The sequence below is a fragment of the Streptomyces sp. TLI_185 genome, from assembly GCF_003814765.1.
Taxonomy (GTDB): Bacteria; Actinomycetota; Actinomycetes; order Streptomycetales; family Streptomycetaceae; genus Streptomyces.
This window is the reverse complement of sequence record NZ_RKRB01000001.1, coordinates 9,983,922-10,211,566: the sequence shown is the minus strand read 5'-3', so window position 1 is coordinate 10,211,566 and position 227,645 is coordinate 9,983,922. Positions and strand designations below refer to the sequence as shown.

200 protein-coding genes, 1 tRNA gene and 21 pseudogenes (2 of these 222 cut by a window edge) are annotated in these 227,645 nt (G+C 69.4%); 120 read left to right on the top strand and 102 right to left on the bottom strand.

Features of this window, described 5'->3' with window-relative positions:
• Positions 1-7,311 carry the 3' portion of a type I polyketide synthase gene (locus EDD92_RS46965; protein WP_123969975.1) on the top strand. It extends 252 nt beyond the left edge of the window, so the window shows 7,311 of its 7,563 coding nt (coding positions 253-7,563); the start codon falls outside the window, past its left edge; the stop codon is at positions 7,309-7,311.
• Between the two features lie 338 nt (positions 7,312-7,649).
• Here the strand turns inward: EDD92_RS46965 and EDD92_RS51850 are convergent.
• Both EDD92_RS51850 and EDD92_RS46950 read right to left on the bottom strand, forming a co-directional pair.
• Positions 7,650-7,988, bottom strand: a pseudogene (locus EDD92_RS51850) (transposase); the annotation flags it as partial.
• 786 nt (positions 7,989-8,774) lie between these two features.
• Complete coding sequence (locus tag EDD92_RS46950) at positions 8,775-10,199, bottom strand: family 43 glycosylhydrolase (RefSeq protein ID WP_123970872.1); 1,425 nt, start codon at positions 10,197-10,199, stop codon at positions 8,775-8,777.
• 646 nt (positions 10,200-10,845) lie between these two features.
• Between EDD92_RS46950 and EDD92_RS46945 the strand changes: the two genes are divergently transcribed.
• The 3 genes from EDD92_RS46945 (at position 10,846) to EDD92_RS46935 (ending at position 15,545) form a co-directional block, all read left to right on the top strand.
• Positions 10,846-12,273: a glycoside hydrolase family 43 protein gene (locus EDD92_RS46945; protein ID WP_123969974.1), complete on the top strand. Its 1,428-nt coding sequence runs from the start codon at positions 10,846-10,848 to the stop codon at positions 12,271-12,273.
• Between the two features lie 238 nt (positions 12,274-12,511).
• Complete coding sequence (locus EDD92_RS46940) at positions 12,512-14,080, top strand: alpha-L-arabinofuranosidase B (RefSeq protein WP_123969973.1); 1,569 nt, start codon at positions 12,512-12,514, stop codon at positions 14,078-14,080.
• Between the two features lie 88 nt (positions 14,081-14,168).
• Positions 14,169-15,545, top strand: a complete 1,377-nt coding sequence (locus EDD92_RS46935; RefSeq protein ID WP_123969972.1) for a glycoside hydrolase family 43 protein — start codon at positions 14,169-14,171, stop codon at positions 15,543-15,545.
• Between the two features lie 169 nt (positions 15,546-15,714).
• Here EDD92_RS46935 and EDD92_RS46930 read toward each other — a convergent pair whose 3' ends face one another.
• Both EDD92_RS46930 and EDD92_RS46925 read right to left on the bottom strand, forming a co-directional pair.
• Complete coding sequence (locus tag EDD92_RS46930; protein WP_123969971.1) at positions 15,715-15,912, bottom strand: hypothetical protein; 198 nt, start codon at positions 15,910-15,912, stop codon at positions 15,715-15,717.
• Between the two features lie 147 nt (positions 15,913-16,059).
• Positions 16,060-17,049, bottom strand: a complete 990-nt coding sequence (locus tag EDD92_RS46925; RefSeq protein WP_123969970.1) for an aldo/keto reductase — start codon at positions 17,047-17,049, stop codon at positions 16,060-16,062.
• A gap of 467 nt (positions 17,050-17,516) precedes the next feature.
• On the opposite strand from EDD92_RS46925, the gene EDD92_RS46920 reads away from it, so the two are divergent.
• Both EDD92_RS46920 and EDD92_RS46915 read left to right on the top strand, forming a co-directional pair.
• Positions 17,517-18,761 (top strand): cytochrome P450, encoded by a 1,245-nt coding sequence (locus EDD92_RS46920; RefSeq protein ID WP_123969969.1) that lies wholly within the window; start codon positions 17,517-17,519, stop codon positions 18,759-18,761.
• 322 nt (positions 18,762-19,083) lie between these two features.
• Positions 19,084-19,677, top strand: coding sequence for a hypothetical protein (locus tag EDD92_RS46915; protein ID WP_260327227.1), 594 nt, complete (start codon positions 19,084-19,086; stop codon positions 19,675-19,677).
• A gap of 37 nt (positions 19,678-19,714) precedes the next feature.
• On the opposite strand, the gene EDD92_RS46910 is transcribed toward EDD92_RS46915, so the two are convergent.
• The gene (locus EDD92_RS46910; RefSeq protein ID WP_123969968.1) at positions 19,715-20,650 is read right to left on the bottom strand and encodes a LysR family transcriptional regulator; all 936 of its coding nucleotides are present in this window, start codon (positions 20,648-20,650) and stop codon (positions 19,715-19,717) included.
• Between the two features lie 140 nt (positions 20,651-20,790).
• Between EDD92_RS46910 and EDD92_RS46905 the strand changes: the two genes are divergently transcribed.
• From EDD92_RS46905 to EDD92_RS51840, 3 genes and pseudogenes are all read left to right on the top strand, one after another.
• Positions 20,791-22,035, top strand: a complete 1,245-nt coding sequence (locus EDD92_RS46905; protein WP_123969967.1) for an MFS transporter — start codon at positions 20,791-20,793, stop codon at positions 22,033-22,035.
• 138 nt (positions 22,036-22,173) lie between these two features.
• Positions 22,174-22,494, top strand: a pseudogene (locus EDD92_RS51845) (isochorismatase family protein); the annotation flags it as partial.
• A 61-nt stretch (positions 22,495-22,555) separates the two neighbouring features.
• Positions 22,556-22,726 carry an isochorismatase family protein gene (locus EDD92_RS51840; protein ID WP_311736823.1) on the top strand — a complete coding sequence of 57 codons (171 nt, stop codon included), beginning with the start codon at positions 22,556-22,558 and terminating at the stop codon, positions 22,724-22,726.
• Between the two features lie 14 nt (positions 22,727-22,740).
• Here EDD92_RS51840 and EDD92_RS50610 read toward each other — a convergent pair.
• Positions 22,741-22,910 (bottom strand): annotated as a pseudogene (locus EDD92_RS50610) (winged helix-turn-helix transcriptional regulator); the annotation flags it as partial.
• Positions 22,911-23,121: 211 nt separating this feature from the next.
• Here EDD92_RS50610 and EDD92_RS46890 point away from each other — a divergent pair.
• Complete coding sequence (locus EDD92_RS46890; RefSeq protein WP_123969966.1) at positions 23,122-23,973, top strand: class I SAM-dependent methyltransferase; 852 nt, start codon at positions 23,122-23,124, stop codon at positions 23,971-23,973.
• A gap of 132 nt (positions 23,974-24,105) precedes the next feature.
• Here the strand turns inward: EDD92_RS46890 and EDD92_RS46885 are convergent, their stop codons facing one another.
• Positions 24,106-24,816 carry an N-acyl homoserine lactonase family protein gene (locus EDD92_RS46885; protein ID WP_123969965.1) on the bottom strand — a complete coding sequence of 237 codons (711 nt, stop codon included), beginning with the start codon at positions 24,814-24,816 and terminating at the stop codon, positions 24,106-24,108.
• Positions 24,817-24,946: 130 nt separating this feature from the next.
• Here EDD92_RS46885 and EDD92_RS50295 point away from each other — a divergent pair, with 130 nt between their 5' ends.
• Complete coding sequence (locus tag EDD92_RS50295) at positions 24,947-25,087, top strand: hypothetical protein (protein WP_185124519.1); 141 nt, start codon at positions 24,947-24,949, stop codon at positions 25,085-25,087.
• Positions 25,088-25,104: 17 nt separating this feature from the next.
• Here the strand turns inward: EDD92_RS50295 and EDD92_RS46875 are convergent, their stop codons facing one another.
• From EDD92_RS46875 to EDD92_RS46865, 3 genes and pseudogenes are all read right to left on the bottom strand, one after another.
• Positions 25,105-25,491, bottom strand: coding sequence for a barstar family protein (locus EDD92_RS46875; RefSeq protein ID WP_123970871.1), 387 nt, complete (start codon positions 25,489-25,491; stop codon positions 25,105-25,107).
• A gap of 379 nt (positions 25,492-25,870) precedes the next feature.
• Positions 25,871-26,269, bottom strand: a complete 399-nt coding sequence (locus tag EDD92_RS52630; protein WP_399185561.1) for a WD40 repeat domain-containing protein — start codon at positions 26,267-26,269, stop codon at positions 25,871-25,873.
• A gap of 74 nt (positions 26,270-26,343) precedes the next feature.
• Positions 26,344-28,251, bottom strand: a pseudogene (locus EDD92_RS46865) (WD40 repeat domain-containing protein); the annotation flags it as partial.
• Positions 28,252-28,562: 311 nt separating this feature from the next.
• On the opposite strand from EDD92_RS46865, the pseudogene EDD92_RS46860 reads away from it, so the two are divergent.
• A pseudogene (locus EDD92_RS46860) lies at positions 28,563-28,823 on the top strand (GNAT family N-acetyltransferase); the annotation flags it as partial.
• 143 nt (positions 28,824-28,966) lie between these two features.
• On the opposite strand, the gene EDD92_RS46855 reads toward EDD92_RS46860, so the two are convergent.
• On the bottom strand, positions 28,967-29,425 hold the full coding sequence (locus tag EDD92_RS46855; RefSeq protein ID WP_123969961.1) for a MarR family winged helix-turn-helix transcriptional regulator: 459 nt from the start codon (positions 29,423-29,425) through the stop codon (positions 28,967-28,969).
• A gap of 109 nt (positions 29,426-29,534) precedes the next feature.
• On the opposite strand from EDD92_RS46855, the gene EDD92_RS46850 reads away from it, so the two are divergent.
• From EDD92_RS46850 to EDD92_RS46840, 3 genes are all read left to right on the top strand, one after another.
• Positions 29,535-30,617 (top strand): substrate-binding domain-containing protein, encoded by a 1,083-nt coding sequence (locus EDD92_RS46850; protein WP_123969960.1) that lies wholly within the window; start codon positions 29,535-29,537, stop codon positions 30,615-30,617.
• 301 nt (positions 30,618-30,918) lie between these two features.
• On the top strand, positions 30,919-32,616 hold the full coding sequence (locus tag EDD92_RS46845; protein WP_123969959.1) for a cytosine permease: 1,698 nt from the start codon (positions 30,919-30,921) through the stop codon (positions 32,614-32,616).
• Between the two features lie 131 nt (positions 32,617-32,747).
• On the top strand, positions 32,748-32,990 hold the full coding sequence (locus tag EDD92_RS46840; RefSeq protein WP_260327225.1) for a DUF6207 family protein: 243 nt from the start codon (positions 32,748-32,750) through the stop codon (positions 32,988-32,990).
• Between the two features lie 85 nt (positions 32,991-33,075).
• On the opposite strand, the gene EDD92_RS46835 is transcribed toward EDD92_RS46840, so the two are convergent.
• A tRNA-Trp gene (locus EDD92_RS46835) sits at positions 33,076-33,152 on the bottom strand.
• A gap of 415 nt (positions 33,153-33,567) precedes the next feature.
• Between EDD92_RS46835 and EDD92_RS46830 the strand changes: the two are divergent.
• Both EDD92_RS46830 and EDD92_RS50290 read left to right on the top strand, forming a co-directional pair.
• A pseudogene (locus tag EDD92_RS46830) lies at positions 33,568-33,918 on the top strand (barstar family protein); the annotation flags it as partial.
• A 449-nt stretch (positions 33,919-34,367) separates the two neighbouring features.
• Entirely contained in the window at positions 34,368-34,541 is a 174-nt protein-coding gene (locus EDD92_RS50290; protein WP_185124349.1) for a hypothetical protein, read from the top strand.
• Positions 34,542-34,976: 435 nt separating this feature from the next.
• Here the strand turns inward: EDD92_RS50290 and EDD92_RS51830 are convergent, their stop codons facing one another.
• Both EDD92_RS51830 and EDD92_RS51825 read right to left on the bottom strand, forming a co-directional pair.
• Positions 34,977-35,471 carry a site-specific integrase gene (locus EDD92_RS51830; protein WP_260327389.1) on the bottom strand — a complete coding sequence of 165 codons (495 nt, stop codon included), beginning with the start codon at positions 35,469-35,471 and terminating at the stop codon, positions 34,977-34,979.
• A 410-nt stretch (positions 35,472-35,881) separates the two neighbouring features.
• Positions 35,882-36,286: a hypothetical protein gene (locus EDD92_RS51825; RefSeq protein ID WP_260327401.1), complete on the bottom strand. Its 405-nt coding sequence runs from the start codon at positions 36,284-36,286 to the stop codon at positions 35,882-35,884.
• A 480-nt stretch (positions 36,287-36,766) separates the two neighbouring features.
• Here EDD92_RS51825 and EDD92_RS46815 point away from each other — a divergent pair, with 480 nt between their 5' ends.
• The 3 genes and pseudogenes from EDD92_RS46815 (at position 36,767) to EDD92_RS46795 (ending at position 39,691) form a co-directional block, all read left to right on the top strand.
• Positions 36,767-38,476 carry a serine/threonine-protein kinase gene (locus tag EDD92_RS46815; protein WP_260327224.1) on the top strand — a complete coding sequence of 570 codons (1,710 nt, stop codon included), beginning with the start codon at positions 36,767-36,769 and terminating at the stop codon, positions 38,474-38,476.
• Between the two features lie 43 nt (positions 38,477-38,519).
• Positions 38,520-38,792 (top strand): annotated as a pseudogene (locus EDD92_RS46810) (hypothetical protein); the annotation flags it as partial.
• 527 nt (positions 38,793-39,319) lie between these two features.
• Positions 39,320-39,691, top strand: a complete 372-nt coding sequence (locus EDD92_RS46795; RefSeq protein WP_123969956.1) for a TIGR02391 family protein — start codon at positions 39,320-39,322, stop codon at positions 39,689-39,691.
• 8 nt (positions 39,692-39,699) lie between these two features.
• Here EDD92_RS46795 and EDD92_RS50280 read toward each other — a convergent pair whose 3' ends face one another.
• Positions 39,700-40,068: a hypothetical protein gene (locus EDD92_RS50280; RefSeq protein WP_185124348.1), complete on the bottom strand. Its 369-nt coding sequence runs from the start codon at positions 40,066-40,068 to the stop codon at positions 39,700-39,702.
• 337 nt (positions 40,069-40,405) lie between these two features.
• On the opposite strand from EDD92_RS50280, the gene EDD92_RS46790 reads away from it, so the two are divergent.
• The 4 genes from EDD92_RS46790 to EDD92_RS46775 are packed head-to-tail and all read left to right on the top strand — an operon-like array spanning position 40,406 to position 44,821.
• Positions 40,406-41,470 carry a substrate-binding domain-containing protein gene (locus EDD92_RS46790; RefSeq protein WP_123969955.1) on the top strand — a complete coding sequence of 355 codons (1,065 nt, stop codon included), beginning with the start codon at positions 40,406-40,408 and terminating at the stop codon, positions 41,468-41,470.
• A 15-nt stretch (positions 41,471-41,485) separates the two neighbouring features.
• Positions 41,486-42,661, top strand: a complete 1,176-nt coding sequence (locus tag EDD92_RS46785) for a toxic anion resistance protein (protein WP_123969954.1) — start codon at positions 41,486-41,488, stop codon at positions 42,659-42,661.
• Complete coding sequence (locus EDD92_RS46780) at positions 42,658-44,232, top strand: VWA domain-containing protein (RefSeq protein ID WP_123969953.1); 1,575 nt, start codon at positions 42,658-42,660, stop codon at positions 44,230-44,232. The genes EDD92_RS46785 and EDD92_RS46780 overlap by 4 nt, the downstream gene beginning before the upstream one ends.
• On the top strand, positions 44,219-44,821 hold the full coding sequence (locus EDD92_RS46775) for a hypothetical protein (RefSeq protein ID WP_123969952.1): 603 nt from the start codon (positions 44,219-44,221) through the stop codon (positions 44,819-44,821). The genes EDD92_RS46780 and EDD92_RS46775 overlap by 14 nt, the downstream gene beginning before the upstream one ends.
• Here the strand turns inward: EDD92_RS46775 and EDD92_RS46770 are convergent.
• Entirely contained in the window at positions 44,797-45,297 is a 501-nt protein-coding gene (locus EDD92_RS46770; protein WP_123969951.1) for an MFS transporter, read from the bottom strand. The genes EDD92_RS46775 and EDD92_RS46770 overlap by 25 nt on opposite strands.
• Here EDD92_RS46770 and EDD92_RS46765 point away from each other — a divergent pair.
• The 5 genes from EDD92_RS46765 (at position 45,218) to EDD92_RS46750 (ending at position 46,890) form a co-directional block, all read left to right on the top strand.
• On the top strand, positions 45,218-45,562 hold the full coding sequence (locus tag EDD92_RS46765) for a hypothetical protein (protein ID WP_123969950.1): 345 nt from the start codon (positions 45,218-45,220) through the stop codon (positions 45,560-45,562). The two genes, EDD92_RS46770 and EDD92_RS46765, sit on opposite strands and share 80 nt — an antisense overlap.
• 1 nt (position 45,563) lies before the next feature.
• The gene (locus EDD92_RS46760) at positions 45,564-46,070 is read left to right on the top strand and encodes a hypothetical protein (protein WP_123969949.1); all 507 of its coding nucleotides are present in this window, start codon (positions 45,564-45,566) and stop codon (positions 46,068-46,070) included.
• Between the two features lie 124 nt (positions 46,071-46,194).
• Positions 46,195-46,449: a hypothetical protein gene (locus EDD92_RS46755; protein ID WP_123969948.1), complete on the top strand. Its 255-nt coding sequence runs from the start codon at positions 46,195-46,197 to the stop codon at positions 46,447-46,449.
• A complete protein-coding gene (locus EDD92_RS51815; protein ID WP_260327223.1) occupies positions 46,449-46,577 on the top strand; it encodes a hypothetical protein in 129 nt (42 codons plus the stop codon). The genes EDD92_RS46755 and EDD92_RS51815 overlap by 1 nt, the downstream gene beginning before the upstream one ends.
• A gap of 103 nt (positions 46,578-46,680) precedes the next feature.
• Positions 46,681-46,890, top strand: coding sequence for a hypothetical protein (locus tag EDD92_RS46750; RefSeq protein ID WP_123969947.1), 210 nt, complete (start codon positions 46,681-46,683; stop codon positions 46,888-46,890).
• 132 nt (positions 46,891-47,022) lie between these two features.
• Here EDD92_RS46750 and EDD92_RS46745 read toward each other — a convergent pair whose 3' ends face one another.
• A complete protein-coding gene (locus EDD92_RS46745; RefSeq protein WP_123969946.1) occupies positions 47,023-47,271 on the bottom strand; it encodes a hypothetical protein in 249 nt (82 codons plus the stop codon).
• A gap of 401 nt (positions 47,272-47,672) precedes the next feature.
• On the opposite strand from EDD92_RS46745, the gene EDD92_RS46740 reads away from it, so the two are divergent.
• Both EDD92_RS46740 and EDD92_RS52625 read left to right on the top strand, forming a co-directional pair.
• Entirely contained in the window at positions 47,673-48,458 is a 786-nt protein-coding gene (locus tag EDD92_RS46740) for a hypothetical protein (protein WP_123969945.1), read from the top strand.
• Between the two features lie 147 nt (positions 48,459-48,605).
• Positions 48,606-48,725, top strand: a pseudogene (locus EDD92_RS52625) (IS5/IS1182 family transposase); the annotation flags it as partial.
• Positions 48,726-48,874: 149 nt separating this feature from the next.
• Here EDD92_RS52625 and EDD92_RS51805 read toward each other — a convergent pair.
• The 9 genes from EDD92_RS51805 to EDD92_RS46685 all read right to left on the bottom strand — a co-directional run bounded on the left by EDD92_RS51805 (position 48,875) and on the right by EDD92_RS46685 (position 58,283).
• Positions 48,875-49,258: a hypothetical protein gene (locus tag EDD92_RS51805; protein ID WP_260327222.1), complete on the bottom strand. Its 384-nt coding sequence runs from the start codon at positions 49,256-49,258 to the stop codon at positions 48,875-48,877.
• 49 nt (positions 49,259-49,307) lie between these two features.
• Positions 49,308-50,387, bottom strand: coding sequence for a phosphotransferase (locus EDD92_RS46725; RefSeq protein WP_260327221.1), 1,080 nt, complete (start codon positions 50,385-50,387; stop codon positions 49,308-49,310).
• A gap of 23 nt (positions 50,388-50,410) precedes the next feature.
• Positions 50,411-51,760 (bottom strand): aspartate aminotransferase family protein, encoded by a 1,350-nt coding sequence (locus EDD92_RS46720; protein ID WP_123969944.1) that lies wholly within the window; start codon positions 51,758-51,760, stop codon positions 50,411-50,413.
• A 64-nt stretch (positions 51,761-51,824) separates the two neighbouring features.
• Positions 51,825-51,992, bottom strand: coding sequence for a hypothetical protein (locus tag EDD92_RS50275; RefSeq protein ID WP_185124347.1), 168 nt, complete (start codon positions 51,990-51,992; stop codon positions 51,825-51,827).
• 190 nt (positions 51,993-52,182) lie between these two features.
• Positions 52,183-53,349, bottom strand: a complete 1,167-nt coding sequence (locus tag EDD92_RS46710) for an ROK family transcriptional regulator (RefSeq protein ID WP_123969943.1) — start codon at positions 53,347-53,349, stop codon at positions 52,183-52,185.
• 925 nt (positions 53,350-54,274) lie between these two features.
• Positions 54,275-55,420: an N-methyl-L-tryptophan oxidase gene (gene solA / locus EDD92_RS46700; protein WP_123969942.1), complete on the bottom strand. Its 1,146-nt coding sequence runs from the start codon at positions 55,418-55,420 to the stop codon at positions 54,275-54,277.
• Positions 55,421-55,439: 19 nt separating this feature from the next.
• Entirely contained in the window at positions 55,440-56,843 is a 1,404-nt protein-coding gene (locus tag EDD92_RS46695; protein WP_260327220.1) for an FAD-binding oxidoreductase, read from the bottom strand.
• A gap of 224 nt (positions 56,844-57,067) precedes the next feature.
• On the bottom strand, positions 57,068-57,553 hold the full coding sequence (locus EDD92_RS46690) for a RidA family protein (protein ID WP_123969941.1): 486 nt from the start codon (positions 57,551-57,553) through the stop codon (positions 57,068-57,070).
• Between the two features lie 49 nt (positions 57,554-57,602).
• A complete protein-coding gene (locus tag EDD92_RS46685) occupies positions 57,603-58,283 on the bottom strand; it encodes a haloacid dehalogenase type II (RefSeq protein ID WP_123969940.1) in 681 nt (226 codons plus the stop codon).
• Positions 58,284-58,542: 259 nt separating this feature from the next.
• Between EDD92_RS46685 and EDD92_RS46680 the strand changes: the two genes are divergently transcribed.
• The 4 genes from EDD92_RS46680 (at position 58,543) to EDD92_RS46665 (ending at position 62,679) form a co-directional block, all read left to right on the top strand.
• Positions 58,543-59,229: a GntR family transcriptional regulator gene (locus tag EDD92_RS46680; protein ID WP_123969939.1), complete on the top strand. Its 687-nt coding sequence runs from the start codon at positions 58,543-58,545 to the stop codon at positions 59,227-59,229.
• Between the two features lie 927 nt (positions 59,230-60,156).
• Positions 60,157-60,642, top strand: a complete 486-nt coding sequence (locus EDD92_RS46675; RefSeq protein ID WP_260327219.1) for a RidA family protein — start codon at positions 60,157-60,159, stop codon at positions 60,640-60,642.
• Positions 60,643-60,765: 123 nt separating this feature from the next.
• Positions 60,766-61,872: an alanine racemase gene (locus EDD92_RS46670; RefSeq protein WP_123969938.1), complete on the top strand. Its 1,107-nt coding sequence runs from the start codon at positions 60,766-60,768 to the stop codon at positions 61,870-61,872.
• A gap of 72 nt (positions 61,873-61,944) precedes the next feature.
• On the top strand, positions 61,945-62,679 hold the full coding sequence (locus EDD92_RS46665) for an SDR family NAD(P)-dependent oxidoreductase (protein WP_123969937.1): 735 nt from the start codon (positions 61,945-61,947) through the stop codon (positions 62,677-62,679).
• A 700-nt stretch (positions 62,680-63,379) separates the two neighbouring features.
• On the opposite strand, the gene EDD92_RS46660 is transcribed toward EDD92_RS46665, so the two are convergent.
• Complete coding sequence (locus EDD92_RS46660; protein WP_123969936.1) at positions 63,380-64,294, bottom strand: LysR family transcriptional regulator; 915 nt, start codon at positions 64,292-64,294, stop codon at positions 63,380-63,382.
• A 122-nt stretch (positions 64,295-64,416) separates the two neighbouring features.
• On the opposite strand from EDD92_RS46660, the gene EDD92_RS46655 reads away from it, so the two are divergent.
• Positions 64,417-65,418 carry an NADP-dependent oxidoreductase gene (locus tag EDD92_RS46655; RefSeq protein WP_123970865.1) on the top strand — a complete coding sequence of 334 codons (1,002 nt, stop codon included), beginning with the start codon at positions 64,417-64,419 and terminating at the stop codon, positions 65,416-65,418.
• 954 nt (positions 65,419-66,372) lie between these two features.
• On the opposite strand, the gene EDD92_RS46645 is transcribed toward EDD92_RS46655, so the two are convergent.
• The gene (locus EDD92_RS46645) at positions 66,373-66,654 is read right to left on the bottom strand and encodes a hypothetical protein (RefSeq protein WP_260327218.1); all 282 of its coding nucleotides are present in this window, start codon (positions 66,652-66,654) and stop codon (positions 66,373-66,375) included.
• 216 nt (positions 66,655-66,870) lie between these two features.
• Here EDD92_RS46645 and EDD92_RS46640 point away from each other — a divergent pair, with 216 nt between their 5' ends.
• A complete protein-coding gene (locus EDD92_RS46640; RefSeq protein WP_123969935.1) occupies positions 66,871-67,215 on the top strand; it encodes a VOC family protein in 345 nt (114 codons plus the stop codon).
• A 471-nt stretch (positions 67,216-67,686) separates the two neighbouring features.
• On the opposite strand, the gene EDD92_RS46635 is transcribed toward EDD92_RS46640, so the two are convergent.
• Positions 67,687-68,784 carry a LacI family DNA-binding transcriptional regulator gene (locus EDD92_RS46635; RefSeq protein ID WP_123970864.1) on the bottom strand — a complete coding sequence of 366 codons (1,098 nt, stop codon included), beginning with the start codon at positions 68,782-68,784 and terminating at the stop codon, positions 67,687-67,689.
• Positions 68,785-69,029: 245 nt separating this feature from the next.
• Between EDD92_RS46635 and EDD92_RS46630 the strand changes: the two genes are divergently transcribed.
• The 7 genes and pseudogenes from EDD92_RS46630 to EDD92_RS46600 all read left to right on the top strand — a co-directional run bounded on the left by EDD92_RS46630 (position 69,030) and on the right by EDD92_RS46600 (position 77,865).
• Positions 69,030-69,947, top strand: a complete 918-nt coding sequence (locus EDD92_RS46630) for a carbohydrate ABC transporter permease (protein ID WP_123969934.1) — start codon at positions 69,030-69,032, stop codon at positions 69,945-69,947.
• A 2-nt stretch (positions 69,948-69,949) separates the two neighbouring features.
• Positions 69,950-70,897, top strand: a complete 948-nt coding sequence (locus tag EDD92_RS46625; protein ID WP_123969933.1) for a carbohydrate ABC transporter permease — start codon at positions 69,950-69,952, stop codon at positions 70,895-70,897.
• A gap of 56 nt (positions 70,898-70,953) precedes the next feature.
• Complete coding sequence (locus tag EDD92_RS46620; RefSeq protein ID WP_123969932.1) at positions 70,954-72,297, top strand: sugar ABC transporter substrate-binding protein; 1,344 nt, start codon at positions 70,954-70,956, stop codon at positions 72,295-72,297.
• Between the two features lie 676 nt (positions 72,298-72,973).
• Entirely contained in the window at positions 72,974-74,461 is a 1,488-nt protein-coding gene (locus EDD92_RS46615) for a ricin-type beta-trefoil lectin domain protein (RefSeq protein WP_123969931.1), read from the top strand.
• A 162-nt stretch (positions 74,462-74,623) separates the two neighbouring features.
• Entirely contained in the window at positions 74,624-76,045 is a 1,422-nt protein-coding gene (locus EDD92_RS46610) for a GH1 family beta-glucosidase (RefSeq protein WP_123969930.1), read from the top strand.
• A 94-nt stretch (positions 76,046-76,139) separates the two neighbouring features.
• Positions 76,140-76,733 (top strand): annotated as a pseudogene (locus EDD92_RS46605) (LysR family transcriptional regulator substrate-binding protein); the annotation flags it as partial.
• A 73-nt stretch (positions 76,734-76,806) separates the two neighbouring features.
• Positions 76,807-77,865: a tartrate dehydrogenase gene (locus EDD92_RS46600; protein ID WP_123969929.1), complete on the top strand. Its 1,059-nt coding sequence runs from the start codon at positions 76,807-76,809 to the stop codon at positions 77,863-77,865.
• Between the two features lie 434 nt (positions 77,866-78,299).
• On the opposite strand, the gene EDD92_RS46595 is transcribed toward EDD92_RS46600, so the two are convergent.
• Entirely contained in the window at positions 78,300-78,455 is a 156-nt protein-coding gene (locus EDD92_RS46595) for a hypothetical protein (protein WP_185124518.1), read from the bottom strand.
• A gap of 32 nt (positions 78,456-78,487) precedes the next feature.
• Positions 78,488-80,110, bottom strand: coding sequence for a PucR family transcriptional regulator ligand-binding domain-containing protein (locus EDD92_RS46590; protein WP_123969927.1), 1,623 nt, complete (start codon positions 80,108-80,110; stop codon positions 78,488-78,490).
• Between the two features lie 279 nt (positions 80,111-80,389).
• Here EDD92_RS46590 and solA (EDD92_RS46585) point away from each other — a divergent pair, with 279 nt between their 5' ends.
• The 8 genes from solA (EDD92_RS46585) (at position 80,390) to EDD92_RS46550 (ending at position 89,247) form a co-directional block, all read left to right on the top strand.
• Complete coding sequence (gene solA / locus EDD92_RS46585; protein WP_123969926.1) at positions 80,390-81,526, top strand: N-methyl-L-tryptophan oxidase; 1,137 nt, start codon at positions 80,390-80,392, stop codon at positions 81,524-81,526.
• 118 nt (positions 81,527-81,644) lie between these two features.
• The gene (locus tag EDD92_RS46580; RefSeq protein ID WP_123969925.1) at positions 81,645-82,325 is read left to right on the top strand and encodes a haloacid dehalogenase type II; all 681 of its coding nucleotides are present in this window, start codon (positions 81,645-81,647) and stop codon (positions 82,323-82,325) included.
• A 200-nt stretch (positions 82,326-82,525) separates the two neighbouring features.
• Positions 82,526-83,545: an ABC transporter substrate-binding protein gene (locus EDD92_RS46575; protein ID WP_260327217.1), complete on the top strand. Its 1,020-nt coding sequence runs from the start codon at positions 82,526-82,528 to the stop codon at positions 83,543-83,545.
• Between the two features lie 7 nt (positions 83,546-83,552).
• On the top strand, positions 83,553-84,509 hold the full coding sequence (locus EDD92_RS46570; RefSeq protein WP_123969924.1) for an amino acid ABC transporter permease: 957 nt from the start codon (positions 83,553-83,555) through the stop codon (positions 84,507-84,509).
• A complete protein-coding gene (locus tag EDD92_RS46565; protein ID WP_123969923.1) occupies positions 84,506-85,273 on the top strand; it encodes an amino acid ABC transporter ATP-binding protein in 768 nt (255 codons plus the stop codon). The genes EDD92_RS46570 and EDD92_RS46565 overlap by 4 nt, the downstream gene beginning before the upstream one ends.
• Before the next feature lie 215 nt (positions 85,274-85,488).
• Positions 85,489-86,769, top strand: a complete 1,281-nt coding sequence (locus EDD92_RS46560; RefSeq protein ID WP_123969922.1) for an FAD-binding oxidoreductase — start codon at positions 85,489-85,491, stop codon at positions 86,767-86,769.
• 41 nt (positions 86,770-86,810) lie between these two features.
• On the top strand, positions 86,811-88,262 hold the full coding sequence (locus EDD92_RS46555) for an NAD-dependent succinate-semialdehyde dehydrogenase (RefSeq protein ID WP_123969921.1): 1,452 nt from the start codon (positions 86,811-86,813) through the stop codon (positions 88,260-88,262).
• Position 88,263: 1 nt separating this feature from the next.
• Complete coding sequence (locus EDD92_RS46550) at positions 88,264-89,247, top strand: D-2-hydroxyacid dehydrogenase (protein ID WP_123969920.1); 984 nt, start codon at positions 88,264-88,266, stop codon at positions 89,245-89,247.
• Between the two features lie 219 nt (positions 89,248-89,466).
• Here the strand turns inward: EDD92_RS46550 and EDD92_RS46545 are convergent, their stop codons facing one another.
• Complete coding sequence (locus tag EDD92_RS46545) at positions 89,467-90,444, bottom strand: sigma-70 family RNA polymerase sigma factor (protein WP_123969919.1); 978 nt, start codon at positions 90,442-90,444, stop codon at positions 89,467-89,469.
• Positions 90,445-90,548: 104 nt separating this feature from the next.
• Between EDD92_RS46545 and EDD92_RS46540 the strand changes: the two genes are divergently transcribed.
• On the top strand, positions 90,549-91,271 hold the full coding sequence (locus EDD92_RS46540; RefSeq protein WP_123969918.1) for an SDR family NAD(P)-dependent oxidoreductase: 723 nt from the start codon (positions 90,549-90,551) through the stop codon (positions 91,269-91,271).
• Entirely contained in the window at positions 91,261-92,031 is a 771-nt protein-coding gene (locus EDD92_RS46535; protein ID WP_123969917.1) for an isocitrate lyase/phosphoenolpyruvate mutase family protein, read from the top strand. Before EDD92_RS46540 ends, EDD92_RS46535 begins: the two co-directional genes overlap by 11 nt.
• On the opposite strand, the gene EDD92_RS51800 is transcribed toward EDD92_RS46535, so the two are convergent.
• A complete protein-coding gene (locus tag EDD92_RS51800) occupies positions 92,013-92,249 on the bottom strand; it encodes a hypothetical protein (protein WP_260327216.1) in 237 nt (78 codons plus the stop codon). The two genes, EDD92_RS46535 and EDD92_RS51800, sit on opposite strands and share 19 nt — an antisense overlap.
• 161 nt (positions 92,250-92,410) lie before the next feature.
• Here EDD92_RS51800 and EDD92_RS46525 point away from each other — a divergent pair, with 161 nt between their 5' ends.
• Positions 92,411-92,818 (top strand): terpene synthase family protein, encoded by a 408-nt coding sequence (locus tag EDD92_RS46525; RefSeq protein WP_123969916.1) that lies wholly within the window; start codon positions 92,411-92,413, stop codon positions 92,816-92,818.
• 403 nt (positions 92,819-93,221) lie between these two features.
• Here EDD92_RS46525 and EDD92_RS46520 read toward each other — a convergent pair whose 3' ends face one another.
• A complete protein-coding gene (locus EDD92_RS46520) occupies positions 93,222-94,121 on the bottom strand; it encodes a LysR family transcriptional regulator (RefSeq protein WP_123969915.1) in 900 nt (299 codons plus the stop codon).
• 137 nt (positions 94,122-94,258) lie between these two features.
• Between EDD92_RS46520 and EDD92_RS46515 the strand changes: the two genes are divergently transcribed.
• Both EDD92_RS46515 and EDD92_RS46510 read left to right on the top strand, forming a co-directional pair.
• Entirely contained in the window at positions 94,259-95,092 is an 834-nt protein-coding gene (locus EDD92_RS46515; protein ID WP_123969914.1) for an inositol monophosphatase family protein, read from the top strand.
• Between the two features lie 38 nt (positions 95,093-95,130).
• Positions 95,131-95,727, top strand: coding sequence for an NADPH-dependent F420 reductase (locus tag EDD92_RS46510; protein ID WP_123969913.1), 597 nt, complete (start codon positions 95,131-95,133; stop codon positions 95,725-95,727).
• Between the two features lie 83 nt (positions 95,728-95,810).
• Here EDD92_RS46510 and EDD92_RS46505 read toward each other — a convergent pair whose 3' ends face one another.
• Positions 95,811-96,260, bottom strand: coding sequence for a hypothetical protein (locus tag EDD92_RS46505; protein ID WP_123969912.1), 450 nt, complete (start codon positions 96,258-96,260; stop codon positions 95,811-95,813).
• Positions 96,261-96,304: 44 nt separating this feature from the next.
• Here EDD92_RS46505 and EDD92_RS46500 point away from each other — a divergent pair, with 44 nt between their 5' ends.
• A complete protein-coding gene (locus EDD92_RS46500; protein WP_123969911.1) occupies positions 96,305-96,487 on the top strand; it encodes a hypothetical protein in 183 nt (60 codons plus the stop codon).
• Between the two features lie 714 nt (positions 96,488-97,201).
• A complete protein-coding gene (locus EDD92_RS46495; protein WP_260327215.1) occupies positions 97,202-97,879 on the top strand; it encodes an alpha/beta fold hydrolase in 678 nt (225 codons plus the stop codon).
• Between the two features lie 31 nt (positions 97,880-97,910).
• Here the strand turns inward: EDD92_RS46495 and EDD92_RS51795 are convergent.
• Positions 97,911-98,767: pseudogene (locus EDD92_RS51795) on the bottom strand (Tn3 family transposase); the annotation flags it as partial.
• Positions 98,768-99,213: 446 nt separating this feature from the next.
• Here EDD92_RS51795 and EDD92_RS46485 point away from each other — a divergent pair.
• Together EDD92_RS46485 and EDD92_RS51785 are read left to right on the top strand one after the other, a co-directional pair.
• Positions 99,214-99,891, top strand: a complete 678-nt coding sequence (locus tag EDD92_RS46485; protein WP_311736806.1) for a metallophosphoesterase — start codon at positions 99,214-99,216, stop codon at positions 99,889-99,891.
• A gap of 389 nt (positions 99,892-100,280) precedes the next feature.
• Positions 100,281-100,475, top strand: a pseudogene (locus tag EDD92_RS51785) (IS5/IS1182 family transposase); the annotation flags it as partial.
• Between the two features lie 79 nt (positions 100,476-100,554).
• Here the strand turns inward: EDD92_RS51785 and EDD92_RS46475 are convergent.
• Together EDD92_RS46475 and EDD92_RS46470 are read right to left on the bottom strand one after the other, a co-directional pair.
• A complete protein-coding gene (locus EDD92_RS46475; protein WP_123969910.1) occupies positions 100,555-101,301 on the bottom strand; it encodes a phosphotransferase family protein in 747 nt (248 codons plus the stop codon).
• A 255-nt stretch (positions 101,302-101,556) separates the two neighbouring features.
• Positions 101,557-102,402: an SDR family NAD(P)-dependent oxidoreductase gene (locus EDD92_RS46470; protein ID WP_123969909.1), complete on the bottom strand. Its 846-nt coding sequence runs from the start codon at positions 102,400-102,402 to the stop codon at positions 101,557-101,559.
• 132 nt (positions 102,403-102,534) lie between these two features.
• Here EDD92_RS46470 and EDD92_RS46465 point away from each other — a divergent pair, with 132 nt between their 5' ends.
• Both EDD92_RS46465 and EDD92_RS46460 read left to right on the top strand, forming a co-directional pair.
• Positions 102,535-103,125, top strand: a complete 591-nt coding sequence (locus EDD92_RS46465; protein WP_123969908.1) for a TetR/AcrR family transcriptional regulator — start codon at positions 102,535-102,537, stop codon at positions 103,123-103,125.
• Between the two features lie 943 nt (positions 103,126-104,068).
• Entirely contained in the window at positions 104,069-104,515 is a 447-nt protein-coding gene (locus tag EDD92_RS46460) for a hypothetical protein (protein ID WP_123969907.1), read from the top strand.
• Positions 104,516-104,684: 169 nt separating this feature from the next.
• Here the strand turns inward: EDD92_RS46460 and EDD92_RS46455 are convergent, their stop codons facing one another.
• From EDD92_RS46455 to EDD92_RS46445, 3 genes and pseudogenes are all read right to left on the bottom strand, one after another.
• Positions 104,685-105,125: a VOC family protein gene (locus tag EDD92_RS46455; protein ID WP_123969906.1), complete on the bottom strand. Its 441-nt coding sequence runs from the start codon at positions 105,123-105,125 to the stop codon at positions 104,685-104,687.
• Positions 105,126-105,367: 242 nt separating this feature from the next.
• Positions 105,368-105,478: pseudogene (locus tag EDD92_RS46450) on the bottom strand (IS5/IS1182 family transposase); the annotation flags it as partial.
• Between the two features lie 238 nt (positions 105,479-105,716).
• The gene (locus EDD92_RS46445) at positions 105,717-106,871 is read right to left on the bottom strand and encodes an AI-2E family transporter (protein ID WP_399185249.1); all 1,155 of its coding nucleotides are present in this window, start codon (positions 106,869-106,871) and stop codon (positions 105,717-105,719) included.
• Positions 106,872-107,820: 949 nt separating this feature from the next.
• On the opposite strand from EDD92_RS46445, the gene EDD92_RS46440 reads away from it, so the two are divergent.
• A complete protein-coding gene (locus tag EDD92_RS46440; RefSeq protein ID WP_260327214.1) occupies positions 107,821-108,309 on the top strand; it encodes a hypothetical protein in 489 nt (162 codons plus the stop codon).
• Between the two features lie 461 nt (positions 108,310-108,770).
• On the opposite strand, the gene EDD92_RS46430 is transcribed toward EDD92_RS46440, so the two are convergent.
• Together EDD92_RS46430 and EDD92_RS46425 are read right to left on the bottom strand one after the other, a co-directional pair.
• Complete coding sequence (locus EDD92_RS46430) at positions 108,771-109,598, bottom strand: bifunctional 2-polyprenyl-6-hydroxyphenol methylase/3-demethylubiquinol 3-O-methyltransferase UbiG (RefSeq protein WP_260327213.1); 828 nt, start codon at positions 109,596-109,598, stop codon at positions 108,771-108,773.
• A 43-nt stretch (positions 109,599-109,641) separates the two neighbouring features.
• Entirely contained in the window at positions 109,642-109,875 is a 234-nt protein-coding gene (locus EDD92_RS46425) for a hypothetical protein (RefSeq protein ID WP_123969904.1), read from the bottom strand.
• 332 nt (positions 109,876-110,207) lie between these two features.
• Between EDD92_RS46425 and EDD92_RS46420 the strand changes: the two genes are divergently transcribed.
• A complete protein-coding gene (locus EDD92_RS46420; protein ID WP_123969903.1) occupies positions 110,208-111,185 on the top strand; it encodes an L-threonylcarbamoyladenylate synthase in 978 nt (325 codons plus the stop codon).
• Between the two features lie 98 nt (positions 111,186-111,283).
• On the opposite strand, the gene EDD92_RS46415 is transcribed toward EDD92_RS46420, so the two are convergent.
• The gene (locus tag EDD92_RS46415; RefSeq protein ID WP_123969902.1) at positions 111,284-111,925 is read right to left on the bottom strand and encodes a carbonic anhydrase; all 642 of its coding nucleotides are present in this window, start codon (positions 111,923-111,925) and stop codon (positions 111,284-111,286) included.
• Positions 111,926-112,204: 279 nt separating this feature from the next.
• On the opposite strand from EDD92_RS46415, the gene EDD92_RS46410 reads away from it, so the two are divergent.
• From EDD92_RS46410 to EDD92_RS46400, 3 genes are all read left to right on the top strand, one after another.
• Positions 112,205-112,420, top strand: a complete 216-nt coding sequence (locus EDD92_RS46410; RefSeq protein ID WP_123969901.1) for a hypothetical protein — start codon at positions 112,205-112,207, stop codon at positions 112,418-112,420.
• 360 nt (positions 112,421-112,780) lie between these two features.
• Complete coding sequence (locus tag EDD92_RS46405) at positions 112,781-114,298, top strand: lysyl oxidase family protein (protein WP_123969900.1); 1,518 nt, start codon at positions 112,781-112,783, stop codon at positions 114,296-114,298.
• Between the two features lie 372 nt (positions 114,299-114,670).
• Entirely contained in the window at positions 114,671-115,648 is a 978-nt protein-coding gene (locus tag EDD92_RS46400) for a hypothetical protein (RefSeq protein ID WP_123969899.1), read from the top strand.
• Positions 115,649-115,789: 141 nt separating this feature from the next.
• Here the strand turns inward: EDD92_RS46400 and EDD92_RS46395 are convergent, their stop codons facing one another.
• The 3 genes from EDD92_RS46395 to EDD92_RS46385 form a co-directional block, all read right to left on the bottom strand.
• Complete coding sequence (locus tag EDD92_RS46395; protein WP_221268216.1) at positions 115,790-116,881, bottom strand: alpha/beta fold hydrolase; 1,092 nt, start codon at positions 116,879-116,881, stop codon at positions 115,790-115,792.
• Between the two features lie 494 nt (positions 116,882-117,375).
• A complete protein-coding gene (dctA, locus tag EDD92_RS46390) occupies positions 117,376-118,773 on the bottom strand; it encodes a C4-dicarboxylate transporter DctA (RefSeq protein WP_123969897.1) in 1,398 nt (465 codons plus the stop codon).
• Positions 118,770-119,888 carry a PrpF domain-containing protein gene (locus tag EDD92_RS46385; protein WP_123969896.1) on the bottom strand — a complete coding sequence of 373 codons (1,119 nt, stop codon included), beginning with the start codon at positions 119,886-119,888 and terminating at the stop codon, positions 118,770-118,772. The genes dctA and EDD92_RS46385 overlap by 4 nt, the downstream gene beginning before the upstream one ends.
• Positions 119,889-120,034: 146 nt before the next feature.
• Between EDD92_RS46385 and EDD92_RS46380 the strand changes: the two genes are divergently transcribed.
• Together EDD92_RS46380 and EDD92_RS46375 are read left to right on the top strand one after the other, a co-directional pair.
• A complete protein-coding gene (locus EDD92_RS46380; RefSeq protein ID WP_123969895.1) occupies positions 120,035-120,940 on the top strand; it encodes a LysR family transcriptional regulator in 906 nt (301 codons plus the stop codon).
• Between the two features lie 142 nt (positions 120,941-121,082).
• Positions 121,083-121,493 (top strand): FG-GAP repeat protein, encoded by a 411-nt coding sequence (locus EDD92_RS46375; RefSeq protein ID WP_123969894.1) that lies wholly within the window; start codon positions 121,083-121,085, stop codon positions 121,491-121,493.
• 280 nt (positions 121,494-121,773) lie between these two features.
• Here the strand turns inward: EDD92_RS46375 and EDD92_RS46370 are convergent, their stop codons facing one another.
• Together EDD92_RS46370 and EDD92_RS46365 are read right to left on the bottom strand one after the other, a co-directional pair.
• Positions 121,774-122,097 carry a hypothetical protein gene (locus EDD92_RS46370; RefSeq protein WP_123969893.1) on the bottom strand — a complete coding sequence of 108 codons (324 nt, stop codon included), beginning with the start codon at positions 122,095-122,097 and terminating at the stop codon, positions 121,774-121,776.
• 176 nt (positions 122,098-122,273) lie between these two features.
• On the bottom strand, positions 122,274-123,332 hold the full coding sequence (locus EDD92_RS46365) for a vWA domain-containing protein (RefSeq protein ID WP_123969892.1): 1,059 nt from the start codon (positions 123,330-123,332) through the stop codon (positions 122,274-122,276).
• Positions 123,333-123,551: 219 nt separating this feature from the next.
• Here EDD92_RS46365 and EDD92_RS46360 point away from each other — a divergent pair, with 219 nt between their 5' ends.
• A complete protein-coding gene (locus tag EDD92_RS46360; protein WP_185124346.1) occupies positions 123,552-123,923 on the top strand; it encodes a VOC family protein in 372 nt (123 codons plus the stop codon).
• Between the two features lie 318 nt (positions 123,924-124,241).
• Positions 124,242-128,414 carry a beta-galactosidase gene (locus EDD92_RS46355; RefSeq protein WP_123969890.1) on the top strand — a complete coding sequence of 1,391 codons (4,173 nt, stop codon included), beginning with the start codon at positions 124,242-124,244 and terminating at the stop codon, positions 128,412-128,414.
• A gap of 66 nt (positions 128,415-128,480) precedes the next feature.
• Here EDD92_RS46355 and EDD92_RS46350 read toward each other — a convergent pair whose 3' ends face one another.
• A complete protein-coding gene (locus tag EDD92_RS46350; protein WP_260327212.1) occupies positions 128,481-131,807 on the bottom strand; it encodes a lectin in 3,327 nt (1,108 codons plus the stop codon).
• A 358-nt stretch (positions 131,808-132,165) separates the two neighbouring features.
• Between EDD92_RS46350 and tnpA (EDD92_RS46345) the strand changes: the two genes are divergently transcribed.
• Both tnpA (EDD92_RS46345) and EDD92_RS51775 read left to right on the top strand, forming a co-directional pair.
• On the top strand, positions 132,166-132,441 hold the full coding sequence (tnpA, locus tag EDD92_RS46345; protein WP_260327211.1) for an IS200/IS605 family transposase: 276 nt from the start codon (positions 132,166-132,168) through the stop codon (positions 132,439-132,441).
• A pseudogene (locus tag EDD92_RS51775) lies at positions 132,438-133,490 on the top strand (RNA-guided endonuclease InsQ/TnpB family protein); the annotation flags it as partial. The gene tnpA (EDD92_RS46345) and the pseudogene EDD92_RS51775, both read left to right, overlap by 4 nt.
• Positions 133,491-133,549: 59 nt before the next feature.
• Here EDD92_RS51775 and EDD92_RS46335 read toward each other — a convergent pair.
• Positions 133,550-134,914, bottom strand: coding sequence for an FAD-dependent oxidoreductase (locus EDD92_RS46335; RefSeq protein ID WP_123969888.1), 1,365 nt, complete (start codon positions 134,912-134,914; stop codon positions 133,550-133,552).
• 158 nt (positions 134,915-135,072) lie between these two features.
• Between EDD92_RS46335 and EDD92_RS46330 the strand changes: the two genes are divergently transcribed.
• The gene (locus tag EDD92_RS46330; RefSeq protein ID WP_123969887.1) at positions 135,073-135,450 is read left to right on the top strand and encodes a helix-turn-helix transcriptional regulator; all 378 of its coding nucleotides are present in this window, start codon (positions 135,073-135,075) and stop codon (positions 135,448-135,450) included.
• Between the two features lie 88 nt (positions 135,451-135,538).
• On the opposite strand, the gene EDD92_RS46325 is transcribed toward EDD92_RS46330, so the two are convergent.
• From EDD92_RS46325 to EDD92_RS46310, 4 genes are all read right to left on the bottom strand, one after another.
• A complete protein-coding gene (locus EDD92_RS46325) occupies positions 135,539-136,081 on the bottom strand; it encodes a DinB family protein (protein ID WP_123969886.1) in 543 nt (180 codons plus the stop codon).
• A gap of 96 nt (positions 136,082-136,177) precedes the next feature.
• Positions 136,178-137,233, bottom strand: a complete 1,056-nt coding sequence (locus EDD92_RS46320; protein WP_123969885.1) for an ArsO family NAD(P)H-dependent flavin-containing monooxygenase — start codon at positions 137,231-137,233, stop codon at positions 136,178-136,180.
• Positions 137,230-138,000, bottom strand: a complete 771-nt coding sequence (locus tag EDD92_RS46315) for an aquaporin (protein WP_123969884.1) — start codon at positions 137,998-138,000, stop codon at positions 137,230-137,232. Before EDD92_RS46315 ends, EDD92_RS46320 begins: the two co-directional genes overlap by 4 nt.
• A gap of 38 nt (positions 138,001-138,038) precedes the next feature.
• On the bottom strand, positions 138,039-138,347 hold the full coding sequence (locus tag EDD92_RS46310; RefSeq protein WP_123969883.1) for a helix-turn-helix transcriptional regulator: 309 nt from the start codon (positions 138,345-138,347) through the stop codon (positions 138,039-138,041).
• Positions 138,348-138,437: 90 nt separating this feature from the next.
• Here EDD92_RS46310 and EDD92_RS46305 point away from each other — a divergent pair, with 90 nt between their 5' ends.
• The 3 genes and pseudogenes from EDD92_RS46305 to EDD92_RS46295 form a co-directional block, all read left to right on the top strand.
• Entirely contained in the window at positions 138,438-138,851 is a 414-nt protein-coding gene (locus tag EDD92_RS46305; RefSeq protein WP_123969882.1) for an arsenate reductase ArsC, read from the top strand.
• Positions 138,848-139,075, top strand: a pseudogene (locus EDD92_RS46300) (NAD(P)/FAD-dependent oxidoreductase); the annotation flags it as partial. The gene EDD92_RS46305 and the pseudogene EDD92_RS46300, both read left to right, overlap by 4 nt.
• Positions 139,076-139,218: 143 nt before the next feature.
• Positions 139,219-139,626, top strand: a pseudogene (locus tag EDD92_RS46295) (Fur family transcriptional regulator); the annotation flags it as partial.
• Positions 139,627-139,726: 100 nt separating this feature from the next.
• On the opposite strand, the gene EDD92_RS46290 reads toward EDD92_RS46295, so the two are convergent.
• Together EDD92_RS46290 and EDD92_RS46285 are read right to left on the bottom strand one after the other, a co-directional pair.
• Positions 139,727-140,434, bottom strand: coding sequence for a cation transporter (locus EDD92_RS46290; RefSeq protein ID WP_123969881.1), 708 nt, complete (start codon positions 140,432-140,434; stop codon positions 139,727-139,729).
• Positions 140,435-140,436: 2 nt separating this feature from the next.
• Complete coding sequence (locus EDD92_RS46285; RefSeq protein ID WP_123969880.1) at positions 140,437-140,772, bottom strand: helix-turn-helix transcriptional regulator; 336 nt, start codon at positions 140,770-140,772, stop codon at positions 140,437-140,439.
• A 438-nt stretch (positions 140,773-141,210) separates the two neighbouring features.
• Between EDD92_RS46285 and EDD92_RS46280 the strand changes: the two genes are divergently transcribed.
• Positions 141,211-142,587, top strand: a complete 1,377-nt coding sequence (locus tag EDD92_RS46280) for a YibE/F family protein (protein ID WP_123970859.1) — start codon at positions 141,211-141,213, stop codon at positions 142,585-142,587.
• A 243-nt stretch (positions 142,588-142,830) separates the two neighbouring features.
• Here the strand turns inward: EDD92_RS46280 and EDD92_RS46275 are convergent.
• The 4 genes and pseudogenes from EDD92_RS46275 to EDD92_RS46255 all read right to left on the bottom strand — a co-directional run.
• Positions 142,831-143,130 (bottom strand): annotated as a pseudogene (locus EDD92_RS46275) (lantibiotic dehydratase); the annotation flags it as partial.
• A 94-nt stretch (positions 143,131-143,224) separates the two neighbouring features.
• Entirely contained in the window at positions 143,225-144,439 is a 1,215-nt protein-coding gene (locus EDD92_RS46270; RefSeq protein ID WP_123969879.1) for a S53 family peptidase, read from the bottom strand.
• A 397-nt stretch (positions 144,440-144,836) separates the two neighbouring features.
• A complete protein-coding gene (locus tag EDD92_RS46265) occupies positions 144,837-145,373 on the bottom strand; it encodes a GNAT family N-acetyltransferase (RefSeq protein WP_123969878.1) in 537 nt (178 codons plus the stop codon).
• 324 nt (positions 145,374-145,697) lie between these two features.
• Positions 145,698-146,558 carry a helix-turn-helix transcriptional regulator gene (locus EDD92_RS46255; RefSeq protein WP_123969877.1) on the bottom strand — a complete coding sequence of 287 codons (861 nt, stop codon included), beginning with the start codon at positions 146,556-146,558 and terminating at the stop codon, positions 145,698-145,700.
• An 87-nt stretch (positions 146,559-146,645) separates the two neighbouring features.
• On the opposite strand from EDD92_RS46255, the gene EDD92_RS46250 reads away from it, so the two are divergent.
• The 5 genes from EDD92_RS46250 (at position 146,646) to EDD92_RS51770 (ending at position 148,976) form a co-directional block, all read left to right on the top strand.
• A complete protein-coding gene (locus EDD92_RS46250) occupies positions 146,646-147,407 on the top strand; it encodes an SDR family oxidoreductase (RefSeq protein ID WP_123969876.1) in 762 nt (253 codons plus the stop codon).
• Positions 147,404-147,586 (top strand): hypothetical protein, encoded by a 183-nt coding sequence (locus EDD92_RS46245; RefSeq protein WP_185124345.1) that lies wholly within the window; start codon positions 147,404-147,406, stop codon positions 147,584-147,586. Before EDD92_RS46250 ends, EDD92_RS46245 begins: the two co-directional genes overlap by 4 nt.
• A gap of 193 nt (positions 147,587-147,779) precedes the next feature.
• A complete protein-coding gene (locus tag EDD92_RS46240) occupies positions 147,780-147,989 on the top strand; it encodes a 4-oxalocrotonate tautomerase family protein (RefSeq protein ID WP_123969875.1) in 210 nt (69 codons plus the stop codon).
• A gap of 330 nt (positions 147,990-148,319) precedes the next feature.
• Entirely contained in the window at positions 148,320-148,751 is a 432-nt protein-coding gene (locus EDD92_RS46235; protein ID WP_123969874.1) for a hypothetical protein, read from the top strand.
• Between the two features lie 99 nt (positions 148,752-148,850).
• Positions 148,851-148,976, top strand: coding sequence for a hypothetical protein (locus EDD92_RS51770; protein WP_260327210.1), 126 nt, complete (start codon positions 148,851-148,853; stop codon positions 148,974-148,976).
• On the opposite strand, the gene EDD92_RS52620 is transcribed toward EDD92_RS51770, so the two are convergent.
• From EDD92_RS52620 to EDD92_RS46220, 3 genes are all read right to left on the bottom strand, one after another.
• Entirely contained in the window at positions 148,934-149,278 is a 345-nt protein-coding gene (locus tag EDD92_RS52620; protein ID WP_399185558.1) for a hypothetical protein, read from the bottom strand. The genes EDD92_RS51770 and EDD92_RS52620 overlap by 43 nt on opposite strands.
• A 912-nt stretch (positions 149,279-150,190) precedes the next feature.
• Positions 150,191-150,412 (bottom strand): helix-turn-helix transcriptional regulator, encoded by a 222-nt coding sequence (locus tag EDD92_RS46225; protein WP_123969872.1) that lies wholly within the window; start codon positions 150,410-150,412, stop codon positions 150,191-150,193.
• Positions 150,412-150,903 (bottom strand): DUF2975 domain-containing protein, encoded by a 492-nt coding sequence (locus tag EDD92_RS46220; protein WP_123969871.1) that lies wholly within the window; start codon positions 150,901-150,903, stop codon positions 150,412-150,414. The genes EDD92_RS46225 and EDD92_RS46220 overlap by 1 nt, the downstream gene beginning before the upstream one ends.
• Positions 150,904-151,212: 309 nt before the next feature.
• Between EDD92_RS46220 and EDD92_RS46215 the strand changes: the two genes are divergently transcribed.
• Together EDD92_RS46215 and EDD92_RS46210 are read left to right on the top strand one after the other, a co-directional pair.
• Positions 151,213-152,334: a PP2C family protein-serine/threonine phosphatase gene (locus tag EDD92_RS46215; protein WP_123969870.1), complete on the top strand. Its 1,122-nt coding sequence runs from the start codon at positions 151,213-151,215 to the stop codon at positions 152,332-152,334.
• Positions 152,335-153,419: 1,085 nt separating this feature from the next.
• Positions 153,420-154,652 carry a PP2C family protein-serine/threonine phosphatase gene (locus EDD92_RS46210; RefSeq protein WP_123969869.1) on the top strand — a complete coding sequence of 411 codons (1,233 nt, stop codon included), beginning with the start codon at positions 153,420-153,422 and terminating at the stop codon, positions 154,650-154,652.
• Here EDD92_RS46210 and EDD92_RS46205 read toward each other — a convergent pair.
• The 3 genes from EDD92_RS46205 to EDD92_RS46195 all read right to left on the bottom strand — a co-directional run bounded on the left by EDD92_RS46205 (position 154,639) and on the right by EDD92_RS46195 (position 157,413).
• On the bottom strand, positions 154,639-155,223 hold the full coding sequence (locus EDD92_RS46205) for a hypothetical protein (protein ID WP_123969868.1): 585 nt from the start codon (positions 155,221-155,223) through the stop codon (positions 154,639-154,641). The two genes, EDD92_RS46210 and EDD92_RS46205, sit on opposite strands and share 14 nt — an antisense overlap.
• 378 nt (positions 155,224-155,601) lie before the next feature.
• Positions 155,602-156,117: an FxLYD domain-containing protein gene (locus tag EDD92_RS46200; RefSeq protein ID WP_123969867.1), complete on the bottom strand. Its 516-nt coding sequence runs from the start codon at positions 156,115-156,117 to the stop codon at positions 155,602-155,604.
• A gap of 330 nt (positions 156,118-156,447) precedes the next feature.
• Positions 156,448-157,413: a YafY family protein gene (locus EDD92_RS46195; protein ID WP_123969866.1), complete on the bottom strand. Its 966-nt coding sequence runs from the start codon at positions 157,411-157,413 to the stop codon at positions 156,448-156,450.
• A gap of 92 nt (positions 157,414-157,505) precedes the next feature.
• Here EDD92_RS46195 and EDD92_RS46190 point away from each other — a divergent pair, with 92 nt between their 5' ends.
• Positions 157,506-157,871, top strand: a complete 366-nt coding sequence (locus EDD92_RS46190; protein WP_123969865.1) for a VOC family protein — start codon at positions 157,506-157,508, stop codon at positions 157,869-157,871.
• A 72-nt stretch (positions 157,872-157,943) separates the two neighbouring features.
• A pseudogene (locus EDD92_RS46185) lies at positions 157,944-158,557 on the top strand (helix-turn-helix domain-containing protein); the annotation flags it as partial.
• 332 nt (positions 158,558-158,889) lie between these two features.
• On the opposite strand, the gene EDD92_RS46180 reads toward EDD92_RS46185, so the two are convergent.
• Positions 158,890-159,240 carry a hypothetical protein gene (locus EDD92_RS46180; protein WP_123969864.1) on the bottom strand — a complete coding sequence of 117 codons (351 nt, stop codon included), beginning with the start codon at positions 159,238-159,240 and terminating at the stop codon, positions 158,890-158,892.
• Between the two features lie 217 nt (positions 159,241-159,457).
• On the opposite strand from EDD92_RS46180, the gene EDD92_RS46175 reads away from it, so the two are divergent.
• Positions 159,458-160,909 carry an amidase gene (locus EDD92_RS46175; RefSeq protein WP_123969863.1) on the top strand — a complete coding sequence of 484 codons (1,452 nt, stop codon included), beginning with the start codon at positions 159,458-159,460 and terminating at the stop codon, positions 160,907-160,909.
• 102 nt (positions 160,910-161,011) lie between these two features.
• Here EDD92_RS46175 and EDD92_RS50265 read toward each other — a convergent pair whose 3' ends face one another.
• The 5 genes from EDD92_RS50265 to EDD92_RS46155 all read right to left on the bottom strand — a co-directional run bounded on the left by EDD92_RS50265 (position 161,012) and on the right by EDD92_RS46155 (position 164,071).
• Positions 161,012-161,158, bottom strand: coding sequence for a hypothetical protein (locus EDD92_RS50265; protein ID WP_185124344.1), 147 nt, complete (start codon positions 161,156-161,158; stop codon positions 161,012-161,014).
• 6 nt (positions 161,159-161,164) lie between these two features.
• The gene (locus EDD92_RS50260) at positions 161,165-161,353 is read right to left on the bottom strand and encodes a hypothetical protein (RefSeq protein ID WP_185124343.1); all 189 of its coding nucleotides are present in this window, start codon (positions 161,351-161,353) and stop codon (positions 161,165-161,167) included.
• A gap of 104 nt (positions 161,354-161,457) precedes the next feature.
• A complete protein-coding gene (locus EDD92_RS46165) occupies positions 161,458-161,787 on the bottom strand; it encodes an ATP-binding protein (RefSeq protein WP_260327209.1) in 330 nt (109 codons plus the stop codon).
• Between the two features lie 168 nt (positions 161,788-161,955).
• Positions 161,956-163,392, bottom strand: coding sequence for a cell wall metabolism sensor histidine kinase WalK (locus EDD92_RS46160; protein WP_123969861.1), 1,437 nt, complete (start codon positions 163,390-163,392; stop codon positions 161,956-161,958).
• On the bottom strand, positions 163,385-164,071 hold the full coding sequence (locus tag EDD92_RS46155; RefSeq protein ID WP_123969860.1) for a response regulator transcription factor: 687 nt from the start codon (positions 164,069-164,071) through the stop codon (positions 163,385-163,387). Before EDD92_RS46155 ends, EDD92_RS46160 begins: the two co-directional genes overlap by 8 nt.
• A 135-nt stretch (positions 164,072-164,206) precedes the next feature.
• On the opposite strand from EDD92_RS46155, the gene EDD92_RS46150 reads away from it, so the two are divergent.
• Complete coding sequence (locus EDD92_RS46150; protein WP_123969859.1) at positions 164,207-164,836, top strand: PepSY domain-containing protein; 630 nt, start codon at positions 164,207-164,209, stop codon at positions 164,834-164,836.
• 41 nt (positions 164,837-164,877) lie between these two features.
• Here EDD92_RS46150 and EDD92_RS46145 read toward each other — a convergent pair whose 3' ends face one another.
• Positions 164,878-166,314 (bottom strand): PQQ-binding-like beta-propeller repeat protein, encoded by a 1,437-nt coding sequence (locus EDD92_RS46145; protein WP_123969858.1) that lies wholly within the window; start codon positions 166,312-166,314, stop codon positions 164,878-164,880.
• Positions 166,315-166,923: 609 nt separating this feature from the next.
• Between EDD92_RS46145 and EDD92_RS46140 the strand changes: the two genes are divergently transcribed.
• The 3 genes from EDD92_RS46140 (at position 166,924) to pepN (ending at position 172,399) form a co-directional block, all read left to right on the top strand.
• Positions 166,924-168,771 carry a phosphatidylglycerol lysyltransferase domain-containing protein gene (locus EDD92_RS46140; RefSeq protein ID WP_123969857.1) on the top strand — a complete coding sequence of 616 codons (1,848 nt, stop codon included), beginning with the start codon at positions 166,924-166,926 and terminating at the stop codon, positions 168,769-168,771.
• Between the two features lie 448 nt (positions 168,772-169,219).
• Complete coding sequence (locus EDD92_RS46135) at positions 169,220-169,798, top strand: dihydrofolate reductase family protein (protein WP_123969856.1); 579 nt, start codon at positions 169,220-169,222, stop codon at positions 169,796-169,798.
• Positions 169,799-169,963: 165 nt separating this feature from the next.
• On the top strand, positions 169,964-172,399 hold the full coding sequence (gene pepN / locus EDD92_RS46130; RefSeq protein ID WP_123969855.1) for an aminopeptidase N: 2,436 nt from the start codon (positions 169,964-169,966) through the stop codon (positions 172,397-172,399).
• Between the two features lie 93 nt (positions 172,400-172,492).
• Here pepN and EDD92_RS46125 read toward each other — a convergent pair whose 3' ends face one another.
• On the bottom strand, positions 172,493-173,368 hold the full coding sequence (locus EDD92_RS46125; protein WP_123969854.1) for a lysozyme: 876 nt from the start codon (positions 173,366-173,368) through the stop codon (positions 172,493-172,495).
• A 182-nt stretch (positions 173,369-173,550) separates the two neighbouring features.
• On the opposite strand from EDD92_RS46125, the gene EDD92_RS46120 reads away from it, so the two are divergent.
• Both EDD92_RS46120 and EDD92_RS46115 read left to right on the top strand, forming a co-directional pair.
• Positions 173,551-174,447 (top strand): PfkB family carbohydrate kinase, encoded by an 897-nt coding sequence (locus tag EDD92_RS46120; protein ID WP_260327208.1) that lies wholly within the window; start codon positions 173,551-173,553, stop codon positions 174,445-174,447.
• Positions 174,448-174,748: 301 nt separating this feature from the next.
• On the top strand, positions 174,749-176,017 hold the full coding sequence (locus EDD92_RS46115; protein ID WP_123969853.1) for an MFS transporter: 1,269 nt from the start codon (positions 174,749-174,751) through the stop codon (positions 176,015-176,017).
• A gap of 184 nt (positions 176,018-176,201) precedes the next feature.
• On the opposite strand, the gene EDD92_RS46110 is transcribed toward EDD92_RS46115, so the two are convergent.
• Positions 176,202-177,167 carry a LysR family transcriptional regulator gene (locus EDD92_RS46110; protein ID WP_123969852.1) on the bottom strand — a complete coding sequence of 322 codons (966 nt, stop codon included), beginning with the start codon at positions 177,165-177,167 and terminating at the stop codon, positions 176,202-176,204.
• A 154-nt stretch (positions 177,168-177,321) separates the two neighbouring features.
• Between EDD92_RS46110 and EDD92_RS46105 the strand changes: the two genes are divergently transcribed.
• The 7 genes from EDD92_RS46105 to EDD92_RS46075 all read left to right on the top strand — a co-directional run bounded on the left by EDD92_RS46105 (position 177,322) and on the right by EDD92_RS46075 (position 184,387).
• Entirely contained in the window at positions 177,322-178,305 is a 984-nt protein-coding gene (locus EDD92_RS46105; RefSeq protein ID WP_123969851.1) for a fumarylacetoacetate hydrolase family protein, read from the top strand.
• On the top strand, positions 178,302-179,264 hold the full coding sequence (locus EDD92_RS46100; protein ID WP_123969850.1) for a cyclase family protein: 963 nt from the start codon (positions 178,302-178,304) through the stop codon (positions 179,262-179,264). The genes EDD92_RS46105 and EDD92_RS46100 overlap by 4 nt, the downstream gene beginning before the upstream one ends.
• A 182-nt stretch (positions 179,265-179,446) precedes the next feature.
• On the top strand, positions 179,447-180,583 hold the full coding sequence (locus EDD92_RS46095) for an FAD-dependent oxidoreductase (RefSeq protein WP_123969849.1): 1,137 nt from the start codon (positions 179,447-179,449) through the stop codon (positions 180,581-180,583).
• The gene (locus EDD92_RS46090; protein ID WP_399185228.1) at positions 180,580-181,617 is read left to right on the top strand and encodes an amidohydrolase family protein; all 1,038 of its coding nucleotides are present in this window, start codon (positions 180,580-180,582) and stop codon (positions 181,615-181,617) included. The genes EDD92_RS46095 and EDD92_RS46090 overlap by 4 nt, the downstream gene beginning before the upstream one ends.
• Positions 181,618-181,628: 11 nt before the next feature.
• Positions 181,629-182,567: a VOC family protein gene (locus EDD92_RS46085; RefSeq protein ID WP_123969848.1), complete on the top strand. Its 939-nt coding sequence runs from the start codon at positions 181,629-181,631 to the stop codon at positions 182,565-182,567.
• A gap of 105 nt (positions 182,568-182,672) precedes the next feature.
• Complete coding sequence (locus EDD92_RS46080) at positions 182,673-183,644, top strand: fumarylacetoacetate hydrolase family protein (protein ID WP_123969847.1); 972 nt, start codon at positions 182,673-182,675, stop codon at positions 183,642-183,644.
• A gap of 14 nt (positions 183,645-183,658) precedes the next feature.
• Entirely contained in the window at positions 183,659-184,387 is a 729-nt protein-coding gene (locus EDD92_RS46075; RefSeq protein WP_123970856.1) for an SDR family NAD(P)-dependent oxidoreductase, read from the top strand.
• Positions 184,388-184,448: 61 nt separating this feature from the next.
• Here EDD92_RS46075 and EDD92_RS46070 read toward each other — a convergent pair whose 3' ends face one another.
• Together EDD92_RS46070 and EDD92_RS46065 are read right to left on the bottom strand one after the other, a co-directional pair.
• Positions 184,449-184,862: a DUF6069 family protein gene (locus EDD92_RS46070; protein ID WP_123969846.1), complete on the bottom strand. Its 414-nt coding sequence runs from the start codon at positions 184,860-184,862 to the stop codon at positions 184,449-184,451.
• A 286-nt stretch (positions 184,863-185,148) separates the two neighbouring features.
• A complete protein-coding gene (locus tag EDD92_RS46065) occupies positions 185,149-186,150 on the bottom strand; it encodes a LacI family DNA-binding transcriptional regulator (RefSeq protein ID WP_123969845.1) in 1,002 nt (333 codons plus the stop codon).
• A 215-nt stretch (positions 186,151-186,365) separates the two neighbouring features.
• Between EDD92_RS46065 and EDD92_RS46060 the strand changes: the two are divergent.
• The 4 genes and pseudogenes from EDD92_RS46060 to EDD92_RS46045 form a co-directional block, all read left to right on the top strand.
• Positions 186,366-186,756 (top strand): annotated as a pseudogene (locus EDD92_RS46060) (PfkB family carbohydrate kinase); the annotation flags it as partial.
• 170 nt (positions 186,757-186,926) lie between these two features.
• Entirely contained in the window at positions 186,927-187,943 is a 1,017-nt protein-coding gene (locus EDD92_RS46055) for a Gfo/Idh/MocA family protein (RefSeq protein ID WP_123969844.1), read from the top strand.
• A complete protein-coding gene (locus EDD92_RS46050) occupies positions 187,940-188,806 on the top strand; it encodes a sugar phosphate isomerase/epimerase (RefSeq protein ID WP_123969843.1) in 867 nt (288 codons plus the stop codon). The genes EDD92_RS46055 and EDD92_RS46050 overlap by 4 nt, the downstream gene beginning before the upstream one ends.
• A gap of 499 nt (positions 188,807-189,305) precedes the next feature.
• Positions 189,306-189,800 carry a trypsin-like serine protease gene (locus tag EDD92_RS46045; RefSeq protein ID WP_260327207.1) on the top strand — a complete coding sequence of 165 codons (495 nt, stop codon included), beginning with the start codon at positions 189,306-189,308 and terminating at the stop codon, positions 189,798-189,800.
• A 39-nt stretch (positions 189,801-189,839) separates the two neighbouring features.
• Here EDD92_RS46045 and EDD92_RS46040 read toward each other — a convergent pair whose 3' ends face one another.
• From EDD92_RS46040 to EDD92_RS46025, 4 genes are all read right to left on the bottom strand, one after another.
• Positions 189,840-190,280 (bottom strand): OsmC family protein, encoded by a 441-nt coding sequence (locus tag EDD92_RS46040; RefSeq protein ID WP_123969842.1) that lies wholly within the window; start codon positions 190,278-190,280, stop codon positions 189,840-189,842.
• A gap of 211 nt (positions 190,281-190,491) precedes the next feature.
• Positions 190,492-190,797, bottom strand: coding sequence for a hypothetical protein (locus tag EDD92_RS46035; RefSeq protein ID WP_123969841.1), 306 nt, complete (start codon positions 190,795-190,797; stop codon positions 190,492-190,494).
• Positions 190,798-190,955: 158 nt separating this feature from the next.
• Positions 190,956-191,456 (bottom strand): cysteine dioxygenase family protein, encoded by a 501-nt coding sequence (locus tag EDD92_RS46030; protein ID WP_123969840.1) that lies wholly within the window; start codon positions 191,454-191,456, stop codon positions 190,956-190,958.
• A 45-nt stretch (positions 191,457-191,501) separates the two neighbouring features.
• Positions 191,502-192,392, bottom strand: coding sequence for an amidohydrolase family protein (locus EDD92_RS46025; RefSeq protein ID WP_123969839.1), 891 nt, complete (start codon positions 192,390-192,392; stop codon positions 191,502-191,504).
• Positions 192,393-192,540: 148 nt separating this feature from the next.
• Between EDD92_RS46025 and EDD92_RS46020 the strand changes: the two genes are divergently transcribed.
• A complete protein-coding gene (locus EDD92_RS46020) occupies positions 192,541-193,551 on the top strand; it encodes a LacI family DNA-binding transcriptional regulator (protein WP_123969838.1) in 1,011 nt (336 codons plus the stop codon).
• 73 nt (positions 193,552-193,624) lie between these two features.
• Here the strand turns inward: EDD92_RS46020 and EDD92_RS46015 are convergent.
• Positions 193,625-194,697 (bottom strand): annotated as a pseudogene (locus EDD92_RS46015) (RNA-guided endonuclease InsQ/TnpB family protein).
• Between the two features lie 26 nt (positions 194,698-194,723).
• Here EDD92_RS46015 and tnpA (EDD92_RS46010) point away from each other — a divergent pair.
• Both tnpA (EDD92_RS46010) and EDD92_RS46005 read left to right on the top strand, forming a co-directional pair.
• A pseudogene (gene tnpA, locus EDD92_RS46010) lies at positions 194,724-195,153 on the top strand (IS200/IS605 family transposase).
• Positions 195,154-195,288: 135 nt separating this feature from the next.
• Entirely contained in the window at positions 195,289-196,077 is a 789-nt protein-coding gene (locus EDD92_RS46005) for an SGNH/GDSL hydrolase family protein (protein WP_123969837.1), read from the top strand.
• Positions 196,078-196,315: 238 nt separating this feature from the next.
• Here the strand turns inward: EDD92_RS46005 and EDD92_RS46000 are convergent, their stop codons facing one another.
• The 4 genes from EDD92_RS46000 to EDD92_RS45985 all read right to left on the bottom strand — a co-directional run bounded on the left by EDD92_RS46000 (position 196,316) and on the right by EDD92_RS45985 (position 202,381).
• Entirely contained in the window at positions 196,316-197,044 is a 729-nt protein-coding gene (locus EDD92_RS46000; RefSeq protein WP_123969836.1) for an alpha/beta fold hydrolase, read from the bottom strand.
• 64 nt (positions 197,045-197,108) lie between these two features.
• A complete protein-coding gene (locus EDD92_RS45995) occupies positions 197,109-198,782 on the bottom strand; it encodes a (2,3-dihydroxybenzoyl)adenylate synthase (protein ID WP_123969835.1) in 1,674 nt (557 codons plus the stop codon).
• A gap of 21 nt (positions 198,783-198,803) precedes the next feature.
• The gene (locus tag EDD92_RS45990) at positions 198,804-200,855 is read right to left on the bottom strand and encodes an acetate--CoA ligase family protein (protein WP_123969834.1); all 2,052 of its coding nucleotides are present in this window, start codon (positions 200,853-200,855) and stop codon (positions 198,804-198,806) included.
• The gene (locus EDD92_RS45985) at positions 200,852-202,381 is read right to left on the bottom strand and encodes an FAD-dependent monooxygenase (protein WP_123969833.1); all 1,530 of its coding nucleotides are present in this window, start codon (positions 202,379-202,381) and stop codon (positions 200,852-200,854) included. Before EDD92_RS45985 ends, EDD92_RS45990 begins: the two co-directional genes overlap by 4 nt.
• Positions 202,382-202,574: 193 nt before the next feature.
• Here EDD92_RS45985 and EDD92_RS45980 point away from each other — a divergent pair, with 193 nt between their 5' ends.
• Positions 202,575-203,390 (top strand): PaaX family transcriptional regulator C-terminal domain-containing protein, encoded by an 816-nt coding sequence (locus EDD92_RS45980; protein ID WP_123969832.1) that lies wholly within the window; start codon positions 202,575-202,577, stop codon positions 203,388-203,390.
• Positions 203,391-203,394: 4 nt separating this feature from the next.
• On the opposite strand, the gene EDD92_RS45975 is transcribed toward EDD92_RS45980, so the two are convergent.
• The gene (locus tag EDD92_RS45975; protein ID WP_123969831.1) at positions 203,395-205,053 is read right to left on the bottom strand and encodes a hypothetical protein; all 1,659 of its coding nucleotides are present in this window, start codon (positions 205,051-205,053) and stop codon (positions 203,395-203,397) included.
• Positions 205,054-205,234: 181 nt separating this feature from the next.
• Here EDD92_RS45975 and EDD92_RS45970 point away from each other — a divergent pair, with 181 nt between their 5' ends.
• Positions 205,235-206,449: a chitinase gene (locus tag EDD92_RS45970; protein ID WP_185124342.1), complete on the top strand. Its 1,215-nt coding sequence runs from the start codon at positions 205,235-205,237 to the stop codon at positions 206,447-206,449.
• Between the two features lie 232 nt (positions 206,450-206,681).
• Positions 206,682-207,245 (top strand): hypothetical protein, encoded by a 564-nt coding sequence (locus EDD92_RS45965; RefSeq protein ID WP_260327206.1) that lies wholly within the window; start codon positions 206,682-206,684, stop codon positions 207,243-207,245.
• Here the strand turns inward: EDD92_RS45965 and EDD92_RS45960 are convergent.
• A complete protein-coding gene (locus EDD92_RS45960) occupies positions 207,229-207,894 on the bottom strand; it encodes a DUF4389 domain-containing protein (protein ID WP_123969829.1) in 666 nt (221 codons plus the stop codon). The genes EDD92_RS45965 and EDD92_RS45960 overlap by 17 nt on opposite strands.
• A 161-nt stretch (positions 207,895-208,055) precedes the next feature.
• Positions 208,056-208,754, bottom strand: coding sequence for an alpha/beta fold hydrolase (locus EDD92_RS45955; RefSeq protein ID WP_123969828.1), 699 nt, complete (start codon positions 208,752-208,754; stop codon positions 208,056-208,058).
• A 201-nt stretch (positions 208,755-208,955) separates the two neighbouring features.
• Between EDD92_RS45955 and EDD92_RS45950 the strand changes: the two genes are divergently transcribed.
• Positions 208,956-209,669, top strand: a complete 714-nt coding sequence (locus tag EDD92_RS45950) for an FAD binding domain-containing protein (RefSeq protein WP_123969827.1) — start codon at positions 208,956-208,958, stop codon at positions 209,667-209,669.
• On the opposite strand, the gene EDD92_RS45945 is transcribed toward EDD92_RS45950, so the two are convergent.
• A complete protein-coding gene (locus EDD92_RS45945) occupies positions 209,659-210,360 on the bottom strand; it encodes a hypothetical protein (RefSeq protein WP_123969825.1) in 702 nt (233 codons plus the stop codon). The genes EDD92_RS45950 and EDD92_RS45945 overlap by 11 nt on opposite strands.
• A gap of 23 nt (positions 210,361-210,383) precedes the next feature.
• Positions 210,384-211,304, bottom strand: coding sequence for an SDR family NAD(P)-dependent oxidoreductase (locus EDD92_RS45940; RefSeq protein WP_123969823.1), 921 nt, complete (start codon positions 211,302-211,304; stop codon positions 210,384-210,386).
• Between the two features lie 147 nt (positions 211,305-211,451).
• Here EDD92_RS45940 and EDD92_RS45935 point away from each other — a divergent pair, with 147 nt between their 5' ends.
• A complete protein-coding gene (locus tag EDD92_RS45935; protein ID WP_123969821.1) occupies positions 211,452-212,315 on the top strand; it encodes a helix-turn-helix transcriptional regulator in 864 nt (287 codons plus the stop codon).
• A 4-nt stretch (positions 212,316-212,319) separates the two neighbouring features.
• Here the strand turns inward: EDD92_RS45935 and EDD92_RS45930 are convergent, their stop codons facing one another.
• Positions 212,320-213,060, bottom strand: a complete 741-nt coding sequence (locus EDD92_RS45930; RefSeq protein ID WP_123969819.1) for a GntR family transcriptional regulator — start codon at positions 213,058-213,060, stop codon at positions 212,320-212,322.
• A gap of 223 nt (positions 213,061-213,283) precedes the next feature.
• Here EDD92_RS45930 and EDD92_RS45925 point away from each other — a divergent pair, with 223 nt between their 5' ends.
• The 6 genes from EDD92_RS45925 (at position 213,284) to EDD92_RS45900 (ending at position 219,343) form a co-directional block, all read left to right on the top strand.
• Complete coding sequence (locus EDD92_RS45925; protein WP_123969817.1) at positions 213,284-214,435, top strand: ABC transporter substrate-binding protein; 1,152 nt, start codon at positions 213,284-213,286, stop codon at positions 214,433-214,435.
• Complete coding sequence (locus EDD92_RS45920; RefSeq protein ID WP_123969815.1) at positions 214,432-215,334, top strand: ABC transporter permease subunit; 903 nt, start codon at positions 214,432-214,434, stop codon at positions 215,332-215,334. Before EDD92_RS45925 ends, EDD92_RS45920 begins: the two co-directional genes overlap by 4 nt.
• Entirely contained in the window at positions 215,319-216,137 is an 819-nt protein-coding gene (locus tag EDD92_RS45915) for an ABC transporter permease (protein WP_123969813.1), read from the top strand. The genes EDD92_RS45920 and EDD92_RS45915 overlap by 16 nt, the downstream gene beginning before the upstream one ends.
• Positions 216,138-216,140: 3 nt before the next feature.
• The gene (locus EDD92_RS45910) at positions 216,141-217,217 is read left to right on the top strand and encodes an ABC transporter ATP-binding protein (RefSeq protein ID WP_123969811.1); all 1,077 of its coding nucleotides are present in this window, start codon (positions 216,141-216,143) and stop codon (positions 217,215-217,217) included.
• A gap of 58 nt (positions 217,218-217,275) precedes the next feature.
• Positions 217,276-218,742, top strand: coding sequence for an HAD-IA family hydrolase (locus EDD92_RS45905; protein ID WP_123969809.1), 1,467 nt, complete (start codon positions 217,276-217,278; stop codon positions 218,740-218,742).
• Between the two features lie 133 nt (positions 218,743-218,875).
• On the top strand, positions 218,876-219,343 hold the full coding sequence (locus EDD92_RS45900; RefSeq protein ID WP_123969807.1) for a hypothetical protein: 468 nt from the start codon (positions 218,876-218,878) through the stop codon (positions 219,341-219,343).
• Positions 219,344-219,345: 2 nt separating this feature from the next.
• On the opposite strand, the gene EDD92_RS45895 is transcribed toward EDD92_RS45900, so the two are convergent.
• The 9 genes and pseudogenes from EDD92_RS45895 to EDD92_RS45855 form a co-directional block, all read right to left on the bottom strand.
• Positions 219,346-220,341 (bottom strand): MASE1 domain-containing protein, encoded by a 996-nt coding sequence (locus EDD92_RS45895; RefSeq protein ID WP_185124341.1) that lies wholly within the window; start codon positions 220,339-220,341, stop codon positions 219,346-219,348.
• Positions 220,342-220,391: 50 nt separating this feature from the next.
• Positions 220,392-221,222: a PP2C family protein-serine/threonine phosphatase gene (locus EDD92_RS45890; protein ID WP_123969805.1), complete on the bottom strand. Its 831-nt coding sequence runs from the start codon at positions 221,220-221,222 to the stop codon at positions 220,392-220,394.
• 167 nt (positions 221,223-221,389) lie between these two features.
• Positions 221,390-223,030, bottom strand: coding sequence for a phosphoglucomutase (alpha-D-glucose-1,6-bisphosphate-dependent) (gene pgm / locus EDD92_RS45885; protein WP_123969803.1), 1,641 nt, complete (start codon positions 223,028-223,030; stop codon positions 221,390-221,392).
• Positions 223,031-223,111: 81 nt separating this feature from the next.
• Positions 223,112-224,305, bottom strand: a complete 1,194-nt coding sequence (locus EDD92_RS45880; protein ID WP_123969801.1) for a serine hydrolase — start codon at positions 224,303-224,305, stop codon at positions 223,112-223,114.
• Positions 224,306-224,418: 113 nt separating this feature from the next.
• Positions 224,419-224,742, bottom strand: coding sequence for a hypothetical protein (locus tag EDD92_RS45875; RefSeq protein ID WP_185124340.1), 324 nt, complete (start codon positions 224,740-224,742; stop codon positions 224,419-224,421).
• A 50-nt stretch (positions 224,743-224,792) separates the two neighbouring features.
• Positions 224,793-225,035 (bottom strand): annotated as a pseudogene (locus EDD92_RS51765) (serine/threonine protein kinase); the annotation flags it as partial.
• A gap of 53 nt (positions 225,036-225,088) precedes the next feature.
• The gene (locus EDD92_RS45865; protein ID WP_123969797.1) at positions 225,089-226,681 is read right to left on the bottom strand and encodes a cation acetate symporter; all 1,593 of its coding nucleotides are present in this window, start codon (positions 226,679-226,681) and stop codon (positions 225,089-225,091) included.
• Positions 226,675-227,058 carry a DUF485 domain-containing protein gene (locus EDD92_RS45860; RefSeq protein WP_260327203.1) on the bottom strand — a complete coding sequence of 128 codons (384 nt, stop codon included), beginning with the start codon at positions 227,056-227,058 and terminating at the stop codon, positions 226,675-226,677. Before EDD92_RS45860 ends, EDD92_RS45865 begins: the two co-directional genes overlap by 7 nt.
• A gap of 398 nt (positions 227,059-227,456) precedes the next feature.
• Positions 227,457-227,645: the end of a carboxymuconolactone decarboxylase family protein gene (locus tag EDD92_RS45855; RefSeq protein ID WP_123969795.1), read on the bottom strand. Its footprint extends 285 nt past the window's final position; only the last 189 of its 474 coding nucleotides appear in the window; the start codon falls outside the window, past its right edge; the stop codon is at positions 227,457-227,459.

The following is a 227,645-nucleotide window of genomic DNA, read 5'->3' as shown; positions in this document are numbered from 1 at the left end:
GGCTACTTCGGCATCTCGCCGAAGGAAGCCGGGCAGATGGATCCGCAGCACCGGCTGCTGCTTGAGCTGGCCGCCGAGGCCCTGGACGACGCGGCTCTTGCTCCCGCCCGGCTCGCCGGCAGCGACACAGCCGTGTACGTCGGCATCTCTGACGCCTCCTACGGGATGATGCAGATGCTGTCGCTGCACACGGTCAACCCGTACACGATGTCGGGCGCGGCATCGTCCATCGCGGCCAACCGCCTGTCGCACGCCTTCGACCTGCGCGGTCCCAGCATGGCGGTGGACACCGCCTGTTCGTCCTCACTCGTGGCCCTGGACCGTGCGTGCCGCACGCTGTGGGACGGCACCAGCCGGGCGGCGCTGTGCGGCGGCGCCAACCTCCTGCTCAGCCCCTACCACTATGTGGGGTTCTCCCAGGCGTCGATGCTGTCGAAGCGCGGACACTGCGCGGCGTTCTCCGCGGACGCCGACGGGTTCGTCCGCGCCGAGGGCGGTGGCATGGTCGTCCTCAAGCGGCTGCCGGATGCCCTCGCCGACGGGGACCGGGTGCTCGGCGTGATCCTGGGCAGCGGCAGCAACAGCGACGGGCACACGATGGGGCTCGCCCTGCCCAGCGCCGAGGCACAGGAGGAGTTGCTGCGCGGCGTCTACGCCGACGCCGGCATCGATCCGGACGAAGTGGTCTACTTCGAGGCCCACGGCACCGGCACACCGGTCGGCGATCCGCTGGAGGCCCAGGCCATCGGCCGCGCTCTCGGGGTCCGCCGGATCACCGGCGCGCTGCCCATCGGCTCTGTCAAGACCAACGTCGGTCACCTGGAGCCGGCTTCGGGCATGGCGGGTCTGTGCAAGGCGCTGTTGGTGCTGCGGCATGGCATCGCTCCTGCCTCGTTGCACGCTGAAACCCCGCACCCGGACATCGACTTCACCGGGCTCGGCCTGAGCCTTACCGCCCAGCCACAGCAGCTGCCCGCGGTCGCCCGGCCTGTCGTGGGCGTCAACTCCTTCGGATTCGGCGGCTCCAACGCCCATGTCGCTCTCACCGCCGCACCGCCGAGCACCGCGTGTGCCGTGCCCGCGCCGCCACCTGAGGGACTGCCCCTGATGGCCAGCGGCCGTACTCCGCAGGCCGTGTCAGCTGCCGCGGCCGCCATGGCCCAACGGCTGGCCCACGCAAGTGAGGAGGAGTTCTACGACCTGGCCTACACCTCCTGCCGGCGCCGCGGCCTGCACGAGCACCGGGCCACCGTCCTGGCCCGCTCGCCGAAGGAGGCCGCACAGGGCTTTGCCGCGCTCGCCGAAAAAGCGGGCGAGGACACCCCCGAGGCCGACGCGGACGGCACTGCGGCTTCGCAGGTGTCCGCGGCCGTGGCCGAGGCGGCGCGCTGCGGCCACGTCACCTTCGTCTTCTGCGGCAACGGCTCACAGTGGGCCGGGATGGGCACCGACCTGCTCCAGGAACCGGTCTTCCGCACGGCCGTGGAGGAGGCGGACACCGAGCTCGCCCCCCGGCTGGGGTGGTCAGTCATCGAAGAGCTCGGCCGGCCCGCCGACGACTGGCGGCTCGAGGCCACTGAGGTTGCGCAGCCGCTGCTGTTCGCCGTGCAGCTGGGCATCGTGGCCATGCTGCGTGAGCGGGGCATCACGCCGGCGATGGTTCTGGGCCACAGCGTGGGCGAGGTGGCCGCCGCCCACACGGCCGGAGCCCTGACCCTCGCCCAGGCCGCGCAGGTGATCACGGAACGCAGCCGGGTGCAGGCCGCGACGGCAGGCCTGGGCCGCATGGCCGCCGTCGGCCTCGCTCCAGAGCAGGCGGCGAACGAGATCGCGGCCTGCGGTGAGGTGCTGGAGATCGCCGCCGTCAACAGTCCCAAGGATGTCACCGTCGCCGGCGACGCCGACGCCCTGGCGGCGCTCGGTGCCCGTCTCGCCGAGCGTGGTGTCTTCTTCCGGGACCTGGAACTCGACTACGCCTTCCACAGCCGTGCCATGGACGGCCAGCGTGAACCGCTCGCCGCGGCTCTGAACGGTCTCAAGCCCCGCGACGGCGACGTCGCACTGTATTCCACCGTGACCGGCGGACGGCTGCCGGGCAGCGCTTTGAACGCCGAGTACTGGTGGCACAACGTGCGCCGGCCGGTCCAGTTCGCTGCCGCGGTCGAACGGGCCGCCGACGACGGCGGCGACATCTTCGTCGAAATCGGTCCCCACCCCGTGCTGCGGACGTATCTCCGCCGCACCGCCACCGCACAGCCGGGCGGGAAAGCGACCACCATTGCCACCCTGCGCAGGGACACGGACGGCCGCCGGACACTGACCGCCGTGCCGGCCGCGCTGATCGCAGCAGGGGCCGACACCGACTGGGACCGGTATTTCCCCAAGCCTGGACGCGTCACCACGCTGCCCGCCTACCCGTGGCAGCGCGAACGGCACTGGAACGGCGACCCGGACGCCTGGTACGGGCAGGGTGCCCTCGTGCACCCGCTGCTGGGCTCGCGTATCAGCGCACCACACCCGGTGTGGGAAGGCACCGTCGAGCCGGGACTGGTTCCCTGGCTCACCGACCACCGCGTCGTCGGCTCCGTCGTCATGCCGGCCACCGGCTACGCGGAGATGGCACTCGCCGCCGGCCGCCAGGCGCTCGGCAAACCCGCCGAGGTCGAGCACCTGGACATCCAGACGGCCCTCGTCGTGCCCTGGTCCGAAGCCCCCACCGTCAGCGTTCAGACAGCCCTGCAGCCCGACAGCGGCGCGCTGACCATCACCAGCACCACCACCAGCACCCCGGAACCGCGCACCCACGTCCAGGCCCGGGTCCGCGCGCTGCTGCACCCCCGGCCGGCAGCACTGGATCTGAAACTGCTGGCAGCCCACTGCCCACGTCACCTCACCGGCGAAGAGCACTACACCGCCTGCGCCACCGCCGGCCTCACCTACGGGCCGACGTTCCAGGTACTGACCGGCCTGAACGTCGGCGAAGGCGAAGTCCTCGCCCACTACCACCACGCCACGCCAGGACAGCCGTACACCGTTCACCCCGCCCTCCTCGACGGCGCACTCCAGGCCGGCGCCCCGCTGCTGCAGGACCTGGCAGCCGACCAAGCCGCGTTCCTGCCCGCAGCGATCGGCGCCATCCGGGTCTGGGACGAGCCCACCCCCACCGGCGCCATCCGTGTACGCGAACGCAGCCGAAGCGATCACGAAGTGTGCTGGGACATCACCCTCACCGACGACGACGGACACGTCACCGCACAGATGGACGGCTGCCGGCTACACCGCGTCACGGCAACCGGCCGCACACCGCTCACCGTCCACCAGACAGAGCTGAAGGCCGCACCGCGCCTCGACAGCCCGGCCGCCCCTTCCCCGCTGCCCTCCCCGCAACGCATCGGCCAAGCAGCCGCACACCGGATCGCTCAACTGCGGGAACAACTGCCGGACCACTGCGGCCCTGCGATGGCTGTGCTGCGTGAGGTGACCGCCCGCCGGGCAGCCTCAGTCTTCGCCGCCATGCTGGCCGATCCGGACGTCCCCTTCACCGCGGATGATCTGGTGGCGGGCGGGATGCTGGAAAAGCACACGCGGATGCTGGCACTCATCCTGCCCGACATGGAAGAAATGGGCCTGATCGGAGCAGAAGGCCCCGGACGGTGGCGGCTGACAGCAGCCGACCGCTCCACGGACCACCTGATTCGTCACGCTGCCGCCAGCTCCCCCGACCAAAACGCCGCTCTCAGCATCGCCGTCCGTCACATCGCCAGGTTCGATGCACTCCTGCGCGGTGAGGCAGACCCTCTCGAATTGCTGGTGGACGACCACACCGCACAGGCGTTGGAGCACTTCTACGATCTCCTGCCTGTCTCGCGGTTCCACAACCGTGTCGTACAGGCCCTCACCCGCGAGATCGTCGCCCAGTGGCCCCAAGGACGTTCGCTGCGGGTCCTTGAGGTGGGAGCCGGAACAGGGGCCACGGCGGCGGCCCTGCTGCCCCTGCTGCCACCCGAGCGCACCCGCTACTGCTTCAGCGACATCTCCGCCTTCTTCTTCTCTCGTGCGCAAAGCCGACTGGCCTCCTACGACTTCGTCGACTACCGCACTTTCGACCTCTCCCAGGACCCGGTCGGCCAAGGCTTCACCCCGCACAGCTTCGACGTCGTCGTCGCCGGAACATCCCTGCACACCGCCCCCGACCTGGCGGACGCCCTGGGTAACGTGGCAACCCTGCTGGCGCCCGGCGGACAGCTGCTGGCCACCGAAGTGCACGACCCGCAGACCCTGCTGCCCTACTTCGGCTTCCTGGACAGCTTCTACGGCAACACCGACACCGAACTGCGTCCCCGCTCGCTCCTGTTGCCCCGTGACGAGTGGCCCGACCTGCTGCGCCGCTGCGGCTACGGTGACGTTCTCCAGACCGGGTACGGCACCGGCCCCGTGCGCGACGGATTCTCCGCCCTGCTCGCCGCGGCCCCGTCCCGGCCACCAGCCGAGCAGCCGGTCCCCGCGCGACGCCAGGCCAACGGCAGTGCCGTTGTGCTGGCGATCGAGTCTGCCGCCGAGCGGGAACTGGCCGAGGCTGTCAGCACTGCGCTCACCCAAGCCGGTGGCACCGCCTGCGTCGTAGAGATGAGCGACCACGATGACGCCTGGAGGGACGTTCTCTCCCAGGCTCACACCGCCCCTGGCACCGAACGCCGCGCCGTCGTCCTGATTCTCGGCGAGGTAACGGATCAAGCACCGGAACAACTGACCGCTTTGGCCAGTCAGCGCGCCGAAGCCGTGCGGTCCTTGATGACCGCGGCCGGCACAGCACCACAGGGCACACCGCCGGAACTGTGGCTGGTGAGCCGCCCCTGCGGCACCATGCCCGCCCCCGGCACCCCCCAGGAACTGGACGCCGCCCTCTGGGGCATGACCCGCAGCCTGGTCAACGAAGTCCCCGAGCTGATCAGTCGCCGCATCGGCCTGGAGCGCACCACGGACACCGCGAGTGACGCCGGCCGGCTCGCCGAGGAACTGCTTGACCCCACTATTGAGGACGAGGTCCTGCTGACCGCCGCGGACCGTTTCGTCCCCCGCGAACGCCATCGGCCCGCGGCCCGGTCCGCCGACGGCACCGTCCCGTACACCCTCCAGGTGCACAACCCCGGCCTCTCCTACCGGCTTGCCTGGCAGCAGCAGGAGATGCCGCAGCCAGGCCCCGGCGAGGTCCTGCTCGAAGTGCGCTCCGCCGCGCTGAACTACCGCGACCTGATGCAAAGCGTCGGCCTGCTGCCCGAAGAGGCCGTCGAGGGCACACTGTCGGCAAAGGGCTGCGGACTGGAGTGCGCCGGCGTCGTGGTCGCCTGCGGCGAGGGCGTGACCCATGTATCGCCCGGTGACCGCGTGGCGGGGATGGCGCCTGCCTCGCTCGCTTCCCATACGGTGACCAACTCCCGCGCGATCTGGCCGCTGCCCGACGACATGAGCTTCGCCGCAGCGGCCACCATGCCGGTCGCCTTCATCACCGTGCACTACAGCCTCGGACAGCTTGCCCGCCTGCAGCCCGGTGAGACCATCCTCGTGCACGGCGCCGCGGGCGGCGTCGGCCTCGCGGCGATCCAATACGCGCACGCACACGGGGCCCACGTCATCGCCACGGCCGGGAGCGGCCTCAAGCGCGATCTGCTGCGTGGACTGGGAGTGCGGCACGTGCTGGACTCCCGCACCCTGGACTTCGCCGTCCAGGTGCAGGAAATCACCGAAGGGCGCGGCGTCGACATCGTCCTCAACTCGCTCGCCGGCGAGGCCATCAGCCGCAGCCTGGAACTGCTGCGGCCGGGCGGCAGGTTCATCGAGCTCGGCAAACGGGACATCTACGAGAACAAGCCGCTGCTGCTGCGCCCGTTCGCCAACAACATCGCCTTCTTCGGCGTCGACCTCACCAAGGTGCTGCAGGACGAACAACAAGCCCAGGCGAGCCTGGCTGGTGTCAGCGAAGAGATCAAGCGCAACCGGTTCCGTCCCCTGCTGCACACCGTGTACCCCGCCGCACGTGTCGATGAGGCGTTCCGGCTCATGCAGCACTCACGCCACATCGGCAAGGTCGTCGTCGCCTTCGACCCCCTGGACGAGCCGCCCTTGGTGGAACCGATCCGGCCGCCCTTCCAACTGGACCGGACGGCCACCTACTTGGTCACCGGTGGTACCGGCGGATTCGGTGGGGCCACCGCTCAGTGGCTCGCCGACCTCGGCGCCCGCCACGTGGCCCTGGTCAGCCGCCGCGGCACCGAGGCGCCCGAGGCCGACGATGTCCTGGCCGCACTCACCACCCGCGGAGTGACGGCCACGGCCTATGCGGCGGACGTCACCCATCTCGAGGCGATGCGGGACATCACCGCCCGCATCGACGCCACCGGGTACCCGCTGCGTGGAGCTGTGCACTGCGCCATGCACCTGGACGACGCCCTGCTCAACGAACTGGACGGAGACCGGATCACCGCGGTCCTGGCCCCCAAGATCACCGGCGCGGCCGTCCTGGACCTGCTCCTACGGGACCGTGACTGCGACCTGTTCCTGATGTACTCGTCAGAAGCCGCGACCATGGGCAATCTCAAGCAAACGGCTTACGCGGCCGGCAACACCTACCTTGAGGCCCTCGTTCGCCGCCGCCGCCAGGAGGGACTGGCGGGCATGGCCATCGCTTGGGGAGCCATCGGGGACACCGGATACGTGGCCCGCAGCGCCATGCAGCAGACCCTGGCCGCCATCGGCCTCGAACCGCTCACCTCACAGGAGGCGTTCGCTTCGGCCGCATCGCTACTGGGCACCGACACCGAGGTCGCCGGCGTCGCGCGCTTCAACTGGGGCCGGGCCGGGAAAGTGCTGGGTTCCTCCATGAGCACACCACGGCTGAGCGCGCTGGTGCCGAAGAACACCGACGGCGGCTTCGACAGAGAGGAACTGATGCGCACGCTGGCTCAGACGCCGGCAGAGGAAGCCATCGCATACCTGACCGACAGTCTCGCCACTGTCCTGGCGGACATTCTGCAGATGGACAGCGACCAGTTCGACCCCCACCGCCGTCTGGACAGCTACGGGCTGGACTCCCTGATGGCCACCGAACTCCTGGTCACTCTCAACGAGCGCTTCAGCGTCGACATCCCTCCCATGGAACTGCTGCGCAGCAGCACCGGCACCCTCGCAGACGTCGCCCAGACGGTGTATCTGCGTCTCGGACTCCACACAGCCGAGCACCCCGCTCCCCAACCCGCCATTCCGCACCAGGCGGACAGTCCCGACAGTGAAAGGGCCACCGCGTCCACCAACTGATCCAAGCAGCGACCACTGTCTCCTCCGCGCCGCTCTCTCCGGAGCACTGCGCCGGGGGAGATATTGGCACGCTGCGCCAGACGTGGGCCACTCCGCGCCTGCCCGGCGCTCCCCCGCGTGCTCCCCAAGACCGTCCGTACTCCCCAGATCCTCCCTAGTGCTGGATTCCTCAAAGGAGGTACACATAGCGGCGGCGTACGTGCCTGGTGGGTGGTGCGGGTCTGCCCCAGATCCAGGGCCGGGCGCGGGAGTTGAGCCGGCCGGGGGCGACGCTGGTGGCGTCCGAAGGAGCGTCCGGCCAGGGCGGTCTTGCGGAAGATGCGCCACCAGCCTTCCTGGAGGTTGAGCCAGCAGGCGCCGACCGGGACGAAGACGTGCTTGATGCGTGGGTGGTCCTCGAGCCAGGTGCGGGTGGACACGCTGTTGTGCGAGGACAGGTTGTCCGTGATCACGTAGATGTCCCCGGCGGGGTTGGCGTACTCGATCAGTTGGAGGAACTGCTGGTAGAAGGCGCTGTTGCGGGAGGTGGCGGTCATCGTGACCGCTTGACCGTCACGGACACGTAAGGCGCCATAGACCCACGTCTTTTCCGGCCCGCGCGAGTAGTCGATCTCGTTCTTGATGCGGTGTCCGTCCGGCGAGCAGCCCGGTGCCGGCGGGAAAGCGCGGGGGATCACCGGGCCGAGCTCGTCGGCGCAGATGACCGTCGCGTCGGCGGGCGGGCTGGTGTAGAGCTCGACGATCCGTGTCCTTTTCCCTCGAAGTCCGGATCCTTCGAGCGCGTCCAGGAACGCGTGCGCCGCCAGCGGACCCCTTCCGCGAGCAGAATCCGGCGTACCTGGGAGCGGCTGACCTCGATGCCCAGGTCCCGGGCCGCGGCGGCCTGCGTGTCCAGGGTCCAGGTCGGCGCCCTTCTGCGACTCGACCGGGTTGGTGAACGGCGGCCCTCCGCTGCGGCAGTGGGCTGCGTGACAGCGACGAGCAGGGAGGCGATCAGGGACAGCAGAGCTGCCCCGAGCATCGCCCGGCGACGATGTGACCGTTGACGGTTCATGGCGTGGAGCCCGAGGGGCCCTTCCAGCACCTCGTCCGAGCGGCTGCCTCCGCTCGTTCGAGGATCAGTGTTCGCATTTTGGACGGAAACAGAGGTTCGCCGGGTTTGGCGTCAATGGGTCGACTCCGGCGCGTTCGTCGGCCCGCTGCCCGGTGGCCTGTTACCGCTCGTGGACCTCGGCACCGCCTGCCTCGCCGGTGGCGGCGTCTTCTCACCTTCGTCCTGACCGGTTCTGAAGGCTTTTTCGTCCGGGGCGTGGAGACTCTTCGCGTGCGGCGGGCCGGAAAGAAGGAGCCGAGATCGCCGCATCCATTGCGACGCCAGCGCGTGGCAGATGTGCCGGTTCGTTCGCGCAGCTCCGGTCCGTGGGGTCGGAGCTGCCCGAGGGGTTACGGAACGCCGGTCCGGGTCACTGGGTGTAGAACGTGGCGTCGGCCCGGTCGGTCGTCGTGCTCACAGCCTGGACGTACAGCAGGTAGTTGTAGTGGCGGATGTAGCGGCCCGGGAAGTTGTACGACTCGTAGGAGACTCCGGCGGAGTCCGCGAGGCCGGCCCGGGCCGTGAAGGAGGCGTCACCGGCGAACAGCGACGTCCCGTCGTTCTTCTCCACCCACACCTCGTTGTTCTTGTGGCGCAGGAAGTAGCCGGGGAAGTTCGCCGACTCCAGGGAGACGGTGCCGGTGCCGGCCAGACCGGTGACGACCCGGAACTGCGAGTCGGCCAGCGGCGAGACGTTCGCCTCGATCTTGGCGCGGTAGTCCCAGTGCCGGATGAACCGGTCGGGGAAGTTGTACGAGGAGAGCCGGATCGGGGTGAGCCCGTCGGCGACCGGGATGCCGAAGTCGGGCGTGCCGTCGGCCTTCCAGTAGATCTTCTGGACGCGGGTGCGGCGGTTGGGGTCGTTGAGGGGGGAGCCACTGATGTCCTTGTAGCTGCGGTCGTGGTAGACGAGGATGTCCGACTTGCCGTCCTCGGAGACCGTGAACTGGTTGTGCCCGGGGCCGTACTGGCTGGTGGCGGCGAAGCTGGCGAAGACCGGGTTCGCGGTCTTGGCCCACGACGAGGCGCTGAGCAGGTCGGCCGAGGCGGACGCGGTCAGCATGCCCATGCAGTAGACGTCACTGGTGGCGCTGGCGGAGAAGGTCATGAAGACCTTGCCGCCCCGCTGGATCACTGCCGGGCCCTCGTTGACCGTCGCTCCTCCGGCGGTCTCCCACGCGGCGGTCGGCCGGCTGATCATGACCGGGGTGCCGGTGATGGTCCATGGGCTGGACATCTGCGCGATGTAGAGGTTGGTGCCGGAGCCGACGGCCGGGTCGTTCTGCGCCCAGGCGAGGTAGCGGGTGCCGTTGACGGCGAAGGTCGTCGCGTCCAGGGAGAAGGTGTCCAGCGGCAGGGCGATACGGCCCTTCTCCGCCCAGGCCCCGGTGATCGGGTTCGCGTCGGTGCACTCCAGGACATAGGGCCGGATGTGCCAGACGTTGTTGGCGTCACCGGCGGCGAAGTAGATGTACCACTTGCCGTCGATGAAGTGGATCTCCGGAGCCCAGATGTAGCCGCCCATCACACCGGTGGCGTGCTTGGTCCAGACGGTCGTCTCGGCGGCCGAGGTCAGCCCCTGGATGGTGGTGGCGCGGCGGAGCACGATGCGGTCGTACGCCGGCACGGTGGCGGTGAAGTAGTAGAAGCCGTCGGTGTGCTTGAAGATGTGCGGGTCGGCCCGCTGCTCGGCGATGGTGTTCGTGTACGTCACACCCGGTGACGCGGGCACGGCGGCGTGGGCGGTACCGGCCGAGACACCGGTGACGGTGGCGGCGGCCGAGCCGGCGATCATGCCGAGGACCGTTCGACGGGTGAGCGCAGGTGTCACGGAGGACTCCTTCTGATGCCGGTGGTGCGGAGCTACCGCCTGTTCCCCATGGCCGGTATTTCGAACACCGTTCGTAATTTCAGCCAGAAGATAGGTACTGCGCCCACCTCAGTCAACGCTTCCGACCAAAGAAAGCATCGTCGGTGCCACCCGAACCACTTGAGGAACCACGCATTGCCGGATGTATTGACGCTCCCTGTTTCCCCTCCTATTGTCTGCTCGATCTTGCGAACACCGTTCGAGATATCGCACAACTCAGCTGGTCGGACAGCGAGTTGATGCCACAACGCCGTCTGACCACACCCCGCTCACGTGCTCCGCCCGCCAACCATCCGTCCGGCCCGCACCCCGGCCCCCGCCCCCGCCCCGAACAACAACCGTCACTTCGCCGCACAAGCCGTCACACCACCGGCGCAGCGGCTCGCGTGCCCGACCCGGGACACCACGGCGACCCGCACCGCACACGGGAGACCCACCGTGGTCCGGAGCCGCCCCCTTCCGGATCGTGCGGTGGCCGGGCCTTGTCCTGCCCGCACCGAGACCGGGCTCCCCGCCACCTCGCTCTCCCCCTTCGCCCGACGGTGGCGCCTGCACGACGACAGGAGATCCCATGACCGCTCTTCGCTCCCGGCTGTCGGTGATGTTGCTCGCCGTATGCCTTCTCTTCACAGGCCAGGCTCTGACCACACCCCAGCGGGCGGCCGCCGCCGACCCCGGCTACCTGATGGTGCACTTCACCGGCGATTCCGCGACCGGCCAGATGCTGTACCTCGCGCACAGCACGGACGGCCTGCACTGGAACGACCTCAACGGCGGAGCGCCGGTCCTGAACTCCATGATCGGCACAAAGGGGGTGCGCGACCCCGCACTGGTGCGCTCTCCCGACGGGAGCAAGTACTGGATCATCGCGACCGACCTGTGCATCCGCTGCGGCTCGACGTACACCAACGGCAGCCCCAACTTCGTGGTGTGGGAGTCGACCGACCTGGTCACCTGGTCGAAGCCGTGGCTGCTCGGCGCCGCCGGACTGATCCCCGGTGGGAAGAACGCATGGGCGCCGGAGGCGATCTTCAACCCCGAGACCAACGACTACGTCCTGTACTGGGCGACGAACGCCACGGTGAACGGCACCTTCAAGTACCGCATCTACGCCGCCCGCACCAAGGACTTCCGCACCATCACCACCCCGCAGATCTGGATCGACCCGCCCGGCAGCACTCCGGTCGTCGACACCCAGATGACGGAGGTGCCCGCCGGCACCGGCCCCTACCGCTACCTGCGGGTCTCCGGCGACGGCCAGAACAACGTCGAGGGCAGCAACTCGATCCTGGGGACGTGGACCAACCTCGGCAACCTCTCCAGCATCGGTCTCACCGGCAATGTGGTCGAAGGCCCGGTCTGGATGAAGTTCAGGGACCGCAACGAGTGGGCCCTCTACATCGACTACAACAACCCGCAGGGCGTCCGCGAATACAGGCCGATCCTGACGACCAACCCGTTCGACGTCAGCACCTACCGGCTTCAGGATGCGACCAGCTACGACATGGGCGGCACCCCGAAGCGCCACGGCGCGATCATGACCCTCACGGCCGCCGAGGAGAGCCGCGTGCTCGCCCGCTGGCCCAACACCCAGGCCCAGCGGCTGCAGTCGTACAACTTCCAGGACCGGTATGTGCGCCAGATCAACTTCGACGTGCGCATCGACCCCGACGTCATCCCCGTCGAGGACTCCCAGTTCCGGCTGCGACCCGGCCTGGCGGGCACCGACACCGTCTCCTTCGAGTCGGTGAACCACCCCGGCTACTTCCTGCGCCACGCCAACTACGACTTCCAGCTCGCCCTCTACGACGGCAGCAGCCAGTTCGCCGCGGACGCCACCTTCCGCAAGGTCGCCGGGCTCGCCGACTCCACCTGGTCGTCATTCCAGTCGTACAACTTCCCCGACCGCTACATCCGCCACTACGCGTACTACCTGAAGCTCGACCCGATCACCAGCGCCACGGGGCACGGCGACGCCACCTTCCGTGTGACGAGCTGACCCGACGCCGGCATCTCCTGGCATCCGTCCCCGACGCCAACTGCCCGGCCACGTGAATCCGCCCCTGCCCGTCGACCGCCTTCCGGCGCTGACGAGCAGCCCGGCCCCGAGTCCGGTGCCGAAAACGGCCGAAGCCGCACCGGCACGGAGGCGTCGACGCGACCCGCACCGTCCGCACGGCCGGCACCGGGGACGCGCCGACGCTCACCCTCACACCCATCCTGAGAAGGAGCCCTTCATGTTCAAGCCACCGTGGATACACAGCGTCAGACGCGCGCTGCTGGCGGCCGGTGCCACCGCCGCGCTCGCCGCCGGTCTGCTCTCCGCCACGGCCGCCCCCTCGCAGGCCGCCACGCAGGGGCCGTGCGACATCTACGCCGCGGGCGGCACCCCCTGCGTCGCCGCGCACAGCACCACCCGCGCCCTGTACGGGGCGTACAACGGCCCCCTGTACCAGGTCAAGCGCGCCTCCGACAACGCGACCAAGGACATCGGCCTGCTGAGCGCCGGCGGCTACGCCGACGCCGCGCAGCAGGACTCCTTCTGCGCGAACACCAGCTGCGTCATCACCGTCATCTACGACCAGTCCGGCAAGGGCAACAAGCTCACCCAGGCGCTCAGGGGCCACTGGCCCGGGCCGGCTGAGAACGGGAACGACAACCTGGCCAACGCCTTCGAGGCGCCGGTCACGGTCGGCGGCCACAAGGCGTACGGCGTCTACGTCGCCCCCGGCACCGGCTACCGGAACAACAACACCAACGGCATCGCCACCGGCGACCAGCCCGAGGGCATGTACGCCATCTTCGACGGCACGCACTTCAACGGCGGCTGCTGCTTCGACTACGGCAACGCCGAGACGACCGGCAACGACGACGGCAACGGCACCATGGAGGCCCTCTACTTCGGCAACAGCAAGGGCTGGGGCTGGGGCAGCGGCAACGGCCCCTGGGTCATGGCCGACCTGGAGAACGGCCTGTTCTCCGGGGTCAACCGCGGCTTCAACGCGGGCGACCCCAGCGTCAACAACCGGTTCCTGACCGCCATGCTCAAGGGCGGCCCGAACCAGTGGGCCATCCGCGGCGGCAACGCCCAGTCGGGCGGCCTGTCCACCTTCTACAACGGCGTACGCCCCAACGACACCGGCTACAACCCGATGAAGAAGCAGGGCGCGATCATCCTCGGCATCGGCGGCGACAACAGCAACACCGGCCAAGGCACCTTCTACGAAGGCGTGATGACCCAGGGCTATCCCTCGGACGCCACCGAGAACGCCGTCCAGGCCAACATCACCGCCGCCGGCTACAACAGCGGCTCGACCAGCACCGGAACCCTCACCCCCGGCTCCCGGATCTCGCTGAAGGCCACCACCTCGCCCTGCTGCACCTCGCACTACCTGCGCCACAACGACGCCGACACCAAGGTCGTCATCTCCAGCATCAACTCCGCCAGCTCGGCCACCGACAAGGCCGACGCCACCTGGATCGTCCGGGCCGGACTGGCCAACACCTCCTGCCTGTCCTTCGAGTCGGCCGACAAGCCCGGCCAGTTCCTGCGCCACTCCAACTACCAGCTCTACCTGAACACGGACAACGGCGGCAGCTCGTTCGCGCAGGACGCCACCTTCTGCCCCACCGCGGGCAACAGCGGGATCGGCCACTCCTTCCAGTCCGTCAACTTCCCGACGAAGTACCTCCGCCACTACAACTACACGGTCTACATCGCCAGTAACGGCGGCACCAACGCCTGGGACTCCACGACGTCGTGGGCCCAGGACACCAGCTGGCTCACCGCGTCTCCCTGGAGCTGACGAGGGACCGAACCCGTGGGCGCCTCCGGGCCGGGGCGCTCACGGGTTCGGGAACCCCCACTCTTTCCCTACGCCCTGGAGGCACCAGATGAGCGCAATCCCCCTCCCGTCGCGCCGGCTGTTCCTCGGCATGGCCGCGGCCGTGCCACTGTCCATGACCGGCGCGCTGACGCTCGGCAGCCGGTCCGCGAGCGCCGCGACGGGCTCCCCGTTCGTCATGGGCTACTTCACCCAGTCACCGAGAAACCTCGGTACGGACTACGGCCTGCACCTCGCGGTCAGCACCGACGCGCTGCAGTGGATGCCGCTGAACCAGAACAACCCCGTGGTGACCCCGACCGGGGGCGAAGGTGGTCTGCGCGACCCGTTCATCCTGCCCAAGCAGGACGGCACCTACGTCGTCATGGCGACCAACCTGAAGGGAACCGACTGGACGAAGCAGAGCCAGGTCATCCACGTCTGGGACTCCACCGACCTGCGCTCCTTCGACAACTACCGCCTGCTGAAACTGCACTCGATGGCCACCCACAGCTGGGCGCCCGAAGCCTTCTGGGACGCCTCCCGCGGCCAGTACGCCATCATCTACTCGGCCGTCAACAGCAGCGGACACAACGTGATCATGGTGAACTACACCACGGACTTCACGACCGTGACATCACCGCAGGTCTTCTTCGACCCGGGCTACGACGTCATCGACGGCTCCCTGGCCATGAACGTGAACGGCGTCAACTACCTGTACTTCAAGGGCCACAACAGCCTCGTGGGGGCGAGGTCCACCTCCCTCGACCCCGGCAGCTTCACCGTCTTCACCTCCGGCCTGGCGCCGCAAGGAGGCATCGAGGCCCCGATCCTCGCCCAGGCTTCCGGCACCTGGTACCTGTGGGGCGACGCCAACGCGGTGTTCTACGCCTGGCAGACCAGCGACCTCTCCACCGGCACCTGGACCGCCGCCGACCGGCGCGTCTACACCCAGCCGCTGAACTCCAAACACGCCACCATCCAGCCGATCCCCCAGACCGTGTACGACAACATGGTCGCCAAGTGGGGCAAGCCCGCCTGGAACCGGCTGAAGTCCTACAACTTCCCGGACAGATACTGGCGGCACGCCGACTACACCGGCCGCATCGACCCGTACCCCTTCGACCCCTACACCGACTCGCAATGGAAGCTGGTGCCGGGACTCGCCGACCCCACCGGCGTCTCCTTCCAGTCCGTCAACAATCCGACCCGCTACCTGCGGCACGCCTACTACCAGCTGCGGCTTGACGTCAACGACGGCACAACGAAGTTCGTCCAGGACGCCACCTTCCACAAGACCGCCGGGCTCGCCGATCCGTCCTGGTCGTCATTCCGCTCGTACAACTACCCGGACCGCTACATCCGGCACTACGACTACGTGCTGCGTATCGACCCGATCTCCACCGCCGTCGGCAGAGCCGACGCCACGTTCTCCGTCTGGTACTGAGACGACATGCCACGGGGCCCGTGCAGAGGAGGGCGCCGTCGGTAGAGCCCGACTACCGATGTCGTTTCGACGTGCGACTGGGAGTCGCACGCTCACGCGAATACCCGATGTACGCGACTTCGGGAGTCACCCGCACGTCGGTGGCGGCATGGGCTCGGGACGCAGCCACCTACTCGTAGCAGGGAGCGCCGCACAGCACGGTGACCGTGCTACTGTCGCTGGCCGCCGTGGAGGTGGTGTGGGTGACGGCCGTGGGGGTCCTGCTGGTCTCCCAGGGCATGGGTGCGGCCATGGCCTGCGGTCCGAGGGTAGCGAAGGCCGCGGTGGCCACGAACACGACGGCGAGCACACGCTTGCGCAAATGCATCTGAACTCCCTTACCCCCCGGCCGGCCGACACCGGCTCCGGCCCGCCCCTTCCACCCGATGGCCGACAGCGACACCGCACCCCAGACACCCACGGCGAACCGGCCGACCACCCGCCCGGCCGGCCGCTCCACGGGAGCCGCCCCCGGTTAGCGGTTGACCGACCGCATCCCCGCCTCGTCGTACCGCTCCCCCGCCGCCTCGGGCAGCTCCGCGTCAATGCGGGCCAGGTCGTTCTTGGTCAGCACGACGTCGGCCGCCGCGGCGTTCTGCTCCAGGTAGGTACGGCGCTTGGTGCCCGGGATCGGCACCAGGTGCTCGTCCTGGGCCAGCACCCAGGCGATCGCCAGCTGTGCCGGGGTCACGTCCTTCTCCGCGGCGATCTCCCTCACCATCGCCGCCAGCCGCTGGTTCGCCTCCAGGTTGGCGTCCTGGAAACGCGGGTTCTGGCGGCGCCAGTCGTTCGCGTCCAGGTCGTCCGGCGACGTGAAGCGCCCGGCGAGGAAGCCGCGGCCCAGCGGCGAGTACGGCACGAAGCCGATGCCCAGCTCCCGGCAGGCCGGCAGCACCTCGGCCTCCACGTCCCGCGACCACAGCGAGTACTCGCTCTGCACCGCGGTCACAGGGTGCACGGCGTGCGCGCGCCGGATGGTCTGCGCGCTCGCCTCGCTCAGCCCGATGTGGCGCACCTTGCCCTCGGCGACCAGTTCGCCCAGCGCGCCCACCGTCTCCTCGATGGGGACGTTCGGGTCGACGCGGTGCTGGTAGTACAGGTCGATGTGGTCGGTCCCCAGACGCTGTAGGGAGCCGTGGACCGAGCTGCGGACGTGCTCGGCCGAACCGTCCTGCGAGCCGACCGTGCTGATGTCGCCGGGTACGGCGTTGTCCATCCGGTAGTTGAACTTCGTCGCGATCACATACTCGTCGCGACGTCCCCGGATGGCCTCGCCGACCAGCGACTCGTTGGTGAGCGGGCCGTACATCTGTGCGGTGTCGAGGAAGTTCATGCCGAGGTCGAGGGCGCGCCGGATGGTCGCGATGCCCTCCTCCTGGTCGGTGGATCCGTAGAAGGCGGACATGCCCATGCATCCGAGGCCGATGGCCGATACCTGGAGATCCCGCAGGCTGCGCTTCTGCATGCCGTGTCCCAGCCTTTCTGCACGCTCGTTCGTTGTTTTCCGGACGTACCAAGCCCTTCATCCATCCGGCGACGGATGTGGCCGTCCGGCATCCTGCAGGGCGCCGAATGGCGGGCTTGGTACGCCCCGATGTCTGCGACGCTACGGCCTGGAGCGCACTCCAGGGCAAGTCGGCGGGGCGGCGGGGGCAGCCACTGTCTGAAGCCCTGCCCCGCCTGCAGCGTGTCTCACCAGCGCATGCATGGCAAAGTGCGAATCCCCTGCAGGGGCCCACTGCCCGTCATCGCCCTCACCGGCCCTCCCGTGCCACACCCCTGCCCCAAGGCCCGGACGGCGCAGCCGACCTGCGGCCATGCGCAGAGACATTGTGGCGGTACGCAGTGGGTGCCTCGGGGTCTCGTCCGGCGACGCCACGGCGACGTAGCTTTACGGTACGCATTCATGGTTCGAGACCCTGGGAGGCTGCGATGGCACACCTCGACCCCTTAGTGATCGATCCGGCCGGCCGCGACATCCACGGCGAGGCCGCCCGGATCCGCGACCGCGGACCGCTCACCCCGGTGGAACTTCCCGACGGCGTCGAGGCATGGGCCGTCAGTGACCCCGATCTGCTCAGGCGCCTGCTCACCGACTCGCGTGTCTCCAAGGATCCGCGCCGCCACTGGACGAGCTGGATCAACGGCGAAATCACCCCGCAGTGGCCGCTGTTCACCTGGGTGGCGGTGCAGAACATGTTCACCGCATACGGCGGCGAGCACAAACGGCTGCGCGCCCTGGTCGCCAAGGCGTTCACCGCACGCCGTACCGCCGCGCTCCGGCCTCGTATCGAGGAGGTCACCACGGACTTGCTGGACCGGGTGGAACAGGCCGGACGGGACGGGCGGGTCGTCGATCTGCGTGAGGGGTTCTGCTACCCGCTGCCGATCCAGGTGATCAGCGATCTGTTGGGGCTGCCCGAGGAGCAGGGAGCCGAACTGCGCGCCGTCGTGGACAGCGTCTTCCACACCTCCGCCTCACCGGAGGAAGTCACCGACACCTACACGCGCTTCTACGCCGCGCTCGCCAAACTCGTCGCCCTCAAAAGGGAGTCGCCCGGCGACGACCTGACCTCTGCCCTCATCGCGGCCCGTGACGACGAGGACGGCACCCGCCTGAGCGAGCAGGAACTCCTCGACACCCTCATGCTCATGATCAGCGCGGGCCACGAGACCACGGTCAACCTCATCGACAACGCCATCCACGCCCTGCTGACCCACCCGGACCAGCTCGCACTCATCCGCGGCGGCCACGCCTCCTGGGACGACGTGATCGAGGAGACGCTGCGCGTCGAGGCACCCGTCGCCAGCCTGCCTCTGCGGTATGCCGTGGAGGACCTGGTAATGGGGGAATTCGGCGGTCCCGAAGGCGTCGTGATCGGCAAGGGCGAAGCCATCCTGGCCGCGTACGCCGCAGCCGGACGCCACCCCGGCAAATACGGCGGCGACGCCGACCGCTTCGACGTCACCCGCGTCGACAAGGAGCACCTGGCCTTCGGGTACGGCGTTCACTTCTGCCTGGGCGCGCCGCTGGGGCGGCTGGAGGCGCGGATCGCACTGCCGGCGCTCTTCGACCGCTTTCCGGGACTGCAACTCGCCGTGCCCCAGCAGGAGTTGGAGCCGGTGGACTCCTTCATCTCCAACGGCCACCGCTCCCTTCCGGTGCACCTTCGCTGATCACTGCCCGGGCCGGCTGGTCCGCACCCGGTCCCGCCGGCCAGTCGGTGCAAGGCCTCGACATCCGTTGTCTCAACTGAGACAGCACAAGCTCTGAGACAGTCCAACTGTCCCTAACGTCCGCAGCGTGGGGAAAAGCCGGCGCGCTCCCCGCTCGCCGCCCCGGTGAAGGCCAGGCAGCAGGAGAAGGAGGCCGCCGCGGTGTGAGCGGGCGCCCGACGACCAGGACCTGCGTACCCGGGACCTGACACGAGCGCACCTGGACGATTGGGCGAGCACTCATCCGACCCAGCGCACTCGTCTCATCCCGTTCGTCCGCTGGGTGCACGCCCGTCACATCGTCCGTGACCTGGAGATCCACCCCCGGCCGAGGCAGCTCCCCGGCACCTTCCAGGATGAGGCAACCCACCAGGCCGAACTGCGACGCTGCCTGACCGACACCGGCCTCCCCCCGCCCGTACGCATCTTCGGCGCCCTGGTCCGCCTCTACGCCCTGTCCCTGACCCGGATCGTCGAACTCACCACCGACCAGTTCCACCGGGAAGCCGAGGCCGCCTACCTCACCCTCGACCGCCACCCGGTGCTGCTCCCCCCGGCACTGGCCACCCTGCTCGATGAACAGATCGCCCAACTCCCCGCCCCACAACCCCCGCAGGACCACCGACATCTCCTCCTGCCGGGCGCCGTGCCCGGTCGCCCCCGCAACCCCGTCGGCCTGGCCGACCAGATGAAGCACCACGGCCTTCCCGTACGGGCCGCACGCAACACCGCCCTGATGGAGGCCATCACAGACCTGCCGCCCATCGTCGTCGCCGGCCTCTTCGGCATCAGCCCCGCGACCGCCCACCGCTGGTCCCAGCTCGCCGGGAACAGCTTGGCGCCGTACCTCGCCACCCGGCAGCGATCACGGCCGTAGCGACCCACCAGGGCTGGCCGCGCGGGCGGCGGGCCGTTCAGCGCGGAATCACCCAGCCCGGCCTCCAGGTGCCGGCAGCGTCGTGGTCGGCCGTCGTGGCGGCCAGGTGGGTGCGGAGGGTGGCCAGCGCCGGGTGCGGGTTGTCGCGGTGCCACAGGAGCGAGTGCGGGTAGACCGGGGTCGGGTCGATGACCGGGATGCGGCGCAGGTCGTGGCCGGCGGGCCAGATGAGGCGGGTGGGCTCGCCCATGAAGGTGGCCAGGGCCGGGGTGTCGGCGATGGTGTCGAGGAGTACGTCGGAGCCGAAGTTGGGGCCCGTCGCCTCGATGGTGAGGCCGAACTCGGCGACAAGGTCGTCGTAATAGGCGGCCCATTCGGTGCCGGGGGCGAGGCCGGGCATCCAGATCCGGTGCCCGGTGAGCTGGGCGAGGGTGACCGAGCGGGCGCCTGCCAGTGCGTGGCGGGGGCCGGTCATGAGCTGGAGCGGCTCGTCGAGGACCCGGACGGACTCGATGTCCTCGGAGAGGGTTCGGCCTGGCATCCCGACCGCGCGGAACGACGCGTCGATGGTGCCGGATCGGATGGCGGCGACGGCCGCCTCGATGTCGAACAGCATCATCACGTCGAGGTCGATCTCGGGGTGTGCGCGGTGGAAGCCACGCATCAGGCCCGACTGCGCGCTGCGCGAGGCGATCACGTCGACGCGAAGCGGACGGTGGCCGGGGCGCACGGAGCCTATCGCGCGCTCCTCGACGCGCAGCAGCTCGCGTGCGTGGGGCAGGAACGCCTGACCGTCGATGGTGAGCTCGGCGCCGCGTGGGGCACGGATGAACAACCGCACACCGAGGGTGCGCTCCAGCGCGGCGATGCGTTTGGAGACGGCCTGCTGGGTGATCGAAAGGTCGGCGGCGGCCTTCTGGAACTGGCCCGCATCCGCGACGGCGACGAAGGTACGTACTGCTTCGAGATCCACGCCGACCCACCTTAGGGAACAACTGATTGTTGTGGATGGCTGGCAGGTCAGTTGTTTGACCTGCTGTTGTCCTGCCCGCTTATCTCCCAATGGTCAACGTCAGTTTGTTCGGGTGGGACCTCAAGGGGAGTGCGCTGAGCATGGTGGGCAGGAGACGGTTGGGCCGGCAGTTCGGCTGGCTGTGGGCGTCATATGCGGTGAGCGCATATGGGTCCGGGCTGGGGTTCGGGGCGTTGCCGCTGATCGCGGTGCTGGTGCTGCATGCTGGACCCGCTGAGGTGTCCGCGCTGTCCGCGGTGGGGCCTGCGGTGGGTGCGCTGATCGCGGTGCCTCTCGCGCCGTGGGTGGAGTTCCGGCGCAAGCGCCCAGTCATGATCATGATGGACCTGGCCCGGTTTACGGCCATGGCGACGATCCCCGTCGCCTACGCCTTCGGATGGCTCAGTTTCGTCCAACTGCTCGTGGTCTCGGCCGTGGTTGCCGCAGCCAAGATCGCGTTCAACGCGGCCAGCGGTGCCTACCTCAAGGCCCTCGTCCGGCCGGACGACCTTCTCATCGCCAACGCGCGGTTCGAGTCCACGAACTGGAGCTCCATCGCGGTGGGGCCACCGCTGGGCGGGGCGGCGATCGGCCTGTTCGGGCCGGTCACCACCGTGGTGGCCGACGCGCTCAGCTACCTGCTCTCCGCGCTCGGCATCACCGCGATCCGCGGCCAGGAAGAAGCGCCGCGAACAACCGACAAGAGCCCGGTCCAGGCGCGTGCATTGCTCGACGGCTGGCGACACATCATGGGCCACCCCGGCCTGCGCGCCCTCTACCTCAACCAAATGCTCGTCGCCGGTGTGATCATGGCCACCGAGCCGCTACTGGCGGTGCTCCTGCTTCGCCAACTCGGGTTCCCGCCCTGGCAGTACGGCCTCGCCTTCGCCGCCCCCTGCCTCGGCGGCCTCATCGGCTCGCGGCTGGCCCGCCGTGTCGTAGCCCGCTTCGGCCGGCACCGGGTCTTCCGGACCGTCGGCACCCTGCGCGCCATCTGGCTGATCGGCCTGGCCTTCGTCCGCCCCGGCGTCGTCGGCCTCGCCACCGTGATGGCCGTCGAGCTGGCGATCATCATCAACATGAGCCTGTACAGCCCGGTACTCGCCACCTACCGGCTCGAACACACCCCCAAGCATCTCGTCGCCCGCACCCTGTCGGCCTGGTCGATCGGCCAGCAGGCGTCCATCGCCATCCTCACCGCGCTCGCCGGGCTGCTCGCCGACATCACCAGCCCACGCACCGCTCTCACGGTCGCAGGACTGCTCATCCTGACCACCCCGCTCCTGCTTCCCCGACACGACCAGACGTCGCAGCACGAGCCGGAACTGTCCCGCAGCCCCTCATGAGGCACCACAACTTGCCACCCGCAAACCGCAGCCGGTCCGCCGGTGCGTGTCTGCGTCGACCTGGCACACCACCGCTTAAGGAGAACGCGCGTGAATACTGCCCTGGCGCTTGACCCCACCCACACCGCTCTTCTCGTCATGGACTACCAGCCCGCGATCCTGGCCTTTGTGCCCGAAGGCGAGGCCCGAAACGTCCTGCTCGGTCGTATGGAAGGGGCCATCGCCGACGTTCGCGCAATTGGCGGCACCATCGCCTACATACGCGTCGGCTTCACCGATGCCGACTGGGCCGCGATCCCGGCCTCCAACAAGTCATTCGCCCCGCTGGCCCACCACCGCGTCATGCACCACGAGGACCCTGCCGCCGCCATCCACGAGCGCCTGGCTCCCCAGGACGGCGACATCATCGTGCGCAAGATCCGCTACGGCGGCATGTCCACCACCGACCTCGACCAGCAGCTACGCGAGCGTGGCATCACCACTCTGATCGTCTCCGGCATCAGCACCAGCGGAGTCGTCCCTGTCCACCGTCATCGACGCGGCCGACCGCGACTACCAGCTCTACATCCTGTCCGACGGCGTCGCCGACCCAGACACCGAAGTCCACAACGTCCTGCTCCACAAAGTCTTCCCCTCACGGGCCCACATCATCGACACCACCGAGCTGCACGCCCTGCTCCGGGCTGACTGATCCGAACCACGAGCCGAGATGACGGCACGGTGGGCAACGGACCAGCCGGCGAGTGCCTTGACCAGGTGCGTCAGGCCGGCCCGGTCTTGGTCAGGCGGTAGTCGACCTGGGCGGCCACGGTCGGGTACACGGTGCGTAACACGAGGCCGTCGCGTTCGAGCCTGCGCACGGTGAGGGTGAGCATCTCCGATCGCGCATGTCGCCGCAGAGGCTGTGTAGGTGGAAACGGGCTCTGGTCCACTTCTTGTGGTCGCGTACGCAGAGTGACCGTTGATCTTCGCCTGATGGTGGGTTAAGTGATCGTAGGCGGTCAGTGCGCACACGACCGTCTGGCCGCGCATGAAGCTAGCTCCACTCATCCGGCCTCCTTGGAATCGATCACCTAGGCTGGCGCGGTGACTGATGAGCAGGAGTGGGTGCAGCCGTCGGGAGTGTGGGCCACGGCGGTGGGGGTGGCCAGAGTGAGGGCGCTGGAGACCGAGCGGGAGAACGCGCTGTTCCGCGACCCCCTGGCACAGGCCTTCGCCGCCGCCGGCGGTCTGTGGCCCTCCTCGCCACCGCTGCCCGATGACGAGGCCACGCGCCGCCGCTGGCTGGCCGTGTCATTCTCCATCGTCATCAGGACGAGGTTCCTCGACGACCTGTTGCAGCAGGCCTCCGCGTCCGGGGTCCGGCAGGTCGTGCTGCTCGGCGCCGGCATGGACAGCCGGGCCTTCCGGATGGACTGGCCCGCGGGCACCCGGCTGTTCGAGGTCGACACCGCCGCCCCACTGGACTTCAAGGCTTCGGTGCTGCGCCAGGAGCGGGCCGTCGCACGCTGCGAGCGGATCACCGTCGCGGTAGATCTGCGTGAGGACTGGCCAGGCGCGCTGGCCGCCGCGGGGCACGACCCGGCCGTTTCGACCGCGTGGATCGCCGAAGGACTGCTGATCTATCTGCCCGAGGATGCGGTGGAGCTGCTGCTGGCCCGGATCAGCGCGCTGTCGGCGGCGGGCAGTCGGATGGGGCTGACGTTGGGCTCGCGCGGCGTGATCGAGCGCTTCGGCGCGGACGCCGTGCCGGGATCGGCGGCGTCCATGTGGGTCTCGGAGATGCCCGACGACCCGGTTGGCTGGCTGGCCGGGCACGGCTGGGCGGCCGACAGCCACACCCTGCGCGAGCGCGCTGCCGCCTACGGTCGCCCGCTCAGCACCCCGCCGCAGCGAGAGGAGCGGCCCGGCGGACTGATCTCGGCGGTCCGCCGGTAGAGCGCCTCCCGGTTCCCTGCGAAATGTCGATGAGAAGTGACACCACTTCGGAGAGCTGCCGATGTTCGCAGGCGTTGGCGGCGGATGCTGCCGCCTGTTTGGGCGATGCGGCTTGGATTCGTCTGATCTGCCTTAGAAAGTGCTCTGCGACGGTTCCCAGACCGAGCAGTCGTGGGCGAAGAGAACCCGTCGTGGGTCGAAGTCAGCGAGTCGTTCCAGCCAGTGCTGGTAGGCGGGAAGCGGCTGCTCCACGCCGTGGAGTGCGGCTTGGCGGGCCAGTTGGTCGGATGCGAAGTGGGAGGCGAAGTCGTGTGCCTGACCGGCGAGGACTACTGTGCCGTCGGCTTGCCGGAGGACCAGTGACTGATGCCCTTGGGTGTGCCCGGGTGTCGGAATGATCCAGACGCCCGGCCAGATTTCGGCCTCACCGGCGAGTTCCTCGTAGGACGCGGTGGGGAAGTCGATCAGTTCGTCGAAGGTGTAGTCGCCGTTGCGGGCGGTGGCCAGCTCGACGTCCTGGACCAGGATGGGCTTGCCACCAAGCAGAGGGTTCCCGCCGCAGTGGTCGAAGTGAAGGTGGCAGTTCGCGACAAGGGAGATGTCGTCGAGAGCGACTCCGGCCGTGGACAGGGCATCCTGCAGGGCCCGGCGTTGGGGACGGTAATGGGCTTCCGTCTCGGGGTCCGCCTTGCCGATGCCGGTGTCGAAGAGGATCAGGCCGTGATCGTGTTGCACCAGGTAGGCGAGCACAGGTTCGACCCGCGGCTGCGGGCCGCCGGTCTCCGACGCGGGCCGGATGAAATACCCCAGATCGAGCCGGCGCACCGGCATGTTCTTCCCCATGCCGCCAGCCTGGCAGGTTCTGGTGTTCCGGTCGGGCGGTCTGCCGAGAGCAGAACCATCGCCGACGTCATCGGCCGCAAGGCGTGCATTCAAGTGCGGAGTTCAGCCTGCGGCTTCCCGCCCGCCCCGCATGATCCGCTGCACTCGACTACTCGACCTGGTCAACACGATGGACCCCAAACTCGTCGCCGCCGCCTTCGGCATGGATCCCGAAGCCACCATGATCTATCTCGCCGACCACGTCGATGAGGGCCGTTTGCCGGAGCGGTGAAGACCGAGTATTGGTCGTTACTGAAGCCGCAGGACGCCAGGGGCTCGATCCTCGAAGACCGTGACCAGCCAGTCGAAGACGGTAGGTCCGTGCTCTGTACGCGCCGCAGCCAGATCCGCGCTGACAGCAAAACGGTTCGTGGGATGGCAGCGTGAGAGGCGAATCTCCAGCTGGCGAGCCGTCTCCGGATAGCCCAGATACTCACGAGACGCCTGGTGGTCACGCCATTCAACAACGTAGTCATCGTCGTCGGGCTGCCCGAAGCCACCACTGAGGCAGTCAGCGAAGGCGTCGAGGTTCTTGCCGAAATAGCCTCCAGGACCGTTGACCGCCTCGCCGATGAGTCGCCAGAAGTCTTCCAGCGTCCTCACCTGGGTGCCGTCCAGCACGTATATCGCCGTCACAGCACGCAGGATACGTCCAGATCGATGGCCCCTCGGGGTAGCCGAAGTGCTGGATGAGGCCGGCTGAGATGGCGGAGGCGTTGTCTGATGGGTGCAGGCATGCACGATGGTCACCGCGACCGGCTTGACGGCATCGGCACGCGCGGCCGACGCGGTCGTCTTCGGTGCCGAACCGCTCACGGCACCGGGCTGCGCGGTCTGCATCAAGGCACCGGCGGCGAGCAACGTCACCCCGAGCGCCGCCCCGACCATCTTGCCGTACCAGCCCCGCCCGCCGTGCGTGCCATGTCCGCCCCGCTTTGGCGCAGTTCCTCGCCGATCCCCGGTCACCTCGTGACCACCTGGCAGGACGAGTGGCGGCGCCGAGTGGATCTGTCCGCTACCGATCACGGACAATCCCGGGGGAGTTCGGGGACAACTCGGCGAGCAACGGCCGTAGAACGCGGTGGATCGTCACGGAGCTCGGGTCCTGGGGGCTGGACCCGGCGTGGTCTCGGGGAGCAGGTGAGTACGGCGCTCCTCGGGTGTCAGTGAGCGGAAGATCCGGCCGCGTGCCGACCGACAGCAGGGCCTGGGTGTCGCCCTCGGCAGCCCAGACGCGGATGGTGCGGTCCTCGGCGGCGGAGACCACTCGACGGCTGTCGGGGAGCCATGCGACGCAGTTGCACCGGCTGCGGTGGATGCCGATGATCCGGCCCTCGCCGCCACGCCGCGGATTCCACAGGCGGACCGTGTGATCGGTGCAGGCGGTGGCGAGCGCGTGGCCGTCCGGGACCAGGCGACCGCGTGCACGCGGGCCTCGTGGCCCTGGAGCACGTGCCAGAGCGTGCCGGTGGCGGTGTCCCAGACCCGTACCGTCCAGTCGCCGGAGCTGGTGGCGAGCCGGGTTCCGTCACGGGACCAGGCCACGGCGTCCACCCAGCTCTGATGGCCGGTCAGGCGGTGGAGCAGGCGCTGGGCGGCGAGGTCCCAGATCTGCGCCGTGTGGTCGTCCGATCCGGTTGCCAGCATCGTCCCGTCGGGTGACCAGGCGAGGGCGCAGATCCACTGGGAGTGATCCGCGTACTGCCCAAGGACCGTGCCGTTCGCCGGATCGAGGACGGTGGCGCGGTGGTCACGTCCCGCCACGGCCAGCCGGGTCCCGTCGGGGGACCAGGCGAGGGCCTCGACCGTCTCCTGCCCGGTGAAGACGGTTCGGTGCTCGTCACTGGTGAGGGGCTGCCAGATCCTGACGGTGTTGTCGTCGGCGCTGCTGGCGAGCCGGCGGCCGTCAGGAGCCCAGCGCACCGCTCTCATGCCGGCGGTGTGCCCGGTCAGGGTCCTGACCTTCTCGCCGTCGTCGGTCCGCCAGATCCGTACGCTGTGGTCGATGGCGCCGCCGGCCAGGTGACCGCCGTCGGCGGTGATGTCGAAGCCGAGGACGGGGCCGGGGTGTTCGGCTATCTGGAGCAGTTCGGTGCTGCGCGTGCCGACGGTCCATATGCGGGCCGTGCCGTCCTCGGCGCCGGTGGCGATGCGGTCGCCGCGGGGTGACCAGGCGAGCGCCTCCACCCGGTCCGTGTGGCCGCACAGGTGGGCGAGTTCGTCCCCGTGGGCGAGTGTGCGGACGTGCACCTCGGACCCGCGTGAGGCGATGGCGAAGCTGTCTCCCTGTGGGGAGCACTGCAGATTGATGATCAGCGCGTCCGGCCCCTGAAGTGTGCGCCGCAGTTCTCCGGTCCCGGCGTCCAGGACTCTCACCCGCTCCTCGCCGGAGACCAGACAACTGCCGTCCGGTGTCCAGGAGACGGGGGTGGCGTGGTTGTACGAGCGCTCGATGACCCGATGGGGGCGTCCGGTCGCGACGTCCCAGGTGATGTACGACCGGTCGTAGGCGGCGGAGAGCAGCCGTGTGCCGTCCGGGGACCAGGAGAGCCGGTAGATCTCGTTGCCGTGCCCGGCCAGTACGGCGGTCGGCTGCCGGGTCGCGGTGTCGAAGAGCCGGATGTGCCGGTCCCGGGAGCAGGCGGCCAGCAGGGAGCCGTCCGGGGACCAGGCGATGTCGCGGACCGTGTCGCTGAAGGCGTCGAGCAGGGTCACGGTCTCGCCGGTGACGGGATCCCACACCCGCGCGGTGCGGTCGCGCGAGGCGGTGGCACCCTCCGTGAGTCCGGCGACCAGTGCACCGCCATGCCCCCCCCCCGCGTGGCCGTCCAGGAGTGCGGCGGGCGCACCCGAAGCCGCGTCCCAGATTCGGGCGGTCCCGTCCAGCGACCCGGTGGCGATCCCTGCCTCGTCGGGGGACCAGGCCACGGCGCGGACGCCGGCGGTGTGGCCGGTGAGTACGGCCTGGGTGTGGTTGTGGGCGAGCGAGGCCATCAGCGCCCGGACGGCGGTGGCGGTGGGCGGGGACTCGACGAGGGCGGCGGTCGCCAGGAGGGTGCCCAGCTCCGGTTCCCGCTCGGCATTCGCCAGGACGTACTGGCCGATCGACTCGGAGACCAGGTGCAGGAAGTCCCGGTCCTGGCTTCGGGAAGCCGTGACCAGTTCCTTCATGTCCGCGGTCGCCTCCCTGGCAGACTCCAGGCCCGCCAGCCATCTTCGGGCCGGGGCGAGCCGCTCCCCGGTGAGGAGGTAGTCGGGGCTGCGTCCCGAGGACCGCCAGTCGGACGCCCAGCGTTCCAGTTCGCTGCGGCTCTTCAACTGCTCGGCACGGACTGCCACTTGCTGTTGCAGCGGCGGCCACTGACGGAACAGGGCCTCGTGCGCCGCCTGCAGCACGGGCTCTGGCGCGCGGCCCGCGCCGCACCGTCGTCGGCGAGGCCCCCATACCCGCCCAGCCGGCCGCCGGGCAGCGCACACTCGCCGACGGAACCGCCGGGGCCCGCCTGCACCCGTACGCCGACCGAATCCACCAGGTTCGCAGATGCCAGATGCTGCAAGACGATGAACCCGATTGCCAGTCAAGGTTGAAACCGCGCGTACCCGGCCGGTTGGAGAGGCCGCAGCCCGCACGGCCTACTTGTGGGCGAAGTATGGCCGCATTGCCATGGGTGAGCGATCCGGACGGCGATGCCGCCCCTGATGGCGACGCCCGCGAGATCGACGAACTCGCCGTCCGTCCGGCCGCCCACGGCATGGGCCTGGCCGCCGAACTGCTCGAAGCGGTCACCGAGGACGCCCCCGAAGGCCGCTCCTGGCCGCTCACGTCCGTCCGCTCGCCGCGCGCCGTCGCCTTCTACCGCCGGCAGGGCTGGGGACCGGCCACGCACCCCTCACCCGAAGGCACGGGCGTCGTCGTCTTCCTCGGCCGCTGTCATCCCGCCCGCGCTCTGGCCTCGCTCCCTCTTTGAGCGCGTGTGCGCAGGGCTTCACCACCTCCGCTGACCGTCACGCCAACCTGGTCGCCCCACTCGCTCGCGCGACCGCCAAGACGCTGAAGCGCAGGCCCACCTTCGCCGCACACGGACGAGGCCGCGGCCATTGATTGAAAAGATCAACTCTGCGGTCTGCTGGGCGCCACCGCAGGCAACCCGTCGACCGTCGCCGCGAGCAGAGGCAGGAGCCGGGTGAGTTCTCCCTGGTCACCGATGGCGTCGAGAAGCCGGGTCTGGTCGGAGCGGACGCGGTGGGCGGCGCGCTGGTGGAGGATGCGGCCGCGGGCGGTGAGGTAGAGCAGGACGCGGCGGCGGTCGTCGGGGTCGGGCCGACGGTAGACCAGGTTGCCGGCGACCATGCGGTCGACGAGCTTGGTCAACGTGGGCGCCGGCATGAGGGCGTGGTCGGCGATTTCGGACATCGGGTGGCCCTGCCCGTCGGCGACGGCCGACAGGACGCGCCACTCCTCCACCGAGCAGCCCTCCTCGGCCAGCATCGCGGCCAAGCGCCTGCCGAGGCATCGCTCGGCGTGACTGAGGAGGTGGGCAAGGTCCGGCGAGGAGGGTTCCGACGGCATTGCCGGTGTCCTTCCGTAGGTCTAGTGTTCGGGCAGATTACGAGCCTCCGCGAGGGTGCCGGGGCCCGGACCGGGATCCGCGCGCCCAGTGCCCTCACGGAGGTGGTCTGTGCATCCGGTGCCGCCGAGAGGGAATGGCGATTCGAGCACGACGCTGGTCGTGGCCTTGGTCGTGCCGCTGCAGGGACCGGCGGGGGTCTTCGGCCCGTCGTGCGAGCTGGCCGCGCAACTGGCCGCGGAGGAACTGAACGCCGCGGGCGGCGTGTTGGACCAGGAGGTCCACCTGGTCACGGTGGACGGCGGGGCGCCGCCGGAGCAGGTGGCGGCCGAAGTCGAGGCCCTGGTGTCGCTGGGCGCCGTCGACGGGGTGGTGGGCTGGCACACCTCGGCGGTGCGCCACGCGCTGCTGCCGCGGATCGCGGGCCGCGTGCCGTACGTCTACACAGCCCAGTACGAAGGCGGCGAGCGCACACCCGGGGTCTTCCTGACGGGCGAGACCGACGCCGCGCAACTGCTGCCCGCGATGCGGCTGCTGGCCGAGGCGACCGGAGCGCGACGCTGGTGCACGGTGGGCAACGACTATGTGTGGCCGCACGTGACCGCCCGTGCCGCACGGCGATACGCCCGGACCTGTGGCGGCCTGGTGCGCGACGAAGTCTTCGTGCCCCTGGGAACACGCGGCTTCGGGCCCGCGCTGCGCCGGATCGAGCGGTGCGAGGCGGACGCCGTACTGATGCTGCTGGTCGGGGACGACGCAGCTCACTTCAACCGGGCGTTCGCCGGGTACGGTCTGCATCAGCGGTGCCTGCGGCTGAGCACCCACATGGACGAGAACATCCTGCTGGCCACCGGAGCGGAGGCCACCGACGGCCTGTGGGCGACGGCCGGTTTCTTCGAGACGCTCGCGACCGCCGAGAGCCTGGACTTCAGCGCGCGTTACGCGGCGCGGTTCGGTGTGGAGGCACCGGTCGTGGGTAGTCTGGGCGAGTCGTGTTTCGAAGGAGTGCGCCTGCTGGCGGCGTTGGCCGAGCGGGCGCGGTCGCTGGACGTGAAGACGATGTGCGCGGTGGGCGAAACGGTCTCCTACGAGGGCCCGCGCGGCGCACTGCGGCTGCGCGGCAACCATCTCACCCAGCGGCTGTACCTGGCACGGGCGGATGCCTTCGACTTCCACGTCGTCACCCAACTCTGACCCGGCTCCCTGGCCGTTGACATTACCCTGCCACAGAAATACTTTCTACGGGAAGCATCTGGCGGGGGCGAGGCATCTGTATTCAATCGAGCCCTTCGCTCGCCACAGTCTCCCATCGACGGGCGCCCCGCCCACGCGGCGCACTCCTGTTCGCGCAATGTCTACGCGCGTCAAATAAAGGACCGTTAAATACCTTTCCCTTAAAGGAAGCGAAACGTTCAAGAAACAGTGCGGCGTGACTCTTCCCTGCAATCACCCGGGGTCGCCCGGGTCGCCCCCAGTGCTGGGAAGAGGGAATGTCGTGACGGAGATCGTCGACAAGGAAGCACCGCCGGCGAGTACAGGCGGACGGACGTACAACAACTGGGCGCAGAACGACACATTGGAGGACTACTCGCTGCGCTACGCGCCGAAGTCCTTCCGCCGCTGGACTCCCTACGTGGTGGCCACGACGGCGCTCGGTGGCATCGCCTACCTCGCCGACTTCGCCATCGGCGGCTCGATCGCCATCTCCAACGGCTTCTCCAGCGCCATGGTGGCCATTCTCGCCGCGGCGGTGGTCATCTTCCTGACCGGCATCCCTATCTCGTACTACTCGGCGAAGTACTCCATCGACATGGACCTGCTGACCCGGGGCGCGGGTTTCGGCTATCTCGGCTCGACCCTCACGTCGGTCATCTACGCCAGCTTCACGTTCATCTTCTTCGCCCTCGAAGGCTCGATCATGGCGCAGGCCCTCGAGCTGGGCCTGCATATCCCCCTGGCCGTCGGCTATCTGATCTGCTCGCTGATCATCCTGCCGCTGGTGATCTACGGCATGACCGCCCTGTCGAAGATGCAGGTGTGGACGCAGCCGGTCTGGCTGGTGCTGATGGTCGCGCCGTTCGTCTCCATCGCCATCCAGGAGCCGGACAAGTTCTCGCAGTTCACCCACTTCGCGGGCAACTCCCCCACCGGCTCCAGCATCAGCATGCTCGGCGTCGGCGCGGGGGCCGGCGTGGCCCTGTCACTGATCGCGCAGATCGGTGAGCAGGTCGACTACCTGCGCTTCATGCCCGACAAGACCCCCGAGAACGCGGGGAAGTGGTGGGGCGCCGTGCTCTCCGCCGGTCCCGGCTGGGTGGTTCTCGGCGCGGCGAAGCAGATCGGCGGGGCGTTCCTGGCCTTCTACATCGCCGGCAGTGTGGGCCTGTCCAAGGCCAACGAGCCCATCCAGCAGTACGTGCACGGCTTCAAGACCTTCGCGGCGCCCGTCGCCCTGGGACTGGCGACGTTCTTCGTGATCCTCTCCCAGATAAAGATCAACTCGACGAACGCGTACTCCGGTTCGCTGTCCTGGTCGAACTTCTTCTCCCGCCTCACGCACCGGCACCCGGGCCGGGTCGTCTACATCTTCCTCAACGTCGGCATCGCGCTGGCCCTGATGGAGGGCGGAGTCTTCGGCTTCCTCAACACCGTCCTCGGCTTCTACTCCAACGTGGCCATCGCCTGGATCGGCGCGGTCGTCGCCGATCTGGTCATCAACAAGCCGCTGAAACTGAGCCCGTCGTACATCGAGTTCAAGCGCGCCCACCTGTACAACTTCAACCCCGTCGGCTTCGGCTCGATGCTCATCGCCTCCGCCGTCTCCATCGCCGCGTACTTCGAGGCCTTCGGCGACTACGGCAAGGCGTACTCCCCCTTCATCGCCCTGTTCCTCGCGATGATCCTCTCACCGCTGTTCGCCGTGCTCACGAAGGGCAGGTACTACATCGCCCGCGTCGACGACCTCGAGGAGCCGCTGCTCGGGACGGACGGCCTGCCCTCCGCGGCCACACTGACCTGCACCGTGTGCGCGACCGACTTCGAACGGCCCGACGTGGCCAACTGCACCTTCCACTCCGGGGCGATCTGCTCACTGTGCTGCAGTCTGGAGAAGAACTGCCACGACTCTTGCAAGACCGGTGTCGCCACCGGCCCGGTCGCCCTCGCCACACCCACCGTGCGGTCCGCGGACTGACCACCATCACCTTCCCGTGTCCGGTTTGGCTCCGGCTCGCGTTCTTCGACGTGGGCCGGAGCCGACTTCGTCAGTCGGTCAGGGCTGCTCCAGCGTCGCCCCCGGCCGTCCATGAACACGTACTGACAGACGTGGACCCGATCCGAGAAGCGCACGTGTGCGAACCCGGCCTGCTCGTCGTCGACATGGCGGGCTTCGACGATGCCACCGTCTTCGCCTTCCAGGCGGCGATCGCCCGAATCTGGGGGACCTCGACCGCCGAGCGCACCACCCGGGATCCCGGCCGGCCCGGTGTGCGGCTGCGGCTGTACACCGATCTGCGGCAGGTCCTCGAGGATGGCTCGTCGCCGGAGCCGGCGCCGTCGGCCGCGTAGACAGGCATGGTCCCGACACCACGGGAAGAGTGACGGACCACGCCTGCGTCCAAGGCGTGCAGCAGATCCTTGGGGACGTGATCGGTGGCAGGGGCGGCAGGAATCGAACCTGCGGCATCCGGTTTTGGAGACCGGCGCTCTGGCCATCTGAGCTACGCCCCTTTGGTAGCGACAGCTTGGCATGGCCACCGGGTCTATTTCCAAGTAATTTCCGCCTGTTTGGAGAAGGCGCAGGACGCCGACCGCCTTGCCGAGGATCCGCACGTCGTTACCGGGGACCGGGTCACACGACGGATTGCGCGGCATGAGCCACATCTGCTCGTCCTGTCGGCGCAGCACTGTCACTGCGGCCTCGTCATCCGGGAGAGGGCCAAGCTCAGCCACGAATCAACCCGAACCAGACGACCTTTCCCGTGCTCAACCGCCTTGCCCTCCACCGCCGGGCCAGCTTGTTCACCAAGTACAGCCCACGACCGCCCTCGTCCGTCGCCCGCGCCTGGGTTAGGGGAGACTGACCTAGTGCCCCGGCGGGACGGGCTACGTCCGGCCGATGCTGCCCACCGCCGGGGCCTCCCGGCTCGACCTCGTCCGAGAGCGGGCCTGCCGGCGCACCCACCATGACCGGCCGGCCGGTCACGCCTACGGACTCGACGGCCGGCACGTCACCGACGAACCGGGCCTCTACCTGGCGCTCGGCGAGGCGGTGAACGGTCCGGGCGGCTACTTCGGGGGCTGTCTGGCCGCCCTCGACGACTGCCTGCGCGGCACCTTCGGCTACACCGCCCCTGCAACCCTGCTCTGGCGCGAAGCTGCGACAGCACGCGAGCACCTGTCCCAGGCCCTGACCCCGGACGGACAGCCCTACGACCTGTTCGGCGTGGTCCTCGATGTCCTGGCCCAGGGCGGCATGCACGTCACCCTGGCCTGAGCTGCTGTCCACCCGCCGGCAACGACTCTGTCCGACGGCTCTTCTCTGCCAGAAGGCACGGCGCGGCCGTTGGCGAAGGGCTCCCCGGGCACGGCGGCTGCCTGCGGAGGCGGTGGCCGCGACGGTGATCGAGGGGCCGATGCCGACACGGACGTCGACTCCCAGGCGCGAGAGGGTACGCACGCGCAGGACCTCTCCCAGGCGGCGGGTGTCGGTGCCGTGGTAGCGCAAGGCTCCCTTGAGAAGCTGTGTCACACCCTCTCTTCGCAGGTCACGACCCATGATGTGAAGTAGTGATCCCGTTTGCCGTTCGGTTGGATGTCGATGGACGGGTGGCCGAACGGCATAGAGATCGTCCGTCAACGCCCGGACAGCCCAGCAAAGGGGGCCGCTGTGCTGGTGGCGTGTCTACGGTTGACATCACTCCCGACCACGGCAGGAGGGCGGACGTGTTCAAGCGCATCGTCATCATCCTCACAGGACTGATCACCAGCGGGTTCCTCACCCCAGGTGTCGCCGACGCGGCCCCCACATCCGCCACGACCATGGCAGCGGCTCCAACGGACGCAGGCGACATCCTCGGCGATGTCATCGGCCTCATCGGACATCCTGTGTCCATTTGATGGGACTACATTCGTTTCCAGGAATCGCTATCCCCTTCTGCCGTGACTTGGGCAGAGAGGTCGTGACACAACTTCTCAGCGGTTTCGGAGACGCTCCACTCCCCGGTCACCGCCGGGCCGTCATGCGTGAACTGGACCCTGACGCGGTATGTCACCTGCCGCCTCCTGTCTGCTGCGGCCCGTGGATGCCCCGATCTTCGCCCACGATCGGGGGTGTGCATGCTGTGGTGACTCACCCGAAGGCCCTCGATTTCACCTAGCCACCCCTCGCGTTCCGCTTCGGAGATGCGCGCCATGAGGGTGTCGCGGATCTCGACGAGACGGGGCCGTTGTCTCGGGTCGGGCCGGAGCATGGAGCAACGAACGCAGGCGTGCTCGTGGATGCAAGGGCTGCCGAACGCCCGAGCGCATACCCCGACCGACAGCTTGCGCCGCTCAAGGACCGAGGAAGGAGTCCCACTCCTCGCTGGTTGGAATTCGGTATTCCTCACCGGGGCGCAGGGCACGGCGGCGTGCAAAGAAGGCACGGTGAGCTTCAATGGCCTCGGTGGGATATATGGCCTTGTACCCCATGGTGGTGGCAATGCTTTTGTGGGCACAGATTACTTGGGCGATGTGGGGTGGCAAGCAGGAGAGGATGGCGTCCGTGACGAAAATCCTTCGGAAGTCGTGCGGCTGATAGTTCAGCGGATTGACTGCAGCGTCAGTGAGTCCAGAGGCGGCCGGGGTCTCGCCGAGGCCCTTACGGATGGTCTGGGCGGAGACGGGACGGTTCTGTCCGGCGCTGGACCATTGGAAGAGCAGTGGCAAGGGTGGGTTCCACACTCGCTCGCCTTGGTCATCAGCAGAGACCAGCGGGACCACGCCGTTTGCACCGCGCACCCGGGTGACCATCCTGGACAGGACATCGGCGAGTTCCGGACTTACCAGCAGCAGACGCTCCTCGTCTGTCTTCGACGGGGCGATCTGCAGCAGGGAACCACTTCACCGGTTGTGGGCAGGGTGTACTGGACGATGCTGTGGTGGTTGATTTCCAGCATCTCTTCGATGCGGGATCCCGTGTGCCGAAAGAACTCGATCGCGGCCCAGACCCAGAACGCGCGGTTCTCGTCCGCCACCAGGTAGCGGCGACGCCCACTGTCGTCCAAAGCTAGATTCGGCTCTAGGCCGGAGTGGCTGCGCTTGGGTTTGGTGAAAGTTTCTCCCTGAGCCGTAAATTGCCCTCCCAAAGGAGCATCGCGGAAGGCAGCCGGCCTTTCCTGGGCCTGACTCGAGCGGACCTCGGCGGTGCGTAGCACCATGGGCAGAGTGGGCATGCGCTCACGGGTGCGCTGGTCAGCTCAAGCCTTCACGTGCTTGTGATGCTTGCGGAAAACAACGTCGGAGTCCTTGATCGGACAAGGCGCTACCCACCGGGCCCAGCGCTCGGGTTCGTCCGCAGCCCACGTTGCGAGGTCCAGGTAGAAGGCCCGCACAGTTGCCATCAGACTGCTGGGGTTGAGGCGAGGCATGGTGCGCTCCACCAGCCGACCATCAGGAGTGCGGCGGCGGACGGTTTTGGTGCGGATGCGTTCCTTCCACGCCGAGATGACTTCCGGGCTCAGGTGCAGCGAGTCGATGCCTGGGTGGTGGTGCTCTAGGTCTGCCCAGAAGCGGGCTACCAGCGACCGAGAGAGGTCTTCAAAGGTGTTGTAGTCCAAGGCGGGACGACGCTCGTTGAGATAATCGACGAATAGGTCGCGCACCGGTTGGCGGTCGATAGAAGTGGCGAAGAGGGAGAGCCGATGGTGCTTCAGCGGTGACCAGCTGCACAGAAGGGCGGCGATCCGGCGGCGACGCAGGCAGAATCGCGCAACTTGTCGCCGAGGGCGACGGCGTCCTCACACGTGGGCTTGACCGGCATCCCGGAGGCCCCAGCAACATCACGCCGTCGCCGCGGCCAGCAGCACCCGAGGATGAGTACCAGCGCGGCAGCGCGAGCGTCAGGGCCGTCATGGACGGCAGTTGCCAACAGTTCGGCCCGGTGACAGGCGGCGGGCACGGGCACCCCGTAATCGTCAAGGGGATGTGCCGCGTCCGCGATCTCCACGCCCCATGACCCGCGCGACAGAAGTAGCCGATTCCCTGAACACACGCACGGGCTGGGGTTAACCTCGTCTTCCACTCGCGTGAACTGACGTGCGTCGAATGTGCCTTCGGGGGATTTCTTGTTAGGAGAGCGGCCGGTGCCGACGGACGATGCGGCTGCCGCGCTGCGGCAGACCGGTGCCTCTCCACTGCGGGTCGGCGACCCAAGGCGCGTCGGCCCCTATGCGCCGATAGCGCTGCTCGGCAGTGGTGGCATGGGGCGGGTCTTTCTGGCCCGTCCCATGGACGACAGCCTCGGTCTGGTCGCGGTGAAGGTGATCAGGCCGGAATACTCGGAGGATCCCAGGTTCCGGCGCCGGTTCGAGCGGGAGGCGTCGGTGCACGCCCGTCTGCGTACACCGCACGCAGCACGACTGTCCGGCACGGGCTTCGACGACGAACTGCTGTGGATGGCCACCGAGTACCTCCCCGGCTTCGATCTGGCGGAAGCCATACGGGAGGACGGCGCCCTGGAGCCGGCCGCGGTCTGGCGGCTGGTGGCGGAGCTGGGGCAGGCACTCGCGGACCTCTCCGTCGAGGGGATCGTGCACCGGGACCTGAAGCCGTCCAACGTACTGCTGTCCGTCCGGGGCGCGCACGTGATCGACTTCGGAATTGCGAAGGCCGCTGACGCGAGTGCGATCACCGGTACCGGAAACCGGGTGGGGACTCCGGCCTACATGTCGCCCGAGCATCTGAGGGAGGGGCGGTCCGACACGGCGTCGGACGTGTTCTCGCTGGCCGGGACGCTGGTCTACGCGGCAACGGGGCGGGCGCCGTTCGGCGACGGGACCGGCGTCGACGTGATGCACCGGGTGGCGTTCGAGGAACCCCGTCCCGAGGTGATCGGTCAGATCTCGGCGGCGGACGCGGAGCTCGGTTCACTGCTGACCGCCTGCCTGTCGAAGGAGCCCGAGCGGCGGCCTACCCCGCAGGAGCTCATCGACGCGGCCGGAGCGCGCGCCGTCCTGTCCACCTGGCCGGACCCGCTGGGCGGCGAGGTGCTGGCCCGACAGCGGGCGTACGAGGCGCTGCACCGCGTGCCTGTCGCAGGCATGACCCGTTTAGGGTCTCCCGGTGGCCTGCCGCCGGTCCCGTCCGCGCAGACGCCTGAACATGCTCCACCTGTCATGGAGCCCCCGATCGAGGCCGAAGGCGGCCCGGCGAGAGCCCCTGCCAAGGCCCGGAGAAAGCCGTGGCTGGTCGCCGTCGCAAGCATCTCGGCCTGCGCCGTTGTTGCGGTGGCCTTACTGCTCACACGCCAGGCCCCTCCCGCCACCGACTCCGCGAAAGGCGGTGTCACAAAGGCCGCCGGCACCGCGTCCCGTGGCGATTCCACCGCTCAGGTGTCCCCAAGCACGAACGGACAGCCCCACCCGAACGTCGACGGCCTCGCAGTCGAAGAGCGCGAGAGCAAGGCCGGCTCCGCCCTGCGGCCCGGCGCTTCAGGCTCAGCCGACGACCAGCACGACGACGCCTCTGCCCCGGGTTCCACGCCGGACACCTCCCTCTCCCCCGCACCGTCCGCCGACAGCCCGTCCGCCGGAGCCGACACCACTCCCTGGCTCTCCGAGTGCACGTACTACTCCGGCAACGGACGCACACGCCTTGGCGACAGCGGCAAACGCGTACAGCAGGTTCAGTGCATGCTCACCAAGCGCGGATACAGTGTGGGAAGCACCGGCGTGGACGGCGAGTTCGGACCCGACACGGAGACCGCAGTCCGGACCTTCCAGACCGACCGGGGGCTGAACGCCGACGGCATCGTGGCACACGACACATGGGGCGCGCTGCGCAGCGCAGCTTGACGTTCCGGCCGCGCGCTCGGGTGACGGAGCACCCGCCGTCCAGGACCGCGCAGTCGTGGCACTGCCGGACGCCAAGTGGGGCGAACGCGTAACCGCGGTCGTCCAACTCCATCCCACGGCGACCCCGATGAGCGCCACCGACTCCGATCTGAGCGGCTTCGTCAAAGCCCGGATCGGAAGCATCAAGACTCCCAAGCAGATCGAGATATCGCACGACCTCCCCCGCTCCAAGGTCGGCAAAATCCTCAACTGCCTGTTCTCCGTCCGCTCGTGTAGCCGGTGTGGTTCGAACAGGGCGCTAGATCACATGCGTTGAGGGGAGCCCAGGCATGATGGAAAGGCCTCTTGCGCCAGCTCACGGTTGTCGAATCCAGCAAGGTGCAAGAGGTCCTGGTGTTGAAGTGCTGCGTGGCGGTGAGTCCGAACACCCCTGGGTGTGACTGTCTCGCTCACCGGTTCGGGAACGCGGCCGGCCGGCCGGGCCTCCGGCCGTGGTACGGCTCCGACACGAGCGATACGGGGATGGGCCCTGGTGCGGGATCTGCTGCCGGTGTCGGGGTGATGGGAAGGCCGGGGCGGCCGCCCGGAGGGCTACTACCACCGCCAGATGATCGACGCCGTGCACTACCTCGCCGACAACGGCGTCAAGTGGCGGCCGATGCCCGCGGACCTCCCGCCCCGGCCTCGCTCGCCGGGGCAGTCGGCGCTGGTGTCGGTGCTGCAGTTCGCGGAGAACCCCTCGGACCGTGCGGCGGATGCGGTGCGCACGAGGATTGATGCGCACCTAGGCGCTCGTGATCGAACAGTTGGCGACGGAGCGGGCCGAAGCGACCGCCGAACGCGATGAGGTCCTGGCCGCGCGGGCACTTCCGGGAGGCCGTCACGGCCGCCGCGCGGAAGATCAACGCCGAGACGCAGAACAAGCTCAACGACCGGACGCGCTCGGATTCGACGCTCTTCCAGGACGCCCTGAGCGCGAACCCGCCCACTGCCGGCCACCTCCGGTTGCGCGTCATTCCCGACGAAGGCAGCGCGACGTTCAAGAGCATGCAGCGTGGAGTCACGGCCTTCGCGGAAGGCTGCTTCGCAGCGATCCGCAACCCCAACAGCCACGCTGCCAACCTTCCGGAGCTGACGGAGCGCGAAAGGCTTGAGCAGCTCGCCGCCTTCAGTCAGCTCGCCCGCTGGATCGACGGGGCCACCGTCGAGACGTAACGCCAGGGTCATGGAAGGTGCTGGCGTCGGGGAAGGACGCGGACCTTGGCGTCGTGCTGGTCTTGGCCGGACAGGGCTGCGTTGTCCAGCGCGAGCAGGCCGCCCGCGGTCGCGACGGTCTGGAGTCGTTCTTCGAGGAAGCGGCAGTGGGCCTGGAGGTCCGCGTACTTCTTCTTGAGGTCCTCGAAGGTGTCGGTGGTCTGAACGTGGGCGGCCCGCTTCGCGTCTTCCTTCGCGACGCCGTCACCGACGAGCTGCGCGGCACCGCGCCGTCCACCAACCTGGGCACCGCGGCCGCCCGGCTCGCAGCAGGTCACGCGGATACGGGGAGGACGGACGCCGGTCCGCCCGACCGCCGCCGCCAAGCCGCGCCTCACGGACTGCACTAGCGGGCGAACGCCCTGGCGGGCCGCGCCCTCCTGGTCGCCGCGTCCCGCGCGGACACCACGGCGGCGATCCTGGCGGCCCAGCGCATGGAAGCGCAACACGGCCGCCCTGACGGAACCGAAAGAACTGAGCACAGCCGGCTGAACCCCCCGAACGCCCCGGTCCGCGTGCACCCGCAGCGACGCGCGGACCGGGCGCCATGCACCGCTTCGGCTTCGCGCCTTTCAGGGGCGTTCCGCAGGGGCGTTGCAGGGCCGGGGCTGGTGTGTCACCGTCCGTTCACCAGGGGCACCCGGGAATGTGGGGTTCCGGGAGCAGGCTCCACCTGTGAGACGAATCATGGGAATCGTCCTCGCGGTACTGCTGATGGCGGGTGTGGTGGTCGCCGTCGTCGCGGGTCGCAGCGATGAGGACAAGGGCACGGCAACGAAGACCGTGCGGATGGTGATCGGGTCGGAGAAGGCGGAGTTTTTCGCGGATCCGGACGTGGTGAAGGCCCTCGCCGCCAAGGGCTACACCGTCAGGGCCGAGACCTCCGGGTCCTGGGCCATGGAAGGGCTGAACCTCAAGGGCTACGACCTCGCGTTCCCCAGCAGCCAGGCGCCCGCCGTCGAGCTCGCGGCCAAGTACAAGGTGCAGGGGACCCTCCCCCGCCCCTTCTACTCGCCCCTCGTCGTGGTGGCGCACAAGAGCGCCGCCGGGGTGCTCGCGGCCAACGGCCTGGCCACCCTGGACGCCGCGCACCGCGGCACCCTGAAGATGGCCGCCTATCTGGACGCGGCCCGCGCCGACCGGACCTGGCAGCAGCTCAAGGGCGCCGGGAAGTACGGGGAGCTGACCGGCACCCTCTACCTCTCCAGCACCGACCCGGAGACGTCCAACTCCGGCGCGCTCTATCTCGCCTCCGCTTCCTACGTCGCCAACGGCGGCAAGGTCGTCGCGAGCACCGCCGAGGTCGACAGGACCGCGCCGCTGCTGCACAAGCTGGTCAGCGTCCAAGGCGCCCAGCAGTCCAGCACGGACGCGGCTTTCCGGGACTTCGTCAGCGGCGCCGGCAACCCGCTCGTCCTGGTCTACGAGTCGCAGGTCGCCTCCCTCCTCGCGGACGGGCAGCAGCCCGACGACCTGGTGGTCCTCTACCCGGACATCACCGTCAACAGCGACCACACCGCCGTGCCGCTCACCGAGAGCGGCTCCGGACTCGCCCAACTCCTGTCCACCGACCCGGGGTTGCGCAAGCTGGAGATCCGGCACGGGTTCCGCCCGCAGGGCGTCGCCGCCGAGTTCGCCTTGGCCGGCACCTACCTCAAGCAGCAACTGACCGGCGTCCGCCAGGCGCCCGTGCCCACCTCCGCGGTGCTGCACGAGCTGGCGCGACGGGCGCGCGGATAAGGGGGACAGCAGCAGATGAGCAGCACCGACAACGACTTCACCCTCACCCCGCCCGAGGCCGTCGCCGCCGTTCCGCGCGAGCGGGCCGGCGGACTCGTCCCCGTGGACGACGGCGTCCGCACCGACATGGCGACCAAGGCAGCCGCCTACGTCAACGGACTCGCCGCCCTCGACGCCCGCTCGCCCGAGTTCGTCGGCAAGGTCGGCGAGATCACCGCGCTCGGCGCGGGCGAGATGCGCACGGCCGCCGCACAGTCCAACCGCATGCTGGAGCGGGCCGTCCGCAGTCTGCCCGACAAGGGCGGCGACGCCCAGTCGAAGGTGGCCGGCTCGCTGGTCGAACTCCGGCGCGTGGTCGAGGACCTGGACCCGCGGGACCTGCCGGCGAGCAAGGGCCGTAAGTTCCTCTCCAAGCTCCCCGGCGGCAACAAGCTCCGCGACCACGTCGCCAAGTACGCCTCCGCGCAGGGCACGTTGAACAAGATCGTGGGCTCGCTGCGCGGCGGCCAGGACGAACTGCGGCGCGACAACGCCGCGTTGCAGACCGAGCGGGTGCGGCTCTGGGAGACCATGGGCAAGCTCCAGGAGTACATCGTCCTGACCGACGCCCTGGACTCCGCCGTCGAGCAGCAGATCTCCGGCACCGAGCTCACCGACCCCGAGCGGGCCGACAGCCTGCGCGCCGACGTCCTCTTCCCGGTCCGGCAGAAGCACCAGGACCTGCTCACCCAGCTCGCGGTGTGCGCACAGGGCTACCTCGCCATGGACGTCGTCCGCCGCAACAACGACGAGCTGATCAAGGGCGTCGACCGGGCCGCCACGACCACCGTCTCGGCGCTGCGCATCTCGGTCATGCTGGCCTCCGCGCTCGACACCCAGAAGAAGGTCATCGAGCAGGTCAACGCCCTGCGCGGCACCACCGAGGACCTCATCCGAGGCAACGCGGAGATGCTGGCGACGCAGAGCGGGGAGATCCAGCGCATCGCCTCCGACCCGGCCGTCGGCGCCGAGACCCTGCGCTCCGCCTTCCAGCAGATCTACCGCACCCTCGACGCCATCGACACCTACAAGGTGCAGGCGACCGAGGCCATGGCGGTGACCGTCGAGAACCTGACGGCCGAACTCCAGCAGGCCAGCACCTACCTGGACCGCAGCCGCTCCCGCAGCGCGCTGGAAGGCGGTCTCTCATGAGACGACCCCCCAGGCCTCTTCGGCCCCTCGGTCCCCTGCGGCCCCTCCTCGCGCTGACCGCCCTCGCCCTCCTGCTCACCGCCTGCTCGGCGGTGGCCGACGGGGACGAGAAGGACCCCGACGCGCCCCGGCCCGGCACCCTCCGCGTCCTCGCCTCCAGCGAGCTGAGCGACATGGCCCCCGTGCTGGAGCAGGTCCGCAAGGACACCGGCGTCACGATCCGGCCCACGTACATGGGCACGCTCGACGCCGTGAACGTGCTGGCGAAGCCCGGCACGGACGGCAGGTACGACGCCGTGTGGCTGTCCTCCGACGACTATCTGCGGCTGCGCCCCGACGCGGCGAAGAAGATCGTCTCCCAGACGCCGATCATGTCCAGCCCGGTGGCCATCGGCGTGCGGACGGCGACCGTCGGCTCCCTCGGCTGGAAGCCCGAGCACGTCACCTGGTCGCAGATCGAACACGCGGTCCAGGACGGCGAACTCACCTACGGCATGACCGACCCGGCGCGCTCCAACTCCGGTTTCTCCACGCTCGTCTCGGTCGCCTCCGCGCTCTCCGGAGCCCAGTCCGCGCTCACCGACGCGGATGTCGCGAAGGCGACCCCGAGGCTGAAGGAGTTCTTCAAGGGGCAGCAGCTGACCTCGGGGTCGTCCGGCTGGCTGGCGAGCGCGTACGCCCGGCGCGGCGACGTCGACGCGCTCCTCAACTACGAGTCCGTACTCAAGGGCATCCCCGGGCTGACCGTGATCCGCCCCATCGACGGCGTCGTCACCGCCGACTACCCGCTCTCCTCCCTCGCCGCGACCGACGCGACGACCCGCGACAACGTCAAGCGGGTGACCGACGCGCTGCGCACGGAGGCCGTCCAGCGGCTGATCACCGCCAAGACGCACCGCCGCCCGGTCGTCGCCTCGGTGCCGCCCGCGGCCGGACTCGACACCGCCCGCCGGCGCGAACTGCCCTTCCCCGGCACCCGGTCCGTCGCCGACGGGCTCCTCGACGCCTATGAGAACGACCTGCGCCGCCCCTCCCGGACGGTGTACGTCCTCGACACCTCCGGCTCGATGCAGGGCGACCGGCTGCGCCGCCTCAAGACCGCCCTCACCGACCTGACCGGCGACTTCCGGGACCGCGAGGAGGTGACGCTGATGCCGTTCGGATCGGACGTGAAGAGCGTGCGGACGCATGTCGTCAGCCCCGCCGACCCCGACGCCGGGCTCGCCGCGATCCGCAAGGACACCAAGGAGCTGTCGGCTGACGGGGACACGGCCGTCTACACGTCGCTGGAGAAGGCGTACGACCACCTCGGCGCCGACCGGGACGCGTTCACGTCGATCGTGCTGATGACGGACGGCGAGAACACGGCGGGCGTGAAGGCCGGCGACTTCGACGGCTTCTACAAGAGCCTCACCGCCGAACGGCAGGACATCCCCGTCTTCCCCATCCTCTTCGGCGACTCCGACCGGGGGGAGCTGCAGCACATCGCCGAACTGACCGGCGGCCGCCTCTTCGACGCCCAGAAGGGCTCGCTGGACGGCGCCTTCGAGGAGATCCGTGGCTACCAGTAGGTTCGTCGGATACCTGGAGTCCCGCAAGAACATCGCCGGCAGCGCGGCGGGACTGGCCGGCCTGGTCCTGACCTTCACGGGCGTCGCGGGCCCGTACTGGCCGGTCGTGGTCGTCGGTCTCTACGGCGCGGGCGCGCTGATCGCCCCGCCGGAGCGGCCCCCGCTGCCCGACTTCCCGGACCCGTCCGCCCAGCTCGACGAAGTGCGCGGCGACTTCGAACGCCTCAGCGCCTACCTCGCGGAGGTCGACCTGCCCCCGGCCGCCGCGGGCCGCCTCACCGAACTCACCGGCCTGCTGACCGCCCTCCTCGAACCCGGCTGGGTCGCGGAGATCCTGGCCCAGGACCCAGAGGGCGTCCACACCCTGTCGAGGGCGGTGCGGCAGGACGTTCCCGAGGCGGTCGACACCTTCGTACGAACGAGGTGGTGGACACGGCTGACACCGGGCCAGGATCCCCCGGAGCGCCATCTGGAACGCCAGTTGACCCTGCTCCAGCAGGAGGCGGAGCAACTGGCGGGCGCACTGCGGGAAACAGAGGCCAGACGCCAGGAAACCCACACGCGTTACCTGGAGGACCGCTCGCAGTAGCCGCCTCGGGGGCGCGGGGCCGTATCGATCATGGGCGAGGGTCGGTCGTCGTGTTCCCCGTCGGGGCGGACGGGGAACACGACGACAGACCCAGAGCCGCATACGCCGTTGTACGCGGCCTCGCCGATCACGGTGCGGCCCGTCAGCCCAGCCACTGCACCAGCGCAGGCGTCCGCCAGGGCCAGGGTGTCGTAGCCGCGGCGCCGGGCCACGGTGGTGAAGACCGAGCCCAGAAGGCGCAGGTAGGGGACGGGCTCACGCGGTTCGAGGGGCAGGATGACCGTGCGCAGTACGACGGCGAGGACGAGGCTCGCCGCGGCCGTGATCACGTGGATCGCCCGCCAGCCGAGGTGATCGGCGACGAAACCACTGGCCGTGCGCGACAGCGGTACGCCGATGAGGACACCGGAGGCGACGGTGCCGACGACGCGTCCGCGCCGGTCGGGCTCCGCGAGCTTCCCCGACCAGCGGGGCAGGCAGCTGCGCGCCGACGGCCGTCAGGCCGACACCGCCGAGCACGGCAAGGAGCACGGGGAACTTCGGCGCCAGGGCGGCGCCGAGAAGCATCACGGCGGACATGAGGTCGCCGGCGTAGCCGCGGTCGGCCCACACATGGGTGATCTGCTGCTGGGTCAGGCGCAGGCGCCAGAAGACGTCGCGGGCTGCGTCGCGGTGGTGCAGGAGCCCGGCGAGGAACGGCAGAGGCGGATCGCGACACTGTTCGCGGGGAAGGAGCATTGACATGGCCCGGCGTGGCGACGAGTTGTCCATACTGATGAAACGCCTCTCGCATCAGGGACGTGTGTACGTCCGCTCCGGGCTGCTGCCGCCGACGAGTGGCGGCGAGAGCGGGGTCGTGGCCGCCGTGGCCGCTGAAGTGCACACCCTGTTCAGGCAGCTGTACCGGAAGGACTGGCAACACAACGCCGCCGATTCGACGGGACCAGCACCCGTTCAGCAGGTCGAGGAGGCACTGGACGCCATCGACGCCGAGAGGGCCACCTCTCTCCTGGGGCGCCTTGCCTCCCGGTGCCTTGTGTGGTCCGACGTCGCGTTCATGGACCCTGCCGAGGCCGATGCCGTCGCTGGACAGGTCGTGGAACTCCTCGGAGCAGAGGCGCAATGGTGGTCCAACTGCGACAGCGACAGCGACAGTTTGACGGACATCTCCGGCTGCACCTTCGAGAGCCTCGTCGCCGGCACCGACGGCCGCCGTTTCGCCGTACTGATCCAGGTCGGCGAGGACTGATGGGCGCAGCTGGACGCGATCGACGCCAGCGACCTCGTCTTGCGGCCTCCAGAGCCCGGATTGGCGATCGGATGCTGCCGGCGCACGGCGATGGCCCCGCACGCTGACCGTTCACGCAAACGACGTGCAGAAGGAGCCGGACCTGGTGGGCGACGACACACCGTTCGTCGTTGGCCGCCTTCTCGGCATCGCGGGACACCTCGTTGCCCGCCGGTCCGTACGCGGCGGGCAGGCGCAATGCGAGCGGCTCGTGGACAAGCTGATGCGCGGCGGCGCCCCAGTCGCCCCGGTATCCCTGTCCCAACTGCGTGGCCTGCTGGAGAAGGACCTCGCTGACCGCTCCAACCCGGCGTCTACCGCAACGCGTATAAAGAGGTGATGACCCGGCTGGGCCAGACCGAACCACCCCGGGTCATCTCCCCGGTCCCCAACATCTGGTGGCGCGTCATCGCTGGCGAGGCCCGCCAACGAGTCGCACTCGACGCGACGCTCACCGCGCACGGTTGACGGGCCGGCGCTGGCGCTGGCGTGGGACGAGAACGCGGACCAGGCCCTCGCCGAGCACGGCGACAAGCTGGTCATCGTCGCGCCCAGTCAGGAGCAGGCCCGCTTGCTCTGGAGCGACCTTGCGGCCGAGACGCCCCGCGCCGGCACCCGCGACCTCATGGTGAGCGACGCCGACCAATGGCGCGGCTCCCGCTCCGACCACCACGGTGCGTTCCTGGCCTGCATCCGGTACCCGGACGACAGCATGGCCACCGAGGACATCGTCCGCTACCGGTCCTTCATCCGCTCCATGGGGCTGGAACCGGTCATCTGAACCGCCGGAGCCGAGACGCGCCACGTCGCCCTCGCGACAGCGATGGCCCGGTGTGCACTCACCAGTCGTCGGGGGCGTTGCCCACCCACGTGATCGGCTGGCCCTCGATCGGGTGAGCTCGGCACGGATTCGTCAGATCGGCGCCTTCTCACAGGCCGCGTAGTTGCTGGTCGGCGCGCCGGCGCCGATGCAGTGGAGGTCGACGAGGGGTGTGCCGTTCGAGATGATCAGGCCCTGCTGAGGGGCGTTGACGGTGACCGTGGATGACGAGAAGCCGTCTCCGCCGGTGATGACCGTGTTCGTGTCGGCGGAGGCAACTCCTGCACTACCGCAGAAGGCGCTGAGGGCGATTGCCGTGATAACCGCGAACTTCCTGGACAAGTCGGTTCCTTCCTGAATTCACGCATGTGCACGCTTGCACGCCAGGCGTGACCGTGATCGTTCACCTACCACCGGGGGTGGGTCTTCCGGGAGCACATACAGGCACATATCCCGGGTCCGGTCTCCTCCACGATGGCTGGTCCGCGCGGTGCGCGCACGAGGAACACCGCCAACGAGTGAACACGGCGACTCGCGGTCAAGCCCGGTGTTCGAGCGCGGCAGCAAGGCGCCCTTGGACGCCGCCGGCGTCGGACCTATGGCGCCGCCCGCTCATAAGCTCCGCGTCGCCCGATCGGGGTCATTCTCCCGCACCCGGCAGAACGGGAAGGCGCTGGAGGACAGACTGATGCGGTGAGTGCCTGTGGGTAAAGGCCCGTCGTTGAAGAGATGTTGGACTCTCGGTGGTTCGTCTGATCGACTACCCAGCCGCCTTTGATCCCGCCGACCGCCACGGGACGGACGGACGGCAGGGCGCCGGTCTCCGCACCGCCCGGGTGCCGTACTGGTGGATGCCGGTGGAGGCGGCGCTGCCGGTACTGGCCCGCAGCATTGTCGATGGTGAGGGCGATGAGGCATGCCACTACTGGGGATCCACGGTCCTGTTCGCCCTCCAGCTGCTCGCACAGGGCCGTTTGAAGCCGACGGTGACCGTCCATGGGTTCGATGCCTGGCACACTGCTCCGCAGCCTGGTGAGGAACGCGAGCGCTTCGACCAGCTCGACGCTGTCGCCGACACCCTGCCGCGGACCCCGGCCGCCCCGGCTCTCGCCGGCATGAAGGCCTTCACCGCCCGGCCGCCCCAGCACATCCCGCACCTGGTGCCGGGTGCGGACCGCAGCGCCGCGAGCGGGCCGCCGGCCAGTGTGCAGATCTCACTGCGCCTGGACATCAGCGAGGCCGGGACGAGCGGGGTGCGGGCCGTCGTGATGGTCCACGACACCGCTCCCCCGCACGATGTGGTCGAGGCGGCCCGCCTGTGGCGTGAACCCCCGTTGCCGGGATCCGCGGACGCCGCGCGGCAGATGGGGATGATGGTCGCGCTGCGCGGCGCCGCCCGCGCCTGGCCGCCCCTGGCGCGAATGGTCCCGGTCACGGGCTTGGGCCTGGTCGAATGCGGCGGCGATCACGTGCTCGGGCGGTTGGATGAGGGAGGCGGTGAGCCACTTGTGCAGCAGCGCCACCGCTAGGGCCGGCACCGAACCCCGCCGGCCGCCGTGACCGCGAGCGCCCCGAGCAAGGCCAGGACGGCGGCCGGGGCAAGGACGGCCCAGGGGACGCGTTCGGCATACGGCTGGTTCTCGGCGAGTAGCAGGCCTCATTCGGAGGATGGGGGCTGGGCACCGAGGCCGAGGAAGCTGAGCACGGCCAAGTTCAGGGCGATCCACTACCTTGCCTTTCTCGGCCTCGCCGCAAACCTGCGCTGCTACAAGCGACTCGTCCGCCTCACCACGTAGGACGCCGTCTGACGCTGAGTCTCTTCTCGAGTGGACAGTTCAGCAGATGACAGACGGTCGTTGTGGGACATCAACAGATGAGTCCCGCAACGACTGTCAGCCGAATGGCGATACCGGCGCTCCTGCGTCGAGGCGGCGGAAGTGGGAGGCTACCCGGTCTTGAACCGGTCCGGACGCACGAAGTCCAAGCCTTCGATGGTCTGCTTGCCCAGCGCCTCGTGTGCGGCGATGTGGCCATAGCCGGTCGCCATCTTGAAGCCCTTTCCGGAGAATCCGGTGGCACAGTAGACCCTGCTGTTCTCATCCAGCCAGCCGAGGAGGGGATGCCTGTCCTCGGTGAAAAGGTCGGGAAAGGCCTCGGAGCGCACGATGGTGGGGGTCGGGCCGGGAAAGGCCGGCCAGTCGCGCGGACGGTGTCGAGGGCGGCGGTGCCTGCAGCGTGTCGGGCCCATCGCGGCCAGCCGGTCAGCAAGCCGTAACGCGGGCTCGTTCGCGAACCGCCCGAAGAAGTGGTAGGTCTCCAGCGTCTTCATCTGCCCTGTCTTTTTCTGAGGGCAACTGCACATGTTCGGGACTGGCTTTTCAGGAATGCCCGTGACGGGCTTCCCTGAGGTGCGCGACGACGTCGTCCAGGCTCACGGTCAAGGAACGCTCGATATTGATCCAGTCGTCCTTGGCGTGACCGAGGAGGTACTCGCGCCGTTCGGGTGCGTGCTCCGCGCGCCAGTTCGTGATCAGCGCACGCAGCGTGAGTCGTGCCAACGCGGCAACCGGGAGCAGCGGGAGTTCCGAGGCCTGGATCGGCCGCTTGCGTTGGTAGCCGGCGGCGAAGGCGCAGGCGTCCCGCCAGGGCTGATCCGGCGTCCTGCCGAGCAGGTTCGCCATGGGAACGGCGGGGTCGAAGATCACCGCACTGCGCACCGTGTCGCCGAAGTCGATGACACCGGTGACGAAGTGATCGCTCTGTGGATCCACCACGATGTTGTAAGGGCTGAAGTCGCCGTGGATCACTTGGGTTTCGAGATCACTCAGCCTCGGGACGACGTTTTCGCAGAAGAGCCGGAAGACCGACTGGGCCAACTGACGGTGCTCGGGGCTCGGCGTGTGCTCGACCAGTTGGGTCAGCTGGTGGAAATGGCGGATGTCCCACGCCAGACCTCGTCGGTCCGCCGGGTGCGTGAACGGCCTGAGCGCCACGTCGATCAGCCCCAGCATCTCGCCCGCCTCGGCGAGCCGCTCCGCGTCCGGGTTCGCATCGGCCAGGACCTGGCCTTCGACGAAGTCGAACACCCGCAGGGTGCGAGTCCTGCCGTCGTTCAGCCTGATGGTGACATGGTCGTCTCCGTCGGCGGTCAGCTTCACCCGCTGGACAGGCAAGTGCGGAGCGGTGGTTTCGAGGTGGCGCATCGCGGCGGTCTGGAGGGCGACGACCGCCTCCGCCTCGTCAGGTGGTGAGACCTTCACGAGGTAGTTGCTCGAGTCGGTGGTGAGTTGGAACGTGTCGTCCTTCTCGGTCGCCAGTCGCCCCAAGCGCCCGGTGAGGCGGTAGTGCTCCTCAAGGAAAATGCTCACCAGCATCACGTCGATGGGCTCGTGGGACGACGTCAGGCCGCTCTCCTGGAGGAGCCGCTGAGCATAGTTCGCAGCTGGTGAGGTGTTCACGGTCAGTCCCTTCGGTCAGCCTGTCACAGACGGTGCTTCGCGACCTCGGCGAAGGTCTCGAGGAATCGCGTTACATCGGCGGAGTCGAAGGCCAGCGGGGGGCGGATCTTCAGGGTGTTCGCCGACGTGCCCGTGCCGCTGATCAGGATGCGGCGATCGCGCATGTCGTTGATGACATCTTCGGTTCGTGCGCGGTCGGGCTCGAGGGTCTGGCGGTCCTTGACGATCTCCACGCCGACGTAGAGACCGGCGCCGCGGACTTCGGCGACGTAGGGGGAATCCTTGGTGATCTCCCACAGCCCCGCGCGCAAAGCGTTGCCGCTCTCCAGGACGCGCTGCTGCACGTTCTCCTTCTCGAAGACGTCCAGCACCGCGGCGCCTGCGGCCACGGGGACGGAACTGCCGCCGAAGGTGTTGAAGTAGCGGACGTTGCGTCCGAACTCCTCGCAGACCTCGGGGCGGAAGACCACACCCGAGATCGGCAGCCCGTTGCCCATCGGCTTGCCCATGGTGACGATGTCCGGCAGCACACCGTGACGGCTGAAGCCCCACATCGACTCCCCTAGCCGGGCGAATCCCGACTGGACCTCGTCCGCGATGTAGACACCGCCGGCCGCGTGCACCTCCTCCACCACGGCCTGCATGTAGCCGGGGGGGTCGGTGAAGATGCCATCGCTGCTGTAGGCGCAGTCGGTGATCAGGGCCGCGAGCCGGTACCCGTGGCGCTCGAGGTCGCCGATCGCGCCGCGCACCTGCTGCCGCATGTGCTCGTCGAGCGTGGATCCGGGCGCGACGAGGCGCGGGTCAGGAGCGTCGATGAGCCGGACGTTCGGGCCCAGCGGCGAGCCCGCACCGAGGGTCGGTGAGAAGCTCGCCACCTCACGAGTGAGGCCGTGGTAAGCCCAGCGGGTGACGATGATGCCCTCACCGCCCGTATGGAACCGCGCCACCCGAACCGCCAGGTCGTTCGCCTCCGACCCGCTGCACGCGATGCTCAGCTTGGACAGCTCCTCGGGGAACGTCGCAAGAAGCCGCTCCGCGTAGTCGACCAGTGCTTCCTGGACGTAACGCGTGTTGGTGTTGACCACCGCCATCTGGCGGGCGACGGCCTCGACAACGTGGGGGTGGGCGTGCCCGACGCAGGGGACGTTGTTGTAGGCGTCGAGGTAGTCGTTGCCGTCACGGTCGATCAGGTGGGCGCCGCGGCCGGAGACGAACTCGACCGGTTCCCTGTAGATCAGCGTGTAGCCAGGGCCCAGCACCTTGTTCCGGCGCTGGATGGTCTCTCGGAGGTGCTCGGGGAGCTCGCCCAGTACCCCGGGGTCGAACCGGTTGGGGTAGTGGGCTATCGCCCGACTCAGCGTCGAAGTCATCGGCAGGCACACCTTCAGTCTCGTTCCGGAGTTGCTCGCTGCGTTGGCCGGAACCATACCATCATTAATTCCAGTTCCAATCTGAAACTAGAAACTTTTGTGCCCGCCCGATGATCGCCACGTCGACATGTCCAGGCGCTTCCAGACCCGCGCCGCCTGCTGTCTCGACGTCCCGGCCGACGATGCCCAGCCCCAGCAGCACACCGTCCTTGTACGGCAGCTGCCCCGACACGTAGCGGATCGTGCAGATGCTGGTCTTCGTGACCAGTACGCCGGAGTTCGGTGAGCGGCGATGTGGGGAGAGATCGGCACTGTCATGAGGCGAGAGGCGCTGGCCGGCTGTTGCTGTCGTGGGCTCTGTCTGATGACGGGCCCCGTGTCCTGACCTGCGGCCCGGAGCGTCTCGCCTGCCGGCGGTCGGCTCAGAAGGCCGGTGCGGACTTCCCCGAGAGCCGGTTCTGTTGCCGTGCTCCGAGCACGGCGTCGCGCAGCCGTTCCTGAACGATCGTCAGGCATGCGTAGACCGCGCCTTGTGCCGTCGACAGACCGATCTGATGCGGACCCGTCCTGATCTCTGGCACCGCCGGAAGGCTCTGGTCGAGCCGCCCGCGCACCTGGGGAAGGACGACATCGACGAGCGGGCGCAGCCGGCCCACGAAGTAGACCGACTCCGGGTCGAGCGTCACGGCGACGACGCTGACAGCGGTCACGATCGCGGTGGTGAACGCCTGCAGCACTTCGGCGTGCGGCGCCTCGGTGTGCGGTTGCAGCCAGAGATCCTCGATGCGCTCCAGGTCGAGCCCCTGCTTGCGGGCGAACCGGAGGAGACCTCGGGTGCTCAACAGCTCGTCGAGGTTCTCGTCGCCGACTCCGGAGGAGAGCACACCGATGTCGCCGAAGGTGGGTGTACCTCCCCGTGCGAGCTCGTGATCCGTGCAGCTGGCGAAGTTCAGTGTGGTGCTGACGCTGAAGAGCGCGGCGTTCTTGATGGTTGCGTCGTTCGTAAGGATCCCGAGCAGGGACGCGTTGGCATCGCTGTCGAGGAGCACTGGGGCCTTGATCAGGTTTTCGACGGCTTGCTGGAGGCCTGAGCCCGCGAAGATTTTCGTCGACTCCGCGGGGCCGAAGATCTCGGTGCCGCCCCGGACCCGGCCGGGCACTGCGGCGACGATCTGACGCAGAGGACCCTGCGCAGATCGGGCGGCCTCCGCGATGAGGTCGACCAGCCATCGCGCGGCGTCCTCGACCTCCTGGTGATCGACGGTGGGAACCGTCACGTGCTGGATCTCACGACCCCTCAGGTCGGTCACCAGCACGCCGGTGGTCTGGGCACCGAAGCTGACACCGGCGACATGCCCAGTCGTGCCGGGCAGGTCCAGATAGGTGGAGCGGCGGCCGCGGCCGGTGATCTCGTCGACCCCGCTGTCGACGACGAAGCCGTCGGCCCGCAGCTCCTCAACCGCTCTGGACACCGTGGCCTTGCTCAGGCCCGTCAGCTCGATGAGCTGGTTCCGCGTCAGGGGCGCGTGGGAGAGGACCACGTCGAGGACTGATGCCTTGTTGTAGTCGCGTGAGGTCGGGTTGGTCACGTGATGACCATAGCGAGCCCGGTACGCCGATCGGGCAGGGGCCGATTTGGGCGGTCCGACCAGGGGTTTCGACGCGGTGAGAAGCGGGTGTTCCGGTGGATCCGTCGCTCCCGCCCGGGCACGCTCGAAGGGGTCCGTATCGGCGTCTTCCGCCTCACCGGACGGTTCTCGACTCATCTGTCATGAACTCCGCAGGTCCGCCAAGCACTCCAGGAGCGCATCGCCGCGTTGCGGCGAAGAGCAGGAAGCCCGGGGATCGACGACCAACTGACTGCCGGCAGCGAGCATTCGCGGACCAGTGCAATCCTGTGCGGCCAGCCGCTGGTCAACGGCCGAAACGACCTCGACGTTGCTGGGCCAGCGCCCTGCCTTGGAGCGGCTTGACCGCATAGTGCGAGCTTAGCGGTTTTTATTTCAGGATGGAACTGTAACAAATAGCGTTGGCTGCCCAGCAGCGAGCACGGTAGATGCTCGCGACGGACGGGCTCTCCCCCTTGCGGGTGATCAGGTCGGGCTGGATCCGTTCGACACGCTCGCCGAGCACCCGGCGGCGCTGGGCACCGGTGTCGCCCTCTTCAAGCCGGGTGACGAGGTCTTCGGCAATCAGCGCATTCGGCCCAGTTGGAGAGGGGACTCGCACGGGATGGGTGAACGAGCCACGATCCTGATCGGTCGGCCTGCCGGGCGAGCGCCTCGGACGCGCCCGCGTCGAAGAGGACGAACCTGCCGTCCTTCTCCGGTCTCCTGATCGCCCCTGCCGTCGGCGCCGCGATCCCGGCAGCGTCGTCCATCGGCCACCCGTAGATGGCCACCGAGACGGCTGGAAAGGCGATCGTGTGGGCCCCTGGTCCGCCCCTCACCCGCAACGACTGTCGGTCGAATGGCGATACCGGCGCTCCTGCGTCGAGGCGGCGGAAGTGGGAGGCTACCTGGTCTTGAACCGGTCCGGACGCACGAAGTCCAAGCCTTCGATGGTCTGCTTGCCCAGCGCCTCGTGTGCGGCGATGTGGCCATGGCCGGTCGCCATCTTGAAGCCCTTTCCGGAGAATCCGGTGGCACAGTAGACCCTGCTGTTCTCATCCAGCCAGCCGAGGAGGGGATGCCTGTCCTCGGTGAAAAGGTCGGGAAAGGCGTCGGAGCGCACGATGGTGGGGGTCAGGCCGGGAAAGAATTCAATGACGATCTCGGTGACCTTCTCGACTTCTTCCCGGGTGAGTTCCCTGGGCACGGAATCCGGGTCGGGGGTTGCCCTTCCGCGCCCGTCCAGCGGTCCGTCCACCGATGCCTTGACCGTCACGCCATCGACGGCGGGTGCGCCGTACATGGAGCGATCGCCGTACAGCCGGCTGAAGACGGGGAATTTCTCCGGTGAGAACTGCGTGCCGTCCTGGGCGATGAACCAGGTCAGGACGATCCGATGGGTTTCCGTGACAGCCTTGAGGTGGTCGGGCATGAGCCTTCGGGACCAGCCGCCCGAGGCGACGATGACCTTCTCGAACGTCCAGGTTCTGTCGCCCGAGGTGACGACCACACCGTGGTCGGTTTCGGTGATGCTGTCCACGGGTGTGTTCTGCAGGACGGTGGCACCGTTCGCCTGGGCCGCCGCGACGGCGGCGCTGACGGCGCGGTCGGTGCGCAGAACACCGGCGCGGGGGTCATATATGGCGCAGTCGTCGGGGCGGAGGTTGTGCTGGGGGTAACGTTCCGCTATCTCCTCCCGGCTCAGGGCGCTGTGCTCGGCTCCGGTGATGCGCGTCGTCTCGAGGAGGCTGTTGATGAAACTGCCGTTCGCCGTCCCGATGGACAGCCCCCCAGTAGGTATGAGGATGTCCTCCCCGGTTTCGGCTTCGAGCTCGGCCCAGAGGCCGCGGGAGCGTTCCAGGATGGGGTAGTAATCGGGCTTCCCGAAATAGACCATGCGGAACAGTCGGGTGTCCCCGCCCACGGCACTGCGGCCGTGCGCGGGAGTGGCAGCCTCGAAGCCCACTACCGCGTCGGACAGCCGGGAGGCCTGCCACAGAGCCATGCTTCCGATGCTGCCCAAGCCGATGACTGCGAGTTCTGCGTCCATGAGAGCAGTTGCCTTTTCTTTACTCGTGAAGTCCGGCCAGTCTGCTGCCGAATCTGGCCAGGAGTGAGGTCTTACTGGAATTCCTCCGCTCCTCCCACTGGTCGGCAATACCGAAGAGCCGGTACATGGCGTGCACGCCCAGCCAACGGATCGGCTCCGGTTCCCACTTCCGTGCCCGGTAGCCGACCCAGGGAAGGCTGGTCCGTTCGGTTTCCTCCTCGAAGGCGAGCTCCACGAGAGTTCTGCCGCCGACGTAGGCCGACGTGACGCCGTGTCCCGCGTAGCCGGTGGACGACCCGATCCCCGAGGCCGGGTCCCAGTGCACACCGCCGTTCCAGTCACGCGTGACGCCCAGGACTCCCGACCAGGCGTGGTCCACCTCGAAGGGAATGTTCGGGAAGAAGGTACTGAGCTTGTGCGAGATCAGGTCGATGGTGGACTGGGCGGTTGCACCGGCTCCCCCGGTGCCGGACCCGAAGCGGTAGGGGACGCCGCGGCCCCCCATGGCGATACGGCCGTCCGATGTCCGTTGGGCGTAGATGAAGGTGTGCGCGGAGTCGCTGAGGCACTGGAGCCCGTCCCAGCCGATCTCCTGCCATGCCTCCTCCGGCAGGGGCTTGGTCACGATCAACGAGGAGTTGACCGGGATCAGGGTCCGGCTGCCGAGCAGCTGTCCCGAATAGCCTTCGGTGCAGATGAACGTCCTGGCCGCGCTGACGCGTCCGTCGGCCAAGGTGAGGGTCCTGTTCGCGACACTGTCCACTCGGCTGCCCTCGTAGATCCTGACCCCCATGGAGGTCAGGGTGTCGGCGAGGCCGTAGACGAGTTTCGCGGGGTGGAATCGGGCGCAGTGCTTGTAGAAGAGCCCGCCGTGGACGGTGGAGATGTCGATCCGGCTCCGGAACTCGTCCCGGTCGAGCATGTGGACTTCGTCGTCGGTCAGCCCGTACTTCAGGTCGGCATCACGCCTGGTGACAAGCCGGCCCAGCCCCGCCCTAGTGTGGGCGGCGACGAGCGCGCCACCCTTGTGCTGATCGGCATCGATGCCCTCGGCCTGGAGGATGTCCAGGACCGCGTCGACGCCATCGACGAATTCCTGCTGCAGTGCCCGGCTCGCTTCCAGCCCGCCCCCGGCGCGGGCGAAGGTGGCACGGTTTCCTGGGGGCATGGCCGAGAGCCAGCCACCGTTGCGTCCTGACGCGCCGTAGCCCACCTGTTCGGCCTCGAAGACGGCGACCGAGAGCGACGGTTCGAGCTTCTTGGCGAAGTACGCCGCCCACAGGCCGGTGTAGCCGCCACCGACAATGGCCACGTCCACGGAGTCCTGGCCGGTGAAGCGGGGGAACGACGGCCTCTTGTCGGCCAGCCCGGCCACCCAGAAGCCGAGCTCTCCGTTTCGCGGTGGTGCCGCATGGGCGTTCATGGTGCGTCCTTCTTCTGTGTCTGGGACCGGCGGGCGGGGCTGGAACGCGGTGCAGCTGCCGTCGACGGGGAGGGCTGCCCCGTTGAGGTGGGAGGACTCCGACGACGTGAGGCGGTGGCCGGCGTCGGCGATCTCCTCGGCAGTGGCGGCCCGTCGGACGGGGATCCGCGCCCTCACGCCGTGCCTGTGGAAGCCGGTCCACCGCCGCCGCTACGGGCTCGTCGCTAGACCGCAGTGCAGATCATCTGGATCTCGACAGGGGTGTTGAGGGGGAGCCCGGCGACGCCGAGCGCGGTGCGGGCGTGCCGGCCGTTCTCGCCCAGTACCTCGATGAGCAGTTCACTGGCCGCGTTGGCGACCTGCGACTGCAGACCGAAGTCCGGCGTGCTGGCCACGAAGACCAGCATCTGCACGATCCGGACCCGGTCCAGATCCCCCACCGCCTGCACTGCGGCGGCAAGGCAGTTGAGCGCGGCATGGCGCGCGAGCTCCTGCGCGATCTCCAGCTCCACGTCCCGGCCGACGACGCCCTGGCCCAGCAGTTCGCCGTCCTTGAAGGGAAGTTGGCCGGAGAGGTGGATACTCGACCCCACCGTCCGGTGGGGCACGAGGTACGTGCTGTCGGCGAGGACGGGGAGCGTCAGTCCTAGGGCTCGGAGCCTTTCTGCAGCCGAGTCGCCCTTGACGGTTTGCGGCAGGGGCCGACTCATGCCGCCACCGCCTTGCTGCGCACCATTTCTTCGGTTCTCCTCCCGGGCGTCAGGGGCGCGGCAGGCCGAAGAGGACCGGGAGGTCGGCGATGTCGGTGATGCGCTCGTAGCCGAGCCAGTGCTCGTCGTGCTCGAAGCCGCGATCGACATACACCTTGTGCTTGATGCCCATGATCGCCGCGGAGCGCAGGTCGTACATCGGGCTCGCGGAGACGTGCACGAGCTCGTCGGGTGTCACGCCGAGCTTGTCGAGCATGTAGTCGAACGCGCCGAGTCGCGGCTTGTAGACGCCCATCTCCTCGGCGCTGATGACGACCTCGAACGGGGCCTTGAGGTTCTCCGCGAGACGCACGGCATGCGCGGAGTCGCTGTTCGTGATGATGACCAGCGGGACCGCCTCGGCCAGGCGGTTCAGCGCCTCGGTGACACCCGGGTACGGGCCCCAGGTGGGGACGGTCTCGTACACCGCCCGCGCGTCTTCCTCGCGGTACTCGAGACCGACCTTGCGCGAGGCGCGTTCCATGGAGCGGGCGACGACCTGGTGGAACGGCTGGTACGCGCCCGTGCACTCGTCGATCCGGTACGCCTTGCAGATCCGCAGGAACTCATCGGCGACCTCGGGCGGCAGCCGATCGCCCAGAACCTCACGCATCGTGTCGTTGATGCTGAACTTGATCAGCGTTCCGTTCATGTCGAACGTCACGAACTTGGGCTTGACGTCGAATCCCACTGGTCCTCCTGGTGTTTCAGTGGAGCATTGCGAGAAAACTGGTCGATTGTCGACCGTAGTCCCGGTCGATTGTCGACCAAGCTGTTGTCGACTGTCAACCGTGTCTGCGGAGTGCCTTGCGTGGCCCCGGCGTCGACCATGTGACGGCCCAGGGAGTTTCCGTGCCGGGGAAGCGAGTTGATGTGTGGGGGAAAAGCTCGACAGAGGTATAGTCGACAAACGACCAAGTGGTCGACAAGTACTCAGGGAGGATGACGGGGTGGCCCACAAGTTCGAGTGGCAGGAGCAGCGGTCGACGACGCCGGACGGCGTCTACCGCACACTGCGGGCGGCCATCCTCGACGGGACCGTACCTCCTGGTGGCCAGCTACGAGAGGCGCACATCGCCTCGGATCTCGGGATCAGCCGGTCCCCGCTGCGCGAGGCGCTGACCAAGCTGGAGGAGGAGGGGCTCGTCATAAAGATCCCCTACCGTGGGGCGTTCGTCGTAGAGGTGAGCCCTCGAGAGGTCGCCGAGATCGACTCGGTCCGGCTGCATGTCGAACCCTACGCCGCCGAGCTCTCGGCCGAAGCGCTGCGTGGTCCTGAGCGGCCGCAGTTGCTGCAGACTGTCGAGGATCTCCGTCGGGCGATGGAGAAGGACGACATCCCGGCCAGCATCGACGCCCACCTTCGTTTCCACAGGCTCTTCTACGAGCTCTCGGGGCACGGCATCCTGCAGGGCCTTTGGAGCGGCTGGGAGACCAAGCTGCGCCTCTACCTCAGCGTCGATCACCGTACTTACAGTGACAACCCGCATCAACTGGTCGTCGAGCACGAGAGGTTGGCCGCGGTTGCCCTGGAAGGCGACACCGACGCGTTCCGCCAGGAACTGGCTGCCCATTTCCCCATGGGGCTGCGAGCCCAGCCGGGAGATGCGGGAGAACCGACGCACCGGCACGTATGAGGCCGTGCCGCGTGTGTGCAGTGTTCGGGCCCGCTCCTCACCGTGACGTTGTAGACCCATGCCGAAAGGTCAGGATCAAGCTCCCAGCGTCAGCGCGATCGCGTAGCGGATCTTGCATGAAGGGCGCCGGACGCTGGCGCGGTGGGACGGGTCGGGGCGACGGGGCGTTCACGGCCGCGAGGTAGCTGCGCGGAGTCCTGGGTGGGGCGTTCGCGAGGGACGCCGTCGCCGGTCAGGCTCCCATGTTTGTCAGGATCGGTCAGACTCCGTCCGGGTCGGTGCCCCCGCGCGCTCTGACGGACTCGATCGCGGCACCGTGACCCGGCCGGTGCGCCGATGCCGCCGAGTTCGTCGAGCATGCCCCAGTGCGGCCGGGCCGGGCCCTGGCTTCGGCCCCCGGGCGAAAGCGCGGACATGCGGTCGGCGAGGTCGGTTGAGCCCGGAGGCAACTGCCCGGCCTGTACAGCGGGGCGAGCCGTGGCATTAAGGACCTCGTGGGCGTGAGGTCGACCGTCGGCGCGTTGTTCGGCGATCCGGTCGGCGCTCCGTGTCAATCGCCCTGGAATCCGCCGCCGTCAGCGACCGTCATGTGGACAAGTGCGCGGCACCCTCTCGCCCACGCCGAACCGGATGGACCGGCGAGCGCGGTTGCGGTGTCGGCCGTCGTTTCCGGCAGCAGCGGATGGGTCCGCACGCGGTGCCCCCAGCCTGTGCTCGGCGCTGAAGTTTGTGTTGACAGTGTTCAACAGGCAGCCCTATGGTCGACAAACGACAATGAGGGTGGCTGATTTAAGCCATCATGCGGCGCTTTGTCGCCACAGGTGCTCGAGAGGACAGCCGAGTGCAGATGATCACAATTCACAAGATGCGGGTCTTCGCAGCGAACTGCGCGGGTCTGTGTCCTGTGCCGTCCAAGGCGATGGCACGGTGAGCGGGCGCGTGGCCTCGGTAGCACACACCGGCTCGGCTTCCGATCGGCTCCAGGCCTTGGGTCTGGCCCTTCCCGAGCTCCGTGAGAACCCGTACTACGTGCACCACCGCAGTGTGGATTCGAGCATCTACATTTCGGGCCAACTTCCTTACAAGGAAGGTTGGTTGCTGGGCCAGGGCGTCGTTGGCCGGGACGTGGAGCCGGAGACGGCGCGGGAGTTCGCGCGCCATGCCGCGCTCAACTGCCTTGCCGCCGCAGTGCAGGCGGTGGGGGATCTGGACCGGGTCCGGATCGAGCAGATGCTGGTCTTCGTGGCCAGCACGCCGGACTTCGGTCTGCAGTCACAGGTCGCCAACGCGGCCAGTGAACTGCTCATCGAGGTACTGGGCGAGAACGGCCGGCACGCCCGCACCGCGCTCGGCGTCGCCGGGCTACCGCTCAACAGTCCGGTCGAGATCCAGATGGTCTGCACCGCGGTGTAGGGGTGGGCACGACGGCGGTGCAGCCCGAGTGCGGTGATGGTGTGCGCCACGCACATTCGGCATTCGAGGGAGTCGGCATCCGCTCCCCCGTTCATTCCCAGACACAAGCAAGAGGAGTGCAGCGTGAACCGGCTCCAGCGAGCACTCGACGCTCTGGTCGAGCGGGTCGACACCCCCGCGCCGATCGTGCTGGTCGATGTCATGCAGGACAACATCGACCGCATGCAGGGCTTCGCCGCCCGGCACAACCTCGATGTCAGGCCGCACGTCAAGACGCACAAGTGCGTGGAAATCGGCCGGCGGCAGATCGGGGCCGGGGCGGTCGGAATCACCGCGGGCAACGTCGGTGAGGCCGAGGTCTTCGCCGGGGCCGGATTCGACGACATCTTCCTCGCCTACCCGGTCTGGCCCTCGGGAACGAAGGGAGCCCGGATCCGCCGGCTCGCCGAGTCCGTCCGGCTGCGGGTCGGCGTGGACAACGTCGCGGCGATCGAGGCCCTCGCCGACGCGATGGGCGACGAACCGGACCGGCTACAGGTCGTGGTCGAGGTCGACTGCGGTGCCCGCCGTTCCGGAGCGCCGCCCGAGGCCGCGGGCGACCTCGCGCTCGCAGCCCGCAAGCGCGGCCTGGTGCCGGTGGGCGTCTTCACCTATCCAGGTCACGGCAGCTCCGGCCCGGACGCTCGCGAGCGCGCCGCGCAGGACCAGGAGGCCGCGCTCACCACCGCAGTACGCAGCCTCGACAGCGTCGGGATCACCGCCGAAGTGGTCAGCGCCGGCTCCACACCCACCGTCGAGTTCTCCACCAGCAGCGTAATCACCGAGATCCGTCCCGGCGAGTACGTCTTTGGGGACCTGAACAACGCCCGGCTCGGCGCCTGCACGGACGATCAGATCGCGCTGTTCGTCGCCACCACCGTGGTCAGCGACTGGGTGCCCGAGCAGGTCATCCTCGACGCGGGCACCAAGGCCCTCAGCCGCGAAGGCAGCATCGAGCGCGGCTACGGCCGGGTCGCCGGCACGACGGCCGTTCTGTCCAAGCTCAACGAGTACCACGGATTCCTCGCGCTGCCCGCGGGCGAGCTCCGCCCCAGGGTCGGCACCGTGGTGCCGGTGGTGCCGAACCACGTCTGTCCGGTTGTCGTCAATTTCGAGGAGTTGATCGTCACCGACAGCACCGGCACGTCACTGCAGCGGTGGCCGGTCGACGCCCGCGGATTCCTCACCTGACGGGCCCCGGGACGAGCCCCCCTGGCCGAGCGCCACCTGACCGACCTCTCCCCCCGTGAAGGAATGTCTGACATGAGACTCAAGAACGTCACGGCCCTGGTGACCGGTGCCAGCAGTGGCATCGGACAGGCGGTGAGTTCTCACTTCCGCCGCGAGGGCGCGCGACTGATGCTCACCGGCCGCAAGGAGCAATTCGACACCGCCCGGCCCGACGACCTGTACATCCCGGGAGACCTCAATGACGAGGCGTTCGTCGAGGACCTGGCCAACCAGGCCGCCCAGTCCCTCGGCACCGTCGACGTCGTCGTCCTCAACCACGGCCTGCAGGCCAGCAGCCCGCTCACCGAGATGCCACACGACGACGCGAAGAACGTCCTCGACAGCAACCTGCTCAGCGCGTTCCTGGTGATGAAGCACTTCGCGCCGCTGATGCCCCCCGACGGAGGCTCAGTCGTCTGCGTCAGTTCACGGCTCGGCATGGTCGGCAAGCCCGGGGAAGTCCTGTACTCCGCCGCCAAGGGAGGCCTCATCATGCTCGCCAAGGGCGCGGCGATCGAATGGGCCCCGCGCAACATCCGCGTCAACGTCGTCGCTCCAGGTCTGACCGCCACCCCGATCATCGAAGCAGCGATCCAGCGCAGTCCCGACCCCGAGGCCTACCGCCGCGAGCGCGAGACCCAGATCCCGCTGCAACGCCTCGCCACCCCCGAAGAAGTCGCCGACGCGGTCCTCTTCTTCGCATCATCAGAGTCGTCGTACATCACCGGAGCAGTCCTCCCTGTCGATGGCGGATACACCGCCTTCTGAACACCCCTGCCTTTGTCGTACGTGAAGGTCGCGAACCGCAGGTCCGGTCGACGCGATGACGAGCCAGTGGTCGGCCGACATCGGACTGTGATCGCAATCGCTGCCAGCTTCCGCCAGGCGGCAGGCACGACGTGGGAGGCCGCCGTTGTGGGCGGCGTCCCGCTTCTCCCGAGCAGTCGACCGCCCGCGCCAAGACCCCGCTCTAAACTTCAACACGCTGAACTTGACAGGGAACCGCAGGGCATGGCGGCGCAGTAGGTTTCCGGCATGCCGGTCACCGCGACCCGCTCGGCTCCGAACCGCTCGAAGAAGTGTTCAGTTCGAACGCGCGGCCCACGACCGCAGCTTGCAACCTTGGACGACCGTTCGCATCCGTAAACTTACTGATCGTTTCAGAATGGGGTGCGTAGCCGCCTCAAGCAGATGATGCCGCAGGCGAGTTGGAGGAGTCCTTGGTGGACCGCGAGCGTGGTCAGTTCCGGCCGGGTCAGAAACCGTCGGCCCCACGTCTTTCCAACTCCCCGACCGCGCAGCAGCCTCTCGTGCCGGGCATAGTCCTTCCCGCCGGGGCCCGCGAACCCGGGAAGGTCGCCCGTGGCAGCGAAGAGCTCAAGAGTCTTGCCGATCTTCCAGTCCCGGCAGTCCGCATCCAGCGCAGTTCCTGCGTCGAGCGGTGTTCAGCCTGCGGCGAGCTGGCGGATTACTCGGACGCCCTGGTAGACCTGCCGCCCACGGTCATCGCCGGCCTGGTCCCGGGCAGGACGGCTTTGGCAGCAAGCCGGAGATTCCTGATCATCGGATTCGGGTCGCCCTTGCGGCTGACGAGGACGACCTGGCTGGGGGGAGCGCCCTCGATCGGGACGGTGACGAGGTCGGGACGCAGTGAACTGCGCCGGTCGCCGACCGGTAGCACGGCGATCGCCTCGCCACTCGCGACGAGTTCGAGCTTGTCCTCGTAGCTCTCGATCGGCGGCAGGCCGGCCCCGAGGATGCGGTAGGAAGTCCAGTCTGCGGTCTCGAACGCGCACGGCGCCGCCTCTTCGCCGGCCAGTTCTTCCGCGGTCACCGACGCGCGGTCGGCCAAGGGATGGCCGCGCGGGACCACGAGCATCCGTGGCTCCTCGTACAGCGGGGTGGTGAACAGGTCGTCGGCGGCGAGCGGCAACGGGGCTCGCGCGATCAGGGCGTCGACGCGCTTGTCGGACAGTGCCCCGACGTCGCGGCAGCTCAGATGCCGTGAGGCGATCTCGGCGTCCGGGTAACGGCGGCGCAGTTCCCGTACGGCGGCAGTGACCACCAGGTCTTCGACGTAACCGATGGCGATTCGTTCGGTCTGGGCTTGCTCACGCACGGCCAGCTCGGCCTGGCGCGCGGCCTGCAGCAGGGCTTGGGCCCGGGGGAGGAACGTCTGGCCGGCCGGAGTGAGCCGGGTGCCCTGGGGGGTGCGGTCCAGCAGTCGTGTGCCGAGATATTTCTCGAGCCGTTGGATCTGGCGGCTCAGCGCCGGCTGGGCCACGTGCAATTCGCCGGCGGCCCGGCCGAAGTGCTGGTGCGCCGCCACCACGGTGAAGTAGCGCACCAGCCGCAGTTCCAGGTCCTGCCCGAGATCGTTCACCCTTGCAGCGTACGCGTCATGCCGTTTCGGAATGGCCGGGTTGCCGAACCGGTCTTGGACGGCCATGCCGTCCTGGGCCTTGACTGAAGGAGCAACGTTTCCCCGAGAAAGCGACAGGCGTGATGAAGGCGATCCAGTTCCGCGAAGCGGGCGGGCCGGAAGTTCTGCAGTACGACGAGGTGCCGGTTCCCGAGATCGGTCCGGGCGAGGTGCTCGTCCGGGTGCACGCAGTGGGCATCAACCCGCCGGACTGGTACCTGCGTGAGGGGATGAAGGTCATGCCGGCCGAGATGAGGCCGGCGCTGGAGTTCCCCCTGATCCCTGGAACGGACATGTCGGGCGTGGTCGAGGCGGTCGCTCCGGACGTGCCGGGGTTCGCTGTCGGTGACGAGGTCTTCGGCATGCTGCGGTTCCCCGGATTCGACGGCCGGACGTACGCCGAGTATGTGGCCGCGCCGGCTTCGGACTTGGCGCACAAGCCGGCCGGCATCGACCACGTGCAGGCGGCTGGGGCGCCGATGGCTGTGCTTACGGCCTGGCAGTACCTGGTTGATCTCGGCCACGACGTGCCGTCCCCTTTCACCGGCCAGGTGCACCAGCCGGTGCCGATCACGCCAGGGATGACCGTGCTGGTCAATGGGGCCGCCGGTGGAGTGGGCCACTTCGCGGTGCAACTGGCGAAATGGAAGGGGGCACACGTCATCGCGGTGGCCTCGGGCCGGCACGAGCAGTTCCTGCGCAAGCTCGGCGCCGATGAGTTCGTCGACTACACCACGACGCAGGCCGCGGACGTGGTCAGCGGCGTCGACCTGGTGATCGACACCGTCGGTGGCCCGGACAGTTCACGCTTCCTGACCGTGCTCAAGCGCGGCGGCACCATGCTTCCAGTGTTCTTCGCCCAGTACGACCCGGAAGAGACGGAGCGTCTTGGCATCACAGTCTCGAACATTCAGGTACGGTCCAACGGCCCCCAGCTCGCCGAGATCGGGCGCCTGTTCGACGAGGGCAAGCTCCAGGTCGGGGTGGACAGCACCTATTCCCTGCCCGAGGCGGGCAGCGCACACACGCGGGCCGCGCAGGGCCACATCCAAGGCAAGATCGTGCTGACGGTGGTCTCGTCGTGATCGCCGAACTCCAGCAGGCGGGGTCGAAGTACGCCCACGCCTTGAACGAGCTGAATGTGCCCGAGCTGGAAGCGTCCTGACCGAAGACACCACCTGGACCTTAACGATGCCCGGGCAGGGAGTGCTCGGCCCGGTCGCGGAGGCACGGCGGTGCTCGACTTCATCCGTGACGGGCACACGGCCCAGACCGGAAGGGTGCGGCACCACCTGGGCAATGCCGTGGTCACGACAATGAACCCCGCCACCGCTGAGGTGCGGGCCTATCTGGTGCAGACGAGGAACACCGGCGAGAGCATCAAGATGATCTCGACCTGGGTCTACACGTTCGGCCTGCGCCGGCCGGCGGTGGGTGGCGGATCGTGTGCCGCCTCGCTCGTCCCCGGCCTGGCCGCGCACCGGCACGGCGCCGCGATGCGCGATCAGTCGCAACTGGCCGCCGCCGAACGGGCGCCCTGGCTCGCGGACGAGGTCGGCAGCCGGGCCGGTCGGGCAGGATCTTCCGCTTACGCGAGGGGTGCGACGGCACACTCACGCTGGTACTCGCCACCGTGTCCGCGGCCGATCCGTCCGGCCGCTGGGCCGCCACCACCAGCGGGGCGGTCACCGTCGGGACCGCCCTGGGACCGCCGGCGGTCGGAGCCCTGTTGGACATGACCAGTTACGCGGCGCTCGGTGTGCGCTCGCGGCGGCCACCTTCCTCGCCGCGATCCCTCTGCTGGCCCTGACCCGAACCGGCCGCCCGCGCGCGGGTAGGTGATCCGGCCGCCGACGACCGTGAGGAACCGGAAGGGAGGTCGAGCAGCTCGGTGAGCGGGCAGCCGTCGGGGGCTGCGCGAGAGGCGATCGGGTCGGCGGCTGCTCCTGGCGCGAGGGCGGCAGTCGTCGGCCGACTGACCGGACAAGCAGTGCGGCAGGACCGTGAGCGACACCCCCCTGAGCCCGGCAGTCCTCCGGCTACTCCGACGCGGTCCACCGAGCCTTGTCCACCATCGCGTAGAACAGCCCGATGTCCTCGGCCAGGTGGAACACCGACTCCTTGACCGTGAACAGCGCATCGCTCTTCTCCTGGCCGCCGGCCTCGCGCATCGACTCGACCTCGAGCGCGTAGTCGCCGACCGTGAACTGGATCCAGCTGGCGGTCTCGACCAGCTTCCGCAGCTCGGCGACGATCTCCGCGTACCGGTTCGCGCTGACACTGCCGAACCTGTCGGCTGTGTCGATCTCTTCGGGCGGCATTCACCACCCACCGCGGGCCGGAACACGGCCCGCGGCCGTGGCGAGACCCGTCCCGCTTCCCGACTGAGAGTCCGACCGGAAATACGACGGTGAGTGTGCGGCGACTCCCACGGCGCTTCCCCCCGACTTCCATGTCGAGAACCGGGCTACTCCCTCCGATGAGTTTTGGTCACGGGAGTGGTCCGACTTCCGAAACGACTGTGAGGAGTGATCCGAGTGGACCTGTACAGCATCGTGTGCGTGAGTGACCGGATCAAGGCACGTGAGTGGTTCGAGGCGTTCTTCGGGCGCCCGGCGGACGAGATCATCGGCGAGGAATACCTGTGGCAGCTTGGTGAGAACGCATGGGTTGTCGTTGACGATCGGGACATGCGCGCTGAGCGAGTGGGCGGAGCCATGATCACGCTCGGTGTGAACGACCTCGACGACATCCTGGCCCGACTCGCCGCACACGGGATCGACCACGAACCGGTCGAGACCTACAGCAACGGCGTGCGCCACGTCGTCGTGCTGGACCCTGACGGGAACAGCCTGTCACTTGCCGAGGCACCCACCCGGTGAGTTTCTCCCACCTGTGCGGTGTGCTGCGCTGCGCCTGACCTGCTCGGATTGAGTAGCTGTTGTCTTTTCGATCTTGAGAGATGCGCGTCGAACGGGAGTCCCGATTAGGCGGTCCTGGGTGCTTGGGGGCGCGTTCGCATCCCGCGGATCCGGGGTGCCTCCCGTGCCGACGGTGTTGCCGCCGTCCGGAGCCAGCACCGTGTTGACCCGCCTGCGGGCGATCGCCCACTCCTGCCATTCCAGCTCGGCCGCGGCCAGCTCGGCCTGGATACGGCAGCCTCCTCACGCAGCCCGTCGACTCGACGGCGAGCGGCGGACTCGTACTGTTTCCAGTAGCCCGACCCCGACGGCATTCGAGGCCTCCCGGCGAGCGACAACACAACAGGCCACAACTCCGACGGAATCACCGACCCCAAGCTTGACCAGCTGAAACGCCGTCCTCAAGTTCGGCAAGCCAACAGCCACCCACCCTTACCGCTTCAGGGGCGGCGGCGCCGTGCTGCTTCTGACCACCAGGCGGGTGGGAACGATGTCCGTGCCGGATCGGGGGACGTCGTGTTCGTGGATCTGTCGCAAGACCTCCTGGGCACTTTTCCGGCCCACCTCGGCGAAGTCCTGGTGGACGGTGGTCAGGGGCGGGGCGAAGTGGGCGGCATCGGGGAGGTCGTCGAAGCCGACCACGCTGATGTCGCCGGGGACGGCCTTGCCTCGTTCCTGGAAGGCGTGCAGGAGACCGAGTGCCATCTGGTCGTTGGAGGCGAACACCGCGGTGCAGTCCGGCTCTTGTGCGAGTTCGAGGCCGGCCGCGTAGCCCGATTCGGCGGTCCAGTCGCCGTGCAGGGGCGGTGGCACAGGCCGTCCGGCTTCCTCGAGCACGGTCTGCCATGTCTGGGCTCGGCGCTGGCTTGCGTACGACGTCTCCGGACCGGTCACGTGCCAGACGGTCTCATGTCCGAGTTCCAGCAGGTGGCTGATGGCCTCTCGGGTGCCGCCGGCCTGGTCGGTATCGACCACGCGATAGCGGTCTCCGGCGTCGGAGTCCACGACAACCACGCGCACGCCGGGCGGCAGCTTCACGGTTCCCGCGTCAAGCAGGTGGACCTCGATGAAGACGATGACTGCGTCGACGGCCAGTTCGCCCATCCGGGTGAAGGCGCCCAGCACACTGTCCTGGGTCGGAATATCGACGGGGATCACCGTGATCGCGTATCCCTCGGCCGCGGCCTGGGCCGCGATCGCTTGCACGGTGTCGCTGTGGCCGGTGGCGGAGAGGCTGTGGAGGATCACGCCGATGGTCTTGAACTGCCCGTACCTGAGGGCGCGCGCGGCGCTGTTGGGCCGGTAGCCCAGTTCCCGCATCGCAGCCTGCACCCGCTCCCGGGTCGAACCGATCACGCTGGGATGGCCGTTGGCCACCCTGGACACGGTCTGACGTGAAACGCCGGCAAGCGCGGCGACGTCGGCCCTCGTGACGTGCTGCCTGTGGCGCCCGCCCGGTACGGCCGAACCGACTTGCTGTGCGCCCACCGCAGGACCAGGATCCTGCTGTCCCGGCTCACTCAGGTTCATCGGGCCTTCGCTCCTGTCTGTCCACTCGTCGCCGTCCGCTGAAGGCTCGGGCGGAAGTTTTAACGTGCGAGAAACCTTGACCTCTCGCTGTGACGGGTGCCACGCTACCGCATCATGTTCACGTGACCATCCCTCTGCGGGCTGAATGGTCACGTGAACAAGGTTCGGATCAGTGCACTGAGCCGGACTCGATGTTCACGTGACCACGCGGTGTGGTCAGCGTTCGCGCAGCAAGGAGTGAAGCGGTGGTCGCAGCACCACAGGCAAGGGTTCCAGGTGCCAGGGGGCCATCGGCCTCGAGACGGCGGTCATGGGTCGGCTGGCGGTTCGTCGGGCCGTTCGTGGCGGTGTTTGCGCTGGTCTTCCTCGCACCGATCGGCTACTCGATCTACCTGAGCCTGTTCCGTACCCGGCTGATCGGCGGAACGGCCTTCGTCGGCGCCGACAACTACACCGAGGTGCTGGGGGACGCGCAGTTCTGGTCCGCCTTCGGGCGGGTGGCGGTCTTCCTGGCCGTGCAGGTCCCGATCATGTTGCTCCTCGCGCTTCTGCTGGCCCTGGCGATCGACAGCGGCCGCCTGTACGGGGCGGGCTTCTTCCGGATCTCGGTGTTCCTGCCTTACGCGGTGCCGGCCGTCGTCGCAACGCTGATGTGGGGCTTCATGTACGGAACCCGGTTCGGCCTGGTCGGCAACATCAATGAGGCGTTCGGGATCTCGCTTCCCGACCCGCTGTCGCCCGATCTGGTCCTCGCGTCGATCGGCAACATCGTGACCTGGCAGTTCGTGGGCTACAACATGCTGATCCTCTACTCGGCGCTGAGGGTGGTCGATCCGGCGCTGTACGAGGCCGCGGAGATGGACGGGGCCGGGCAGCTGCGGATCATCTGGGCGATCAAGCTCCCGGCGCTGCGCGGGGCTCTGTCGATCGCGACGATCTTCTCGATCATCGGCAGTTTCCAGCTGTTCAACGAGCCGAGCGTCCTCAAGAGCCTGGCGCCGAATGCGATCACGTCCTACTTCACGCCAAACCTCTACGCCTACTCGCTGTCGTTTGCCGGACAGAAGTTCAACTACTCGGCCACGGTCGCCATCGTCATGGGTGTGATCACGATGATCATCGCCTACGCCGTCCAGCTGCGCGGCCTGCGGAAGGAATCCTGATCATGGCGACCACGACTCCCCGCGTCGGGCACAAGCCGCGCACGGCACGGCACGCGGGTGCCCCTTCGGGCCCGCTGGTGGTCCGCCCCGCCCGGCGCGCCTCCCGCCGGAAGAGGCGCAGCGCCACGCTGACCGCCCTGACGGTGATCATGCTGGTGTACACGTTGCTGCCGCTGGCGTGGCTGGCGATCAACGCGACCAAGACGCAGAAGGGGCTGTTCGACTCCTTCGGCCTGTGGCTGGATGGCGACTTCGCCCTGTTCGGCAATATCGCCGACACCTTCAGCTACAACGACGGGATCTTCACCCGCTGGCTGCTCAACACCGTGCTGTATGTGGTGGTCGGGGCGGGCGGCGCTACGTTCCTCGCGACGCTCGCCGGATACGGGCTGGCCAAGTTCGACTTCCCCGGTAAGAAGGCCGTGTTCGCGACTGTCATCGGAGCGGTCGCGGTGCCCGGTACCGCACTGGCGGTTCCCACCTTCCTGATGTTCTCCGAGATGGGGCTGACCAACACCCCGTGGGCGATCATCATCCCGTCGCTGGTCTCGCCGTTCGGCCTCTACCTGATGTGGACCTTCGCCACCGACGCCGTCCCAAAAGAGATCCTGGAGTCGGCGCGCGTCGATGGCGCCGGCGAGTTCCGCACGTTCTTCCGGATCAGCCTGCCGATGCTGGCGCCGGGAATCGTCACCGTTCTTCTCTTCAACGTGGTCGCGACCTGGAACAACTACTTCCTGCCGCTGATCATGCTGAAGGATCCCGACTGGTACCCGCTGACCCTCGGCCTGAACAGCTGGAACGCCCAGGCTTCCACCGTGGGTGGCGAAGCGGTCTTCAATCTCGTGATCACTGGATCACTGCTCACCATCGTCCCGCTGATCGTGGCGTTCCTGCTGCTCCAGCGGTACTGGCAGTCCGGCCTGTCCGCCGGAAGCGTCAAGGGCTGATCTGCGCCCGCCGACTGCAACCCCTCCCAGGTACACCGCACGAAAGGGAACACCCCATGACGAGAACCCGTCGTCACGCCCTGCTGCTGGGCGCCGCGGCCCTGTCGGTGGCACTCACCGCCACTGCCTGCAGCTCCTCCGGCACCGAGGACTCGGGCAGCGCCAAGCCTGCGTCCAACGCCGACATCCAGGCCGCCCTGAACGCCGGGGGCGAGATCACGGTCTGGGCCTGGGACCCGACGCTGAAGAAGGTCGTCAGCGATTTCGAGGCCAAGTACCCCAAGGTCAAGGTCAAGCTGGTCAACGCCGGTACCAACAACGACCAGTACACCGCGCTACAGAACGCGGTCAAGGCCGGTTCGGGTGTCCCCGACGTCGCCATGATCGAGTACTACGCCCTGTCGCAGTTCTCGCTCGCCAAGTCCCTCACCGACCTCAGCGCCCTGGGTGCGGACAAGCTCAAGGGCACCTTCTCCGCCGGCCCCTGGAGCGCCGTCCACGCCGGCACCGAGGGTATCTACGCCCTGCCGATGGACTCCGGCCCGATGGCCTTGTTCTACAACAAGGAGGTCTTCGACAAGTACAAGATCAAGGTGCCGGCCACCTGGGAGGAGTACATCGCCGCGGCCAAGAAGCTGCACAAGGCGGACCCCAAGGCGTATCTCACCGCCGACACCGGCGACGCCGGCTTCACCACCAGCATGATCTGGCAGGCCGGTGGAAGGCCGTACACCGTGAACGGCACCCAGGTCGGTGTGAACTTCGACGACGCCGGGACCAAGAAGTTCACCACCGCCTGGCAGCAGCTCATCAGCGACAAGCTGCTCGCGCCGGTCTCCCCCTGGAGCGATGCGTGGTACAAGGGCCTCGGCGACGGCACGATCGCCTCCCTGGTCACGGGCGCGTGGATGCCCGCGCCCCTCGCATCGGGCGTCAAGGCCGGCGCCGGCAAGTGGCGTGTGGCGCCGATGCCGCAGTGGAAGAGCGGGCAGGAGGCCACTGCCGAGAACGGCGGCAGCTCGCTGGCCGTCATGCAGGCCAGCACCAAGAAGAAGCTCGCCTACGCCTTCCTCAAGTACGCCACCGTCGACGAGGGCGCGCAGACCCGCGTCGACGCCGGGACGTTCCCCTCCACCACCAAGCAGCTGAAGTCCCCGGACTTCCTCAATAAGAAGGACCCATACTTCGGCGGCCAGAAGATCAACGAGGTGCTCGCCGAGTCGGCCGACGACGTCCTCATCGGATGGTCGTACCTGCCCTTCCAGGTCTACGTCAACAGCATCTTCAACGACAACGTCGGCAAGGCCTACGTCAGCGACACCACCCTGCAGGACGGCCTCAAAGCCTGGCAGGACGCCTCCCGCAAGTACGGCCAGGAACAAGGCTTCACCGTCAAGTAACACGCCCCCGGCCGTGTGCCGCCCGCCTGTTGGCGGGAGAGCAGGACCGTCCAACGGCCTTTCGTCGCACCTCCACCCTGAGAGCACGAGGTCGCACGACCGGCCGCCACCGGCCGCCGCTGACGACGACGACCTCAGCGACCCGCCCCCACCATCGCCCCGCCGGCCACCTGACAGGCCGGCGGGGTCCCACCCCGGGCTCACCGAGCCACACGCGGCCTCCCTCCCCCATGCCCTGAGCCGCCCGTACCCGAAGGAGCAACCCGGATGCGCGGACGCTCGCCCAGCATCCTGCCCAGGCCACCGCCCGCGCGGATTCGGGCACCGGTGGTCGCGATCACCGCGGTCGGCCGCGCAGCCGCCAACAGCATCCCGTGCCCGCCGCCCCTAGCAAGGACACTCAGCGGGCGGTGACAACGCCGTAGCGGGCCCCACCCGCAGTGGCCCCTTCTCCACAACAAAGGCCGTGCCCGCCAGCCCAAAGCGAGCACGTCAACTCAGCCGACCCCACGTGCCCCGGCTGCCCGGCGCCCATCACCACCTCGCGCCGTGCCCTCTCCGGAACACACCCGGGCGCCACCACCGCATCACAACCGCCCACCGCGGCAATCGCTTCGTGGCGCCCAAGGCGGCAACGACCGCCTGCACAGAGCCGCATGCAGAAAAGGAACACGACATGCCCAACTCCCAACGCACCCGGCCAGGTCCTCATTCCGCCGTACTGCCTCCCGCCCGTACCCGCTTCCTCCGCCGCGCGCTGGCCTGCCTCGCGGCCGCACTGATCGCCGCGCCGATCACCATGCTGTCCACCGCGTCGCCGGCGGCTGCGGAAACCAACCCGACGGACGCCGGCAAGTTCAAGGGCGTGAATTGGGCCATGCCGGGGGACAACTTCTCCAGCGGTGCCGTCGTCCCCGAAGGACTGGACTCATCCGACAGCTACGCGACCGTCAACGCCAAGGCGAACGCCATCCTCAGCGGGTTCCAGAACACCGGCGCCAACACCGTCCGGCTGCCGATCAACAAATACTCCGTCCCCGGCACGACGTGGGGCGACAAGTACACCGGCGCCATCGACGCCGCAACCGCCAAGGGCTTCAAGGTCATCCTGGCCTACTGGGACGGCGACGGGGTCGGCAGTAACGGCCGGATCGTCGACGCGGCCGCGTTCACGTGGATGTGGAAGGCCGTGACCGACAAGTACGGGTCCAATGGCCTGGTCTACTTCGAGCCCTACAACGAGCCCCACGGGTACAGCGCCACCGACTGGGCCAACGTCGCCGCCAACTGGATCGCCAGCAACCCAACGATCCCCAAGAACCGGATCATCGTGGGCGGCCCCGGCGACAACGACTACGTCACGACCGTGTGCGCCGACTCCCGCCTCGACGGGACCTACCTCTCGCTCCACCACTACGCCTTCGGTAAGCCGGCGAGGACCTACGACGAGTGGGTCAGCGACTTCAAGAGCAAGGTCGGCACCTGCGGCACGCGCACCATCCTGGACGAGTTCGGCGCGCCGATGGACACAGGTCTCAACTACAACGACGCGACGAGCACCGACAACTTCGTGCGGTACCTGCGTGCCGACACCGACACCGCCCGTTCCCTCGGCATGGGTGCGGTCTACTGGCCGGCCCTCGGTGGTAAGCACACAGAGCGGCCCGACTACGACTGGTACTCCCTGTTCGACCTCAAGGGCAGCGGCACCAACCTGACGCTGGGCACCCGCAACATCACCGGCATCGACCGCCTGAAGTACGCCTGGGGCAGCGACCCCGGCTCGCACACGAGCATGCTGCGCAACGTCGGCAGCAACGGCTGTCTCGACGCCGATCTCAACCACAAGGACGCCCAGGTCCAGGTCTACCCCGTGTGCTGGGGCGGAGACAACCAGCAGTGGACCGTGACGCCCTCCGGGCAGATCACCGTCTACGGCACAAACTCGAAGTGCCTGGACGCCTACGTATCAGGCACCAAAAACGGCACCGTGGTCGGCACCTATGGCTGCAACGGCGGAGACAACCAGAAGTGGATGTTCTACTCCGACGGCACGATCCGCGGAGTGCAGTCCGGTCTCTGCCTGGACAGGGACCTGGACACCTCCAAGGTCCAGCTCTGGTCCTGCTGGGGCGGCAACAACCAGAAGTGGCAGACCAGCTGAGAGGCCCCCCCGCCTGACACACCCACAGGCCGGTCGCGGACGTCAAGAGCCGCGACCGGCCTCATCCCCGGGGCGCTCCCCTCCGGGCCCGAGCAGCGGACCGGTCCACGCACGGTCCCATCGGCACTCCGAACGTCTCCCCACCACGAAGCGAGGAAATCTGTGCCCCTTGACGACCTGACCGCATTCCACTCCGGCTTTGCCTGGGGAGCGGCCACCTCCGCCTACCAGATCGAAGGCGCGGTCGCCGAGGACGGCCGAGCACCATCCATCTGGGACACCTTCTGCAAGCAGCCCGGCACCATCGCCGGCGGGGACACCGGCGACATCGCCTGCGACCACTACCGCCGGTGGCCCGACGACGTGGCGTTGATGAAGGCCCTCGGCCTCAACGCCTACCGATTCTCCATCGCCTGGCCCCGCGTCATGCCGGACGGGGACAGCCGCGTGAACCCGGCAGGGCTGGCCTTCTACGACCAACTGGTCGACGCACTGCTGGAAGCGGGCCTTGCTCCTCATGCCACCCTCTACCACTGGGACCTGCCGCAGGCCCTCGAGGACCGCGGCGGCTGGCCCGCCCGCGACACCGCCCTGCGATTCGCCGACTACGCCACCGCTGTCGCCGGCAGGCTCGGTGACCGGGTCACCAACTGGGCGACGCTGAACGAGCCTTACTGCTCCGCATGGCTCGGCCACCTCCAGGGGGTCATGGCGCCGGGCCGCACCGACCTGACCGCCGCCGTGCGCGCCTCACACCACCTGCTGCTCGCCCACGGGCTCGGCGTCGAGGCCCTCCGGTCCACCGCAAAACGAGCGCGGGTCGGCATCGTCAACATCCTCACGCAGTCCGAGCCCGCGAGCGACCGGCCCGAGGACATCGCTGCCGCCCGCCGCGACGACGGGCACAACAACCGCTGGTGGCTCGATCCCATCCACGGCCGCGGTTACCCGGCCGACATGGTCGAGGTGTACGGGACCGAACCACCCGCCAAACCCGGTGACCTGGAGACGATCGCCGCGCCGCTGGACTGGCTCGGCGTCAACTACTACAAGCGGTCAGTCACCGTCGACGATCCGCAGGGGCCCGCACCGTTCGCCCGTCCCGTCACAACGCCGGGCACACCCCGTACCGGAATGGACTGGGAGGTCCACCCGGACCGGCTGGAACACCTGCTCGTCCGGATCAGCGAGGACTACGCACCGCGATCGATCTTCGTCACCGAGAACGGCTCCGCCTACCCCGACCGTGCAGCGCCCGACGGCAGCGTCCACGACGTCGAGCGCATCGCCTTCCTGGAGTCCCACCTGGCAGCCTGCGCGCGGGCTGCCCGCCGCGGCGTCCCGCTCGACGGCTACTTCGCCTGGTCCCTGCTGGACAACTTCGAATGGGCCTACGGCTACTCCCAGCGGTTCGGCATCGTCCACGTCGACTACGAGACCCAGACACGCACCATCAAGGACAGCGGCCACCGCTACGCCGAGATCATCCGCGCACACGGGCGCACCACACAACACGCAGCTTCCGTCGCGATTCCCACCCCCGAGAAGAGAACCCTCTATTCGGAGGAGCGGCGCAGTAACTGAAGACCCTCGTCACCAGGGGACTGTCTGACGCTTACATGTCCCGGGCCGACAGGACGCGGCGAAGCGGTGCATGGATGCCGCCGAGGCCGACGCTCTTGTGGAGCCGCTGACGACCTTGGTGAGTGCCTTCAGCCACCGGCATCCCGGCGTCTCTGTGGCCATCAAAGCGGCGTTCACGTCGCGTGATGTGATCGACATGGTGCGCACGGGTGCCGTGGAGCTGGGGCTTTTGGCGTCCGCCGGTCCCGTCCCCCACAAGGAGGTTGTCTCCCATGCGCTGGGGCGGCAGCGTTTTGTGCTGATGGTGCCGGCCGACAGACCCTTCGCTGATCGGACCGGGGTGGAGTGCCAGGAGCTTGCGGGACAGCGGCTGATCGTCGGGCAGCCGGGTACCGGAATGCGTGCCTACGTCGACGCGCTGCGGGAACAGGGCATCGAGTTCACCGTCGCCGCCGAGACCGAGCACCGCGTGTCGCTCATGCCCCTGGTACTGGCCGGGGTGGGGCTCGCGGTGGTCACGGACTCCTGGCGGGACGTCGCCCGGCGGCTGGGCGCCCGCGTCCTGGACATCGATCCGGAGACCACCTTGGACATCGCCCTCGTCAGCCGCCGCGGCATCCTGTCGCCCGCGGCCGCCGCGTTCGTCACGGCCGCCACCTCGGCCGCCATCTCGGCCGCCAACGGCTGATAGGCACCGCTTATAAGAGAGATCCGCTTTGCGTCTTGGACGCCCCGTGCACCGCCTTGCTGCAATCGACGGCATGACGACGAACCACCGCATCGCCCTGATCCCCGGCGACGGCATCGGCGCCGAGGTACTGCCCCCAGCACGGCAGGTGCTCGATGTTCTCGGCCGCCGCCACGGCTTCAGCCTGTCTTACACGTCGTACGACTGGTCGTGCGAGCGGTACCTGCGGGAGGGCGCCATGATGCCCGCCGACGGGATCGACCAGCTGCGCGACAAGGACGCGATCCTGCTGGGTGCGGTGGGGTACCCGGGAGTGCCCGACCACGTCTCGCTGTGGGGGTTGCTGATCCCGATCCGGCGCAGCTTCCGCCAGTACGTCAACCTCCGGCCCATCCGTGTCTTCGAAGGCATCGACAGTCCGGTGCGCGGCGCACGGCCGGGCGAGGTCGATTTCGTCGTCGTGCGCGAGAACATGGAAGGCGAGTACAGCGAGGTCGGCGGCCGGCTCAACAGCGGCTTCCCGGACGAGATCGCCGTGCAGGAGGCCGTGTTCACCCGGGCCGGTGTCACACGCGTGCTGGACTACGCGTTCACGCTCGCCTCCCAGCGCGGCGGCCGCCTGACCTCCGCAACCAAGTCGAACGGCATCGTGCACACCATGCCGTTCTGGGACCAGCTCGTCACCGAGCGGGCCACCTCATTCCCGCAGGTCGCCTGGGACCAGGAGCACATCGACGCCCTCGCGGCCAAGTTCGTCCTCGATCCGGCCCGCTTCGACGTCGTCGTCGCCTCCAACCTCTTCGGCGACATCCTCAGCGACCTCGCGGCCGCGGTCGCCGGATCCATCGGCGTCGCCCCGGCGGCCAACCTCAACCCCGAGCGGGACTTCCCCTCGATGTTCGAGCCCGTGCACGGCTCCGCGCCCGACATCGCGGGCCAGGGCATCGCCAATCCGCTGGGCGCGATTTGGTCCGCGGCCATGATGCTCGACCACCTCGGCCACCCCGCCGCGGCCAAGGACATCACGGACGCGATCGCCGGGGTCCTGGCCAAGACCGATATCCGCACCCGTGACCTGGGCGGAACCGCGACCACCGCCGAGTTCACCGACAAGCTGATCGAGCTCCTCTGAGCCATCTCCCCCTCGGTGGGCGGCAGGGACGACGCCGCCCACCGCTGATCGGGCACTCCCTTGCCCTCTCCCCTCTCTCAAGCCGCGCCCCCACCGCGCCCCTCGTGGCGAGGACCGTTCAGCGTCCCGGTTGCGCTCCGTTCCTCAACGAGGAGAAAGGCCATCCAGGCATCCATGTCCCCAACCCCCGACCAGGCCCAACGCGCCAACCGCCCTGGTGCGAGCAGCTCTGCTTCCGGGTCCTGACCGCCGCCGTCGCCGGCATCCTCACCGGCCGACTGTGACCCTCGGCCGGCACCGCGATGGAACCGGTCGGCATGACCTTCGTCGCAGCCATCGAGATACTCATCGCCCCGATCGTCTTCCTCGCCGTCTTGGGAGACATCGGCAACGTCGACAGCCTCGGCCGCGTGGGCCACGTGGGCCACGTGGGGCTAAAATCCGTGCGCTTCTTCCAGCTCGCGACCCCTCGTCGGCGGCGTGAACTCCTCGTGGACGGAGAAGTCCTCGTGCAGCCGCAGCACACCGATCTGCACGGTCTCATGAAGCTGCCCCGGTGCCGCCCAGTCCTGCTCGAGCGCCCCTGCCATGCGCCTACTCGGTGTGACGGCCGACGTGCCCGTCATGCGCCGGGCACATCTGCTTCTCGCCCGTCCAGCACCAGCACCGCGACGTGCAGGGACGTGCGCTGCAGACCTGATTCCAGGTCGCAGCCGAGGAGCCGTTCAATGGTGTGGAGGCGCTGGTAGTACGCCTGCCGGGACATGCCGGCGCGTTTCGCCGCGACCGACTTGTTCCCGGCCGCCGCCAGATAGGCGCGCAGTGCCGGGAGCAGATCGCCGCCGTTGCGGTCGTCGTGCTCGATGAGGCGGGTCAGTTGCCGTTCCGCGTACCGCTGAAGACGGGTGTCCTTCCGCAGGACGCCCAGCAGCTCCGGCAGCCGGACGTCGGTGGGGACGTAGAACCACCGCTCCGAGGAGGCCGGTGTGATGGCCTCGGCCGTCTGCTCCGCCTCCTGCCACGACCGGGCGATCCCGGCAAGGTCGGTCACCCCCGGGCCGACGGCGACGACGGCCTGCGGTCCGAGCTCCTCCCGGGCCAGACGGCCGATCCGCTCGGCGACCGGCTGCCAGGCGCTCGCCTGTGCCAGCGCCATCAGTACGCCGATGCGGCCCGGAGCCGTCTCGCCGACCAGGGCCCGGACGCCGGTCTGGGTCAGCGCCTCCGCGATCCGTTCGTCGACGTGCTCGCCCTCGGTGCCGGTGTGCGGGTGGCGGATGACCACGGCGAAGAGCCGGTGCCCGAAGGCCGGGAGCCCCAGTGCCTCGGCGCGGGCGCGCGCGTCCGCCGGGGAGCGGAAACGCCGTTCGTACAGGTCCCGCAGTACGGAGCGGTGGGCCCGGCGCTCCCACCAGGCCTGCCCGGCCAGGCGCGCCATGGTCAGCGCGACCGCCGCACGCTCCAGCACCAGGACGTGTTCCGGGTCGGGTTCGGCCTTGAGCCGACCCTCCAGCAGGACCAGCCGCCCCCACGGCCCATGGTGGTCCTGCACCGGCGCGATCAGCCACCCCTCCGGGCCGCTCGGCGTGATCCTCTCCGGTGTCGGGGCGGTCCGCGAACGCCGCGACCAGGCCGACACCACCGGCTCGTACGGCCGGCCGAGCAGCTCGCACATCAGGACCCGGTGGGTGAGATCCTCCAGCACCACGGGGGCTCCGGTGAGCTCCGCGGTGGTGCGCACCAATTCCTCGGGGTCCGCTCCCCGCAGCGTCAGGGCGGTGAAGATGTCCTGGATGTCCCTCCCACGGCGCAGCAGGGCCCCCTGGGCGTCGAGGATGAGCGCGTGCACCGTCTGCGTGACGTCGATGAACCGGACGCCACGGGCCAGCTCGACCAGCGGCACGTCACGGGCACGGCACGCCGCCACCAGCTCGTGGGGCACCTTCTGGTACCGGTAACCGAGCTCCACGATCAGGCCGGCCGCGCCGACGTCCGCGAGCTGGTCGACGTAGCCGCGCAGCTCGGAGGCGTGCTCGGGATGCGGCATGCCGGTCGTCAGTACCAGCTCGCCGCCCTCCAGGAAGTCCGCGGGGTTGAGCAGCTCGGTGACATGCACCCAGCGCACCGGGCTGTCCAGTCGTGACTCGCCGGCCAGCACTCGCGGCATCCCTTCGGCGAGCACGGGCAAGCGCAGTACCTCGCTGAGCGTGGGGAAGTGCCCGGGTGTGTGACGTCTGGGCGGCATCGGGGTTGCTTTCGTCCGAGGGAATGGGGCTCACCTTCGCATCGGCCACTCATCGTGACAAGAGTGGGACCGGCATTTGAGCAGCCCGGCCGTCCGCAGTGACAAACCGTCTCGAGAAGGCCACAAGGCGGAACAGAGTGTGGGTTGACCTGCGGGTTCCTACGGGCGGACAGTAAACGCCATCCCCAGCGGGATTCGAACCGGAAGGGTCCGCACGGTGTCCTCTCCGTGCTGGAGCCCGACTGCCACCCAGACCACCCCATCGAGAGGAGCGACCTCATGCGCATCCCGAAGCGCGTCGCCGTGATCGGTGCCGGCAGCATGGGCAGCCAGGCCATGTGGCGACTGGCCGCCCGCGGAGCCGAGGTCATCGGCTACGACCGGTACGCACCGGGTCACGACCGGGGCGCGGCCGGGGGCGAGAGCCGCATCTACCGAGCCGCCCACCTCGGCGAGCCCGCGTACATTCCTCTGCTGCGGCTCGCGGACCGGATGTGGGAGCAGCTCCAGGCGGAGACGGGCCGGTCGCTGCGACGCCGCAGCGGCAGCCTGGTGATGGGAGACGCCTCCTCACCATCCATGAGCCTCCTCCTCTCCACCAGCACCGCCCAGGGGCTGGATCACGAGGTACTGGACCGGGAAGAACTCGCCCGCCGCTACCCGCAACACCGGCTGCCGGACGGACACACCGCCGTCCTCGACCGGTTGGGCGCCGTCATCAGGCCGGAGGCGTCCATCCAGGCCGCTGCCGCCCGTGCCGAGCACCTGGGCGCCCGGCTGCACCGCTACACCACGGTGCGCGAGGTCGTCCCCGCAGCGGGCGGCGGGGTGCAGGTCGTCACCGACCAGGGCACGGACCACGTGGACGCCGCCGTGGTGACCGTGGGCCCCTGGATCAACACCCTGCTCCCGGACCTCCCCGGGACCATCGACGTCCGCCGCGTGGTCTGCTCCTGGCACCTGCCCACCCGCCACGACTGGTTCACGGGCGGTGCCCCTCCCTTTGTGCGCGCCACACCCCACGAATGCTTCGGAATCCCGTCGCCCGACGGCATCTCCGTCAAACTCGGTCTCTCCTTCAAATACCATGCGCCGGTGCCCGAGCCCGAACGGCTCGACCGTACGGTCCGCCCCGAAGAACTCGGCATCTTCCGCGAGCTCATCGGTGAACTCATGCCCGACCTGAACCCCGACCCCATCAGGATGTCGGCCTACATGGAGGGCTACACGAAGTCCGGAAACCCGCTCGTCGGTCATCTCCCCGGCGAGGACGACATCATCGTCATGGCCGGGTTCTCCGGCAGCGGCTTCAAGTTCTCGCCCGCGATGGGAGAAATCGCCGCCGACCTGGCGCTCGACGGCACCACTGATCACCCCATCGACTTCCTCGCTCCGGCAGGAGTCGGCGCCGCCTGATCCCCGGCGACGGTCGACGTCATCACCTCCCACTCCCGACGTCTCTGTCATGCGCATGTTCAAAAAGGGTCCGATTGGCCCTGACCAGTTCCCCGACGCAAGAAAGTGGAGCACTACCATGCCCATTCCCTCGTTCCAGTTCCGCCCCAAGTACGTCTCGTTCGACTGCTACGGCACGCTGATCGAGTGGCCGATGACCCCCATCACGCGTGAGCTCGTCGGCGACCAGATCCCGGCCGAGCACTGGGACCAGTTCGTCAAGGAGTTCCGCGGCTACCGCTACGACTCGGTCCTCGACAAGTACTACCCCTACGAGCAGGTGCTGCAGGCCGCCTTCGAGCGGGTCTGCCGCAAGTGGGGCATCAACGCGGCCCCGGACGCGGGCAAGCGGTTCGCCGACGGCGTGCGCAGCTGGGGCCCCCACGCCGATGTGCCGGAGCCGCTGAAGAAGATGGGCGAGCACTACAAGCTGGTGATCCTCTCCAACGCCGACGACTCCTTCCTTCAGGAGAGCGTGCCCAGGCTCGGGGCGGACTTCCACGCCGTCTTCACCGCGGAGCAGGCCGGCTTCTACAAGCCCCGGTACGGCGCGTTCGAGTACATGCTCGACCAGCTCGACGCGTCTCCCGAGGACTTCGTGCACGTCGCCTCGCACACCCGCTACGACCACATGCCGATGCACGACATGGGCTTCCGCAACCTGGTCCTGCTGGACCGCGGCTACGACCCGGTCACCCACGGCTACGACTACGTGACCGTCAAGTCCCTGAACGAACTCAACCAGATGCTGGGCATCTGACGCGCGACGCACACCCGCTCACGCAGCACCTTCTTCCCGAACAGGCGCCCGGTCTCGCGTGGCCGCCCATGAGCCCTGCGCGTTTCCGGGCGTCGACCGACGACGTCCCTCCCGTCCGATCCGCACGTCGTCCCCGCATCACGGATTCCCCATATCCCCTGTATCCCCCGTATCCCCCGCGTTCCCCAGGAGGCACCGCCATGGAAAGCAACCGGACAGGCCGCAGAACCGTACTCCGCACCGCAGGCGCTGTGGCCGCCGCCATGCAGGTCAACAGGCACTTGAGCATCCCGATCGTCACGACCGCCCTGGCCCTCGCGCTCGCCGCGTGCGGGGCGAGCGGCACCGCGCAGAACACAGGGTCGAAGAGCACGACCCAGGGCGGGGGTTCCGGTGCGTCGGCCGAGCACACCGACGACATCTCGGTCGGTGTGCAGCCGGATCCGAAGGCGGTGAAGCTGCTGCCCGCGGCGGTGAAGGCCAAGGGCACGCTCTCGGTGGCCATGGACCTGACCAGCCCGCCCACCACGTTCATGGCGTCGGACAACAAGACCCCGATCGGGTTCAACCCGGACATGGCCCGGCTGATCGCGGCCAAGCTCGGCCTGAAGCTGCAGGTCAACAACATCAAGTTCGACACCATCATCACGGGCCTGCAGGCCGGCCGGTACGACTTCACGGCATCCACCATGGGTGCCACCAAGGACCGGCTGAACGTGCTCGACATGGTCGACTACTTCAAGGCCGGGACCGGAGTGTCCGTCCCCTACGGAAATCCGCAGAAGCTGGGCACGCACACGCTGTGCGGGCACCGTGTCGGTGTCCAGTCCGGCAGCACCGCGGAGCTGCAGTGGCTGCCCCAGCTGTCCAAGCAGGACTGTACGGGCAAGGGCAAGCCGGCCATCAAGGCGGTGACCCTGCCCAGCGTGAACGACGCTTTGACCCAGCTGGTCTCCAAGCGGATCGACGCGGTGATGTACGACTTCACCGGGCTGCAGTGGGCGGCCACGCAGCAGCCCAAGACGTTCGACGTCCTGAAGCCCCTGGTGGCCACCAAGACCGTGACCGTCGCGCTGAAGAAGGACTCTGCACTGACCCCCGCGGTGAAGGCCGCCATCCAGTCGATCATCGACAGCCCCAAGTACGCCCAGGCACTGGGCCGCTGGGGTTTCAACGACCTCGGGATCAAGACCGCGGCCATGGCCGTCCCGCAGGACTGACACGCCGATGGACGTGATCGAGACGACGACGACCAGGAGCCGACCGGTGCCACCACTACTGGCCGAAGAAAAGAAGCGGATCACGCCGAAACGTCCGCGCGACTACGTCGCCTGGGCCGTCGCGATCGCGATCGTCGCCGGTCTGGTGTGGACCGCGGTGACGAACGAGAACTATCGCTGGCCGGTGGTGTTCAGCTACTTCACCACCCAGACCATCCTCAACGGCCTGCTGATCACGCTCCTTCTCACCGTGGTCAGCATGGCCCTGGGCACCCTGCTGGGGCTGCTGCTGGCGGTGATGCGCATGTCGCGCCAGCGGCCCGTCTCCGGGCTCGCCCAGCTCTACATCACCTTCTTCCGCGGCACCCCGGTGCTCGTGCAACTGATCTTCTGGTTCAACATCGCCGCCCTGTACCCGAACATCTCCATCGGCATCCCGCTCACCCACATCTCCATGCCGGTGAACGTGAACGCGATCATGACACCGATGACCGCGGCCGTCGTGGGCCTGACCCTGAACCAGGCCGCCTACATGTCGGAGATCATCCGCGGCGGGTTCGCCTCGGTCAGCCGCGGACAGCACGAAGCGGCGGAGTCGCTGGGCATGTCCGGGTTCACCAAGCTCCGCCACGTGATCATCCCGCAGACCATGCCGGCGATCATCCCGGCCACCGGCAACCAGGTCATCGGCATGCTCAAGGAGACCTCGCTGGTGAGCGTCCTCGGCGTCGCCGACCTGCTGCAAAGCGCACAGGCCATCTACGCCCGCACCTACCAGACGATCCCGCTGCTGATCGTGGCCAGCCTCTGGTACCTGATCATGACGCTGGTGCTCAGCGTGCCGCAGTCCATGATCGAGCGCCGTTTCTCCCGCTCCACCCGGGCACGGCTGACCCCGGCCGCCACCCCCCTCGAGCCCGGAGCCGGCCAGCCCGTTCCCACCACGAGGGAGTCCCTGCTGTGAACGCCGACGGAACGATCGTCGCACGCAAGCTGTGCAAGAGCTTCGGACGCCACCAGGTCCTCCACGACATCGACCTGACCGTCGCGGCCGGGGAGATCTCCTGCATCATCGGGCCCAGCGGATCCGGCAAATCGACACTGCTGCGCTGCATCAACGGCCTGGAGACCGTCGACCGCGGAGTCCTGCGGGTCAACGGGGAGGACTTCGGCTACGTCGAGAAGGACGACGCCTACCACGCCCTCCGCCCCAAACGGCTGGCCGAGCAACGCGCCCGCATCGGCATGGTCTTCCAGCAGTTCAACCTGTTCCCCAACATGACCGCCGAAAGCAACGTCATGTCCGGCCCGGTCCTCGTGCAGAAGAAGGACCGCGCCACCTGCCGCAAGCGGGCACAGGAGCTGCTGGCCAAGGTCGGCCTGGAGGGGTGCGGCCACAAATACCCCGCCCAACTCTCCGGAGGCCAGCAGCAACGCGTGGCCATCGCCCGCGCGCTCGCCATGGAACCCACCATCATGCTCTTCGACGAACCCACCAGCGCACTGGACCCCGAACGCGTGGGCGAAGTACTCGCCGTCATGCGCGACCTCGCCGGCAACGGCATGACCATGCTGCTCGTCACCCACGAGATGGGCTTCGCCCGCGAGGTCGCCGACGAAGTCCTCTTCATGGACGAAGGCATCGCAGTCGAACGCGGCGACGCACGCGAAGTCCTGGCCAACCCACGCGAGAAACGAACCCAGGCCTTCCTCGAAAAAGTGCTGTAGAAGCGGCTGGGACACGCGGTAGCGGCTCCGGCAGCGAGTCCGTAGAAGACGCCGGCCGACTGCGGCTGACGTGACTTCCGCACCCTGCCGTCCCGGTCTTCAACGCCCTCCAGTTCGACGTCGATCCGACCCTCACAGCGCTGACAGCGCCGTCGGCCGGGCCCCCGGTGGCGCCCGGCCGCCCCCACTTCGAAACTCCCCGCTAAGGACCCGACATGAAGACGATTCCCTACTGGATAGAAACCGCTGGGGCGTTTCCCGACCGGTCCGGCAAGCCGCTGACCGAGGACACCGACGTGGTGGTCGTCGGCGCCGGCCTGACGGGTCTGTCCACCGCCCTGCACTCCGCCCGCAAGGGCGCCCGCGTCACCCTCGTCGAGAAGGGCCAGATCGGCTCCGGTGCCTCCGCCCGCAACGGCGGCATGGCGAACCTGGGCTTCACCATCGGCGTGGGCCAGGCCATCCGCCGGTACGGACTCGACCGGGCCCGCGAGATCTACAACTCCTACGGCGACGCGGTGGACACGGTCGAGCGGCTCGTGAACGAGGAGTCCATCGACTGCCAGTTCCGTCGCGTCGGACGCCTGGGCGTCGCGTCCCGCCCCGCCCACTTCGAGAGCAAGAAAGCCCAACAGCGCGACCTGGCCAAGTACTTCGGGCACGAGACCACTCTGATCGGCAAGTCCGAGCTGCGTTCCGAGATCGGCTCCGACGCCTACCACGGCGGCCTGCTCGACCCGTTCAGCGCCGCACTGCACGTCGGCCGCTTCGTGCGCGGTATGGCCCAGGCGTGCGAGCGCACCGGTGTGGAGATCCACGAGCGCAACGCGGCCATCGGCGTGCGGCGTACCGCCGCCGGCCGGTTCGAGGTCAGCACCGAGCGCGGTGTCATCCGTGCCGGGCAGGTCATGATGGCCACCGACGCCTACACCGACAAGAACTTCCCGTGGCTGCGCCGCCAGCAGGTCTGCGTGGGCAGCTTCATCATCGTCACCGAGCCGCTCGGCGAGGAGCTCGCCCGGGACATCATCCCCAAGGCCCGCCTCATCGTCGACTCCAACAAGGTCTGCCACTACTTCCGGCTCACCCCGGACAACCGGCTGCTGTTCGGCGGTCGCGCCCGCTTCGCTCCGTCCGACCCCACCTCGGACAAGAAGAGCGGGGCCGTCCTGTTCCGTGAGATGTGCGGGATCTTCCCCCAGCTCTCCCGCACCAAGATCGAGTACGTGTGGGGCGGCTCCGTCGGCTTCGCCATGGACCGCATCGTGCACGCCGGGCAGACCGAGGACGGCGTCTTCTACTCCATGGGATACGCCGGCCACGGCGTGCAGATGGCCACCCACATGGGGCAGGTCATGGCCGAGGTGATGGACGGCCACCCCGAGGTCAGCCCCGTCCGCGACATCGCACCGCCCCGCATCCCCCTCTACAACGGCACTGCCTGGTTCCTGCCCTTCGCGGGCGCCTACTACAAGACGCTGGACCGCATCCGCTGACCGGTCGGCAGCCCTTCTACACGTCAAAGGAGATACCCACGATGACTGTCGTCCGTGATGTTCCCAAGCAGCTGTTCATCGGTGGTGGCTGGCAGGACGCGGAGTCCGGCCGGACCCTGTCCGTCGACAACCCGGCCACCGGCGAGGAACTGTGCCAGGTGGCCGACGCCTCACCCGCCGACGGCCGGCGTGCCGTCGAGGCAGCGGTCGCCGCGCAGGCCGCCTGGGCCGCCACCGCGCCCCGGGTGCGCAGCGAGATCCTGCGCCGCGCCTACGACATCATCATCGCGCGCACCGAGGACCTCGCGCTGCTGATGACCCTGGAGATGGGCAAGCCCCTGGCCGAGGCGCGTGCCGAAGTCGCCTACGCGGCCGAGTTCTTCCGCTGGTTCTCCGAGGAAGCCGTCCGTATCGACGGCGGGTTGATGACCGCCCCCGACGGCAGGAACCGCCTGCTGGTCACTCGTCAGCCCGTCGGCCCCTGCCTGCTCATCACCCCCTGGAACTTCCCCCTGGCGATGGGCACCCGCAAGATCGGCCCCGCCATCGCCGCCAGCTGCACCATCGTCCTCAAACCCGCCCCTCAGACCCCGCTGGCCAGCCTCGCCCTTGCGGAGATCCTCACTGAAGCGGGTCTGCCGGCCGGTGTGCTGAACATCGTCACCACCTCCGACGCCGCCGGCGTCGTCGAACCCCTCCTGCGTGGCGGGCAGATCCGCAAGCTCTCCTTCACCGGCTCCACCCAGGTCGGCCGGATCCTGCTGGCCCAGTGCGCCGACACTGTCATCCGCACCTCCATGGAACTGGGCGGCAACGCCCCCCTCATCGTCTTCGACGACGCCGACCTCGACGAGGCCGTCGAGGGCACCATGGTCGCCAAGATGCGCAACATGGGCGAATCCTGCTGCGCCGCCAACCGCATCTTCGTCCACACCTCCGTCGCCGAGGAGTTCGCCTCCCGCCTCGCCGCCCGCATGGCCGCCCTCACCGTCGGCCCCGGCACCGAACCCGGCACCGACGTCGGCCCCCTCATCGACAACGCCGGCCGCAGCAAGGCCCACGACCTGGTGCGGGACGCCGTCAAGCGCGGTGCCACCGTACTGACCGGCGGTGAACTCCCCGAAGGACCTGGCTGCTTCTACCCACCCACCGTCCTCACCGGCATCGCCCCCGACTCCGCGATCATCGACACCGAGATCTTCGGCCCCGTCGCCGCGATCCGTACCTTCGAGACCGAGGACGAGGCCGTCGCCTCCGCCAACGACACCGAATTCGGTCTGGCCGCCTACCTGTTCACCCAGAACCTCGACCGTGCTCTGCGTGTCGCCGAACGCCTCGAAAGCGGCATGATCGGCATCAACACCGGACTGGTCTCCAACCCCGCCGCGCCCTTCGGCGGCGTCAAGCAGTCCGGCCTGGGCCGCGAAGGCGGACGCGTCGGCATCGACGAGTTCCTGGAGTACAAGTACCTGGCCGTCCCCGTCGGAGCCTGACATGCGCGACCGACTCGTCGTCCTCTACCGCGGCAACCGGCCCCCCGCCACCGCACTCATCGAACGCCTCGCGGACACCGTCTACGCCACCGAGGAGGAACTGCCCTACCTCCTCCCCGGCGCCGACGTCCTCCTGGCCTGGGTGAACATCACCCCGGCCATCCGCGAGGCGTGGCCCGATGATCCGCATAAAGCGCCCCGCTGGGTCCACGCGTCCTCCGCGGGCGTCGACTCCTTCCTGTTCCCCGCCCTGGTGGACGATCCGCACGTCGTCCTGACCAACGCCCGCGGGGTCTATGAGCAGCCGACCGCCGAGTACGTCCTGGGCCTGATCCTTGCCCTCGCCAAGGACTTCCCCGGCACGTGGGAGCACCAGCGGCGCCGCGAGTGGCGTCCGCGCCCCAGTGACGGCATCACCGGACGCACCGTGCTGGTCTGGGGGACGGGGCCGATCGGCCGGGCCATCGCCCGGCTGTTGCGCGCCGTCGGGATGCGGGTAAGCGGTGCGGGCCGCGCATCCCGCACGGACGACCCGGACTTCGGCACGGTTCACGGCGCAGCGACCCTGCGCCCCGCCCTGGCAGAAGCGGACTACGTCGTCCTGGCCGCCCCGCTCACCCAGGACACCCGAGGAATGGTCGACGCTCCCGTGCTCGCCGCTATGAAGCCGGGAGCGCGGCTGATCAACGTAGGCCGGGGCGGACTCGTCGACGAGGAGGCGCTGGTCGACCACCTCTTCGCCGGACGGCTCGCCGGCGCAGCCCTGGACGTGTTCGCCCAGGAACCGCTGCCTGCCGAATCACCCCTGTGGGACATGCCCGGCGTGGTGATCTCCCCGCACACGGCGGGCGAGACCACCGGCGAGCGGGAGGCGCTCGTCGAGCTGTTCCTCGACAACTTCACCCGGCACATCGAGGGCCGGCCGCTGCGCAACGTGGTGGACAAGCGGCGCGGATACGTGGTCGACGAGACGCACTCCGCCTGAAGGGCAGTAGCACGCGCCCCGGCGGTAACTCCTACCGGCCTGGGCGCGCACTGCTCGCCTCTCCCCCGTCCCAGTACGCTGCCCGTTGTCGCGGCCAATGTTGAGTGAGGGCTTCGTCGGCTGCTTGAGAGTCCCTGACCTGCGGCACCTTGGCTGGAGCCCAGCGACACTCCGCAACGGCAACGGTGTGGCGCCAAGGGAATGGCGCCGCGACGCCGGCTAGTCGAGTGTGCGGGGGATGCCGAAGTACGGCGCGACCGCCGTCTCGAACCGGGTGAATTCGCAGACCCGGTCGCCGGAGAGGCCGATCACCACGACGCCGGCGAGACGGAGGACGCCGGTGACCCGGTCACGCATGTACTCGCCCCAGGCGGGCTGGCCGTTCGCGCGTACGGGCACCAGCCGGTCGATCCGTCCCAGCAAGGTGCGGATCACGCTGAAGAAGCGGTGCACGGCCTCGCTCCCGCGGTACTCGAACGGCAGCGGTGGCATCCGCACCCAGATGTCGTCGGTCATCAGCGCGATGAGCGCGTCGACGTCCAGTTCGGTGAAAGCGGCGACGAACCGGTCCAGCAGCTCACGCTCATCCGGCCCGCCGGGTGCGGGCGGTGCCGTTTGCGGTGAGTTCATCCTGACGCGAGCGCGTTTGAGGGCGCTGGTGACGGCGTCCTCGGTGAGCCCTAGTAGCTCGGCGGTCTCGCCGGCGCGGTACCCGAGCACATCGCGTAGCAGCAGCACCGCGCGCTGGTTCGGCGGCAGCAGTTGCACGGCAGTGACGAATGCGAGCGAGATCGCCTCGCGGGATTCGTACCGGGCCTCGGGCCCGGGCGCCTGATCGGGGTGCTCCGCCAGCAGCACGTCGGGATACGGCTGTAGCCAGGTCACCTCGCCCAGGCGACTCGGCTCCGGCAGCGGTAGCGACTCGGGAACCGTGACCGGCTGACGGCTCGCCGAGCGCAGTTGGTTGAGGCACCGGTTGGTGGCGATGCGGTAGAGCCAGGTGCGCACCGACGACCGCCCCTCGAAGCCGTCGAGACCGAGCCAGGCCGACAGCAGGGTCTCTTGCAACGCGTCCTCGGCGTCCTGCAACGAACCGAGCATGCGATAGCAGTGCGCGCGTAGTTCGCCGCGGTGCGGCTCGACCAGGGCACTGAACGCGTCCCGGTCGCCGCTGCGGGCCCGATCGAGCAGTTCCATCCGACACCTCCGTCTGCATCCTCCCCTGTACTGACACCGGCGGCCGCCGGAACTGGTCGCTGTCGGAGCGCCCAGTTTTCGGCGGGGGCCGTGTCAGTAGTGGCATGACCATCACCGACAAGACGGTTCTCGTGACAGGCGCCAGCCGCGGCATCGGCCAGGCACTGGTGGAGGAAGCCCTGCGGCGCGGCGCAGGGCGCGTCTACGCCGCCGCACGCCGACCCGTGGCGTATCCGGACCCCAGGGTCACGCCCGTCACCCTCGACGTGACCGACGCGACGCAGGTGCAGGCAGCCGCCGAGAGCGTGACCGAGCTCGACGTACTGATCAACAACGCCGGGGTGGCGCTGATCGACGACCTGAGCGAGGTTTCCGCGCTCGAACAGCATCTCGCCGTCAACCTCTTCGGCACCTACGCCGTGACCCGGGCCTTCCAGCCGCTGCTGGTCCGCTCGCGGGGAGCGATCGTCAACGTGCTGTCGCTCGCGTCGCTCGCTACGGTGCCGATCACCCCGGCGTACGCGATTTCCAAGGCGGCTGCGTTCTCCCTGTCCCAGTCGCTGCGTGCCCTATTGGCACGGCAGGGCGTAGCCGTGCACGCCGTGCTGCCCGGGCCTGTGGACACGGACATGATCCGCGACTGGGACATCCCGAAGACCTCGCCGGCCGCCGTTGCGCGGGCCATCGTCGACGGCGTCGAGAACGGCGAGGACGAGATCTTCCCCGACCCGATGTCGGCGGCGCTGGCCGAGGGCTGGCGCAACGGCCCGGTCAAGGCGCTCGAACACCAGAACATGGCACTGCTGGGGAGTGACAATGCCGCTTGAGAACAAGGACTTGAAGGCGTATGCCGCGCAGCTGCGCGAACTGCATCATGCCGACGAGATGCTCGTGCTGCCGAACGCGTGGGACGCGGCCAGCGCCAAGATCATCACTGAGGCCGGGTTCCCCGCGATCGCCACCAGCAGCGCCGCGTTCGCGGCGATGCTCGGCTACCCGGACAGCGAAGCCGCACCGTGGCCGGAGATGTTCGCGCTGGCCGGCCGGATCGCCCGTGCGGTGGCGGTTCCCGTCACCGTGGACGCCGAGGCCGGATACGGCCTGCCGCCGCGGGAACTCGTTGACCGGCTGCTGGAAATCGGCGTGGCCGGCTGCAACCTGGAGGACACCGACCACCGCGCGGGCGGACTCGTCGACGCCGGTGCGCAGGCCGAGCGGCTGGCGGCCGTCCGATCCGCCGCGGAGGACGCCGGGATTCCGATCGTGATCAACGCCCGTGTCGACGTCTTCCTGCCGGCGTCCGGTGTGGCCGAGGACGACCGGGTCGCGGAGGCGATCCGCCGGGGCCGCCGCTACCTGGCGGCCGGGGCCGACTGCGTCTACCCGATCGGCGTCGGCGACGAGCGGGCCATCGCCATGCTGGTCGCCGAGCTGCCCGGGCCGGTCAACGGCAACACCAGGCCCGGAGTGCTGGGCCTGGCCAAGCTCCGCGAGCTGGGTGTGGCGAGGGTTTCCTACGGGCCGCGGTTCTACCGCCAGGCTCTGGCCGGTCTGGAGGCCGCGGTCCGTCAGGAACTGCCGGCGTGACCGCACATGGTCACGCCGCGCACCATGTCGTCGTGGTTGCGCGGCGTGACCCGCTGGGGGACTTCCACTGGGCGCTTGGAGACGCCCTCGCGTGTGCGGGGACCGCGGCTGAGCCAGCGCACCAGCCGCTCATCCTCCCCCGCGAGGTGCGCCTCCGCATCGTCCAGGCGTAGCGGGGACAGAGTGATGGTCCCGTCGGACGGCTTCACTTCATGCATCCGGCGATTCTTGACGCCTGAGCTGCGTTGCGCCATCGGATTCTGCGAGCCCGTCCAGGGCCACCAGAGCCCAGCAGCCCCCGGAAATCATCCAACTTCCGTGCCACGTTCGTACCACTGCCCCGGTCCACGGGACGCCCCGCCGAGTGGTGCAACTAGGAATGCGCGGGCGGCCGGCGACGGGCCTCGTCCTCCTGCGCCAGCCACCGGCCACCGCTTCCACCCCGGGCGCTGCACCGATCGTGATGGCGTTCGCCGATTGCCGGCACCGAGCGACCCACTGCACACCCCAGAAGTGGCGGCAGCGGGCGGTCGCCGACTGGGTGGAATACCTGGAAGGCAACCTGACCGAGGAGGCCGATCGCCGGGCCGGCACCCGCCCGGACACCGAGCAGCGCACGCACAACGCCAGGCGCTCGGTTGGCGCACGTCCGTGCTTCGATCTCGCCGAATGTGTCGGCCACTTCGAGATCCCGCCCCTGATCTGGCGCAGCACGTACATCGAATCCCTGCGCCGGCGCACCATTGACTCGGCCATTCTGATCAACGACTTTTGCGCTCGACTGTAGGCGGCCACCAAAGATCCCCCACGTACAGCCAGTTGGAATGTGATTCTCGGTGAGAGAGGCGGCGACTCGGCGAATCCCCGGGCGTGCATTTGTGACTGCGCTCAGAAGACGTGGTGTCCCCTCCTTCGACGGCGACCAGCGGTACGTGAGCGCCGAGAAGGGGGGCTTGGGACGGCGTTCGGGGGACGGTCACTGTCACCGTCCCCCGAACGGTTCCTCTTCGCGCTCCCCTGCATCACACGGCGTTCGCCTGCAACAGGGTCTGCAACGGCACTTGTCGCTGCCCGGCAGTACCCTCACCGCTCCGTTGGCTTCGACGGCTGTCCTGCTCCTGGCCACTTGGCGTCACCGTGGGTCAGGCCGCGTACTTCTGCTGGTGTACTAGAGATCTTTAAAGGTTGGGTTACGTCGGGGGCGCCAACGCGGTCCGCGCCAGATCGCGTAGCCAAACGTGTGCGGGGTCGGTGTCATAGCGCTGATGCCATGACAGGTACACCGCGGCCGGCGGCAGTTCGAACGGCAGTGGGAGCAGGGTCAGACCGAGAACCGCGGCCGCTGAACGCGTCGTCGATTCGGGGGCTGTGACGAGGAGGTCGGAGCCGCGCACGAACTCGAACGCGGCCCCTTCGGTGGGCGCGGTCGCCACTACCCGTCGGGTGAGGCCGAGCCGCGCGAGAGCGTCGTCGAGGGTGTTGCCGAGCCTTCCGCGCCGCGAGACGGTGATGTGCTCGGCCGCGGCGTACTGCGCGGCGGTGACAGCCTTGACTCGGGTGAGCGGGTGCCCTCGCCTCACGACGATGACGTGCTGGGTCTCAGCCACCTGTTCGGCGCGAATGTCGGGTGCGGTCGGGCGGTTCGCGTTCGCCTCCAGGTCGACCTCGCCGCGACGCAGCTCGGGGGTGTCGGTGCTCGATTCTGCGATGAAGCGCAACCGCACGCCCGGTGCCTGCTTGCGTACGGCCGCGAGAAGCGCGGGGCCGCTGAGGGCGACGAGTGAATCGTGCCAGCGGAGTGTGAAGGTGCGCTCGAGCGTCGTGAGGTCGAGTTCGCGGCTCGGTGCCAGCACGCCCTGGACCTGCTGCAGCAGCTCGTGCACCTGTTCCCGGACGGCGATCGCGTACGGCGTCGGGGTCATCGTGCGCCCGGTACGCACCAGGATCTGATCCCCCGTCGTGCGCCGGATCCGGCCGAGGCTTCGACTCATCGCGGGGGCGGTGACGTGCAGGCGCTCGGCAGCTCCGGCCACGCTGCCTTCCTCCAGGAGCGCATCGAGCGCGGCGAGCAGGTTCAAATCCAGTTGCATGAGACTCATCCTAGCCGTGCTTTACATGCACTTGCAGTTAATGAAGGGCCCTCCTACCTTCGAGATGCGGGCGCGAAGGAAACACGGTTTTCGCCTGGTCCGCCTCGTCATCCCCCTGCTCAGATGGGAGCACCGCCATGCCCGAGTCGATTCAGACCACCGGAATTGCTGCCACCGTCGGCTCCGCGTCCGATGCCGACCTGCTCGCGCAGACCGCGGTCGCCGTGCGCGCGGCGGGTTCGGCGCTGCGGGAGCGGTTCGGCGACGTGGTCCGCTACCAGAGCCGCGAAGAGCTGATGCGCGCGCTCGCCGCCAACGACGACGCGGCCCTCGACGTCCTGCGCCCCCGCCTCACCCTTCTGCGCCCGGACGCCCGCGTGGTGGAGGACGAACTCGCGGGCGGGGCCCTGCCCCCCGGCGAATGGTGGGTCCTGGACCCGGCCGAGGGCAACGTCAACCACCTGCACGCCCTGCCGGAGTGGGCGGTGACCGCCACGCTCGTGCGCGACAACCAGCCGGTACTCACCGTGGTTCACCTGCCGTTGACCGGTGAGACCTACACCGCGCTCGCCGGCGCCGGCGCCCACCTCGACGGCCGCCCGCTGCACGTGTCCCGGACAGCGGACCTCGGCCTGGGCCTCGTGGCCACGAGCCAGGCCAGGCCGGACGAGGACGAGAAGGTCGTGCGACGCATCGGCTCCTCGATCACCGCGATGCTCTTCGATGCGCTCGTGGTGCGGACATCCGTGCCCGCCACCCTGCACCTGCTGAACGTGGCCGCCGGCCGGATCGACGCCTTCTGGCAGTTCGCCGGGGCCCGCGCGGACCTGCTTCCCGGGGCGCTGCTCGTCGCCGAGGCCGGCGGGCGGATATCCGACGCCGAGGGCCGCCCCTGGACCCCACAGAGCGAGAGCTTCCTGGCTGCCGCGCCCGGCGTGCACACCGAAGCCGTCACCACGCTCTCCCGCTGACTGCCGAGAACCACAAGCACCGGAAGGACCACATCAACATGACCATGATCGCCGTTCTAGGAAACGGCCGCGTCGGCGGCAGTCTCGCCCTGGCCCTCACCCGGGCCGGGCACGAGGTGACCGTGGCGGACCGCTCACCAGGCTCTGCCGCCGACGCCGTCCGGACAGCGCGGATCGTCATCAACGCCACCCCGGGCGCCGGCTCGCTGGAGCGGCTCATCGCGCTGCGCGAGGAACTGCGGGGCAAGATTCTCGTAGACGTCTCCAACGCCACCGTCGACGGACCAGACGGACTACCGGCCGAGCTGCTCTACCCCGGCTCAAGCCTCGCGGAGCAACTTCAAGAAGCTCTCCCCGACACGCGCGTCGTCAAGACGCTCAACACGATGCTCTACACCGTGATGACCGCCCCCGCCGCTCTCACCCAGGCACCGACCGCCTTCCTCTCCGGCAAGGACCCGGAGGCCAAGAAGGTCGTACGCGGGCTTCTCGCCGACCTCAGCTGGCAGCAGGAGTGGATCACGGACCTCGGCGGGATCGAGACCGCCCGGGCCGCCGAGGCCGCGATCCTGTTCGTACCCCACGTGATCCGATCCAGCGGATTCGCGCCCTTCGCAATCTCGATCACCCGCTGAAAGCCCGACGCAACTCTTCCTGGGGATGACCGTACGACGTGGCGAGCCGGAGTACCCGAACGGCTGTCGGGGCGGTGGGTGTGTCAATTCAACGGCTCTGTCTCACATTCGGTGACGGAGCGTGCTGCTAGATCTTTAACTGAGGTTACGGCGGTTGGAGGTCGAGCCCGGTCTTGGCAATGAGGCCCTCGATGAGGCAGGGCGAGCTTCCACACGGCACCGGCCCTGACCTGCAGCTCCTGCGGCCGGCCAGTCGCCCGGTCCACCTGCGGCCGCGCACCCGCCAGCCCGATGATCGGCGTTCCCGTCGTCGCGGACGCCGCCGAGCTGTCCGAGTCCGTCGCCGCAGGCTCGTCCAGCGCCTGCAACACCCGCGCCAGCACCGAACGGCCCCAGTGCTCACCGCCGTCCGGGATTGTTTTCGCGAGGTGCACAACCGGCACGAAGTCGATCATCAGATCCAGTCGGTTCAGCTCCGTACCGTCCGGCCGTATCCGGTACACGGCCCTGCCCATCGGCAGGCGATCCAGCATTTCGCCGTTCTTCAGGTCGTCCAGCAGCCACTCCGCCCGACGAGTTGTACTTCGCGACCTCCTCCGGCGGGATCACCGACAACAGCCCGGACTTCGGGGACTCGAAGCAGATGTCCCCCACCAGCGTCGCGTTCTTCGCCACCACCGCGATCTGCAGCCCCGGTGGCTTCGCCCACTCCCGCACACCTCCGCCGCCGTCCGCGGCTTTCCCCAGCCGCGACCGGTGAGTCCACAGCCACAGCGGCCTACGCTGCGCCGCGCGGGCATGATGGTGCCGCCCCCCCTCAGAGGCAGTCCGTCGCAGCCTTCAACCGCGCACGCCCACCGCCGCGCCGACAACTCATCGGACCAGATCAACTCCCGTATCTCGGCATTGGGTTGCTCATCGCTCATCACCGACGGGTCCGTGAAGTCCTCGACCATCCGCCGCTTGGCCCGCCCCCGGGTCACTGCGCGCCCTCCGAGAGCCGCCGCGCTCCCGACGCAACTGGTCCATCCGCGCACGGCGTTCCTCGTCCGACAACGCCGCCACGCCCGCGCCTTGGCCCCCGCCCTCTACCGCCCCAGCCGCCGGACCCTCGCCCACCGCCCGGCGTTCGATCTCGGCCGCGACCTGGATGTAGCGCCGCGAACCGTGCCACCGGCCCGGCACTCGGCTCCAGTTGACTTTCCGGACGCCCGTCATCGGAAGTTCACCCGCACCGGCTACCTCCCCCGTGGATGCAGCACGAGGCGCCGCACGTTGCGTACTCCCCAACAGGACGGCAAACCTCAGCCGTTGTCTTCGGTCACGTGGCACTGAGGGCCTGTTGAGCTTCGTTGCCAGAGCCGGCCGGTGCGTACGGATTCGCCTTTCGGTTCGCCCTCGCCAGCCCGAGCGTTGCCGAGGCGTGCGATCACCAGCTGTGCTCGTCCGGTTCTGCTTGACCTACGATGACGCGGTGAAGTTCGTGATGGTGCCGGGTGGCTGGCAAGGTGGATGGGTGTTCGACTCGGTGGCTGCCGAGCTGCACCGAGACGGTCACCACGTCGAGGCGGTGACCCTGTCGGGGTTGGAGTCGGACGGCCCAGTCGATGTGGACCGTCCGCCGAACCTCGACACCCATATTGACCAGGTAACCGAGATCATTGACCGTGGCGACGGAACGCCCGTCGCGCTCTGCGGGCACAGCTACGGCGGCATGGTGATCGCCGGTGTCGCGGATCGGCTCAGCGACCGGCTCGATCAGCTCGTCTTCATCGACGCCTACGTCCCCGACGACGGGGATTCGTGTTGGTCTTTGACCAGCGACAGCTTCCGGGAGCTGTTCATAGCTGGCGCCCGCGCCGACGGTCGATGGGTCGTAGTCCCCGAAGGACTCGACCCTCGCGCGCGACCGCACCCACTGCCGAGCTTCGTCCAGTCGATCAGGATCGGAGGCACCCTCAGCCGCGCGCTCGGCCGAACGTTCATCAGTGGTGGCGCGTGGCCGGGTAGCCCGTTCGTGACCCTGACCGAACGTTTGCGCAACGACTCAGCCTGGCGGGTTCACGAGATCCCCGTCGGCCACAACATCGCCCGCCGCGACCCACATAGCCTCGCGGCCGTTCTCGGCGCATTGCTGCCCGACTCCGCCTGACGCACGGTCGCTCACTGCTCTGTGTCGTCGTCCTCGTCGACTGGACGGTCGCCGGGTCGCGCAGGGGCCGCAGGCCCTCGCGCGGCGGGCGGGCAGCGAAGCAGTAGCAGCCCAGGCAGTCGAGGTTGGCGTGCTTGAGTGGGGAGACACGGGCGACGTCCTCGTCCAGGACGTCGTACTCCCGCTCCTCTGCGGGGAGAGCGCGCAGGTGCGCGACGGAGGCGTCGAGGCAGCGGGTCGTCCAAAGCACGGCGGCATTGAGGACCAGACGGAGCGCGCCGAGTTGGTCCTCCTGACCCGTCCGGTACTACTCCTGCATGATCTCTCCGCGCTTGCCGTGGCAGATGTCCCGAGCGAGCTTGTGACGCGACTCCTGGACGGTCAACTGCCGGTTCATCTGCCGCCGGTAGGTGTCGTCGACCGCGTCGACCACACGCAGCAGGTGCAGGGTCTTGGCGATCCGCCCGCACTCGGCGGACGCGTGGCCCAGCGGGGTCGGCCGCCCCTCCCGGCCGAACATCCGCAGCAGGTCGTAGGCGCGGGGCTGCCCGGTCACCAGCGAGCCAATGAACCGCAGCATGTCCGGCCAGTGCGTGGTGACCTTGTTCAGGTTCACCTTGTTGCGGGCCAGGTTCTCCAGCGGTCCGTAGTCGCAGTCTCCACACCGGGCATCTCCGCCCGCCAGAACCGCTGGTCGCCCAGGTCCTTGAAGTGCGGCGAGAAGTTGTAGCCCAGCATGGTGAACAGCCCGAACACCATGTCGGAGTAGGAGGCGTTGTCGGTGGCGACCATCTCCGGCTTCACCCCGGTGTCCAGGTTCAGCGGCGCGTCCAGGATGTGCAGGCAGTCGCGCGGGGTGCCCGGCACGACCATCTGTCCGATGCCGGCCTCGGTACTGGTGAGCTCGCCTATTCAGCTGTCGTGAGTTCCTGACGAACTTTTCCTCTGATGACAACCCTCTGTGACCGTCCCAGCGTCCTCACGGTTCAGCGCAGGAAGCCGCGCTCGTCGACGCTGCGAGTCGGTGGTGTGCCGAGGAAGACCTCGGGCGAGGCCAGCCCGTCGGAGATGTTGAACGTATCGAGTCGGTATGACCACGGCCCGACCCTGGTGCCGACGAACCGGTAGTTAATCTGCCATTGCAGCCACTGCCCGGGGGCGAGTCGGACCGCCGGAGGGCGGCGGTTGCGGTGCCATCGAAGATGGGTGCGGATCCTCTGAAGTGACGGTCCTGATCAGGCTGTGAGGCCGTCGTTGCACGGGTTCGCCTTGGGCAGCCACAGCAGTCCGTAAAGGCCCTGGCCTGGTGCGGTGGCAGAGGTTACTTTCAGGCGATGCGGATCTTGCATCTTTCTGACACTCATCTCGATCGGGCGGGCGGCCCGGACGAGGACGGGGCCGACGGCACTGAGGCACTGCGTCTTCTGCTGGACGAACTCCAATACCTGGACGACCTCGACGCGTTGGTGGTCACCGGTGATGTTGCGGACGACGGTTCCCGTGAGGCGTACACGCGGGCGGGGGAGCTCCTGTCCGACTACGCCGGTCGGCGAGGGGTGGAGGTCTTCTACACGACGGGCAACCACGACGATCGCACCACGTTCCGCGAGGTGCTCGGCAGTGGCCACAGACAGCCCGACGCCACGTACGAGGGGGCGGCAGGTGAACGGGCGGCGGTGAGCACCGTGGGTGGATGGCGGTTGATCACGCTGGACACGCTCGTTCCGGGCAAGGGCTACGGCCGCCTGGATGCCGGTCAGCTCGACTGGCTGCGCGAACTGCTGGCCGTCCCTGCGCCGTCGGGAACCGTCCTGGCGTTTCACCATCCGCCGGTTGCTCTGGACGTTGACGTTCAGCGGGCGTTGGGGCTGCAGAATCCTGCGGAGCTGGCCGAGACGATTCGCGGGAGTGACGTCCAGCTCATTTTGTGCGGACACTTCCACCTGCAGATTTCTGGCGCGTCTGGAGCAAGCGACGGTCTGGGTCACCCCGGGAGTCGTCAGCCGTATTGACCTGACGGCCCGACCGGGTACCGAGCGTGCAGTCCACGGTCCTTCAGCCTCTCTGGTTCGCCTGGGGGCACCCTACGGGCCGCTGATCCACACCCTGCACGCCCTGGATCCGCGCTCGGGCGAGACGATCTACGAGGCCGATGAGGCGGAGATGCGCGAGGTCATCCAAAGGCTCGGTCCCCCGAAGCGGGCCTGAACCTGCGGGCTGATCATGACAAGACGCCAGCTGTGGTGTGGCGCCGCCGTTGTCGGGGACGTCCAGCGCCATGGAGCGTGCCCCGGCTGCGTAGTGCCGCCGTCCTGGTCTGGCAGGGTGGCCCGCTCGTACTGCTCCCGCTGGGTGTCGGTTACCTGCGGCAGCAGACGCTGCGACTGCATCGTGATCGCACCTCGCCCGGCACGGCACCAGGCACGGCTCCGGCCTTGGCGTCAACCGCTGGGTCGTGGAAGGAGCGATCGCGCTGCTGCACTGGTTCCGCCGCCTGCGCATCCGTTGAGAGATCCGCGACGACATTCATCACGCGTTCGTCGGCCTCGGCTGCGCCGTCATCTGCCGGCGACGACTGCGCACCGCACTCTGTTGAAATAAGGGCAGGCGATGCGCCCCAGGGGACGGCCTGCTCGATACGTCAGAACGCATACGTAGCGGTCCGGCCCGCGGCCTCACATCCGGGATCTCAGCACGTCGACCTCACAGCCCGGCGCGAAGGGGTCGAAGCCGTGCTCGATCAGCCAGCGAACTATCAGCAGGCTTCGCAACGACCACCATGCGTGGATCACGTCGAGGTCGACGTCGGTGCCATAGCCGGCGATGACGTCGTCGAGGTGCTCCTCATGTCCGAGCGTGAAGGTGGCGAGGTCGTACAGGGCATCACCCTGGCCCGCCTCGGACCAGTCGATGATGCCCGTGACTTCGTCGCCGTCGACGAAGACGTGCGCGATCTGCAGGTCGCCGTGCGTGAACGCCGGAGTCCACGGCCGGAGCGCGGCCTCGGCGACCTGGCGGTTGCGGGTGACCAGGTCGGCGGGCAGGACGCCGTTCGTCACGAGCAACTCACACTCGTCGTCGAGTTCCGCCGACAGCGCGGCGATGCTCCGCCCGGCCTGGCCCGGCCGGGACGGCAGCGGCGCGTCGTGCAGCTTCCGGATGGCGGCGCCCGCCGCGGCCCACGCCGCCGGCGACCCGGTGGACGGTCCGCCGAGGCGCCCAAGCGTCGCCCCCGGGAGTGCGGCGATCGCGAGCACGGGCGGCTTGCGCCACAGGACCTCCGGTGTCGGGACCGGCGCGAGGGACATCGCCTCGACCTCGACGTCGATGCGCGCCTGATCGGCGTCCACCTTCAGGAACACGTCGCCGACGCGCAGAGTCGCGCGCTCGGAATGGGCGACGACGACTTTGACCTCATCCATGGGCGACCAGTATCCCGGGGATAATCGCCGAGGTAGTGGCTTATCGCGTGCGACTGCGCGGCTGACCGCGTCCCCCTACCCGGCGACCTCGTGCACGACATCTACCTCTGACCAGGTCCCAACACTTTTGTTGCTGACCTTTCCGTTGAGTTGTCGTGTCGAGTGAGCGTGAGGCCGGTTTCGGAGAGGCATCCGTCGATGAGTCGGGCGTGCCATTCGGCAGTGCACGCACCACCGGGACGCGGGGACGGGCGGTCAGCGCACCCAGTCACCCGTGAGGGTCTGGACGGCGGAGCCGTCGAGGTCGGCGAGGGTGGTGGCGACGAAGTCGCGGGCCCACTGCGAGGTCTGGATACGGAAGGGCGGACGGGCGGCGGTCAGGGCGTCGACGATCGGGGCGGCTGCCTCGGCCGGAGTCTGGGCGTTGGCGAACGACTGCCGGGTACGGGTGAGGTAGGCCTCGAGCGCCGGGCCGTAGGGCCCAGCGGCAGCGAGCAGCGTCGAAACGTCCAGGCCGAGATTTGCGACGAACTCGCTCGCCACCGCGCCCGGCTCGACCACGGTGACATCGACGCCGACAGTGGCGGCGACCGGCGCGAGGGACTGCATGAAGCCCTCGACGGCGAACTTGGCCGCGCAGTACGCCTCGTTGAAGGGCTGGCCGACGACGCCCCCGACGCTGGTGACCGTGATCACCCGGCCCTTCGACGCACGCAGGTGCGGCAGGGCGGCTCGGGTCACCGCCACCACGCCGAAGAAGTTGACCTCCATGGCCGCGCGGACGTCGTCGACGCTGCTCTGCTCGATGGTGCCGACCTGGGCGGCACCGGCGTTGTTGACCAGCGCGTCCAGGCGCCCGTGCTCGGCGACGACCTCGTCCAGGCAGGCGGTGATGCCGGCGGAGTCGGTCACATCCAGGCGCTTGATCTGGATCCGGTCCGCGACACCCGCCTCGGCGGCGGCTTTGAGCAGGGCCTCGGCCTTGCCGGTGTCACGCATGGTGGCGACGGTAGCCCAGCCCGCCCGGGCGGCGCCGACGGCTGCGGCCAGGCCGATGCCGGAGGACGTACCGGTGATCAGAACCGTCTTCGGGGAGGTCATGAGGGTCTTCCTTGCCTAGGGATCACAGCGGGCCGATACCCGTAACCGGGGAGTTCCCCAGTTACCTGCAACCGTAAGCGGGGAACTCCCCGGTTGTCCAGCTAGACTGATCCCAAGACGAAGGGAACAGCCTTGACCACCAAGCCGAGCGTGTTGCGCGCCGATGCCCGCCGCAACCGGGAGCGCATCCTCGAAGCGGCCGTGCGCGCCTTCTCCGAGAAGGGCCCGGACGTCCCGATCGACACCATCGCCAAGGCCGCGGGCGTCGGCTCGGCCACGCTCTACCGCCACTTCCCCACACGCGAGGCACTCATCGAGGCGGCCTACCGCAACGAGCTGGCCCGTGTCTGCGACAGCGCAGCGAAGCTGCTCGCCGACAACCCGCCCGACCGGGCGATCCGCCTGTGGATGGACGACTTCATCGACTACCTGGCCGCCAAGCAGGGCATGGCGGACGCCCTGCGGGCCGCCGTCGCATCCGGTGCGGACCCCTTCGCCGAGACCCTCGACAAGCTCGGCACCGCGCTCGGCACCCTGCTGCACGCCGGCGCCGACGCCGGTCTCCTGCGCCCGGACACCGACCCCTTCGATGTCGGCTTCAGCCTGGCCGGCATCGCGCTGATCACCAGCGCTCCCGAACAACGCGAACGGGCCGGCCGCCTCCTCGACCTGCTCCTCGACGGCCTCCGCTACGGAGCAGACGGGCCAGCAGCCAGCTCATGACCCGGCTCCGGCCGCGGTCACCACCCGCACCATTGCGCACCATCTCCGCACCGCTGCCCTGCCCCTGGCCAGGCCTGACTGAACGCTGAACGTCTCGACCTCACCGCAGCCGCCCCCTCGACGGTCGCCGAGCTGTGTGCGGTGGTGAGGGCGCGTTGTGCGTTGGTGAGAGCGTCGTGGAGGCAACGGTGCTGGCACAGGCAGACGTTCGGGCATGAGGCTAGGGAGATTGCCGCAAACGGGTGGCCGGTGGCAGGGGCCCGGTAGCTCCGAAGACCGTCATGCCCCGCAGCTGATCCGCCCGAGTTCCGCCGCCGTGTTCGATCTCCGGCCGCAAGGGCGCCAAGCTGGCAAAGCTCCTCGGCATCAGCGACGAGACCATCGACGCCTGGCACCGCCAGCACCTGATCCCACCGGCCCGATACCCGGCACGCCCACTCACGAGCAGGCCGAACTGGCCGCCGCCCGCAGCGGATCGCGGAACTGGAGGCCGAGTTGGCCATCTACCCCCGGGCAGCCGAGCTGTCGAGCTGTCTCGAGCGAGGAGACAGCCTCAAAGTGCTGGGACCTCCACAACGGCGCCTCTCGCACGTACGGCAATGACTGCACCAGCACCAGCTTCATCTCGCAGGCGATGCTGGAGGGCGGATGGGGTCCCAAGGGCGGGGTCGTCATTCAGCGGACCAGTAACAAGTACTGGTTCTACGGGCCGGTTCTACGGGCCGGCGAAGGCCACCACCAGCTACACCTGGGCCGCCTCCGAGAACTGGTAGTACCGGGGCACGCCCTACCTGACGTACCACATCGGCGACACCCGCAACAAAAGCCTGAACAAGCTTCTCTCTGACCTCCGCGCACCTGGTGCTACACACACCGCACCTGACAGGCTGCCGACCCCCTCACTGGAACAACCAAGGAGTGCGCTGTGGAACGTCGACGACTCGTGGCTGTGCTGGCCGCTCTGGCCGTCGCATCCGGCTGCTCGTCCCCTGACGACAAGGCCGCGCCCTCCAGCCCGTCGAGCTCGGCATCCGCCGATGGGGCGCGCGAGGCCGTCGAAGCCTATGTGACCGCACTGAACTCCCTCAGTGTCACCGACCTGATTGCCGTCGGTGGTGTCAAGGACGCGAAGTGGTCGAGGCAGGAGGCAACGCAGATCCTCGCGGACCGGGGCGGGCGGGGGTTGAAGATCAAGGGCGTGCAGATAGAGCACGACATGGGTCCGGACACTGGCTCGGCCCGCCTCGTGGCCGAGGACAAGGCGGGTAAGCCGTTGGAGGACACCTTCACCGTGACGCGGCAGAAGGGCAGCTGGCACCTCGTGTTCTTCACACACCAGCCGACCGAGCCGGGCAAGGAACCCGCCTCAACCGACAAACCTGGTTCCTGACGAGCTCGTTGGGGCGGCGTGTGCCGGGCACTCGGGGCACGCCGCCTGCTGCCGTTTGGTTCCGCCGGTGACGAGAGGCGGGCCACGTCACGGGCCAGCAGCTCCGGGCTGATCGGGCGGTTCAGAACCGCGACGACCTCGTTCGACTGCATGGATCGGGACCCTCTTTTCAGCGCAATTGCTCGGCCAGTCCGACGAAGATGCCCTCCGGGCCGCGGAGGTAGCAGAGCAGATAGCTGTCCTCGAACCGGGCGATCTCGCCGACGAGTTCCGCGCCGTGAGGCCGCAGGCGGGCAACGGTGTCCTCGATGTCGTCGACGGCGAACATGACGCGGTGCGTGCCCAGAATGTTGTGCGGCCGGTTGCGCGGCCCGGCGCTGATCACTGCTGGGCTACGGTACTTCGCCAGCTCGAGGCGGCTATGACCGTCCGGGGTCCGGAGCATTGCGATGTCACAGCGGACGCCGTCGAGTCCGGTGCACTGATCGGCGAAGAGGCCCTCGACCTGCGTCCTGCCCTCCAGCTCCATACCGAGTTCCACGAAGAACGCGATGGCGGCATCCATGTCCTCGACGACGATGCCGACATTGTCCATCCGCTGAATCGCCATGCTGGTTTCTCCTTCTTCCTCGTGCGGTCGGTGGTGGCCGCTGATAGCCCTGGGACGGAGCCGATGACACGTTCTCGACATCCGCAGACCGCCGAACTCCGAAAAATCTGGAGCGCGCCTCAGCACCGCTGCAGCAGACCCGCGAGCCAGGCGCCACCACCGAGGGTGAGTGCGGCGCAGGTGGCCGCTCCCACGAAGACAATCAGCCGCAGCATGCCGTCCCCTCCTTTCAATGAGCGCTTTCAGCGTTGCCTCTCCAGGGTGAGGACGGTCTCGTCGATGACGGTCATGCGGTTGGGGCTGATGCGGGATCTGCGGAAGATCTGCCAGGACTTCAGTCGCGCCATGCCCCTTATGCGCCCGCGCCCGGGCGACGCCCGCGAACACGCCGCCCCCAGGGGCGTGCCTGCCTGGTGGAGACCTGGGAGGAACTGGCCTGCGAGTGCTGTCTCGTGGAGAAGGCCAGGAGGCGGGCCCCGTCCCGGCCACTGTGGTGTGGAGGGCCTGCAGCGCCTACGGATCTCGTCGGACGCCCGTATCACGACAACGAAGCGCATCACGGGAAGCACCATGCTGATTCTCTGCGAACCCTCAGGCACCCACCCCTCTCCGCCCCGCCCAGGGACCGCGCAGTTCACCGCCCACCGCCCACGCCACCGACACCATCGGCACCGCCACGACCGCGCCGACCACCCCGGCCAGGACGCTTCCGGCGATCACCGAGAGGGCCACCACCACAGGGTGCAGCCGCACCGCCCAGCTCATCACCAGCGGATGCAGCACGTGGCCCTCGATCTGGCCGACGACGACGATCAGCGCCAGCACCACGATCGCGATGACCGGCCCGCGCGATGCCAGGGCCACCACCGTGGCCACCCCCAACGCAATCGGTGACCCCACCAGCGGGACGAACGCGGCAAAAAACTCCAGCAATGTCAGCGGCAGCGCCAACGGCACCCGCAGCACGAACAGAGCGGTGCCGACCAGCACCGCATTGGTGGCCGCCACAATCACGATGCCCCGCGTGTACCCGGCAAAGGTCCGCCACGCCGCACCACCCGCACGGCCGAACGGATCTCGCGCCCGCCGCGGCAGCCCTTCCTGGAACCAGGACCACATCCGGTCACCGGAATGGATGAAGAACACCGAACAAAACAGCGCAAGCACCGCCGCTGTCAGCACCTCAACCAGCCGCCCGGCCCCGCTCACCGCACCGCTGACCAGAGCCGAGCGGTGCCCGGAGACAAAGGAACCCACCTTGCCCTGAAGATCCGACATCACCGTCGGACTCACATGGAAGGGAGGCCCCTGCAGCCACCGCTCGATACGCCCCACGCCCCCGCCGAACTCCCGCCCCAGCCGGTTCCACTCGTTCGCCACCAGCTCACCCACCAGCGCCAGCAGCCCAAAGACCGCCATCAGGCTTCCCGCGACACTCACCACCACCGCCAGCGCCCTCGGCAGCCATCGCGCCAGCAGATCGGCGAGCGGACGCAGTACTGAGGTCACGACCAGGGCGAGGAACAGCGCCACAGCGACGAGCTGCAGACGCCCCAACATCACAAAACCTGCGTACGCGACCACTCCCAGCACCAGCAGCCGCCACGCATACGCCGCCCCCACCCTCAACCCCCGGGCCACCACCTCGCCCTCCCCCACCCCCCGCCCTGCCACCGCCGCCCTGCGCGCACGCGCCACCGGCCCCACCCCCCGTGCCGGCCGACTGCCCAGCACCACAGCCCGCAACCGTCCCCCGCCACGACCGCCACCCGGCTCCCCACCGGGATGTCTGCGCGACCGACGCACGGCACCACTCACCCGCCCATCACCACCTCACCTCACCGAAACCACGCCACTAGCTGTCCCCACAAGCGCCACCATCCCAACCACCACCCATCCCCCAGCCCAGCCCAAACCCCATCCAATCCACCCCGGACGCGGACGGCAGAGCACCAACAGCAGACCGATCCGCCACGTGCCACGACAGGTCTCCCCCGCGCCCCACTCGCTGACGGCAACACCCTGACCGAGCACAGCCACTGACCACACACCACCCGACGAGGCAGGACACAGCGGCCAGCACCCGGCTCCCGGCCGGCCCCGGCCGTTCACTGCCCGGCGAGCCGAGCCCGACTCCGCCAGACCCCTCACACACGTCAGCCCGTCCTGGGTATGAGAACGACATCGGACACAGACGGCGCCGACACCACCCGCCACAACGACGCACAACCCGGACGACGCCACGGAAGAAGCAGCCGCCGGCTGCCGCTGGCGTCACAGAGGTTCAGCGCCGACGACGGCAACACGTGGTCGCCGACCGCCCCACCTCCACCCAGGACAATCCGCACACCTCGATGCCGAGCTGACCTGTCGTTCCCCTGCGGTCGGCCAGCCCTCACATGCCATCCTTCGGCCAGACACCCCCGGCACCCGGCGGAGGAGAAGGCCCTCACCCGCTGCTGACTGAGCGTGTCCCGCAATGATCTTCTGGTCGCAGGGCCGGCTATGACGCGTTACCTCAGCGGCCTGGCGCTTGATGCCGTCGCGGGCCGGGTATCGCACGCGCATGCAGGCATGGGCACAGGCCCTGCGGACGGGCCCCCGGTGGGAGTCATTTCTGCGCGGCGTGGTGCGGCGGGTGCCGGCTGGAGATGAGCCCCAGCCCTGGTGGATGCCACGTCGTGTACTGACCGTGGTGTCGGCCGACGTCGACACCACCACCGGTGTCGGGGCGATCTGGATCGTGGCACGTCCGAAGTCACCGCGGGCACGGGAACACGTTGCGCTCCTGGAGTGGCACGGCGAACAGTGGCGCCACGTGGGAGGCAGCAGCAGCCCCGCAGACGATCCTGTCGACGTCGAGGTGCTCGACGTTCACCACGGCGGGGGCGTTCTCGGCCTCACCCGCAGCATCGACCGTCCGCGCTCGCTCACCACGGCCCCGTGGATCAATTTCGTCAAAGTGCGCCTCGGCCGGAACGTGGGGCACGTTCTGATCGGTGGCCGCCGGATCGAGAACCCCACGCAGGGCAGGCTCATTGCTGTTTGGACTTCCCCCCACAACAGACGCGCAGCCCGTCCCGTCATCGCCGCCGTGGGACGCGACGGCACCGAACTCTCCCGCCTCGACCCGCATGACAGCCTGGACAGCCATACCTGGGCGCGGCTGAGACAAGAGTGGTAACCAGCCTGCCTTCCGAGCCTGCGTCACACCAGCCACCCCAGCCGTTACCTGCCGACCACCGGCCGAGGGCCACGTGGCGCAGACGAGCGACCACGAGCACAGCACGGCAGACACCGTCGTCCTGAGGCGGCAGCCTCGGTGGATCTTCAGGTGTTCATACGGGCGCGCGCGTGCGCGACCCCGCGCGGTTACCCGTAGATCTTCAACTGCCTCGACGACACCCAGTCGTGCAACCGCAGGCACCACGACCTGCCGCTGCAGACCTGTCGGGGGCCACGCCTGCGCGCCGCAACGCGGTGGCCGACGTGCCGAACCACCGTGGGCCCAGCCCAGTGAACACGGCCCTCCAAGACAGTTCCCACGCCGTGATCACACCAGACACGGCAAGATCATGGCACCACTACCCGCCGTTACGGGACACGCCCGGCCGCGGCCGGCAGTTCAGGAGTCGCTCCCTGGCCTCACCCTGCACGCCGTCCGATGCGCAGAACGCTCAGATAACGCCGTGGTGCCCGGTCCCCCATCCGCGTGCGGATGCGCTCGGCGACAGCGTCCAGCAGGGGCTCACGGACTTCCGGGTCGAGCCTGCGATACAGCGACGTCGAGCGAAGGAGATCGGCGAATCCGTCCCCGGTGAACCACTGAACGGTTGGGTACCAGCGCACCATCGTCGGGCCGAACAACCCTCCGGGGTCCTCGACCAGGCCCCAACCTTCGTCAGTGGTGCGGACGTCGTCCTCCAGCGGCGGATGACTCCAACCGGGGTTCCCGGGGCTGAACCGCTCGTGCAGATCGGCGCTCTCGGCATACACCTCCGGTTCTCCCGGCCTGCGGACCACGACGTGGCCCAGCAGCGCCATCCAGCCTCCAGGCGAGACAACCTCGTGCGCCCGCTGCCAGCCAATCGACGGGTCGACCCAGTGCCACGACGACGCAGCGACAAGCGCATCGAAGCGTCGGCCACGGTCGTCCCACTCCTCAAACTTCGACGTCTCGACCTCGACATTGCGAAAGGAGGCGACCCGGCGGCGAGCAAGTGCGGCCATGTCTGCGCCCGCCTCGACGGCGGTCACCGAGCATCCCAGCGCTGCCAGCGATCGCGTCGCCTGACCACTACCGCAGCCCACCTCCAGCACAGACGACCTTTCATCCATGCCAGTGATAGCGACCAGGTCCGCGAACAACTCGTCCGGATACCCCGGCCGGACCCGGTCGTAGAGCTCCGCCACCTCGTTGAACACCCAGCCGAGGCCGTAAGGATCCGGGCGCGTCTTCGGGTCATCAGTCACGAGGGCACAACCTACGAGACCCGGTCGCCAAGACACCACCGGTTTACCCGCAGCCGCCGACGCACAGCTGCCGACAGCTCAGAAATGAATGGGTGCGCAGCCAGGTGATCGCCTGCACGGCACGGCCGCCCAGCAGCAGTCCACGCCAGAGCATCTCCTCCACGTGCTTCCGCCGGAACGAGTCCAACCCGACGGTCTCCACCGGCACCAGCAGCAACACCTCCGAGCCCGCCCAACCCCGCACCACCCTCTCGACCCGCAGCCCATCACCGCGCACGAAAACCCCGCCCTTGACCCCAACACACCGTCTCACCCCGGCCGTTGAACTCACCGATGAGCCACGTGCACACGCCCTTCCCCTTCCGACGCAGCGCCATAAAGGTTCTCGGATGCGGCACCCGACGGGTCGGAGGTCCGGATGCTCGGAACGTCGACGACGCCGAGTCGTTGGGTAATGGGCACGTTCCCGGTCTGCTCGTGTCTCGCTACGCCCGGCGTAGCCCGGCCGACCGGGTGGGGCCCCGTCGGTCCTACCCTGAGGCCGGGCATCGTCGTACGCCGACGCGACCGTGGAATGTGGGGGATCCGAACAGTGAAAGGATTGCCGTGGTGACGGCGAAAACCCGTGACATCGAGAAGGCGGCCGGTGTGCTGCGCGCCGGAGGGCTCGTGGCCTTCCCGACCGAGACCGTCTACGGCTTGGGCGCCAACGCCGAAGACCCCGCCGCCGTCGCGCGCATCTTCCAGGTCAAGGGGCGCCCGCCCTCACACCCGGTGATCGTCCACGTCGGCGGCGCGCAGCACCTGGCCGACTGGGTCCAGGACGTGCCCGCGACGGCCCGTCTGCTGGCCGAACACTTCTGGCCGGGGCCCCTCACGCTGGTCCTGCGGCGCGGTCCACGGGTGCCCCTCGAAGCAACCGGTGGCCTGGAAACGGTGGCCGTGCGGGTGCCCGACCACCCCGTCGCACTCGCGCTGCTGTCAGCCTTCGGCGGCGGTGTCACGGCCCCGTCCGCCAACCGCTTCGGCCAGGTCAGCCCCACCACTGCGCGCCACGTCCGTACGGAGCTCGGTGATGCCGTCGACTTCGTGCTGGACGGCGGTCCCTGCGAGGTCGGCGTCGAGTCGACCATCGTGGACGCCACCGGCGAGATGCCGAGCATCCTGCGGCCCGGCGGGGTGACCCGCGAGGACCTCGAAGCGGTGCTGGGGCGCCCGCCGGCAGTCCACTCGACGAGCCGCGTCCGGGTGCCGGGCCAGCATCCGTCCCACTACGCGCCGCGCGCCCGGGTCGTCCTCGTCGAGCCCGAGAAGGTCGTCGCCGAAGCGGAGCTCGCGCAGGAGCTGGGGCACCAGGTCGGGGTCTTCCTTCCACCCTCCATCGCCGAAACTCCGGTGAAGGCCCACGCCGTGGTAGCCCTCCCCGCCTCCATGGCCGCCTACGCTCGCGGGCTGTACGGGTTCCTTCGCGAACTCGACCAGCGCAGATGCGACCTCATCGTCGCCTCCTTGCCGGTGGAGGAGGGGCTGGGACTGGCGATCGCCAACCGGCTCCGCCGCGCCGCCGGGCCCCGGACCACCGAGTGAACAGCACCGACGTCGACGTCCAGGGGGCATGGTTGTGCCCAGCCCTGAAGGAAGGGTCCTGACCAAGCCCGTCAGTCATCAATGGAACTGGCTCGGGCTCAGAAGGCAGTGGGGAGCGCGGCATCCAATCCGCGGGCCGCGACGAGCTGCGCGCTGCCGTCGGCCAGGCGGTAGCACAGGCCCACCACGGCGGCCTGGCCGGCGGTGACCTTCTCGGCGAGCACCCGGGAGCGGTCCAGCAGCAGGTCGACGGTGTGCCTTATGTGCTCGGCGAGGATCTCCTCCGGCTCCACCCGCCCGGCGGCCCGCGCCGCCAGCACGCTGGGGGTCACCCGCTCCACGACATCGCGGACGTATCCGGCCGCTGCCATGCCGTCCTCCAGCGCGGCGCACGCCGCGCCCACCGCCCCGCACGAATCGTGACCGAGCACCACCACCAGCGGGCAGCCCAGGATGTCCACCCCGTATTCGATGCTGCCCAGCACCTCCGCACCCACGACGTGGCCCGCGGTACGCACCACGAACAGGTCGCCCAGGCCACGATCGAAGATGATCTCGGCGGCCAGCCGGGAGTCGGAGCACCCGAACAGCACGGCGAAGGGCTGCTGGGACGGTGCGATCTCAGCGCGGCGGACGGCGTCCTGGTTCGGGTGCTCGGGGGCAGCGGCGACGAAGCGCTGGTTACCGGCCAGCAGCAGCTCGAAGGCGTCGCGGGGCGTTGGGGTCTTGATCTCGGTCATGACCGCAGCCTACGAGCCGACACCACTGATCGCGCCGCGCGGTCCCGAACCGAGCTCACCAGGCCGGGCGCGCATGGCGGCGATCGTGTCGGTCCGCAGTTGGCGGAGTGCCTGTCGGGCCGTCAGACGGCCGCTGCCCTGCGCAGGGCATCGACTGGAAGTTGTCTGGGGCTGGAGTTAACCGATCCAGGGCTCGACCATTCCGTGCCGAACGAGTTCCGAGAACACCGCGGAACATCTGCGCGCCGCCCTGAACGCGTCGGCCCCTGCGGACATCGGATGGACTTCGACTACGACGCGGTCCAGGTCCGACGCGACCGCGACCGCGGCTACGGCTACGGCTACGGCTACGGCTACGGCTACGAATCCGTGTCCCTTCGACTCACCCAGGTCGCGTCCGGCACCAGGGCGTGGTTCAAAAGTGGATCAAGCATCATGGGTGGTTCGGCGGGGTATGTCGTCCGCCCAGCCTCGGGTCAGGGCCAGTCGGCCTGACAAGGACGGACCTCACCACCACAACGGCACACGAAGGATGACGAGGCATCGGCCCGCCGGAAATGTCCGGCGGGCCGATGCCGTTCACGGTCGGCGTCGCGGTGCGGCTGCCGCTGGTCGTCCTACGAGCGGGTCTCCGAAATCAGCCGCGAGCTGAAGGTGAGCACCAAGGACCGACAGGCCGAGGAGGCCGTCGATGACCGAGCTGACAGCGGCAACGAGCCTTGATTCAGGGCGACTTTCGTTCACCAGGCAACCTGAATCGTCTTTTCACGCTTTTTACAGATGGCACACAGGAACCTCCTGCAATGCCTGCAAGACGTGCACGACTCGTCCCGACCAGACGCAGAAAGAGCACTCATGACCAGACACAACCCCACCGCCTTACGGCGTTCGGCGATCATCGCCGCCGCCGCCCTCACCGTCGGCGCCGCCGGAACCCTCGCCGCGCCCGGTGCGGGAGCGGCGACAGCGCCGGGTACGCCAAAGCTCCAACTGATCGCCGCCACCCCCTCGGTGACCGTCGACCGCTACCAGGGCGAGCCGGGGGTCTACCTGGACCTCGGCACCTACATCACGGTCGACGGGGGACCGCTCGAGATGCGGGTGACGCGCAAGTCCTACAACGACCCCGTCGTCGCCTCACAGGTGATCCACTCCGGCGGACGGACGGTGACCAAGACCCTGCCGACGGGCCTGGTGAAGGACTTCTCGGGCCTGCCGGACTTCCTGAAGGTCACCATCAGCGACGCGTCGGGCACGAAGGTGGCCGACACCACGCAGTCGTTCTGCCCGAACACCCGGGCGGGCCGGATCCGGCCGGACGCCCCGGCCACCTCGAAGTACCCCGAAGGCTGCTCCGACAACCCGTTCGCGCTCGGTGGCGTGTGGGGTGTCGAGAAGGGCTGGGCGGCGTCCACGTCCCCGGCCTTCCGCGGGGGCAACGTCGTCGACCTGAGGGCAGGCGTCTACACCGCGAAGGTGTCGGTGGCGAAGAAGTACCGCGACCTGTTCGGCATGGCGGACAAAACCCAGACCGTCAAGGTGACGGTCCGCCAGAACTCCGGCGGGGGCGAGGGCCTGGCCGGCGTCAGGCACGGGCAGAAGAACGCGTCGAAGGCCCTGAAGCCGGCCGCGAATCGCCCGGTCGGCAGGGCGGCCGTTCCCGCGGACATGCCCAAACCCGACCTGCGTGCCCTCCCCGCGTACGGCATCGCCATCACCGACGGGGACGAGGGCGGAGCCGGTGTGGTCGCCGGCAAGGACTACCTCGCCTTCAGCGCCACCGTATGGAACGGCGGCCCCTCGCCGCTGGTCGTGGACGGGTTCCGCAAGCCCGGCGCGGAGAAGATGGACGCGTACCAGTACTTCTACGACGCCAAGGGCAAGCAGGTCGGGTACACACCCACCGGCACCATGGAGTGGGACCCGCGCGACGGCCACCAGCACTGGCACTTCAGCGACTTCGCCAGCTACCGGCTGCTCGGTGCGGACAAGAGGGAGATCGTCCGCAGCGGCAAGGAGGCGTTCTGCCTGGCCAACACCGACGCCATCGACTACACGGTGAAGAACGCCAACTGGCACCCGTACAACACCGACCTCGCCACCGCCTGTGGTGAGGAGAGCGCCGTCTCAGTGCGCGAGGTGCTCGACGTCGGCAACGGCGACACCTACAGCCAGTCCCGGCCCGGTCAGTCCTTCGACGTCTCGGACCTGCCGAACGGCACCTACTACATCCAGGTCATCGCCAACCCCGACAACCGGCTCAAGGAGCAGAGCACGGCCAACAACGTCACGTACCGCAAGGTCGTCCTCGGCGGCACGCCGGGGGCCCGCACGGTGACCGTGCCGAAGTACGGCCGCATCGACGCTCCCTGACCACCGGCGGGCGGGGGCACACGCCTCCGCCCGCTGCCGCAGCCGGTGAATTGGCAGTAACCCGCGCGGGGGCGGTCCGTCGCGCGCGCTCGTGTTCGACGCTCAGAGCCAATACGGCGAACGGTGATCCGGTGGGTCTGTGGTGACCTTGCCGTGACGACGCGGAGAGCTCACGAACGGGTGACGCCCTCCGCCCCTGCCCGGTGGGCCGGGGAAGTGCACCAACGACGACGGCGGTCGCCCATCACGCGGGGTTGACGCGAGGCGGCTTGACCAGCACACGGTGGCAGAACTTGCCGCAGGCGCCGACCCGAGCCGGTGGCCTGAAAAGCGTTCGCCGCCTGTCGGAAAGCGGCGCTAGCCTCGCTGATCATGGGAGCACGAGCGCAGTACGTGGTGGTCGAGAACGGCGCCTGGCAGCGGTACTACTCGCACTGGGCCGCCAACCGGGTGGTCGACGATCTGCTGCCCGGTCCGGTCGCGGCGACACGCTGCTTCCGCGCCAATCGGGAGATCGACGAATGGCTCGACGACGTGTGGTGCGAGGGCGCCGCACTGGTCGACCACGACCGCCGAATCCTGTTGTGGTTCGCCTTCGCGGACAGTTGGGCCGACCATATCGCCGCCCGGGCGGTACTGGCCCGGACATGGCCCGGCTGGGACGTCCGCTTCGCGCACGACGGCATGGGTGATCTGACCCACCACCTGGGCCTCGGCAGAGACCTGACCCGTGCGCCGGACTGGTTCGAGACCTTCGAACCGTCCGGGTTCGCGGCCACCGAATACACCGAGCCCTGCTCCGTCGCCTCCCTGCGCCTGCCCGACGGAAGCGTTCGCGCGTGGGGCAGCGACTGGGAGCCCATCGAGCACCTCGCCGCCGGCCCCGGCCTGATCGACCTGCTCGTCGCTTCGCCGGTCACCCCTGCGCTCACCGACATGCCGCACGGCGGCGTCCACTTCGACCCGCAGGCCCGCACCGTCTCGCTCTGGTCCGTGCAGAATGCGGCCGGCATCCACGACTGGCCGTTGCCGGGCTGGGAGAACTGGGTCCTGGACTTCCGCGGCGACGACCACACCCAGCAGGCCGGGCTGCTTCCCGCGGACTTCCCCTTCCCCCAGCCCCCGCTCACGGCCGCACTGCGGAGGTTGGGCGACGGCCTCAACACCCCGCCGCCCGACAACGGCGCGTTCCTCGCCCGCGCCACGGCTGCGCCTGGCCCGGACGGCACCGTCCCCGTGGTGAACCCCGCTGCCCTGATGCCGCACGAACCGACCGATCCCACCCCGGCTGAACTGGCCGCGCTGCGCACGGCGCTTGATGCACTGATCGCAGGAGCAGTGGCCGGCTGACCACCTCCGCCTCATGGGCTCCCCGCGGCCCGGACCGGACAGCATCGCGGCCATTCCTCGACATGCGCGACGCGTTAACAGCGTCCAGGCGACCGAGAGAGGCTGACCACGCGGGGCGGTGTGGTGCCCAAGCACCGTGTGTCACTGGGGACTTCCACCTTGCCCTGTACCGGCACTTCGTTGTGGCAGAGCGGGGTGCGCGCCTGCCAGGGCTTCCACGGCTGCCGCGACCTCATGGGGGCTGGAGATCATGGTCAGGTGGCGGGCTTTGGGGATGAGGGTGGGGCGCGGCGCACCGATGCGCCGGGCAGTCTGCTGGGGGGTCTGTCTGCTGAACACGTCGTCCTCGGCACCGAACACAACCGACTTGGGGATGCCGACGGCCGCGAGTTGTGCCACCTCGCTCGCGGGGAGGCCCGGCACTCCCTCGCCGAGCATGCTCCACAGAGCTGCCTCCGCGCCCGGCACCCGCAGCGGCCGACGCCACTGTTCCAGTCCGGCGGCGTTGAGAGGCGGGCAGGCCGGTCCGCACTGGGCGTCGTAGAAGGAGCGGATCAGCCAGTCGGCGCCGAGGCCAAGGCGCAGCAGGCTGGTGCGGTAGGGATCGATCAGCAGGTATTTGAGGGCTGACGGTGGACCGGCGCCGGTGTTGAGGGCATCCCCGTCGAGCAGCATCACACCGCCGATCCGCGCCGGTGCGCGCAGTGCCGCCTCCGCTACGACTGCCGCTCCGCTGGAATGGCCCACCAGCAGGGGGCGCTCCCCCGGCCCACCGAGGTGCATGGCGCTGAGGAAGCCCAGCAGCTGCCGGGTGAAGTGGCTGACGGTGTACGGGCCGCGGCGTTCGCTGTAGCCGTCTCCGGTCAGGTCCAGCGCGAAGACCCGGTGATCGCGCGCGAGGAGCGGTGCCAGTCGTGCCCAGGTGTCCACCTGCTCGAAGGCTCCATGAACGAGGACAACAGGCGAACCAGTCGTGCCCCAGGTCTGGTAACGGGTACGGACATCCGCCGCCTGAACGTATCGCAGCCCTCTTGGCGGCGCGGCCCGTCGTGCGGTGAAGGCGTTGTAGGCCAACGAGGCCGTGGTGACGACTGCGAGCAGAACGGTGCAGGCCAGCGCGATGCGCCTCAACCACCGTCTGAGCCGCGCACGGCGCGGCGCGGACGTGCGCTGCGCGGCGTCGGAATCCGGCGGCGGGGGTTCGGTCCGTCCGGCCAGAGAGTCGGCATCCACGCGAGTTCCCATTCTGTTTCAGGCCGGCAACCCCGCCGGCCGGCACGGTCACGGACGACGCGGACACGCCGAGCAGGCAAACACCCTTCGCCCTGCCCCACAGCATCGCCCTGTCCAGCACCGGGATCATCCACCGGGAGTCGACATCACGCGTACTCCCGTGGGCGTAAGAACCCGCCCGGGCGAAGTCGAATGCCCCAGCCCGTGGGGCATCTCCGTGGGTCGAGTGGCCTTGTCGCCGTCGCCAGCCCGCGCCGGCCCCAGTCGGCGACAGCTAGCTCCTCGAGCTCATCGCGCGCCCCCTGGACTTGCCGGCTCAAATTGTCTGCGGCCATGTCCTGTTCGGCCCTGCGGGCCGCGCCCGCGAGGTTCCGGTTCCGCATGCTTGGCCACCTGGTGCATCCCCCGCCCGGAGCGTACGGACAGGAGTATGGGTTGAGACGCGGGAGGGCCGGCCTAGAGCCTCTGCTCCGGGCCGGCCCTCCCAGGCCATGTCACCTTGCGGCGGGGACGGGGTCACGGGTTGGTGTGGGCGCCTCCTTCGGACCGGGCTCGGCTGTCACCGCAGCAGGAGCCGGGGCAGGGGCGTACGGGATCTCGCCGCGCAGGACGGCCCTGGCGCGGTCCTCGTCGAGCTCGCCCTCCCAGCGGGCGACGGCCAGGGTGGCGACACCGTTGCCGACCAGGCTGGTCAGGGCGCGGGCTTCGGACATGAACCGGTCGATGCCGAAGATCAGCGCGAGGGCGGCGACGGGGACATGCGGGACGGCGCTGAGCGTGGCGGCCAGGGCGATGAACCCGGAGCCGGTGACGCCTGCGGCGCCCTTGGAGGTGAGCAGCATGACGGCGAGCATGGTCAGCTGCTGGGTGAGGCTGAGGTCGATGCCGAGGGCCTGGGCGAGGAAGACCGAGCCCATGGTCAGGTAGATGGCGGTGCCGTCGAGGTTGAAGGAGTACCCGGCGGGCAGTGTGATGCCGACGACGGGTTTCGAGGCGCCCGCGTGCTGGAGCTTGGCCATCATGCGCGGCAGGACGGGCTCGGTGGAGGAGGTGCCCAGGACGATCAGCAGCTCTTCCTTGATGTAGCGCAGGAAGGGCAGCAACCGCAGTCCGTTCAGGCGCATCACGGTCCCGAGGACGACCAGGACGAAGAAGAGGGCGGTCAGCCAGAACGAGCCGACCAGCAGGGCCAGGTGGCGCAGGGTGCCCAGGCCGTAGTTGCCGATGGTGAAGGCCATCGAGCCGAACGCGCCGATGGGGGCCAGCCGCATGATCCAGCGGATGAGCGTGAACAGGACCGTGGAGAACCTCTCGATGCCCCGGGCGATGCCCAGGCCGGCCTCTCCGCTGGCGTGCAGCCCGAAGCCGAACAGCACGGACACCAGCAGCACCGGCAGGATCTCGTTGCCGGTCAGGGCGCTGACCAGCGTGGCCGGGATGATGGCGAGGACGAACTCGGCGAAGCCCTCGTGGGCCGTGGTCGCCTCGGGCGGCAGGCCCTTGGCCGACAGGGTCGAGACATCGACGTGCAGACCGCTGCCCGGCTTGACGACGTTGACGACGACCAGGCCGATCACCATGGCCACGGTGGTCAGCACCTCGAAGTAGACCAGAGCCTTCAGGCTGACGCGGCCGACCGCGCGGGCGTTGCCCATGGAGGCGATGCCGTGGACGACCGTGCAGAAGATGATCGGCGCGATGAACATCTTCACCAGGGCGATGAAGCCGTCGCCGAGCGGCTTCAGGTCAGCGCCGACGGACGGCCACAGCCCGCCCACGGCGGCGCCGAGGAGGACGCCGATCAGGCACTGGATGTAGAGGTGGGACAGCATCCGGCGGATACGGCCAGGTGGTGCGGTGACGGTACCCGGGGCGGCGTCGTTGCGGCTCATACGGGGCGTCCTTCCAGGACGGGAACGAGGAGTTCGGCTCGGGCGATACGCCGGGCGGCGCGGTGCAGCAGCACCGTGGGGGACGCGCCGTCCGGTGCGGGGACGGCTCGGGTGGTGATCACGCCGGCGGGGGTGCCCAGGCGCAGCGTTCCGTCGGCGGTCTGCCGGGCGACGCGGTGGGCGAGGGTGCCGGGGGTGGCGGCGGCCGTGGCCAGAGCCACGGCGGAGGTCAGGCCGATCGCCGGATGTGGGGCGTGCATGGAGACCATGCGGACGGCCAAGTCGTACTCGTCCTGGTTGACGAGTGTGCCCTGTGTGGTGCGATAGGGATCGGGGCGCGCGACGATCCCCACTTTCGGCACCGCGTGGCTGACCGGGTCGCCCTCGCGGGCCAGGCCCATGGCCAGCGCTGCCTGGCGGCGCAGCAGTGTCAGCGCGGGCACTGCGGTGGCGAACGTGGTGAGGGATTCCGTGCCGTCGAGGCCGAACGCCTTGGCCTCGAACAGCGCGGCCGGCGCGCCGGCGTCCACCAGGGAAGCCTCGACGGGGCCGTCCGGGCCGGTCAGCTCGTCCAGTGCCCGGCCGGTCGGCAGAGCGCGGCCCGTCGTCGAGCCCGCCGGGTCCTGAAACCCGAGCAGGACCGGCACGCCCCGGGCCGAGGTACCCGGCACCACGGCCGTGCCCTCCTCCGGGGCCACGCCCGCGGGGGTGGGGATCGTGCCGGTGAGGCGGGCCCCGGTGTTGACGTTGAGCATGCGGACGGTGGTGGTGTCCGACGCGATCGGCACGAGATCGTGGTGGAGGGCGTACAGGGCCACGGCAGTGGCGCAGTTGCCGCAGTTGCTGGCCCACTCCACGCGTTCGTCGCCGATGCCGACCTGTGCGAAGGCGTACTCGACGTCCACACCGGGTTGGGTCGACGCCTGTACGACAGCGGCCTTGGAGGTGGTGGAGGAAGCACCGCCGACGCCGTCGATCTGACGGGGGTCGGCGGCGTTGAAGGCGGCGAGCAGGAGGGCATCGACATCCACGCCCGTGGCGACCACGTCGCGGTGGTCGAAGATCCAGCACTTGCTGGTTCCTCCGCGGATCATCTCGCCCTGCAGACGCAGCACAACCGACTCCTCACAGACAGAGAAAGGGAAGTCCACCGACGGTCTTGCCGTGCGTGGTGTCCTCCACGGTGGGTGACGGCAGCGTGAAGTACAATCTCGGAAATCTGCATGGCTATTAAGCTGACGTAAACGCTGGAGGTGGCGACATGCTCGACGTCCGGCGCATCCTGCTGTTCACGGAGGTCGCCCGGCGTGGCTCGGTGACAGCGACCGCCCGCGCCCTCAACTACACACCGTCAGCGGTATCGCAGCAGATCAGCCGTCTGGAAACGGAGGCAGGACAGCCCCTGCTGGAACGGCACGCCCGGGGTGTCACCCTCACCGACGCCGGCCGGGCGCTGGCCGAACGAGGGCACCGGATCGAACGTGAACTGCGGGCCGCGGAAAACGAACTCGCCGACTACGCGGGCCTGCGCGCGGGCACACTGCGCATCGGCACGTTCCCCACCGTCGGCGCCTCGCTCCTCCCGCAGGCCGTGATCGCCTTCCGGGACGCCCACCCGGACGTACGGCTGACCGTCCGCAGCGCACGCATCGCCGGACTCTGGACCATGCTGGAGAACCGGGAGATCGAAATGTCGCTGATGTGGGACTACGACTGGAGCCGAATCGACCGGGAGGACATCGTCGTCACCCCACTCCTCGATGACCCGCCGGCCCTTCTCGTCAGCGACCACCATCCACTCGCCGGTCGCGACGCCGCCTCACTCGCCGACTTCGCAGACGACCCCTGGATCACCCGCGCCGAACATCACCCGGTGGCCGAAGCCCTCGTCCGCGGCTGCCGCGCCGTCGGCTTCGAGCCTCATATCGCCTACGAGGCCCACGACTACCAGGAAGCCCAGGCCATGGTCGCCGCCGGCATCGGCGTCGCCCTCGCCCCCACCCTGGCCCTGGAGGGCATCCGACCCGGTGTCAACATCCTGCCCCTCCAGCCGCCGGCCCCCATCCGCCGCATCCTCCTGGTCCGCATGGCCGACCACTCGCTCACCCCCGCGGCCCAGACCTTCGCCGCACTCCTCCGCGGCGCCGCTGCGGCCCGCGCCCTCTGAAACCGAACCACGCCCACCGGTCATGGAACCGTCGCGCTCAGCGCCGTCAATCCAGGCCCGCCACTTCGGGGTTGCTCAGCGGTGAGGGTGATCTGCAGGATCGACTGGGCGGCGGGAGTTGGTGAACGCCGAGCCCGGGCCAGTGACGGTGTCGCCATCGGGCCCGAAGAAGAACGCCCTCGTCTTCGACTGGGAGCCGTCGGTGACGGCCGGACGGCCTCACCGACGCCGGCACCGTGCTCGTGCTGCGCGGCAGCGCGAACGGTGTGACCACCACCGGCGCCAAGTCGTTCAGCCAGAACACCGCCGGGGGCCCGGCACCGCCGAGGAGCTGGACCGTTTCGGCAGCAACACCGCCCTCGTTGACGCCAACGGCGACAAGAAGGACGGCCTGGTCGTCGGCGACTGGGCGGAGAACGCGAACAATGGTGCCGCGTGGGTATTCCCGGCCACCTCCAGCTGCATCACCGCAAGCAGTTCCTTCTCGTTCGGCCCGTCCACCATGGGCCTGCCCGCAACCGCGGCCCTGTTCGGAGCCTCGATAGCCGGCTGACGGCAACCGCGTACCCGTACGCACGAGGCTCAGGGCGGCGTAGGCGCCGTGACCGGTGGCGTGCGGGGTTCGCCCGGTGCGGATGGTGTCGGTGCGGCAGCGCTGTTCCGTGGCCGAGGGGCCGATAGCGAATGTGCCACCAGCCCCGAGCGCGGGTGATCTTTGGCAGTGAGGTCGTTCCGCGGGGTGGCGGGTCCGGCGTGATGCGGGGCCATGGCGCGGTAGCAGGTCGGCATGGACGAATTGGTGGAGCACTGACCCCTGCGTGGTGCCGTCGAGATCAGACGCCCCAACCGTAGGCGTCGTGTGTCGTGAGCTCCCGCCAGAACTTCGGCTCGACTTGTGCTGACACTCCTGCGGCTTCGAGCATCGGTCTGATCTCGGATGCCTGCTCCTGGAAAAACGACTCGAAGCTCTGCCGGTCAGGCCACTCGTCGAGCACCATCAAGCTGGCGCCGTCGTCGGAGCCGTAGAAGCGGTGCGCAATGAGGCCATGACGCTTCGCCGCTTCGAGGACAGCCTGCATCTTCTCCGTGTTGGCTGAGGCGTGCTGCTCCACCCCCTTCGGATCGCCGGCGACCTCCAAAGTCATGATCACAGACATAAATCCTCCTTCCTCCTTCTCTTCACTCGCACACCAGGCACACTCGGCACTGAGATTTTTACAGCAAAATATTCGCTAATTGCGTCAAACACACCGCAGCCGCCGGACCACCAGCGTTGATCTGGGGCCCGAAGACGAGTTCACCTTCGGGCCCCAGGTTCTTACCATGTGTGGGTTCAGAGCATGATGAGCAGACGCGTCTTCGGCTTGAGCTTCCTGTTCACCGAACGGCTCTGCACGTATACCTCCAACTTGGGGTTGTTCCCCGCCTTCACGGAGACGGTCCCCTGGATATCCGTGCCGAACAGCAGACTGCGCGCCGCATCGCCCGTATAGGCGCGGTCGGTGTCCTTCTCGACCACGATGACTTCCTTGTTCAGCTGAACTTGAGCCCGGGCGCCCAGCTGGTAGTAACACGAACCGCGTTCGTACGTCACACCCGGATGCGAGTTGACGAAGGGGCGGATCTCGACCTCCTTGTCGACCTTCAGGAGCCGGTATTTGTCCGCCGGAATCGGTTCGAGGTTCGCCCGGACCTCGTCCAGTGATATGTCCTGGCCCACGGCGAACAGGTTCTTCGTGCCGCGCACCCCTTGCTCTCGCCCCCGGAGGAAGCTGGTGGCGGCAGCGCGCACGGTGCCGATCGCCTCCTCGACACCCTTCTGGGAATCCGCATCCCAGATGGCGATGTTCCCGGCCGGGAAACCGTAGTTCTGCGCGGTCCGCTTCGCCAGGGAATTCGGCACGAGGATCGCGGACGTCCAGTGGCCGGGAAGGGCGCCCATCTTCGCCGTGATTTTCTCGAGCCAGGGGCCAAGGATGGCCATGTCGCCGTCGTGCCGCCTGTCGCCCCCGGAGGCGTTCTCCTCGCCGTCCGTCACCACGATCTGGAGGAAGCTGTGTTCGCCGTATTCCTCCCAGATATGGCCCAGGTCGTCCAGGGACTTGAGCGAAGCCTCAATGAGGGCCGTAGCTCCATTGTTGACCTGGTACAGACCCTGCATGGACGGCAGATGCTTCACGTCCATGTCCCACACCAGGTTCTCCACCTTGTGGTCGAAGGAGTAGAGGCTGATCCGGGTTTCGTGGCCGAGGCTGTCCGACTCGGCTTTCAGTCCCGCCACGAACTCGTCCACAACGCGAATGAGTTGACTCTCGTGCTGATGCATGGAACCCGAACAGTCCACCACCAGCGCGACGTGGTTCACCTTGTGCTGGATCTTGTTTGCGGACATGTTTCTGCTCCCCCTCCGAGCTTCCCCGAATGATGCTTTCACTCTATGGGGAGGCACTGACAACGGCCTTTCACGCAGACCGGGCCCGGACGGCCCGTATGCACAGGGTCCGCACCTCTGTGCCGCAACGCGGTGATGGACTCGTCGGCTGACGGGGAATCAGCCCGGCAGTGAAGGATGTCCGGCAGGGCTCTGACGGCCTCGGCCTACGATGCCCCGATGCAGCCCCACTTCACCGGCACCGTGCTGATCACCGACGACGTACCAGCCCTCGCCGCCTTCTACGCCGCGGTCCTGGACGCCGATGTCGAAGGGGGCGACCCCTTCGCCCGCGTGACGGTCCCCGGTGCCGTCCTGTCGTTCTTCTCCACACAGGGCATGGAGTCGATGGTGCCCGGATCGATGGCCTCCGCCGGGAAGGGAGGCTTCACCCTGGAGTTCCAGGTCGCCGACGTGGACACATGCCACGAACGACTGCCGGCTCGGGGTGTTGAGGTCCTCAAGCCGCCGACAACCCAGCCATGGGGACGGCGCTCGGTGTGGCTGTGCGACCCGGAGGGCAACATCGTCAACCTCTACCAGGAGGCGTGACGACTGGTCCCTGCACTCGCTCCTCGCTGCGGGACAGTCCTTGGCGTGGCACTGCACGGACTCCTGCTTCGCCACTGGTTCATGGGCCGTCAAACTCGCCGTCACCACAGGTGACATGCCCTTCGTGCCCGTCCCGCCCATTCCAGGGCCGCGTCCCGTGACGAGTCGTCAGCAACGGCCATGCGTACGGATTTCACGCCGAAACCGCCACCGCAACCGTGTGCTCCCGACCCATTGTGTTGCGTCTTGCGTGGCCTTACTGTTCGACTTTGCCTGAGTCTGTTTGATGCTGATTACTCAGGCGGTCTGGAGGCCGCAATGCGAAGTGATCGGATCGGTTCAGGGGCTGGGAGACCGGGCCGCGGCCGGTGGTGGAGGGCGGTCCTTGCGACGGCCGCGACCATCGCCCTGGCCGCGGGCATGACCGCGCCCGCAGCGGCGCATGACAGCGGCGGAAAGACTGCCGCCGCGTCTGCCGCCGGCCCGCAGGCGCACACAGTGACGCTTGACGGCTATTCATTCCTCGTCGACGGCAAGCGCACCTATCTGTGGTCCGGCGAGTTCCACTACTTCCGGCTTCCGAGTCCGGACCTGTGGCGCGACATCTTCCAGAAGATGAAGGCCGCCGGATTCAACTCCACCTCGCTGTACTTCGACTGGGGGTACCACTCGCCGAAGCCGGGTGTGTACGACTTCAGTGGGATACGTGACGTCGACAAGCTGCTCGACATGGCGCAGGAGGCCGGGCTCTACGTGATCGCGCGCCCGGCGCCGTACATCAACGCGGAAGTCGACAGCGGCGGTCTCCCCGGCTGGATGACCACCAAAGCCGGTCACAACCGCAGTGACGACCCGCAGTTCTTGAAGTACGCGGACGAGTGGCTGACGCAGATCGACAGGATCATCGCCCGGCATCAACTGACCAACGGCACCGGCTCGGTCATCGCCTACCAGGTCGAGAACGAGTACTACAACGGCTCCGCCGCCGGCCGCTCCTATATGCAGCACCTTGAGGACAAGGCCCGTGCCGACGGCATCACCGTACCGCTGACCGGCAACAACAACGGCACCTTCAACTCCGGTGCTGGTGCCCTGGACGTCGACGGCCCGGACTCGTACCCGCAAGGATTCAACTGCTCGAATCCCGCGAAGTGGAACGGCGTTCCCGACATCAGCTACGACCACCCGGCGGGCAAACCGCTGTACTCGCCGGAGTTCCAGGGCGGCGCGTTCGACCCCTGGGGCGGGCCGGGCTACGACAAGTGCGCCCAGCTGATCAACGACCAGTTCGCCAACGTGTTCTACAAGCAGAACATAGCCGTCGGCGCGACCGCCCAGAGCTTCTACATGACCTACGGCGGCACCAACTGGGGCTGGCTGGGCATGCCGGAGAACTACACCTCGTACGACTACGGCGCCGCGATCCGTGAGAACCGCCAGCTCGATCCGAAGTACGACGAGGACAAACTCATCGGGTACTTCACGCAGTCGGTCGCCCCGCTGACCAAGACCGAGGCGATCAGGGCCACACCGCCGGACGACTCCGCGGTCGTCGGCACCGCCCGGATGAACCCCGACACCAAGACGCAGTTCCACGTCCTGCGGCACGGCAACTCCACGTCCACGGCGGTCGACAAGACCCACATCTCTTTGGACTTCACCGCCCAGCCCTCCGCGGACACCACCTACACCTGGGACGACCCCGACTCCGCGCTGCAGTACACCGGTTCGTGGTCGCACGTCGCCGACCAGAGCTACACCGGGGGCGACTACAAACACACCGAGTCGTTCTCCAACAAAGCCGGTGACTCGCTCACCGTCCCCTTCGACGGCACCGCGATCCGCTGGATCGGATCCAAGACCAACAACCACGGCAACGCCGACGTCTACCTCGACGGCACCAAGGTGGCCACGGTCGACGACTCCGGCGGCGAGAACCAAGCGGTGATCTTCCAGAAGACCGGCCTGACGCCCGGGGCGCACACGCTGAAGATCGTCGTCGACGGGAACCACAGCTCGGGCTCCACGGACAACTACGTGGCCATCGACGCCATCGACGTGCCGACGGGTACCGCCGCCGCGGAGCCGACCTACCCGGTCGTGCCCCAGCAGCCGGGCACCGCGATCACCCTCGACGGACGCGACTCCCATGTGATCGTGGCCAACTACCGCCTCGGCGATGCGCAGTTGCAGTACTCGACTTCGGAGATCATGACCAGCGCGGTCATCGGGAACCGGGATGTCGCCGTGCTCTACGGCGACCCGGGCAGCGACGGAGAGACCGTGCTGCGCTACTCCTCCGAGCCCACCGTGACCACCAGCGGCGGCACGGCCACCACCACCTATGACAAGGACACCGGGGACCTGCGGCTGAACTACACGCACAAGGGCCTGATCCGCATCAGTATCAGCGGCGGCGGAAAGCCCCCACTGCTCCTGCTCGTCGGCGACAAGGCCACCGCCAAGACCTTCTGGCGCCAGGACACTGCGACTGGCCCGGTGCTCGTACGCGGCACCCACCTGCTGCGGACGGCGACCAGCCTGGACGACGGCCGCGCCGTGGCGCTCACCGGTGACAACGCCGACGACAAGAACATCGAGGTGTTCAGCTCCGCCGGCCATGTCACCTGGAACGGCAGGACATTGAAGACCCGGGCCACCGACACGGACAGCCTCACCGGGACGATCCCCGTGGCCGCCCCGGTACACCTGCCGTCCCTGACGAACTGGAAGCACGCCGACGAGTCCCCCGAAGCGACCCCCGCCTTCGACGACACCAGCTGGCAGGTGGCCGACAAGACCACCACCAACAGCGTCTCCGGCGTCAACTCGCTCCCCGTCCTCTACGCGGACGACTACGGCTTCCACACCGGAAACACCTGGTACCGCGGCCGCTTCCACGCCACCGGCAAGGAGACCGGCATCCACCTGGTCTCGGACTCCGGCGGAGACGCGCAGGCCTTCTCGGCCTGGCTGGGCGGCACCTTCCTGGGCAGCTCCACCACAGGCAGCGCCGACTTCACCTTCCCCGCCGGTTCGGTGAAGGACAAGGGAGACAACGTCATCTCCGTGCTCACCGTGAACATGGGGCACGAGGAGGACTACAACTCGACCAACGGCAACAAGACCGCACGCGGGCTGACCAGTGCCTCCCTCGTCGGCGCGCCGCTGACCTCCGTCACCTGGCGGCTGCAGGGCGTACGAGGTGGCGAGGACCTGCAGGACACGGTGCGCGGCCCGCTCTCGACGGGCGGCCTGTACGGCGAGCGCGCCGGCTGGTCCCTGCCGGGCTACCCGGACGACAAGTGGAACCGGGTGTCCCTGCCGACGACCGACACCCGTCCCGGGGTCTCCTGGTACCGGACCGACGCGACACTCGACCTGCCACACGGCCAGGACACCTCGCTCGGGCTGACGTTCACCGACGACCCGTCCCGCAAGTACCGCGCGACGATCTTCGTGAACGGCTGGCAGGTCGGCAACTACGTCAACTACCTCGGCCCGCAGCACACCTTCCCGGTGCCGAACGGAATCCTCAATCCGAACGGCCGCAACAGCATCGCCATCGCCGTGTGGAACCTGGACGGCAGCAGCGGCGGGCTGGGCAAGGTCTCGCTCACCGATTACGGCAGCTACGCCTCGTCGCTGCGCGTCGCGCAGAACGACAGCCCCCGCTACGACCACAAGAAGTACGCGATGCCCGTGCGTCCGGGAGCGGATGTCACTCTGGACGTGCCCGACACCGCGCACCCGGCGCAGGCCTTCACGGCCGAGGCGACGCTGCGGGTACCGAAGGACCGGTCGTCCGCCTCCCGGCTGACGGCCTCACTGTCCGCGCCCGACGGCTGGAGCGTGAGCGCTACCGGCCCCACCTCGGTCGAGCGCGTCCAGCCCGGCGGATCGGCCACCTTCACCTGGAAGGTCCAGCCGCCGACCGGGACGCTGCCGTCCGCCTCCGCGCTCACGGCGACGGTGCACTACCGGCAGAGCGGACGGCAGGCCGTAGGCGATGACGAGCGCATCGTCGGCGGGATCCCGCCCGCCCCGCCGGCCGGGAAGAGCGCGGTGAGCGCCCTGCCGTTCCTGTCGTCCACCAACGGCTGGGGACCGGTGGAGCGTGACAGCAGCGTCGGCGAACAGGCGGCCGGGGACGGCCGTCCGATCAGTATCAACGGGGTCGGCTACAGCAAGGGCCTGGGCACCAACGCGGTCAGCGACGTCGAGCTCTATCTCGCCGGAAACTGCTCCCGGTTGACGGCGGACGTCGGTGTCGACGACGAGACGGGTGGTGCGGGAACGGTGACGTTCTCCGTGATCGCCGACGGCAGGACCTTGGTGACCACGCCGACGATCCAGGGCAAACAGGCCGCGGTGCCGATCGACGTCGACGTCAGCGGCGCCCAAGTGGTCGACCTCAAGGTCGGTGACGCCGGTGACGGGAACGGCAATGATCACGGCGACTGGGCAATGCCGACGCTGACGTGCAGTTAGCGTCGGGGCCGCTTCCCGGGCGGAGGCCCGGGAAGCGGCCCTGCACCATCAGTGCCGCCGGGGCCTCTACTGTCCGAAGCCGTAGGCGAACAGGTGGTCGGTGCCCGTCGAACCCGTCACCGGCAGCGTGATCGACGCCACCTGCTTGGACGCATCAAGCGGGACCTTCGTGGCGAAGGCGTAGGTCTTGACGTTGTCCCGGCCTCCGCCGGCGGTGTTGCGGTAGGACGTCGTGACGGCCGTCGTGTCCCCCTCGATCGGCTTGCCGGCCCCGCCGTTCAGTGTCCAGTCGGAGAAGCCGACGGTCGCCTTCGAGGTGGTGCCGTCGGTGTAGGTGACGGTCATCGTGCCCGAGATGCCGTCGGTCGGCGCGTTGGTCGCCGCGCCGAGCAGGCCCAGCGACGCGCCCGATGTGCCGGCCGGCATCGAAATGGTCTGGCCGGCCATCTCCAGGTTGTCCAGCTGACCGGATGTCACGGTCGGCCAGCTGTAGGAGATGCCGTCGACGGTGACGGCCGAGCCGCTCGTGACACCGGCTGCTGACAGCGCGTTCTGCGAGAACGCCCAGCCATCGTTGTCGAAGCCGCCCGAGAAGGTGGCGCCGTCGGGATAGATGCCCTCGTTGGTGTTGTACGGCCAGAGCGCACCTGCCTTGGCCACGGCCACGCGGAGACTCGCCCCGCTCAGCGTCCTGCCGCTGCTGTGGTCGGTCAGCGCAAAGGTCACCGGGTAGGTTCCCTCGCTCGTGCCGGCCGTCACGTGGATCTTCGCCTCGGCGCTGCCCGAGGCGGGCACGGTCAGCGAGCCGGACGACGCGTCCAACGTGACGCCGGAGGGCGCCGTGGCCTTCCAGTCGACCGTGACGGCCTGGCTGCCGAGATTGGTCAGGTCGAGGGTGGCATCACCGGACGTGCCGGGCTGGAGCACCAGGCCGTCGCTGGAGGGGCCGGTCGCGGCCAGCACGCGGCTGCCGCCCGTGGTGTCCGACGGCGGTGCCGCCGACGGGTCGGAGGCCCAGGAGGTGTTGGGCTGGGTGCCGAGCGTGAAGTCGATGCTCCCCGCGCCCTTGAACTGCCCGTACGTCAGCCAGGAGGTGTTCCATGCCTTGCCCTTGACGTCGAGCGACTGCACGTACGGCGCGTCGGGCGCGGCCTGCGGTGCGTTGATCCGCACCGTCCTGCCGCCGGCGAGGGTCGCCTGGGCCACCGGGAAGGCAGGGCTGCCGAGGGCCAGGGTGTCCGTGCCCGGGGTCTCGGGGTACATGCCGAGTTCGGACCAGACGTACCAGGAGCTCATGGCGCCGAGGTCGTCGTTGCCGAACGAGCCGACCGGGGCGTTGAAGTACAGCTTCTGCTGGGCTTCGCGGACGGCCGCCTGGGTCTTCCACGGCTGGCCCGTGTAGTCGTACTCCCAGGGGATCTCCACGCTGGGCTCGTTGCTCAGGTCGGCGTTGGTGTTGCCGGGGTTGGTGATGTTGTCGAGGAGGCTGTCCAGGAAGGACGAGTAAGCCTTGGCGCCGCCGCGTGCCTGGATGAGCTGCTGCAGGTTGAACGGGACCATGGGCGTGTACTGGGCGGAGGTGCCTTCCACGAAGCCGTTGGAGGTGCCGGGAGTGAACCCTCCCGCGAACTGGCCGTCCTTGTTCTTGGCCTGCAGGTAGCCGGTCTGTGGGTTGAAGACGTTCATCCAGTCCTGGGCCCGGGTGGCGAACTTCTCGTAGACATCCGTCCTGCCCAGGGACTTCGCGAAGGCGGCCAGGGCGTAGTCGGCGGAGTCGTACTCCAGTTGCGTGGAGACCGGGCCGTAGAAGTTGCAGCAGCCGTAGTCGTTCTCGTCCAGCGGGAGATAGCCCTTCGCGTCCCGTACGGCCTCCCCCGGGCGGTCGTTGTTGGGGGCGGTGGCCTCGTGCTGGAGAGCGGCAAGGGCCTTGCCGGTGTCGAAGTCCGTCGCGCCGAAGGCGTACGCGTCGGCGATGATGCCGGCGGCCGGATCACCGACCATCACGTAGCTCTCGCCGTTGTTCGACGCCCACTTGGGCAGCAGACCCGTCTGGTCGTAGCCGTTGAGCATCGAGGTGACGACGTCACTCGCGACCTTGGGCTCGACCATGGCCATCAGCTGGGTCTGGGAGCGGTAGGTGTCCCAGCCCGAGTAGTTGGCGTACTGGGCCTTCTGGCCCTTGGCCAGCCTATGGATCTGGTTGTCCATGCCCATGTACTGGCCGTTGGCGTCGGAGAAGACGTTCGGGTGCAGCAGCGCGTGGTAGAGCGCGGTGTAGAACTGCACCTGCTGGTCCGAGGTGCCGCCGCCGATCTGAAGCCTGTTCAGCACCGCGTTCCACGCCTGGTGGTTGGCCTGCTCGACGGTGTCGAGGTTCCATGTCCTGATCTCGCCGGCGAGGTTGGTGGCCGCGCCGGCGTCGTTCGTGTAGGAGATGCCGACCTTGGCGTTCACCGTGGGGTTGGTGGAGGTGTCGAAGGTCAGGTACATGCCGTTAGCGCCCGTCGTGGGGGGCTGGGCGGCCTTGGCCGTGGCCGACGACCGGGGTGCTGTGCCCGCGCTCGGTGCCGGGGACGGCGTGCCGGAGGCCTTGTCAGTGCTCCCGTGGATCGTGGGGGCCGGCTTCGCCGGGACGGTGAAGTGCCTCTCCTTCAGCGGGGCGGGCTGGGAGGTCTGCGGGGTCTGTCGGACCTTGCCCGCCTTCAGCGACGTCGCGTCGGGGTTGATGGTGGTGCCGACCCAGGTGCCGCTCGCAGTGAACGGCTGGTCGAACTTGATGTCGAAGTGCAGCGTGTATCTGTTGTTCGCGCCGCAGAAGTGACCACTGTCGATCGCGCCGCTGATCTCCCGGTCGTTCACCACCTGGACGCGGGTGCCGTCCACCTGTGTGGCGCCCCCGCTGAGCTTGAACAGCAGGTTCGCCTGCCGGCCCGCGGGGAAGGTGAAGCTGCCCAGGCCGGCGCGAGTGGTGTCGGTCAACTCGGTCTTGACGCCGTTCGCGTCGGTGACCTTGTAGTAGCCGAGGCCCGCCTGCTCGTCGTCGTGGCTGAAGCCGACGGACGCATCGCCGAGGCTGCCGGACAGGGCGCCGGTCACCGGCAGGACGGGCAGATCGCCGGCGACGGGGCAGCCGGGGCCCGAGACGTGGGTGAGGCTGAAGCCGGAGATCTTGCTGTCCTTGTACTCGTAGCCGCCGCCGTCCGGGCGGTGGGGCGTTGTGTCCGGGCCCCACTGCACCATGCCGGCCGGCATGTCGGGACCGGGGAAGGTGTCCACGGCACCGGACGTGCCGATGAGGGGGTTGACCAGGGACGCGGGATCCTTCACGAAGGCCGGCGTCGCGGTGCTCGCGGCATCGGCGCTGCCCACCGCCGTGAGCGGCAGAGCGGCCATGGCCAACACGCCGACTGCCGCCAGGCGTTGACGGCGTCTCTTTCGGTCACGTGGCGCAGCTGAACGTCGGGGTCTCACCATCGGTTGCCTCCGCAGCAGTTCGTGCTTCGCACATCAGGTGCCGGCGCGCCGAGAACCAGCACAGCGCCGGCGACAGACAACGTTGTCGATGGATCCGTACGGCCTGACAACGTTGCCATCCACGAGTGTGAAGTGAAACGCCTGAGCTGATGGGATGTCAACGAGGCCAACCGGACTTTCTGAGGGAGGAGTTCACTGATGGACGCGCCGCCGGGACCGGGGTGAATCCGGACTGCGCCTTGGCCTGCGGCCTCTGGCGGCGAAGGGCGCCCGTGCCGTGTGGGAGGTCATCGCCCTTGAGGTGATGCCCGATCACGTGCACCTGTTCGTGAAGCACGACCCGAAGTCGTCGGCCTCGTACGTGGCGAACCAGTTCAAGGGCTTCACATACCGCGTGCTGCGCGAGGAGTTTCCGCACCTGAAGTCACGGATGCCCACCCTGTGGTCCTCGTCGTACTTCGCCGCCTCGGTCGGCGCCGTGTCGGCGGCCACGGTCGAGAAATACATCAACACCCAGTGGGAACGACCGAGGAAGAGGGGTGACGGCTCGTGATCCGCGCGTACAAGTTCCTCCTGCGCCCCACGGACAACGGCGCCCTCCAGGAACGCCGTGACGCCTACCGGCACACCTCCAAGACCACCGTCCGCTACGGGGACCAGTCCGCCCAGCTCAAGGAGATCCGGGCGTTCGATCCGCAGCGGCAGGGCCGCTGGTCGTTCTCCTCCCAGCAAGCCACCCTGCGCCGCCTGGACAAGGCGTTCCAGGCGTTCTTCCGCCGGGTCAAGTGCGGGCAGAGCCCGGGCTACCCCCGCTTCAAGAGCATCGGGCACTTCGACACCGTCACCTTCCCCAAGGACGGCGACGGCTGCCGATGCCCCCCACGACCCCGTCACCCGCGTCCGCATCCAGGGTGTCGGGCACGTCCGTGTGCACCAGCACCGGCCCGTGCGCGGCCGGGTCAGGACGATCTCGGTGAAGCGGGAGGGAACCCGGTGGTACATCATCCTCTCCTGCGACAACGTGCCCGCCGAGGAACTGCCGCCCACCGGGTCGATCGTCGGCATCGACATGGGCGTCGCCCACTTCCTCACCACCTCGGACGGCGAACACGTCGCCAACCCGCGATTCCTCACCGCGATGGCTGAGGAGCTGGCCGAGGCGCAACGGAACCTCGCCACGTTCTTGAAGCGGACCCGGCAACGCACCAAGCACCACCGCGCGGCGGCCCGAAAGGTCGCCACATTGCACGCCCGGATCCGGCGGCAGCGCGCCGACTTCCACCACAAGACTGCCCGCACGCTCATAACCGGCCACGACGTGATCACGCACGAGCGGCTCAACACGGCGGGATGGCCAAGAGCCCTGCACCCAAGGCCGACCCCGAGCAGCCCGGAGTGTTCCTGCCGAACGGTGCTGCCGCGAAGGCCGGCCTCAACCGCAGCATCCTCGACGCGGGTTGGGCGCGGTTCCTCGGAATCCTGGCGAACAAGGCTGAGACTGCCGGTCGCCTCGTGGTCCCGGTGGACGCGCACAACACCTCCCGCACGTGCCCCGAGTGCGAGCACGTCGCGAAGGGAAACCGCGTCACCCAAGCGAAGTTCGCACGCTCCCCCGCGCCGGTCGCGGCCCCGCCTGCGTGAACGTCTGTCATCGGGACAGGTCAGCAGCCACCGGATGCGCTTGGGGCGCCGAAGCCGATCTGCAGGGTGGCCGGGGCCGCGCAGCAGCCTCCGCCTTCGCCGCTTTGGGTGGCGTCGGGGTCGTCGTACAGGCCCGCGCCACCGCACACCCCGGTTTCGGGCAGGGTCAGTTCGACGCGCTCTGCGGCCTCGCGGTCGCCTGCGAGCGCGGCGGCGATGGAGCGGACCTGCTCGTAGCCGGTCATGGCGAGGAACGTGGGGGCGCGGCCGTAGGACTTCATGCCGACCAGGTAGACGCCCTTCTCCGGGTGGGAGAGCTCGTTCACGCCGTGCGGGTAGACCGTGCCGCAGGAGTGCACGTTGGGGTCGATGAGCGGGGCCAGCGCGGTCGGAGCCTGGAGGCGCTCGTCGAGGCCCAGGCGGACCTCGGAGAGGAAGGACAGGTCGGGGCGGAAGCCGGTGAGCACGATGACCTCGTCGACGGCGTCGAGGCGGCTGCCGTCCTCGGAGACGAGGACGAGCCGGTCAGTGTCCCGTTCCACGGCCTGCGTGCGGAAGCCGGTGACCGCGCCGGCGTGGCCGGCCTCGACGGCGGCCTTGGCGCGCAGGCCCAGGGCTCCGCGAGCGGGGAGCTGGTCGGCTTCGCCGCCGCCGAAGGTGCTCGCGCCGATGCCGCGACGCAGGATCCAGGTCGCGTGCGTGCCCGGCTCGTCCTTGGCGAGGTCGGCGAGGTAGGCGAGCGCGGTGAAGGCGGAGGCTCCGGAGCCGATGACGGCGGTGCGCTTGCCCGCGTACCGGGCACGGACCGCAGGGTCCTTCAGGTCGGGAACGCGGTAGGAGACGTGTTCGGCGACCGTCTTCTCGCCGAGGGCAGGCAGGCCGTCGGCGCCCATGGGGCTGGGGATGGTCCAGGTGCCGGAGGCGTCGATGACGGCGCGGGCGGTGATCCGCTCCTCGTGGCCGTCGGCCGTCTGGACGTGCACGGTGAAGGGCTGTTCGTCGCGGTCGGCCTCGACGATGCGGTCGCGGCCGGCGCGGGCAATGCCGGTCACCGTGGCGCCGTAGCGGACCTTGTCGCCGAGGACGTCGGCGAGCGGCTGAAGGTAGTGCGCGGCCCAGTCGCCCCCGGTCGGGTAGGTAGCGCCGTCGGGGCGGACCCAGCCGGTGGGGGCGAGGAGCTTCTCGGCGGCGGGGTCGGTGACCTCGGCCCACGGGGAGAACAGTCGGACGTGCGCCCAGTCGCGTACGGCGGTGCCGGCGGAGGGGCCGGCCTCCAGGACCAGCGGTTCGAGGCCGCGTTCGACGAGGTGGGCGGCGGCGGCCAGGCCGATGGGGCCGGCTCCGATGACCACAGCGGGCGGCTGGTCGGTGGTGGGCGCGTTCACGAGATTCCCCTTTGCTTCGACGTCTGTCGATGTCCTGCGCGGCCCAGGATGGCACCTGTATCGACGAGCGTCAACATAGACATTTGCCGAATCAGGCACGGGAGGTGGGATGCGGATCACCCTGGCCAGCCTGGTTCGACGTATGTCAACATAGATGCATGTCGAATACGAAGGTGCTGCCGCTGCTCGAACCCGAGGCGTCCGAGGCCGTGGCGCCGTGCTGCCCGCCACTCACCGAGCGCCCGTTCACCGCGGAGGAGGCCGAGACGGCGGCGCGGATGTTCAAGGCGCTGGGCGATCCGGTTCGGTTGCGGCTGTTCTCGGCGGTGGCCTCGCACGAGGGCGGCGAGGCATGCGTGTGCGACATCTCCGACGTGGGCGTGTCCCAGCCCACCGTCTCCCACCACCTGAAGAAGCTCAAGGAGGCCGGGCTGCTGACCTCCGAGCGGCGCGGCACCTGGGTCTACTACCGGGTCGAGCCGTCGGTGCTGGATGCGATGGGCAAGCTGCTGACCATAGCGCCGGCCGCGGCCTGACCTCGACCAGGAACGCAGTGGGTCAACTGCCGTGTTCGGCCCGCCCGCTGCGCGAAGCGGGCGGGGCCCTTGGCGGTGCGTGTGCGTGTCACGTGTGCGTAGGGCCCAGGGTGAGTTGGGCGCGGTGGAAGTCGTAGTGCTGGGTGGGGTAGCGGTACAGGTCCGCGCGGGTCATCCAGTCCTGGAAGTAGGGGTCCCATCGGGGTGGGTAGTGCATGCCGCGGCTGAGGGAGTCGGTGCTCTCCCGGTCAAGGCGCTGCTGCAGGGCAGCGAGGGTGCGGTTCATCTTTGCTCCCATGCGGTGGTGGTTGTAGTAGAGCGAACCGGCCGCGGAGCTGAGGTAGTTGATGATGTGGAACGGTCTGGCTGCGGCGTCAAGCAGACGGGCGAACGTTCTGCCGACGACACCAGGCAGCCTGGCGAAGACGCCCAGCAGGGTCAGGAGCACGCGGACGAGCATGTAGCCGAACAGCATGTGGAACAGCAGTTGCTCATTGGTCCAGCGCGTCCCGTCTGTAGGTCGGCGCAGGTCGGTGGGGCTCGCCTCGGCGCGGAGGCGATGGAAGTCGGCCCGGACGCGCTCCAGCTCGGCGTGGAAGGCCCGCCGGTCAAGTGGGCTTCGCTCTTCCATGGCGTACACCCCCGTCGCGCTCGCTTCTCCCGTCCGGATGCTGCCGGATGCTTCGAGAATGATGATCCTCGCTGACCGGCCCATGAGCCAGAACTCTTACGCAAGCACGTCGGCGATCTCGCGAGCCGCGTCGCGGGCGGGGCGGCCGGCACCGATGAGGGTGGCGGAGGCGGGGCCGGTCCAGTCGCCGTAGCCGAGCAGGTGCAGGCGCGGCTCGTCCGCCGCCCGCGTGCCGGCGGTGGCGATGCGGCCGCGCCGGCCGCGGAGCTGGAGCGGGGCGAGGTGGGAGAGGGCGGGCCTGAAGCCGGTGCACCAGATGACCGCGTCGGCCACGGCTCGGGTTCCGTCCGCCCATTCCACGCCGCCGGGGACGAGGCGGGTGAACATCGGGCTCGCCTTGAGCAGCCCACGGTCGCGGGCTTCGCGGACGCTCGGTACGGCGACGATGTCACCGAGGGAGGCGACGCCTCCGGTGTCGGTGCGGCCTGCGTCGAGGGCGCGGCGGCGGGCGGTGGCCGCATCGAACAGGGCGCGGCCGTCGACCTCGTCGTCCAGGTAGCGGGGTGGGCGCTGGGTGACCCAGGTGACCTCGGGGTCGTGGGCGAGGTCGGCGGCGATCTGGGCGCCGGAGTTTCCGCCGCCGACCACGATCACCCGGCGGCCCGTGAAGCACTTCGGGCTGCGGTAGTCGACGGTGTGCAGCTGACGGCCGCCGAAGTCCCCACGGCCGGGGACGGCGGGGAGGAAGGGGCGCCACCAGGTGCCGGTCGCGCTGATCACGGCGCGGGCGCGCCAGGGGCCGGAGTCGGTTTCCACGCGCAGGAGCCCGCCGTCGCGGTGGACACCGAGGACGCGCACCGGTCGCTCGATGGGCAGCTCGTACCGCTTCTCGTAGTCGGCGAGGTACTCCACGACGTGCTGTGCGTCGGGGTACTCCTGGCCGGCCTGCGGTGGCATGAGGCGGCCGGGCAGTGAGGAGTAGGCGGCCGGGGAGAACAGGTGCAGGGAGTCCCAGGTGTGCTGCCAGGCTCCGCCCGCCGTGGTCTGGGCGTCGAGGATGACGAAGTCGAGGCCGAGGCGGCGCAGGTGGTATCCGGCGGCGAGCCCGGACTGGCCGCCGCCGATCACCACCACCTGGGAGGTGCGCGTCACTCGGCGGTGTCCCGCCCGGGCAGGAAGATGAGCGCCACCAGTGCCAGACCAACCACGCCGCCGATCAGCTGCATGCCGATGAAGCCCACGAGGGAGCCGGGCGCGATGCCCGCGAAGGTGTCGCTGAAGGTGCGGCCGATGGTCACCGCCGGGTTCGCGAAGGACGTCGACGAGGTGAACCAGTACGCGGCGCCGATGTAGGAGGCGACGGCCACCGGGGCGAAGCGCAGCTGGTCGGTGCGGGCCAGGCCGAAGATCAGCAGGATCAGGCCGGCGGTGGCGACGACCTCGCCGAGCAGCAGGTGCCCGGCGGAGCGGTCGTGGGTGGACCACTCCACGAGCGGCTTGCCGAACATCGCGTCCGCCAGGATCGCGCCCGCGATCGCACCCCCGATCTGCGCCGGCACGTAAACGGCGGCCTCGGGGATGGTCACCCCGGCGGCGCCGCGCCGGCCCGTCCACCACTCGGCCAGCGTGACCACGGGGTTGAAGTGCGCGCCGGAGACCGGGCCGAGCAGGAGGATGAGGACACCGAGGCCGAAGACGGTGGCCAGGGAGTTGGCCAGCAGCTGCACACCGACGTCCTGGGTCAGCTCGGTGGCCTGGATGCCGGAGCCGATGACCACCGCCACGAGGGCTGCGGTGCCGACGAGTTCGGCGGCGGCGCGGGCGGCCAGCGGCCTGCGGGGCGGGGTGGCGCCCGGAGCGGGCTGCGATTCGGCGGACGGTATCGCCGATTCCGCGGCGGACTCGTGCGTGGCGGTCAACGAAAACTCCTTGGTGCAGTCGCCGGGGCGGCGAGGGATCAGGGGCAGGACCGCTTGTTGTCGGCGGCACTACGGGCGGACTCGGCCAGCTCGGCGAACTGGCCGGCAAGCGAGGCGATGACGTCCGCGCGCAGCCTGTAGTAGATGAACCGGCCACACGGCTCCGTCTCCACGACCCCTGCCTCGCGCAACACCTTCAGGTGGTTGGAGAGGTTGGTCTGCTTGGCACCGGTCTCCTCCACCAGGTGGGTGGTGCACAGCGTCTCTTTGGCGAGGAGGGTCACTATCTGGAGCCTGAGCGGGTCGGCCAGAACCCGGATCAGATCAGTGTCGACTGACGTCAGCATGCACTGATATTGTCACATCAGTGGTGACTGACACCACCGGGTGCTGATGTCATTCGCGCCTGATGTCTCATGAGACAAGAGAGACCTCTGATGTCCGCCAAGCCCTCCGTGCTCTTCGTCTGTGTCCACAACGCCGGCCGTTCCCAGATGGCCGCCGCGTGGCTGACCCACCTGGCCGGGGACCGCGTCGAGGTCCGCTCCGCCGGCTCCAACCCGGGCGCCAACGTCAACCCGGCCGCCGTCGAGGCGATGCGCGAGGTCGGCATCGACATCTCCGCCGAGGCCCCGAAGATGCTGACCGTCGACGCGGTCAAGGAGTCCGACGTCTGCATCACCATGGGCTGCGGCGACACCTGCCCCGTCTTCCCCGGCAAGCGGTACCTGGACTGGCAGCTGGAGGACCCGGCGGGCCAGGGCGTCGAGGCCGTACGTCCGATCCGGGACGAGATCAAGGTGCTCGTCGAGGGCCTGATCAAGGAGATCGCGCCGGAGCCCCAGGCATGAGCACGAGTGCCGACACGAGTCCGGAGATACGCAACGTCATCGTCATCGGCTCCGGCCCCGCCGGATACACCGCCGCCCTCCACACCGCCCGCGCCTCCCTGAAGCCATTGGTCTTCGAGGGCGCGGTCACGGCCGGCGGCGCACTGGTCCAGACGACCGAGGTGGAGATCTTCCCCGGCTTACGCGACGGCATCATGGGCCCCGACCTCATGGACAACATGCGGCGGCTGTTCGCCTCCTACGCGGTGCCGAAGATGCCGCCGAGCTTAGCCATCACGGCCGTCGCCACGGCCGTCCACGCCGCGACGTTCCTGATCCGACGGCCCGCCCACGTCCCCCGCGCACGATCCACGGTCCCCACGGGAACATGAGTTCCCGAGCGAGGCACGCCGATGGCACGCCCCCGGCCACGCACCCCACTGACGTCGCGCTGATCGGCCGCCACACCCAGCAACGCTCGGTCGTCCTCGCGGCGTTCATCCGCGCCGACGGATTCGTCGGCGCCCGGGCCCTCCACGCCCAACGCGCCGCCGACGGCACACCGGTCGGCCTGTCCACGGTGTACCGCACCCTGACCGCCCTGGCCGGCGCCGGCCGGGCCGACCTGGTCCGCGACACAGGCGGTGAACGCCTCTTCCGCCACCGCCCCGGCCCCTACCACCGCCACCACCTCATCTGCACGGAATGCGGCCTGAGCCGCCCCGTCGACTCCGACCCGATCGAGGACTGGGCAGAGAGCGTCGCCCACGACTCCGGCTTCGCACACGTCCGGCACGCGGTCGAACTGTCGGGAGTGCGCCCGGACCGAACTCTCGGGAGTGTGCCCGGACTGCGGACCCGCACATGCGACAGCCGAACGAGGGTGACGGCAGAGGTCAGTCGCAACAGCCGCACGCGTCGTCCGGCTCAGGACGGGCAGCCGGAATCGCAGCGGTCGTCGGGGTGGAGCAGCACGCGTTTCCGCGCCAGGCGTCGCGCCCTTCCTTCAGTGCGACTGCGGCGATGACCAGGGCAGCGACTGGATCCGCCCAGGACCAGCCGAGAGTGGCGTTGAGGACCAGCCCGACCAGGAGCACCGCGGACAAGTAGGTGCACAACAAGGTCTGCTTGGAGTCCGCCACCGCCGAAGCTGAGCCCAGTTCCCGCCCTGCCCGGCGCTGGGCGGCGGACAGGACCGGCATGACGGCCAGGGAGACGGCGGCCAGCACGATGCCGGGCAGGGAGCGGGTTGCCTCGCCGGTGCCGGTCAGGGCATGTACGGCGTCGACGGCGATGTAGGTGGCGAGCGCGAAGAATGAGAGCGCGATGATCCGCAACGCGGTCCTTTCCCTGGCCTCGCGCACCGCGTGCTCGCGGGCGGAGAACTGCCAGGCGACGGTGGCAGCGGAGGAGACCTCGATGACGGAGTCCAGGCCGAAGCCGATCAGCGCGGTGGACGAAGCCAGGGTGCCGGCGGTGAGGGCGACGCCCGCTTCGACGGCGTTGTAGGCGATGGTCGCGGCGACCAGCAGCCGTATACGCGTGGCGAGGGCTCCCCGCCTGCCCGGATCGGGGCCGCGGGAGCGGGATATCTCCGCGGCCATGGTCAACAGCACCCCTTGTCGTCGGCATCGACGCACGTCCGGTCGCCCTCGACAGCGACCACGGCGGTGCGCAGGTCGTCGAGGGCGCGACCGAGGCGTTCGTCGGCGAGTTCATAGCGGGTGCGGCGGCCGTCGGGGACGGTGACGACCAGACCGCAGTCGCGCAGGCAGGCGAGATGGTTCGACAGCCTGGTGCGCGAGACGGCCAGCGCGTCTGCGAGGTCGGCGGGGTAGGCGGGTGCTTCCCGCAGGGCGAGCAGGATGCGACAGCGGATGGGGTCGGCGAGCGCCCGGCCGAACCGGGCCAGCACCTCGATGTCGGAGGCAACAGTCAGCACACGTTCGACAGTACACGCGATCCTGAATTCAGGGAACCATGAACTGAGTGGAGTGATGGCCGCCTCCGGCCACAGGAAGGTCCATGATCCAGGCACGGCGAACGGAAGGCTCCCGATGTTCTCGCGGCGATCGTGACTGAGTCCAGGACACGGCCGTTCCCGTACCCTTCCCCAGAGCCGCCGCGCAGGCCCGGCTCGGGAGGGGGCACGGACAACCGCGAGGGAGACGGCATGGGAGCGGCTGACCGGCAGAGCGCCGGGGACTGGGACGGCGTCGGCAATCTGCCCCCGGCCAGGGACGGACACGCGAACGAGTACGCACACGGCTACGCATACGGGGACGCTCCCGCGTCGTCACCTCATCCCGACTACGGCCACCATGCCGGCGCTGGCCAAGTCCCCTCCTCTGCGGCCGCACGCCACGACCACACCCCGGTGATGGGCAACGGACGCACCACAGCGACTGACACCGGACATCACTCCGACCACGGCCCTGGAGGGGGCGTCGGCGGTCATGGACACAGCCACAGCCACGGGCCGGCCACGCCGGTCTCCCGGCACCTGCGCAAGGTCATCGCGGCCATCCTGATCCCCTTCACCGCCGCCGTCGTGGTGGGGCTCGTGGTCCTGTGGCCGGGCGGTGCGCCGCCGCACAAGCGCACCGGCGTCGGCTTCGACCGGCAGACCCAGCAGGCCACGGTCACCAGAGTCCTCGAAGTGAGCTGCAAGTCGGTGAACGCTTCCGGTGAGACCCCGACCGGCAACACCTCCACCGCCGAGGGCACCTCGGCGCAGCAGGAGGCGAACGGCACCTGCCACAAGGCCACGATCCGGGTCGACACCGGCAAGGACAAGGGCCGTACGTTCACCGAGATCGTGCAGCCGGACCAGTCGCGGCAACTGCACCAGGGCGAGAAGGTCGTGGCGGCCTACGAACCCTCCGCGCCGAAGGACCTGCAGTACTCGGTCGCCGACGTGAACCGCCGCTTCCCCATGGCGCTGCTGGCCGGCATATTCGCGCTCGCCGTCGTGGTCGTCGGGCGGCTCCGCGGCGTGATGGCGCTGGTCGCGCTGGCCATCAGCTTCGGGGTGCTCAACTTCTTCATCCTGCCCGCGATCCTGCAGGGCTCGAATCCGCTGCTCGTGGCGGTGATCGGGTCGAGCGCCATCATGCTGATCGCCCTGTACATCTGCCACGGGCTGTCGGCCCGTACGTCGGTGGCCGTGCTCGGCACGCTGGTCTCGTTGGGGCTGATCGGCATCCTCGGCTCACAGTTCATCGACTGGGCCGCACTCACCGGCAACACGGACGACAACACCGGTCTGATCCATGGCCTGTATCCGTCGATCGACATGAGCGGCCTGCTGCTCGCCGGCGTCATCATCGGCTCCCTCGGCGTGCTCGACGACGTCACCGTGACCCAGACGTCGGCCGTCTGGGAGCTGCACGAGGCGAATCCGTCGATGGGCTGGCGGGGGCTCTACCGGGCGGGCATCCGTATCGGCCGCGACCACATCGCATCCGTCGTCAACACCCTCGTCCTCGCCTACGCCGGCGCAGCACTGCCCTTGCTGCTGCTCTTCTCCATCGCGCAGAGCGGCGTGGGCACGGTCGCCAACAGCGAACTGGTCGCCGAGGAAATCGTGCGCACGCTGGTGGGCTCGATCGGCCTGGTCGCCTCGGTGCCGGTCACCACGCTCCTCGCCGCTCTGGTGGTCTCGGCCGACCGCGCACAGGCGGCGCCGGCACCAGCGACGGTCGACTTCGCTCCGGCGCTGGCACAGAGCGGCCGGGGGCGACGCCGCAAGCCCTGATCACCCGTCGGCGCTCACGCGGAATCCCACCACTGCGCTGGACAGGTCGCCGCCGGCTCCTCCCGCCACCACCGCCGCCAGTCCTCGGTAGGAGCGGCGCTGCTCAGTGGCGCTGGATGCGTGAGCGGACGGTCCGGCACAAGGTTCCATCAGCGGGATCGGATACGAAGTCGCATGGCGCTGATCAGGTGAATCAGCAACTCGCGGCAGCGTCGAGCACCACCCGGCCAGTATTCGATCCCACTCCAAGTGCGGTGGCACACGGGGTTCGTCGGGGCCCGTGTCCAGGGCGTCGATCAACGTGTCGGCGAGGGCCACCTCGGCGCGGTCATCGAGCGCGGCGGCCTGCGGCAGCCGTACGAGGGCGTCATCCCGAGCGGAAACGCGTGGCCGACGGGCGCCGGGCGGAGTGTCCGGGTAGCCGACGCCGCTGTCCGCGGCGACTTCCTGGAGCGACAGCATCGTGCCGATGCTGTACCGCTCGTAGAACCGCTGGTGATACGCGCCCCACGCCGCGGTGCCGTACGGGCGGGGCCGGAGCCGGCATCGTCGCCGGCTCCGGCCCGGTGGCGGAGGACCAGGAGTGCCGTGGCACGGGATCCGGCGGCCCTCCGCGGGGTGCACGCAATGGAGATGGTCAGCCGGTGAACGCGGCACTGCCGTCAGGGACGCCGAGCCCGGACGGGCCGTCGTACCCCGTGGTGCCGGTGCAGAGGTAGGAGCCGCCGCAGCTGCCGTTGGAGCCGCTGGTGACGTCGTACAGGGCCGAGGTGTGGGCGTACGGGAAGGACGCCGGGTAGGAGCCGGTGGACGGGGCGCCGGCCAGCGCGTAGACCGCCGCGATCAGCGGGGAGGAGGCGCTGGTGCCGCCGAAGACCATCCAGCCGGAGCCCTGGGCGTAGGTGTCGTACACCGCGACACCGGTGTTGGGATCGGCGACCGCCGAGACGTCGGCGACCGTGCGGTTCGCGCAGCCGGAGTCCTTCTGCCAGCTGGGCTTGGCGTCGTACGCGGAGCAGCCGGAGCCCGCCCCGCTCCACACCGTGTCGGTCCAGCCGCGGGAGTTGGACGCGGTCTTCAGGGATGTGCCGCCCACAGCCGTCACGTACTTGGAGGCCGCCGGGTACTCGACGCCGTAGCCGCCGTCACCGGAGGAGACCGTGATGGCGACGCCCGGGTGGTTGAAGTAACTGGAGTCGTAGGTCGCGTCGTTGGAGGACTCGGAGCCGCCGTAGCTGTTGGAGACGAACTTCGCGCCCAGCCTGACGGCGGTGTTCACGGCGGTGCCCAGGTTGGTCATGGTCGCCGAACTGGCCTCCACCAGGAGGATCTTGCAGTTCGGGCAGGCCGCACTGACCATGTCGAGGTCGAGGGATATCTCCTCGGCCCAGCCGGAGTTGCCGCGCGGGTACCTGGTGCCGCCGCTCTGGTCCACCTTCTTGAAGCAGCCGTTCGCCGTGGTGCAGGCGGACAGGCCGTACTGGGAACGGTAGACGGCGAGGTCGGACTCGGCGTTCGGGTCGTCGTAGGCGTCGACGATCGCCACGGTCTGCCCCGAACCACCACTCGCGGAGGGCAGGTTGTAGGCGGACTGGAGCGAGGCGGGGCCGTAGCCGGAGGGAGCGGCAGCGGCCGCCAGGGTGCTCTCGGCGTGCGCCGAGGCGGGGGTGCCCGCAGTGACCTGAAGGGCGTTGCAAGCCATCACGTCCTTCTTCGTCGGAGCCGCGCAGGCGCGGGCGACGGAGACGCCATGGGCCGCGGTGGCCTGGGCTGCCTGGCCGATGGGGGCGGCCAGCGCGAGGGTGGCCGTGGCGAGCGTGGCCACCGCGGCGAGGGAAACGGTTCTGCGCAACGTACTTCCTCCACAAGGTGGGTGAACCGGGAAGGGGTGTGGGGGGTGCGCGGTACAGCCTCGGCGCGGGGTGTGCGCCAGGGCCGGGCAGAACCTATGAATGTCGGGGCCACGTCAACAAGATGCATTTGAAAGTGGAACCGTTCCTTTGCCTTTCCTGGGTGGTTCATGTGATGTTCCTGAGCAAGTCATGGCCGAAAGTCGGCTCGACGATGGCTTGACCGAGCCGGGGCGGCCGTTCTCGGCTCACAGGAGACCGCGCTTGGCAGCGCTCCGCTTCGACGCCTCCGTGCTCGCCGAGTTCGCGACTCTGGTACGGCAGTTGGCCCGGAGGCACCTGTGCGGGATGCGTGATCCCATGTCGCCGCGCTGGGTGCGCCTCCCCGAAGCGGGCCCGTCACATGGGGAGCGAGAACAGCCGTACCGGCCCCGAGGGCCAGCGGGCATCGTCGCGCAGAGGCGTCACCATGGTCCGCAGCGGCATGGTCACCAGGCGGTCTTCGGGTTGTTCGACGAGTACGTCCTTGTCGAGCGGGTGCCATCCGAGGCGCTGGTAGAGCGCCACGAGGGCAGGCCGGCAGAACAGGAGCGCATGCTGGGGACCCATCGTGCGGGCGTGCTCCAGTGCAGCCGTGACGACGAGCCGAGCCAGGCCCTGACCTTGCATGTCAGGTGCGACGGCCACCCCTCCGACGCCCACCACCTCTGTTTCGGCGTCGCCGATCGCGACAGGCAGTCGCAGCAGGCCGGCGTGTGCCACGAGCCGGTCTTCGTGTCTGACGCCGAAGTGTTCCTCCTTCGGCAGCCAGGTCAGACCGGCCGAGGCGACACCGAAGGGATCATCGCCGTCGCCGAGGATCTCCTCCTGGTCCGCCTTCGTGTACTGGCGGAGCCGCACCACAGTCGGTGCCACAGCGGATCGGTTCTCGGACATTCCCACATGATGATCTCTCCACCGAGCAGTTTCCAAGCGATGCCCAAGCCGATCTACGCCGTCCAGAGCAGGGTGTGCCTTGGGCAGCCCGCAGCTACGGCCTGAGCACGATCTTGCCGTGGGCGTGCTTCTGTTCCAGCTCGCGGAGGGCGTCTCGCACCCGTTCCCGCGGATGGGCACGGGCGATCGGCACCTACCACTGCCCGCGCACGGCGAATCCTGCAGAAGGCACCACTTCATAGGAGGCCGGCTCCGATTCTTCGGAGGCAGCCACCTCTCCTGGAAGCCGGTGATCCAAGCTGAGGTTGTGAGGGGCAGAACCCTTCAGCGCGTCGAATCGACGATTTGCTGGGTGCCGATGACCGTGAGCAGGTCGAACAGGTCGGCGCTGTCCGTGCCGACTGCGGGGGTGAACCAGAGCAGTCGTTGTCGGCCGTCCTCACTGAACAGGTTGAGACAGTTGACCTGGATCAGACCGAGCGTCGGGTGGTTGAGGCGTTTGCGGTCGTCTCGCCGGAACGCCACGTCGTGGCGGCCCCAGAGCACGGCGAATTCGGAGGAGAGGTCGAGCAGCGCACGGATCATCGAGCTGACTTCGGCGTCCTTCGCGTCCCGCCTCGCGGCGGCTGCCCGCAGATCAGCGACGAAGGCGCGGGACTGGACCTCGTGGTCGGCTTCCGGGTAGAGCCGCCGGGCTTCGGGGTCGGTGAACCACCGGTACACGAAGCTGGCCCGGGCGCCCCGGAAACCGGACTGGTCTCCGAGCAGGGCCACCGCGAGCGGATTCTGCACCAGAGTGACGTGCAGGTCAGTGATCACCTGCGCAGGTGTCGACGTCAGGCGCTGGAGCAGATCGAGCATGCCGGGGTGTACGTGCGAGGCGGCTCCGCCGTGCACGGGCACCGGGCGACCCGCCAGATGGTAGAGGTGGTCGCGTTCGTCGGCGGTCAGACGCAGCGCCCTGGCCAGGGCGGCAATCATCTGCTCGGACGGCTGGGACCCGGCTCCGCGCTCCAGCTCGTTGTAGTAGTCCACCGATGCCCCGGCAAGCTGGGCGACCTCGTCACGCCGCAGCCCGGGCACCCGGCGACGGGGCCCGGTGGGGAGCCCCACCTCGGCCGGACGGATGCGTTCCCGCCGCGAACGCAGGAAGGAACCCAGTTCGGAGTATTTCGCAGCAACCATGTGCTCCATTCTGTGCTCGGCCGGGGCCACGGACACAGGGGATGACATCCCCTGGTTCCGCCGGTCGGCGCCGCTCACCCTGGAGGCATGAAGACAGCTCCTTCCACCCGTTCCTCGCCGGCCACACGGGTCGCCGTGGTCACCGGAGGATCACGCGGCATCGGCCGGGCGGTCGCCCGGAAACTCGCCCAGGACGGCCTGGCCGTCGTGGTGAACTACGCCCGCGAGGCGGCTGCCGCCGAGGAGACGGTGGCAGCCATCACCGCTCACGGCCGGCGGGCGATCGCGGTTCAGGGCGACGTGGCGGACGAGAACGCGGTCGCCGCACTGTTCGACCAGGCGGAAAAGGAGTTCGGCGGCGTGGATGTCGTCGTCAACTCCGCAGGCAGACTCGCTCTCTCGACCGTTGCCGATCTCGACCTGGCGGTGCTCGACGCTGTGCACCGCACCAACATCCGGGGGACTTTCGTCGTTGCCCGGCAGGCAGCCCGGCGGCTGCGGACGGGCGGCTCGTTCGTGGGGTTCTCGACCTCCGTGGTAGGGACACAGTTCCCGGCCTACGGTGCGTACGCGGCGAGCAAGGGCGCCGTCGAGGCGATGACGCTGATCCTCGCCCGCGAGCTGCGTGGCCGTGACATCACCGTGAACACCGTCGCTCCCGGCCCCACGGCCACGGTTCTGTTCCTCGAAGGCAAGACGGACGACGAGATCGACCGGCTCGCCAAGGCCCCGCCATTGCAGAGGCTGGGCACTCCGGAGGACATCGCCCACGTGGTCGCCTTCCTCACCAGTCCTCAAGGGCACTGGGTGAACGGCCAGATCCTGCGCGCCAACGGCGGCATGGTGTGACGACACAGCCGAACTTCGTGGTCGTCACCGGCGCGTCGAACGGCCTCGGTCACCTCACCGCACAAGCCCTGGCCGAGGTCGGCCACACCGTCCGCGCCGGCATGCGCGCGAGCACTGGCCGCGACAGCTACGCCGTCGCGGCGCTCACCGAGGTGAAGACGGAGCGCGGCTGCGGATAGCCGTGTCCGGATCGTCGGCCTGCCCCCATGGCGAAGGTCCGTTCGGCACCCCATATCGGTCCGAGCCACGGCTGCTTGCTGCGCACGCCCGTCGCTGACCACTCCAGCACCTTCCGGGGAACGGCCACCGGCCTCACCCCTCGGACAGATACTTCCGCCTCCGCGGAAGAATTCGATTCAAGGAGAAGCATCCATGCCTTTCGCTCATTTCAAGGTCCCCGCCGGCACCATCACCGCAGAGGACAAGAAGAAGCTCGTCGAGCGCACCACTGACCTGTACGCGGAGATCTACGGTGAGCGGGCCCGCCCCACCACCGTCGTACTCGTCGACGAAGTCGCCGACGGCGGCTGGGGCGTCGCGGGCAACGTCCTGACCGCCGCCATGCTCAATGGCGACGCCTGACTCCGATCACCGTCCGTGGCCCGGCACCGCAATGCCGGGCCACGGACGGCCAGAACTACCGCAACCTCCGCGCCCGGCCCGACCAGGCGACCATCTTCGCCATCTCAACCACCGCCCGCCGTTCCACACCCTGGAGATCCAGGCGACGGCAGGGTTCTCCGACGACACCGACCACTCGTTCTTCGCCGAGCTGCTGGCCTCGTACGGGCAAAGGCCGAAGACATTCAGTGCTCAAGCTGCCGAGGACCGTCCAAGCGTCGTCAGCCCCTTCGCCCTCGGCAGGACATCGGCGACGACCACTGTGAGCGTTCTGCTCCTGCTGGAGACCCCGTGGCGGCGCTCAGCGCTTGGTGGTTCATGGGGCAGGGCATCAAGCCCGCAACCGTGCCCGGGCTCCTGTTGATCATCGTCGGCGCCATTGTCATGGTGACGAGCGGCGTCGCGGAACAAGCCATGGCCCAGCAGGGCAGACAGCGCAGTACGGGAATACCGCCGTACCCGGCCCACACCCCCGACCCAACCCAGTCTCCACCCGCACTGCGGCACCCGACGTTCCCGGACTCCGCCGGACAGGACCCCGGAGGGGACTGGGCAAGGTACACCGGGGACGAGAGCCCAACGGTCACCCTCACCGCCTATCACGGTGCGGGGGCGTTCGGCACGCTGTTCTTGCGCATGGCGCGCATGCCACGCAACGAGGAAGGGGAGCCGAACGTCGACGGTCCCGCCGAGTCGTGGGCGGACCACGGTCGGCGGCGGTAGGCCGCCCATCCGGGCGTCAAACCCGTAGGGACCGTCAAGGACAGCACCGGGCGCGGCGGGACCGCCCTGGAGTTCGCGGAGGCCAGGAGCGTCGGCAGGGTGATCGTCGACCCGAAGACGAGCTCCATTCTGGAGTACACCTTCACGTGGACTGCGGGAGCCAGCAAGGGCAAGGTCACCCGTCAGACGTACCTGGCGGTGGGCTTCACGGACAAGATCGGCTGACACCGGACCGGCAGGGAGGTCCTCGAACGACGGAGGGCGCCTGGGGGCGTGCAGCGCCCAGGCGCCCTCGGTCCGTTGTTCCCGCTCCTGACGATCAGTGGGCGGTCATGTGGGCGAGGGTCTGCTCGGCGCTGTCGGGGGCGAAGGCGCCGTCGATTCCTTCGGCGGGCTCCCTCGGCCGCTTCGACGGAGCGTGGGATGAGGATCTTCTCGTACGCGGTGACGGCGTCGTCGGCGGTGGCGTGTTCGGCGAGGGCCTGAGCGAGGTCGGCGCCGTCGCGCATGGCGAGGTTGGCGCCCATGCCGGAGAAGGGCGACATCAGGTGGGCGGCGTCGCCCAGCAGGGTGACGCCGGGGGTGGGTTCCCAGGTGTGGGGCACGGGCAGGGCGAACAGGGGGCGGTTGGTGTAGCCGGTGTCGGTGATGTAGCCACGCAGGGCGGGGCTCCAGTCGGCGAACCGGTGCAGAGGGGCGTCGCGGACGGCGGCGGGGTCGGTGAGGTCGACGCCGGCCTGCCGGTGCCAGTCCTGGGGAGTGCGCATGCCGACGTAGACGCGGATGTGGCCGTCGCTGTTGCGCTGGGCGACGAAGCCGAGGTTGTTGTCGAGGGCCATCATCGTGCCGTTCCCGGTCAGGGCGGCCAGTGACGGGTGGCGGGTGTCGTCGGCGTCGTTCAGGCCGGTCTCGACGAAAATGACGCCGGTGTAGTGCGGGACTGCGTCCGTCAGCACGCGGGCGTACGCGGGACCAGGCGCCGTCGGCACCGACGCCGAGGCCGGTCTCGGTGCTGCGGCCGTGGGCGAAGTGCAGGCGGTGGCGGCCGTCGCCGAGCGGTTCGGCGCGCTCCAGCTGTGGCCCCATCGGACGGTGCCGGCGGCGAGGGAGCCGAGCAGCAGGTCGCGGAGCTGCCCGCGGTCGATCTCGGGGTTGCCCTGGCCGTCCTGGGGCGGCGCGGCGTCGAACAGGACGCGGCCCCGGCTCCGGCATGCCGACACCGTGATCGTCCCCGGCTGGGCGGACACCGACGAGGACCCGCCCGCCGATCTCGTCGGCGCGGTGCGTGGCGCACGCCGCGTAGATCGCGAGGATCGGGCACCTCGGCCAGTCGCTGCAGCAGGTCCGGGATCTCCTCGGGTACGGCGCCGGGATGCTCGCTCGCGGAGTTGGTCAAAGGCGAGCGGCGGGATCGGCGCTGACGCGCCGACGGGTACGTTTCATGCGCCCGCGGCGTCCTCGGCCTCCCAGCGCAGCAGGTCGCCCGGCTGGCACTTGAGCACCTCGCAGAGGGCGGCGAGCGTGGTGAAGCGCACCGCCTTGGCGCGGCCGTTCTTGAGTACCGCCAGGTTGGCGGGCGTGATCCCCACGCGCTCCGCGAGCTCGCCCACGGACATCTTCCGCCTGGCCAGCATCACGTCGATGTCGACGGTGATCGGCATCAGATCACCTCGTCCAACTCGGCCTGCATCTGCGCCGCTTCGACGTCGCGCGCGACGGCCTGGGCGAGCAGCATCCGCAGCACGAGCACGATGAGCGCGACCCCCAGGATGGCCAGGCCGATCCCGCCCATGATGACGGTGACGCCCGGATCGTCCCGCTGGCCCGGCGCGTTGACGGCCGTGACCGCGAACCACACGAGGGCAGCCGCCACGATCGCGCCGATCACGCCGTCCACGTACCGGAAGGCGGCGTGGGAGAACACGGTTCCGCGTCGCACCATCGTCACCAGCCGCCATACGCAGACCAGGGCGACCTGGACCGACACCATGCCCAGGATCGTGATCACGCGCAGCGCGGTCAGCGGGAGCGACCCGTCCTCCGGATCGCTGCCGCTGACCAACACCCACACGATCCCTGCCTGTACGAACACGGTGCCGGCGAGCACCACCCCGAGCACGGCGCGCAGCGCACGCACTGCCAGCTTTCCCATGACTCACCCTTCCATCGATTCACAATAGGAATCTATCGAGTTTCGATAGCAAGAACAAGCGCTGAGATGGAAGTGGGCGGCGGACTCCGACCATGGGGGGACACCCCCGGCCCCCTCCCCCGGCATGGCTGCACACGAAGGTTTCTTGGCGAAATTGGCCTCACTCAGCCGCAAATCGGACCAATGGAGGGCGGAACCACCGCGGAGTTCCGTGGTACCGCCCCCGAATCGCTTCCCGGACGCGGCACGCCCGCCAGTCGCCGACCGCTCGCCCCTCCCGTATGCAAAGACAGGTGGGACGCTTAGGGCATGGCCCTTCGACCACGGCCGGACTCCAAGCGTTCCTGGCAGCCGGGTCACGCACCCGCGCTTCTCCTGATTCCGCTGGGGCTGATCGTCACAGTCTGTGTCGTGGATGTGCTGTCTCCGCCGCACGTCCACCTCGGTCCGCTGCTCGTGGCGGCACCCGCGATCACGGTGGCGTTCGCCGGCGCCCGCGTCACGGCCCTGATGGGGGCTCTCGCGGTGGCGGCCCAGGTGCTGATCGGCGTGCTCAGAGGGGTCCTGCCCACCGCCAACATCCAGGCCCAGATCGCCGCCCTCATCGTCGTCTCCAGCATCTGTGTCACCATCTGCGTATTGCGGGACCGGCGTGAGCAGCAGTTGCACCGGGTGCGGTCGGTGGCCGAGGCGGCGCAGAGTGTGCTGCTGCAGCCACTGCCCACCCACACCGGCCCGCTGCGGATCGCCGGCCTGTACATCCCCGCCGAGGAAGAGGCCGACCTGGGCGGAGACCTTTACGCCGCCGCACGTACCGCCGACCACAGCACCCGGCTCCTCATCGGCGATGTGCGCGGCAGCGGCCTGGCCGCGATCAACAACGCCGCCCTGCTGCTGGGCGCCTTCCGCGCGGCCGCCCATCGGCAGGCCACCCTCCCCCGCCTAGCCGTCCACCTGGACGCCGCGTTCCGTTGGGACACCAGCCAGTGGCGATCACGGGCGGAGCCGGACACCAACGAGGACTTCGCCACCGCCACACTGCTCGACATCCCCGACCACGAGCCGGTCGTCCACCTCATCACCTGCGGCCACCCACCGCCGATCCTCCTGCGCGGCAGTCGGCTCACCCCTCTCACGGCCGAGGCGAGCCACCTCCCGATCGGATTCGGCGGGGTCTTCGGCATCACCGGCTACGACGTCGAGACCTTCCCGTTCGAGGTAGGCGACCTGCTACTCCTCTACACCGACGGCGTCATCGAAGCACGCAACGCCGACGGACTCTTCTATCCCTTCACCGAGCGGGCGCCCGAGTGGACCAAGGACGACCCCGACGAACTCCTTCGCCACCTCCAGGACGACCTGCTGGCCTACGTCCACGGACACCTCGACGACGACGCGGCCGCAGTCGCCATTCGCCGCCTGGCCGTCTGAACCCCGGCCACCTGGGCCGTCCGCGCGGCCGCCGGAATCCGCTCATCCTCGCCCCGGCCAAGACGTGTCAGCCCAGGGAGTGATGGCATGCCTCCCTTCCTGCTCGGCGACCTTGCCCGGGAACGGGTGCGCAGCTCGGGCGGGCAGACGAATCGTGGCGCCTTGGCCCGATGCTTACGCGCCGTTTCGGCTCAGCACAGGTGCTGGGCTCTTCCCGGTTTGAGAGTCTGAGGCGACCCGAGTCCGAGGACTCAAGCCCGAAGGACTCAAACGACGTGACTGGCACTCTTGAGCCCACGGAATCCAGGCCCCCGCAGCTCTGGCAGGTCGACTGCAAGCTCATGGAAGAGCCGACCCCAGGTCATGCCTTTTCCGCTTGACGGTGACCAACGACTCAGACGTACCGGTGCAGCGGTGGACGGTGTCCTCAGCCTGCCAGTCGGCATGCATGCCTATGGAGAAGGCACCGAGTTCGACATTCACCCCGAGCCCTCCGTGGCGCACGGCCCGCCGAGTCTGTTCGAGGTGGACTGCCTGGGGGACGCCTACTGGTGTTCGGCCACATGGAGAACGGCGTTGTCGACGGTGACGCCGAGGACGCCGGCGTCCAGCCGCTCGCGGTGGCCGAGGCCGACGGCATCCCCCATCTCGTAGGCGTCGGGCCGCCGGAACGCTGCGCGGACACAACGCGCCAGGACTGACCGCAGTGACCGCGGCCAAGGTCGTCATCGACGCCGACGCCCCCGAAGTAGCGGTCGGCGTCGACGGCGAATCCCGCTCCGTCCGCACGCCGGTCACCTGTCGTATCCAGCCGACCGATCTACGCGTCCACGTGCCACGCCACCGCCCCGGAGTGCCTGACACGAAGCCGTCAAGGGACTGGCGCACCCTGCTCCGACTGGCATTCGGACGCCGCCCACCCCGGCGCCCCGGACGGTGACATGGTCCAGACGCTGCCGCGTCGGCACTCGGCCGGTGGCCAGATCACGGTCATCCCACAGCAGAGCAGTGTTCCGGCCCGATGGCGTATTTCCCTCTATGGTGGGAGATCACCCGACGGCCGTCCGTGTCGAGGCAGGCAGCACATGTGGGAACCGCAGATCGACTACGCGGAGGTCTTCCGTGCCCTGCCCGGCATGGTGGCGCTGCTGACGCCCGATCTCGTGTACGCCGATGCCAATGAGGACTTCCAGCGGCTGGCCGGTCGAACCCGCGAGCAGCTGGTGGGCCGCTATATTTTCGACGTCTTCCCCGAGAACCCGAACGATCCGGCTGCCGCCGGCATGCGTGAGACCCGGGAGTCGATGCTGCGCGCGGTGGCCACCGGCGAGCGCGACACCATGGCGGTCATCCGGTACGACATCGAGGATCCGCAGCGGCCCGGCCATTGGGAGGAGCACTTCTGGAGCCCGGTCAACGCGCCCGTCCTCGACCCCGACGGGCGCGTGGTACTCATCGTGCACCGGGTCGAGGAGGTCACCGAACTGATCCGCGCCCGCGGCGGAACCGGAGGCAGCGACCGCCAGGCCCGGGTGCTGGAAGCCGAGCTCTACACCCGCTCCCGCGAATTGCAGGAAGTCAACGAACGCCTACGCCGGTCCCACGCCCATGAACGCGAAGTCGCCCTGGCCCTGCAGGAAGCGATGATGCCCGCCCCCGTCCCCGTCGGGCGCCACCGGGCGGCCGTGCGCTACCGGCCCGCCATCAGTGCCTTGAATGTGTGCGGCGACTGGTACGACCTGGTCGACCTGCCGGGCGACCGCCTCGCCATCGCCGTCGGCGACGTCGTCGGCCACGGCCTCAAGGCCGCCTGCGTCATGGGACAGCTGCGCAGTGCACTGAGCGCAGCCGCCAGAGTCGCCGACGGCCCGGCCCGGGCCCTGGAGGTTCTCGGCCTGTACGCCCGCTTCGTCGAGGGCGCCGAGTCGGCCACCGCGGTGAAGGTCTTCATCGACTGGGACAGCAACACCATCAGCTACAGCAGCGCCGGCCATCCGCCACCCGCCCTGCTCGATCCCGACGGCGCCGTGACCTTCCTCGACCAGGCCACCGACCCGCCGCTCGGAGCCCGCCCCGAGCACGTCCCGCGCCCCGAAGCCACCATGTCCTTCGCTGACGGCGCCACCCTCGTCCTGTACACCGACGGCCTGATCGAACGCCGTACCGAGGACATCGACACCGGTCTGGCCCGCCTCACCGACTCCCTGACCCGCCACCGCCTCGCCGACCCCGAAGCCCTGGCCGACGCCCTCCTGGCCGGCCTCCTGCCGGCCGAGGGCAACACCGACGACATCGCCCTGGTCGTCATCCGCCTGTGACCCGCCTCCTCCCCCGCCACAGCCACACCCCGCCCGCCCCCAATGACTTAGCCGCCGGCGTGATGCCCAGGACCGGCCAGTTGCTACCGCCCAGGCGCAGGTCGGTGGCGAGGACTCGCACGATCAGCACAGCGGGGAGCAGGATCGAGAGCACGGCGCGCAGGACACCGGCCACGGACCCCGGGCACAGGCAAGAGCGCCGGTGCGGGACGGGGCCGGGCTCTGCAAAGTAGAAACGGGTGGCGCGGTCCATGAGGCGGACGGTGGCCCGCTCGTACGACGTCGCCATGTACGGCATCCAGACGAGCGGTGCCACCAGGCCGACGACGAAGATCACGCCCAGCAGCAGCCAGCGGGCCGCCTGGACCAGTCGGGGGTGACGTCCGGTGGCCTGGTCCGGGGTGATCAGACCGAGCAGACGGGCCACACGCAGGACCAGGTTCCACAGGGTGACGAACCTGCGCGGGCGGCCACCGGGCGCGGGGCCTGCGTCGGCGGTGTCTTGAACCCGCCGGGACACCCCCGTCCGGCCCCCGTCGCGGGCGTCCAGCGCCGCATCGGCCCGCGACATCGTCGTAGACCCCCTGGAGGACGAGGAGTTCGGCCCCGCGCTCGCGGGTGGTGGGGTCGCGGCCGTCCAGGGCGGCGAGTTCCAGCATTGTGCGAGCTTGGCGGAGAAGGGCGGCGCAGAACGCGACTGGGACGAGGAGCATGAACGGGCCGCCGACAAAGGCGCCCTCAGTCACAGTGGCGCGAGTGCCCCGGGAAACCACCCTGGCGCGCAGGGCGGCGGGATCGGCCTCGGGGAGAGCGGCCACCGTCCGGTGGGCCACGGGGCCCAGTCGCCGTACCGCGAACAGAGCCAGGACCTCAGGGAGATGTCCGGGATCGGCGAGTATCTCCCGCAGGAGGGACCGGGCGAGGCCGGGCTCCATTGCGGGGTCGGCGGTCAATACCTCAGCGCCCTCCCGGCCTCAGCCTTCACCTTGCCGGACAGCTCATGCGTGCTGCGTGCGGTGCCCGTACCTGACTTGCCGGCCGGTACCTTCGAGACGGTGACGACGACCGTGTCGAGGAGATTGCCGCCGGAGTCCTTGAAGTTGACCTGGACGGCGAACGACTTGGTGGAGTCCCCGGTGTTCTCCGCCGTGACCTCGACTGTCGTCCGTCCGTCGGAGGCAGTTGCCGGGGCGCCGAGCCGCACGTCGCCTCGCGCATCGACGCCACCCTTGATCTTGTCGAGCGTGCGTCCCGCCTCCGCGGTCGCCGACGCGAGCGCCTCGGAAGCCTGCGAGGCAAGGGAGGAGACCGCGGCCGTGGCCTGGCCCCCCACCGACTTGGCCGCGGAGGCGGCCTTGCTCACGGCGGAAGACGGGCTGCCGTCGTCCGAGCAGGCGGCCAGCGCGGCAGCCATGATCGCCGTGAGGATCACGCCCGTGGCCCAGCGCGTGCGGTGAGGGGCCATGTCTCCTCCAGCTTCGGGCGCCTCGATGTCCTTCCAGTGAAAGGCCGTCAGCAGACATCCGCATGCGGGGCAACCCAATCGGCGCAGCCTGACCTGGGATGAAAGTGTGATGGCTTCTTCCGATCCCGCGTTTGTCCTTGCTGCTCTACAAGGGGCGTACTGGCTCAGCTCGCCGATGCACACCGCGGACGAGCGCCGGCCATGTACTCAGTAGGCACTCGCGCGTCTTCCGTCGTCGGGAGGGCAACGTTTCGGCGGGTCGTGGGTAGCCATGCCAACTGAACTCGCACTGCCGTGACCAACCGCCGACCCAGCTCTTGGTGTTGCGGGTCAGGACGTTGGTGGCGGCGCATAGTGGTGGGCAAGGTTGGTGGCGAGGTCGCGGAGGTGAGCCCTGGCTTCGGTGGGGCCGTGCACAGTGATGGCGCTTCCGAACGGCAGTAGTGCTCGCACGTCCTCCAGGTGCAGGAAGCGGATTGTTACCTTGTGACCGGTGGCGGATTCCTCATGGTCGTCCCGGACGAGTCGTTGGCCAAGGATCCGTTGCGCTCGCTCGATCTGTGTGTGGTCGATGGTGGCGCTGACCTCTATCGCATGGTTGTGTTCCCACTGATCAACGAGCGCTGCAGCGACGGTGGCCAGGGTCTGGTTCTCGCGGATCCGTCGTGGCTGGTCGACTTCTTTCCACGCCGTGATCCGTTCGAGTCGGTACATCCGTGGCACTCGGGCACAGTCGGCGACGAGGTACCAGATGCCCGCCTTGGCGAACAGCCCGTAGGGATCCACGACCAGGACGCGTAGGCATGATTCGTGGGGGCTGTCGTACTCGATCCGTAGCCGGCGACCTCGCCGCACTGCGCCGATCAGCGAAGCCGGAGTCGTGCCGGAAGTATGTGCCTGGAGCCAGGGACGGCTGTCCACGTGCACCACGTCGGTGAGCGGCAGGAGCTCCTGAACTCGACGTGACTGTGTAGCAGCGATCTTGGAGAGCGCGCGCCGGCTTTCGACGGATGCGTTGAGCTCCGCACGTTGTTTCTCATCCAGCCCGGTGAGCGACAGATGATCGCGCTCGCCCGGTGTGAGTCGCGTGAGGTCGAGCCCGGACCCGGGCAGCATGCTCACGCCTCCGAGGCGGCCCCGTTGTGCGGTCACCGGTAGACCGGCGTCGCGGAGCCAGTTCAGGTCCCGGGTGATGGTTCGAAGGGACACCCCGAGCTCCGAGGCAAGTTCCTGTGTGGTCACGGCATTCCTCGATGCCAGGAGCAGCATCAGGGAGAAGAAGCGGTCTGGGGTCACACACCAAGTTTTTCAGGAATTGCGACATGATGCGGCGCATATCCCGGTCAGGCTGGCGGATGCGTACCCACGACCTGCGAGAAGGAAGAACCATGACCACATCCGTCGTGTCCATCGTCTATGTGAACGACGCTCCCGCCGCGGCACGTTTCTACGGCGACCTCCTCGACATGAGCCCCTCGTTCGAGACGCCGGGATACATCACCTTCGACCTCGGGCCAGGCGCTGACCTCGCCGTGTGGTCCGGCCGGTTCGAGAATCTGTCAGCGGACGTCCCGCGTACCAGTGAGGTGTGTCTGGCCACCGACGGTGGGCCCGACGAGGTCAATGCGATCTTCAAGCAGTGGCAGTCCAAGGGCGTCACGATCCTGCAGGAGCCAAATGATGCGGGGTTCGGGCTGACCTTCCTCGCAGCCGATCCTGACGGCAACCGTATCCGCGTCGCACCGCGGGACTGAAAGGCCACAGTCAGGGCAGGCGCACACGATGGGTGTCGCGCCTGCCGTCGTCTGACTTCGTAAGGACGACGAGTGCCCCACGCGAATGCGCCCCTGAGCGTCGAGGCCGTAGGCGGCTCGTGAAGCGGTGCCAGACACGTCCCATCACCCACGTCGCACGTCGCCGCTGAGATGGGCGTATCCCGCGCATGCGCGCGAAAGTGGGTAAATCGCTGGCGGCTACACGGTGATGCGGGATTGCAAGACCGGCCGTCGAGCCCGCACCGGAGTCCGAACGCGACACCAGCATCGGCCATCGAGCAGATCGAGTCCTGGCGCCGCGAGCACAAGTGGTCCGCGCAACGGATCACCGACGAACTTGTCAGCATCGGTTTTTGTGATCGACCAACGGACTGTCAGTCGACACCTGATCCGGCTCGGCCTCGGCAAACGCCGCTTCATCGACCCAGGCGGCGAGAACAACCGGAAGCCGGGAAAGATCACCGCCCGATGGTCCGGACACATGGTGCACCTGGATGTGAAGAAGGTCGGCCGGGGCGAAGCGCGGCAACGTCTACCTGCACTCCGTCGTCGATGGATTCTCACGGCTCGCCTACACAGAACCGCTGGGCGATGAGAAGGGCGCAACGGCTGTTGCCTTCTCGCCCGAGCGAAAGGTCCGGGTCGCCGCCCACGGCATCAACCACAACGTCGAACCCTCATACATCTAGCTCTGCTCTGCCAGGAGTTCCAGCGCCCGCCACGGGTCATCGGCAGGCACCCTGCCGCCCTGCACCATCCGGTCGATCGCTCCTCGTACGACGGCCGCCGTCTCCACCGGCACAGCCGCACTCCGAACACCGTCTCCAGCGGCGCCGTCCCTACCCGATTCGGTTCCCCGGAGGCCGCATCAAACCAAACGTCAGCCAGCTCGCCCAGGTGCCGCTCGAAGACAGCGAGGATCACACCTAGCGCCGTCGCACTGTTGCCAACCTTGTAGGGCCCGGGAGGCCTTCGGCGCATCGAGCACCGGCTCGTACTACTCCAGTGCGGCCACCCACCGCTGGTCCGTCCTCGCCGTAGACCGGGCTGCATCGAACGCGGCCTCCGCCAGCTCCAGCTTGTCGGGCGGGAACATGAACTGCACGCTGGCGAAGTCGAGGTTGGCCTCCCCCAGAGAGGCGACGTCCACCTTCTCCAGCAGATCCAGCGTCTTGTCGTCCAGGCCCGTGTATTGCCGCCACTCCACCGATTCCAGCTCGTCGTACAGCTCCTTGGGGATCGCCGGGTCGTCCTGGCCCGCGATGGCGTTGTGGGAGAGCTGGAGCACGATCTGCCGCTGGCGGGGCAGCGGCTCATCGATCTGCATCCACCACGCCGCTCTGGCCATCTGACCTACGCCCTTCGGTGGATGGCAGCTTGGCATGACCAGCATGCCCATCACCAAGGGGGGTTCTGCCGGCGCGTAGAAGGCGAACACGCTGACCGTCATCGAGCCGTGGCGGTCGAGTAATTTTCCATGGCCGGAAAATGGTTGGTATTCAGGTATCCCCCTTGCACAAAGCGGCATTTCATGGCCTCCCCCAGACACGGATACGGTCCGATTCATGGAGTGGAATTTTCTGACGGTTGAAAATCTGACGGCTGCCCTGCGCGCCGGTGAAGTGACGTCGGCGGAACTGACCGACGGGGCGATCGCCCGTATTGAGCGGGACGACAAGGCGATCAACGCGATCTGTGTGCCGGACTTCGACCGTGCACGGGTCGCCGCGCGCGAGGCCGACCAGGCCCGCGCACGCGGTGAGGACCGGCCGCTGCTCGGCATTCCGGTGACGGTCAAGGAGTCCTACAACATCGCCGGGCTGCCCACGACCTGGGGCATACCACTGCACCAGAACTTCGTGCCGGCCGAGGACGCAGTGCAGGTGTCGCGGCTGAAGGCCGCAGGCGCGGTGGTGCTCGGCAAGACCAATGTGCCCTTGAGACTGCAGGATGTGCAGAGCTTCAACGACATCTACGGCACCACCAACAACCCGTGGGATCACAGCCGCACGCCGGGCGGTTCCTCCGGCGGATCAGCGGCGGCCTTGGCGTCCGGCTTCGGTGCGCTGTCCATCGGCTCCGACATCGGCGGTTCATTGCGCACCCCCGCGCATTTCTGCGGTGTCTACGCACACAAGCCGACACTCGGACTGGCGGCGACCCGCGGCATGGTCCCGCCGCCCGCCCCGGCGTTGCCGGCCGAGCCCGACCTCGCCGTCGTCGGTCCGATGGCGCGCAGCGCCCGCGACCTCACGCTCCTGCTCGACGTCATGGCCGGACCGGACCCGCTGACGCTCGGTGTGGCGCACGACTTGCGGTTGCCGCCCCCGCGCCACGAGCAGCTCTGCGACTTCCGGGTCCTGGTCCTCGACGAACATCCGCTCATTCCGACCGGGTCCGCTGTGCGGGCAGGCGTGAACCGGGTGGCCGACGCGCTTGTCGACGGCGGCGCCCGCGTCGAACGGCACAGTCCGCTGCTGCCCGGCCTCACCGAAGCCGCCGTGCTCTACACGCAGTTCCTGTTTGCGAACTCTGCTGCGCGTTTGCCCGTCGACGTGTACGAGCAGCTGCGCACCCATGCCGCAGGACTGAGCGCAGACGACCGGAGTCTCGATGCGGCGCGGCTGCGCGGCATGGTGTTCAGCCACCGCGACTGGATCGAGGCGGACAGCCGTCGTGAGCTCCACCGCCACGGTTGGCGGCAGCTCTTCGCGGAGTTCGACGCCGTGGTGTGTCCCATCACGCCCACTCCCGCTTTTCCACACGACCAGAACCCCGATCCGATGAGTCGCCGGCTCGACATCGACGGCGTCGAGTACCCGTATCTCGACCAACTCGTCTGGGCCGGCCTGGCCACCATGCCCGGCCTGCCCGCCACGGCCGTACCCACGGGCCGGTCCCCCGAGGGTCTGCCGGTGGGCGTGCAGCTCATCGGTCCGATGTTCGAGGACCGCACCCCGCTGCGGCTGGCCGAACTGCTCGAGCAGGAGCTCGGCGGCTTCCAGGCACCGAAGTAGGGAGTACTCCTGGGCGTCCGGCGACGGCGAGGCGGGATCACGACGAGGTCCTCCCAAGCTCGCAGTCCTGAAGCACGGCAATGGCGCCCCCGTTGCGGGGCGTCAAGCGAGGCCGAACCAGCCGAGCACTGTCTGGACCGGAAGGATGGTGGACATGCCGCCGACTCCGACGACCACGGCGGTGGACGCAATGCGGTAGCGGGGGCCGTTGGCGGCAGGGCCGAGGACGGAGCGGCGGTTGGTCAGCACCAGGAGCTAGACCAGGACGACGGGGCTGATCAGGCCCTGGAATACCTGGGATCCGATGCGCAGTTGAATGACGTCGACCGGTGTCATGGCGACCGCGGCGCCGAGCACGATCTGGGCCGTGAACGGGCCCAGGAAGAGCGGGGCGTTGCGGAAGCTGAGGGAGACGGAGCGTTCCACGCCGGCGGCCTCGCCCATGGCGTAGCCGGCCGAGAGCGGGATGACGGCTCCGGCCAGGGCGGAGGCGCCGGCTCATAGGGCTGAAGTGGCCGTCGGCTGACGGCGCCCACGCGTTCCGGCGGTCAGCGGGCCCTCGCCGTTGTCCGCATCGCGCGCGACGGTCCGTGCCCCGTGCGAGACCGTGCGCCGGTCACGGGGCGCAGGCGGACACGGGCGTCCAGGCCACCGCCGGGAGCGGAGTCGAGGGTGATCTCGCCGCCGGAGGCGTGGACGAGGTGGCGGACGATGGGCAGGCCGAGTCCCGTGCCGTCGTGGTGGGAGTCGGAGGAACGCCGGAAGCGGTCGAAGGCGCGTGCGCGGTCGGTTTCGCTCATCCCGGGCCCCTGGTCGACGGCATGGAATTCGGTTTGGGGGGTGCGGGCGAGTGTGATGGTGGTGCCGGGCGGGGACACGCGCAGGGCGTTGGCGACCAGGGCCGGGCCTCCAGGGGATGGCTATGACCCTAGGAACCCGCCCTCCAGAGCGAGCCCGGCAAATGGAGAGCGGAAGACCAGGAAACGACCAATGTTTCGAAGGACGACGACCGGCCATACCGGTGCGGGCCGCCGCCGTCCCGGCGGTCAGGTCGCGCGGGGCAGCCTGACTTCGAAAAGCGCGCCGCCATCCGGTGCCTGACCCACCGTCAGCGTTCCACCGTGACGTTCTACGACGTCGCGGGCGATGGCCAGGCCCAGGCCTGCGCCTCCGTCGTCGCGGGTGCGGGCCTCGTCGAGGCGGACGAAGCGCTCGAAAATGCGAGCGCGGTCGGCTTCGGGGACGCCCGGGCCGTCGTCGGTGACGGTGAGCACCGCATCCGTGCCGGCGGCGCGCAGCTCGACGTCGACCGTCGAGGTGGCGTGGCGTTGGGCGTTGTCGAGGAGATTGCCCAGTACACGGGCCAACTGGCTTCGGCTGCCGCTGACTTCGAGGGGTGCGTCGTTGACGGTGACGCCTGGAGCGATGCGGTCGGTGGTGCCGCGTTCGGCTTGTTCCTGGCGGACGAGGGCCGCCAGGTCGACCCGGCCGCCGGTGGGGCGCTCCCCCGCGTCGAGGCGGGCCAGCAGGAGCAGGTCGGCCGCCAGGTGCTGGAGGCGGACGACGTCTTGCAACACCTCCTCGACGTCCAGGAGCTCGGAGTGCGCGACCGCGACCTCCAGCTGGGTGCGCAGGGACGCGATGGGGCTGCGCAGTTCGTGGGAGGCGTCGGCGACGAAACGGTGCTGGCGCTCGACGGACTGCTCCAGCGCGGTCAGGGTCTCGTTGGTGGTGGCGGCGAGCCGGGCGATCTCGTCGTGCGAGTCGGGCTGGGGCACGCGCCGGGAGAGGTCGCCGCTGGCGGTGATCTCGCTCATCTCGGCGCGGATGCCCTCCACCGGACGCAGCGCCCGGCGGGTGACCAGCCAGGTCACGCCCGCGACCACTACGAGCAGGAACGGCAGGCCGATCAGCATCGCCCGGGTGACCTGGTCCACGGTGGCCTGCTCGTCCTCGAGCGAGGTGCCGGCGTAGACGGTGTAGGTGCGGCCGTGGTAGGTCGTGCCCTGGACGGCGGCGAAGCTGTACTCGCGGGTTTCGTCGTCGAGCCGCACGGCGAGGGTCTTGCGGTCCACGTCGGTGCCGACCTTGCCGCGGGCCGGGGTGCTGTCGTGGTCGTCGTCGCCGTCGCTGTCGGACGAGGTGCTCGAGGCGGTGGTCTCGGGAGCCGGCGCGTAGTCCGGGACGACACCGCGTCCGTGCAGGTCCTCACCGGCGGCCACGACCTTGCCCGTGGAGTCGACGACCTGCACGAGCCGGTCGTCCTCGTCGGGCAGGTCCAGGGAGCCGAAGTTCCCGTTGAGCGCCGCATGCGCGCCCGCCACCGTGCGGGCGGTGATCTCGGACTGCAGGCTCGCCCGGCCGGTGAGGTTGTGGCGCAGTACGGCAACCACGGCGACGCCCGCGACGACAAGGGCAACGGCGACGACGAGGGTCGCGGCGAGCGCGGCACGGGAGCGGACGGAGGCGAACGGTCTACGCATGGGAACCGCCGTCGCGCTCCAGGCGGTACCCGGCGCCGCGCACGGTCGTGATGGAGCGCCGCCCGAAGGGGACGTCGAGCTTGCGGCGCAGGGTGCTGACGTAGACCTCGACGATGTTCGGGTCGCCGTCGTAGGCGAAGTCCCACACGTGGGCGAGGATGTCCGCCTTCGACACGACCCGGCCGGCGTGCAGCGCGAGGTGCTCCAGGACCGCGAACTCCTTTGCCGTGAGTACGACTTCGGTTCCGGCCCGCTCTACGCGCCTGGCGCCGGGGTCGACGGTCAGGTCCCCGATCCGCAGCGCCTGGGCGGCGGCTCGGGTACGGCGGCGCAGCAGGGCACGGATGCGAGCCTGCAGGACGACGTACGAGAACGGCTTGGTGAGGTAGTCGTCCGCGCCGGTGTCCAGGCCCTCGGCCTCGTCGTACTCGCCGTCCTTCGCGGTGAGCATGAGGATCGGCGTCTCGTCGCCGGCCGCCCGCAGCCGGTCGCAGACCCGGTAGCCGTTCAGGCCGGGCAGCATGATGTCCAGGACGATCAGGTCGTACTCCTGCTCCTGCGCCAGGTGCAGACCGCTGACACCGTCGTGGGCCACGTCCACGGCGAAGCCCTCGGCGGACAGGCCCCGGGCGAGGGCGGTGGCGAGGCGTTTCTCGTCCTCCACGATCAGCAGGCGCATGTCCACAGCGTCTCAGACCCATGCTGAAGTGATCTTCAGGAAGCTTCAGCGTGGCTTCAGGGCCGCCCACGCAGGGTGGTTCACGTCGGGCCGACCACCACCGGCCCCTCCGCTCTGAGGAAAGGACCACCCACGATGAAGGCTCTCAAGCGCCCCCTGACCGGTCGTCGACGTACCGTCACCGCCCTGCTCGCGGCCACCGTGCTGCTCGGTGGCGCAGGTGCCGCGACCGCGGTGGCCGTCGCCGACGACGGCGACCACGACAGCACGCTCGCCACGAGCAGCAGGACCGACTTGAAGCAGGCCGCCGACACGGCCCGGAAGTCGGTCGCGGGCACGGTCACCTCCGTCGACCTGGAGGGACAACAGGGCAAGGCCGTCTGGAAGGTCGACATCGTCACCGACAAGGGTGTGGAGCACGAGGTCACGGTGAATGCCGCCGACGGCGAGCTCTCTGGCAGCAAGGTCGACCAGGACGATGACCGTGACGCCGACGCGGCCCTGGCGAAGTCCCCCAGGATTGACCTCGGCCAGGCTGTGGATGCCGCGCTCACCAAGGTGCCGGGCGCGGCGTCGTCTGCCGAGTTGGACGACGACAACGCCCGGACGGCCGCCTGGCACGTCGACGTCACCGACGCCAACGGCGCCGACCACGAGGTCACCGTCGACGCTCGGTCCGGCAAGGTCGCGGCCGCCCACACCGACCACGACGACAGCGGCCACTCGGACGGAAACGGCCCGAGCGACGACCGTACCGATGGCTGACTCGCCGTCCCCGCGTACCGGCACCCGGGGGGGCGGTCGGTCTACGCGCCGGAGAGTGCGCTGACGCCGGTCCGGGTGCCGACGTACACGTGGTCCCCGGAGAGCACGGGCGAGGCGAAGTTCGGCAGGTCGCCCACCGCCAGGTGCTGCCGGACCCGGCCGGTGTCCGGGTCGAGGGCGTACAGCGTGCCGGCCTCGAAGTCGGTGACCCAGACCGCGCCGCCGCCGATCACGGGCGAGCCCGCCCGCCGCAGCGCCGTCCGCCAGCCGGTGGTCATCGTGCCGTCCGCCCGGACCGTCAGCTGCAGCAGCCCGTCCGAGCAGGGCACGTAGACGGTGCTGCCGGTGAAAGCCGCCGCTCCGTACGCGGGGCAGGCTTCGGTCTGCGTGAGCTGCCCGCCGATGCCGCCGAGGTGGGCGGCGGCCAGCAGGTAGGCGGTGCCGCTCTTGCCGACCATCAGGACGTAGCGGCCGATCCGCACCGGGGTGAGGGAGCCCAGGTCGGCATCGGCCGCGTTGTCCCGCCCCCAGTCGGAGGGGGCGAAGTAGTCGGTGCGGTGCAGACCGGCCGAGAGCGCCAGGACGGAGTCCGTGCCGTCGTAACTCCCGCCGGTGGACTCGCCGTTGCCGACGGACACCAGGAGCCGTCCGCCGTCGACCACTGGACCGCCCGGTGCCCAGATGCCGCCCATGCGGTGGGTGGGCAGGGTGTACGAGGTGACAGGACCCGAGCCTGTCACCGCGACCGAGACGACGGAACCCCGGTAGGACCCGCAGTCGCCGTACAACCCGCCGTACGCGATGTACACCCGGCCCGCCAGCAGGGCGAGCGCGGCACGCTGCTGATGGGCCGATCGGTCGCCGGCCGGGGACTCCACCTCGCGGTCGACCTTCTCGCGGCCCGTGGCCAGGTCCAGCCCCACCAGGCGGTGGCGCCCGCCGACGGTCTCGGCGACCGCGAAGACGAGCCCGGTGGAGGCGTCGTACACGGGCGTGCCGGTGATTCCCAGCGGGTCGATGTTCCCGCACCCCAGGCCGGATCGCGGCTGCGGTGTGCCAACGTGGCGGTGCCACAGGACGCGGCCGGTGTCCGGAGCCAGGGCGTAGACGGTGTCGTTCTCGGTGGCGGCGACCACCGTGCCGCGCACCACGAGCGGCTGGCCGTACACCGCGCCGTCCAGCCGGGCCGTCCACGCCGGCCGGAGCGTACCGAGCGCCGGTGTGCCAGGGGCGTACCCGCTGCGCAGTCCGTCACGGTGGTACGTCGTCCAGTCCGCCTGCCCGGCCGGTGCCGCCGACCGGCTCTGCGGGGGCAGCGAACGCGGGGCCGGTACGGGGCTGTCCTCCCCCGTCGAACACCCGGCGGCGAGCAGACCGCCGCACAGCATCACCGCCGCGAGCCGCCGCACCATCACCGTCGCCCCTTTCGCCGCCGAGGAGACCGAGACGGGTCTCCTCTTCTCCACTGTGCCCGGCATGCGTCCGCAGCGCCCGCCGGTTCTCCGCGAGAGCGCTACGAGGCACCAACTCTCTTCCCTACAGGGCGGTTTGACCAGGCGGACAGCAACGGCCGGTCAAGGCGACCGACCGGCAGCAGGCTGTCCCTTACGGCAGTCCCGGCCCTCGTCTGCCCTTTCAGTCCTACAAGATGTAGGGTTCTGTCGCCCTACAAGGCGCAGGGCGAGGCGGACGGCACACACGCGGGAAGAGACATGAACAAAGTACCGCGGCCGAGATCCAGGCCGAGATCGGCGATCCGCCCGGCGAGACCGGGCACAGGGCCCTTGACCGCCTCAAGGCGCAGGGTCTCGTCCCGTACGGCTCTCGATCCGACGACGCCTACACTCCGGTGAGGAACCCCGCCGAGGCGAACGCATGGATCATGCGGCATGCCCTCGACCGTCAGCCCGCCACCACCGACCGATGCACCACCTACGGGGACCCACCCCGCCTCGGGCGCCGCAGACCTCCGGCTGGCGCTCGGTCGGACTACACGGTAGAAGAGGTCGGGCACGCGAGGGGCCTCCCCACCCCTCGTCCCCACCTGCACCGATCCCACCGCCCACTCCCCAAGGTGACACCCAGTCATGACCGCCCAGCATCAGTCGGCCCTGATCCCTCGCCGGCGCACCACCCCCGCACAACCACCCGTCCCCTCCCGGCTGCGGGCGCGGGCAGCCGCGTTCACCGTCTGGTACCTGCGGCTGATCGCCCTGCTCAACATAGCGGCGGTCGTGTCCGTGCCGTTCCGGCGCGAGGTCGACGAGCACAACACCGGCCGGATCTACGCCTCCCACACCTCGCACCGGTTCCACGCGCACCACGCGGGTGAGTACTTCACGCCGTACCTGGCCACCGCCGGCCTGGTCTCGGCCGCGCTCGCGATCTTCCTGTCGATGGTGATGCGGCGCAGGAAGCGGGCCGCCTGGACGGTCAACATGGCCCTCGCCGGGCCGCTGTTCACGCTGTACGCCGTCGCGCTGACCCAGAACCCGTTTCGCGCGCACGTCTTCAACTGGGCGTCGGCCCTGCTCACCGGCCTTTTCGTGGCCGCGCTGCTGATCGGGCGCCGGGAGTTCAAGGCGGTCGGGGACCCGTCCAACCCGAAGCTGGCGCTCGCCTTCGGAGCGGGCGGCATCCTGGTCAGCGGCACCATCGGCACGCTGCTGGTCGGCGCGACCAACAAACTGCACGGCGCCACGCTGTTCGACAAGGTCGCGTACACGCTGCTGCGGGGCATCAGCGTCGGCCCGCTCGCCGACCGCGTGAGTGCCGTGCAGGCGCCCCGCTGGGTCGACGTCATCGTCAACATCATGGTTGCGGCGACCTTCTGCCTCGTCCTGTACGTCTGCTTCCGCTCGCCCCGCGGCCGGGACCTGCTCGGTGCGGAGGACGAGGAGCGGCTGCGCGCGCTGCTCGACCGGCACGGCGAGCGCGATTCCCTCGGCTACTTCGTGCTCCGCCGCGACAAGGTGGTCATCTGGTCGCCGACCGGCAAGGCCGCCGTCGCCTACCGTGTGGTCGGCGGCGTCAGCCTCGCCTCCGGCGACCCGATCGGCGACCCGGAGGCATGGCCCGGCGCCATCGACGCCTGGCTCGCCGAGGCCCGCCGTCACGCCTGGACGCCCGCCGTGATGGGCGCGAGCGAGGAGGCCGGCACGATCTACGCCCGGCACGGCCTGGACGCCCTCGAACTCGGCGACGAGGCCATCGTGGATCTCTCCGACTTCACCCTCGACGGCCGCGCCATGCGCGTCGTACGTCAGGCGCACAACCGGGTGCGGCGGGCCGGGTACACCGTGCGTATCCGCCGCCACGGCGACATCCCCGACGCCGAGATGGCCACGCTGGTCGAACGGGCCGACCACTGGCGCGACGGCGCGACCGAGCGCGGCTTCTCCATGGCGCTCGGCCGGCTCGGCGATCCCGGCGACGGGTGCTGCGTGATGCTGGAGTGCCGGGACGCCGAAGACGAGCTGCGGGCGCTGCTGAGTTTCGTGCCCTGGGGCGAGCACGGACTGTCGCTGGACCTGATGCGTCGCGACCGGGGCTGCGAGAACGGCCTGATGGAGTTCATGGTCGTCGAACTGCTGCTGCGCGCCGAGGAGTTGGGTGTACGACGGGTATCGCTGAACTTCGCCATGTTCCGTGCCGTCTTCGAGCGCGGCGCACGCCTGGGCGCCGGGCCGGTGCTGCGGCTGTGGCGCTCCATCCTCACGTTCTTCTCCCGCTGGTGGCAGATCGAGTCCCTCTACCGCGCCAACGCCAAGTACCGGCCGGTCTGGGAGCCCCGCTTCCTGCTGTTCGAGAAGACCGCAGACCTGCCCCGTATCGGCCTCGCCAGCGCCTGCGCGGAGGGTTTCCTCACCCCACCGCGCCTGCCCCAGCGCCGGAGGAACCAGCCGGACGGAGCCGTGAAACCCTACGCTTCGTAAGGTGGTCGCACGACGGGCACGGCTCCCGTGGGGACGCCGCCGGGGCGCGCACCGTCCGTCGAAGAAACGCCGAAGGTGACGGCCCAGGCCATGCACCAGACCCTGGACCGCACCTCGTCGGTGAGGAGCCATGAGGACCGATGGCTACGCCCCGCTCGTCCTCTCGCTCCTCCTGGCCGCCGTGGCACCGCAGGTGAGCAGGCGGCCGGCACCCCCGTCGGCCGCCTGACGCGCGTTCATCGCCCACCGGCTCTGCCACGCGGTGAGTCCCGAGACCGCCACCTGGCGTGCGCCCGGCCGGATACTGGTCACCGCCTCCATGCCCGCAGGGACCCACAGGAGAAGAACCCCTATGGAGGCCGTGCCCCCGGAGTCGGACCGCGATGAGTTTGACGGTGATCTCCAGTCTGTCTCTTCAGACCCGATCAACCGCACTGAGGAGAGCCTCATGACCGCCACCTACACCTTCGACGTCTTCTCCAGCCTCGACGGGTTCGGCGCCGCCGGCGCCGACTGGACCGGCTACTGGGGCAAGCAGGGTCCCGAGCTGCTCGACCATCGCCTCGCCCTGTACCGCGAGGAGCAGCGGATGGTCTTCGGGGCCAACACCTATCGGGCGTTCGCGAGGATGCTGGCCGCGAGCACCGAGGGGTCCGACGTGCGTGACCCCTGGGTCACGCGGATGAGGAACCTGCCGGCAACGGTGGTGTCGACCACCCTCGAGGAACCCCTCGACTGGCCGGACGCGACCGTCGTGAGCGGCGACGCCGTCGACGCCGTCGCCCGGCTCAAGGAGGAGTCCGAGGTGCCGTTGCGCTCGCACGGCAGCCTGTCGATGAACCGGGCGCTGATGGCCGCCGGTCTGGTCGACCGCGTCCAGGTGACGCTCTTCCCCGTGATCACCGGTCAGAGCGGATTGGACCCGATCTTCCAGGGTGCGGCCGACTTCGACCTCGAGCTGATCGAGAGCCGGACCCTCGACGGCCACATCCAGGAGCTCACCTACCGCCCCACCCTGCACAGGTGAGCCCCACCACGGATGACCGTACGACACTTGCTCGGGCTGCGGTCCGCATCCCCGGGGCCGAGTCAACTGCCAAGGACCCGGCGCCCGTTCGGCGCGCCGGAAAACCCTGAGCGCGGCGCCGCTCTCCGGCATACGCTGACGCCCGCTGTCTGCCGAGGAGGATGCATGGGGATCCGAAGCCTGACCCGTACCGAAGCCGAGCGCCGGGCCGCGCTGTTGACCGTCGAGCGGTACGACGTGGACGTCGACCTCACGGCGCTGCCGGACGGATCCGAGCTGCGGTGCGTGTCCACCGTGACCTTCACCTGTCACGAGCCGGGCGCCGAGAGCTTCGTGGACTGCGCTGCAGAGGTGGTCGGCGCCACGCTGAACGGCGCCGCTCTCACCCCGAGCGGTGACGGCCGGATCCCCCTGCCCGCCCTGGCCGGGCACAATGTGCTGCGCGTGGAGAGCGTCCAGGCCGACACAGCCACGGGCGGGGGCGTGCACAGGGCGACGGACCCCGCGGACGGCGAGGTCTACGTGTGGATGAGCTTCGAACCGGACGAGGCCCGGTTCGTCTGGGCGTGCTTCGACCAACCCGACCTCAAGGCCCCGCACGCCTTCACCGTCACGGCCCCCACCGCCTGGACCGTCACCAGCAACTCCGGCGGGGCGCACATCGAGGAACTGGGGACGGCCCGCCGCTGGACCTTCCCGGACACCCCGCCCCTGTCCACGTACAACACCGTCGTCAACGCGGGTCCCTTCCACGAGATCCGCCGCGAGGCAGACGGCCATGACCTCGGCCTGTACGCGCGCCGCTCGCTCGCCGAGGTCCTCGACCGCGATGCCGACGAGATCTTCACCCTGACCCGCCAGGGCCTCGCCTTCTACGGCGAGGTCTTCGCCATGCCGTTCCCGCAGCGCAGGTACGACCAGGTGTTCGTGCCCGAGTTCGGCGGGGCGATGGAGAACTACGGCTGTGTGACCTGGTCGGACGTGTTCTTGCGGAGGGCCGCGCCGACGCCCGCCGAGCGGGAGCTGCTCGCCAAGGTGCTGCTGCACGAGATGGCGCACATGTGGTTCGGCAACATCGTCACCATGCGCTGGTGGGACGACCTCTGGCTGAACGAGGCGTTCGCGGAGTTCGCCTGCCACTGGGCCGCCGAGCGCGCCACCCGGTACAGGGACGCCTGGGCGGGCCACCTGGTGGGCGACAAACTGAAGGCCTATCTGGCCGACCAGGGCCCGGTCTCCCACCCGATCCACCAGCCCATCCACGATGTCGCCCAGGCCGCGTCGATCTTCGACAACATCACCTATCCCAAGGGCGCCTCAGTCCTCCAGCAGCTCATGACGTATGTCGGCGAAGAGAACTTCCGGGCCGGGATGGCCGCCTACTTCGCCCGCCACGCGTGGGGCAACACCACGCTCCAGGACCTGATCGACTCCCTGGGCAAGGCGAGTGGACGAGACCTGGACGGCTGGCGCACGGCCTGGCTGGCGACGGCAGGCACCGACCGCTTCTCGCTGGAACGCGACGGCGAGACCGTCACGCTGGTGGCCGCCGGTGTCCCACGTCCGCAGGTTCTGGCGGTGGGCGCGTACGCCCGGGACGGACAGTCGCTGGAACGCAGGGCGCTGGTGCGCATCGAGGTGACGCAGCCCCGTACCCCGGTCGCCGGCCTGCCTCCTGCGCCGGACGTCCTGCTGATCAACGACGACGACCTGACCTTCGCCACGGCCCGCCCGGACCCCACGACCCTGAACGCTCTCTTGCGTACGGCTGCGGACCTGCCCACGGCCATCTCCCGGGGCGTGGCCGCCGCCACCGTGTGGGACATGCTGACCACCGGCGAGGCCACAGCCGTGGAGGCCGGGCAGTGCATCACCGCGGTCCTTGCGGCCGAGACGTCGGACGCCGTGATCGAGCCGTATCTGACCCTCGCCGCGAACATCGCCGAACTGTGGGCGCCGCCCGGTGAACGCGCGGAGCTGACGGCGGCGGTGGCCAGGACCTGTCGGGACCTCGCCGCGGACCCCGGCCGCCGCCAGGTCGCCCTGCGCGGGCTGGCCCGTACCGCCACAACCGCCGAAGACCTCGCCTGGCTGCGCGAAGAGGCGGGCGACGACGTCGATCTGCACTGGCGCGCGCTGGTCCGGGCGGCCGAACTGGGCGGGGACGTCTCGTCCGAGGCCGTCCTCCTGCTGGAACGCGACCCGGATCCCGACGCCTGGATCCGCGCCCTCACCGTACGAGCCGCCATGCCCGACGCCGTCACCAAGGCAGAGGTCTGGCAGAAGCTCGCCGTCGAGCGCGCCGTCCCGGTCTCCTCGGTCGGCCTGGTGGCAGCGGCCTTCTGGCGCCCCGCGCAGGACGACCTTCTCAACCCCTACACGCAGCGCTACCTGGAGGTGATTCCCCATCTGCACCAGGGTGGAATGATCCCGGCGATGGCGTTCACGAGCCACCTCTTCCCGCCCCACGCCATCGACTCCGGCTACATCGAAACCGCCCAGCAGATCTCCGACGAGGCAGCCCCGGTGGTCCGCAGCACACTCCTCGAACGCTCGGACATGGTCCGCCGCATGCTCCACTCGCGTTCCCGCAGGCCCTGACCGTTCCTGCGGGACGCCCGGAGCGCGCAGGCCCGGCCGCATCTCCCTGCGGCCGCGTCTGCACCGGCGGTCAGCTGCCGGCACCGGAAGCGGTCAGTCGTCGGCCCGTCGACCGGCCGCGAACTCTCGCAGTTTGTCCACGGAGGCGTTGAACCGGTCGCGGTCGCCGACGGTCGCCCCGGACGACGTGTACTGCCACATCATGTACGTCGACCAGCCCGCCGGAAGTTCACCCACCGTCGAGGCGTACCGGGCGACCCACAGGGGGTTGGTGGAGGCGAAGCCCTTGTAGCCGCCCGTGCAGTTGTTCCACCAGTTCGTGGCCGTGTAGATCACGGCGTTACGGCCGGTGCGGGCCTTGTAGCGGTTCAGGAAGGCACGGATCCAGGCCACCATCCCGCTCTTGGACTTGCCGTAACAGGCGTCACCGTAGGGGTTCCACTCGATGTCCAGGGCACCGGGCAGCGTCCGGCCGTCGGCGGACCAGCGCCCGCCGTGGTCGACGAAGTAGTTGGCCTGCGCGGCGCCGCTGCTGGAATCCGGCGCGGCGAAGTGGTACGCCCCGCGGACCATGCCGACGCCATACGCACCGTCGTACTGCTGAGCGAAGTAGGGGTTCTGGTAGGACGTCCCCTCCGTGGCCTTCGTGTAGGACCACCGGGCGCCGCTGCTCCACACGGCGGACCAGGCGACATCGCCCTGGTAGCTGGAGACGTCGACGCCCTCGGTCTGGCCGGCGTGCAGGGGCGGGGGATCGGGATCGGGATCGGAGTGAGCGCCCATTCCTTCGTACTTTCCGACGCCCATTCCCATATAGGCGCCGCCGCGCTCGGGGTCGGGCCAGGGTCCGGCCGCCGAGTACGCGGGCGGCATTGCGGGCAGGGTGAGGAGGAGGCCGGTCAGGGCAGCGATGAGACGCCAGCGCGAGCGGCCGTGCTGAGGACGGAAGCAGCTTGGCACGCAACCCATCTGACCCCGGGGCACGCCGCACCGCACGTCATGTACCGCCCAATGAACCCATCGCCGGTGCCGGAGTACTCCAATGGACGTGCCTGATGGCTGCGTTTGCGGCGATGCCATCGTTGCCGTCGTTGCCGTTTCCATCGGTTCGTAGGCTGACCGCATGCCCGTGCAGGAGGAGGTGCTGGCCGGTGGAGCCGACGACAGGGGGACGTCCTGAAGGGCTGTTCGTCGGCCTCTGCACGCTGGACGTCATTCAGCTCGTGGAGCATGCGCCGGCTTCGAACGAGAAACTGACGGCTCGTGAGCAGGTCGTCGCGGCAGGCGGTCCGGCGGCGAACGCGGCCGCGGCCTTCAGCCACCTGGGGGGCACGGCCAGACTGCTCACCGCGATCGGCTCCCATCCGCTGGGGCTGGGAATCACGGAAGACCTCGGCCGCCTGGGCGTGGCCGTGTCGGACCTGGCGGTGGAGTCGGCAGAGCCGCCGGCCGTGTCCTCCGTCCTGGTGACTGCCTCCACCGGGGAACGCGCCGTCGCCTCAACCAATGCGAAGGGCCACCGGCTCAGCCCGCCCGACGATCTCGACGTGTTGGTGGCCGCCTGCGACATCGCCGAGTTCGACGGCCATCACATGGACCTGGCCGTGGCCGCTGCCCGGCTCGCGCGTGCCGTCGGCCGTCCGACCGTCTTCGACGGGGGCAGCTGGAAGGACGGCACGCAGAACCTGCTGCCTTTCATCGATGTGGCCGTCTGCTCGGCCGACTTCCGCCCGCCCGGCGCGAGCACGCCGGCGGAGACGCTGCAGTTCCTTCGGGAGCACGGGGTCGTCTGGTCGGCGGTCAGCCGGGGAGCACGGCCCATCATGTGGGCCGGCCCCCACAGCAGCGGGACGGTGGACGTGCCTTCGGTCCATGTGGCGGACACCCTCGGGGCGGGTGACGTCCTGCACGGGGCGCTCGCTCATCACCTCGCCCTCCAGGGACCGCTGACATCGGAGGGCTTCGCGCAGGCCCTGCGGGGTGCGGCCGCGGTGGCCTCGCGGGCGTGCGGGTCGTTCGGCACACGCGCCTGGATGCAGGGAGGATGAGCCGCACCCTCCGCTGGTGCACCCCGCTCAACCTGTGATTGAAGACTCAAACGCAGATTCCACATGCCAGGACGCCCTGACGGCACCCCTCGTTGCAGCTCATCCATGACGTGGATGCACCGGATACAGGATTCGGATCGCGCCAAGGATGGCGGCCGGGCTCCGGACGGGCCCATAGTCGTCCCTACCCGCACGCCGCTGTCCGGACCAGCCGCCGTCGTGCGGCCGTCCCCTGCATGCCGTGCGTCGATGGCGCCCCTGCCAGGCATGCCCGATTCCGTACACCGTCCCTGGAGTCGCCATGCCCGGTTCCGTCCCGCCGCCGTCCGCCACCGCGGTCGACGCCGCCGCTTCGTCGCCCGTAGCCGTCTCGGGCCCACGCCATCTGCTGCGTGTGACCCTGCTGATGGCGGGCAGTTGTCTGCCGATCCTGGGGGCGGTGCTCATCGCGCCGGTGCTGCCGAAGATGCAGGACCACTTCGGATCCGTTCCGGGTGCCAAGGCGCTGGTGCCTCTCGCGCTGACCGTTCCGGCGCTGGCGCTGGCCCTGCTGGCCCCGTTCGCCGGCGTGATCGTGGACCGGCTCGGCCGCAAGCGGCTGCTGATCGTGGCGACCCTGCTGTACGCCCTGTTCGGCACCGCCCCGCTCTGGCTCGATTCGCTCGGCGCCATCATCGCCAGCCGCGCCCTCGTCGGTGTCACCGAGGCCGCGATCATGACGTGCTGCACCACGCTGATCGGCGACTACTACTCGGGGCAGCGGCGGGTGAAGTACCTCGCCCTGCAGACCATGTGCGCCTCTGCGTCGGCCACCGTCTTCTTCGTCCTCGGCGGCGCCGCCGGATCGGCGGGCTGGCGCGTGCCTTTCTGGGTGTACGCCGTGAGCCTGGCGCTCGCCCCGCTGATGGTGAGCGCCCTGCCCGACCCGGCTGCACGCCCGGCCGCCGTCACGGAACCGGAGGTGGTGGAGGCCCGACGACCGTTCCCGTGGCGGGAGTTGGGGGGCGTCTGCGCCCTGACCTTCTTCGGCGCGATGGTCTTCTACACCGTCCCGGTGGAGATGTCGTACCTGCTCGACGACCTCGGGATGAAGAACCCCGGTGTGATCGGTCTTGCCACGGCGGTCGCCAGTGCCGCGACCGTTGGCGGGGCGATCACCTTCGCCCGTCTCAAGCGCTCCCCGGACGCGCTGCTGCCGGCCGTTCTCGCTGTCTGCGCGGTCGGCTTCGGGGTGATGTTCCTCGCGGGCAGCACACCTCTGCTGGTCGCCGGAGCAGTGATCAACTGTCTGGGCACGGGCATGCTGCTGCCCGCCCTGCTCACCAGCGCCATGTCCCGGCTGGCCTTCGAGGACCGCGGCCGTGGCACGGGGCTGTGGACGGCGTCCTTCTTCGGCGGTGAGTTCGTCTGCCCGCTGGTGCTGCTCGCCGTGGAGTCGGCGGTGGGCAGCCTCGCCGGCGCCGTGGGCGTACTGGGGCTGGCCGCCGCTCTCGTCGCGGCGGGACTGCTGGCGGCCCGCCGCCGCATGCCCGCCGCCGATCCCCGTCCGCTGCCCGGACAACTGGCCTGAGCCACACGCACGCCCCCAGCCACAGACGCCTTGCTCAGGAGCCGACGCCGGGCCGGGTCACAGCCGGCCCGGTGGCCGCGGCGGGCACCCCGCCGCCGTAGACCCTCGGCCACGACCCGGGTCCCACACACCCACACGCACCACCACCACCGACACGTCACCAGCCGGCCGACACCGAACCCGATCACCGCCGGCCCGGCGCCGGGCCGGCGCCCTGTGTGCCGGCGTCGGCCGTCTCATGGCCGTTGCCCGTCAGCGTCGCGCCCACCTCTGCCGCCTTCTGCCGGAGCCAGATGTGGGCCGCGTCCTGAGCATGCACCGGGTGCCACCACAACGCCTCCTGTACCGGTACGGCCTCGAAGGGGCACGGCAGGACGCGTACCGCCGCCGAGCGGGCCGCTCTGCGGGCCAGACGTTCCTGGATCATCGCGACCCGGCTGGTGCCCTCGACCATGTGGGGCAGCAACTGGAAGGTCTGCACGGACACCTCCACCCGGGGGCTGATGCCGATCATGCTGAGCTGGCGGGCCGCGGGGGCGTCGTAGGGGCGCTGGTAGACGGCCCAGGGCAGGCGCGCCAAGTGATCGAGGGTGAGTTCGTCGCCGATCTCGGGGTTGTCGTCCGCGACCAGGCACAGCCATCGGTCCTGGTGGAGGTCGACGGCGGGCAGGCCGTCGATCACCCCGTGCGGCATCAGCAGGCCGTCGACCGTGCTCAGCGCGGTGGCCGGGTTCTCCACGACGGACGGCGGCGTGTGCTGGAAGGTGAGCCGGATGCCGGGCGCCTCGTGGTGCAGGGCGCGGGCGAGCGCGGCACCGAAGACGGCCGTGCCGTAGTCGGCGGAGAACAGCGTGAACTCCCGGCTCTCCGCTGCCGGATCGAAGTCCGCCTGGCTGGAGAAGACGCGTTCCAGCAGATCGCAGGCGGTCACGCTGCGGTCCCGCAGGGCGAGACCGAGCGGTGTCAGCTCGTAGGAGTTCCCGGTCCGTGCGAGCAGTTCGTCGCCGAAATGACGGCGCAGTCTGGCCAGCGCCGCGCTCATCGCGGGCTGGCTCAGTCCGATGCGCTCGCCGGCCCGGGTGACGTTGCGCTCCTGCAGCAGCGCACGCAGGGCGACGACCAGATTGAGGTCGAGTCGGGAAAGGTTCACCGGTTACCACCTAGGAGCGAGCTGGCGAGCTGATGGATGCGGACAGCCGACCTGTGGGCCATCCATGTCATGGATGAAGTGGATCCACAGGATTGATTTCCCTGATTGATTGATCGGGGCCACAGTAGACCGCAACCCAGCAGGAGGAAATCTGATGGCAACGCTCGTGCAACCTGCAGGCCCCTTCGCGCTCGGCACCTTCTCCGCCCACGACGGGGACCTCTTTCCCGGCCTGCTGGCCGAGGACCGGGTACTCGACCTGCGCAAAGCCCTGGACTGGGCACCGTCCGGAGTGCGTGACGTGGTGGAGCGGTGGGAGCAGGCCCTTCCCGTGCTGCGCGCCCTGGCGGCCGACACCGGCCTCGGCTGGCGGCCGCTGGAGGGCCTGCGGGTGCACGCCCCGCTGGAGCCCCGACAGATCTTCCAGTCCGGCGCCAACTACCGCCAGCACGTGATCGACCTGGAGGTCGCCCACCGCTCCCCCGACGACCCGCGCACGGTCGAGGAGGCCCGCGCCGAGACCGCCGCGATCATGGACCGCCGGGCCGCCGAGGACCTGCCTTACGTGTTCATCGGTCTGCCCAGCACCGTCACGGGACCGTACGACGACGTCGTACTCCCCGACTGGGCCGAACAGCCGGACTGGGAGCTGGAGTTGGCGGCCGTCATCGCCAAGCCCGCCTACCGGGTGTCGGTGGAAGAGGCCCTCGAACACGTCGCCGGGTACACGATCGCCAACGACCTCACCGACCGCGCCACCGTCTTCCGCCGGGACATGAAGGCCATCGGCACCGACTGGCTGCGCTGCAAGAACGCCCCCGGCTTCACCCCGCTCGGGCCGTGGCTCGTGCCGGCCGAGTCGATCGCGGACCCGGGAGACCTTCGGGTCACGCTGAAGCTGAACGGCGACACCATGCAGGACGAGTCCACAAAGGACATGCTCTTCGGGGTCGCGCGGCTGGTGTCGTACATCTCCCGGACCTCCCAACTCCTGCCCGGCGACCTGGTGTTGACCGGCAGCCCGGCCGGCAACGGCATCCACTGGGGCCGGCTGCTGCGCGACGGCGACGTCATGGAGGGCTCCATCACCGGTCTGGGCGTCCAGCGCACCCGATGTGTGGCGGAGAAGGCGTCATGACCCTTGACCGTCACGACCCGGAAGGCGCGATCGCCGAGGCCGCCAAGGCCTACTCGAACTGGGGGCGCTGGGGCGAGGACGACGTGCTCGGCACCCTCAACTTCCTCGACGAGGCCAAGCGGCGCGAAGGCGCTGCGCTCGTGCGCCGGGGGGCCAGCTTCTCGCTGTCGCAGTCCTTCGACATGAACGGGCCGCAGAAAGGCTGGCGCCGGCGGACCAACCCCGTCCACACGATGCTCGACACCGGGACCGACGCCGCACTCGGCAACCAGGGCTTCCCGCACGGCATCGGCGGCGCCGACGACGTGATCGCCATGCCGTTGCAGTGCTCCACCCAGTGGGACGGGCTCGGCCACATCTTCGACCACGGCAGGGCCTGGAACGGGCGGGCGGCCGAGAAGGTCGTCACCTCCGACGGCGACCTCGTCACCGGCATCGAGCACATGGCTCCGTATGTCGCCGGACGCGGGGTCCTCCTCGACGTGGGCCAAGTGATCGGCGTGGACGGTGAGTTGCCCGACGGGTTCGCGATCACCGAGGAGCATCTGACCGCGGCCGCCGCCACACACGGGGTGACCGTCGGGCGCGGCGACATCGTCCTCGTACGGACCGGGCGCCTCGCCCGCGCCCGCCGCGAGGGCTGGGGCGACTACGCGGGCGGACCCGCGCCGGGCCTGTCGTTCACCACCGCAGGCTGGCTGCACGGCACCGAGATCGCCGCGATCGCCACCGACACCTGGGGTTTCGAGGTACGGCCCAACGAATTCGAGGGCGCCTTCCAGCCGCTGCACCAGGTCGTCATCCCCAACGTCGGACTGCTGGTCGGCGAGATGTGGGACCTCGACGCGCTCGCCGCGGACTGCGCCGAAGACGGCGTGTACGAGTTCTGGCTCACCGCCGCGCCACTGCCCATCACCGGTGCGGTCGGCTCCCCGGTCAACCCCATCGCCGTCAAGTAACCCTCACAGTCGCGCCCTGAAAAAGGCGCGGGACTGCATCGATGTGCGACTGCGTCGCGTGAGCGCGGCCGGACACAGGCGGCCCGCACCTGTCGTACCGCACTCGCAGCGGAGCGCCCCGCGGGCGAGCCGCATCCCTCGCCGCCCGAAGCCGTGCGGCCCGACCGGGAGGTATCCCCTACATGACCGATCCCTGCGCCCGTTCCGTACTCGTCGTCGGCGGAGGCGCCTCCGGCAACGCCGTCACGATCCTGCTGCGCCGTGCAGGCATCACGGTGGACCTGATCGAGGCCAGCCCGGACTGGCACTCCTCCACCGGCTCCGGCATCACCCTCCAGGGCAACGCCCTCAGGGTGCTGCGCGAGCTGGGCGTGTGGGAGCAGGTGAGCGCCTACGGGTTCGCCTTCGGCTCGGTGGGGGTGACCGCCGCCGACGGCACCGTGCTGTTCGTCGCCGAGGACCTCCAGACCGGCGGGCCGGACCTGCCCGCCACCCTCGGCATGCAGCGCCCCCGGCTCCAGCAGATCCTGAGCGAGGCGGTCCGCGCGTCCGGCGCCACCGTGCACCTGGGCGTCACGGCCGAGTCCCTGGAGCAGGACACCGACGGCGTCTCGGTACGGTTCAGCGACGGAACCGAGGGCCGGTACGACCTGGTGGTCGCCGCCGACGGCCTCAACTCGGCGACCCGCGCCGCGATCGGCATCACCGACAAGCCCGCACCGACCGGCATGGCCATCTGGCGCATCGCCGCCCCGCGTCCCGAGGGCCTGGACCGCACCGACCTCGCCCACGGCGGCCCTGCCTACATCGCCGGGTACTGCCCCACCAGCGAGAGCACCATCTACGCCTACGTCGTGGAGGGTTGCCGGGACCGTGCGTCGATCCCCCCGGAGTCCTACGCCGACGAGATGCGCGGGCTGGCGCAGGGCTACGGCGGCTTCTGGCCCGAGATCGTGAAACACATCGACGATCCGGCCAAGGTGAACTACACCTGGTTCGACCGCCACCTGGTGGAGGGCCCCTGGCACCGCGGCCGGGTCGTGCTGGTCGGGGACGCCGCGCACTGCTGCCCGCCCACCCTCGCGCAGGGCGCGGCGATGTCCCTCGAGGACGCCTCCGTCCTGGCCGAGCTGCTGACCACCCGCGAGGACTGGGACGACCGGCTCTTCACCGACTACCGGGACCGGCGGCTGCCCCGGGTGCGCATGGTCGTCGACGCCTCGGTACAGCTCGGCCAGTGGACGCTCGACGGGGTGCGCGACGCCGACATACCCGGGCTGATGGGCCGCATCATGAACGCGCTGAAGGAACTCCCGTGACCGATTCGACCGACCATCCGACCGACCCCTTGTCCGTGCCGACGATCCCGACCATCGACGTCCATGCCCACGTCCTGCTCCCGGAGGTCGAGGAGGCCGTCGCCGGGCACCCCGGGCTCGCCGGGGCGCGCGACCTCGACGCCCGCCGCAACGGGCCGGCGGCCCTGGCCGTGAACGGTCCGATGGTCGGGGCGCGCGTGCCGCAGCTGACGGACGCCGCCGTGCGGCTGGCGGCGATGGACGCGCAGGGCGTGGACGTCCAGCTGGTCAGCCCGTCCCCGTCGCACTACCACTACTGGGCCAAGCCCCAACTGGCCCAGCAGGTATGCCGGTTGGCCAACGAGGGCACCGCCGCGCACTGCGCGAAGGCCCCCGACCGGCTGCACGGCCTCGGCCTGATCCCGCTCCAACACCCCGGTCTGACCGTGGAGTTGCTCGACCACGCGCTGGACCAGGGACTGAAGGGCGTGGAGATCTCCTCGCACGCGCCCGGCCGCGAGTTGTCGGATCCCGCATACGAGCCCTTGTGGTCCCGGGCGGAGGAGACCGGCGCGCTGGTCTTCCTGCACCCGTTCGGCTGCACGCTCGACGAGCGTCTGGATCAGTGGTACCTGTCCAACACCGTCGGCCAGCCCGTCGAGAACGCGGTCGCCCTCTCCCACCTGATCTTCTCCGGCGTCCTGGACCGCCATCCGGGTCTGAAGCTGATCGCGGCGCACGGCGGCGGCTATCTGCCCACCCACATCGGCCGCTCCGACCACGCCTGGCGGGCCCGCCCCGACGCCCGGCGCTGCGCACGGCAGCCGAGCAGCTATCTGCAGCAGCTCCACTTCGACTCCCTCGTCCACGACCCCCACGTACTGCGCGAGTTGCTCCGGACCGCCGGACCGGAGCGGGTCCTGCTCGGCTCCGACTTCCCCTTCGACATGGGCACCGACGATCCGCTGGGCGCGCTGCGCGCGGCGGACCTGCCCGAACCCGACTTCCACGCGGTGCGGGGCGGCAACGCCGCCGCCCTGCTCAACCTCGCCTGAGGAGGCCCTCCATGAGCAACCGCCTGCTCACCCATCTGCGGCACGTCGACCTCGCCGTGCCCGACTACGACAAGCAGCTCGACTTCTACGCCGGCGTGTGGGGCCTGACCAAGGTCGCCGAGGACTCCGGCATCTCCTTCCTGGCCGCCGAGGGCAGCCCCGAGCAGTACGTCATCCGGCTGCGCAAGGCCGAGGAGAAGCGCCTCGACCTGGTCTCCTACGGTGCAGGGAGCGCGGCCGACGTCGACACCTTTGCCGAGCAACTCCTCGCCAGCGGTGTGCAGTTGATCTCACAGCCGGGCAAGGTGGACACCCCCGGTGGTGGCTACGGCTTCCGCTTCTTCGACGTCGACGGCCGCACCATCGAGGTCTTGGCCGACGTCCGGGTACGGCAGCACCGCAGGATCGAGGAGAAGGAGTCCATCCCGGTCAAGCTGTCGCACGTCGTCCTCAACTCCCCGGATCTGAACCGCACCCGGGAGTGGTACGAGCGCCACATGGGCTTCCGTCTCTCCGACACGCTCAGCTCGCCGCACATGGGCGAGGTCATGCACTTCATGCGGATCTCCAACCAGCACCACTCGATGGCCATCGCGCAGGGCCCGCACACCGCCCTGCACCACGTCTCCTTCGAGATGCGCGGTCTGGACGAGTACATGCGCGGCTCCGGGCGCGTGATGCGGGCCGGCGTCAGGAAGATCTGGGGCCCGGGCCGTCACATGGCCGGCGACAACACCTTCACCTACTTCCTCGACCCGCACGGCAACACGGTCGAGTACACGACGGAGCTGGAGGTCCTGGACGAGGACACCTGGCACCCGCACGTCTACGACTTCTCCCGGCCCGAGGTCACCGACCAGTGGGGCACCGCGAACCCGATGAACGAACTGATCGCCAAGGAGTCCTTCAACGACGTCGACCGCGGCGTCTTCGTCGCCCCGCCGGTCTGACGGCCCTCCCCCGGTCGCCGGGGGCGCGGCAGCCCTGTCACGCCCTGACTCCCCGCCGCGCCCCCGGCCCTCGCGCCCGCCCTCCCCTCCGACAGGACACCGCCCATGCGTTTCGCCACGTACGAGTACCGCAACCGCCGCCAAGTGGCCGTCGTCGAGGAGGACGGCACGCTCCACCCCCTGCCCGGCGTCACCTCACTGACCGGACTGCTCGCCGAGGGCGGCGGTCTGCCCGAACTGCTCGACGCGGGCTCCGCGATGACGGACATGCCGGCCGGCCCCCACGTCTCGGACGTACGGCTGCTGCCACCGCTCCAGCCGCCCACCGTACGGGACTTCGTCACCTTCGAGGAGCACGTCGAAGGCATACGGCGGTCCGTGGACGGCAGCGCGGGCGTGCCCGAGCAGTGGTACGCGGCCCCCACGTTCTACTTCACCAACCCGTACGCGGTGTACGGCCCGGGCGACGACATCCCCATGCCGCCGGGGTCGAGCGTGCTGGACTTCGAGCTCGAGGTCGCCGCCGTGATCGGCAAGGAGGGCCGCGACCTCACCCCCGAGCAGGCCCGTGAGCACATCGTCGGCTACACCGTCCTCAACGACTGGTCCGCCCGCGACCTGCAGTCCGCCGAGATGCGAGTGGGTCTCGGCCCGTGCAAGGGCAAGGACACCGCCACCACCCTGGGCCCGTACCTGGTCACCGCCGACGAACTGGACGAGTACCGCGACGACGACGGGTTCCTGCGGCTGGGTCTCTCCGCCGCGGTGAACGGTGAGGTGGTCGGCAAGGACCTGCTGTCCAACATGAGCTGGACGTTCGAGGAGATGGTCGCCTACGCCTCCCGCGGGACCTGGGTGCGCCCCGGAGACGTCCTCGGCTCGGGCACCTGCGGCAACGGCGGCTGCCTCGCCGAGCTGTGGGGCGTACGAGGCCGGCAGGACCCGGCGCCACTGAAGCCCGGCGACACGGTCACGCTCACCGTCGAGGGCATCGGCAGCGTCTCCAACACCGTGGTGCACGGCTCCGATCCACTGCCCGTCCCGGCCGGCCGGCGCCGCTCGCGGGAGCGGCCGTGAGCGGACCCCGTCCGATGCGGCTGCTCGGCAAGGTCGTCGTGGTGACCGGCGCGGCGGGCGGCCAAGGCGCCGCGGAGGCCGAGGCACTCACCCGCGAGGGCGCCCGGGTGATCGCCACCGATGTGACAGAGGAGCCCGGCTGCCGCCGCCTCGACGTCACCAGCGAGCAGGACTGGGCCCAACTCGCCGCCGAACTGCGCGAGTCGTACGGGCAGGTGCACGGCCTGGTCAACAACGCGGGCGTCACGTGGCGCGCCCGCATCGACGAGGTGCGCCCCGAGGACATGGCCCGCGTCCACGCCGTCAACGTCACCGGGCCGCTGCTCGGCATCCAGCACCTGGTGCCGCTGATGCGCGCGGGGGCGTCGATCGTGAACGTCGGCTCGTCTGCGGCGCTCACCGCCCACTACCCGGTCGCGTACACGGCCAGCAAGTGGGCGCTGCGCGGCCTGTCGAAGACCGCCGCCATGGAACTGGGGATCCGCGGCATCCGCGTGAACACCATCCACCCCGGCTTCATCGAGACGGACATGACCGCCTCCGCGGCGCCGGCCTTCCGGGAGGCGAACCTCTGTCTGACCCCGCTCGGCCGCACCGGCACGGTGGACGACATCACCCCGCTCGTCACGTTCCTCCTCTCGGACGACTCCGCCTTCATCACCGGAGCCGAGATCCCGGTGGACGGCGGCCTCACCTCCCACGGCGGCATGATGCCGATCTCGGACGCCCTGCGCCGGATGTGAGCGTCGTCCCAGGAGGGCAGGACCCATGGGTCCTGCCCTCTCGACGGCTTCCGGCCCGTCCCTACGAAAGGGGCATGACCTTGCGGTAGGTGAACACCGCGGCCGCCGCGACCACGACATGCATCAGGAGCAGCGCACCGACGCCGGTCGCGCCCCCGGCACCGAAGAGCAGGAAGTCGGGAACGAAGGAAATCACGACGAGAGTCGGCACCAACCACCGCACCAGCGCCTCGGGAGCCTTCGACACCTTGCGCACAATGGCCCAGCCGACGGCGCCGGCCACCACGCCGACCGCCGTCAGGAATATGTACGAGGACGCCTTCAACGGCTTGAAGTCGTCGGGTGCGCCCGCGGCCAGGGCGAGGAGAGCGAGCACCGCGTCCGCCGCGGAGGCCACCACTATCGCGGCGAGCACACCTCCCACCACAACAAGCGGCCCACGGCGGACGGCGACTGCGTCAGATGCAACAGACATGGCAACTCCAGGGAGGGGGACGGCGGGAGCGGGAGCTTCGCCGTGAAGCGTTTGAAGTCTCAAACGAGAGTCTGGACGAATGTGTTTGATAATTCAAGCTGTGAGCTGCTTGAGCGCGCCGATCACGCGCTCAAGCAGCTCACGCCGAGCGGTCGCAACCATGGCCGCTTCCCTGGAGTTCCGGCCCACCCTGCGCCCGCCACCGGCATCACCACAGCGGCGCCGAGGCCCGTCGGCCGTCATTGCGACCGCCGATCCCTCCCCTGGGACGACCCCAACGCCTCTCTCAGGCCGGCGGTTCCGGGGCCGGTCCGCTGGTGCCCCGGACCACCAGCTTGGGGTCCAGGACGGCCTCCCGCGGTTCCAGCTCCGGCTTCTCCAGCCGTTCCACGGCGAACCGTACGGCGTGCTCCGCCATGAGCCGCGCGTCCTGGCGCACGGTGGTCAACCCGATCGGCATCAGATGGGAGAGATGACTGTCGTCGTACCCGACGACGGACACATCGCGGGGGACCTCGATGCCGGCCCGGGTCAGGGCCATCAACAGGCCCCATGCGCAACGGTCGTTGCCCGCGAGGACGGCCGTCGGCACGGGCAGCCCCTGGCCACGCTCCGCCACCAGCAGCCGTCCGGTCTCGATGCCGGACTGCTCGGTGTGCTCACCGGGAATCACCCGCAGTTCGGACTCCAGGCCATGGCGGCGCATCGCCGCCCGATAGGCGCGCCGGCGGTCGGCGGAGCCCGGGCCACGACCGCCGTCGATGTGCACGATCCGGCGGTGGCCCAGTCCGACGAGGTGGTCCATCGCCTGCCGCACACCCTTGCCCTCGGCGCTGTGCACGAAGTCCACGCGGGCGCGCGGCACCCTGCGGCTGACCGAGACGGTGACCGCGCGCTGCCCGAGCTCGTCGAGGTAGGCGGGCTCCGCGTCGGGGCCGAGCAGGATCAGCGCCTCGCAGCGGTGGCCGAGCAGCGCCTCGACGGCCTTGGCCTCGCTGCGCGCCTGGGCGGACGCGGAGAGCAGGACGTCGTAGCCGAGCCGTTCCGCCTCCGGGTAGATGCCCTCGATGAGGTCCGTGTGGAAGGTCTGGTGCACGGTGAACATCACACCGATCGTGCGACTGCGCCCGCGCGCCAGCAGCCGGGCCGCGCTGTCGGGGCGGTAGCCGATCTCGTCCGCGACCCGCAGCACCCGTTGCCGGGTCTCCTCGCTCGCCCCCGGCTGGTTGCGGAACACGATCGAGACGAGCGCCCGGGAGACGCCCGCCTGCTCGGCGACGTCTGCCATCGTGGGCCGCTGCTTGCCCGATGCATCCACCTGTGAACCCACCCTCCGACGTCGCCCACCTTATCGGGCGGTCGAGAAATCTCCCGGCAACAAGCTATTGACATGACATTTGGACAGGGGTCATCGTACTCGGACTAGAGCGCGCTAGTAGAGCGCGCCAGGAAGTCTTCCATGACAGCTCCCCGGAGCCTCCGGAGCGAAGGGAAACCGGCGTTATGCCGTTCGAAGTGCCGACCATGGGCCGGGCGGGAGTGGATGTGTCTCCGCTCCAGACGGGGGCTGGGCCTGGCGGAGGTCACATCGTTCGGCAAGTACCTGGGCGGCAGCCCGACGAACGTCGCCGTGGCGGCCCCTCGCTACGGGCGCTCCGCGGCCGTGATCACCAAGACCGGCCGGGACCCGTTCGGCAACTCCCTGCACACCACCTTGGAGGGCTACGGCGTCGACCCCCGGTTCGTCGGTACGTCGGACATCGCGCCGACGCCGGTGACGTTCTGCGAGATCTTCCCGCCGGACGACTTCCCGCCGTACTTCTACCGGCAGCCGAAGGCTCCCGACCTGGGCATCCGGCCGCAGGAGCTGGAGTTGGGCACGGTGCGGGAAGCGGCGGATGGTGGCGGGGATCTTCTCCTTCACCTTCGTGAAGCTCTACGTCCCCGAGACCAAGGGCCGCACGCTCGAGACGCTCGAAGCCGAACTCCGGGCGCGCTTCTCCTGAACCCCCCTCCGTCCCCGGGCCGACGGCGGCCCGGGGACCGCAGAAAGGACCACCTCCCATGACTGTGCGCGTAGGCGTCATCGGCGCCGGCTGGATCGGCAAGGAGCACATCCGGCGCCTCAGCCACACCGTCACCGGCGCGCGGGTCACCGCGGTCACCGACATCGACTCCGTCCGTGCTGCTGAGGCGGCGGCCCCGGTCGGCGCCCGGGTGCTGCCCGACGGTGCGACCGTGGTCGCTGCGGACGACGTGGACGCCGTCCTCGTGACGTCCTGGGGCCCGACCCACGCCGAGCACGTACTGAACGCGATCGCTGCCGGAAAGCCGGTGTTCTGCGAAAAGCCCCTCGCCACCACCGCCGAGGACTGCCTGAAGATCATAGAAGCGGAGTCCGCCCACGGCCGCCGCCTGGTGCAGGTCGGCTTCATGCGCCGCTACGACCTCGGCTACCGGCAGATGAAGCAGGTCATCGACGCCGGCCGGATCGGCGAGCCACTGATCGTGCACTGCGCCCACCGCAACCCCACCGTCCCGCAGTCCTACACCTCCGGCATGGCCGCCCTGGACACGGCGGTGCACGAGGTGGACGTGCTGCGCTGGCTGCTCGACGACGAGATCGTCTCCACCCAGGTGATCACCCCGCGCGCCACCAGCAAGCGGTTCGAGCACCTCAAGGACCCGCAGATCATGCTGTTCGAGACCGCCAAGGGGGTCCGCATCGATCTCGAGGTCTTCGTCAACTGCCAGTACGGCTACGACATCCAGTGCGAGGCGGTGGGCGAGGAGGGTCTCGTACGGCTGCCCGACCCCGCCGCGGTCGGTGTGCGCACCGCCGCCCAGCACAGCACCGAGGGGCTCACGGACTGGGTGGGCCGCTTCCGGGACGCCTTCGACACCGAGTTCCGCGAGTGGGTCGCCGGTATCGCCGCCGGCGAGGAGCCCACCGGCCCCTCGGCCTGGGACGGCTACGCCGCGACCGTCATCACCAGCGCGACCGTCGAGGCCCTGGAGTCGGGCCGCATCGTCGCCACGGACCTCAAGCCCCGCCCTGTCTTCTACGGAGGTGCCGCGTGAAGATCGCCCTCGACCCGTACATGTTCCGTTCCCTGCCGATCGACGACATGGTGCGCACGGTCGCCGGACTCGGCTACGAGTACATCGAGTTGTCGCCGCGTGACGACTTCATGCCGTTCTTCCTGCACCCGCGGGCCGACGACGAACGCATCGCCGCCCTGAAGAACTCGCTGCGCACGCACGGTGTGCAGCTTTCCTCCGTACTGCCGCTGTACAAGTGGTCGTCACCGGACGAGACAGAGCGGCAGGCCGCGGTCCGCTACTGGAAGCGGATGATCGAGATCACGGCCGAGCTCGAATGTCCGCTGATGAACTCGGAGTTCAACGGGCGCCCCGAGCGTGCCGCCGAGAGTGAGGCCGCCTTCTGGCGCTCGCTGGAAGAGTTGCTGCCGCTGTTCGAGCGTGAGGGCATCGCCCTCAACCTGGAGGCCCACCCGGACGACTTCTGCGAGGAGAACACCCCGGCGGTCGACCTGGTCCGCGCCATCAACAAACCGTGGGTGAACTACCTCTACTGCGCACCGCACTCCTTCCACCTCTCCGGGGCGGACCCGACGGCGGACATCGCGGCGATGATGCGCTACGCCGGGGACAAGCTGCAGCATGTGCACATCGCGGACTCCTTCAACCACAAGGGCTCCAGCGGCCTGCGCTACATCCTCAATCCGCCCGGCACCCAGGCCCGTATCCACCAGCATCTCGACATCGGCCAGGGCGAGGTCGACTGGGACGCCTTCTTCGGCACCCTGCGCGAACTGGACTTCGACGGCGTCGCCACGGCCTGCGTCTTCGCCTGGGAGGAACGCGCCAAGGACTCCTCGGCCTTCATGCTCGACCGCATCACCAAGGAACTCACCGCGTGACCGGCCGCCCCACCGGGCGGATCTGACCCGTACACCGGAGTTCCGGGGGCGGGCGTCCTCAGGCACGGACCAAGTTCCGGCCGGAGGACGCCCGGCCTCACTGCCTTGGCCCCGGGGCCGCCCGACCGGCCTGCTCTCCCTCGGCCGAATGGCCGACCGTTCGCCGGGATACGGCCCTTTCCCCGTCCCATCACCGGCCATGTGGCCGAAGCCCCCGCCCCCGCCTCCCCGCGATGGTTGATCCAGGTCGGAGACAACGCCTCGCTGATCACAGTGACGCCTCACCCCGGCCGTCGTCTTCTGTCCGGTCAATCAGCGAGGAGCGCCCCATTCATGCACCACAACCAACGAATCGCCATGGCCGCCGGTGCCGGGCTCGCCGCCGCACTGGCCATACCCGTCGGTTCCGCCCATGCGATCAGCGGCGGCAAGGCCGTATCTTCCGCGGCCTGGGCCGTACAGGTCTACAAACAACGGGCGATTCGCCTGCACCGGCACGATGCTCACCAACCGGTGGGTGCTCACCGCCTATCACTGCTACGACGACGAACCGGGGAAGATGTCGGTGCGGGTCGGGTCCGTCCGGATCGGACACGGCACCAAGGTCGACGTGACGAAGATCCGGCACCTGGAAACGGACGGCGTCGACGACGTCGCGCTGTTCCGGCTGGCCGAGCCGGTCAAGGCGCCGCACATCAAGCTCACGGACACCGACCCGCGCAAGGGGGCCGTCGTGAACATCTACGGTTACGGCTCGTTCGGCAAGCACCCGAAGAACCTTCGCGAGGCCACCGTCCGTGTCACCGGCGTCGAGCACGACCCCATCATCGGCCGGGCGATCTGGACCAAGAAGCTCAGCGGTGACACCGAGCCGGGCGACTCCGGCGGTCCCGCCTTCTACAAGGGCAAGCAGGTCGGCGTCCTGTTCGGACCGAACGAGTACAGCAGCGTCGCCTCGCACCGAGCCTGGATCAAGAAGGTCACCGGGGTCTGAGCCCTTCCGGTCACGTCATCGCAGGTACCTGAGGCATGGTCAGGCCTCCTCGACCGTGACGGTGACGGGCGTGCCGGTCTCGACCGTGCGGCTGACCGTGCAGAGCCGGTCGTGGGAGGTCCTGACGGCCCGGGGAAGAATCGCCCTGGCCCGGTCCGCGCCGTCGCCGTCCGGGAAAGCGACGGAGAAGGTGACCTGGAGACCGGTCATCCGGTTGCCGAGCTCGTCATTGATCTTGTTGCCGGTCACCGCGACGGAGAACCTGGTCGGCTCCGCGTGGCGGCTGGTGGCGATGTCGACGTCGACCGCGGTGCAGCCGCCGAGCGCGGCGAGCAGCAGCTCGACCGGGGTGAATTCGTCCTCCCTGTGCGGTTCGGAACCGGTCCCGAAGCTGATCGTGCCGCCGCGGGCGTTCGTCGCGACGAAGTGTCCGGTGCTGGTTCGCTCGACGGTGACGGAGCGCAGGGAGTCTTCGGTCATGGCGACGACACTATGCGCTCCGCTGGGTGTGCGGCGACGTGCCGTCGTTTGTCCGCGGCATCGTCGTGGCTGATCACGCCCGCGCGGCGGAGCCGCATGTCGGCTCAGCCCCGCGCCCCTTCAAAGGGCACGCGAGCCTGGCAGGGCGGGGGAAGAGGGACTTGTCCCTCTTCCCCCGCCCTGTGGGTGGTGGCGGTCCTGCCGCCGGTGATCAGTTGCAGAGGAGGACGATCAGACCGCTGCAGTCGTCGCCGTCATCGTCATGGCCACCACCATGACCACGGCCACGGTGACCTCTTTCCTCACCGTGGCCCTGGGCCGAGATCCGCTCGGCAGCGGTCGTCTTTGCGGTGAGCTGCACGGCGGGGGTCGCGGCAGCGGCGGAGGCGGCGGTCGCCGCCCCGGCCGCGCAGGCTATGCCCAGCACGGCACTCACCGCGAATATTCGCGGAAGTCGGAAAGCAATCTTGTTGGCGCTGCTGGGGCGAGTGGGGTTGTTCCCCTGCGTTGTGTTCATGCAGCCACCTTGCACACCCCTGCGGCCAATTTCGCTCCGAGCGCGGCCAATTGGGTGAGCCCTGCGGAACGGGGCCCTTCGCAGGTCCCGCGGCGCGTCGCGAGCGCTCCTCCGCAAGCACGAACTCGCCTTTCTCAGACCGGACTTGCGCGCCCCCCTCAGGCGGCCGGAGTGTCCAGGGGGCGCAGCTCGTCCGCGTACGAGACGGAGATGCGGCGCATCAGGCCGTCCGCGGAGATGTCGTACTGGCCCAGGCGCCACAGCGGCGGGGAGTAGGCGTGGATCGAGACGGCGTCGTCGGTGGCGCCGGTGAGCCGGTGGATGTGCTCGGGGCCGAAGCAGAAGGATGTGCCGGCGTCGACGGTGACGCGCAGATGGCGGCCGCCGATGCGCGGGGTGGACTCCTCGAGCGCGCCCTGTACGACGCTCACGGCGCCGGCGGAGAGGTCGTGGTCGTGCCAGCCGGTGTCGTTCTGCCGGGTCCAGCACAACAGCCAGACGTCGACGTAGGCGTCGCGGTACAGGGATGCGTAGTGCCGCTCGTGGTCGGAAAAGGCCACGTGGGCCCGCCAGAGGTCCGGGCGGGAGGCGAGGTCCGTCACGAGTGCCTGGAGTTCGCGCTTGTCGAGGGTCCGCTCGGGCAGGGACTCGTACGTCATGGGTGTGGCTCCTTTCAGGGTGCGTCCGGCACGGGGCGCGGTGGTTCAGATGCGGCCGTGCAGCAGGCGGGCGGGGTTGGCGGTGCGCAGGGCGTGGACGGCGGCGTCCGCGCCGAGGTCGGGGACGACGGGCAGTGCGTAGGGGCGGTCGCTGCCGCTGACGACCACGTCGATGCCGACGGCGCGGACGAGTGCGTCGACGGCCCGGGTGCCGTAGGAGGAGGTCTCGTAGAACACGTCGAAGTCGATCTCGGCGCGTCCGCCGCCGCGCGCGGCGAGCCGTTCCCCGTGCAGGGGCGCGAGGCCCGCGAGGGCGGCGAAGCAGACGCGCAGGGCCGGGTGGCGGACGCGGCCGAAGGCGCGGAAGGCGAACCAGGAGGCGTGCAGCTGCTGCACGTACGGGACCAGGGCCGGCCACCACGGCGGGGTGCCGTCGGCGGGCGGGGCAGCGCCGGGGTGGACGAAGAGGGGCTTGTCGTGGCGGGTGAGGACGTCGAGGAGGGGTGCGCAGTGTGCCCAGCCCGCCGCGTCGAGGAGGGCGGTGGCGGGGAGTTGGAGGCCGACGCAGCCGCGGCGCAGTTCGCGTTCCACCGCCTCGGCGTCCGGGGCCGTCAGGCACGGGGAGGCCCAGACGGCGAAGGGGTCCGGGAGGGAGAGGGCGCCGTCGTGGAACGCCGTCAGCAGGGGGGCGGCCTCGGCAGGCGGCAGAAGTTCGATGCCGAGGGGGCTGGAAAGGGACACCAGGGCCAGGTCGAGACCGTCGGCGGCCGCGAGGCGGGTGCGGGCCGCGATGTCGTGGTCGGCCGGGTCGGCTGCGTAGGGCGGTTCGCCGGCCAGGTGCAGGGTCCAGCCGTCGAGGTACGGAGGGGTCGTGCGGGAGCGCAGCAGCTCGATCAGGGCGGGCGGCCAGATGTGCTGGTGGACGTCGGTGGGCACGCGGCGGTCCTCGCTGAGCAGTGCGGTGTTAAGCGTTTCACTGATGCGGTTAACTTAACCGCTTAACAAGGAGCTGTGTCAACGGTCTCCGGGCCGCGGGCGGGGCGGTGTGGCCACAATACGGGGGCGCCCCGGTAGGCTTCCCGGCATGGCCAGGCCCAACAAGCGCACCACCCTCCGGGAGGTGGCCGAGGCCACGGGCCTCTCCACCGCAGCCGTCTCCTACGCCCTGCGCGGCAAACACGTCTCCAAGGAGACCGAGGAACGGGTGCGCAGGGCCGCGGCCGAGCTCGGCTACGAGGCCGATCCCATCGCACGCGCCCTGGCCAGCGGTCGCACCAGCATGGTCGGCGTCCTCGCGGGCGACCTCCAGGACCTGTGGCAGCAGCAGTTGATGGCCGCCATCGGCCGGGAACTCCTCGCCGGCGACCATTACGCGCTGATCCTGGACGCGGGCGGGGACCCCGACCGCGAGCTGGTGCTTGCCAAGCAACTGCGCGACCAGCGGGTCGACGCACTGCTGGTGTCTCCCGTGGATCCCTCGGCACAGGGCTGGGCCGATATCGCGGACGCACTGCCGGTGGTGGCCGTCGGCGACTCGCTGAGCCGGGCCCGCACCGCCGGCCAGGTCATCTTCGACAACCGGGCCGGCATCGACGCCGTACTGGAGTATCTGCACGAACTGGGCCACCGCCGGGTCACCGTCCTGACCCCGACCCGGCCCAGCACACCGGACCGGCCAGCCGACGTATATGTGGGCGAGGCGGCCGATCGACTCGGGCTGCGGGCCGAACTGGTGCCCTGTCCGCAGGAGTTGGGCGAGGCGACGGCCGTGGCGCGGCGCGTGCTGCAGAGTGCGCACTCACCCACGGCTGTGTTCTGCTTCTCGGACTCGCTGGCGTACGGGGTGTATGCGGCCGCGGCAGAGGACTCCCTGGAGGTGGGCCGGGACGTCTCCGTGGTCGGCTTCGACGACCATCCGGTGTCGCGGGTGCTCACCCCGCCGCTGACCACGGTGGACTGGGGGCTGAGCGAGATCGCGGCCGAGGCGGCACGGCTGACGGTTGCGGCGATCGAGGGCAAGCGGGTGCGCCGGAAGCGGGTGCTGTGTGCGCCGCGGATGCGGGAACGCGGGTCGACCGTGCGGGTGTCAACTTGACCCGGCCCTAAAGGACCGGGCTTGGAGGTAGCGCCCAACTGGCTGCTGGGTTGGCTCCTCCGTCCAGACACCCCTATGGGGTGGCAGGGACGCGTGACTCACGCCCCGCGTTCCACACGCTCTCGCCACGGGTGGCGATGTTGTGGGAAGCATTCCGGTCGGCGTGGGCAACGACCCCGCAGCCCCGGCAGATGAAAGGCCCCTGGTCGACACGGTTGCGCTGGTCGACGTGGCCGCACTCGGCGCACGTCTGCGACGTGTACGCGGGATCAACGAAGACCAGGGGCACGCCTGCCCGCTTGGCCTTGTAGACGATGAAGGCTGCGAGCTGGGCAAAGGCCCAGGAGTGCAGTGCGACCCGTTGGGGCTTGCGAAGCCGTACCCTCTGCCGGATTCCCTTGAGTTCTTCCAGGGAGATCCCGGCCGAGGTGCGTTCAGCCTCGGTCACGATCGTCTTGGCGATGATGTGGTTGGTGTTCTTGACGTGCCGCTGTTCGCGGCGCGAGCGCTCCTTCAACCGGCGCTTGGCGGACTTTGTGCGCTTCTTTTGGAGCTTGGCCCGCAGGGCAAGCTGACGCTTGCGGTAGCGGCCCAGACCGCGCCCGGCGGCCTGGTAGCCGGTGGACGTGGTGGCGATGTTGACGATGCCGAGGTCCACGCCGATGAAGTCGTCCGGCTCGTACGTCTCGGCCTCGGGGACCTCGCAGGTGGCGATCAGGTAGAAGACCCCGTCACGCTTGATCAGGTCTGCCTCGCCCTTGCGGTACTCGCGCAGTGTCTTGAGCCCGTCGGCGGAGCAGACGAAGCGGACGTTCTTGAGGCGTCCGGCAGTTGTCCAGATGGACACGGTCTGTGCCGGCGCTTCGACTTCGGCTTGCCGAGGTTTCCGGCGCGGATGTTGGCGTGCAGCGTCGTGTACGCGTCGCGCACCTTCTTGATCACGTGTTGCGCCGGCTGCGCCCCGAGCCCTTCGGCCTTGAGGCGCGGGTACGTGTGCTTGCGCAGCTCGTACTCACGCGGCACACCATGGGCGAACGCCACCTCGGAGACCCAGCACGCCAGGTCGTTGACTGTGCGCAGGGTCGCCAACAGCGCGGCGGCCTGGTCGGCCTCCGGCATCAGCTTCACCTGCGTCACGATCTTCATGCCGGGCATCGTACTGCGATCGGTCTATGTCACCACGCTGGGAGCCAAACCCCAACATCCCTAGGGGTCGAACGGTCGTCTATACCCTCCATGCTCACTTGGTCTCCACGCCCAAGTATCGGCGCGGCCCGTTCACCGACGAGATCCTTACGCGCTGCGAAGAGATCATGCGGGCCGTGTGCGCCGACTTCGAAACCGAGCTGGTGGAGTTCAACGGCGAGCGCGATCACGTCCACCTGCTCGTGCACTACCCGCCCAAGGTCGCCATCTCCCGGCTGGTCGGCTCCCTCAAGGGCGTCTCAGCCCGCAGGCTCCGCCAGGAGTTCCCCGGACACATCCGCAAGTACCTGTGGGGCGACCACTTCTGGTCCCCCGTCCTACTTCGCCGCGTCCTGCGGCGGCGCACCGCCGGCGATCATCAAGGAGTACATCGAGAACCAGAAGCGTCCCGGCTGAGGCCACCAGTACGGACCCGTGCACCCGTGCGGGTCACCGCTATCTTGAGAAGCGCCTCCTCCCGCACGTGAACGCCCGGGGTTCCGCGCTAGATCATGCTGAACTCCGGGTGAACCGAAGATAGACTCACGCGGCATGACCGCCTCCCACCCGTATCTGCGCTACGTCGCGATCGGCGACAGTCTGACGGAGGGCGTCGGCGATCCGGGTCCGGCGGGCGGGCCCCGCGGCTGGGCCGACCGGTTCGCCGAGATCCTCGCGCAGACCCAACCGGGTCTCACGTACGCCAATCTCGCCGTCCGCGGAAAGACCAGCACGCAGATCAGGGCCGATCAACTCGGTCCGGCGCTCGCGCTGCAGCCTGACCTGGTGACGGTGACGGCGGGCATGAACGATGTCGTACGGCCGCGCTACGACCCCGAGGCGGTCGCCGCGAACATCGAGGAGACGTTCGCCCGGCTGACCGCGTCGGGCGCACGCGTCGCCACCATGACCTTCCCGGACCTGGGCAAGGTGTCACCGGTCGCCCGCCGCGTACGGCCCCGCATCCTCGACCTCAACGCCCGGCTTCGGGTCCTCGCGGCACGGCACGGGGTCGCCGTCCTCGACGTCTTCCCGCATCCGTTCACGGCCGACCCGCGGCTGTGGAGCGACGACCGGCTGCATGCGAGTCCGACCGGACACGCCCGGATCGCCGCCGGTATGGCCCACACGTTCGGACTGCCGGGCCACGACGACTGGGCCGAGCCTCTGCCTCCGCGGTCCCCGGTCCCGGTGCTGCGTGCCGTGGGGGCCGATGTGCGCTGGGCCGTGGACCATGTCGGGCCCTGGCTGTGGCGGCGGCTGCGCGGCCATGTGCCGGGAGACGGATTCACGGCGAAGAGACCCGAGCCGACCCCGGTGAGGCCGCAGCAGGTGGCCTGAACTGGCCTTGCATCGCCGGGCGTTCGGGCGGACTCGGCGGTGTCCGGCAGTGCGGGAGCGTACGGCCAGTACCGCTGCGGGTCGTGCTCGGTCTGTCCGGCGGGCGGGGACGGTGTCCAGGAGGCCGCCCGGAGCCGGCGCCGGCAACGACGACAGGCTGCGGCGGGACACCCGGCCTCAAGGTTCCGACCGGCGGGTGCCGGGCGGTCGGACGCCTTTGCGGGCCGCAGGGGCCGTGTTACGCGGCGCAGGCACGGACGAACGCGTCGGCCAGTTCGGCGGGGCGGGTGAAGCACCCTTCGTGGCTGCCGGGCGCCTCTATGACCAGCGGGTTCTTGAGGCGCTGCGGGAAGCGGCCGGCCCATGCCCAGTCGCCGGGAAGGGAGAGGTCCTCGGTGGAGAGGATGTAGGCGGTGGGGATGTCGAGGGCGGTGAACGCCGTCGTGTCCGGTTTCTCGGTGAAGGTGCCCAGGGGCTGCGGCACGAGCAGGGAGTGCACGGTCCGCTGGGTCTCCTCACCGGCGTCCTGCATGAACGCCTGCTGCCAGACCTCCAGGGGCAGCGTCACGGTGTCGTTGCCGGAGGCGGCTGCCAGGGCGTGGAACATCTCGCCGTAGTGCGGCGGGCATGCATCGATCAGCGACTCGCCGTCCTGCGGCACGAACGCGCTCCAGAACACCAGCCGCCGTATCCGGGCGGCGAGTTCGGGCGCGGCGCCGGTCAGGACGTATCCGCCCCAGCTGTGTCCGACCAGGGTGATGTCGGTCAGCCCGGCCCGTTCGACGTACTCCACGAGGCTGTTCACACAGTCGGTGAGGGTCACGCCGCGCGGGTCGTCGTCGGCGCCCAGCCCGGCCAGGGTCGGGGTGTGCACCTGGTGCCCGGCCGCCCTCAGCTCGTTCGCCACAGGGCGCCACGCCCAGCCGCCGTGCCAGGCGCCGGTCACCAGGACGAAGGTCTCGCTCATGTCGATCTCCTTTGATCGAGGGGGGTATCGAGGGGGAAGTGCGGGTGGAGGGGCTGCCACGGAGTCACCGGGCATCCGGGGTTCCTTCCACGTTCAGGCGGTGTGCGATGTCGGCGCGCAGGGCCTTCTTGTCGATCTTTCCGACCTTGGTGGCGGCGAGTTCGGGGACGGTCACCAGCCGGTCCGGGAACTTGAAGCGGGCGACGCCCGCGTGCTCCATGACGTGGTGGATGTCGTCGAGGGTCACCGTGTGGCCCGGCTCCGGGACGACGTAGAGGCAGACGCGCTCGCCGAGCCGGGCGTCGGGCATCGCCACGGCGGCGGCGCGGGCCACACCGGGCGTCTGGTAGGCGAAGTTCTCGATCTCCTCCGCGGAGATGTTCTCCCCGCCCCGGATGATCATGTCCTTGTCGCGGCCCTCGACGACGAGGTTGCCGTCGGGCCGCAGCCGCACGATGTCGCCGGTGCGGTACCAGCCGTCGTCGGTGAAGGCGCGCGCGTTCTGCTCCGGGGCGCGGTAGTAGCCGCGCGGGGTGTACGGGCCGCGGGTGAGCAGCACTCCCGGGGTCCCGTCGGGGAGGGGGTTTCCGAGTTCGTCGACGACGAGGAGTTCGTCGTCTTCGCACATGGGGCGTCCCTGGGTCGTGCAGATGATGTCTTCCGGGTCGTCCAGGCGGGTGTAGTTGAGGAGGCCCTCCGCCATGCCGAACACCTGCTGGAGAGTGCAGCCCAGTTCGGGACGCACCCGGCGGGCGACGTGGTCGGCGAGCCGGGAACCGCCGACCTGCAGGACCCGCAGGGAGCTCAGGTCGCTGCCGGGGTGTTCCTGGTGGTGGTCCAGCCAGCGCTGGGCGATGGCCGGGACCAGGGCGGTCGCGGTGGCGCCCTCGCGCACGACGAGCGGGAACGCCTTCTCCGGGTTGGGCGAGCCGAGGACCACGCGGCCGCCGTTCAGCAGGGTGCCGAGCAGGCCCGGGCAGGCGAGGGGGAAGTTGTGGCCGAGCGGGAGGGCGGCGAAGTAGACGGTGTCGGAGCCGAACGCGCAGACTTCGGCGCTGCGTCGGGCGTTGTAGACGTAGTCGTCGTGGGTGCGGGCGATGAGTTTGGGCAGTCCGGTGGTGCCGCCGGAGAGCAGGAACACGGCGATCGAGCGGCTGTGGGGCCGGTAGGCGTCGACGGCGGCCCGGTCCCCGGCCGTAGCGGGTGTGGTGCATAGCTCCCGCAGGTCCACGGCATCGTCGCCGGCCTTGTCGCCGAGGACGAGGACGTGCCGGAGCGTCGGCGAGTCCGCCGCGATCTCGAACGCCATCGCCCGGTGGTCGTGGCCCTTGAGGACATCGGGGACGGCCACGGCGACGGCCTCACTGTGCTCGACCAGATGGCCGACCTCGTGTCGGCGGTGTCCGGGCAGCGCCATCACCGGGATGACACCGAGACGCAGACAGGCGTAGGTGAGGATCACGAACTCGGCGGTGTTGGGGAGCTGCACCACCAGCCGGTCGTCCGGGCGGAGCCCGAGTGCGGCCAGTCGCAGCGCCATCGCGTCGGCCCGCTCGGCGAGTTGACGGTACGTCAGCCGCCGGTCGCCGTCGACGAGCGCGACGGCGTCGGGAGTGGCGTCGGCGACGGTGTGGAGCCGGTCGCCGATCGTGTGGCCCTCCCAGTAGCCCTTGTCGGCGTAGCGCCTGGCGTACTCCTCGGGCCAGGGCACAGCGCCTTTGCTGCTCGGCCTGGGCATGGTCGTTCTCCTTCGCGATCCTCAGCGGTCCTGTGCGGGTGCAGCGGTGGGGACGATCACGGCGTCCAGGGCGATCAGTCCGTCGGCGGTGAGACGCAGCGGGTTGATCTCGATCTCGGCGGTGTGGGGGCTCGCGGCGAGGGCGGCGGCCAGCGCGGACACGGCCCGTCCGAACTCGGCGCGGTCGAGCTGCGGCCCGCCGCGCCAGCCGTGGAGCAGGGCGCGGGCGGCCAGGTCGTCGGGCATTCCGGCGGCCTCGGCGACGGAGAGCGGGGCGAGCCGGATCGCGACGTCGGCGAGTGCTTCGGCGGCCGTGCCGCCCAGCCCGGCGAGGACGACCGGCCCGAAGACGGGGTCGCGGCGCACGCCGAGCACCAGGTCGATGCCGGGCGGCGCCATGGCCTCGACCAGGTAGCGGCGGTCGGGTCCGATGGCGTCGAGCGCCGCGTCGAGTTCGCCGGGGGTGCGTACGCCCAGGTGGACTCCGCCGATCTCCGTCTTGTGCAGGATCGCGGCATCGAGCACCTTGACGGCGACGGGCCCGCCCAGCAGGTGCAGGGCGTGGTGGGCGTCGGCGCGGTTGGCGCAGGCGACACGTTCGGGGGTGCGGATGCCCAGTTCCGTGAGGAAGGTTTTTGCGGCGTCCTCGTCCAGCGGCCCGGACGGCACCGAGACGGCCGGCCCCTGCCCGGCTGCCTGGGTGGGCACGGCCCGCTGCCGGGCATGTGTCACCAGGGCTCGTACGGCATTGGTGGCGGACGCCGGTCCGGTCAGTGCCGGAATCCCGGCCTTGTGCAGCCGCGCCCGCTGTTCGGCGACGTCCTCGGGCAGACCTCCGACGATCACCACGGCCGGGGAGTCCGCGCCGAGCCCGGCGTCCTGCGCGGCCGAGGCGAGGTCGACGCTGTCGGGCTCGGTGAGGGCGTAGACGGCCAGCAGGTCCACCTCGGGATCCGCGGCCGTGGCGGCGAGGACGCGGGCGAAGGTCTCGGCGGGCCGGCCGGTGTCGACCGGGTTGCGCTGGTAGGTGAGCGGGGGCAGCAGTTCACGCAGGGCACCTTGGGTGGTGTCGGCCAGCTCCGGCATCCGGATGCCGTCGGCGCCCGCCCGGTCGGCGATCAGCAGCCCGGGTCCGGCCTGAGCAGTGACGAGACCGAGCCCCGGATCAGGGTCGGGGCACAGCTGGATGCGGGAGAGGGCCGTGAGGGCGTCCACCAGTTCGCGTTCGTCGTCCACCACCACGGCTGCGGCCTGCCGTAGCGCGGCCCGTGTCGTGCGCCAGGAGGTGGCGAGCGCTCCGGTGTGCGACCGGGCGAAGTCCCCGACGTCCGTACGGCCGACGACCAGGGCCACGACCGGTTTCACGGCGGAGACCAGCCGTACGGCCTCCACCAGCCGCGGCCCGTCGGGAACCGTCTCCAGGTGCAGCGCCACGGCCGTCGTACGGCCGTCGCCCGCGAGGTGCTCCAGGACGTCCGCGGCGGTGACGTCGAGGCCGGCCCCGATGCCGACGCCGAGGCTGATCCCGTTTCCGGCGGCGACCAGGTCGAAGGCAAGGGCGTGGTTGACGCCGCCGCTGGCCGCGACCACCGCGATCTCCCCGGCCGGAAGCTGCCCGGCCGCCGGCACGAAGCTGGCCGTCAGGCCCAGGTGGGGGGCGAAGAACCCGGAGGTGTTGGGTCCGAGCAGCCGCACCCCGGTCTCCCGGGCGACGCGGTACAGCGCCTCCGCATACGCCACGCCCTCGGCACCGGCCTCGCCGAAGCCGCCGGCGCAGACCAGCGCGGCACGGCAGCCGGCGGCGGCCGCCTCGGCCAGCGCGTCCGCGCAGCCGGCCGCGGGGACGCACAGGACGGCCAGGTCGAGGGGTGCGCCGGTGTGTGCGGCGGCTTCGGCGACGGAGGCGTACACGCCCTCGCCGGGCTCCGGACGCCGGGCGTTGACCAGGGCCCGGGCGCCGGGGAAGGGACCCAGTGAGCGGGCCATGGCGGCGCCCAGCTTTCCGCTCTGCCGCGAGGCGCCGATCACCACCACGCCCTCGGGCGCGAACAGCGGGGTCAGGTTCGTGCTCATGCCTGCTCCCGTCCCACCAGGTCGGCGCGCCCGGACAGCAGCAGCGTCTCGGCCCGGTCCTCGTCCAGCCCGTCCTCCACGATCAGCGCGGGAACACCGTGCACCAGCCGGGCCTGTTCGGCGAGGAGCGACCGGGTGAGCGGGGTTCCGCCCTGTACGGCGACCAGTTCCGGGGGCGTGTCACCGGTCAGGGCGTCGGCCAACTGGTCGTAGATCTGCGGGAGTTCATCCTCGATGTCGGGTGCGGTGAGCCACAGGTCCGCCTCGGTGCGCAGTGCCGCGAGGTCGGCGCCGGTCAGGCTCCGCCCGGTGAACTCCCGCTCGCCCAGCCTCAGTGGCGTGTCCAGGGGTGCGTGACCGTCGTGCGCGGCCCGCCAGTCGCGTACGACCTGGTCGACGAAGCCGGGATCGCGGCGCGCGATCCGTTCCTTGCCGATGCTGCGGGAGATGAAGTGGAAGGCGAACTGCGTCGGCTCGAACGCGTCGTGGTAGCGCCCGAAGTGCTCCCACCAGGAAAGGCTCGGCCGGGCGGAGTTCTGGATCTTCTCCACCGAGGGACGGCGGGCCGCCTCGTAGGCCTCCAGGGCGCTCGGCAGGTCGTCGCGGTGGCCGAGGACACTGTCGGCGAGGGCGACCGCGTCCTCCATGGCCATCTTCGTTCCGGAGCCGACGGAGAAGTGCGCCGTGTGGGCGGCGTCGCCGAGCAGGACGACGTTGCCGCTGTGCCAGCGGTGGGTGCGCCGGGTGCGGAAGTTGCCCCAGCGGGAGTTGTTGACCAGCAGTTCGCGGCCGTCGATCTGTTCGGCGAAGAGCTTCTCCAGGTACGCCTTGCTCTTCCCGTCGCTCGGGCCGGGCGGCTGAGCGGTGTCGAACTGGTCGAGTCCCGCCCTGCGCCAGGACTCCTCGTCGGTCTCCACGATGAAGGTGCTGACGCGGTCGCTGATGGGGTAGCCGTGGACGGCGAAGGTGCCGTGCGGGCCGTGCTCGTGTACGAAGGTCAGGCCGTCGAAGAGATAGTCCGTGCCGAACCAGATGAACTTCGCGGTCGCGACCTCCACCTCCGGCACCAGCACGTCGGCGAGCCGGTCGCGCAAGCGGGAGTTCGCCCCGTCGGCGGCCACGATCAGGTCGTATCCGGCGAGTTCGGCCGGGTCCGCGGGGACCTCGTAATTGAAGCGGAGTTCGACCCCGACCTCCTCGGCACGCCGGTGCAGCAGTTGGAGCAGGGTCTTGCGGGTGATGGCGGCCATGCCGTTGCCGCCGCAGCGGATCCGCTGCCCCTTCAGCCGTACCTCGATGTCGTCCCAGTGCCGGCCGTACTCGGCGAGAGCCGTGCGCAGGACGGGGTCCGCCGCGTGGATCGCGGCCAGCGTGGCGTCCGAGAACACCACGCCGAAGCCGAAGGTGTCCTCGGCGCGGTTGCGCTCGAAGACCGTCACCTCGACCGACGGATCGGCCTGCTTGACCAGCGCCGCGAAGAACAGCCCGCCGGGGCCGCCTCCCACGCAAGCGATCCGAGAAACCATGGCTCCTGCCTCCACCTCGAGTACAGGCCCAGACTCAGGCCCGAAAGCATCCTGTGTCAATGGATACACGGGCGTCAATAATTTGTTGCGCTTTCGCGTTCACCTCGAAGCGCTGAAATCCCCGCATCTCAGAGTTTTCCTCGGCTCGATCGGTCATCCTCACGACGGCCGTCCGTGTGACATAGTCGGTTCCGTGAAGCCACGATCGATCGTCTTCGACCTGTTCGGCGACTACGTCCGCTACCGCGGCGGCGCCGCCCGGCTGCGCACCCTCAGCACACTGATGGGCTGCTTCGGTGTCGGCGAGAGCACGGTGCGGGTGGTGCTGGCACGCCTGCGCAAGGAGGGCTGGTTCGACGTCCGGCGTGAGGGCCGGGAGACGCTCTACGCGCTCAACAAGCGCAGCCTCCAGCTCCTCGACGAGGGTCGTTCACGGATCTTCGACCGGGCACCGTCCGACTGGGACCGGCACTGGTACATGGTCATCTACTCGGTCCCCGAGTCCGAGCGCGCCGTGCGCGACCACATCCGCAAGGAGCTTGCGTGGCTGGGCTTCGGCCCGCTCGCGCCGTCCACCTACGTCTGTCCGCACGACCGGCTGCAGCAGGTCCGGGAGAGGTTCGCGGACGAGCCGGCCGTACGCCTGGACACGCTGCGCTGCCAGTCCGGCGGGCTGCCGGTCGACCGCGAGATGGCGGCCCGCAGCTGGGATCTTGCCGCGCTCAACGAGGACTACCGGGAGCTGCTGCGCACGTACCGCGTGCGGATGCCGTCGTACCGGGCCGGGGCGCTGAGCCCCGAGGAGGCGCTGGTGGAGCGCATGCGGCTGACGTACGACTACCGCAAGTTCCCCTTCCGCGACCCGGATCTGCCGACCGAGCTCCTCCCGGCGGGCTGGGTGGGGCACGAGGCGCACGACATGTTCCTCGAGGCCCACGAGGTCCTCGGCCCCTCGGCCGAGTCGTACTACGACGAGGTGGCCGGCTCACGGCCGGGCGCCCGGCCGTAGGGCGCTAACCCGGGCGGGTCTCCAGCCGGCAGCAGCAGGACGCCTCGATCGGTACGTCCGCCGTCGCGGTGGCGATCTTCAGCTGCTGGGCCACGATCTGTGCCTCGCCGTCCTTGCCGAGCCGCACGAGGCATTCGTGGAAGCCGTGCAGGGCCCAGACATTGGCGGGGTGCTGCTGTGCGCGCGGCAGGGTGCCGTCGAGGCCCAGGTCGGCCCGGTAGACGGCCTCGGCCTCCGCGACCAGGCCCTGTTCGAGGAGCAGTGCCCCGTAGGCGTGCCGGGTGGGCTGCATCCAGCCCCAGGGTTCGTCGTAGGGAAGACCGTCATCCAGCTCGATCGACCGGCGCAGGGCCGCGAACGCGGCGGCGTGGTTCCCCTTGCGGTAGTCCAGCTCTCCGTCCAGCATCGCAGCGGCGATCGCGAGGATGTCCGCGCAGGTGTTGTTGAACAGCATGCGGGTCTCGGGGACCCGGGCGACCGCGTCGCGGAAGAGCCGCCGCTCGGCCTCGGCCTCGTCGATCCGGCCCGTGGCGGAGAACGCGACACCGCGGGCGTAGTGCAGCATCGCCGTGCTCACGCAGTACAGCCGCACATCGGCAGGCATCGGAAGGGCGAGGATGTCGCCCCAGCGGCCGAAGCGGATGAGCACATGCACCCGCATCGCGAGGAAGCTCTCCACCCAGTCCGCCATGGGCGGGCTCTGCACCCGGAGCAGTTCCTCGGGCACGGCCGCCTCGAGCCGGTGCACCGTGTCGATCGCGTCCCGGTAGCGGCCGAGGAACATCGCGCCGTAGATCTTGAAGTGGAGGTTGTGGCACCGGTACAGGGTGTAGAAGTTCATCGCCCCGGCCCGGGCGTGGAACTTCTCGTCGGCTTCGATCGCCGTGGTGTTGTCGGAGACGACCCGGCGGTAGTCGCCGCAGAGCACTTCCAGATGCGACGGCATGTGCTGCAGATGTCCGGCATCCGGCATCAGACCGCGCAGCCGGTCGCCGGCCGGCAGGGCGGCCTCGGGGGTCGGGGACATCTCCATCAGGTGGATGTACATGTGCAGCAGGCCGGGGTGGTGCGCGCCCGCCTCCGTGGCGAGCGCCTGTTCCAGCACCGCCCTGGCCTCGGTGGTGCGCGCGCCCAGGGCAGGTGTGCCCGTGCGGATGTCCCACAGCTGCCAGGGAGTGAGGTTCATCAGCGCGTCGGCGTACAGGGTGGCCACGTCGAGGTCGTCGGGGGCCAGTCGGTGGACGGCCCGCATGCTGTCGGCGTAGGCAGCGTTCCACACGGAACACTCCACCACGGCCGGGGCTCTCTCCTGCGGATAGCGGGCGCGCAGGGCGCCGATGAGGGCCCGCTCGACAGCGGTGGCGCCGGCTGCCTTGGCGTGTGCGCGCTGCACCGCGGCGTGGGTGCGCTCCACCGTCCGGGCCAGGTCCTGTTCGTCGAAGAACTCCCAGGGCTTGTTGTAGTTGGGGCCGAGCGCATAGGCCATGCCCCAGTCGGCCATGGCGCAGTCGGGATCCGCCGAGGCGCAGGCCTCGAAACAGCGCACGGCCTCTTCGTGATTGAAGGCGAAGGTCCAGTTCAGTCCGCGGTCGAACCACACCTGCGCCTCGGACGACGAAGTCGTCACCCGCCGGACGTGACTGCCGAGGTCGTAGTAGCTCACAGACGACGAAATACCGCATACCAGCTATAACGCACAAGACCCACCCTCACGCCTGGCAGGTACAAGGCAAAGGAATTGCATGGTCTAGACCAAGAAGCCGTTTGGTCTAGTCCAAAGCATGGACGCGGTCACGGTCCGGCAGGAAGCTGGGGCACTCCCCCACCCCCATCGGAGGCACACCGTGAGACGTCTTCGTGCATGCCTGGGCGCAGCCGCCGCCGTCGGACTCACCGCCGCAGGAACCACAGCCCTGATAGCGGGCCATGCCTCGGGCGCCACCGCCGCGCTCAGCAACCGCTGGTACGCGGCCGCCCCGTACCTGATGCCACTGGACAACGACCCGCCGGACCCGGCCGCCATCATGGACGCCACCGGTCTCAAGGCCTTCCAGCTCGCCTTCGTCCTCGCCCCCAACGGCGGTGGCTGCTCGCCCACTTGGGGAGGCACCGCCCCCGTGTCCTCGGACACGGCCGTCCAGTCCGTCATCAACACGATCCGCGGCAAGGGCGGCGATGTGTCCGTCTCCATCGGCGGGTACGGCGGCACCAAGCTCGGTCAGGTGTGCTCGGACGCGGCGGCGACGGCGGCCGCCTACCAGCAGGTCATCACCAAGTACGGCCTCCACGCCATCGACTTCGACCTGGAGGAGCCGGAGTACGAGAACACCGCGGCGATCAAGAACGAGATCGGCGCCGCGAAGATCCTCCAGCAGAACAACCCCGGCCTGTACGTCTCCGTCACCACGGCCGGTACGGCCGACGGCACCGGCTGGTTCGGCAAGCAGATGCTGCTGGAGGCGAAGTCGCAGGGCTTCACGCCGAACAACTTCTCCATCATGCCCTTCGACGGCGGCTTCAGCGGCGCGGCCTCGCAGACCAGCGCGCTCACCAACTTCAACTCCATCCTCCAGTCGACGTTCGGCTGGGACCAGGCGACGGCCTACGCGCACGAGGGCTTCTCCGGGATGAACGGGCGCAGCGACACCGGCGAGATCTTCACCCAGGCCGACTTCCAGACCGTGCTGGACTACGCCACCAGCCACAACATGGACCGCTTCACCTTCTGGTCCCTCAACCGCGACCGCCAGTGCACGCCGCCCGACAACGGCGGGCGCACGTCCGGCACTTGCTCCAGCGTGGCGCAGAACTCCTGGGACTTCGCGAAGTACTCGGTGAAGTTCGCCGGCGCCACCCCGCCGTCCTCGACACCCACCCCGACACCTACGCCGCCGCCGACGCCCAGCGGGTGCAAGGCCGCGTGGAGCTCGACCTCGGTCTACACCGCGGGCGACGAGGTCTCGTACAACAAACACAACTGGAAAGCGAAGTGGTGGACCCAGAACGAGACACCGGCCGCCACCGACTGGGGCCCGTGGCAGGACGAGGGGGCGTGCTGACTCCGGCTCGTTCCCGGCGACAGGCGTGTGGCCGGAACCCTTCCCCCCGGTCGGACCGCCCTCCGCCCGATGGGTATCCCTGCGCATAGGTCGAAGCGGACTGCGTTGGGGGGCTGGCACTGTGGCGCGCCGATGGTGGACCTCCCGGCCCTTTCAGTCGCATCGATCACGGCGACGGCACACCGTGGCGTCCCTGCGGGCACAGGGACGCTACGGGCCCAGGTTTCGCGACGTGGTGCCGGCGCTCGCCGGAGTGGTCGCCGCGTGGTGCTCGATCGTCGCCGTACTCGCCGCGGGCTATCGAGCACTCGGCATCGGTGTTCCCCTCGGCGGAGTCGCACTCCTGGTCCTTCTCGCCGTGACGGGAGTCCGGCGCCGACGCCCGGCGGCACGCCGACGGCTCGGCTACTACGACCCCGGCGAACTGGTCGAACTCGACACCGAGGGGCTCGCGTTGGCCGTGGCCCGGATGCTGCGCCGGGACGGGTGGCGGGTACGGCTGCTGCCCGCACCGGACCGGCCACGTCTCTGCGCCCGGGACAGCAGCGGCCGCCGGCTCGACGTGGCCTTCCGGCCGGTGGCGGAACCCCTCCCCGACGAGGACGTGCCGCACTCCCAGTGGCACCGCACGGACACCGCTCCACATCTTCAACTGGTCGTGCACCGCGGCACTTTCGGAGACCGCGACATCCGTTGGGCGCGGCGTCAGGGCAAGACCTGCCTGCTCGACGGCGCCTCGCTCAGCCGCTGGGGTCAGGGCACGGGCCTGAGCGAGTTGCTCACGCCCGGTTGGTGACGTCGACCGGGGAGTCCTGGCCGCCCGGGTCGAGGCGGAAGGGCGGGTACTGGTCCGTCATGAGTGCGGCGTAGGCAGCCACCCGCGCGGCCCAGCGGGCCAGGCCCAGCAGGAAGTCGAAGAGGTGCACCGGGTAGCGGGCGGTGAACGCCAGGATGATCACAGCGACAAAGGAGAGGAAGGGAATCAGGCCGCCGCCACGCCAGCTGTCCCCTTCTCCCCAGCCACCGACGAACAGGCCGACGACGATGTACTGCGGGATCGCCAGCAACCACCACTTCACCAGGACCAGGCCGCGGGAGAGGCGCTCGGGATAGGCGACGTCGAAATGCGCTGGGTAGTCGGGCACGTCCGCCAGGGTGAACGGCGGGTACCGGTCGGTGCCGAGCGCGGTGTGGGCGTAGTAGGTGACACGCCAGTTCCAGCGCATCACGCCCACATTGAAGTCGAAGAGGGATCGGGGGTAGCGGCCGGTGAGGAGGATGGCGAAGAACGCGACGACGGTCACGAAGACGAACGCGATCCACAAGAAGAACAGCACGATGTAGTGCGGGATCGCGAGAAGCCACTTCACCAGCCACATCCACCGGGACAGCCGGGGATCGAGAAACGCTTCGATGCGCACGGGCGACACGGTGACAGGAATCATGCGGCCAACTCCTTTCGAGCGTTCCCGCCCGACGGCCACCCGTCCATGCCCTCCCGCGAACGGGCAGACGGCAAGGCGGTCACCTGATCATGAATTCAGGCTCGCACGAGCGATGGAAGGCCGCGACTCGGTGCGTCCCGCCAGGCAGCCCTGCGGTCCGGCTAGAGGTCGATCGCGCCGTCCGCCGCGCAGGCCTTCGCGGCCAGCCCTTGCGCGTCCGGATCCGGTTGCAGTATCTGGGCGACGATCTCGCCCACGGCCCGGTGCCAGTCACCACTGCGGCGGAGCATCGCGTGGTCACCGCCTTTGACCACGACCATGCCGGCCTGGGCCCCGGCGGCCCGGGCCCGGCGCACGTAGTCCGCCGATTCGGCGGGGGACGTCACACGGTCGCGGTCACCCTGCACGGCCACCATCCGCACCCCGCCGAGGTGGGCGGCGGAGTCCTGCGGCGGGCACCACGGCGCCAGCGCCAGCACACCGCACACCAGCGGATGCGACGCCGCGCGCAGGGCAGCTCTCGCGCCCATCGAATGCCCTACGAGGACGGTGGGCACCGCGCCCACGAGCCGCTGGAGTTCGTCGAGCGCCCGCACCGCGTCCTCGGTGGGATCGTTGTCGTTCCAGCCCTGGTACCGGTAGCGGACCCGGCCGAGCAGGACGTCCGGGGGCGAGGCGGCCGCGGCGGCCCGCAGAACCGGGTGCATACGCAGCGCGGCCGGCTGCCAAGGGCGCGCCGCCCTGCGGCTCACCTCGCGCCCGCCGTGCAGAGTCACGATCGCCGCGGCCGCGGCCTCCTGCGGCGCGTACCGCACCATCAGCGCGGACTCGTCGCGCTGCATCTCCCCACCGGTCCTCATCGCTACGGCACCTCTCCGCTCCGGGCTCCCATCCTCCCCCAGAGATCCGGAACGCCGACTGCGCGGGGGGGCGCACACGGTGGACGAATGAGCCCTGTACGCGCCTCCACGCGCACGGGGAAAATGCGCCACGTCGGCGGTCCCGTGGCCGGGACCCCCGTGCACCTCGCTCCACCCCGTCGAGAAAGCAGGTCCGCGCCCGTGCTGCTACGTCTGCCCGAGTCCGTGTCCGAAGCGCAGGAGTGCATGGCCGAGGGAGCGGTGCCCATCGGCGGGGCGACGCTCGTCTGGGCGGGCTGGCAACAGGACGGGTTCCCCGAGCAGGCCATGTCCCTGCGCAACCTCCCCGAGGCCAATGTGATCGCGCGCGGCACGCTGGGCTCCGCCGTCGTGCTGAACCGGATCGACGACCGCGTGCCCGAGGTCCTCGCGCAGGCGGCCGCCACGGTGGGAACGGGAGCGGTACGCCGCACCGCCACCGTCGGCGGCAACCTCGTCGGCAGCACGCTGCGCTGTCTGCTGCCGGCCGCCCTGGTGCTGGACGCCCGGGCGACGGTTCTCGAACGGGACCGGGTCTACGAGACCGACCTCGCCGAGGTCCTGGCCAAGCACCATCTGCTGCTCAGCCTCCACTGGCGCGAACCGCTCGCCAGCAGCTACCGCAAGCTGCCCGGCGAGGCGGGCGGACCGCCGCCGCTCGTCGTCGCGGCGGCGGTCCGCACCGACGACGACGGCCGCAACCGCCTTCAGGTGGCCGTCCGCGACGGCTATGACGTGCTCTCGGACAGCGTGGCCTGCGACGACGCCCGGCGCGACGCGGCGATCGACGCGCTGAGTGACACGGCCGTCGGCTCACTCCCCCCGGCGGCGTGGGATGTCGTACGGGAACACGTCGCCCGCCTGCTCAGTCGGTGAGGCCCGTCGTGTCCAGCACCTCGGCCGGCTTCGGGGCCCGGACGTCGAGCGGTTCGTCGAAGTCGTGGAACGAGGTGCTGGTGCGGTACTTGGCTCCCTTGTAGACCGCCCTGAGGAGGTACGGCTTGCCCTCGGTGGCCACGTAGAAGGTGAACGTGCCGTCCTTGTCCGCCTTGTCGGTCACGCTCAGCGCCACAGCGTCCCTGCCGTCGATGCTGGTGGTCCCGCCCTTCGTCGCCTTGCCGAACGAGTCGAAGGCCCATTTGCAGGAGACGAGACCCTGCTCCCTGTCCTTCGCCTCGTCGACGGGCGACTTCGTCCACAGCTTCTGCGCGCTGCTCACGCTCTTGCGGCCGCTCCACCTCTGGAGGTACACGCGGTCCGGGCGGACGTAGTCCGTGTCGCCGATCCGGATCTGTTCGAGACTGCCGCCGGCGGACCAGCTCATCTTCGACCTGCACCGGTCGTCGAGGTCGGTCACGAGCCGGGTGGTGACCGAACCGCCCTTCGCCGGGTTGCTGGTGAACTCGATCGTCACCGACTTCAGTTCGCTCATCGCGTCGTTGGCGTCGTCGAGCATCTCCTCGGCCGACCTCTCGTCGGCGCTCCCGTCGCCGCCGCAGCCCGCCACGGCCGCACCCGTCAGCAGGCACGTCAGCGCGGTCGTCACCGCCGTAGCCAGGTTCCGCATGGATCCCCCTGTCCAGTCCATGATCAGCCCGGAGAGCCTACCAACGACTCGGCGGCATCCCAGAGTTCGCGTTCACGCTCGGGGTCGTACGACTCCGCCGACGAACCGGCCACCCGCGCGCGGTCGACATAGGAACCGGTCGGTGCGCAGATCGCGCCGAGGGCGACGTCGGCGAGGTGGCGGCCCGCGGCCGTGCGCGTGGTCGCGAAGGGGGTGAGGGTCAGCGCCGGCAGGACGCGGCGCATCGCGAACCGGGAGAGGGCGTCGGCATGGCGGGCCAGGCCGGTGCCGGGGACGAAACCGGGGTTGTAGGCCACGGCGTCGACGCCGGGCGGCAGACGGCGGGCGTACTCGTGGACCAGATGGAGGGCGGCCAGTTTGCTCGTCGAGTACGCGGTGCGGCCGGCGGCGGCGGTGTGCGGCTCGGAGAAGGCTCCCGGGCGAGCCAGGGTCCGCGGGGCCTGCCAGGCCGGGCCGGGGACCATGCCCAGGTTGTGCCGGAAGTCGCCGAAGTGGGTGTCGCTCACGGTGATCACGATTCGGGCGGGGTGGGCGAACTGCTCCTGCAACGAGCGGACGAGCAGGTGGTTGGCGAGCACGTTGACGGCGAACGTGGCCTCGTGGCCCTCGGATGTCTCGGTCAGCGCGTTCGTGTACTGGACGCCCGCGTTGCCCACGAAGCCGTGCAGGGGCGGCAGTTCACCGTCTTCGAGCCGGTCGTGGATCTCCCTGGCCGCCGCACGGACGCTCACGAGAGACCCGAGATCGGCCGTGACGTGTGAGACCGCCCGCCCGGCTGCGCCCAGTTCGGCGGCCAGGCGAGGGCCACGGGAGCCGCGGGCCACGACGACGAGGTGTGTGTCCGGCGACAGGCGCAGGATGCGCTGTGCGGCGACACGGCCGATACCGCGGCCGGCGCCCGTCATCACGATGGTGGACTGCATGGACGAATCCTTCAGGTCGGTCGGAACCCGGTTCGGGCGGTGCGTCGCCCACGCTCGCCTCTCCCCGTTCCGGCAGCCAGGGCCGCCCGCGTCAGTAGGACCGGCAGTACCCAGGCTGACGCGGGCGCGGACGGCGACAATGGCCCAATGGCTGCCGCCCACCCCGCATTCGGCTCACTTCTGCACGCCTGGCGCGACCGGCTCTCCCCCGCCGACGCCGGCTTCGCCGCCACGGCCGGCCGACGCGCCCCGGGGCTGCGCCGTGAGGAGCTCGCGCAGCTGGCCGGCCTCTCCGTCGACTACGTACTGCGCCTGGAGCAGGGGCGCGCGCGGCACCCGTCGGCCCAGGTCGTCGGCGCCCTCGCCCGGGCCCTGCAGCTCTCGCGGACCGAACGCGACGAGCTCTACCGCAGCGCCGGGCTGCTGCCGCCGCAGGACGCCACGATCGACACGCACGTGCCGCCGGGCGTGCAGCGGCTCACCGCACGCCTGGGCGACGTCCCCATCGGGGTGTTCGCGGCCGACTGGAGCCTGGTGTGGTGGAACGCCATGTGGTGCGCCCTGCACGGCGACCCCGAGACGCTGCCCGCCTGCGAACGCAACCTCGCCCGCGCCGTGTTCGGAGACGGACCCGCACACGCCGCGCTGCGTCCGTTCCGCTCCGATCGCGCCGACGACGCCTTCGCCGCGTCGATCGTCGCCGATATCAAGCACGCCGCGTCCCGTTATCCCGCCGACGTCCGACTGGCGCAGCTGGTACGGGACTTGAGGACGACGTCCGCCGCCTTCGCCCACTACTGGGACACGGCCACGGCCGGCCTTCACACCAGCGACCGCAAGACCGTCGAGCATCCCGAGGTCGGTGACATCGTCCTCGACTGCGACGTCCTCGTCGTGCCTGGCGCGGACCTGAGGATGGTCACCTACACGGCGGCGGCCGACAGCAGCGACGCGGGCAAGCTCGACCTGCTGCGGGTCACCGGCGGTCAGGCCTCCCCCAGGCCGAGTTGATGCCTCACTCGGCCGTCTTGCGCGCCAGTGCGTTGTTGTCTATCGAGTTGTGCACGCTGAAGCTCACGGCGTCCGAGCGGTAGCGGTCGTCCGACCACTCCACGGGGCGTCCCTCGCGGGTGGTCGTGACGCGGCGGACGCGCAGCAGGGGGCTGGTGCGGCGGATGCCGAGGAGTTCGGCGTCCTGTGCGCTCGCCGCGACCGCGTCGATGACGTGCTCGCCGTAGGCGAAGACCAGGCCCGTGCTGTCGTACAGCAGTTGGGTGACGGACGGGGCGTACGGGTCGATCGTCTCGACGGCGGGTGAGATCCAGTCGGCGTACACGGTGCGCTCGACGAGGACCGGTTCGCCGTCCAGGCCGCGGACCCGCAGGACGTGCAAGACCCGTGTGCCCTCCCGGAGTTGGAGACGGGCGGCGTCCTGGGCGGTCGCGGGCAGGTACTCCTGGGCCACGACCTGGCCGGTGGCCTCGCGGCCCATGGCGCGGGCCCACTGGGCGAAGCTGCGCAGTTCGGCGAAGCTCTGGCTGCGGCGGCTGGCCAGGACGACCCGGCGGGCCCCTTGGCGGGAGCCGATCAGGCCCTCGGAGGTCAGCGCGGCGACGGCCTGGCGGACGGTGCCGCGCGAGACGCCGTAGTGGGCGGCGAGTTCCGTCTCGGCAGGCAGCCTGCTGCCGACCGTGTACTCCTCACGGTCGATCGCCCGCCGCAGCTCGTCGGCGATCTCCTCGTGTCGTGTCGCCACCGTTTCCCTCCGAGTCAGCTGCTGTGCACAGCGTGACCAGCCTAATCGAGACCGGCAGGTGATCGCGCTTGCCCCGAACTGTGCAGGGATTGGGAGGTCACAATTTCGCCACTGTTTACCAAGAGGTCACCACGGGCGGCCTTACTGAGGCCAACTTGTTCAGACAAGTTCTCAGCCTTGTGCGTCTTCTGCGTCCTCCCCTGCGCTCACTTCTGGAGTCACCGTGTCCCAGCCGAGAACAGCCGCCCTGGCCGGCTCCCTCGCCGTCGTAGCCGCGCTCGCCCTGAGCGCCTGCGGCGCCGCTCCCGACAACGCGTCGACCACCGCCGACGGCAAGAACGCGGCCACCGCCACCTCGGCCGCCGACTTCGGCGGCCTCGACGCCCTGGTGAAGGCCGCCAAGAAGGAGGGCACGCTGCACGCGATCGCGCTGCCCCGCGACTGGGCCAACTACGGCGCCCTGATCGACGGCTTCAAGAAGAAGTACGGCATCAAGATCACGGTGGAGAACCCGGACGGCTCCAGCCAGGACGAGATCAACGCCGTGACCTCCCGCAAGGGCCAGGACCGTGCCCCGGACGTCCTCGACCTCGGCAGCTCCTTCGCGCTCAGCGCCGCCCAGCAGGGCCTGCTCGCGCCGTACAAGGTGGCCTCGTACGCCGACATCCCCACCGGGCAGAAGGACCCGCAGGCCCGCTGGTACAACGACTACGGCGGCTACATCTCCATCGGCTGCGACGCCAAGCGCGTCAAGACCTGTCCGACCACCTTCAAGGACCTGCTCAAGCCGCAGTACAAGGGGCAGGTCGCGCTCAACGGCAACCCCACGAAGTCGGGTTCGGCCTTCGGCGGCGTGTACGCGGCCGCGCTCGCGAACGGCGGCTCGTTCGACAACATCCAGCCCGGCCTGGAGTTCTTCGCCAAGCTGAAGAAGAACGGCAACTACACGCCCGTCGAGTCGACTCCGGCGACCGTGGAGAAGGGCGAGACGCCGATCAGCATCGACTGGGACTACCTCAACGCCGGTTACGCGGACGAGTTCAAGTCCAAGGGCGTCGACTGGAAGGTGGCGGTCCCGTCCGACGGCCAGTTCTCCCAGTACTACTCGCAGGCCGTCAACAAGGACGCCCCGCACCCGGCGGCCGCCCGTCTGTGGCAGGAGTACCTGTACAGCGCCGAGGGCCAGAACCTGTGGCTGAAGGGCTACGCCCGTCCGGCGCTGATGACCGCCATGGACAAGGCCGGCACCCTCGACAAGAGCGCCGCCGCCAAGCTCCCGGCAGTCTCCGGTACGCCCTCCTTCCCGACCGAGGCCCAGCAGAGCAAGGCCAAGACGGTCATCGCGCAGGGCTGGGCGAAGGCCGTTTCCGGATGACGGCCACCCTCACGGGCGTGGACGTGGCGCCGCCGCTCGCTTCGGCGAAGCGGCGGCGCCGGGTCCCCGGCTGGCTCGCCGTCGTCCCGCTGCTCGTCTTCGTCGCTGTCGCCTTCGGGGTGCCGGCGATCGCCATGCTGAACGGCGCGTTCAGCGTCAAGAACCAGACCACGGGCGCCACTTCGTACAGCACGGCGAACCTGACCACCTCCCTGCAGGGCGCCTATCTGACCGCGCTGCTCGGCAGCGTCAAACTGTCCGCCGTGTCCGCCGGCATCGGGACCGTCCTCGGGCTGCCGCTCGCGCAGGTCGTGGTGACCTCCCGGTTCCGGGTGCTGCGCGAGGCCGCGCTCACCGCGTCCGGGGTGCTCGCCAACTTCGGCGGCATCCCGCTGGCCTTCGCGTTCGTCGCCACGCTCGGCAACGCCGGCGTGCTGACGAAACACCTGGGCCTCACGGACAAGGGCTGGGACCTCTACAGCTTCTGGGGCCTGGTCATCGTCTACCTGTATTTCCTGATCCCGCTCATGGTCCTCACCATCACGCCCGCCCTGGAGGGCCTGCGCTCCCAGTGGCGCGAGGCCGCCCAGAACAACGGCGCCACCGCCCTGCAGTACTGGCGGCACGTCGCCCTGCCCGTGCTGCTGCCTTCGCTGCTCGGCGGGTTCGTGCTCCTGTTCGGCAGCGCATTCGCCGCGTACGCCACCGCCGCGGCGATGGTGGGCAGTTCGGTCCCGCTGGTCACCCTGCAGATCGCCGACGCCATCTCCGGCAACGTGCTGGTCGGCCAGGAGAACGTGGCCCTCGCCCTCAGCCTCGACATGGTCCTGGTGGCAGGGCTCGTCATGGCCGTGTACCTGCCCCTGCAACGACGGAGCGCGCGATGGCTCGACGCCTGAACCCGTGGCGGTGGGTCGTCCTCGGCCTCGCCGCCCTGTACTTCCTCGTCCCGCTCGCCGCATCCGTGATCTTCACGGTCGATGTCCCGGGACAGGGCATCACCTTCGACGCCTACAGCCAGATCGTCTCCACCGACGGCTTCGGCTCCAGCCTGCTGCTCTCGCTGGAACTGGCGGCCGCCACCATCGCGATCGTCCTGCTGCTCATGGTCCCTGCCATGGTTGCGCTGAGGCTCGGCGCCCCCCGGCTGCGGCCGGTCGTCGAGGTGCTGTGCTCGCTGCCGCTGGTCGTGCCGCCGATCGCGTTCGTCGCCGGTATCGCCACGGTGCTGAAGTGGGGCCCGGACTATCTGTCGCGCACCCCGCTGTTCGAGACCTTCGTGGCGATCCAGAACCCGAGTTTCCCGTTCGTGCTGGTGCTGGCGTACGTCGTCATGGCGTTGCCGTTCGTGTACCGGGCGCTGGACTCCGGGCTGCGCGCCATCGACGTACGCACGCTCGTCGAGGCAGCCCGCAGCTGCGGAGCCGCCTGGCCGCAGGCGCTGGTGCGGGCCGTGCTGCCCAATCTGCGCGGGGCCCTGCTGAACGCCTCGTTCCTCACGCTCGCGCTGGTGCTCGGCGAGTTCACCGTGGCCCAACTGCTCGGCTTCACACCGTTCGCCGTGTGGATCTACAGCGTCGGCGGCTCGCAGGCCCAGCTGTCCGTCGCCGTGTCCGTGCTCAGCCTGCTCGTCACATGGGCCCTGCTCCTCACGCTCGCCGGCCTCGGCGGGCGGACCCGTACCGCTTCGTCCCGAGGATGAACCATGACCGCCACCACCCTTGAGAAGACAGCCGTCGGCAAGGCCGCCACGGTCGAATTCCGCGGTCTGCGCCGGGAGTTCGGGGCGACCGTCGCCCTGGACGGGCTCGACCTGACCGTGCAGCCGGGAGAGTTCCTGGCACTGCTGGGCCCGTCCGGCTGCGGCAAGACCACCGCGCTGCGCATGCTCGCCGGGTTCGAACACCCCGACTCCGGTGAGGTGCTGGTCGACGGCGAGGACGTCACCCAGGTGCCGGCGCACCGCCGGGACGCCGGGATGGTCTTCCAGTCGTACAGCCTCTTCCCGCATCTGAGCGCCCTCGACAACGTCGCCTTCGGGCTGCGGATGCGCAAGGTGCGTACGGCCGAACGCCGCTCCCGGGCGGCCGAGTTGCTGGAGCTGGTCGGCCTCGCCGACAAGGGCGACCGGTTTCCGCACCAGCTCTCCGGCGGCCAGCAGCAGCGCATCGCGCTCGCCCGCGCGCTCGCGCTGCGGCCCCGCGTGCTGCTGCTGGACGAGCCGCTGTCCGCGCTGGACGCCAAGGTGCGGCTCACGCTGCGCGAGGAGATCCGGCGGCTGCAGCAGGAGCTCGGCATCACCACGCTGTTCGTGACGCACGATCAGGAGGAGGCCCTGTCCGTGGCCGACCGGGTCGCCGTGATGCGGGCCGGCCGACTCGAACAGTGCGCAGAACCCGCCGAGTTGTACGGGCGCCCGGCCACCGCCTTCGTCGCCGAGTTCGTCGGCACGATGAGCCGGATCCCCGGACGGCTGTCCGGCACGACCGTGGACGTCCTCGGCCTGCGGCTGCCCGCCGAGGGGATCCTCCCCGCGGCGGCGGAGGTGGATGTGCTGGTGCGGCCCGAGGCCGTGCACGTCACCGCGGACGCCACCGGTGACGCCCGGGTGATCGCCACCGCGTTCCTCGGCGCGGCCACCCGCATCACCGTACGCCTGGCCGACGGCACCGAGGTCAAGGCCGACCTGCCCACCCACGAGGCCGCCGTGCTGGGAGCCGGAGCGACCGTACGGGTGTCGCTGCCCGAGCGCCCGGTGCTGGTCGCCGAGCGGGCGGCGTGAGTCGCCGGACACTCGCCCGTAGGACATCAGGTACACCCCCCACACGAAAGAAGAGACCGTGACCCAACCCCCGCTCCAGGCCGTGCTGTTCGACATGGACGGCACGCTCGTCGACACCGAGCGGCTGTGGTGGGAGGCGGTGCAGTACGTGGCCACGGGCCTCGGCCGGCCGCTGACCGACGCCGACCAGCCGGAGGTGCTCGGCAGGCCGGTCGAGCACACCGCCGCCTGGCTGGGCGGGCTCACCGGGACACCGGATCTCGCCGACCGGCTGCACTCCGAGTTCGGCGACCGTGTGCGCACCGGCATCGTGCCGCGTCCCGGCGCGCTCGGCCTCCTCGACGCCCTCGCCCGCGAGGGCGTGCCGACCGCCCTGGTCACGGCCTCGCCCCGCACGGTGGCCGACAGCGTCCTGGCCGTGCTCGGCGCCGACCGCTTCCACGTCTCCGTGACCGCGGACGACACCGAGCACACCAAGCCCGCCCCCGACCCCTACCTCGCGGCCTGCCGCGCCCTGGGCGTCGACCCGGCACGCTGTGTGGCCGTCGAGGACACCCCCACGGGGGTCAGCTCCGCGGAGGCCGCCGGGTGCACCGTGCTGGCGGTGCCGTCGCTGGCGCCGATCGAGGCGGCTCCCGGGCGGACGGTCGTGGCCAGCCTGGAAGAGGTGACCCCGGACCGGCTGCGGGCCCTGGTGGTCCCCCGTCTGCGGGTACTGAGCTGGAACCTCTGGTTCGGCGGTGCGAAGGTCGACGACCACCGCGCCAAGCAGCTCAAGGTCATCCTGGACACGGAGGCCGATGTCGTGGGCCTGCAGGAGACGGCCGGTACGGCGGCCCGGGAACTCGCCGACGCGCTGGGCTGGCACCACCACCAGGCCGGCGAGAACCTCGGCATCATCAGCCGCCACCCCATCACGGCCCGCCTCGGCGACCCCGACGTCGGCTTCTACGGAGCGGCCGGCGCCCGCATCCGCATCGGCCGCGCACACGAGGTGGACGTGTGGACGGCGCACCTGCACTACACGCCGTACGGCCCGTACGAAGCGGCCTTCGACGGGCTCGGGCCTGCCGAGCTGATCGCCCACGAAGACGTCCGGCTGGCCCAGATGCGCGAGACCCTGCGCCGGATCGCGGAGTCGGCGGACGAGACGACCCCCGTGATCCTGACCGGCGACTTCAACAGCCCCTCCCATCTCGACTGGGCCGACGTGGCCTGGCCGGTGACGAGGGCGGCCGAGGAGGCCGGACTGCGCGACTCCTACCGCGAGGCCCACCCCGATCCGGCCCGCGCGCCGGGCCACACCTGGTCGCCGGTCCACACCCGCCACGAGGACGACATCAGCCGCCCGGAACCGCAGGACCGTATCGACTACGTCCTCCACAACGGCCACGGTCTGGAAGTCGTCGACTCCCGCACCCTCGTCACCGGCGTCCCGCGCGCATGGCCGGACGTCGCCGGCAACGACTGGCCGTCGGACCACGCGGCGGTCCTCACCACGTTCGCCCTCAACCACCGGGAGTGACACGACGGCGAAGGCCGAGCTTGAAGCGTTGCTCCATCCGAGTGGTGTATCCCCGTCCGCAGTCGTAGCGTCGGAACGAGTCGTGGCGTCTGAACGTCATAGCCTCGGTAGGAGACGGCAGCGGGGAGCGGACATGGGCAGGCACACACTGAGTACGGCGGTCACGCTCTGTTTCGCTGCTGCGCTCGCGGCAGCCGCAAGCGCACCCTCCGAAGCCCGGCCGGCGTCCCCGCCGGCCTCGCACGCCGCGCGGCAGCAGGCCAGGGTCCCCGTGCTCGTCGACTGTTTCTGGCACCCGGAAGTGCGCCCCACCGCCTTCATCCTCGCCTGCGGTGACGGCAACAGCCGCCTGGCCTCGCTCCATTGGTCCAAGTGGGGCCCGGGCTCGGCACGGGCCGAGGGCGTCAACATCGTCAACGACTGCAAGCCGTACTGCGCGGCGGGCAAGTTCCACTCGTACCCGGTCGTCGTCCGGCTCGACCGGGCGCAGCCCTGGAAGAAGCACCCGCACCTGCAGCACTACAGCCGGATGACCCTCGAATACCCCGCCGGCAGGCCGGACACGTTCTCCCCGACGGTGACGTATCCCCTGTGGAACTGAGGTCACCGCCGGTCGTCCACCTCCATGGGCGGCCGGCTCTGCGGGTTCTCCCCCGCGGTGAGATGTTCCAGGACTTCGACCAGTTCCTGGCAGGCCTGTTCCACCGAACGCCTGGTGTTCAGCTGCTCGGTGATCACGGCTGACAGGAGCAGCGCGGTCAGCGCCATCGCGCCGTTGAAAGCCTGCAGTTTGATCATCACCTGGACGCCGGTCAGCCGGGCGAAGGGTCCGACCTGGTCCGTCGCCGCGATCGTGGCCATGACGGAGGCGAAGAGCGCACAGAGCATGCTGCCCGCGAGCTGGAAGCGCAGGGCCGCCCAGATCAGGAGCGGGTAGACCAGGAACAGCAGGCTCACTGCGCTGTGGGCGGCGAAGGGGACGAGGGCGCAGGCGACGAGGGTCAGGCCCACCGCCTCCTTCCACCGCGACACGCAGCGATGGCGGCGCGCGCCGTACAGCACCAGCAGGACCGGAGTGACGATCAGGACGCCCATCGCATCGCCGGCCCACCACGCCGACCAGACGAGCCAGAAGCCGTCGGTGGCGAGTTTGCCGGTCAGGACGAGCAGCCCGGCGCCGGCGGTCGCGCTGATCAGCGTGGCGGTCAGCGCGGCCAGGAACACCAGCGCGAAGCCGTCCCGCAACCGCGCGAGGTCGGTGCGGAAGCCGACCCTGCGCAGCAGGTAGTACGCGCAGACGGGGGCGGCGGTGTTGCCCACGAGGGTGCCGGTCACGGCAGGCTGGACCGAGCTGATGGACATGACGACGAGGAGCGCGCCGAGTGCGATGCCGGGCCAGATGCGCAGGCCGAAGAGCAGCAGACAGGCCACCGCGACGCCGGTGGGCGGCCAGATGGGTGTGACGACGGCGCCCTCGACGACGAGCTGCCGCAGAAGTCCCAGCCGCCCGGCGGCGAAGTAGCAGGCAGCGACGGCCAGCGTCTGGAGGGCGCAGACGGCCGGTCGGCGCAGATCCGGGATACCCACCACAGCTGACATCTGACACCGGTGCCGCCCGCTCGGCGAGGCGAGAGGCGCCGGATGGGGCCCTATGGCTGAATTCCGGGACCGTCGTGGGTGACGACCAGTACGGCCGCGTCGTCCTCGTGGCCGACCCGCTCGGCGATCTTCATCACTCCGGCGGCGAGGACGTCGGCCTCCATGCCGGCCACTGCGGCGCTGCCCGCCAGCTGCACCACCCGGGCGAGGCCCTCGTCGACGCTCAGCGACGGCCCTTCCACCACACCGTCCGTGAGCAGGACGAACACGCCGCCGGTGGTGAGCCGGTGACGGGTCACGGGGTACTGCATGCCTGCCTCGATGCCGAGGGGCGGTCCGCCCTCGTCCTCGGCGATGCCGCACTGTCCGTCCGCGGTGGCCCAGATGTGGGGGATGTGTCCGGCCCGTGCGCTCTCCAGGACGCCGGTGGCCGGGTCGAGCCGTATGAAGGTGCAGGTGGCGAAGAGGTCGGTGCCGAGGGACAGGAGCAGGTCGTTGGTGCGGGTGAGCAGTTCGCCGGGATCGCCGGTGACGGAGGCGAGTGCGCGCAGGCCGACCCGGACCTGCCCCATGAAGGCGGCCGCCTCGATGTTGTGGCCCTGGACGTCGCCGATGGACAGTCCGATGCGGCCGTCCGGCATCGTGAAGGCGTCGTACCAGTCGCCGCCCACGTTGAGGCCCTGGCAGGCCGGTGCGTAGCGGACGGCCAGGTGGAAGCGGCAGGCAGCGGGCAGGTCCCGGGGCAGCATGCCGCGCTGCAGGGCCAGGGCCAGCTCCACCCGGGAGCGCTGCAGCTCCGCGAGTTCGCGTGCCTGGGCGGTCAGCGACCCGAGTCGGGCAAGCAGTTCGTCGCCGTCCTGTGTCGGACGCTCGAGGGACATTGATCACTCCGGCGGGACCGTGGGCCATGGCCCCTTCGGGGCAAATCCCCAGATTATGCGTTTAACGGGATGTTCGCGACACGGCGGCCGGTGAAGTCCGCCGTGCGGCTTCGCCGGGCCGCCCTGCCACGGTCCGCCACTCCCCCCCCGTCGCCGTAGTGTCCGGATCAGCCGCCGAGGGCTGCCATGACCACGTCCTTGGCCTCCTCCTGTACCTGGCGCAGATGGTCGGGGCCGCGGAACGACTCGGCGTAGATCTTGTACACGTCCTCGGTGCCCGAGGGGCGGGCCGCGAACCAGGCGTTCTCGGTGGACACCTTGATTCCGCCGATGGCGGCGCCGTTGCCCGGAGCCTCGGTGAGCACCCCGGTGACCGCCTCCCCGGCCAGGGTGTCCGCGGTGACCTGCGCGGGTGAGAGCTTGGCGAGCAGCGCCTTCTCCTCGCGGGTCGCGGGGGCGTCGATGCGTGCGTAGGCGGGTTCACCGAAGCGGGCGGTGAGGGCGGCGTAGTGCTCCGAGGGAGTCTTCCCGGTGACCGCGATGATCTCGGAGGCGAGCAGCGCCAGGATGATGCCGTCCTTGTCGGTGGTCCACACCGAGCCGTCCCGGCGCAGGAAGGACGCCCCGGCCGATTCCTCCCCGCCGAAGCCGATCGAGCCGCCGACCAGACCGTCCACGAACCACTTGAACCCGACCGGCACTTCGACCAGGGGGCGCCCCAGGTCGGCGGCGACCCGGTCGATCATGCCGGAGGACACCAGGGTCTTGCCGATGCCCGCGTCGGCGGGCCACTCCTTGCGATGGCCGTAGAGGTAGGAGATGGCCGTGGCCAGGTAGTGGTTGGGGTTCATCAGGCCGGCGTCGGGGGTGACGATGCCGTGCCGGTCGGCGTCCGCGTCGTTGCCCGTGGCGACCTGGAAGCGGTCGCGCTGTTCGATGAGCGAGGCCATCGCGTAGGGCGAGGAGCAGTCCATACGGATCTTGCCGTCCCAGTCCAGCGTCATGAAGCGCCAGGTGGGGTCGGCAAGAGGGTTGACCACGGTCAGGTCGAGGCGGTGCTGTTCGGCGATCCGGCTCCAGTAGGCCACCGAGGCTCCGCCGAGCGGGTCGGCGCCGATACGGACGCCTGCCGCGCGGATGGCGTCCAGGTCGAGCACGTGCGGCAGGTCGGCGACGTAGGCGCCGAGGTAGTCGTGGCGGCGGGTGGTCTCGGCGGCGATCGCCCGCGCGTACGGGATGCGCCGTACGTCCTTCAGCCCGGCCGCGATGATGTCGTTGGCCCGGTCCTGGATCCAGGAGGTCGCCTCGGAGCCCGCGGGCCCGCCGCTGGGCGGGTTGTACTTGAAGCCGCCGTCGGCGGGCGGGTTGTGCGAGGGGGTGACCACAACGCCGTCGGAGAGGCCGGAGGTGCGGCCTCGGTTGTGGGTGAGGATGGCGTGCGAGACCGCGGGGGTGGGCGTGTAGCCGTCTGCGCTGTCGATGAGCACGGTCACCCCGTTGGCCGCGAACACCTCGAGGGCGGTGACCCGTGCCGGCTCGGACAGGGCGTGGGTGTCGGCGCCGAGGAAGAGCGGGCCGTCGGTGCCCTGCTCGGCGCGGTACTCGCAGATCGCCTGGCTGGTCGCGGCGATGTGGTCGTCGTTGAACGCGGTCGCCAGGGACGACCCGCGGTGTCCTGACGTGCCGAACGCCACCCGCTGGCCCGGGTCGGCCGGGTCCGGGTGCAGCGCGTAGTACGCGGTGACCAGCCGGGCGACGTCGACGAGGTCCTCGGGGCGTGCCGGGCTGCCCGCTCGCTCGTGCTGCATGTGCCCGCTCCTCCACATCGGTTGACCAAAACGCTTGCCGCCTCATCTTCCCTCGTCGTGGCGGCGGCTCGCGAGAGCGGGTCAGTGCTTGGAACGTGCGAGCAGCGCGCAGACGAAGTTCTCCTGAACGGCGCGCAGTCGGCTGAGCAGCTGCGGGGTCTGGGACTGGTTGATCTGCGTGGTGACGGAGAAGGTCAGGGAGCGGCGGCCGTCGGGGGTGGCGGCGATGAGCTGGGTGTAGCCGGGGAAGTTGCCGGTGTGCCCCAGGACGACACCGCAGCGGGTCGCGTAGCGGAAGATGGCGAGGCCCGCCGTGTTCCGGCCGGGGCCCGCGGGTTCGGACGCGCCCGCGATCCAGCGCCGTTGCTCGCGCACGACGTTTTTGCCGTAGAGGGCGCCGCCCGCGTAGCCGCGGATGAAGCGGGTCATGTCGGCGGGTGTGGAGATGATGCCGCCCGACGCCCAGGAGCCGGAGGCGCCGAGGAGTTCGCTGACGTCCACCGGGGGCGGCGGTCCGGCCACGTCGTAGCCGTGCAGATAGGGCTCGGGGATCATGTAGCCCTGGGGAAGGGTCGTGTCGTGCAGGCCCAAGGGGCGGTAGACCAGCAGGCGCAGCAACAGCTCGTACGGCTTTCCGGTCGCCGCCTCTGCCATCAGGGCGACGGCGATGTTGTCGGAGTTGGAGTAGCGGTACCGGGTGCCTGGGCGGAAGTTGAGGGGCTGGTCGGCGACGAAGTCCAGCAGGCGGCGGGAGTCGAAGTGGTGGTGCGGGTCGGCGCCGAGGATGGCCCGGAACTCGGCGTCCGCGCTGAAGTCCGGCAGCCCGCTGGTGTGGTTGAGCAGTTGCCGGAGCGTGACGCGGTGCCAGGCCTTGGGCAGCCGTGGCAGCCGTTCGCCGAGCGTCTCGTTCAGGCGCAGGGCGTGCCGGTCGACGAGGGTCAGGGCCACGGCTCCGCTGAAGGCCTTCGCCGTGCTGGCGATGCGCATGTGGTCGTAGGGCTGCGGGCGGCGGCCCGTGGCGAGGTCGGCGACACCCGCCCGTACGACGCGGGTGCGCCCGTCCGTGCGCAGCACGGCGATGACACCGGGCGGTCCGCCGGGGGCGTGGACGAGCTGCTCGATCTGGTTCTGCAGGTCGCTGCCGCGCGCTGCGGGAGCGGCGGCGGTGCTCGCGGGGGCCTGGCAGAGCGCTGCCAGGCAGACCGCGGCGAGGCCGGTCGCCCGCAGTCGGGACCGGAGCGGGAAGAGACGGGCCGAAGCGGAGCGAAGGGGCATCAGGTCTCCCGGGCGGGCCGTAGGTGCAGGCCAAGCCTGTCCCCGTGCCCCGGGTGAGGCTCTTCCGGCTGCTGCATACGGCTCAACGGCTCATCCGTCGGCCGGCACCACCTTCAGCACCTTCCCCGGGGGCTGGCCAGCACATAGCCGGTGGCGTACTCGTCGCCGAGGCAGACCTCGAAGGCCGCGGGGTCGTCGTTGAATTCGTTCGGCGCCTGCAGGAGCAGATAGCGGCTCGTCGGCTTGTCGACGCCCAGTTTCTGCTCGGCGAAGGTGCGGAGAGCGGGCAGCTTGTCCCAGCGGTAGTTCTTCAGACTCACCGGGAGCTTGCCCATCAGGGTGCCGGCGACGGCGCCCTTCTCCACCCCCTTGCCGGGCCAATACGTGTAGCTGTCGTAGCGGGTCCGGCTGCCGGGAACCATGGCCTTGACCAACACGTACTCGGGGTAGCCGGCGAGATCTCCGAAGGTGTACCGGCCCGTCTTGTCGGATGCTGCCCCCGGGCCGGGGCGCGGGCCTCGCGCAGGACCCGATTGCGCAGCATCCGTGCGGAGTCCGCGTCGTACTCGGCGAGGTCCGGGGCGGCGGGCCGGACCTCCTTGACAGCCACGCTGCGGTGCGGCAGCAGGTCGCGGGCGCGCCACACCGTGCCCATGCCGCCGCCACCGAGCCGGGACTCCACCTCGAAACGGCCGTCGACAACCCGCCTGCCGGTGTCCCCGTCGTTCATGGCGAGGAGCACAAGGTACGCGAAATCGGTCGCCGCACGCCGGCGGACTCAGCTCAGTCGGCGGCTCCGACCAGCGCACGGACCTCGAACTCGTCGTATTCGTCGGGGACTTCGGGTCGGCTCAGGACGGTGCCGAGCCAGCCGAGGAGGAAGCCGGCCGGGATCGAGACGATGCCGGGGTTCTGCAGCGGGAACCAGGCGAAGTCGGCGTCCGGGTAGAGCGAGGCCGGGGTGGAGGAGACGACGGGTGAGAACACGACGAGGAGTACCGAGCACAGCAGGCCGCCGCAGAGGCTGAGCAGGGCGCCCGTCGCGGTGAAGCGCCGCCAGAACAGGGTGTAGACGAGGGTGGGCAGGAGGGCGGAGGCGGCAATGGCGAAGGCGAGGAAGGCCAGGGTGGCGGTGTTGGCGCCCCAGGACACGAGGGCCAGGAGCATGGCGAGGACGCCGATGACGGCCGCGGCGAGCCGGGCGACCAGGAGCTCCTCCGTCTGTTTGGCCCGTCCCTTGCGGATGACCTCGCCGTAGAGGTCGTGGGCGGCGGAGGAGGCCGCGGCGAGGGTGAGTCCGGCGGCCACCGCGAGGAGCGTGACGAAGGCCAGACAGGACAGGAGGGCCGTCAGGACGCCGCCGCCGAGTGCGTGCGCGAGCAGCAGCACGGCCGCGTCGCCCTTGTGGTCCATGCGGGCGATCGTGTCCCGGCCCACGACGGCGGTGGAGCCCAGGCCGAGGACGCCGGCCGCCAGGCAGACCAGGCCCACCAGGCCCATCGCCCACACGACCGAGTTGCGCAGCACCTTGGTGGAGCGGGGGGCGAGCAGCCGCATCATGACGTGCGGGAGGGCTGCGAGGCCCAGCACGATGGCCAGTTGCAGGCTGAGGAAGTCGAGTTTGCTGGTGGTACTGGCGCCGTATCGAAGTCCTGGCTCCAGGAAGCGTGTTCCCATGCCGCTGTTGTCGGCGGCCGCCGTCAGCAGGGCGTCGACGTTCCAGCGGTAGTGGTGCAGCACCATCACGGCGGTCACGGTGACGCCGGAGATGAGCATGACGGCCTTGACGATCTGGATGAACGTGGCTCCGGGCATGCCGCCGAGTGCCGCGTACACGACGACGATCGTGCCGATGACGACCACGCACAGGGTGCGGGTGGCCGCGCTGGGTTCGCCGGTGAACTGGGTCAACAGGGCGACGCTGCCGACGAGTTGGGCCACGAGGTAGAGAGTGGTGACGGCCAGGGTGCAGAGGGACAGGGCGAGCCGGACCGGGCGTTGCCGGGTAGGCATGCGCAGGGCGATGGTGTCACCGAGGGTGAACCGGCCCGTGTTGCGCAGGGGTTCGGCGATCAGCAGCAGGACCATCATCCAGGCCACCGCGGTGCCGCCGAGGTAGAGGAGTCCGTCGTATCCGGTGAGGGCGACCAGGCCGGTGCTGCCCAGGAGGGTGGCGGCGGACAGGTAGTCGCCGCACATCGCCAGCCCGTTGCGCAGCGGCGACATGGTGCGGTTGCCGAGATAGAACTCGCCGATCTCGTCGCGCTGCGGAGCGGTCAGCAGCGCGGTGAACAGGGTGACGACGACCACGGAGAGAAACAGCAGGAACGTCAGTTGCAGGCTGAAGCGGTCCACGACGGCCGCGGTCGTCACCATGTGCGGTAGCCCTCGGTGGGGCGGGAGGCGGGTGACTCGGCGGAACGGCTCGGCTGTTCGGGCTGCCGGCGGCGGGCCTGGGTGCGGAAGCCGCGGGCGATCGGGTCGACGTGTGTGCGCATGTGCACGAGGTGGCGTCGCGCGATCAGGGCCATCACCACGAACTGCCCCAGCCCGAGGGCCAGTCCGAGGGTGAGGTGACCGTGCAGTGGAGTGTTCATGAGCTCGGGGGTGAAACTCGACAACAGGACATACAGCAGGAACCCGCCGACGGCGACTGCCGTCATCCGCACTCCGGATCGCCGGTGCGCACGGCGCAGCAGCTGGAATTCGGGGCTGTCGGATATCTCGCGTCGTTTCGCCTGCTCGACATTCACGCGGGCACACCTTCTCCACTTCTTGGTGCCGCACCGCGCCGGGAAAGAATGCCGGAGTAGACCACCGTGCGGACTTTGTGGGGGGTTCGTGAATCCGGAACCGTCGCTTTGCGGATTCCTTCGGACTCGCCCTTGGGGTGGGGGCGGGACCGGAAGCCGGAGTATTGCAGCGCGCCCGTTGAACTATCAACCGCACGGAAGGGTGAATTTCCTGCAGTGACTCATTCACGCACCCGATCCCGCCTTCTTGGGTGCCGCAAAGCCCAGGAAAGCAAGGCGCGCGAGAATAGTCCGTACCTTTTCCGGGGGGAGACTGTCTCAAATGCAGTGCACAAGGACGGCCCGGGCGAGAGCGCCCGGGCCGTGTGCCGTTGCCGGTGAGGGTCAGATGCTCGGCGTCACCCGAACATGCCCGGCTGGTAGTCGCCGGCGGGCTGCTGAACGATGACGTTGAAGCGGTTGTACATGTTGATCACGGCGATGGTGGCGACCAGGGCGGCGAGCTGGTCCTCGTCGAAGTGCTTGGCCGCGTTCGCCCAGGCCTCGTCCGTGACCCCGCCGGCCGCATCCGCGATGCGGGTGCCCTG

What these genes read in the sequence shown, in the direction of transcription:
- EDD92_RS46950 (WP_123970872.1), bottom strand. Translation starts at nt 10,199, where the DNA reads ATGATCGCCGGCTCGGCCGCCGCCACCGTCACCGGTGTCTCGGCCGGT.
- EDD92_RS46945 (WP_123969974.1), top strand. Translation starts at nt 10,846, where the DNA reads ATGACCGCTCTTCGCTCCCGGCTGTCGGTGATGTTGCTCGCCGTATGC.
- EDD92_RS46940 (WP_123969973.1), top strand. Translation starts at nt 12,512, where the DNA reads ATGTTCAAGCCACCGTGGATACACAGCGTCAGACGCGCGCTGCTGGCG.
- EDD92_RS46935 (WP_123969972.1), top strand. Translation starts at nt 14,169, where the DNA reads ATGAGCGCAATCCCCCTCCCGTCGCGCCGGCTGTTCCTCGGCATGGCC.
- EDD92_RS46930 (WP_123969971.1), bottom strand. Translation starts at nt 15,912, where the DNA reads ATGCATTTGCGCAAGCGTGTGCTCGCCGTCGTGTTCGTGGCCACCGCG.
- EDD92_RS46925 (WP_123969970.1), bottom strand. Translation starts at nt 17,049, where the DNA reads ATGCAGAAGCGCAGCCTGCGGGATCTCCAGGTATCGGCCATCGGCCTC.
- EDD92_RS46920 (WP_123969969.1), top strand. Translation starts at nt 17,517, where the DNA reads ATGGCACACCTCGACCCCTTAGTGATCGATCCGGCCGGCCGCGACATC.
- EDD92_RS46905 (WP_123969967.1), top strand. Translation starts at nt 20,791, where the DNA reads ATGGTGGGCAGGAGACGGTTGGGCCGGCAGTTCGGCTGGCTGTGGGCG.
- EDD92_RS46885 (WP_123969965.1), bottom strand. Translation starts at nt 24,816, where the DNA reads ATGGGGAAGAACATGCCGGTGCGCCGGCTCGATCTGGGGTATTTCATC.
- EDD92_RS50295 (WP_185124519.1), top strand. Translation starts at nt 24,947, where the DNA reads ATGATCCGCTGCACTCGACTACTCGACCTGGTCAACACGATGGACCCC.
- EDD92_RS46855 (WP_123969961.1), bottom strand. Translation starts at nt 29,425, where the DNA reads ATGCCGTCGGAACCCTCCTCGCCGGACCTTGCCCACCTCCTCAGTCAC.
- EDD92_RS46795 (WP_123969956.1), top strand. Translation starts at nt 39,320, where the DNA reads ATGAGGTCCTGGCCGCGCGGGCACTTCCGGGAGGCCGTCACGGCCGCC.
- EDD92_RS46785 (WP_123969954.1), top strand. Translation starts at nt 41,486, where the DNA reads ATGAGCAGCACCGACAACGACTTCACCCTCACCCCGCCCGAGGCCGTC.
- EDD92_RS46780 (WP_123969953.1), top strand. Translation starts at nt 42,658, where the DNA reads ATGAGACGACCCCCCAGGCCTCTTCGGCCCCTCGGTCCCCTGCGGCCC.
- EDD92_RS46765 (WP_123969950.1), top strand. Translation starts at nt 45,218, where the DNA reads ATGAGGACACCGGAGGCGACGGTGCCGACGACGCGTCCGCGCCGGTCG.
- EDD92_RS46760 (WP_123969949.1), top strand. Translation starts at nt 45,564, where the DNA reads ATGGCCCGGCGTGGCGACGAGTTGTCCATACTGATGAAACGCCTCTCG.
- EDD92_RS51815 (WP_260327223.1), top strand. Translation starts at nt 46,449, where the DNA reads ATGACCCGGCTGGGCCAGACCGAACCACCCCGGGTCATCTCCCCGGTC.
- EDD92_RS51805 (WP_260327222.1), bottom strand. Translation starts at nt 49,258, where the DNA reads ATGAAGACGCTGGAGACCTACCACTTCTTCGGGCGGTTCGCGAACGAG.
- EDD92_RS46720 (WP_123969944.1), bottom strand. Translation starts at nt 51,760, where the DNA reads ATGACTTCGACGCTGAGTCGGGCGATAGCCCACTACCCCAACCGGTTC.
- solA (WP_123969942.1), bottom strand. Translation starts at nt 55,420, where the DNA reads ATGGACGCAGAACTCGCAGTCATCGGCTTGGGCAGCATCGGAAGCATG.
- EDD92_RS46695 (WP_260327220.1), bottom strand. Translation starts at nt 56,843, where the DNA reads ATGAACGCCCATGCGGCACCACCGCGAAACGGAGAGCTCGGCTTCTGG.
- EDD92_RS46690 (WP_123969941.1), bottom strand. Translation starts at nt 57,553, where the DNA reads ATGAGTCGGCCCCTGCCGCAAACCGTCAAGGGCGACTCGGCTGCAGAA.
- EDD92_RS46665 (WP_123969937.1), top strand. Translation starts at nt 61,945, where the DNA reads ATGAGACTCAAGAACGTCACGGCCCTGGTGACCGGTGCCAGCAGTGGC.
- EDD92_RS46655 (WP_123970865.1), top strand. Translation starts at nt 64,417, where the DNA reads ATGAAGGCGATCCAGTTCCGCGAAGCGGGCGGGCCGGAAGTTCTGCAG.
- EDD92_RS46645 (WP_260327218.1), bottom strand. Translation starts at nt 66,654, where the DNA reads ATGCCGCCCGAAGAGATCGACACAGCCGACAGGTTCGGCAGTGTCAGC.
- EDD92_RS46635 (WP_123970864.1), bottom strand. Translation starts at nt 68,784, where the DNA reads ATGAACCTGAGTGAGCCGGGACAGCAGGATCCTGGTCCTGCGGTGGGC.
- EDD92_RS46625 (WP_123969933.1), top strand. Translation starts at nt 69,950, where the DNA reads ATGGCGACCACGACTCCCCGCGTCGGGCACAAGCCGCGCACGGCACGG.
- EDD92_RS46620 (WP_123969932.1), top strand. Translation starts at nt 70,954, where the DNA reads ATGACGAGAACCCGTCGTCACGCCCTGCTGCTGGGCGCCGCGGCCCTG.
- EDD92_RS46615 (WP_123969931.1), top strand. Translation starts at nt 72,974, where the DNA reads ATGCCCAACTCCCAACGCACCCGGCCAGGTCCTCATTCCGCCGTACTG.
- EDD92_RS46600 (WP_123969929.1), top strand. Translation starts at nt 76,807, where the DNA reads ATGACGACGAACCACCGCATCGCCCTGATCCCCGGCGACGGCATCGGC.
- EDD92_RS46595 (WP_185124518.1), bottom strand. Translation starts at nt 78,455, where the DNA reads ATGGCAGGGGCGCTCGAGCAGGACTGGGCGGCACCGGGGCAGCTTCAT.
- EDD92_RS46590 (WP_123969927.1), bottom strand. Translation starts at nt 80,110, where the DNA reads ATGCCGCCCAGACGTCACACACCCGGGCACTTCCCCACGCTCAGCGAG.
- solA (WP_123969926.1), top strand. Translation starts at nt 80,390, where the DNA reads ATGCGCATCCCGAAGCGCGTCGCCGTGATCGGTGCCGGCAGCATGGGC.
- EDD92_RS46580 (WP_123969925.1), top strand. Translation starts at nt 81,645, where the DNA reads ATGCCCATTCCCTCGTTCCAGTTCCGCCCCAAGTACGTCTCGTTCGAC.
- EDD92_RS46575 (WP_260327217.1), top strand. Translation starts at nt 82,526, where the DNA reads ATGGAAAGCAACCGGACAGGCCGCAGAACCGTACTCCGCACCGCAGGC.
- EDD92_RS46570 (WP_123969924.1), top strand. Translation starts at nt 83,553, where the DNA reads ATGGACGTGATCGAGACGACGACGACCAGGAGCCGACCGGTGCCACCA.
- EDD92_RS46560 (WP_123969922.1), top strand. Translation starts at nt 85,489, where the DNA reads ATGAAGACGATTCCCTACTGGATAGAAACCGCTGGGGCGTTTCCCGAC.
- EDD92_RS46555 (WP_123969921.1), top strand. Translation starts at nt 86,811, where the DNA reads ATGACTGTCGTCCGTGATGTTCCCAAGCAGCTGTTCATCGGTGGTGGC.
- EDD92_RS46550 (WP_123969920.1), top strand. Translation starts at nt 88,264, where the DNA reads ATGCGCGACCGACTCGTCGTCCTCTACCGCGGCAACCGGCCCCCCGCC.
- EDD92_RS46545 (WP_123969919.1), bottom strand. Translation starts at nt 90,444, where the DNA reads ATGGAACTGCTCGATCGGGCCCGCAGCGGCGACCGGGACGCGTTCAGT.
- EDD92_RS46540 (WP_123969918.1), top strand. Translation starts at nt 90,549, where the DNA reads ATGACCATCACCGACAAGACGGTTCTCGTGACAGGCGCCAGCCGCGGC.
- EDD92_RS46535 (WP_123969917.1), top strand. Translation starts at nt 91,261, where the DNA reads ATGCCGCTTGAGAACAAGGACTTGAAGGCGTATGCCGCGCAGCTGCGC.
- EDD92_RS51800 (WP_260327216.1), bottom strand. Translation starts at nt 92,249, where the DNA reads ATGCATGAAGTGAAGCCGTCCGACGGGACCATCACTCTGTCCCCGCTA.
- EDD92_RS46525 (WP_123969916.1), top strand. Translation starts at nt 92,411, where the DNA reads ATGCGCGGGCGGCCGGCGACGGGCCTCGTCCTCCTGCGCCAGCCACCG.
- EDD92_RS46520 (WP_123969915.1), bottom strand. Translation starts at nt 94,121, where the DNA reads ATGCAACTGGATTTGAACCTGCTCGCCGCGCTCGATGCGCTCCTGGAG.
- EDD92_RS46515 (WP_123969914.1), top strand. Translation starts at nt 94,259, where the DNA reads ATGCCCGAGTCGATTCAGACCACCGGAATTGCTGCCACCGTCGGCTCC.
- EDD92_RS46510 (WP_123969913.1), top strand. Translation starts at nt 95,131, where the DNA reads ATGACCATGATCGCCGTTCTAGGAAACGGCCGCGTCGGCGGCAGTCTC.
- EDD92_RS46505 (WP_123969912.1), bottom strand. Translation starts at nt 96,260, where the DNA reads ATGCTGGATCGCCTGCCGATGGGCAGGGCCGTGTACCGGATACGGCCG.
- EDD92_RS46485 (WP_311736806.1), top strand. Translation starts at nt 99,214, where the DNA reads ATGCGGATCTTGCATCTTTCTGACACTCATCTCGATCGGGCGGGCGGC.
- EDD92_RS46475 (WP_123969910.1), bottom strand. Translation starts at nt 101,301, where the DNA reads ATGGATGAGGTCAAAGTCGTCGTCGCCCATTCCGAGCGCGCGACTCTG.
- EDD92_RS46470 (WP_123969909.1), bottom strand. Translation starts at nt 102,402, where the DNA reads ATGACCTCCCCGAAGACGGTTCTGATCACCGGTACGTCCTCCGGCATC.
- EDD92_RS46455 (WP_123969906.1), bottom strand. Translation starts at nt 105,125, where the DNA reads ATGGCGATTCAGCGGATGGACAATGTCGGCATCGTCGTCGAGGACATG.
- EDD92_RS46415 (WP_123969902.1), bottom strand. Translation starts at nt 111,925, where the DNA reads ATGACCGAGATCAAGACCCCAACGCCCCGCGACGCCTTCGAGCTGCTG.
- EDD92_RS46410 (WP_123969901.1), top strand. Translation starts at nt 112,205, where the DNA reads ATGGACTTCGACTACGACGCGGTCCAGGTCCGACGCGACCGCGACCGC.
- EDD92_RS46405 (WP_123969900.1), top strand. Translation starts at nt 112,781, where the DNA reads ATGACCAGACACAACCCCACCGCCTTACGGCGTTCGGCGATCATCGCC.
- EDD92_RS46400 (WP_123969899.1), top strand. Translation starts at nt 114,671, where the DNA reads ATGGGAGCACGAGCGCAGTACGTGGTGGTCGAGAACGGCGCCTGGCAG.
- dctA (WP_123969897.1), bottom strand. Translation starts at nt 118,773, where the DNA reads ATGAGCCGCAACGACGCCGCCCCGGGTACCGTCACCGCACCACCTGGC.
- EDD92_RS46380 (WP_123969895.1), top strand. Translation starts at nt 120,035, where the DNA reads ATGCTCGACGTCCGGCGCATCCTGCTGTTCACGGAGGTCGCCCGGCGT.
- EDD92_RS46370 (WP_123969893.1), bottom strand. Translation starts at nt 122,097, where the DNA reads ATGTCTGTGATCATGACTTTGGAGGTCGCCGGCGATCCGAAGGGGGTG.
- EDD92_RS46365 (WP_123969892.1), bottom strand. Translation starts at nt 123,332, where the DNA reads ATGTCCGCAAACAAGATCCAGCACAAGGTGAACCACGTCGCGCTGGTG.
- EDD92_RS46360 (WP_185124346.1), top strand. Translation starts at nt 123,552, where the DNA reads ATGCAGCCCCACTTCACCGGCACCGTGCTGATCACCGACGACGTACCA.
- EDD92_RS46355 (WP_123969890.1), top strand. Translation starts at nt 124,242, where the DNA reads ATGCGAAGTGATCGGATCGGTTCAGGGGCTGGGAGACCGGGCCGCGGC.
- EDD92_RS46350 (WP_260327212.1), bottom strand. Translation starts at nt 131,807, where the DNA reads ATGGCCGCTCTGCCGCTCACGGCGGTGGGCAGCGCCGATGCCGCGAGC.
- EDD92_RS46330 (WP_123969887.1), top strand. Translation starts at nt 135,073, where the DNA reads ATGTCGAATACGAAGGTGCTGCCGCTGCTCGAACCCGAGGCGTCCGAG.
- EDD92_RS46325 (WP_123969886.1), bottom strand. Translation starts at nt 136,081, where the DNA reads ATGGAAGAGCGAAGCCCACTTGACCGGCGGGCCTTCCACGCCGAGCTG.
- EDD92_RS46310 (WP_123969883.1), bottom strand. Translation starts at nt 138,347, where the DNA reads ATGCTGACGTCAGTCGACACTGATCTGATCCGGGTTCTGGCCGACCCG.
- EDD92_RS46305 (WP_123969882.1), top strand. Translation starts at nt 138,438, where the DNA reads ATGTCCGCCAAGCCCTCCGTGCTCTTCGTCTGTGTCCACAACGCCGGC.
- EDD92_RS46290 (WP_123969881.1), bottom strand. Translation starts at nt 140,434, where the DNA reads ATGGCCGCGGAGATATCCCGCTCCCGCGGCCCCGATCCGGGCAGGCGG.
- EDD92_RS46280 (WP_123970859.1), top strand. Translation starts at nt 141,211, where the DNA reads ATGGGCAACGGACGCACCACAGCGACTGACACCGGACATCACTCCGAC.
- EDD92_RS46265 (WP_123969878.1), bottom strand. Translation starts at nt 145,373, where the DNA reads ATGTCCGAGAACCGATCCGCTGTGGCACCGACTGTGGTGCGGCTCCGC.
- EDD92_RS46255 (WP_123969877.1), bottom strand. Translation starts at nt 146,558, where the DNA reads ATGGTTGCTGCGAAATACTCCGAACTGGGTTCCTTCCTGCGTTCGCGG.
- EDD92_RS46250 (WP_123969876.1), top strand. Translation starts at nt 146,646, where the DNA reads ATGAAGACAGCTCCTTCCACCCGTTCCTCGCCGGCCACACGGGTCGCC.
- EDD92_RS46240 (WP_123969875.1), top strand. Translation starts at nt 147,780, where the DNA reads ATGCCTTTCGCTCATTTCAAGGTCCCCGCCGGCACCATCACCGCAGAG.
- EDD92_RS52620 (WP_399185558.1), bottom strand. Translation starts at nt 149,278, where the DNA reads ATGGGCGCCAACCTCGCCATGCGCGACGGCGCCGACCTCGCTCAGGCC.
- EDD92_RS46225 (WP_123969872.1), bottom strand. Translation starts at nt 150,412, where the DNA reads ATGCCGATCACCGTCGACATCGACGTGATGCTGGCCAGGCGGAAGATG.
- EDD92_RS46220 (WP_123969871.1), bottom strand. Translation starts at nt 150,903, where the DNA reads ATGGGAAAGCTGGCAGTGCGTGCGCTGCGCGCCGTGCTCGGGGTGGTG.
- EDD92_RS46215 (WP_123969870.1), top strand. Translation starts at nt 151,213, where the DNA reads ATGGCCCTTCGACCACGGCCGGACTCCAAGCGTTCCTGGCAGCCGGGT.
- EDD92_RS46210 (WP_123969869.1), top strand. Translation starts at nt 153,420, where the DNA reads ATGTGGGAACCGCAGATCGACTACGCGGAGGTCTTCCGTGCCCTGCCC.
- EDD92_RS46205 (WP_123969868.1), bottom strand. Translation starts at nt 155,223, where the DNA reads ATGTCGCGGGCCGATGCGGCGCTGGACGCCCGCGACGGGGGCCGGACG.
- EDD92_RS46200 (WP_123969867.1), bottom strand. Translation starts at nt 156,117, where the DNA reads ATGGCCCCTCACCGCACGCGCTGGGCCACGGGCGTGATCCTCACGGCG.
- EDD92_RS46190 (WP_123969865.1), top strand. Translation starts at nt 157,506, where the DNA reads ATGACCACATCCGTCGTGTCCATCGTCTATGTGAACGACGCTCCCGCC.
- EDD92_RS46180 (WP_123969864.1), bottom strand. Translation starts at nt 159,240, where the DNA reads ATGGCCAGAGCGGCGTGGTGGATGCAGATCGATGAGCCGCTGCCCCGC.
- EDD92_RS46175 (WP_123969863.1), top strand. Translation starts at nt 159,458, where the DNA reads ATGGAGTGGAATTTTCTGACGGTTGAAAATCTGACGGCTGCCCTGCGC.
- EDD92_RS50260 (WP_185124343.1), bottom strand. Translation starts at nt 161,353, where the DNA reads ATGGGCGAGGCCGCCGGCGTGGAACGCTCCGTCTCCCTCAGCTTCCGC.
- EDD92_RS46160 (WP_123969861.1), bottom strand. Translation starts at nt 163,392, where the DNA reads ATGCGTAGACCGTTCGCCTCCGTCCGCTCCCGTGCCGCGCTCGCCGCG.
- EDD92_RS46155 (WP_123969860.1), bottom strand. Translation starts at nt 164,071, where the DNA reads ATGCGCCTGCTGATCGTGGAGGACGAGAAACGCCTCGCCACCGCCCTC.
- EDD92_RS46150 (WP_123969859.1), top strand. Translation starts at nt 164,207, where the DNA reads ATGAAGGCTCTCAAGCGCCCCCTGACCGGTCGTCGACGTACCGTCACC.
- EDD92_RS46145 (WP_123969858.1), bottom strand. Translation starts at nt 166,314, where the DNA reads ATGCCGGGCACAGTGGAGAAGAGGAGACCCGTCTCGGTCTCCTCGGCG.
- EDD92_RS46140 (WP_123969857.1), top strand. Translation starts at nt 166,924, where the DNA reads ATGACCGCCCAGCATCAGTCGGCCCTGATCCCTCGCCGGCGCACCACC.
- EDD92_RS46135 (WP_123969856.1), top strand. Translation starts at nt 169,220, where the DNA reads ATGACCGCCACCTACACCTTCGACGTCTTCTCCAGCCTCGACGGGTTC.
- pepN (WP_123969855.1), top strand. Translation starts at nt 169,964, where the DNA reads ATGGGGATCCGAAGCCTGACCCGTACCGAAGCCGAGCGCCGGGCCGCG.
- EDD92_RS46125 (WP_123969854.1), bottom strand. Translation starts at nt 173,368, where the DNA reads ATGGGTTGCGTGCCAAGCTGCTTCCGTCCTCAGCACGGCCGCTCGCGC.
- EDD92_RS46115 (WP_123969853.1), top strand. Translation starts at nt 174,749, where the DNA reads ATGCCCGGTTCCGTCCCGCCGCCGTCCGCCACCGCGGTCGACGCCGCC.
- EDD92_RS46105 (WP_123969851.1), top strand. Translation starts at nt 177,322, where the DNA reads ATGGCAACGCTCGTGCAACCTGCAGGCCCCTTCGCGCTCGGCACCTTC.
- EDD92_RS46100 (WP_123969850.1), top strand. Translation starts at nt 178,302, where the DNA reads ATGACCCTTGACCGTCACGACCCGGAAGGCGCGATCGCCGAGGCCGCC.
- EDD92_RS46095 (WP_123969849.1), top strand. Translation starts at nt 179,447, where the DNA reads ATGACCGATCCCTGCGCCCGTTCCGTACTCGTCGTCGGCGGAGGCGCC.
- EDD92_RS46085 (WP_123969848.1), top strand. Translation starts at nt 181,629, where the DNA reads ATGAGCAACCGCCTGCTCACCCATCTGCGGCACGTCGACCTCGCCGTG.
- EDD92_RS46080 (WP_123969847.1), top strand. Translation starts at nt 182,673, where the DNA reads ATGCGTTTCGCCACGTACGAGTACCGCAACCGCCGCCAAGTGGCCGTC.
- EDD92_RS46075 (WP_123970856.1), top strand. Translation starts at nt 183,659, where the DNA reads ATGCGGCTGCTCGGCAAGGTCGTCGTGGTGACCGGCGCGGCGGGCGGC.
- EDD92_RS46070 (WP_123969846.1), bottom strand. Translation starts at nt 184,862, where the DNA reads ATGTCTGTTGCATCTGACGCAGTCGCCGTCCGCCGTGGGCCGCTTGTT.
- EDD92_RS46065 (WP_123969845.1), bottom strand. Translation starts at nt 186,150, where the DNA reads ATGGCAGACGTCGCCGAGCAGGCGGGCGTCTCCCGGGCGCTCGTCTCG.
- EDD92_RS46055 (WP_123969844.1), top strand. Translation starts at nt 186,927, where the DNA reads ATGACTGTGCGCGTAGGCGTCATCGGCGCCGGCTGGATCGGCAAGGAG.
- EDD92_RS46045 (WP_260327207.1), top strand. Translation starts at nt 189,306, where the DNA reads ATGCTCACCAACCGGTGGGTGCTCACCGCCTATCACTGCTACGACGAC.
- EDD92_RS46040 (WP_123969842.1), bottom strand. Translation starts at nt 190,280, where the DNA reads ATGACCGAAGACTCCCTGCGCTCCGTCACCGTCGAGCGAACCAGCACC.
- EDD92_RS46035 (WP_123969841.1), bottom strand. Translation starts at nt 190,797, where the DNA reads ATGAACACAACGCAGGGGAACAACCCCACTCGCCCCAGCAGCGCCAAC.
- EDD92_RS46030 (WP_123969840.1), bottom strand. Translation starts at nt 191,456, where the DNA reads ATGACGTACGAGTCCCTGCCCGAGCGGACCCTCGACAAGCGCGAACTC.
- EDD92_RS46020 (WP_123969838.1), top strand. Translation starts at nt 192,541, where the DNA reads ATGGCCAGGCCCAACAAGCGCACCACCCTCCGGGAGGTGGCCGAGGCC.
- EDD92_RS46005 (WP_123969837.1), top strand. Translation starts at nt 195,289, where the DNA reads ATGACCGCCTCCCACCCGTATCTGCGCTACGTCGCGATCGGCGACAGT.
- EDD92_RS46000 (WP_123969836.1), bottom strand. Translation starts at nt 197,044, where the DNA reads ATGAGCGAGACCTTCGTCCTGGTGACCGGCGCCTGGCACGGCGGCTGG.
- EDD92_RS45995 (WP_123969835.1), bottom strand. Translation starts at nt 198,782, where the DNA reads ATGCCCAGGCCGAGCAGCAAAGGCGCTGTGCCCTGGCCCGAGGAGTAC.
- EDD92_RS45990 (WP_123969834.1), bottom strand. Translation starts at nt 200,855, where the DNA reads ATGAGCACGAACCTGACCCCGCTGTTCGCGCCCGAGGGCGTGGTGGTG.
- EDD92_RS45985 (WP_123969833.1), bottom strand. Translation starts at nt 202,381, where the DNA reads ATGGTTTCTCGGATCGCTTGCGTGGGAGGCGGCCCCGGCGGGCTGTTC.
- EDD92_RS45960 (WP_123969829.1), bottom strand. Translation starts at nt 207,894, where the DNA reads ATGATTCCTGTCACCGTGTCGCCCGTGCGCATCGAAGCGTTTCTCGAT.
- EDD92_RS45955 (WP_123969828.1), bottom strand. Translation starts at nt 208,754, where the DNA reads ATGAGGACCGGTGGGGAGATGCAGCGCGACGAGTCCGCGCTGATGGTG.
- EDD92_RS45945 (WP_123969825.1), bottom strand. Translation starts at nt 210,360, where the DNA reads ATGCGGAACCTGGCTACGGCGGTGACGACCGCGCTGACGTGCCTGCTG.
- EDD92_RS45940 (WP_123969823.1), bottom strand. Translation starts at nt 211,304, where the DNA reads ATGCAGTCCACCATCGTGATGACGGGCGCCGGCCGCGGTATCGGCCGT.
- EDD92_RS45935 (WP_123969821.1), top strand. Translation starts at nt 211,452, where the DNA reads ATGGCTGCCGCCCACCCCGCATTCGGCTCACTTCTGCACGCCTGGCGC.
- EDD92_RS45920 (WP_123969815.1), top strand. Translation starts at nt 214,432, where the DNA reads ATGACGGCCACCCTCACGGGCGTGGACGTGGCGCCGCCGCTCGCTTCG.
- EDD92_RS45915 (WP_123969813.1), top strand. Translation starts at nt 215,319, where the DNA reads ATGGCTCGACGCCTGAACCCGTGGCGGTGGGTCGTCCTCGGCCTCGCC.
- EDD92_RS45910 (WP_123969811.1), top strand. Translation starts at nt 216,141, where the DNA reads ATGACCGCCACCACCCTTGAGAAGACAGCCGTCGGCAAGGCCGCCACG.
- EDD92_RS45900 (WP_123969807.1), top strand. Translation starts at nt 218,876, where the DNA reads ATGGGCAGGCACACACTGAGTACGGCGGTCACGCTCTGTTTCGCTGCT.
- EDD92_RS45895 (WP_185124341.1), bottom strand. Translation starts at nt 220,341, where the DNA reads ATGTCAGCTGTGGTGGGTATCCCGGATCTGCGCCGACCGGCCGTCTGC.
- EDD92_RS45890 (WP_123969805.1), bottom strand. Translation starts at nt 221,222, where the DNA reads ATGTCCCTCGAGCGTCCGACACAGGACGGCGACGAACTGCTTGCCCGA.
- pgm (WP_123969803.1), bottom strand. Translation starts at nt 223,030, where the DNA reads ATGCAGCACGAGCGAGCGGGCAGCCCGGCACGCCCCGAGGACCTCGTC.
- EDD92_RS45880 (WP_123969801.1), bottom strand. Translation starts at nt 224,305, where the DNA reads ATGCCCCTTCGCTCCGCTTCGGCCCGTCTCTTCCCGCTCCGGTCCCGA.
- EDD92_RS45865 (WP_123969797.1), bottom strand. Translation starts at nt 226,681, where the DNA reads ATGGTGACGACCGCGGCCGTCGTGGACCGCTTCAGCCTGCAACTGACG.